This is a genomic window from Rugamonas brunnea (genome assembly GCF_014042345.1).
In the GTDB taxonomy this organism is placed as follows: Bacteria; Pseudomonadota; Gammaproteobacteria; order Burkholderiales; family Burkholderiaceae_D; genus Rugamonas; species Rugamonas brunnea.
On sequence record NZ_JACEZT010000001.1, the window covers coordinates 343,572 to 574,257 of the forward strand.

General features: G+C 66.2%; 198 protein-coding genes, 9 tRNA genes and 1 pseudogene (1 of these 208 running past the window's edge). 78 read left to right on the forward strand and 130 right to left on the reverse strand.

What is annotated here, in order from left to right; all coding sequences use genetic code 11:
* The 22 genes from ligA to aptA all read right to left on the reverse strand — a co-directional run.
* Positions 1-398: the 5' portion of a protocatechuate 4,5-dioxygenase subunit alpha gene (gene ligA, locus H3H37_RS01570; RefSeq protein WP_182159390.1), read on the reverse strand. 28 nt of this gene lie to the left of the window's left edge; the window shows 398 of its 426 coding nt (coding positions 1-398); the start codon lies at positions 396-398; the stop codon falls past the left edge of the window.
* Positions 385-1,326, reverse strand: a complete 942-nt coding sequence (locus H3H37_RS01575; RefSeq protein WP_182159393.1) for an amidohydrolase family protein — start codon at positions 1,324-1,326, stop codon at positions 385-387. The genes ligA and H3H37_RS01575 overlap by 14 nt, the downstream gene beginning before the upstream one ends.
* A complete protein-coding gene (locus tag H3H37_RS01580) occupies positions 1,323-2,276 on the reverse strand; it encodes a DUF1932 domain-containing protein (protein ID WP_182159395.1) in 954 nt (317 codons plus the stop codon). The genes H3H37_RS01575 and H3H37_RS01580 overlap by 4 nt, the downstream gene beginning before the upstream one ends.
* Before the next feature lie 3 nt (positions 2,277-2,279).
* Complete coding sequence (ligK, locus tag H3H37_RS01585; RefSeq protein ID WP_182159398.1) at positions 2,280-2,978, reverse strand: 4-carboxy-4-hydroxy-2-oxoadipate aldolase/oxaloacetate decarboxylase; 699 nt, start codon at positions 2,976-2,978, stop codon at positions 2,280-2,282.
* A 2-nt stretch (positions 2,979-2,980) separates the two neighbouring features.
* The gene (locus tag H3H37_RS01590; protein ID WP_182160279.1) at positions 2,981-4,006 is read right to left on the reverse strand and encodes an amidohydrolase family protein; all 1,026 of its coding nucleotides are present in this window, start codon (positions 4,004-4,006) and stop codon (positions 2,981-2,983) included.
* Positions 4,007-4,017: 11 nt separating this feature from the next.
* Positions 4,018-5,100, reverse strand: coding sequence for a 4-oxalomesaconate tautomerase (locus H3H37_RS01595; RefSeq protein WP_182159401.1), 1,083 nt, complete (start codon positions 5,098-5,100; stop codon positions 4,018-4,020).
* A gap of 85 nt (positions 5,101-5,185) precedes the next feature.
* Entirely contained in the window at positions 5,186-6,475 is a 1,290-nt protein-coding gene (locus H3H37_RS01600; RefSeq protein WP_182159404.1) for an NAD(P)/FAD-dependent oxidoreductase, read from the reverse strand.
* Between the two features lie 10 nt (positions 6,476-6,485).
* Positions 6,486-7,832, reverse strand: coding sequence for a glutamine synthetase family protein (locus H3H37_RS01605; protein ID WP_182159406.1), 1,347 nt, complete (start codon positions 7,830-7,832; stop codon positions 6,486-6,488).
* Positions 7,833-8,005: 173 nt separating this feature from the next.
* A complete protein-coding gene (locus H3H37_RS01610; RefSeq protein ID WP_182159409.1) occupies positions 8,006-8,743 on the reverse strand; it encodes a TetR/AcrR family transcriptional regulator in 738 nt (245 codons plus the stop codon).
* Positions 8,744-8,779: 36 nt separating this feature from the next.
* Positions 8,780-10,231, reverse strand: a complete 1,452-nt coding sequence (locus H3H37_RS01615) for an amidase (RefSeq protein ID WP_182159412.1) — start codon at positions 10,229-10,231, stop codon at positions 8,780-8,782.
* Between the two features lie 24 nt (positions 10,232-10,255).
* Positions 10,256-11,779, reverse strand: coding sequence for an aldehyde dehydrogenase family protein (locus H3H37_RS01620; protein ID WP_229218598.1), 1,524 nt, complete (start codon positions 11,777-11,779; stop codon positions 10,256-10,258).
* A gap of 9 nt (positions 11,780-11,788) precedes the next feature.
* Positions 11,789-13,369 (reverse strand): flavin monoamine oxidase family protein, encoded by a 1,581-nt coding sequence (locus H3H37_RS01625; RefSeq protein ID WP_182159417.1) that lies wholly within the window; start codon positions 13,367-13,369, stop codon positions 11,789-11,791.
* Positions 13,370-13,386: 17 nt separating this feature from the next.
* Positions 13,387-14,745: an APC family permease gene (locus H3H37_RS01630; RefSeq protein ID WP_182159420.1), complete on the reverse strand. Its 1,359-nt coding sequence runs from the start codon at positions 14,743-14,745 to the stop codon at positions 13,387-13,389.
* Position 14,746: 1 nt separating this feature from the next.
* Complete coding sequence (locus H3H37_RS01635; protein WP_182159422.1) at positions 14,747-16,186, reverse strand: amidase; 1,440 nt, start codon at positions 16,184-16,186, stop codon at positions 14,747-14,749.
* 27 nt (positions 16,187-16,213) lie between these two features.
* Positions 16,214-17,209, reverse strand: a complete 996-nt coding sequence (locus tag H3H37_RS01640) for a WD40/YVTN/BNR-like repeat-containing protein (protein ID WP_182159425.1) — start codon at positions 17,207-17,209, stop codon at positions 16,214-16,216.
* A 15-nt stretch (positions 17,210-17,224) separates the two neighbouring features.
* The gene (locus H3H37_RS01645) at positions 17,225-19,624 is read right to left on the reverse strand and encodes an efflux RND transporter permease subunit (protein ID WP_182159427.1); all 2,400 of its coding nucleotides are present in this window, start codon (positions 19,622-19,624) and stop codon (positions 17,225-17,227) included.
* 13 nt (positions 19,625-19,637) lie between these two features.
* On the reverse strand, positions 19,638-21,266 hold the full coding sequence (locus H3H37_RS01650) for a DUF1302 domain-containing protein (RefSeq protein ID WP_182159430.1): 1,629 nt from the start codon (positions 21,264-21,266) through the stop codon (positions 19,638-19,640).
* 102 nt (positions 21,267-21,368) lie between these two features.
* Entirely contained in the window at positions 21,369-22,751 is a 1,383-nt protein-coding gene (locus tag H3H37_RS01655) for a DUF1329 domain-containing protein (protein ID WP_182159433.1), read from the reverse strand.
* 163 nt (positions 22,752-22,914) lie between these two features.
* Positions 22,915-24,408 (reverse strand): aldehyde dehydrogenase family protein, encoded by a 1,494-nt coding sequence (locus H3H37_RS01660; protein WP_182159435.1) that lies wholly within the window; start codon positions 24,406-24,408, stop codon positions 22,915-22,917.
* A 17-nt stretch (positions 24,409-24,425) separates the two neighbouring features.
* Positions 24,426-25,631, reverse strand: a complete 1,206-nt coding sequence (locus H3H37_RS01665) for a saccharopine dehydrogenase family protein (protein ID WP_182159438.1) — start codon at positions 25,629-25,631, stop codon at positions 24,426-24,428.
* A gap of 228 nt (positions 25,632-25,859) precedes the next feature.
* Entirely contained in the window at positions 25,860-27,368 is a 1,509-nt protein-coding gene (locus tag H3H37_RS01670) for a CoA-acylating methylmalonate-semialdehyde dehydrogenase (protein WP_182159440.1), read from the reverse strand.
* A gap of 34 nt (positions 27,369-27,402) precedes the next feature.
* Entirely contained in the window at positions 27,403-28,734 is a 1,332-nt protein-coding gene (gene aptA, locus H3H37_RS01675) for an omega-aminotransferase AptA (protein ID WP_182159443.1), read from the reverse strand.
* A gap of 95 nt (positions 28,735-28,829) precedes the next feature.
* On the opposite strand from aptA, the gene H3H37_RS01680 reads away from it, so the two are divergent.
* Positions 28,830-29,771: a LysR family transcriptional regulator gene (locus H3H37_RS01680; RefSeq protein WP_182159446.1), complete on the forward strand. Its 942-nt coding sequence runs from the start codon at positions 28,830-28,832 to the stop codon at positions 29,769-29,771.
* A 26-nt stretch (positions 29,772-29,797) separates the two neighbouring features.
* Here the strand turns inward: H3H37_RS01680 and H3H37_RS01685 are convergent, their stop codons facing one another.
* Positions 29,798-31,057, reverse strand: a complete 1,260-nt coding sequence (locus H3H37_RS01685) for an EAL domain-containing response regulator (protein ID WP_182159448.1) — start codon at positions 31,055-31,057, stop codon at positions 29,798-29,800.
* Positions 31,058-31,094: 37 nt separating this feature from the next.
* Positions 31,095-32,786, reverse strand: coding sequence for a methyl-accepting chemotaxis protein (locus H3H37_RS01690; protein ID WP_220456301.1), 1,692 nt, complete (start codon positions 32,784-32,786; stop codon positions 31,095-31,097).
* A 217-nt stretch (positions 32,787-33,003) separates the two neighbouring features.
* Here H3H37_RS01690 and moaA point away from each other — a divergent pair, with 217 nt between their 5' ends.
* Complete coding sequence (moaA, locus tag H3H37_RS01695) at positions 33,004-34,041, forward strand: GTP 3',8-cyclase MoaA (protein WP_182159451.1); 1,038 nt, start codon at positions 33,004-33,006, stop codon at positions 34,039-34,041.
* Between the two features lie 21 nt (positions 34,042-34,062).
* Here moaA and H3H37_RS01700 read toward each other — a convergent pair whose 3' ends face one another.
* A complete protein-coding gene (locus H3H37_RS01700; RefSeq protein ID WP_182159454.1) occupies positions 34,063-35,496 on the reverse strand; it encodes an aminotransferase-like domain-containing protein in 1,434 nt (477 codons plus the stop codon).
* Between the two features lie 138 nt (positions 35,497-35,634).
* On the opposite strand from H3H37_RS01700, the gene H3H37_RS01705 reads away from it, so the two are divergent.
* From H3H37_RS01705 to H3H37_RS01720, 4 genes are read left to right on the forward strand one after another with little or no spacing between them, the layout of a single operon-like run.
* Positions 35,635-37,953 carry an FdhF/YdeP family oxidoreductase gene (locus H3H37_RS01705; RefSeq protein WP_182159457.1) on the forward strand — a complete coding sequence of 773 codons (2,319 nt, stop codon included), beginning with the start codon at positions 35,635-35,637 and terminating at the stop codon, positions 37,951-37,953.
* Positions 37,946-39,304, forward strand: a complete 1,359-nt coding sequence (locus H3H37_RS01710) for a cytochrome ubiquinol oxidase subunit I (RefSeq protein ID WP_182159459.1) — start codon at positions 37,946-37,948, stop codon at positions 39,302-39,304. The genes H3H37_RS01705 and H3H37_RS01710 overlap by 8 nt, the downstream gene beginning before the upstream one ends.
* Before the next feature lie 9 nt (positions 39,305-39,313).
* Entirely contained in the window at positions 39,314-40,279 is a 966-nt protein-coding gene (locus tag H3H37_RS01715) for a cytochrome d ubiquinol oxidase subunit II (RefSeq protein ID WP_182159462.1), read from the forward strand.
* A gap of 9 nt (positions 40,280-40,288) precedes the next feature.
* Positions 40,289-41,203 (forward strand): bestrophin family protein, encoded by a 915-nt coding sequence (locus H3H37_RS01720; protein ID WP_182159464.1) that lies wholly within the window; start codon positions 40,289-40,291, stop codon positions 41,201-41,203.
* A 59-nt stretch (positions 41,204-41,262) separates the two neighbouring features.
* Here the strand turns inward: H3H37_RS01720 and fdhD (H3H37_RS01725) are convergent, their stop codons facing one another.
* On the reverse strand, positions 41,263-42,102 hold the full coding sequence (fdhD, locus tag H3H37_RS01725) for a formate dehydrogenase accessory sulfurtransferase FdhD (RefSeq protein WP_182159467.1): 840 nt from the start codon (positions 42,100-42,102) through the stop codon (positions 41,263-41,265).
* Between the two features lie 507 nt (positions 42,103-42,609).
* On the opposite strand from fdhD (H3H37_RS01725), the gene H3H37_RS01730 reads away from it, so the two are divergent.
* The 7 genes from H3H37_RS01730 to H3H37_RS01760 all read left to right on the forward strand — a co-directional run bounded on the left by H3H37_RS01730 (position 42,610) and on the right by H3H37_RS01760 (position 55,630).
* Positions 42,610-44,079 (forward strand): OprD family outer membrane porin, encoded by a 1,470-nt coding sequence (locus H3H37_RS01730; protein ID WP_182159470.1) that lies wholly within the window; start codon positions 42,610-42,612, stop codon positions 44,077-44,079.
* A 51-nt stretch (positions 44,080-44,130) separates the two neighbouring features.
* The gene (locus H3H37_RS01735) at positions 44,131-47,982 is read left to right on the forward strand and encodes a non-ribosomal peptide synthetase (RefSeq protein WP_182159472.1); all 3,852 of its coding nucleotides are present in this window, start codon (positions 44,131-44,133) and stop codon (positions 47,980-47,982) included.
* A gap of 29 nt (positions 47,983-48,011) precedes the next feature.
* Positions 48,012-53,279 (forward strand): non-ribosomal peptide synthetase, encoded by a 5,268-nt coding sequence (locus H3H37_RS01740; RefSeq protein WP_182159475.1) that lies wholly within the window; start codon positions 48,012-48,014, stop codon positions 53,277-53,279.
* Positions 53,266-53,997, forward strand: a complete 732-nt coding sequence (locus H3H37_RS01745) for an AzlC family ABC transporter permease (protein ID WP_182159478.1) — start codon at positions 53,266-53,268, stop codon at positions 53,995-53,997. Before H3H37_RS01740 ends, H3H37_RS01745 begins: the two co-directional genes overlap by 14 nt.
* Before the next feature lie 2 nt (positions 53,998-53,999).
* Entirely contained in the window at positions 54,000-54,314 is a 315-nt protein-coding gene (locus H3H37_RS01750) for a branched-chain amino acid transport AzlD family protein (protein WP_182159480.1), read from the forward strand.
* A gap of 82 nt (positions 54,315-54,396) precedes the next feature.
* On the forward strand, positions 54,397-54,942 hold the full coding sequence (locus H3H37_RS01755; protein ID WP_182159483.1) for an RBBP9/YdeN family alpha/beta hydrolase: 546 nt from the start codon (positions 54,397-54,399) through the stop codon (positions 54,940-54,942).
* On the forward strand, positions 54,914-55,630 hold the full coding sequence (locus H3H37_RS01760) for a 4'-phosphopantetheinyl transferase family protein (RefSeq protein WP_229218599.1): 717 nt from the start codon (positions 54,914-54,916) through the stop codon (positions 55,628-55,630). The genes H3H37_RS01755 and H3H37_RS01760 overlap by 29 nt, the downstream gene beginning before the upstream one ends.
* A 36-nt stretch (positions 55,631-55,666) precedes the next feature.
* Here H3H37_RS01760 and H3H37_RS01765 read toward each other — a convergent pair whose 3' ends face one another.
* The 4 genes from H3H37_RS01765 to H3H37_RS01780 form a co-directional block, all read right to left on the reverse strand.
* Positions 55,667-56,458, reverse strand: coding sequence for a DeoR/GlpR family DNA-binding transcription regulator (locus H3H37_RS01765; protein ID WP_182159486.1), 792 nt, complete (start codon positions 56,456-56,458; stop codon positions 55,667-55,669).
* Complete coding sequence (locus H3H37_RS01770; protein WP_182159488.1) at positions 56,455-56,934, reverse strand: heme-degrading domain-containing protein; 480 nt, start codon at positions 56,932-56,934, stop codon at positions 56,455-56,457. Before H3H37_RS01770 ends, H3H37_RS01765 begins: the two co-directional genes overlap by 4 nt.
* Before the next feature lie 10 nt (positions 56,935-56,944).
* Positions 56,945-57,985: an oxidoreductase gene (locus tag H3H37_RS01775; RefSeq protein ID WP_220456302.1), complete on the reverse strand. Its 1,041-nt coding sequence runs from the start codon at positions 57,983-57,985 to the stop codon at positions 56,945-56,947.
* An 81-nt stretch (positions 57,986-58,066) separates the two neighbouring features.
* Positions 58,067-59,089, reverse strand: a complete 1,023-nt coding sequence (locus tag H3H37_RS01780; protein WP_182159491.1) for a VOC family protein — start codon at positions 59,087-59,089, stop codon at positions 58,067-58,069.
* A 231-nt stretch (positions 59,090-59,320) separates the two neighbouring features.
* Here H3H37_RS01780 and H3H37_RS01785 point away from each other — a divergent pair, with 231 nt between their 5' ends.
* Together H3H37_RS01785 and H3H37_RS01790 are read left to right on the forward strand one after the other, a co-directional pair.
* Positions 59,321-62,284, forward strand: coding sequence for a molybdopterin-dependent oxidoreductase (locus H3H37_RS01785; protein WP_182159494.1), 2,964 nt, complete (start codon positions 59,321-59,323; stop codon positions 62,282-62,284).
* A gap of 14 nt (positions 62,285-62,298) precedes the next feature.
* Complete coding sequence (locus H3H37_RS01790; protein WP_182159497.1) at positions 62,299-63,177, forward strand: 4Fe-4S dicluster domain-containing protein; 879 nt, start codon at positions 62,299-62,301, stop codon at positions 63,175-63,177.
* A gap of 214 nt (positions 63,178-63,391) precedes the next feature.
* On the opposite strand, the gene H3H37_RS01795 is transcribed toward H3H37_RS01790, so the two are convergent.
* The 6 genes from H3H37_RS01795 to cysS all read right to left on the reverse strand — a co-directional run bounded on the left by H3H37_RS01795 (position 63,392) and on the right by cysS (position 69,611).
* Positions 63,392-63,484, reverse strand: a tRNA-Ser gene (locus H3H37_RS01795).
* A 114-nt stretch (positions 63,485-63,598) separates the two neighbouring features.
* Positions 63,599-64,846, reverse strand: a complete 1,248-nt coding sequence (locus H3H37_RS01800) for an aspartate kinase (RefSeq protein ID WP_182159500.1) — start codon at positions 64,844-64,846, stop codon at positions 63,599-63,601.
* Between the two features lie 141 nt (positions 64,847-64,987).
* The gene (gene tilS / locus H3H37_RS01805) at positions 64,988-66,394 is read right to left on the reverse strand and encodes a tRNA lysidine(34) synthetase TilS (protein WP_229218600.1); all 1,407 of its coding nucleotides are present in this window, start codon (positions 66,392-66,394) and stop codon (positions 64,988-64,990) included.
* A 118-nt stretch (positions 66,395-66,512) separates the two neighbouring features.
* The gene (locus H3H37_RS01810) at positions 66,513-67,487 is read right to left on the reverse strand and encodes an acetyl-CoA carboxylase carboxyltransferase subunit alpha (protein ID WP_182159502.1); all 975 of its coding nucleotides are present in this window, start codon (positions 67,485-67,487) and stop codon (positions 66,513-66,515) included.
* Positions 67,488-67,551: 64 nt separating this feature from the next.
* Complete coding sequence (locus tag H3H37_RS01815; RefSeq protein WP_182159505.1) at positions 67,552-68,220, reverse strand: DNA-3-methyladenine glycosylase family protein; 669 nt, start codon at positions 68,218-68,220, stop codon at positions 67,552-67,554.
* Entirely contained in the window at positions 68,220-69,611 is a 1,392-nt protein-coding gene (cysS, locus tag H3H37_RS01820; RefSeq protein WP_182159508.1) for a cysteine--tRNA ligase, read from the reverse strand. Before cysS ends, H3H37_RS01815 begins: the two co-directional genes overlap by 1 nt.
* Positions 69,612-69,895: 284 nt before the next feature.
* Between cysS and H3H37_RS01825 the strand changes: the two genes are divergently transcribed.
* The 4 genes from H3H37_RS01825 (at position 69,896) to H3H37_RS01840 (ending at position 72,771) form a co-directional block, all read left to right on the forward strand.
* Positions 69,896-70,510, forward strand: coding sequence for a peptidylprolyl isomerase (locus H3H37_RS01825; RefSeq protein ID WP_182159510.1), 615 nt, complete (start codon positions 69,896-69,898; stop codon positions 70,508-70,510).
* 76 nt (positions 70,511-70,586) lie between these two features.
* The gene (locus tag H3H37_RS01830; protein ID WP_182159513.1) at positions 70,587-71,081 is read left to right on the forward strand and encodes a peptidylprolyl isomerase; all 495 of its coding nucleotides are present in this window, start codon (positions 70,587-70,589) and stop codon (positions 71,079-71,081) included.
* A gap of 57 nt (positions 71,082-71,138) precedes the next feature.
* Positions 71,139-71,897, forward strand: coding sequence for a UDP-2,3-diacylglucosamine diphosphatase (locus H3H37_RS01835; RefSeq protein ID WP_182159515.1), 759 nt, complete (start codon positions 71,139-71,141; stop codon positions 71,895-71,897).
* 70 nt (positions 71,898-71,967) lie between these two features.
* Positions 71,968-72,771 (forward strand): transporter substrate-binding domain-containing protein, encoded by an 804-nt coding sequence (locus tag H3H37_RS01840; RefSeq protein ID WP_182159518.1) that lies wholly within the window; start codon positions 71,968-71,970, stop codon positions 72,769-72,771.
* A gap of 37 nt (positions 72,772-72,808) precedes the next feature.
* Here the strand turns inward: H3H37_RS01840 and H3H37_RS01845 are convergent, their stop codons facing one another.
* A complete protein-coding gene (locus H3H37_RS01845) occupies positions 72,809-73,765 on the reverse strand; it encodes a helix-turn-helix domain-containing protein (RefSeq protein WP_182159521.1) in 957 nt (318 codons plus the stop codon).
* Positions 73,766-73,908: 143 nt separating this feature from the next.
* Between H3H37_RS01845 and H3H37_RS01850 the strand changes: the two genes are divergently transcribed.
* Positions 73,909-74,220: a cupin domain-containing protein gene (locus H3H37_RS01850; RefSeq protein ID WP_182159524.1), complete on the forward strand. Its 312-nt coding sequence runs from the start codon at positions 73,909-73,911 to the stop codon at positions 74,218-74,220.
* Positions 74,221-74,232: 12 nt separating this feature from the next.
* On the opposite strand, the gene H3H37_RS01855 is transcribed toward H3H37_RS01850, so the two are convergent.
* The 4 genes from H3H37_RS01855 to H3H37_RS01870 all read right to left on the reverse strand — a co-directional run bounded on the left by H3H37_RS01855 (position 74,233) and on the right by H3H37_RS01870 (position 77,197).
* A complete protein-coding gene (locus H3H37_RS01855) occupies positions 74,233-74,982 on the reverse strand; it encodes a hypothetical protein (protein WP_182159527.1) in 750 nt (249 codons plus the stop codon).
* 96 nt (positions 74,983-75,078) lie between these two features.
* Positions 75,079-75,588: a DUF6622 family protein gene (locus tag H3H37_RS01860; RefSeq protein WP_182159529.1), complete on the reverse strand. Its 510-nt coding sequence runs from the start codon at positions 75,586-75,588 to the stop codon at positions 75,079-75,081.
* A 143-nt stretch (positions 75,589-75,731) separates the two neighbouring features.
* The gene (locus H3H37_RS01865; protein ID WP_182159532.1) at positions 75,732-76,610 is read right to left on the reverse strand and encodes a class I SAM-dependent methyltransferase; all 879 of its coding nucleotides are present in this window, start codon (positions 76,608-76,610) and stop codon (positions 75,732-75,734) included.
* A 5-nt stretch (positions 76,611-76,615) separates the two neighbouring features.
* Positions 76,616-77,197 (reverse strand): DUF1439 domain-containing protein, encoded by a 582-nt coding sequence (locus H3H37_RS01870; protein WP_182159535.1) that lies wholly within the window; start codon positions 77,195-77,197, stop codon positions 76,616-76,618.
* Between the two features lie 164 nt (positions 77,198-77,361).
* Here H3H37_RS01870 and H3H37_RS01875 point away from each other — a divergent pair, with 164 nt between their 5' ends.
* The 3 genes from H3H37_RS01875 to H3H37_RS01885 are packed head-to-tail and all read left to right on the forward strand — an operon-like array spanning position 77,362 to position 79,516.
* Positions 77,362-77,730 carry a GntR family transcriptional regulator gene (locus H3H37_RS01875; RefSeq protein ID WP_182159537.1) on the forward strand — a complete coding sequence of 123 codons (369 nt, stop codon included), beginning with the start codon at positions 77,362-77,364 and terminating at the stop codon, positions 77,728-77,730.
* Positions 77,727-78,584: an ABC transporter ATP-binding protein gene (locus H3H37_RS01880; protein WP_182159540.1), complete on the forward strand. Its 858-nt coding sequence runs from the start codon at positions 77,727-77,729 to the stop codon at positions 78,582-78,584. Before H3H37_RS01875 ends, H3H37_RS01880 begins: the two co-directional genes overlap by 4 nt.
* Positions 78,581-79,516, forward strand: coding sequence for a hypothetical protein (locus tag H3H37_RS01885; protein WP_182159543.1), 936 nt, complete (start codon positions 78,581-78,583; stop codon positions 79,514-79,516). Before H3H37_RS01880 ends, H3H37_RS01885 begins: the two co-directional genes overlap by 4 nt.
* Before the next feature lie 34 nt (positions 79,517-79,550).
* Here H3H37_RS01885 and H3H37_RS01890 read toward each other — a convergent pair whose 3' ends face one another.
* The 4 genes from H3H37_RS01890 to rnr all read right to left on the reverse strand — a co-directional run bounded on the left by H3H37_RS01890 (position 79,551) and on the right by rnr (position 84,369).
* Complete coding sequence (locus tag H3H37_RS01890; RefSeq protein WP_182160284.1) at positions 79,551-80,228, reverse strand: YceH family protein; 678 nt, start codon at positions 80,226-80,228, stop codon at positions 79,551-79,553.
* A gap of 14 nt (positions 80,229-80,242) precedes the next feature.
* A complete protein-coding gene (gene cysE / locus H3H37_RS01895; RefSeq protein WP_182159545.1) occupies positions 80,243-80,992 on the reverse strand; it encodes a serine O-acetyltransferase in 750 nt (249 codons plus the stop codon).
* A gap of 155 nt (positions 80,993-81,147) precedes the next feature.
* The gene (rlmB, locus tag H3H37_RS01900; RefSeq protein ID WP_182159548.1) at positions 81,148-81,891 is read right to left on the reverse strand and encodes a 23S rRNA (guanosine(2251)-2'-O)-methyltransferase RlmB; all 744 of its coding nucleotides are present in this window, start codon (positions 81,889-81,891) and stop codon (positions 81,148-81,150) included.
* Positions 81,892-81,894: 3 nt separating this feature from the next.
* Entirely contained in the window at positions 81,895-84,369 is a 2,475-nt protein-coding gene (rnr, locus tag H3H37_RS01905) for a ribonuclease R (protein ID WP_182159549.1), read from the reverse strand.
* 365 nt (positions 84,370-84,734) lie between these two features.
* On the opposite strand from rnr, the gene H3H37_RS01910 reads away from it, so the two are divergent.
* The 11 genes from H3H37_RS01910 to H3H37_RS01960 all read left to right on the forward strand — a co-directional run bounded on the left by H3H37_RS01910 (position 84,735) and on the right by H3H37_RS01960 (position 95,762).
* A tRNA-Leu gene (locus H3H37_RS01910) sits at positions 84,735-84,819 on the forward strand.
* A gap of 179 nt (positions 84,820-84,998) precedes the next feature.
* Positions 84,999-85,083, forward strand: a tRNA-Leu gene (locus H3H37_RS01915).
* 125 nt (positions 85,084-85,208) lie between these two features.
* On the forward strand, positions 85,209-86,726 hold the full coding sequence (locus H3H37_RS01920; RefSeq protein WP_182159552.1) for an FAD-dependent monooxygenase: 1,518 nt from the start codon (positions 85,209-85,211) through the stop codon (positions 86,724-86,726).
* Positions 86,727-86,860: 134 nt separating this feature from the next.
* Positions 86,861-86,945, forward strand: a tRNA-Leu gene (locus H3H37_RS01925).
* A 185-nt stretch (positions 86,946-87,130) separates the two neighbouring features.
* A tRNA-Leu gene (locus H3H37_RS01930) sits at positions 87,131-87,215 on the forward strand.
* Positions 87,216-87,393: 178 nt separating this feature from the next.
* Positions 87,394-89,583 carry an ATP-binding protein gene (locus H3H37_RS01935; RefSeq protein ID WP_182159554.1) on the forward strand — a complete coding sequence of 730 codons (2,190 nt, stop codon included), beginning with the start codon at positions 87,394-87,396 and terminating at the stop codon, positions 89,581-89,583.
* Positions 89,584-89,587: 4 nt separating this feature from the next.
* Complete coding sequence (locus tag H3H37_RS01940; protein ID WP_229218601.1) at positions 89,588-90,745, forward strand: GGDEF domain-containing protein; 1,158 nt, start codon at positions 89,588-89,590, stop codon at positions 90,743-90,745.
* Complete coding sequence (locus H3H37_RS01945) at positions 90,742-90,999, forward strand: hypothetical protein (RefSeq protein WP_229218602.1); 258 nt, start codon at positions 90,742-90,744, stop codon at positions 90,997-90,999. Before H3H37_RS01940 ends, H3H37_RS01945 begins: the two co-directional genes overlap by 4 nt.
* 75 nt (positions 91,000-91,074) lie before the next feature.
* Complete coding sequence (locus H3H37_RS01950) at positions 91,075-91,629, forward strand: phasin family protein (RefSeq protein WP_182159557.1); 555 nt, start codon at positions 91,075-91,077, stop codon at positions 91,627-91,629.
* 96 nt (positions 91,630-91,725) lie between these two features.
* Entirely contained in the window at positions 91,726-93,366 is a 1,641-nt protein-coding gene (locus H3H37_RS01955) for a VRR-NUC domain-containing protein (RefSeq protein WP_182159559.1), read from the forward strand.
* Positions 93,367-93,389: 23 nt separating this feature from the next.
* Positions 93,390-95,762, forward strand: coding sequence for an ATP-dependent DNA helicase (locus H3H37_RS01960; RefSeq protein WP_182159561.1), 2,373 nt, complete (start codon positions 93,390-93,392; stop codon positions 95,760-95,762).
* Here H3H37_RS01960 and H3H37_RS01965 read toward each other — a convergent pair.
* From H3H37_RS01965 to trhA, 7 genes are all read right to left on the reverse strand, one after another.
* Positions 95,752-96,510 carry a LytR/AlgR family response regulator transcription factor gene (locus H3H37_RS01965; RefSeq protein WP_182159563.1) on the reverse strand — a complete coding sequence of 253 codons (759 nt, stop codon included), beginning with the start codon at positions 96,508-96,510 and terminating at the stop codon, positions 95,752-95,754. The genes H3H37_RS01960 and H3H37_RS01965 overlap by 11 nt on opposite strands.
* Positions 96,511-96,514: 4 nt before the next feature.
* Positions 96,515-97,579 (reverse strand): sensor histidine kinase, encoded by a 1,065-nt coding sequence (locus H3H37_RS01970; protein WP_182159566.1) that lies wholly within the window; start codon positions 97,577-97,579, stop codon positions 96,515-96,517.
* 1 nt (position 97,580) lies between these two features.
* Positions 97,581-98,294, reverse strand: a complete 714-nt coding sequence (locus H3H37_RS01975; protein ID WP_182159568.1) for a LiaI-LiaF-like domain-containing protein — start codon at positions 98,292-98,294, stop codon at positions 97,581-97,583.
* 3 nt (positions 98,295-98,297) lie between these two features.
* Positions 98,298-98,678, reverse strand: a complete 381-nt coding sequence (locus H3H37_RS01980) for a LiaF transmembrane domain-containing protein (protein WP_229218603.1) — start codon at positions 98,676-98,678, stop codon at positions 98,298-98,300.
* Positions 98,679-98,884: 206 nt separating this feature from the next.
* Positions 98,885-99,046 carry a hypothetical protein gene (locus tag H3H37_RS01985; protein WP_182159570.1) on the reverse strand — a complete coding sequence of 54 codons (162 nt, stop codon included), beginning with the start codon at positions 99,044-99,046 and terminating at the stop codon, positions 98,885-98,887.
* 180 nt (positions 99,047-99,226) lie between these two features.
* Positions 99,227-100,108: a LysR family transcriptional regulator gene (locus H3H37_RS01990; RefSeq protein WP_182159573.1), complete on the reverse strand. Its 882-nt coding sequence runs from the start codon at positions 100,106-100,108 to the stop codon at positions 99,227-99,229.
* A gap of 39 nt (positions 100,109-100,147) precedes the next feature.
* Complete coding sequence (trhA, locus tag H3H37_RS01995) at positions 100,148-100,765, reverse strand: PAQR family membrane homeostasis protein TrhA (RefSeq protein ID WP_182159575.1); 618 nt, start codon at positions 100,763-100,765, stop codon at positions 100,148-100,150.
* 326 nt (positions 100,766-101,091) lie between these two features.
* Here trhA and H3H37_RS02000 point away from each other — a divergent pair, with 326 nt between their 5' ends.
* Entirely contained in the window at positions 101,092-102,186 is a 1,095-nt protein-coding gene (locus H3H37_RS02000) for a patatin-like phospholipase family protein (protein ID WP_229218604.1), read from the forward strand.
* 123 nt (positions 102,187-102,309) lie between these two features.
* Entirely contained in the window at positions 102,310-102,897 is a 588-nt protein-coding gene (locus tag H3H37_RS02005) for a DVUA0089 family protein (RefSeq protein ID WP_182159578.1), read from the forward strand.
* A 100-nt stretch (positions 102,898-102,997) separates the two neighbouring features.
* Here H3H37_RS02005 and H3H37_RS02010 read toward each other — a convergent pair whose 3' ends face one another.
* Positions 102,998-103,339, reverse strand: a complete 342-nt coding sequence (locus H3H37_RS02010; RefSeq protein WP_182159581.1) for a hypothetical protein — start codon at positions 103,337-103,339, stop codon at positions 102,998-103,000.
* 403 nt (positions 103,340-103,742) lie between these two features.
* Here H3H37_RS02010 and H3H37_RS02015 point away from each other — a divergent pair, with 403 nt between their 5' ends.
* On the forward strand, positions 103,743-104,828 hold the full coding sequence (locus H3H37_RS02015) for a type II asparaginase (protein WP_182159583.1): 1,086 nt from the start codon (positions 103,743-103,745) through the stop codon (positions 104,826-104,828).
* Between the two features lie 78 nt (positions 104,829-104,906).
* On the opposite strand, the gene H3H37_RS02020 is transcribed toward H3H37_RS02015, so the two are convergent.
* The gene (locus H3H37_RS02020; RefSeq protein WP_182159586.1) at positions 104,907-105,539 is read right to left on the reverse strand and encodes a flavin reductase family protein; all 633 of its coding nucleotides are present in this window, start codon (positions 105,537-105,539) and stop codon (positions 104,907-104,909) included.
* Between the two features lie 226 nt (positions 105,540-105,765).
* On the opposite strand from H3H37_RS02020, the gene H3H37_RS02025 reads away from it, so the two are divergent.
* On the forward strand, positions 105,766-106,227 hold the full coding sequence (locus H3H37_RS02025; protein WP_182159589.1) for a GNAT family N-acetyltransferase: 462 nt from the start codon (positions 105,766-105,768) through the stop codon (positions 106,225-106,227).
* Positions 106,228-106,238: 11 nt separating this feature from the next.
* Here H3H37_RS02025 and H3H37_RS02030 read toward each other — a convergent pair whose 3' ends face one another.
* The 8 genes from H3H37_RS02030 to H3H37_RS02065 all read right to left on the reverse strand — a co-directional run bounded on the left by H3H37_RS02030 (position 106,239) and on the right by H3H37_RS02065 (position 114,428).
* The gene (locus H3H37_RS02030) at positions 106,239-107,348 is read right to left on the reverse strand and encodes a 6-phosphofructokinase (RefSeq protein WP_182159591.1); all 1,110 of its coding nucleotides are present in this window, start codon (positions 107,346-107,348) and stop codon (positions 106,239-106,241) included.
* A gap of 95 nt (positions 107,349-107,443) precedes the next feature.
* A complete protein-coding gene (locus tag H3H37_RS02035) occupies positions 107,444-109,870 on the reverse strand; it encodes a DNA polymerase II (RefSeq protein WP_220456303.1) in 2,427 nt (808 codons plus the stop codon).
* 39 nt (positions 109,871-109,909) lie between these two features.
* Positions 109,910-111,031 carry an HPP family protein gene (locus H3H37_RS02040; RefSeq protein ID WP_182159594.1) on the reverse strand — a complete coding sequence of 374 codons (1,122 nt, stop codon included), beginning with the start codon at positions 111,029-111,031 and terminating at the stop codon, positions 109,910-109,912.
* Between the two features lie 119 nt (positions 111,032-111,150).
* Positions 111,151-112,320, reverse strand: coding sequence for a cyclopropane fatty acyl phospholipid synthase (cfa, locus tag H3H37_RS02045; protein ID WP_182159595.1), 1,170 nt, complete (start codon positions 112,318-112,320; stop codon positions 111,151-111,153).
* A 249-nt stretch (positions 112,321-112,569) separates the two neighbouring features.
* The gene (locus tag H3H37_RS02050; RefSeq protein ID WP_182159598.1) at positions 112,570-113,484 is read right to left on the reverse strand and encodes a LysR family transcriptional regulator; all 915 of its coding nucleotides are present in this window, start codon (positions 113,482-113,484) and stop codon (positions 112,570-112,572) included.
* Positions 113,485-113,581: 97 nt separating this feature from the next.
* Positions 113,582-113,658: transfer RNA gene (locus H3H37_RS02055), tRNA-Arg, on the reverse strand.
* A gap of 77 nt (positions 113,659-113,735) precedes the next feature.
* Positions 113,736-113,812 (reverse strand) — tRNA-Pro (locus H3H37_RS02060).
* A 463-nt stretch (positions 113,813-114,275) separates the two neighbouring features.
* A complete protein-coding gene (locus H3H37_RS02065) occupies positions 114,276-114,428 on the reverse strand; it encodes a hypothetical protein (RefSeq protein ID WP_182159600.1) in 153 nt (50 codons plus the stop codon).
* A 233-nt stretch (positions 114,429-114,661) separates the two neighbouring features.
* Here H3H37_RS02065 and H3H37_RS02070 point away from each other — a divergent pair, with 233 nt between their 5' ends.
* A complete protein-coding gene (locus tag H3H37_RS02070; RefSeq protein WP_182159603.1) occupies positions 114,662-115,093 on the forward strand; it encodes a hypothetical protein in 432 nt (143 codons plus the stop codon).
* A 116-nt stretch (positions 115,094-115,209) separates the two neighbouring features.
* On the opposite strand, the gene glmM is transcribed toward H3H37_RS02070, so the two are convergent.
* From glmM to H3H37_RS02090, 4 genes are all read right to left on the reverse strand, one after another.
* Entirely contained in the window at positions 115,210-116,559 is a 1,350-nt protein-coding gene (glmM, locus tag H3H37_RS02075) for a phosphoglucosamine mutase (protein ID WP_182159606.1), read from the reverse strand.
* Between the two features lie 27 nt (positions 116,560-116,586).
* Positions 116,587-117,426, reverse strand: coding sequence for a dihydropteroate synthase (folP, locus tag H3H37_RS02080; protein WP_182159609.1), 840 nt, complete (start codon positions 117,424-117,426; stop codon positions 116,587-116,589).
* Positions 117,427-117,514: 88 nt separating this feature from the next.
* Complete coding sequence (gene ftsH, locus H3H37_RS02085) at positions 117,515-119,395, reverse strand: ATP-dependent zinc metalloprotease FtsH (RefSeq protein WP_182159612.1); 1,881 nt, start codon at positions 119,393-119,395, stop codon at positions 117,515-117,517.
* A 203-nt stretch (positions 119,396-119,598) separates the two neighbouring features.
* Positions 119,599-120,294 carry an RlmE family RNA methyltransferase gene (locus tag H3H37_RS02090; protein WP_182159615.1) on the reverse strand — a complete coding sequence of 232 codons (696 nt, stop codon included), beginning with the start codon at positions 120,292-120,294 and terminating at the stop codon, positions 119,599-119,601.
* Between the two features lie 41 nt (positions 120,295-120,335).
* Between H3H37_RS02090 and H3H37_RS02095 the strand changes: the two genes are divergently transcribed.
* Positions 120,336-120,806: a YhbY family RNA-binding protein gene (locus H3H37_RS02095; RefSeq protein ID WP_182159618.1), complete on the forward strand. Its 471-nt coding sequence runs from the start codon at positions 120,336-120,338 to the stop codon at positions 120,804-120,806.
* 58 nt (positions 120,807-120,864) lie between these two features.
* Here the strand turns inward: H3H37_RS02095 and H3H37_RS02100 are convergent, their stop codons facing one another.
* The 14 genes from H3H37_RS02100 to pstS form a co-directional block, all read right to left on the reverse strand.
* Positions 120,865-121,308, reverse strand: a complete 444-nt coding sequence (locus H3H37_RS02100) for a DUF4149 domain-containing protein (RefSeq protein WP_182160290.1) — start codon at positions 121,306-121,308, stop codon at positions 120,865-120,867.
* On the reverse strand, positions 121,305-121,781 hold the full coding sequence (gene greA, locus H3H37_RS02105; protein WP_182159621.1) for a transcription elongation factor GreA: 477 nt from the start codon (positions 121,779-121,781) through the stop codon (positions 121,305-121,307). The genes H3H37_RS02100 and greA overlap by 4 nt, the downstream gene beginning before the upstream one ends.
* A 98-nt stretch (positions 121,782-121,879) precedes the next feature.
* A complete protein-coding gene (gene carB / locus H3H37_RS02110) occupies positions 121,880-125,110 on the reverse strand; it encodes a carbamoyl-phosphate synthase large subunit (protein WP_182159624.1) in 3,231 nt (1,076 codons plus the stop codon).
* A complete protein-coding gene (gene carA, locus H3H37_RS02115; protein WP_182159628.1) occupies positions 125,111-126,274 on the reverse strand; it encodes a glutamine-hydrolyzing carbamoyl-phosphate synthase small subunit in 1,164 nt (387 codons plus the stop codon). It lies immediately after the preceding gene.
* A 318-nt stretch (positions 126,275-126,592) separates the two neighbouring features.
* Positions 126,593-126,997 (reverse strand): GlcG/HbpS family heme-binding protein, encoded by a 405-nt coding sequence (locus H3H37_RS02120; RefSeq protein WP_182159631.1) that lies wholly within the window; start codon positions 126,995-126,997, stop codon positions 126,593-126,595.
* A 37-nt stretch (positions 126,998-127,034) separates the two neighbouring features.
* Positions 127,035-127,940 carry a patatin-like phospholipase family protein gene (locus H3H37_RS02125; protein WP_182159633.1) on the reverse strand — a complete coding sequence of 302 codons (906 nt, stop codon included), beginning with the start codon at positions 127,938-127,940 and terminating at the stop codon, positions 127,035-127,037.
* A gap of 101 nt (positions 127,941-128,041) precedes the next feature.
* Positions 128,042-128,398 carry a carboxymuconolactone decarboxylase family protein gene (locus H3H37_RS02130; RefSeq protein ID WP_182159636.1) on the reverse strand — a complete coding sequence of 119 codons (357 nt, stop codon included), beginning with the start codon at positions 128,396-128,398 and terminating at the stop codon, positions 128,042-128,044.
* A 254-nt stretch (positions 128,399-128,652) separates the two neighbouring features.
* Entirely contained in the window at positions 128,653-129,966 is a 1,314-nt protein-coding gene (gene phoR, locus H3H37_RS02135; protein ID WP_182159639.1) for a phosphate regulon sensor histidine kinase PhoR, read from the reverse strand.
* A gap of 3 nt (positions 129,967-129,969) precedes the next feature.
* Positions 129,970-130,659, reverse strand: a complete 690-nt coding sequence (locus tag H3H37_RS02140) for a response regulator (protein WP_182159641.1) — start codon at positions 130,657-130,659, stop codon at positions 129,970-129,972.
* 18 nt (positions 130,660-130,677) lie between these two features.
* On the reverse strand, positions 130,678-131,382 hold the full coding sequence (gene phoU / locus H3H37_RS02145; RefSeq protein ID WP_182159644.1) for a phosphate signaling complex protein PhoU: 705 nt from the start codon (positions 131,380-131,382) through the stop codon (positions 130,678-130,680).
* Positions 131,383-131,421: 39 nt separating this feature from the next.
* On the reverse strand, positions 131,422-132,222 hold the full coding sequence (gene pstB, locus H3H37_RS02150) for a phosphate ABC transporter ATP-binding protein PstB (RefSeq protein ID WP_182159647.1): 801 nt from the start codon (positions 132,220-132,222) through the stop codon (positions 131,422-131,424).
* Positions 132,223-132,250: 28 nt separating this feature from the next.
* Entirely contained in the window at positions 132,251-133,108 is an 858-nt protein-coding gene (gene pstA, locus H3H37_RS02155; RefSeq protein WP_182159649.1) for a phosphate ABC transporter permease PstA, read from the reverse strand.
* Entirely contained in the window at positions 133,108-134,052 is a 945-nt protein-coding gene (pstC, locus tag H3H37_RS02160) for a phosphate ABC transporter permease subunit PstC (protein WP_229218632.1), read from the reverse strand. Before pstC ends, pstA begins: the two co-directional genes overlap by 1 nt.
* Before the next feature lie 282 nt (positions 134,053-134,334).
* Complete coding sequence (gene pstS, locus H3H37_RS02165; RefSeq protein ID WP_182159653.1) at positions 134,335-135,381, reverse strand: phosphate ABC transporter substrate-binding protein PstS; 1,047 nt, start codon at positions 135,379-135,381, stop codon at positions 134,335-134,337.
* A gap of 293 nt (positions 135,382-135,674) precedes the next feature.
* On the opposite strand from pstS, the gene ppk1 reads away from it, so the two are divergent.
* Both ppk1 and sixA read left to right on the forward strand, forming a co-directional pair.
* Positions 135,675-137,771: a polyphosphate kinase 1 gene (gene ppk1, locus H3H37_RS02170; protein WP_182159656.1), complete on the forward strand. Its 2,097-nt coding sequence runs from the start codon at positions 135,675-135,677 to the stop codon at positions 137,769-137,771.
* A 45-nt stretch (positions 137,772-137,816) separates the two neighbouring features.
* Positions 137,817-138,284, forward strand: coding sequence for a phosphohistidine phosphatase SixA (gene sixA / locus H3H37_RS02175; RefSeq protein WP_182159658.1), 468 nt, complete (start codon positions 137,817-137,819; stop codon positions 138,282-138,284).
* 322 nt (positions 138,285-138,606) lie between these two features.
* On the opposite strand, the gene H3H37_RS02180 is transcribed toward sixA, so the two are convergent.
* The 5 genes from H3H37_RS02180 to alr all read right to left on the reverse strand — a co-directional run bounded on the left by H3H37_RS02180 (position 138,607) and on the right by alr (position 143,702).
* Entirely contained in the window at positions 138,607-139,734 is a 1,128-nt protein-coding gene (locus H3H37_RS02180) for an extracellular solute-binding protein (protein ID WP_182159661.1), read from the reverse strand.
* 77 nt (positions 139,735-139,811) lie between these two features.
* Positions 139,812-140,600, reverse strand: coding sequence for a flagellar filament capping protein FliD (gene fliD / locus H3H37_RS02185; RefSeq protein ID WP_182159664.1), 789 nt, complete (start codon positions 140,598-140,600; stop codon positions 139,812-139,814).
* A gap of 139 nt (positions 140,601-140,739) precedes the next feature.
* On the reverse strand, positions 140,740-141,060 hold the full coding sequence (locus H3H37_RS02190) for a PilZ domain-containing protein (protein ID WP_182159667.1): 321 nt from the start codon (positions 141,058-141,060) through the stop codon (positions 140,740-140,742).
* Between the two features lie 175 nt (positions 141,061-141,235).
* The gene (radA, locus tag H3H37_RS02195; RefSeq protein WP_182159670.1) at positions 141,236-142,612 is read right to left on the reverse strand and encodes a DNA repair protein RadA; all 1,377 of its coding nucleotides are present in this window, start codon (positions 142,610-142,612) and stop codon (positions 141,236-141,238) included.
* Between the two features lies 1 nt (position 142,613).
* On the reverse strand, positions 142,614-143,702 hold the full coding sequence (gene alr, locus H3H37_RS02200; RefSeq protein ID WP_182159672.1) for an alanine racemase: 1,089 nt from the start codon (positions 143,700-143,702) through the stop codon (positions 142,614-142,616).
* Between the two features lie 199 nt (positions 143,703-143,901).
* On the opposite strand from alr, the gene lplT reads away from it, so the two are divergent.
* Complete coding sequence (gene lplT / locus H3H37_RS02205; protein WP_182159675.1) at positions 143,902-145,164, forward strand: lysophospholipid transporter LplT; 1,263 nt, start codon at positions 143,902-143,904, stop codon at positions 145,162-145,164.
* A 4-nt stretch (positions 145,165-145,168) separates the two neighbouring features.
* On the opposite strand, the gene H3H37_RS02210 is transcribed toward lplT, so the two are convergent.
* The 4 genes from H3H37_RS02210 to tsaB all read right to left on the reverse strand — a co-directional run bounded on the left by H3H37_RS02210 (position 145,169) and on the right by tsaB (position 148,491).
* Positions 145,169-146,155 carry a DUF1853 family protein gene (locus H3H37_RS02210; protein ID WP_311197380.1) on the reverse strand — a complete coding sequence of 329 codons (987 nt, stop codon included), beginning with the start codon at positions 146,153-146,155 and terminating at the stop codon, positions 145,169-145,171.
* A complete protein-coding gene (locus tag H3H37_RS25700; RefSeq protein ID WP_311197381.1) occupies positions 146,139-146,876 on the reverse strand; it encodes a uracil-DNA glycosylase in 738 nt (245 codons plus the stop codon). The genes H3H37_RS02210 and H3H37_RS25700 overlap by 17 nt, the downstream gene beginning before the upstream one ends.
* A gap of 419 nt (positions 146,877-147,295) precedes the next feature.
* On the reverse strand, positions 147,296-147,766 hold the full coding sequence (gene rimI, locus H3H37_RS02220) for a ribosomal protein S18-alanine N-acetyltransferase (RefSeq protein ID WP_182159678.1): 471 nt from the start codon (positions 147,764-147,766) through the stop codon (positions 147,296-147,298).
* On the reverse strand, positions 147,763-148,491 hold the full coding sequence (tsaB, locus tag H3H37_RS02225; protein WP_182159681.1) for a tRNA (adenosine(37)-N6)-threonylcarbamoyltransferase complex dimerization subunit type 1 TsaB: 729 nt from the start codon (positions 148,489-148,491) through the stop codon (positions 147,763-147,765). The genes rimI and tsaB overlap by 4 nt, the downstream gene beginning before the upstream one ends.
* Positions 148,492-148,638: 147 nt before the next feature.
* On the opposite strand from tsaB, the gene H3H37_RS02230 reads away from it, so the two are divergent.
* On the forward strand, positions 148,639-149,067 hold the full coding sequence (locus tag H3H37_RS02230) for a thioredoxin family protein (protein ID WP_182159685.1): 429 nt from the start codon (positions 148,639-148,641) through the stop codon (positions 149,065-149,067).
* A 16-nt stretch (positions 149,068-149,083) separates the two neighbouring features.
* On the opposite strand, the gene H3H37_RS02235 is transcribed toward H3H37_RS02230, so the two are convergent.
* The gene (locus H3H37_RS02235) at positions 149,084-152,209 is read right to left on the reverse strand and encodes an EAL domain-containing protein (protein WP_182159688.1); all 3,126 of its coding nucleotides are present in this window, start codon (positions 152,207-152,209) and stop codon (positions 149,084-149,086) included.
* Positions 152,210-152,415: 206 nt separating this feature from the next.
* Between H3H37_RS02235 and H3H37_RS02240 the strand changes: the two genes are divergently transcribed.
* The gene (locus H3H37_RS02240; RefSeq protein WP_182159691.1) at positions 152,416-152,922 is read left to right on the forward strand and encodes a DUF1993 domain-containing protein; all 507 of its coding nucleotides are present in this window, start codon (positions 152,416-152,418) and stop codon (positions 152,920-152,922) included.
* 95 nt (positions 152,923-153,017) lie between these two features.
* On the opposite strand, the gene H3H37_RS02245 is transcribed toward H3H37_RS02240, so the two are convergent.
* Complete coding sequence (locus tag H3H37_RS02245) at positions 153,018-153,209, reverse strand: DUF1289 domain-containing protein (RefSeq protein WP_182159694.1); 192 nt, start codon at positions 153,207-153,209, stop codon at positions 153,018-153,020.
* A 1-nt stretch (position 153,210) separates the two neighbouring features.
* Complete coding sequence (locus H3H37_RS02250; RefSeq protein ID WP_182159697.1) at positions 153,211-153,771, reverse strand: DUF1415 domain-containing protein; 561 nt, start codon at positions 153,769-153,771, stop codon at positions 153,211-153,213.
* A gap of 388 nt (positions 153,772-154,159) precedes the next feature.
* Between H3H37_RS02250 and H3H37_RS02255 the strand changes: the two genes are divergently transcribed.
* The 3 genes from H3H37_RS02255 to H3H37_RS02265 all read left to right on the forward strand — a co-directional run bounded on the left by H3H37_RS02255 (position 154,160) and on the right by H3H37_RS02265 (position 157,263).
* Positions 154,160-155,533: a transglycosylase SLT domain-containing protein gene (locus H3H37_RS02255; protein ID WP_182159700.1), complete on the forward strand. Its 1,374-nt coding sequence runs from the start codon at positions 154,160-154,162 to the stop codon at positions 155,531-155,533.
* 211 nt (positions 155,534-155,744) lie between these two features.
* On the forward strand, positions 155,745-156,536 hold the full coding sequence (gene fabI, locus H3H37_RS02260) for an enoyl-ACP reductase FabI (RefSeq protein WP_182159703.1): 792 nt from the start codon (positions 155,745-155,747) through the stop codon (positions 156,534-156,536).
* 70 nt (positions 156,537-156,606) lie between these two features.
* Positions 156,607-157,263: a UPF0149 family protein gene (locus H3H37_RS02265; RefSeq protein WP_182159706.1), complete on the forward strand. Its 657-nt coding sequence runs from the start codon at positions 156,607-156,609 to the stop codon at positions 157,261-157,263.
* Positions 157,264-157,308: 45 nt separating this feature from the next.
* Here H3H37_RS02265 and H3H37_RS02270 read toward each other — a convergent pair whose 3' ends face one another.
* Both H3H37_RS02270 and H3H37_RS02275 read right to left on the reverse strand, forming a co-directional pair.
* Complete coding sequence (locus H3H37_RS02270; protein ID WP_182159709.1) at positions 157,309-157,545, reverse strand: hypothetical protein; 237 nt, start codon at positions 157,543-157,545, stop codon at positions 157,309-157,311.
* Positions 157,546-157,663: 118 nt separating this feature from the next.
* On the reverse strand, positions 157,664-158,869 hold the full coding sequence (locus H3H37_RS02275) for an NHL repeat-containing protein (RefSeq protein ID WP_182159712.1): 1,206 nt from the start codon (positions 158,867-158,869) through the stop codon (positions 157,664-157,666).
* Positions 158,870-159,250: 381 nt separating this feature from the next.
* On the opposite strand from H3H37_RS02275, the gene H3H37_RS02280 reads away from it, so the two are divergent.
* On the forward strand, positions 159,251-160,669 hold the full coding sequence (locus H3H37_RS02280) for a DEAD/DEAH box helicase (RefSeq protein WP_182159714.1): 1,419 nt from the start codon (positions 159,251-159,253) through the stop codon (positions 160,667-160,669).
* 91 nt (positions 160,670-160,760) lie between these two features.
* Here H3H37_RS02280 and H3H37_RS02285 read toward each other — a convergent pair whose 3' ends face one another.
* The 3 genes from H3H37_RS02285 to H3H37_RS02295 all read right to left on the reverse strand — a co-directional run bounded on the left by H3H37_RS02285 (position 160,761) and on the right by H3H37_RS02295 (position 162,278).
* A complete protein-coding gene (locus H3H37_RS02285; protein ID WP_182160315.1) occupies positions 160,761-161,006 on the reverse strand; it encodes a hypothetical protein in 246 nt (81 codons plus the stop codon).
* The gene (locus H3H37_RS02290; RefSeq protein WP_182159717.1) at positions 161,006-161,290 is read right to left on the reverse strand and encodes a plasmid mobilization protein; all 285 of its coding nucleotides are present in this window, start codon (positions 161,288-161,290) and stop codon (positions 161,006-161,008) included. Before H3H37_RS02290 ends, H3H37_RS02285 begins: the two co-directional genes overlap by 1 nt.
* Positions 161,291-161,432: 142 nt before the next feature.
* The gene (locus H3H37_RS02295) at positions 161,433-162,278 is read right to left on the reverse strand and encodes an oxidoreductase (RefSeq protein WP_182159720.1); all 846 of its coding nucleotides are present in this window, start codon (positions 162,276-162,278) and stop codon (positions 161,433-161,435) included.
* Between the two features lie 234 nt (positions 162,279-162,512).
* Here H3H37_RS02295 and H3H37_RS02300 point away from each other — a divergent pair, with 234 nt between their 5' ends.
* The 5 genes and pseudogenes from H3H37_RS02300 to H3H37_RS02320 all read left to right on the forward strand — a co-directional run.
* Complete coding sequence (locus tag H3H37_RS02300) at positions 162,513-162,983, forward strand: MarR family winged helix-turn-helix transcriptional regulator (protein WP_182159722.1); 471 nt, start codon at positions 162,513-162,515, stop codon at positions 162,981-162,983.
* 10 nt (positions 162,984-162,993) lie between these two features.
* Positions 162,994-164,364, forward strand: coding sequence for an MFS transporter (locus H3H37_RS02305; protein WP_182159725.1), 1,371 nt, complete (start codon positions 162,994-162,996; stop codon positions 164,362-164,364).
* An 11-nt stretch (positions 164,365-164,375) separates the two neighbouring features.
* Positions 164,376-165,338, forward strand: a complete 963-nt coding sequence (locus tag H3H37_RS02310; protein ID WP_182159728.1) for a LysR substrate-binding domain-containing protein — start codon at positions 164,376-164,378, stop codon at positions 165,336-165,338.
* A gap of 300 nt (positions 165,339-165,638) precedes the next feature.
* Positions 165,639-166,925, forward strand: a complete 1,287-nt coding sequence (locus H3H37_RS02315) for a Glu/Leu/Phe/Val family dehydrogenase (protein ID WP_182159731.1) — start codon at positions 165,639-165,641, stop codon at positions 166,923-166,925.
* 82 nt (positions 166,926-167,007) lie between these two features.
* Positions 167,008-168,198, forward strand: a pseudogene (locus H3H37_RS02320) (malic enzyme-like NAD(P)-binding protein); the annotation flags it as partial.
* A gap of 58 nt (positions 168,199-168,256) precedes the next feature.
* Here the strand turns inward: H3H37_RS02320 and H3H37_RS02325 are convergent.
* The 3 genes from H3H37_RS02325 to H3H37_RS02335 form a co-directional block, all read right to left on the reverse strand.
* Positions 168,257-169,612 (reverse strand): hypothetical protein, encoded by a 1,356-nt coding sequence (locus H3H37_RS02325; protein ID WP_182159737.1) that lies wholly within the window; start codon positions 169,610-169,612, stop codon positions 168,257-168,259.
* Positions 169,613-169,728: 116 nt separating this feature from the next.
* A complete protein-coding gene (locus tag H3H37_RS02330; protein ID WP_182159740.1) occupies positions 169,729-170,631 on the reverse strand; it encodes a class I SAM-dependent methyltransferase in 903 nt (300 codons plus the stop codon).
* A 163-nt stretch (positions 170,632-170,794) separates the two neighbouring features.
* On the reverse strand, positions 170,795-172,090 hold the full coding sequence (locus tag H3H37_RS02335; RefSeq protein WP_182159743.1) for a Xaa-Pro dipeptidase: 1,296 nt from the start codon (positions 172,088-172,090) through the stop codon (positions 170,795-170,797).
* A 244-nt stretch (positions 172,091-172,334) separates the two neighbouring features.
* Between H3H37_RS02335 and torT the strand changes: the two genes are divergently transcribed.
* Positions 172,335-173,501, forward strand: a complete 1,167-nt coding sequence (gene torT, locus H3H37_RS02340; RefSeq protein WP_229218606.1) for a TMAO reductase system periplasmic protein TorT — start codon at positions 172,335-172,337, stop codon at positions 173,499-173,501.
* A gap of 4 nt (positions 173,502-173,505) precedes the next feature.
* Here the strand turns inward: torT and H3H37_RS02345 are convergent, their stop codons facing one another.
* Positions 173,506-173,703, reverse strand: coding sequence for a hypothetical protein (locus H3H37_RS02345; protein ID WP_182159746.1), 198 nt, complete (start codon positions 173,701-173,703; stop codon positions 173,506-173,508).
* A gap of 123 nt (positions 173,704-173,826) precedes the next feature.
* Entirely contained in the window at positions 173,827-175,029 is a 1,203-nt protein-coding gene (gene senA / locus H3H37_RS02350; protein ID WP_229218607.1) for a selenoneine synthase SenA, read from the reverse strand.
* 85 nt (positions 175,030-175,114) lie between these two features.
* On the opposite strand from senA, the gene senB reads away from it, so the two are divergent.
* Positions 175,115-176,155 carry a selenoneine biosynthesis selenosugar synthase SenB gene (senB, locus tag H3H37_RS02355; RefSeq protein WP_182159747.1) on the forward strand — a complete coding sequence of 347 codons (1,041 nt, stop codon included), beginning with the start codon at positions 175,115-175,117 and terminating at the stop codon, positions 176,153-176,155.
* Positions 176,156-176,165: 10 nt separating this feature from the next.
* Positions 176,166-177,215 carry a selenide, water dikinase SelD gene (gene selD, locus H3H37_RS02360; protein ID WP_182159750.1) on the forward strand — a complete coding sequence of 350 codons (1,050 nt, stop codon included), beginning with the start codon at positions 176,166-176,168 and terminating at the stop codon, positions 177,213-177,215.
* 56 nt (positions 177,216-177,271) lie between these two features.
* On the opposite strand, the gene H3H37_RS02365 is transcribed toward selD, so the two are convergent.
* Positions 177,272-179,233 (reverse strand): diguanylate cyclase domain-containing protein, encoded by a 1,962-nt coding sequence (locus H3H37_RS02365; RefSeq protein WP_182159765.1) that lies wholly within the window; start codon positions 179,231-179,233, stop codon positions 177,272-177,274.
* A gap of 597 nt (positions 179,234-179,830) precedes the next feature.
* Between H3H37_RS02365 and leuA the strand changes: the two genes are divergently transcribed.
* The 3 genes from leuA (at position 179,831) to H3H37_RS26085 (ending at position 185,404) form a co-directional block, all read left to right on the forward strand.
* The gene (gene leuA, locus H3H37_RS02370; protein ID WP_182159768.1) at positions 179,831-181,525 is read left to right on the forward strand and encodes a 2-isopropylmalate synthase; all 1,695 of its coding nucleotides are present in this window, start codon (positions 179,831-179,833) and stop codon (positions 181,523-181,525) included.
* 130 nt (positions 181,526-181,655) lie between these two features.
* Entirely contained in the window at positions 181,656-183,134 is a 1,479-nt protein-coding gene (locus tag H3H37_RS02375; protein WP_182159771.1) for a nitrilase-related carbon-nitrogen hydrolase, read from the forward strand.
* Between the two features lie 281 nt (positions 183,135-183,415).
* Positions 183,416-185,404 carry a methyl-accepting chemotaxis protein gene (locus tag H3H37_RS26085; RefSeq protein WP_311197382.1) on the forward strand — a complete coding sequence of 663 codons (1,989 nt, stop codon included), beginning with the start codon at positions 183,416-183,418 and terminating at the stop codon, positions 185,402-185,404.
* 56 nt (positions 185,405-185,460) lie between these two features.
* Here the strand turns inward: H3H37_RS26085 and egtB are convergent, their stop codons facing one another.
* Both egtB and egtD read right to left on the reverse strand, forming a co-directional pair.
* Positions 185,461-186,765 (reverse strand): ergothioneine biosynthesis protein EgtB, encoded by a 1,305-nt coding sequence (gene egtB / locus H3H37_RS02385; RefSeq protein WP_182160296.1) that lies wholly within the window; start codon positions 186,763-186,765, stop codon positions 185,461-185,463.
* A gap of 10 nt (positions 186,766-186,775) precedes the next feature.
* Positions 186,776-187,798, reverse strand: coding sequence for an L-histidine N(alpha)-methyltransferase (gene egtD, locus H3H37_RS02390; protein WP_182159774.1), 1,023 nt, complete (start codon positions 187,796-187,798; stop codon positions 186,776-186,778).
* A 176-nt stretch (positions 187,799-187,974) separates the two neighbouring features.
* Between egtD and H3H37_RS02395 the strand changes: the two genes are divergently transcribed.
* The 7 genes from H3H37_RS02395 (at position 187,975) to H3H37_RS02425 (ending at position 195,305) form a co-directional block, all read left to right on the forward strand.
* Entirely contained in the window at positions 187,975-188,856 is an 882-nt protein-coding gene (locus tag H3H37_RS02395) for a putative selenate ABC transporter substrate-binding protein (RefSeq protein ID WP_182159777.1), read from the forward strand.
* A 6-nt stretch (positions 188,857-188,862) separates the two neighbouring features.
* Positions 188,863-189,708 carry a phosphonate ABC transporter ATP-binding protein gene (locus H3H37_RS02400; protein WP_182159780.1) on the forward strand — a complete coding sequence of 282 codons (846 nt, stop codon included), beginning with the start codon at positions 188,863-188,865 and terminating at the stop codon, positions 189,706-189,708.
* 3 nt (positions 189,709-189,711) lie between these two features.
* A complete protein-coding gene (locus tag H3H37_RS02405; RefSeq protein ID WP_229218608.1) occupies positions 189,712-190,566 on the forward strand; it encodes a PhnE/PtxC family ABC transporter permease in 855 nt (284 codons plus the stop codon).
* Entirely contained in the window at positions 190,563-191,369 is an 807-nt protein-coding gene (gene phnE, locus H3H37_RS02410) for a phosphonate ABC transporter, permease protein PhnE (RefSeq protein ID WP_182159782.1), read from the forward strand. The genes H3H37_RS02405 and phnE overlap by 4 nt, the downstream gene beginning before the upstream one ends.
* Before the next feature lie 11 nt (positions 191,370-191,380).
* Positions 191,381-192,079, forward strand: a complete 699-nt coding sequence (locus H3H37_RS02415; RefSeq protein WP_182159785.1) for an ABC transporter ATP-binding protein — start codon at positions 191,381-191,383, stop codon at positions 192,077-192,079.
* Between the two features lie 170 nt (positions 192,080-192,249).
* Entirely contained in the window at positions 192,250-192,537 is a 288-nt protein-coding gene (locus tag H3H37_RS02420) for a hypothetical protein (protein ID WP_182152738.1), read from the forward strand.
* Between the two features lie 440 nt (positions 192,538-192,977).
* Positions 192,978-195,305 carry an FdhF/YdeP family oxidoreductase gene (locus tag H3H37_RS02425; RefSeq protein ID WP_182159788.1) on the forward strand — a complete coding sequence of 776 codons (2,328 nt, stop codon included), beginning with the start codon at positions 192,978-192,980 and terminating at the stop codon, positions 195,303-195,305.
* A gap of 1 nt (position 195,306) precedes the next feature.
* Here H3H37_RS02425 and fdhD (H3H37_RS02430) read toward each other — a convergent pair whose 3' ends face one another.
* The 6 genes from fdhD (H3H37_RS02430) to H3H37_RS02455 all read right to left on the reverse strand — a co-directional run bounded on the left by fdhD (H3H37_RS02430) (position 195,307) and on the right by H3H37_RS02455 (position 200,938).
* Positions 195,307-196,110, reverse strand: a complete 804-nt coding sequence (fdhD, locus tag H3H37_RS02430; RefSeq protein ID WP_182159791.1) for a formate dehydrogenase accessory sulfurtransferase FdhD — start codon at positions 196,108-196,110, stop codon at positions 195,307-195,309.
* 61 nt (positions 196,111-196,171) lie between these two features.
* Complete coding sequence (locus H3H37_RS02435; RefSeq protein ID WP_182159794.1) at positions 196,172-196,939, reverse strand: GNAT family N-acetyltransferase; 768 nt, start codon at positions 196,937-196,939, stop codon at positions 196,172-196,174.
* A gap of 106 nt (positions 196,940-197,045) precedes the next feature.
* The gene (locus H3H37_RS02440) at positions 197,046-197,810 is read right to left on the reverse strand and encodes a hypothetical protein (RefSeq protein ID WP_311197383.1); all 765 of its coding nucleotides are present in this window, start codon (positions 197,808-197,810) and stop codon (positions 197,046-197,048) included.
* A gap of 79 nt (positions 197,811-197,889) precedes the next feature.
* Positions 197,890-199,344: a Ppx/GppA phosphatase family protein gene (locus H3H37_RS02445; protein WP_182159797.1), complete on the reverse strand. Its 1,455-nt coding sequence runs from the start codon at positions 199,342-199,344 to the stop codon at positions 197,890-197,892.
* A 118-nt stretch (positions 199,345-199,462) separates the two neighbouring features.
* Positions 199,463-200,626 (reverse strand): GGDEF domain-containing protein, encoded by a 1,164-nt coding sequence (locus tag H3H37_RS02450; RefSeq protein WP_182159800.1) that lies wholly within the window; start codon positions 200,624-200,626, stop codon positions 199,463-199,465.
* Between the two features lie 36 nt (positions 200,627-200,662).
* Entirely contained in the window at positions 200,663-200,938 is a 276-nt protein-coding gene (locus H3H37_RS02455) for a hypothetical protein (protein ID WP_182159803.1), read from the reverse strand.
* A 180-nt stretch (positions 200,939-201,118) separates the two neighbouring features.
* On the opposite strand from H3H37_RS02455, the gene H3H37_RS02460 reads away from it, so the two are divergent.
* On the forward strand, positions 201,119-201,886 hold the full coding sequence (locus H3H37_RS02460; RefSeq protein WP_182159806.1) for a fused MFS/spermidine synthase: 768 nt from the start codon (positions 201,119-201,121) through the stop codon (positions 201,884-201,886).
* A 20-nt stretch (positions 201,887-201,906) separates the two neighbouring features.
* Here H3H37_RS02460 and H3H37_RS02465 read toward each other — a convergent pair whose 3' ends face one another.
* Positions 201,907-202,392, reverse strand: a complete 486-nt coding sequence (locus tag H3H37_RS02465; protein WP_229218609.1) for an acyl-CoA thioesterase — start codon at positions 202,390-202,392, stop codon at positions 201,907-201,909.
* Between the two features lie 185 nt (positions 202,393-202,577).
* Here H3H37_RS02465 and H3H37_RS02470 point away from each other — a divergent pair, with 185 nt between their 5' ends.
* The 3 genes from H3H37_RS02470 (at position 202,578) to H3H37_RS02475 (ending at position 206,816) form a co-directional block, all read left to right on the forward strand.
* On the forward strand, positions 202,578-205,847 hold the full coding sequence (locus H3H37_RS02470; protein WP_229218610.1) for a response regulator: 3,270 nt from the start codon (positions 202,578-202,580) through the stop codon (positions 205,845-205,847).
* Positions 205,789-206,124, forward strand: coding sequence for an Hpt domain-containing protein (locus H3H37_RS25715; RefSeq protein ID WP_229218611.1), 336 nt, complete (start codon positions 205,789-205,791; stop codon positions 206,122-206,124). Before H3H37_RS02470 ends, H3H37_RS25715 begins: the two co-directional genes overlap by 59 nt.
* Positions 206,125-206,318: 194 nt before the next feature.
* On the forward strand, positions 206,319-206,816 hold the full coding sequence (locus H3H37_RS02475; RefSeq protein WP_182159809.1) for a VOC family protein: 498 nt from the start codon (positions 206,319-206,321) through the stop codon (positions 206,814-206,816).
* Positions 206,817-206,835: 19 nt separating this feature from the next.
* Here H3H37_RS02475 and H3H37_RS02480 read toward each other — a convergent pair whose 3' ends face one another.
* From H3H37_RS02480 to H3H37_RS02505, 6 genes are all read right to left on the reverse strand, one after another.
* Positions 206,836-207,204, reverse strand: coding sequence for a hypothetical protein (locus tag H3H37_RS02480; RefSeq protein WP_182159811.1), 369 nt, complete (start codon positions 207,202-207,204; stop codon positions 206,836-206,838).
* A gap of 139 nt (positions 207,205-207,343) precedes the next feature.
* On the reverse strand, positions 207,344-207,487 hold the full coding sequence (locus H3H37_RS02485) for a hypothetical protein (protein ID WP_182159814.1): 144 nt from the start codon (positions 207,485-207,487) through the stop codon (positions 207,344-207,346).
* Between the two features lie 179 nt (positions 207,488-207,666).
* Entirely contained in the window at positions 207,667-207,840 is a 174-nt protein-coding gene (locus H3H37_RS02490; RefSeq protein ID WP_182160316.1) for a hypothetical protein, read from the reverse strand.
* 108 nt (positions 207,841-207,948) lie between these two features.
* A complete protein-coding gene (locus H3H37_RS02495) occupies positions 207,949-208,467 on the reverse strand; it encodes a hypothetical protein (RefSeq protein WP_182159817.1) in 519 nt (172 codons plus the stop codon).
* A gap of 110 nt (positions 208,468-208,577) precedes the next feature.
* Positions 208,578-210,188 (reverse strand): FAD-dependent oxidoreductase, encoded by a 1,611-nt coding sequence (locus tag H3H37_RS02500; protein ID WP_182159820.1) that lies wholly within the window; start codon positions 210,186-210,188, stop codon positions 208,578-208,580.
* Positions 210,185-211,840 carry an acetolactate synthase large subunit gene (locus tag H3H37_RS02505; RefSeq protein ID WP_182159822.1) on the reverse strand — a complete coding sequence of 552 codons (1,656 nt, stop codon included), beginning with the start codon at positions 211,838-211,840 and terminating at the stop codon, positions 210,185-210,187. Before H3H37_RS02505 ends, H3H37_RS02500 begins: the two co-directional genes overlap by 4 nt.
* A gap of 116 nt (positions 211,841-211,956) precedes the next feature.
* Between H3H37_RS02505 and H3H37_RS02510 the strand changes: the two genes are divergently transcribed.
* Complete coding sequence (locus H3H37_RS02510) at positions 211,957-212,973, forward strand: AraC family transcriptional regulator (protein ID WP_182159825.1); 1,017 nt, start codon at positions 211,957-211,959, stop codon at positions 212,971-212,973.
* On the opposite strand, the gene H3H37_RS02515 is transcribed toward H3H37_RS02510, so the two are convergent.
* From H3H37_RS02515 to H3H37_RS02545, 7 genes are all read right to left on the reverse strand, one after another.
* Entirely contained in the window at positions 212,970-213,410 is a 441-nt protein-coding gene (locus H3H37_RS02515; RefSeq protein WP_182159827.1) for an FKBP-type peptidyl-prolyl cis-trans isomerase, read from the reverse strand. The two genes, H3H37_RS02510 and H3H37_RS02515, sit on opposite strands and share 4 nt — an antisense overlap.
* Before the next feature lie 159 nt (positions 213,411-213,569).
* Positions 213,570-214,412 carry a substrate-binding periplasmic protein gene (locus H3H37_RS02520; protein WP_182159830.1) on the reverse strand — a complete coding sequence of 281 codons (843 nt, stop codon included), beginning with the start codon at positions 214,410-214,412 and terminating at the stop codon, positions 213,570-213,572.
* A gap of 277 nt (positions 214,413-214,689) precedes the next feature.
* A complete protein-coding gene (locus tag H3H37_RS02525) occupies positions 214,690-215,973 on the reverse strand; it encodes an acetyl-CoA C-acetyltransferase (RefSeq protein WP_182159833.1) in 1,284 nt (427 codons plus the stop codon).
* Between the two features lie 208 nt (positions 215,974-216,181).
* Positions 216,182-216,272 (reverse strand) — tRNA-Ser (locus tag H3H37_RS02530).
* A 67-nt stretch (positions 216,273-216,339) separates the two neighbouring features.
* Positions 216,340-216,430: transfer RNA gene (locus H3H37_RS02535), tRNA-Ser, on the reverse strand.
* A gap of 108 nt (positions 216,431-216,538) precedes the next feature.
* The gene (gene serS / locus H3H37_RS02540) at positions 216,539-217,831 is read right to left on the reverse strand and encodes a serine--tRNA ligase (protein ID WP_182159836.1); all 1,293 of its coding nucleotides are present in this window, start codon (positions 217,829-217,831) and stop codon (positions 216,539-216,541) included.
* Positions 217,832-217,903: 72 nt separating this feature from the next.
* Positions 217,904-218,731, reverse strand: coding sequence for an alpha/beta fold hydrolase (locus tag H3H37_RS02545; protein ID WP_182159837.1), 828 nt, complete (start codon positions 218,729-218,731; stop codon positions 217,904-217,906).
* 136 nt (positions 218,732-218,867) lie between these two features.
* Between H3H37_RS02545 and H3H37_RS02550 the strand changes: the two genes are divergently transcribed.
* Positions 218,868-219,710: a helix-turn-helix domain-containing protein gene (locus H3H37_RS02550; protein WP_182159840.1), complete on the forward strand. Its 843-nt coding sequence runs from the start codon at positions 218,868-218,870 to the stop codon at positions 219,708-219,710.
* Between the two features lie 62 nt (positions 219,711-219,772).
* Here the strand turns inward: H3H37_RS02550 and H3H37_RS02555 are convergent, their stop codons facing one another.
* Entirely contained in the window at positions 219,773-220,795 is a 1,023-nt protein-coding gene (locus H3H37_RS02555) for an AraC family transcriptional regulator (RefSeq protein WP_182159842.1), read from the reverse strand.
* A 233-nt stretch (positions 220,796-221,028) separates the two neighbouring features.
* Here H3H37_RS02555 and H3H37_RS02560 point away from each other — a divergent pair, with 233 nt between their 5' ends.
* On the forward strand, positions 221,029-221,886 hold the full coding sequence (locus tag H3H37_RS02560; protein WP_182160300.1) for a TauD/TfdA dioxygenase family protein: 858 nt from the start codon (positions 221,029-221,031) through the stop codon (positions 221,884-221,886).
* Between the two features lie 55 nt (positions 221,887-221,941).
* Entirely contained in the window at positions 221,942-223,003 is a 1,062-nt protein-coding gene (locus tag H3H37_RS02565) for a beta-keto acid cleavage family enzyme (RefSeq protein ID WP_182159845.1), read from the forward strand.
* Positions 223,004-223,093: 90 nt separating this feature from the next.
* Here the strand turns inward: H3H37_RS02565 and H3H37_RS02570 are convergent, their stop codons facing one another.
* The 3 genes from H3H37_RS02570 to H3H37_RS02580 form a co-directional block, all read right to left on the reverse strand.
* Positions 223,094-224,395: a replication-associated recombination protein A gene (locus H3H37_RS02570; protein ID WP_182159848.1), complete on the reverse strand. Its 1,302-nt coding sequence runs from the start codon at positions 224,393-224,395 to the stop codon at positions 223,094-223,096.
* Between the two features lie 72 nt (positions 224,396-224,467).
* The gene (gene lolA / locus H3H37_RS02575; RefSeq protein WP_182159851.1) at positions 224,468-225,112 is read right to left on the reverse strand and encodes an outer membrane lipoprotein chaperone LolA; all 645 of its coding nucleotides are present in this window, start codon (positions 225,110-225,112) and stop codon (positions 224,468-224,470) included.
* 23 nt (positions 225,113-225,135) lie between these two features.
* Entirely contained in the window at positions 225,136-227,490 is a 2,355-nt protein-coding gene (locus H3H37_RS02580) for a DNA translocase FtsK (protein ID WP_182159854.1), read from the reverse strand.
* Between the two features lie 271 nt (positions 227,491-227,761).
* Here H3H37_RS02580 and trxB point away from each other — a divergent pair, with 271 nt between their 5' ends.
* The 3 genes from trxB (at position 227,762) to H3H37_RS02595 (ending at position 230,108) form a co-directional block, all read left to right on the forward strand.
* Positions 227,762-228,715, forward strand: a complete 954-nt coding sequence (trxB, locus tag H3H37_RS02585; protein ID WP_182159856.1) for a thioredoxin-disulfide reductase — start codon at positions 227,762-227,764, stop codon at positions 228,713-228,715.
* 6 nt (positions 228,716-228,721) lie between these two features.
* A complete protein-coding gene (locus H3H37_RS02590; RefSeq protein WP_182159859.1) occupies positions 228,722-229,393 on the forward strand; it encodes a Smr/MutS family protein in 672 nt (223 codons plus the stop codon).
* A gap of 91 nt (positions 229,394-229,484) precedes the next feature.
* The gene (locus H3H37_RS02595) at positions 229,485-230,108 is read left to right on the forward strand and encodes a trimeric intracellular cation channel family protein (protein WP_182159862.1); all 624 of its coding nucleotides are present in this window, start codon (positions 229,485-229,487) and stop codon (positions 230,106-230,108) included.
* Between the two features lie 60 nt (positions 230,109-230,168).
* On the opposite strand, the gene H3H37_RS02600 is transcribed toward H3H37_RS02595, so the two are convergent.
* A complete protein-coding gene (locus H3H37_RS02600) occupies positions 230,169-230,507 on the reverse strand; it encodes a P-II family nitrogen regulator (RefSeq protein WP_008447011.1) in 339 nt (112 codons plus the stop codon).
* Between the last annotated feature and the right edge of the window lie 179 nt (positions 230,508-230,686).

The following is a 230,686-nucleotide window of genomic DNA, read 5'->3' on the forward strand; positions in this document are numbered from 1 at the left end:
GCCTGCGCGTCGCCGTCTTCGCCGACGTAGCGGTTGCCGTCGATGGCGCGGCCTCCATTGATCATCATGTTGCGGTACTCCTCTTCCGTCATGCCGGTCATGCTGCCGGCCATTTGCTGGAAACTCAGGCCATCCGTGGCGCCCAGCTTGGCCAGGAAATAGATATTGCCGCCGGTGCGCATGCACCAGTTCAGGTCGCGCGCCTGGACCGCCTGCTTCTGCTCCTCGCTCATCGGCCATTCGTCCAGGTAGGCTTTCTCATCGGCCTTGAAGCGGGCGCGGTTCTCCGCCTTCATCAGCGACATGCAGAATTGATTAAGCCAATAGCCTTTGCGCGACTGGTCCGCATCGAAAATGATGGTGCCTGGTACATCCAGGTAGGGTTTATCGAGCGCCATTGCTAGTCTCCTCCGGCCAGTAGAGCCGCATAGGGTTGTCTACCAGTAGTTTATGCTGAAGTTCGGCCGTTGGGGCGATATGGGGAATCAGGTCCACCAGCAGGCCGTCGTCGGGCATGTGATCCTTCAGGTTGGGGTGCGGCCAGTCGGTGCCCCACAACACGCGGTCGGGGAACGATTCCACCACGCGCCGCGCGAACGGGATCACGTCGCGGTAGGCCATGCGCTCGCCGTCCAGCGCTTTGGGGCCACTCACCGACAGCCGTTCCGGGCAGCTTACCTTGCTCCACACGTTGGGATGCTCGCGCATGAACTTCAGGAACAGGGCGAATTCCGGGCCATCGATATCCTTGCTCACGTCCGGCCGGCCCATGTGGTCCACCACCACGATGGTGGGCAGCGCGCTGAAGAAGTCCCACAGCTCCGGCAAGTCCTGCGATTCGAAATAGACCACGATGTGCCAGCCCAGCTTCGCCACGCGGCCGGCGATCTCCAGCAATTCCTCGCGCGGCGTAAAGTCGACCAGGCGCTTGACGAAATTGAAACGCACGCCGCGCACACCGGCGTCGTGCAAAGCTTGCAGTTCCTCGTCGCTGACGGTGCGGCGCACCGTGGCCACGCCGCGCGCCTTGCCGCCCGAGGACTGGCAGGCATCGACCATCGCGCGGTTATCGGCGCCGTGGCAGGTGGCCTGCACGATCACGTTGCGGCTGAAACCGAGCTGCTCGCGCAGTGCAAACAACTGGGCCTTGCTGGCGTCGCACGGGGTGTACTTGCGTTCCGCTGCGTAGGGGAATTCGGCGCCGGGGCCGAACACGTGGCAATGCGCGTCCACCGCGCCTGCTGGCAGCGTGAAGGCGGGTTTGCTGGGGCCCGTGTACCAGTCCAGCCAGCCGGGCGATTTGGTGAAAATGGATTCCTGCTTCATGTTTGTTCCTTGATGGTTGCGAGGAGTCGGTCCGCCTCGGTGCGCCAGTCGGCGCTGCGGGCAAAGCCAGGAGTGCCGCGCTGGCCGAAGGTGCCCGCGTCGGCCTGTTGCGCCACCCAGGCCTGGCGCTGCGCGATCGCCGTCGCGCCCAGCGGTTCGAGCCCCGCTTCGCGCACCGTTTGCGCCACTTCGAACACTTCCTCTGCGCGGCGGCGGCCGTGTTCGATCACGCGTTGAAAGAAATAAGCGCCCTGCTGCTCCCAGTCGATGCCGGGGAAGGTCTCGGCCAGCGACGCCAGTACCGCGTCCTCCACGCCATAGGCGCGGGCGGTGGTGAAGCTTTCGATGACCAGCGCCTCCAGGCCCTTGATCATGATGGAGCGGCACATCTTGGTGGCCGAGGCCACGCCGAGTTGTCCGGCCTGGTCAGCCTGGCCCGCTTGGTCCGCCCGCTCCGGCACTGGCCGCGCCGCAAACCCCAGGTCGCGCAGCGCCGGCGCGAGGCGCGCGGCATGCGGTCCGCCCACCAGCAGCGGCACCCGCAGACGGTATGGCGGCACCGATGTCATCACCGCCCCTTCCAGGTAGCGCGCACCGGCCGCTTCGATCGCCAGGGCAGCGCGCTGTTTGGCGCCGGGCGATGCCGAGTTCAGGTCCAGGAACACGGCGCCGGCGCCCATGCCGGGTGCGGCGGCCTGCGCCACCGCCACGGCCTGGCTGGCCGTAACAGCGGAGATCACCAGGTCGGACGCCGCGGCCAGCGCGGCATGACTGTCGGCCAGCGCCACGCCGTGCGCCTCAGCGTGGGCCCGCATGGCGCCGTCGTCTTGCTGGCGGCGGTCATGGGCGCTCACCGTCATGCCTTGCGCGCGCAGGTCTTCCACCAGGATGCGCCCCACCTCGCCGTAGCCGAGCAGGCCGACGCGCCAGGACTTCGGATCGGCATCCATGGCTCAGTCGATGTAGGTCAGGCCGGCCGCTTGCAACGGGCCACGCATGTTGTACATGTCCAGCCCCAGCACACCGGAGGCCAGCTTGGCGCGCTTCTCGCCTTCCAGCGCCTCGCGCTTTTGCGCCGCCAGCGCCACGCGGGTGGCGTCCGCCGCCGGCACCACGGCCACGCCATCGTCGTCGGCCACGATCACGTCGCCGGGGTTGACGAACGCGCCGGCGCACAGCACGGGAATGTTGACGGAACCGAGCGTGGCCTTGATGGTGCCTTTCGAGCTGATGGCCTTGCTCCACACGGGGAAGTTCATCTCGGTCAGCGTCTTGACGTCGCGCACACCGGCATCAATCACCAGGGCGCGCGCACCGCGGGCCTGGAAGCTGGTGGCCAGCAGGTCGCCGAAGTAGCCGTCCGTGCATTCGGCCGTCACCGCTGCCACCACGATGTCGCCGGGCTGGATCTGTTCGGCCGCCACGTGCATCATCCAGTTGTCGCCGGGGTGCAGCAGCACCGTGACGGCCGTACCGGCCACTTGCGCGCCGCTGTAGATGGGGCGCATATACGGTTTCATCAGGCCCATGCGGCCCATGGCTTCATGCACGGTAGCGCTGCCGAGGCGGCCCAGCAGTTCCACCGCTTCGCGCGGGGCGCGCTCGATGTTGCGCTTGACGATGCCAAGCTGGTTGTAGGCGGGAGTCGTCATGATCAGCGTCCTTTCTGTTTGAGGGCGGCATCCAGGCGCGGATACACGCGGCGGGCATTACCTTCGAAGATTTTGTAGCGGTCGTCGTCGCTCAGCGCGGCGCCTTCGATATAGCGGCGCGTGTCGTCGTAGTAGTGGCCCGTTTCAGGATCGATGCCGCGCACGGCGCCGATCATCTCGGAGGCGAACAGCACGTTGTCGACCGGGATCACCTTGGTCAGCAGGTCGATGCCGGGCTGGTGGTACACGCAGGTGTCGAAGAACACGTTGTTCAGCAGGTGGTCCTTGAGCAGCGGCTTTTTCAGCTCCTGCGCCAGGCCACGGTAACGGCCCCAGTGATACGGCGCGGCGCCGCCGCCGTGCGGGATGATGAACTTCAGCGTCGGGAAGCGGCTGAACAGGTCACCCGTCAGGCACTGCATGAAGGCCGTGGTGTCGGCGTTAATGTAGTGAGCGCCCGTGGTGTGGAAGCAGCTGTTGCAGCTGGTGCTCACGTGGATCATGGCCGGCAGGTCGTATTCCACCATCTTTTCGTAGATGGGGAACCAGTGTTCATCCGTCAGTGGCGGCGAGGTCCAGTGGCCGCCGCTGGGGTCGGGATTGAGGTTGATCGCCACGGCGCCATACTCCTTGACGCACTTTTCCAGCTCGGCCACGCAGGTGGCGGGATCCACGCCCGGCGACTGCGGCAGCATGGCGGCCGGGATGAAGTGGTCGGGGAACAGCTGGCTCACGCGGTGGCACAGTTCATTGCAGATGGCGGCCCAGGTGGACGACACCTCGAAATCGCCGATGTGGTGGGCCATAAAGCTGGCGCGCGGCGAGAAGATGGTGAGGTCGGAACCGCGCTCGCGCATCAGGCGCAGCTGGTTGGTTTCGATGGTGTCGCGCAGCTCATCGTCACTAATGCGCAGTTCCGACACCTTGGGCTTGGCCGAAGGGTCCTTGATGCCGGCGATCTGGCGGTTGCGCCATTCCTCCAGCGCCTTGGGCGCCGTCGTGTAGTGGCCGTGGATGTCGATAATCAGGGGCTTTTTCATTATTTCTCCAGGAGGGATTGCGGCACCATCACTTCGCCGCGCATGATCAGGCGCGCCGTGCGCAGCAGCGCCGCACGCACGACTTTCTGTGGATCGGCCGGGTCCAGCGCCAGGTCGACGCTGAATTCACCGGTCGGGTGTTCCACCGAGATGACCTTGGCCTCCCCTTCCGGCACGATGGCCAGGCCGTCGGCCACCGAGCCGCGCAGCACGCAGGCCGTGGCCACGGTGACGGCGGCCAGCACGCCGATGGCGTCGTGGCAGACGTGGGGGATGAAGCTGCGGGTGCTGATATTGCCGCCGTCGCGGGGCGCAGCGATCAGGGTCATCTTCGGATAATTCTTGCTGGTGACGTCGCCCAGGCCCATGGCGTGGCCACAGGCGATACGCAGGCGCTCGACGCGCTGCTTGAGTTCCGTGTCCGCATTCAGCGCTTCCACTGTCTCGTAGCCGGTGCGGCCCACGGCCTGCGCCTTGAACAGCACCAGCGGCATGCCGTTGTCGATGCAGGTCACCTCGACGCCGTCGATCACGTCGCGCACCTGGCCGGTCGGCAGCAGGCCGGCGCAGACCGAACCGGCCGTGTCGAGGAAATTGATGGTGATGGGGGCGCTGGTGCCGGGCACGCCGTCGATGCGGGCGTCGCCTTCGTAGGCCACCTGGCCACCCGGCGTTTGCACGGTGATATCGCATTGCATGTCCGTGTTCAGCGTCAGCACCCGCAGCGTGGTTTGCTCGCCCTGGGCGCTGGCCAGGCCCGTCTCCAGGGCGAACGGCACCACGGCGGCCAGCATGTTGCCGCAGTTGGGCGTGGTGTCCACGGTGTCCTTGTTCGGTTGCAGCTGCGCGAACAGGAAATCCAGGTCCACGCCCGGCACCGCGCTCTTGCGCACGATACCGACCTTGCTGGTGAGCGGGTGGCCGCCGCCCAGGCCGTCGATCTGGCGCGGGTCGGGCGAGCCCATCACGGCCAGCAGCACCTTGTCGCGCTGCGCCTGTTCGGCCGGCAGGTCGGATTCGAGGAAGAACGGCCCCCGGGAGGTGCCGCCGCGCATGAAGAGGGTTTTGATTGGGGTTTGCATGATGGAGCCATTGTGCGACGGCGGCGAACCACAACCAATGAGCATAGCAATCTAGCAGTTATCTAATTTTGCGATATCACCCCCTTCAACGCCAGCGTTCCAGCACCTGGAAGTACCACATCCCCAGCGCCAGGATCTGCCGCCCCATCCAGTCGCCCACGGGCGCGCGCACGTGGCGGAAGCCGTGGAACAGGTCGAAGCGCTCCATGGTGCCGCAGATCGCCTGCGCCATCACCTCGCCCACGATGTGCGAGGTGGCCAGACCGTGGCCCGAATATCCCTGCGCGTACCAGACGTTGGGCGCCAGCTTGCCCAGCTGCGGTATGCGGTTGAACACGATACCCATGTCGCAGCTCCACTGGAACGCGATCTCCACGCCCCGCAACTGCGGGAAGGTGCGCTCGATGCAGGGCCGCAGCTCGGCCGCGATGTCGCGCGTGGTCTTGCCCGAGTAATTGGCGCCGCCGCCAAACAGCAGCCGGCCATCGGCCGTCATCCGGTAGTAGTCAAGCACGAAGCGGCTGTCGTACACGGCCACGTCGTGCGGGTTGAGCTGGCGCGCCAGCTCGCCCAGCGGCGCGGTGGTGACGATACCGCCCGGTGCCGGGAAGATGGTGCCGCTCAGTTTGCGCCGTTCAAGCTTGTGGCTCACGTCGCCGGCCAGCAGGATCTGGTCGGCGATGACGGTGCCATGTTCCAGCCGCAGCCGGGGCGTGGCGCCGTGGACGATCTCCAGCACCGGCGACTGTTCAAAGATCCGCCCGCCCAGCCCGGCCAGTGCGCCCGCCTCGCCCAGGCACAGGTTAAGCGGGTGCAGGTGCAGGTTGTTGCGGTTGTGGATGCCGCCGTGGTACAGCGGCGTATCGAGCAGGCCGGGGATATCGTCCCGCTCCAGCCAGCGCACCTGGTCGCCCATGCCGCGCCGGACCAACTCGTCGTAGGCCGCGCGCATGGCCGGCACGTGGCTGGGCTTGTAGGCCGCGTGCAGATGGCCGGACTTGAGGTCGCAGGCGATGCCATAGCGTTCCACCCGTCGCCGGATGATGTCCTGCCCGCGCCAGCGCAGAGACCAGATGAAATCGTCGGCCGCCTGCCGGCCGATGCGCCTCACCAGCTGGCGCTCCATGGCCGCGTCGCCCGACAGGCTACCCGTCACCTGCCCGCCGTTGCGGCCGGACTGCCCCCAGCCGATGCGGTTGGCCTCCAGCAGCACCACCCGCTTGCCCTGCTCGGCCAGTTCCAGCGCGCTGGCCAGGCCCGTGAAGCCACCGCCGATCACGGCCACGTCGGCCCGCACCTCCCCTTCCAGCCGGGGATAGGTCACGGCGCTGTTGGCGGTGGCGTTGTAATAGGATGCGATACGTTCAGTACTCATGCCGCCCTCCTCACACCAGTTCCAGGTAACGCTGCAATTCCCAGTCCGTCACACACTGGTTGAATTGCGCCACTTCCCACTGGCGGGTCTGAACGAAGTGCTGCACGAATTCCTCGCCCAGCAGCTCGCGCGCCAGCGGCGAGCGCTCCATGGCAACTGTGGCGTCGGCCAGCGTGCGCGGCAGGCGCTCGACCGCCTCCGCGCCGCTGTTGGCGCCCGCCACCGGTGGCAGTTCCAGCGCCAGCCGGTGCTCGATGCCATACAGGCCGGACGCCAGCGCGGCCGCCATCGCCAGGTAGGGATTGGCATCGGCGCCGGGCGTGCGGGTCTCCAGCCGCATGCTGTTCGGGCTACCCGGGATCACGCGCAGCGCCGCGTTGCGGTTGTCCACCGCCCATGTCGGCTTGACGGGCGCCAGGTTGTGGTCCACCAGCCGCTTGTAGCTGTTGACGAACGGCGCCAGCATCGGCAGCAGATGCGGCAGACAATGCAACTGGCCGGCGATGAAGTGGCGCATGGTGTCGCTCATCTGGTGCTCGCCGCGCGCGTCGTGGAAGCAGTTGCGGCCATCGCGCCACAGGCTCTGGTGCAGGTGCTGGCCGCAACCGGCGTAGTCGGTCGAATACTTGGCCATGAAGGTGTTGAGCAAGCCATGGCGGCGGCCGATTTCGCGCACGGCCTGCTTGAACAGCACGGCGCGGTCGGCGCTGCGCAGCGCGTCGCCGTAGCGGATGGCGGCCTCGAAGTTGCCGGGGCCGGCCTCGGTGTGCAGCGCTTCCAGCGGCACGTCGATGGCGTTCAGGTTGGTGAACAGATCTTGCACGAAGGCATGCTGGGCATCGATGCGGAACGGCGAATAATTGGTCAGCCCATGGGTCGCCGTCTGCAACTGGCGATAGCCCTTGGCGCGCACCGACACTTCCGTCTCGTCCAGCACGAACCATTCGAATTCCGTGCCCACCTGGGCCGAATAGCCCATGGCATCGGCCTTGGCCAGCACGCGCTTGAGCAGCTGGCGCGGGCAGATCGGCAGCGGCGAGCCGTCGGCGCGCGTGTGCTCGCCCAGGATCAGCCAGCGGTTGCCGTCCCACGGCAGGCGGCGCGCGGTGGACGGGTCCAGCACCAGGCCCACGTCGGGAAAGCCGGTGTGGAAGCCGGTGAAGCTGACGTGCTGGTACAACTGGTCCTGGATATCCCAGCCAAAGACGGCGCTGGCGATGGTGCCGCCGCCGTCCAGCATGCCGGCGATTTTTTCGGCCGACAGGTGCTTGCCACGGGCCACGCCGTCGATATCGGTGACGAGGAAACGGGCATACGGTTCGCCAGCCAGCAGGTCTTTGTTGAATGTCGCATTCATGTTGTGTGCTCCTTGATTCCTGCAGACGCGCAGGATCGCGCTGCCAGCGAACGTGCCGGTGCGCGGGTTAATCAATACGAAAAATCGAAACGAAAAATCGAGACTGAAAATCAGGATGAAACGGGGATTGGTGGCGCAGCCGCGCGGGCCGGCCACCGGGAGCGGGAGCGCCCTTAGATGACGTCTGGCGGGGCTTCAGGACGGGGCTTCGCCCACGACGCGGGCTGGGCCTGTTCATTCAACAGCATCAGGTGGCTGGCCAGCGCGTGGCGGCAGATCCGGTGGTTGGTATCGAAGAAGGCGGAATGCGCGGCGCCGCGCATCAGCGACTCGATCAGCAGGTGGTGGTCGAGGATGGTGATGGTGCGCGCGGTGGCACTGCACTGCTCACGGCTCACGTACGGCAGCAGCGCCGACATGGCGTCGGTCAGCAGGGCGTTCACTTGCAGGTCGATCTCCTCCTCCAGGGCCGTCAAGGCCGGCACGGAGGCGAGCAGCGAGATCAGCACGCTCACGCCGGGCACCTGCTGGTACAGCGGGCGCACCGCGTCGTACACCATGTTCAGGTAGCGGATCAGGTCCACGCAGCCGGTTTTGGACGGGTGGATCGCCTCCACCGCATCCTTGACCCGCTCCAGCCACTGGCTGGCCAGCGCGTGCACGACGGACTCCTTGTTGGGGAAGTACTCGTACAAGCCGCCCACCGACAGGCCCGCCGCCTCGGCGATGCGCTTGGTGGTCAGCTTGGCCAGGCCACCGCGCGCGATTTCCTCGCCGGCGGCCTTCAGGATCACCTCTATCGTCTTGATGCCGCGCTCCTGTTGCGGAATGCGCCGCTTGCCAGCGGACTGGCGCGCGGGCCGGGCCTGCTCGGACCCGGGCGCCTGCAAGGGAGTGGTTTCTTTATGCATCGGTACAGAAACGTTATGTTGGACGGTGTCCATCGATTATGCCACAGCAGCCAGCGCTGGCTGCGACGCTGGCGGGAATTGTTCGACGAACAGCTTCGAACTGCCGGCCTTCGCGTGGCTGGCCGCCACCCGGAACACGGTTTCATCGTCGAAGGCATTGGCCACGATCTGCATCCCGGTCGGCACGCCGAGGTCGGACAGGCCGGTCGGCGCGGCCAGCACCGGATAGCGGTTGAGCAGGTTAAACGGTGGCGTCAGGCACCAGCCCAGGTAGGCGTCGTACTGGTGGCCGTGCGCTTCGATGATGGGCTCGGCCACCGGGTCCTGGTCGGCCTGCAGGGCCGTGGTCAGCATCGAGGCGCAGATGAAGGCCTGGTAGCCCTTGCCCCACACCTTGTCATGCATGTCGCGGTGCAGCTGGCGGCCCAGCACCGCGCTCGGGATGATGGACACGGCGTCGCTCTTGCCCTGCTCGCGCAACACCTCCGTGTAGCTGCACAATTTGGCCGCGTCATCCTCGCCGATATCGCCCATGAATTCATCGACGAACACGGCGCGCAGGCCGTCCAGCAGCACCTGGTTGATTTCGGCCAGATCCCAGTTCAGTTCCACCTCCTCCACGATGGCGCCCGCGCGGCGCAGGCCGTCCAGCGCGCGCAGCAGGTTGCGGTGGATGTCGTCGGCCAGCGTCGGGTTGCCGAACGCCGGGCAGTAGGCGATGCGCATGCCCTTCAGATCACCGTAGCTGGTGGGAAGCGGCGTGTAAGGCAGCGTGGTGAACGAGGACGGATGCGGGCCGGCCACCACGTTCTGCATCAGCACCAGGTCGTCGAAGGTGCGCGTCATCGGCCCTTCCACGGCCTGCACCAGGTATTCGTCGCCCGAGGCGCAGGCCAGGCGGCCGAACGGCGGCTTGTAGCCATACACGCCGCACAGCGACGACGGCAGGCGGATCGATCCGGCCATGTCGCTGCCGGTGGCCAGCGGCGCCACGCCGGCCGCCAGCGCGGCGCCCGAGCCGCCGCTGGAACCGCCGCACGAGTAATCGAGCGCCCACGGGTTGCGGGTCACGCCGTACATCTTGCTCCAGGTGTGGCCCAGCACGCAGAACTCAGGATTGGTGGCCTGGAAGTAGGGAATCGCGCCCGCCTCCAGCAGCTTGTCGACGATGGGATGGTTTTCGGTGGCGACGCGGTCCTTGAACACCAGCGAGGCCAGTGGACGCGGCCAGCCCTTGACGGCCGTCTCCTCCTTGACGATCACGGGCACGCCTTCCAGCGGGCGGGCCGTGCCTTCGGCGTAGCGCCGGCGCGACTCGCGCGCCATGGTGCGTGCCTGCTCCAGTTGCAGGCTGGCGGCGCTGTTGACGGTGGCTTGCTGGGCCTGCGCCGTTTCGATCAGGGTCTCCAGCACGGCGACCGGGTCCAGCGTGCCGGCGCGGAATTGTGCCAGCAGTTCAGTGGCGGAGGTGTAGGGAATGGAATGCATAGTGGTTCCGTTGTAATAAATGCGTTAAATAGTGGTGGCGGCCTGCGCGGGATAGAACGCCTCGTCCGGGCGCGGCAGCCACCAGTCGTGGATGCGCGGCGCGTGGTCTAGGATCACCATCTTGGTGCGGCGGAAGGCGTCCAGCCCCTGGCTGCCCAGCTCACAACCGAGGCCCGACATCTTGGCGCCGCTGAATGGCAGCGCGTCGTTGTCGATGAGCGGGTTGTTAATCCAGACCATGCCCGATTCGAGCCGGTCGGCCGCTTCCATGGCCTCGGCCAGGTTGGTGGTGAAGACGGAGGCGCCCAGGCCGAATTCGCTGTCGTTGGCCAGCCGCAGCGCCGTGTCGAAGTCCGGCACGCGGCAGATCGCCGCCACCGGGCCAAAGCACTCCTCGCGCATGATGGCCATGTCCGGCGTCACGCCCGTCAGGATGGTGGGCTCATAGAACCAGCCCGGCCCGCAGTTGTCGGGAATGCGGCCGCCGCAGACGATGGTGGCGCCCTGCTCCACCGCCTGGCCCACCAGCCGCGCCACCTTGTCGCGCGCGGCGCGGCTCACCAGCGGGCCGATTTCGGCCATGCCCATACCGTCGCCCACGCGCAGCTGGCGCGTGCGGCGCGCGAATTCGGCCACGAAGGCGTCGTGCACCGCGTCCTCGACGAAGAAGCGCTCCGACGAGGTGCACACCTGGCCGCTGAGCAGGAAGGCGGAATTGACGCAGCCGGCGGCCGCCACGTCCAGCGGCGCATGGCGTGAGATGATCATCGGATCGCTGCCGCCGGCCTCCAGCACGCAAGGCTTCATGCGCTGGGCGCAGGCCGCGCCCACGGCCTGCGCGGCCGCCACGCTGCCCGTGAACGCCACGGCGTGGGTGCCGGGCGACTGGATCAGCGCCTGCGCGGTGGCCGCGTCGCCGGGCAGGCAGGCCATCAGGCCGGCCGGCAGCGCGGCGAAGTAGTCCATGAAGCGCAACGTGCACAGCGACGTGGCCTCGGCCGGCTTGACGATGCAGGCATTACCGGCCGCCAGCGAGGCGGCCACCGTCCAGCACAACAGCAGGATCGGATAGTTGAACGGCAGGATATGCACGCTCACCCCATACGGCTCATAGCGCATGTGCTGGAACGAGCCGGCCAGGTTGGTGCCGGCCACCTTGCCGCCGTCGTTGCGCGCCATCTCCGCGTAGTAGCGGAACACCGAGGCGCAGATGGACAGCTCGCCCATCGCGTCCGGATACGGCTTGCCCATCTCGCGGCAGACCAGTTGCGCCAGCTCGCTGCGGCCGGGCGAGTTCTCCAGCCCGTCGGCGATCCGGTGCAGCAGTGCCGCGCGCGACTGGGTGTCCGTGGCGCGCCACTGGCGCTGGGCGGCGTTGGCCGCGTCCACGGCGCGCTGCACGTCGGCCTCGTCGCACACCGGGTAATGGCCCACCACGGCCAGCGTGGCGGGGTTGACCGACTCCTTGTGCCGCGCGCTGAGCGGCGCCGCATAGGCGCCCTGCAGGTACACTTGCGGGCGTTGCGGCGTGAATCCGGATGCTTGCATCACCATCGGTCAAGCCCCCTTCAACGCCAGCAGGATGGCCTTGGCGCACTTCTGGCCCGTCTCCACGGCGCCGTTCAGGAAGCCCGAGTGCTGGACCGAGGCATGTTCGCCCGCGAAGTGGCAGTTCCCCTGGCGCACGCCCGCGTAGCCGTAGTACGCCGTGTAGCTACCCACCGGGTGCGCGGTGTACGCGCCCTTGCTCCACGGGTTGCCTGGCCAGTAGTTGAGGATGGCGCGGCCGTTCCACAGCGGCTTGAGGCCGGGGAAGGTCAGGTTCAGGCCATCGAGCAGGTCGCTGGCTTTCTGGTTCAGCGGCTTGTTGTTCATCGCCACGGCCACCTGGTCGCCCGAGAAGCTGGTCAGGATGCCTTCCGTTCCCGGTTGCGCGCGCGTCACTTCCCAGCTGATCTGGTAGCCCGTGTCGCCGTCGCTCAGGCCCGTGTAGCCCTGCTCGCGCCACAGGCGGCGGCTGAACTGCATCTGGAATTTCGCGTGCATGCCCATCTTGAACTGCTGGATGGTGGTGACCTTGCGGGTGTCGAAGCCGGCCTGGCTGTAGTCGACCGAACTTTGCAGGATGGAGAACGGCAGCGCCAGCACCACGTGGTCGGCCGTCACCTGCACCACGCCCTGGCTGGTGCTGAAGGTCAGCGTGTAGGACTGGTCGCCGTTGCGCACGATGCGGGTCAGCGCGTAGCCCTTGACGATCTGGTTGCTGTCCAGCGTGGCCGCCATGCGCGTGACCAGTTGGTCGTTGCCGCCACGGATGTGGAAACGCTCGTCCGAGCCATGCTTGGCGAAGAAGCCCACCAGGTCCAGCGCGCTGGTCTGGGTGGCGGCGATGCCGGCCGAGGCATCCATCAGCAGCTTGAGCAGCTTGCCCAGGCGCGAATCGAGGCCGCCCGGCACGTATTGGGTGATGTAGTCCGTGACGGACATCTGATCGAGCTCGTAGCCGCGCTGGGTGTAATTGTCGAAGGTTTGCGGCCACGGCGCGGAACGGTTGTCGGCGTCGATCTGGTTGCTGATGGCCGAGAAGTCGGCCACCTGCTCGTCCCAGGTATAGCGGCCGCCGTCGATCCAGAACGTCAGCTCGCCGCCGGCGTCCGCATCGTAGGCCGCCAGGTCGTCCAGCGTCAGGCCCAGGTCGAAGGCCAGGCCGCGCAGTTCCAGGTGGTCGGTGTCGATCAGCTCCCCGCCGTTCTCCGACACCTGGCCGGGGAAGGTGGTGGTGTTGGACCAGCAGCGCCCCCCCAGCCGGTCCGAGGCCTCGTACACGGTGGCGTTCACGCCGGCCTGCTTGAGCTGGTAGGCGCAAGTGAGGCCGCCCAGGCCGGCGCCGACGATGGCAATGCGCGCGGTGCTGTCGAAGCGCAGCGCGCGCGCCGCCGCCATCACCGGGCTGGCGCCCAGCAGCGCGACCGAACCGGCGGCCGACATCTTGAGCAGCGTGCGGCGTTGTTGCTGCCGTTGCCGCTGCTGCTGTTGGTACAGTTCGCGCGCGGCCTCGGTCGACATGCCGTGTTCATTGCGCAGGCGTGCCACGTCCATCACGGACGCCAGGAGTCGCTTCAGGGGAGAATGTGCCATGTTGTCTCTTTCTGTTGTTATGGGTTGGTGGTGATGGCGTCGCGATTACTGCCGGACCCGCGACTGGTCCTGGTGGAAAAAACCCGGTAGGCCCGGTAGGCCAGGCCGGCCAGCAGCCAGCCGCCGCCCACGGTCAGCGCGCCGGCGCTCAGGTGGCTGAGGATGGTCAGCACGGCCGCGATGCCGCACAGCGGCACGGCCACATGCGACCACCAGCGCCGTCCCGGCTGGCGGCCGAAATGCATCAGCACCGACAGGTGCACGAACACGAAGCCCGACAGCGCGCCCACGCTAATGAAGATGGCCAGGTCGTCGATCCGGTTGCGCATCAGCAGCGCGATGGTCAGCGACACGGCCGTCGAGACGATCATGGCCACGTAGGGATTGCCGTGGCGGCGGTGGACCTTGGCCAGCACGCCCGGCAAGGTGCGGTCGCGGCCCATGGCGAACAGCACGCGCGCCACGCCGGCCTGCATCGGCAGCACGTTGGGTACGCCCACCACCAGCGTCAGGAACCAGGCCAGTGCGATGGCCGCGCCTTTGCCGGAGATGGCCTCCAGCAGCTCGTAGATCACGGTGGCCGGATCGTGGATGGCGAAGCCCGGCATCAGGTTGCCCAGCACCCAGGTGGTCAGCACGAAGATGGAGCTGGTGATGGCCAGGTTGGTCATGATGGCGCGCCCCACCACCCGCGTATCGTGGTCCCTGACTTCCTCGGCCAGCGTGGACACGGCGTCGAAGCCCAGGTAGGCCATCACGCAGATCGAGGTGGCGGCCAGCACGTGGGCGCCGTTGAATTTGCCCGGCTGGTACAGCGGCGCCAGCGTCAGGGCGCCGCTGCCGGCCCCGCCGGCCAGCGCGTAGCCGAACACGCCGACCACGGCGGCCACCACCACCAGTTGCAGCACCACCGACACCAGGCTGACCCGCGACGTGACGGCGATGCCGAACCAGTTGACGGCGAACGTGACGGCCACCGTCAGCACGATCAGGGTGGCGCGGTCGCTGTGCGGTATCAGCGTTTCGATGCCGACCGCGCACAACGCATAGGTGAACGCGGGCACCAGCAGGTAGTCGAGCAGGATCATCCAGCCGGAGATGAAGCCGGCGAACGGCCCCATGGTCCGGCTGGCGAAGCCGTACACGGAACCGGCGCTGGGGAACGCCGACGTCATCACGGCATAGCTGCTGGCGGTGAAGTAGACGCACAAGGCGCCCAGCAGGTAGGCCAGGACCGGCAGGCCGCCCGAGACGGTCCACACGAAACCGGCCATGGTCAGCGGCGCCACCGGGGCCGTGTAGGCCAGCCCGTAGAACACCAGGTCGCTGTAGCTGAGCGCGCGCTTCAGGGCGCCGCCCGTGCTGGCTGTGCTCATGTCAGTGCGCTCCCGAAGTGTGGTTGCCGTCCAGCGCGGGACGGCGGCCCTGCCACAGCGCTGCTTCCAGCGCCGCGCCGATGCGGAAGGCTGTGGGCTCGTCGTAGGGCCGGCCGACGATCTGCACGCCGGTCGGCACGCCGTTGCCGGCGATCCCGGACGGCACGTTCAGCACCGGATGGCGGCTCAGCAGGTTGAACGGATACGTCATCGCATCCTGGTGCAGCAGGGCCGTGCTGTCGGCCTGTCCCTCGGCCGAACTGCCGGTGCCGGCCATGGTCGGGCAGATCAGGGCATCGTAGCGGCCCATGATGCCGGCCATGGTGTCGTACATGCGGCCGATGGCCGTCTGCGACGCCAGGTACTGCTCGCCCGTGACCTGCAGGCCGGCGGCGGCGAAGGAACGGATGTAGTCGCTGGTTTCCTTTTCCTGGTTCAGGATGCGGGCCGCGAACTCGCGCCCCGTCTCGAAGCCCAGCCGGTGGTCCAGCGCCTCGGCCACCCATTCGCCCCAGCCCAGCGCCACCTCCTCCACCACGGCGCCCTGCCCGCGCAGGACCGCCACCACGTCGTCGAGCGCCGCGCGCACTTCGGGATGCACCTGGCAGTAGCCCAGGTCGTAGGACAAGGCGATGCGCATGCCGCGCACCGGCTCGAACGCCAGCGGCAGCTCCAGGGCGGGGCTGATGGCGGCCGGATCGGCCACGTGGGGGCCGTTGACGGCGTTGAACATCAGCGCGCAGTCGGCCACGGTGCGGGCCATGGGGCCGATATGGTTCATGGTGTTGAGCGCGTAGGCGATCGGCGTGACCGGCACCCGGCCATAGCTGGGCTTCAGGCCCACCACGCCGCAATAGCTGGCCGGGATGCGGATCGAACCGCCGATGTCGGAGCCGGAAGCCAGCGTGGTCAGGCCGGCCGCCAACGCGGCCCCGCTGCCGCCGCTGGAACCGCCCGGCGTCATGGCCGGGTTCCACGGGTTGCGCGTCACGCCGTGGCGCGCGGAGCGGGTGAAGCCGGCCATGTAGAACTCGGGAACGTTGGTCTGCGCGTGGATCACGGCGCCGGCGTCCAGCAGGCGCTGGGTGATGGGCGCGTTGACGGTGTCGGGCGCATCGCCCACCAGCCAGGAGCCCTTGGTGGTGGTCCAGCCGACCAGCGTGTGCTCGTTCTTCAGCGCGGTCGGCAAGCCTTCCAGCAGGCGCGGAGTGGCGCTGCGCTGGCCGTATACGCGCTCGGCCTCACGCGCGGCCGTCAGCGCAGCCTCGCGGCGCTGGGCGCTGAAGCAGTTCAGTTGCGGTTCCAGCCGGTCGGCGCGCGCCTGGCAGGCTTCCAGCAATTCCACCGGCGACAGGTCGCGGGCGCGGAACAGCCGCAAGGCCTCGGTGGCGGACAGGTGGCAAAGCTCATCGAGCCCGCCGGATTTGTGCTGCTTGGTCATGGTATTCCTTGATGTGATCGATACGGTTTATTGGCCTTGCGCCGGCACCGGCCCGCGCGCGGACATCAGCGGCGGCCTGGCGCCCGCGTTGGACAACACGGCGTTCAACGGCAACCGGTCCTGCCGGTAAGTGGCCTGGAAGCTGGCGCCGTCGTCCACGCTGCGCAGCAGCAGGCCATCCTGGCCCACGCCCAGCACGCCGCGCTCGCGGCCCGTGCGCGCCAGGCCTGTGATCGAGGCTGTGCTGCCGGTGTCGATGCGCGTCCAGCTCTGGCCGGCGTCGGCGCTGCGGTACAGCGCGCCGCGCAGGCCGCCCACCAGCAAGGCGCCATCCGGCATGGCGACGCCGGTCCAGAACGAGCCCGCATAGCCGGTGGACAGGTAGTGCCAGCTCGCGCCCTTGTCGGCCGAATGCAGCACATAGCCCTTCTCCGCCGCCGCGTACAGCGCGTTGCCGGGGCCGGAGAACAGCCCGAACAGGTTCAGGTCCGCGCGCTTGGCGCCGGGTGGCACCTCCAGCTGGCGCGCCGTCCAGTGCTGGCCGCCGTCGCTGGTGGTCAGCACCAGCGACCACAGGCCCACCGCCACCCCGTTGACGCGGTCGAAGAAGTGCACGGCGAACAGCGGCCGGTCCTGGTCCGGCGTGCTGCGCTGGACTTCCCATTGCTCGCCGCCGTCGCGGGTATGCAGCACCACGCCGGCCTGCCCCACCGCCCAGCCTTCCTTGTCATCGGCGAAGGAGACGCCGGTCAGCGTGGCGTCCAGCGGCACCCTGGTGGCCTGCCGCCAGCGCTTGCCCTGGTCGTCCGACAGCAGCACCACACCGTGCGCGCCCACGGCGACCATGCGCGCACCGGCCCAGGCAGTGGCCAGCATGCCGGCCTGCGTAGCGTGGGCCACGTTGGCGGCTGGCCGCAACGTCACCGGCCAGCCCTCCCCTTCCGCCGCCGAGGCATGCTGCGCGCACGCCAGCAGTGCGCCGGCGGCCAGCGACAGGGCTGCAAATTTCAGATTGTGTTTCATCGCTTCCCTCCCGGTTCAATGCTGCAGCAGGCCCGGCACGCGGGCCGGCTTCTTGCGCGGGAACAGCCGTTCCAGCCACACGGCCAGGGCCGGCAACGCCGTCATGGCCATCACCATGTTCACCATGAACATGAAGCCCAGCAGCTTGCCCATATCGGCCTGGAACTTGAGCGCCGAGAACGACCAGGTGGCCACGCCCACCGCCAGCGTGACGGCCGTGAAGATGGTGGCCGTGCCCACTTCCAGGATCGCGTGTTCCAGCGCCTTGACAATGGGCTGGCCATTGGCCAGGTGCAGTTGCAGCCGGTTGTAGATGTAGAAGCTGTAATCCACGCCGATGCCCACGGCCAGCACCATCACCGGCAGCGTGGCCACGGTCAGGCCGATGCTCAGCTCCTTCATGAACCAGTAGCCGATGAAGGTGCCCACCGTCAGCGGCAGGCAGCAGGCCAGCACGGCGCGGAAGTCGCGGTAGGTCACCAGCACCAGCAGCACGATGGCGGCATATACCCACAACATCATCGGCAGCTCGCTGCGTTCGAGCGATTCGTTCACGGCCGCCAGCACGCCGGCGTTGCCGGAAGCGAGGCGGATCGTCACGCCGGGCTCCGACTGGCTGGCCGCAAACGCCTCGACGGCGGCGATCACCCGGTTGATGGTGACCGCCTTGTGGTCGGTCAGGTACAGGTGCACGGCCGTCATGCTGCAATCCTTGCGCATGGTGCCGCGGGTGCGGGCGATCTCGGTGGCCAGCGCGGCGAAGTTGGCCGGATCGAGCGGCACCGCCTCCATCTTGGGATTGCCCTCGTTGTAGCCCCGGTTGTACTGCTTGATCTGGTCCGCGAACGAGGCGATCGACAGCACGCCCGGCACCGGCTGCATGGCCCAGGTGAAGCGATCCTGGAACAGGCCGATGTTGGCGTTGCTGCAGAAGCCCACGCCCTGCGCTGCGTCGGCGCCGCCCTGCGCGCCCCTGGCTTCGAAGATGATGGTCAGCCAGTCCAGCCCCGTGTCGTAGTTGCTGGCGATGGAGACGGCGTCGCGGTTGAAGCGCGCGTCGGGCCGCAGTTCCGGTGCACCCGGTTCCAGCGTGCCGATCACCCGCCCCTTGCTCTGCCACACGGCCAGGCCGAAGACCAGCCCCACGGCGGCCAGGCAGACGGCCGCGTTGCCGGGCCGCGCGATGCGGGCCAGCACGCGCAACCAGCCGGCGCGCTGCTCGCGCAAGTCCATGGCGCCGTCGGCGTAGGCCTTGTCGATGCGGCAGTATGAGGCGGCCACCGGCAGCATCACCAGGTTGGTGACGATCTTGAAGGCCACGCCCAGCGACGCGGCGATGGCCAGTTCGCGCACCATCGGAATCGGGATCAGCAACAGCGTCACGAACGAGACGAAGGCCGTCACCAGCGCCAGCGTGCCGGGGATCAGCAGGCCGGAGAAGCTGGCGCGGCAGGCCGCCATGCAGCTCTTGCCCAGCGAGACTTCGCGCACGATGTAGTTGATCTGCTGGACCCCGTGCGACACGCCGATCGCGAACACGAGGAACGGCACCAGCACGGCCAGCGGATCAAGCCCGAAGCCCAGCAGGTGCAGCGCGCCGAACTGCCACACCAGTGAAGTGAGCGAGCAGGCAATGGGCAGCACCGTGAACAGCACCGAGCGGCAGTACCAGTACACGGCGCCCGCCGTGAGCAGCAGCGCCAGCGCGAAGAAGCCCATCACCGACTTGGCCGAATCGGCGATCTCGCCGATCTGCTTGGCGAAGCCGATGATCTCGATGCTAAAGTCCTGGTCCTCGTAGCGCTGGCGCAGTTGTTCCAGGATGGCGTTGTAGGCCACGTAATCGAGCTTGTTGCCATCCTTGTCCGTCTCCAGCAGTTCCGCGCTGATCATGGCGCTGTCCTGCCCGCGCGACACCAGGGTGCCGACGAAGCCGCCCTGCGCGGCCGCCGCCTCGATCCGGGCGATGGTAGTGCTGTCCAGCCGGTCCGGATTGATGCTGCCATCAATCAGCGGATCGGCGCGGAAGCCCTCCTCCGTGATCTCGTTGACGAAGGTGTTGGGCGTCCACAGCGATTGCACGCCGAGCCGCTCCACATTCGGCAGGAAGGTCACGGCCTGGGTGACTTCATACAAGCGCTTCAGGCCGGCCGCGCTCCAGATCGTGCCCTTGCGCGCGCGGACCACGATGTTGAGGCGGTTGGCGCCCATCACATCGTTGCGGTAAGTGTGGAAGGTCTCGATGTACGGGTGGTTGGCCGGCATCTGCTTTTCGAAGCCGGCTTCCATCCGCAATTGCGAGCCCAGGTAGCCCATCACCAGGGTCAGGCCGAGCAGCGCCAGCATCAGCCAGTTGCGCCGCTCGAAACAGACCGATTCAAAGCGCGCCAATAAACGGGCGGGTGAACGTGTCATCTCTGCTATCCGGTCAGAAGTTGCGGGAAACGGTCAGGCCCACGAAGCTGCGGTCGCGGTACGGCTGGTCGAACACGGAATCGCCGCCCATGAAGCGCGCGTAGTTGACGGCCACCTGCCAGTTGGCCGGGTTCTGGATGAAGCCCAGCGTGAAGTTGACCGACTGCGCGCCCTTCATGAACGTGGCGGCGCTGTTGGGCGTGCGGCCGCTGAGCGCGCGGAAGTAGTACACCTCAGGCACCACCTGCCAGCCCGGGATCAGCGTGCCGTCATACACCCAGCTGAAGTCGAAGTTGATGCCCGACGAATTACGGGTGCCGACCGGGATCGGGGTGCCGGCCGGCGAATACTCCTGGCCCCAGCCCCAGCCGCCCGCCGAGACGGGCGCGCCGCCGTATTCGCGCTGCAGGTCCGGGAAGCGGATGGCCACCGCCTCTGCCAGCAGCGTGCCCGAATCGGCATGCAGCAGGCCAAGCAGGCCGGGCGCCGTGTCCGGCGTGAGGCTGAACAGGCTGGTGACGGCCGCCTGCATGCGGGTCGTATCGACCCAGCAGTTGCCGCCCTGCGCGGCGCAGCCGGTGGTGGCCGCGTTGATGGTCACCGCATCCTTCGGACGGTACGAGAATTCGCCGCCGATGGCCCAGTCGCCGACCGGGAAGTTGGCCGACACGCCATACAGCTTGCGGTCCTCGCCATACACCCAGCCCATGGCACCGTTCGGGTTATTGAAGGTGAAGGACGGCGACTTGTCGTGGTAGTTGATGGCGTAGGCGCCCAGGTTCAGTTGCGTGCCCGGCGGCTGGTAGCGCAGCGACAGGCCCCACTGGCCGCCATTGCGGGCCTTGGTCTCCTGCAGGCCATAGGCGTCGTGGCCGGCGCCCAGGCCGTTGAAGGTCGACCAGTAGCTGCCCGTGGGCGGCATGTAGTTGGCGTTCCAGCCCAGCTGCACATAAGCTTCCGCGTTGAAGCCGGCGCCCAGGCCGGCCGCCGCGCTGACGATGGGGGCCGGCAGGATGGCTTCCTTCAGCTGGGTGCCCGGCTGCGACAGGCGCATCAGGTCGACCGCGTTGGTGACGTTGATGCCGCCCGGGATGAACAGGCTTTCGCCCCAGCTGATCACCTGGTTACCGGCGCGGACGCGCAGCATGTGGCCATCCAGGTCGAACTTCTTGCTGACCCACAGGTCCAGCAGGCGGGCCTTGAAGCGCAAGTCCTTGCGCGCCTCGTCGGACAGATTGTCCGGCAGGCCGGGCGGCGTAGTGGCGCTGGTCCAGCCGGTGGTCTTGGTGGCGGCGAAGTCGCGCAGCCAGCTGACGCGGGCCATCGCCGTCACGTCCTCGGGGAACTTGAGCAGCAATTCGTGCGAGCCTTTCAGGTAACGCGTGAAGGCATCGCCGTTGCCGTAATTGAGGTCGCCCTGGTCACCCAGGCCGCTGGTGGGCGACAACTGGCCGTCCGGGCCGCCGCTGTTGCCCGCGCTGACCAGCGTGGGATTGGGGCCGCGGGTGCGGATGCCGGTGCCCACACTGATGGTGGAATCGAAGCTGCCCGAAAAATAGTCGGTGTTGAAGGTCGCGGCGCGCGCGTCCAGGCCGGCGATGGACGAGCCGATCGCGCAGGCCATGAGGAATGGCTTGTTCATGTGGTGCTCCAAATGACGGTAAGTGTTTTAGCAGCGGGTTCAACATGACCCTGGCGCGGCGAGGTGCCGCAACGACGCCACGGTCATTTTTGAAACGGACTGTTAGCGGTCGCTGATCGCGCGCAGGTTCTCGGAGGTGTAGAAGGCGGCCTTGGTGCGCTCGCCACGGCTTTCGGTCAGCCATTTCACGTCCACGCCGGCGCCCACGGTGCTGAAGTCGAACACGTAGCGGCCTTCGGGCAGGTTGTACTGGCCGAACGCCAGCACGTCGCACGTGCCCGTCTCATACACCGGCACCACATAACCTTCGCGCACCTTCCACAACGCGCCCTGCACGTCGTAGTCCTCGGCCAGCACGGCGTTCCAGCTATCCTCGTCCAGGTAGTAGGTGCGCTTGGGCGAGACGTGGCGCGCGCCCTGCTTCACCGTGCCTTCGACCACCCACACGCGGTGCAGCTCGTAGCGGCGGGTGCTGGCGGCCAGCGCGTTGCGGCCCACCACGTCGTGGATCTTGGCCTTGAAGTCGTACACGCCCAGCACGTTGTAGGGCACCAGCACTTCCTTCTTGCCGATGATCTTCCAGTCGAAGCGGTCCAGCGTGCCGGTGAACATATTGGTTTCATCGAGCAGGTACTGGTTCTCGAAACCGATCTGCGGCGCATCGTAGGCATAGGCCGGCATGCGGCGCACACGGCGCTGGCCGGGGAAGTAGTAGAACGTCTCGCTGTTCGGATTGTCGAGGAAGATATCGGCGGCCAGCGCCTGGCCCGCCAGCGCGGCTGGCGACTTGTAGGTGAAGTAGGTGTAGTACTCGACGTTGCCCGTCTCGGTCAGGTTGTTCGAGCCCTTTTTCCCTGCAGGGAAGTAGTAGTTCTGCTCGAAGCCGGCCATGATCCAGTCCTCGCTGCCACGGCGCGGCGACACCATGGTGAAGCCGTTCTGGTATTCGACGCCGACGCCGCGGTAGCGCATCTTCATGTTCATCATGGCTTGCGCGCCGTTGGACGGCATGGGGAACGGCGTGCCCGGAACCACGGCCGACTTCAGGCTCCAGCCATCGGCGCCCATCTTGGCGGTGGCGACGTTCTTCTTCGTGTTTTCGGCCACGAACTCCGGCACGCCGCAGCTGCGGCGGGTCGGGTACACCTCCATCTGGAAGCCGGGATTCTGCTTGAGCAGCGCCTGCTGGCCCGGCGTGAGCATGGCCGCGTACTGGCCCATGTTGGCCGCGTTGATGGTGTACAGCGATTTATCGTTCTTGTACTTCCAGTAGTCCTTGCGCAGCTTGCCCCAGCTCCAGCCGTCGCTCGCTTGCGCTTCCTCTTTCCAGGCCGGGATGCGGCCATCCTTGCTGCCGGCCATTTCGCCGCCCAGCGGGGTCAGGGTGGTGCCGAGCTGGCTGGCGTCCGAGGCCCGGGCCGGGCCGCCGGCCATGGCCAGGCAGGCGGCGGCAACGAGCATGAACTGGTGTTTTGCGTTCGTCATTGTCTTGGTCTCCGTCTAATTTTTATTGAGCGTTCAGTCGGTATTACTTTGTTCAATATCAAGCTGACTTGCATTTTTGACGTCCTCATCCACTATAACTGAATAAAGACTCGGTTTTATGAATGTTTTTGTGCTCCGTTGTAAAAATGAATAATTCGTCGGTTCAGGGATTGGCGGGACGCGCCGTGCGGTACCAGTTCCAGTGGCTGTCGAAGTCGAAACGGGTGATCTGCTTCACTTCCAGGTAGGCGTCGTAGCCATGGCGCCCCAGTTCGCGGCCGATGCCGGAGGCCTTGTAGCCGCCCCACGGCAGCTGGGTGAAGGTGGGTTGCGAGCAGTTGATCCACACCACCCCGGCCCGCAGCGCGCCGGCCACGCGGTCGCAGCGTTCCAGGTCGGCCGACATCACCGCACCGGCCAGTCCGAAGCGGCTGTCGTTGGCCTCGGCGATGGCCTCCTCCTCGCTGTCGAACGGGCGCACGGCCAGCACGGGGCCGAACACTTCCTCGCGCCAGATCCAGCTGTCGAGCGGCACGTCCGCGAACACGGTCGGCTGCACGAAATAGCCGCGCGTGCGGTTGGCCGGCGTGCCGCCGCCCGTCACCAGGCACGCGCCGCAAGCCTTGCCCTGCTCTATGCCCTCCATCACGCGGCGCTTCTGGGCGGCCGACACGATGGGCCCCATCTGCACCCCGTCACGTTCGCCAGGACCGATCACCAGTTGCTGCGCCGCCGTCTTCAAGCGTTCCAGCAAGGCTTCGTAGATGGGCCGCTCGACCAGCAGGCGCGAGGTGGCCGAGCAGATCTGGCCCTGGTTCCAGAACACGCCGAACTGTATCCACTCGACCGCCTTATCGAGGTCGCAGTCGGCGAACACGATGAACGGCGATTTGCCGCCCAGCTCCAGGCTGACGTTGCGGATATCGCGCGCCGCCGCCTGCATCACCAGCTTGCCGGTCGCCTCCGAGCCCGTGAAGGCCAGCTTGTCCACGCCGGGATGGGCGCTGAGCGCCACGCCGGCCGCCTGCCCCAGTCCCGTGACCAGGTTGAACACGCCGGCAGGCAGCCCGGCCTGGTGCAGGTAGCGCGCCAGTTCGCCGCACGTCAGCGGACACAGTTCCGACGGCTTGAGCACCACGCAGCAGCCGGCCGCCAGCGCCGGCGCCACCTTCCACGCCGCCATCAGCAGCGGGAAGTTCCAGGGCGTGATGGCGCCCACCACGCCCAGCGGCTCCTTGCGGATGCGGCAGTGGAAGCGGTCGTCGCCCACGTCCTGCACCGCGTCCCCTTCCGCCTCGGCCTGTTCGGCCATGTCGGCGTAATAGTCGAAGCAATAGGCGGCGTCGCTGATGTCCATGCGCGCTTCCTCCAGCGGCTTGCCGTTGTCGCGCATTTCCAGCCACGCCAGCGGTTCCAGGTCGTCCCGGATGGCGCGCGCCACCTGGCGCAGGATGGCGGCCCGGCCCGCTGCCGGCATGCGCGGCCACGGACCGTGGTCGAAGGCGCGGCGCGCGGCGGCCACCGCCGCCGCCACGTCGGCCTCGGTGCCGGCGGCGGCCTTGGCGAAGCATTCCTCGGTGGCCGGATCGATCACCGGCAGGAAGTCCCCCAGGATAGGTTCGACGAAGGCGCCGTCGATGTAGAGCAGATTGCGCATGGTTCCCCCCTGCCCGCTCAGGCGATCTGGCGCGTCATGGTGATGTCGAAATGGCGCTTCTCGGCCTCGCGGAAATAGCTGGTCGCGTTGAAGTAGGCTTCGGGCGCGTACACGCCGGGCCGGCGCGGCTCGCTCAGCATCAGCTGCACGGCGATCGAGGCGTTCATCGAGGTGGCCGCGTCCACATAGCCCGCGTACATGGCGTTGGGGCGCACGATGACCTGGCAGCGCGCCGTGGCGGGCTTGCCGCCCACCCGGCCACGGCCGATGGCGAAGTGGATCTCGTGGCTTTGCTGGCTGGGGATGCGGTCCTGGTTCTCGGCGATGTTACGCTGGATGACGGCGTTCAGCACGTCCAGCGGGCGCACGGCCACGCCGTTCACTTCCACCGTGCGGTCGTAGTCGCCGAAGCCGGCCTTGACCAGCCCCACCCACGCCTCGTGCTCGCGGTGCGGCAGGTGCAGCTTCCAGGTGAATTCCTTGATGCCCTTCTCGCGGATGCCATCGGCCAGCGGCACGGTCAGCTGCTCGGAGTGGATCGAGTACATGAATTCGCAGCGGCCCCACGGTTCCGGCAGGTCGATGGTCTCCACGCCCGTCTGCGGCGCGCATTCGACATGGCGGCCGTCGAGGAACTGCAGGCAGGGATGGGCGTATTCGGCCAGCACGGTCGACACGCTGTACGGCGGCACCAGCACCGGATTCTCCGGCCCCGTCAGCGTGGCGGCCCAGTACAGGTTGATGCTGTCCACTTCATCCAGCTCGTCGGCCACGGCGCGGCAGATCACGTTCGACATGCCGGGATCGGCGCCCACACCCAGCACCGCCACCACGCCCGCCTGGCGGAAGCGCTCCTGCCATTGCAGCTGCTTGACGGTGTAGGTGCCCAGGCCGCCCAGGTCCACGTAGTCCACGCCGGCGCCCAGCGCAGCCTCGAAGATGGCCATCTGGTGGCCGGCCAGCGTGGGCACGGAGTTGATGCAAACGTCGGATCCGGCCAGCGCGCGCGCCAGCGCCCGCGGATCGGACACGTCCAGGTCGTGCGCCGTCAAGCGCGCGTCGTCGAGTTCCGCACGCAGGGCGGCCATGCGCTTGCGGTCGCTGTCGAACATGCGCAGCTCGGCGATCTCGATGATGGTGCGATCGGATAGCAAATCGCGGATGATGCCCTGCCCCATCATGCCGGCGCCACCCAGGATGGAGATGATTACTTTCTTGGTCATGGTTGTCCCCTTGCTTTATAAACCGAACAATTCGTCGGTATTTGAAAAATAATACTCCATAATTTTCGAAAAGCCAGGAAATTTATGGGAATTGTCGAACTTTTATTCGCGTTTTAACGACAGCGCTAAATGCCCACCGTACACGCGTGCGCAGTCCTCGCCAGCGATGGCGACGACTGCGGAATGCGCGCCCCGGCGGGGAGCCGGGGCGGAACCACTGCTAGCTATTTATTGATTCGAGGGGAAGCTGAACACGGCGCCCTCGCGCACGCCGGCCGAGGGCCAGCGCTGCGTGATCGTCTTGCGGCGCGTGTAGAAGCGCACACCGTCCGGCCCGTAGGCACCCAGGTCGCCGAACAGCGAACGCTTCCAGCCGCCGAACGAGTGGTAGGCCACCGGCACCGGCAGCGGCACGTTCACGCCCACCATGCCGACCTGGATGCTGTCGGTGAAGTAGCGCGCCGCCTCGCCGTCGCGGGTGAAGATGCAGGTGCCGTTGCCGTATTCATGCGCGTCGATCAGGTCCATCGCCTCCTGCAGCGAATGGGCGCGCACCACGCCCAGCACGGGGCCGAAAATCTCCTCCTTGTAGATGCGCATGGACGGCGTGACGCGGTCGAACAGGCACGGGCCCAGGTAATAACCGTCCTCGTAGCCCTTGGGTGGCGCCACCTTACGGCCATCGACCAGCAGCGTGGCGCCTTCGGCCACGCCCTGCGCCACGTAGCCGCACACCTTGTCGTAGTGCTGGCGCGTGACCAGCGGTCCCATGTCGCTGCCCGCATCCGTGCCGGGGCCGACGCGCATCTTCGCGATCTCCATCTTCAGCCCTTCGACCAGCGCGTCGGCCGTGGCGTCGCCCACCGCCACCAGCAGCGGGATAGCCATGCAGCGCTCGCCGCAGGAACCGTAGGCCGCGCCCATCAACGCGCTCACGGCTTGCGCAATGTCGGCGTCGGGCATGACGATGGCGTGGTTCTTGGCGCCGCCCAGCGCCTGCATGCGCTTGCCCTGCGCGGTGCCGGTGGCGTAGATGTACTCGGCGATCGGAGTCGAGCCAACGAAGCTGACGGCCTGCACACGCGGGTCCACCAGCAGCGCGTCCACGGCCTCCTTGTCGCCGTTGACGACGTTAAGCACGCCGGGCGGCAGGCCCGCCTCCAGCGCCAGCTGCGCGATCAGCAGCGTGGACGAGGGATCGCGTTCGGACGGCTTGAGCACGAAGGTATTGCCGCAGGCGATGGCCAATGGCCACATCCACAGCGGCACCATGGCCGGGAAGTTGAACGGCGTGATGCCGGCCACCACGCCCAGCGGCTGCATCTCGCTCCACGAGTCGATGGACGGGCCGGCGTTCTTGCTGTGCTCCCCCTTGAGCAGTTCCGGCGCGTAGCTGGCGTACTCGATGTTCTCGATGCCGCGCTGCAGCTCGCCCATGGCGTCGCTGAGCACCTTGCCATGTTCGGCCGTGATCAATTGGCAGATCGCATCGGCGTTCTGCTCCAGCAGCTGTTTGAGCTTGCTCATCACGCGCGCGCGCTTGAGCGGTGGTGTGGCGCGCCACGCGGGGAACGCGGCCTGGGCCGAGGCGACGGCAGCGGCCACGGTGCGAAGGTCGGCCAGCAGCACGCGCTTTTCAGCGGCGCCGGTGGCGGGGTTGAAGACATCCTGGGAACGGTCGCCGGTCAGGACGGTCTGGCCGTCGATCAGGTGGCCGATGGTGTGCTTAGCTTGCATGTAAAGGATTCCTTAGTTGATGGCGGTGTCGGTGTCAGGCAGTGGCGTGAATGGCTTCACCGAGCGCGCTGACCAGGCGGTCGATCTCGGCCGGGGTCGCGATGAACGGCGGCGCCAATTGGATGGTGTCGCCGCCATAGCGCACGTAAAAGCCCTTCTTCCAGCACTGCATGGCGATCTCGTAGGGCCGGCGCGCAGGCTCGCCCGGCACGGCCGCGATGGTGAGGCCGGCGGCCAGGCCGTAGTTGCGGATGTCGGTGATGTGCTTCTCGCCGCGCAGGCCGTGCACGGCCTGCTCGAAATGGGGCGCCAGCGCGTTGACGCGGTCGACCATGTTCTCGCTCACCAGCACGTCGAGCGCGGCCAGGCCGGCGGCGCAGGCCACCGGATGGGCCGAGTAGGTGTAGCCGTGCGCGAATTCGACCATGTATTCCGGGCCACCCTGGGCCATGAAGGTGTCGTAAATTTCCTTCGAGGCCAGCACGGCGCCCAGCGGCTGGGCGCCATTGGTCACCTGCTTGGCCACGTTCATGATGTCGGGCGTGACGCCGAACGCCTGCGCAGCCGTGTAGGCGCCCACGCGGCCGAAGCCGGTGATCACCTCGTCGAAGATCAGCAGGATGTTGTGGGCCGTGCAGATCTCGCGCAGGCGCTGCAGATAGCCCTGCGGCGGGATCACCACGCCGGCCGAACCCGAGAACGGTTCCACGATGACGGCGGCGATGTTGGACGCGTCGTGCAGCGCGATCAGGTCCAGCAGTTCATCGGCCAGTTCGGCGCCCTGCTGCGGCATGCCGCGCGTGAAGGCGTTCTCCTTACGCAGCGTGTGCGACAGGTGATCGGCCTGGATGCCCTGGCCGAACAGCTTGCGGTTGCCGGAGATGCCGCCCACCGAGATGCCGCCGAAGTTGACGCCGTGGTAGCCCTTCTCGCGGCCGATCAGCAGCGTCTTGCTGGCCTGGCCCTTGGCGCGCCAGTAGGCGCGGGCCATCTTGAGCGAGGTGTCGGCCGACTCGGAACCGGAGCCGGTGAAGAACACGTAATCGAGTCCGTCCGGCGTCAGCTCCTTCAGGCGGTTGGCCAGCGCGAACGATTGCGGGTGGCCGAACTGGAACGCGGGCGCGTAGTCGAGCGTGGCCACCTGGCGGCTGACCGCCTCCGTGACCTTGGGATGGCCGTGGCCCAGGCCACTGCACCACAGGCCGGACAGGCCGTCAAACACCTGGCGGCCATCATTGTCGGTGTAATAGCAGCCCTGGGCGCCGACGATGATGCGCGGGTCGGCCTTGAAATTGCGGTTGCCGGAAAACGGCATCCAGTGCGCTTCCAGCCACGCGGTGTCGGTGCGCGATTCGCCATGTTTCATGTTCTTCTCCAGTCAGACAGATATCGGTGATGGCGATTCTAGGGTAGACTTTCACTTTCATAATTACAAACATATCAATGTTCAGTTAGCGATTTATGAAAGTAAAGACGACAGCCGTGCTGGGGCAGTTGAGCGACATGGATTTCCGCCTGCTGCAAGTGTTCAGGAGCGTGGTCGATTGCGGCGGTATGGCGGCGGCCGGGCTGGAGCTCAACATCGGCATTTCCACCGTGAGCCGCCACATCAAGGACCTGGAGCAACGCCTCAAGCTGACGCTGTGCAGCCGGGGCCGCGCCGGCTTCGCGCTCACCGCCGAGGGCGAGCGCATCTACGAGGAGACGCAGCGCCTGCTGGCCAGCGCCGACGCCTTCCGCGCCAGCGTGGACGACATCCACCGCCGCATGGGCGGCCAGTTGCACGTGGCCGTGTTCGACAAGACGGCCAGCAACCCGGCCTGCAAGATCAGCGCGGCCATCGCGCGCTTCGCGGAACAGGCGCCCGAGGTGGCGCTAAACTTCCACGTCGCCACCATCAACATGATCGAGCGCGGCGTGATCGACGGCCAGTTCCAGGTCGGGATCATCCCCGCCCACCGCAGCTCGGACAGCCTCAGTTATGACACCTTGTTCGGCGAAACCATGCAGCTGTACTGCGGCGCCGGCCACCCGCTGTTCGATGGCGACGATGCGGGGCTGGACTGGAGCAGCATCCGCGCTTATCAATTCGCCGGGCTGGGCTACCACTCACCGAACATGGAGCTCAGCCAGCAGGTGCGGCTGCCGCGCAAGGCGACCGGCTTCGACCAGGAGTCGATCGCCACCCTGATCCTGTCGGGCCGCTTCCTCGGTTTTTTGCCCGACCACTACGCGCGCGGCTTCGTGGAGGACGGCAAGATGCGCGCCGTGCGCCCCGCCCTGTTCCACTACCACTGCGATTTCGTGGCCATCCTGCGCGGCTCGCCGCTGCCCTCGCGCGTGGCGCAAGCGTTCCGGCAATGCCTGCTGGCCGCGCACGGGGTGGAGGCCGGCGCGCGCTAGGAGTGGCGCACGATGGGCGACGGGCGTCAGGCGGCGGCCTGCTGCGGCCGTCCCGGTTCGGGCAAGGCGCCGGCATCGGGACGCCACGCCGCCAGCTGCGCAAACGGCATCGGGCGCGCGATCAGATAGCCCTGCGCCTGGTCGCAGCCCAGCGCCCGCATGAAGGCCCAATCCTCCGGCGTCTCGATCCCTTCCGCCACCGACGTCATCCCCAGCAATTGCGCCGAGGCGATGGCCTGGCGCAGCAACGGCTCCAGGTGCGGCCGCTTCCACGCGTTGTGCACCAGCCGCCCATCGAGTTTCAGTTCGCTGAACGGAATGCGCGACATCTGCAGGATGGAGGCATGGCCGGCGCCGTAATCGTCGAGCGACAGCCGGTGCCCCTGCAACCGCAGCTTGAGCAGCACCCGCAGCGCCAGACTCAGGTCGGCCACTTCCGCCTGCTCCGTCACTTCGAACACGATGGCCGATGGCGGCAGGCCGGAACGGCGCACGGCGTCCGCGATCTGGTCGGCCAGGTCGGGATTGGTCAGCGAAAGCGGCGACAGGTTGACCGAAATCGGCAGCCGGTTGCCGCCGGCCCGCAGCTCCAGGCTGTGGCCCAAGGCCATGCGCAGCACCTTCATGGTCAGCAAGTCGATCAGCCCTGCCTCCTCCGCCTGCGGCAGGAAGGCAGCGGGCGTCAGCAGCCCGTGCCGCGGATGGCGCCAGCGCAGCAAGGCCTCGACGCCGCACGGGTCGCACCCGGCCAGCGTGACTTTCGGCTGGTAGTACAGCTCGAACTCTTCGCGCAGCAGGCCGGAACGGATATCGATCGCGTCCACCTCTGGCTGCGTGCGCGGCGCCGGGTTGGGCGCAGCCGCGATGCTTGCATGGGTGGCCGCGCAATCGGCCATGGCGGTGCGCAGCGCGCGCGCCGTCAGCGGGCCGGCCACCGTCGCCCCGGTCCGCATGCCCAGCGCCGACGCCAGCATCAGTGCCGTGTCCCGCACGCGCCCGCAGCCCGCGCCGCACACGATCAGGTGCAGGTCGCGCCCGGTGGCGGCCAGCGCCCGCAGCAGGTCGGCGCCGTCCATGTCCGGCAGATGCAGGTCGATAATGACCAGCACGGGCACAGCGTCCTGCGACGCGACCAATGCGAGGCCATCGCGGCCCGTGCCGCACCAGCCGTCCGGCACGCATCCAAGCTGGCGGCACGCGGCCAGCGCGCGGCCACGCTCCTTCTCGTCGCCCACGATGATGACGGTGCGCGGTAGCGCATGAGGCGAATGACATAAGGCGTTCATGATCTCGCTCCTTGGAGGCTGGGATGAGGGACGGCGGTCAGGCCGCTTCGGCCAGGGCCAGGGCCCGGGCGGGCTTGGCGGCCCGCCCCTGTCCCGCGCGCAGGCCCTGCCCTGCGCGCATACCCGGCGCTGCGGCGCGGGCCGGCGCGACCGGTGCGATCGGCTCCGGCGCCGCGCCTTCGATGCGGAAGCGGCTCACGGCCAGGGCCAGCTGGCCCGCCTGGTCCTGCATCGATTGCGCGGCCGCCGCCACCTCTTCCACCAGCGCGGCGTTCTGCTGCGTGCCCTGGTCCATCTCCACCACGGCGCGGCTGCAGGCGACGATGCCGCTGTGCTGCTCGGCGCTGGCGTGGCGGATCTCCGCCATGATGGCCTCGACCCGGCCCACGCTGGCGATGATGTCTTGCATCGCGCCGCCCGCCTGCGCCACCATCGCCGCGCCGGCATGGGCCTGGCCGGTGGCGGTGGTGATGAGCTGTCCGATCTGCTGGGCGGCCGCCGCCGAGCGCTGGGCCAGCTGGCGCACCTCCGAAGCGACAACGGCAAAGCCACGCCCCGCGTCCCCGGCGCGCGCCGCTTCCACGGCCGCGTTGAGCGACAGGATATTGGTCTGGAACGCGATGCCGTCGATCAGGCCGATGATCTCCGCCATCTGCTTGGCGGAACGGGTGATGTCGTCCATGCTGGCCGTCACGGCGGCCACCGCCTCGCCGCCCCGCCCGGCCGCCGCCGACGCCTGCTGCGCCAGGCCGTTGGCCGCTTCCGCGTTGGCGCTGTTCTGTTCCACGGTGGCGCTCAACTGCTCCATGGCAGCCGCCGTTTCCTCCAGGCTGGCGGCCTGCTGCTCGGTGCGCGCCGACAGATCCAGGTTGCCGGCCGCGATCTGGGCCGAGGCGGCGGCGATCTGGTCGGCGTCGCGCCGCACCAGGCCCACCAGGTGGCCCAGGTGGTCACGCATGTGCTCCATTTCGTACATCATGCTGCTGCGGTCGCCGGGGCGCAAATCGATGGCGCCCGTCAGATCGCCCTCCGCGATGCGGGCCGCGACGGCCGCCGCCCAACCGGGTTCGCCGCCCAGGTCGCGCCGCAGCCGGCCGATGATGAAGGCCGCCAGCGCGGCGGAACACAACAAGGCCAGCGCGCCCAGCCCCAGCATCTTCAGGCGCGTGGCAGCGTAGGCTTGCTTCGCTTCTTCGCGCGAGGCGTTCATCAACGCCACCTCGTTGCGGATCTGGGCTGCCATCGCGTCGCGGCAGGCCTGCAGCATGGGCTTGACCTGCTGGTTCAGGAAGGCGCGCGCGTCCGCGTCGCGCCCGGACTGCACCATGGCGATCAACTCCTGCTGGCCAACGGCATACGCTTGCAGGGTGCTCACCACCTGCTGCAGCGCGGCCCGGCCTCCGGGGCTGGTCACCCGCCGGTCCAGTTCCGCCGTGTTCGCGTCGATCTCGCTGCGGAAGGTCGAAATATCGTCGATCTGCCGGCGCCGCACGGCCGGATCATCGGTCAGCATCACGTTGCGCAGCGCGACGGCGATATCGGTGACGCGCAGGCGCACGTCGGTCGCCAGTTCGATGCGGGGCCAGCGGTCGCCGGCCATGCTGGCGGCGACGGCATTGAGTTTGCCTTGTTCGCTCAGGCCAAGCGCGATCACGGCGGCCAGGAAAACGCAGACGGTGCCAAAGCCTGCCATGAGCAAGGTCGCGACCTTGAAGCGGGGAGTATGCATGATGGGGTATCTCCAGAGAGGTGGGCGGCGTGAGGCGGGAAGCTGCTGTCTGCCGCAGGAACAGTATGGCCGCAGGATAAAGCGGCCGGCACCGCGCCGGAGGGTACAGCTTGGGCCTGTCGGAGGCGGTACAGCCGGAAGCGCGCCGCGCTGTGTTCCCCGCGCGGCCGGGCGACTGTGCTCCTGTGCTCCCCTTGCGCGGCGCTATGCTGGCCACATGAATACGCTACCCGACCTCCGCGATACCCGTGGCCGCCCGCTCAGGGACCTGCGCCTGTCTGTGATCGACCAGTGCAACTTCCGCTGCCCCTACTGCATGCCGAAGGAGAGCTTCGGCCCCGACTTTCCCTTCATGAGTTCCAGCGAGCGCTTGTCGTTCGACGAACTGGCGCGGCTGGCGCGCAGCTTCGTCAGTCTCGGCGTCGAGAAGATCCGCATCACGGGCGGCGAGCCCTTGCTGCGCAAGGATTTGCCGCGCCTGATAGAACACCTGGCCGCCATGCGCACGCTGGAGGGACGGCCGCTCGACATCGCCCTGACCACCAATGGTTCGCTGCTGGCGGCCAGGGCGCAGTCGTTGAAGGATGCGGGCCTGCGGCGCGTGACGGTCAGCCTCGACAGCCTGGATGAGACGCTGGGTGGGCGCATGAACGGCGTCGGCTTTCCGGTGGCGGCCATCCTGGACGGGATCGCCGCCGCCCAGCGCGTGGGACTGGCGCCGGTGAAGGTCAACACGGTGATCGAGCGCGGCGTGAACGACAGCCAGATCCTGCCGCTGGTGCGCCATTTCCGGCACAGCGGCGTACAGTTGCGCTTCATCGAATACATGGATGTGGGCGGCGCCAGCCGCTGGAACGCGGCCCAGGTGCTGGAGGCCGACGCCATGCGCGCCATCGTCGCCGCGCACTATCGGTTGGTGCAGGACGGTGCACCGCAGGGCCACGGCACGGCCGAACTGTGGCGGCACGCCGACGGCGCCGGTTCCATCGGTTTCATTTCCAGCATGTCGCACCCGTTCTGCGGCAGTTGCGTGCGGGCGCGTGTGGCGGCCGACGGCAAGCTCTATCTGTGCCTGTTCGCCCGGGACGGCGCCGACTTGCGTCCGTGGCTGGGCGCGGGCCAGGAAGCGGCGCTGGCGGACCGGATACGGGCGCTGTGGCGGGCCCGCGCCGACCGCTACTCGGAACTGCGCGGCAGCATGGCCAGCGCGCCCGTCACGCGCAAGGTCGTGCGCATGTCGCTGGTGGGCGGCTGAGCGCGGCGGGGCGATGGATGATCAACTGCCGCGCAATGACGCCAGCTGCGACACCAGGCGCCCCAGCATGCGCAGCGCTTCCTCGATCTCCTTCGACCATTCGTAGCTGTAGTTGAGCCGGATGTAGTTGGGATAGCTGCCGCGCGCCGAAAACATGTGGCCCGGCCCGACCGTGATCTTGCGCTCCAGCGCCAGCGCGTACAGCTTCATCGCATCGACACCGGCTGGCAATTCCACCCACAGCACATAGCCGCCCTGCGGCGTGCTCACGCGCGTGCCGGCTGGGAAGAAGCGCAGCACGGCGGCCGCCATCATGCGGGCGCGCTGCTCGTAACCCTTGCGCACCTTGCGCAAATGGCGGTCGTAGCCATCGTTCTGCAGGTATTCCGCGATCGCCATCTGGGGCAGCGTGGGCGTGGTCAGCGTGTTCAGGAACTTGAGCTTTTCCACCTGCGCCGTGTAGCGTCCCGGCAGCGCCCAGCCGATGCGGTAGTTCGCCGTCAGGCTCTTGGAGAAGGACGAGCAGTGCAGCACCAGGCCCTTGGTGTCGTAGGCCTTGAGCGAAGTGGGATGGCTGTCGCCGTAATACAGCTCGTGGTAGACATCGTTCTCGATGACGGGAATGTCGTGGCTGGCCAACAGCTCCACCAGCTCGCGCTTGCGCGCGTCCGGCATCAAGAAACCCATCGGATTCTGGAAGTTCGGCATCACCATGCAGGCCGCCACGCGCTGCTGCGTGAGGATGGTGCGCAGCGCCTCCACGCTGATGCCTTCGCGCGGATCGGTCGGCACTTCCAGCGCCCGCATCCCCATGCGTTCGATCGCGTGCAGCATCGCATAGAACGTCGGCGATTCGACGGCCACCGTGTCGCCCGGCCGCGCCACGGCCTGCAGGCACAGGTTGATGGCCTCGGTGGCGCCCACCGTGACGATGATCTCCGACGGATCGACGGCCAGCCCGTTCTCCATGTGGCGCCGGGCGATCTGGCGTATCAGCTCCGGATTCCCGGGCGGCAGGTCGTCCATCACGCTCCAGTGCCGGGCGCGCCGCGCCAGGGCATTCGCGTACTGGCTGATGCGGGGCCACGGGAACGGCGACGGGTCCGGGTACGGTGAACCGAGCGGCACGGCGCCCTGGGTCCGTATCGTGCGCAAGGTCGACAGCACCAGCCGGCTCACATCCACCTCGGACGACAGCACCAGCGCCGGCGCGGCCGGCGCGGCGGCCGGGCGCGGCGCATGGGCCGTCCGGGGACGCACGAAGTAGCCCGACTGCGGGCGGCTCTCGATCACACCCCGGCTCTCCAGCATGGAATAGGCGCGCAGCACGGTGCTGATGCTCAGGTTGCGGTGCTGGCTGGTCTGGCGCACGGACGGCAGCCTGTCGCCTTCCAGCAGCACGCCTCTGGCGACCTGGCTCTCGATATCGGCGGCAAGGGTCTCGTACAGGTTCATGCGAACCAGTATATCGCAGCCATCGGGCCGCCGGACCAGCCCCGGCGCTGTACTCCTCCCGTGTGTGGCGTTCTGTACGCCCTGCCTCCGGCCCATCGCGCCGACACTGGCACCACCTAGCGAAAGGAGTCTATCAACATGGGTAACAAGGACAACACGGGCCGCATCGCCCCCTACCACAACGCCGCCGGCGGCTGGGGCGCCCTCAAATATGTGGCGCTGAACCTGTATCGCGAACGGGTCAGCGCCGGCAACCTCAACACCCTGCTGTCGCAGAACCAGCCGGACGGTTTCGACTGCCCCGGCTGCGCCTGGCCGGACCGCGCGCATACGTCCACCTTCGAATTCTGCGAGAACGGCGTGAAGGCCGTGGCGGCCGAGGCCACCAGCAAGCGCGTGCGGCCCGACTTCTTCGCGCGCCACACGGTGACCGAGCTGATGGCGCAAACGGACTACGAGCTGGAACAGCATGGCCGCCTCACTGCCCCGATGGTGTACGACCACGCCAGCGACACCTACCAGCCCATCGCCTGGGACGACGCGTTCGGCCTGATCGCCAGCCACCTGCACGCGCTCGATGACCCCAACCAGGCAGCGTTCTACACCTCGGGCCGGGCCAGCAACGAAGCGGCCTTCCTGTACCAGCTGTTCGTGCGCATGTACGGCACCAACAACTTCCCGGACTGTTCCAACATGTGCCACGAGGCCACCAGCCGGGGCCTGCCGCACACGGTGGGCATCGGCAAGGGCACCGTCACGCTGGACGATTTCGAGCTGGCAGACGCGATCCTGATCTTCGGCCAGAACCCGGCCACCAACCATCCGCGCATGATGGGCGAGTTGCGCGAATGTTCGCGCCGGGGCGCGGCCATCGTCTCCATCAACCCGCTCAAGGAACGGGGACTGGAGCGCTTCCAGGACCCGCAAAGTCCGGGCGAGATGCTGCTCAACTCCGCCACCCGCATCAGCAGCATGTTCGTCCAGCCGCGCCTGGGCGGCGACTTCGCACTGATCAAGGCCGTCGCCAAGCGCGTGGTGGAGCTGGACGACGAGGCGCTGGCGGCCGGCCGCTGCCGCATCCTGGACACGGAATTCATCGCCAGCCACACGGTGGGCTTCCACGCCTTCGCCCGCGACCTGCGCAGCGAAAGCTGGCATGTGCTGCTGGAGGAATCGGGCGTGGAGCGCGACCAGATCGAGCGCCTGACGCGGGTCTACGTCAACAGCGAACGGGTGATCGCCTGCTGGGGCATGGGCCTGACCCAGCACCAGAATTCCGTGGCGACGATCCAGATGCTGTCCAACCTGATGATGATGCGCGGGAACATCGGCCGGCCCGGCGCCGGCCTGTGCCCCGTGCGCGGCCACTCCAACGTGCAGGGCGACCGCACGGTGGGCATCGACGAGCGCCCGCCGGCCCAGTTGCTGGACCGGCTGGAACAGGTGTTCGGCTTCACGCCGCCGCGCGCGCACGGCCTCGACGTGGTCGCCACCATCGAGGCCATGATCGCCGGCCGGGTCAAGGTGTTCGTGGGCCTGGGCGGCAATTTCGCCAGCGCCACGCCCGACACCCCGCTCACCTGGCAAGGCCTGCGCCAGTGCGCGCTGACCGTGCACGTGGCCACCAAGCTCAATCGCAGCCACCTGGTGCACGGCAGGGATGCGCTGATCCTGCCCACGCTGGGCCGCACCGAGGTCGACCTGCAGCAGGGCGTGGCCCAGGGCGTGACGGTGGAGGACTCGATGAGCATGGTGCACATCTCGTTCGGCATCAACCAGCCCGCCTCGCCCGCGCTGCTGTCGGAGGTGGCCATCGTGGCCCGCATGGCGCACGCCACGCTGGGCGACGGCCAAGTCGACTGGCTGGCGCGCGCCGCCAACTACGCCCTGATCCGCGACGACATCGAGCAGGTGTTCGACGACTTCCACGACTACAACGCCCGCGTCGCAAAACCGGGCGGCTTCCACCTGAAGGTCGCCTCACGCCTGCGCGAATGGGTGACGGACAGCCAGAAGGCCCAGTTCATCGTCAACGCCGTCAACCGCGACACGCCCATCCACCGCGCCCGCGCGCGCCACGGCGAGCGCCTGCTGACGATGATGACCACCCGCTCGCACGACCAGTACAACACCACCATCTACGGTCTGGACGACCGCTACCGGGGCGTGTTCGGCCTGCGCCGCGTGGTCTTCATCCACCGCGACGACCTAGGCATGCTGGGCATGCGGGCCGGTGACCGGGTCGACATCACCAGCGTCTGGGACGATGGCGTGGAGCGCCGCGCGGACGGCTTCCTGCTGGTCGAATACGACATCCCGCGTGGCTGCGTGGCGGCCTACTACCCCGAAACCAACCCGCTGGTGCCGCTGGCCAGCGTGGCCGTGGGCGCCGGCACGCCCACCTCCAAGTCGATTCCCGTTTTGCTGCATCCATCCCAAGGAGATCATCATGCATGACGCAACGCTGATGCTGTCGCGCGCGCAGTTCGCGCTGACTGCCATCTTCCACATCGTCTGGCCCATCCTCACGATCAGCCTGTCCGCCTTCATCCTGCTGCTCGAAGCGCTGTGGATACGACGCGGCGAAGTGGTCTACTACCAGCACGTGCGCTACTGGAGCAAACTGCTGGTGCTCAATTTCGCCGTCGGCGTGGTGAGCGGCATCCCGATGGAATTCCAGTTCGGCACCAACTGGGCCCAGTTCTCGCGCTTCACCGGCTCCTTCATCGGCAACATCCTCGGCTTCGAAGGCGCCATGGCCTTCATGCTGGAGGCCGGATTCATCGGCGTGATGCTGTGGGGCTGGGGCCGCGTGCCGCGCACCGTGCACCTGTTCGCGACGGCCATGGTGGCGCTGGGCTCCACCATCTCCGCGTTCTGGATCATGGTGGCCAACTCCTGGATGCAAACCCCGGCCGGCGTGGCCGTGGTGGACGGGCACGTGGTGGTGACGGACTACCTGGCCGCGATCTTCAATCCCGGCATGGCGCACGGCGTGGCCCACATGTGGCTGGCGGCCATGGAGACCGGCTTGTGCGTGGTGGCCGGCATCTCGGCCTGGCACCTGTACCGCGGTCGACAGGCGGAATTCTTCGCGCGCTCGTTCCGGCTGGCGCTGGGCGTGCTGGCCGTGGTGGCGCCGCTGCAGGTGCTGGTGGGCGACGCCAGCGGCGCGGCCCTGTTCGAGCAGCAGCCAGCCAAGGGCGCGGCCATCGAAGGCCACTGGCAGACCAACGCGGCCGGCAGCGGCGCCGCCTGGTCGCTGCTGGCGTGGCCCAACAAGGCCGAACAGCGCAACGACTGGGCCATCGAAGTGCCGAACGCGCTGAGCATGCTGGCCACCCACAGCATGGATGGCACGGTGACCGGCCTGCGCGACATCCCCGTGGCCGACCAGCCGCCCGAGCTGCCCTTGCTGTACTACGCGTTCCGCGTGATGGCGGGCATCGGCGTGCTGTTCGCCGTGCTGGCCTGCTGGACCGTGTGGGCCATGCGCCGCGCACGTGGCCAGCTCGATGCCCTGCTGGCGCGGCGCAAGCTGCTGCTGGCCTGGACCCTGTGCATCCCGCTGCCCTACGTGGCCGTGGAATGCGGCTGGATCGTGCGCGAAGTGGGACGCCAGCCGTGGTCCGTGTACGGCCTGCTGCGCACCAGCGACGCGGCGTCCTCCGTGGCGGCCGGCGCCGTGTGGTCCAGCACTGCCATGTTCATCGCCTTCTACGCGGTGCTGCTGACTGCGTTCACCATCTATTCCCGCAAGTGGCTGCGCGCCGGCCCGGACCTGGCGCAACAGCCGCCCGCCATCTAAGGAGTCATCATGCATACCATCCTCACCAATGCCTGGTTCGGCCTGATCGGCCTGATGCTGGTGTTTTACGTCATCACGGACGGCTTCGACCTCGGCGTCGGCATGCTCAGCCTTGTCACCCCGCGCGAGCAGGACCGCGACCAGATCTTCTCGTCCATCGGCCACGTCTGGGACGCCAACGAGACCTGGCTGGTGGTGCTGGGCGGCGCCCTGTTCGGCGCCTTCCCGGCCGCCTACGCCATGTTGATGGAACAGCTGTACGTGCCCGTCATGCTGCTGATCGCGTCGCTGATCGCGCGCGGCGCGGCCATCGAGTTCCGCCACGTGGCCGACCGCAAGCGCGGCTGGGACATCCTGTTCGGCCTGGGCAGCCTGGGCGCGGCCGCCTGCCAGGGCGTGGTGCTGGGCAAGGTCATCACGGGCCTGGCGCCGGGCGCGCTGGCCGGGGCATTCACCGGCCTGTGCGCGCTGGGCGTGATCGCCGGCTACAGCCTGCTGGGCGCCACCTACCTGGTCAAGAAGACCCATGGCGCGCTGGTGGAGACGGCACGCCGCCAGGCCACCGGCACGCTGATGGCGACGGTGGCGGCGGCCGTGCTACTGTCGGCCGGCACCATGGTGTTCAGCGAGATCGGCCACGACCGCTGGATGCAGCCCACCGTGCTGGCGATCCTGATGCCACTGGCGCTGGCGGCCGCCTGCGCCGGCGGCTACGTGCTGTACGCGCTGCATGTGGGCTCCAGCCACGGCCCGTTCCGGGGCGCCATCGGCCTGTTCGCCGCCTCGTTCGCGGGGCTGGCGGTGAGCCTGTTCCCCGACCTCGTGCCCGGCAAGCTGACCATCGCGGAAGCCGCCTCTGACGGCGCCACGATGGCCTTCATGTTGTGCGGCATCGCCGTGGTGTTCCCCGTCATGGTCGGCTACAACCTGTACCAGTACCACGTGTTCCGTGGCCGCGTGGTACTGGAACACTGAGGAGCTGCCTTGATCATCCGCCCTCCAAGCAACTGGTTCCGCATGCTGCTGGTGTGGAACGGCTCGGTGCTGCCGTCCATCCTGCCGCAACTGGGATTGATGCTGGCCATCAGCCTGGTGGCGCTGCTCGGCGACGGGCGCATCTTCGGCGAGCGCGTGCCGCTCGACACGGCGCCCTTCCCCCTGCTCGGCATCAGCCTCGCGATCTTTCTGGCGTTTCGCAACAACGCCAGCTACCAGCGCTACCTGGAAGCGCGCCAGCTGTGGGGCCACATCCTCGCGGCGGCGCGCACCCTCACCTCGCAGACGCTGGCCTACCTGCCGCCGGAACGTCTGGACCACGCGCAGTTCGCACGCCAACTGATCGCCTTCGTGCACCTGCTGCGGCACCAGCTGCGCGGTTCCGACGCCGGCGCCGACCTGCAGCGGCTGCTGGAACCGCAAGCCGTGGCCCAGGCAAGCGCCCGCAACTACCGCCCGATCGCGGCGCTCAACGACATGCGCCGCACGCTGGCCGGCGCGACCGCCGGCTTGCCGGGCGGCGAGCAGACCGTGTGGATGCTCGACGCGCAGATCAACAACCTGGCCGATGCCGTGGCGGGTTGCGAACGGATCGCGGGCACGCCCATCCCCTATCCCTACGGCGTGCTGCTGCACCGGACCATTTACGCCTATTGCTTCCTGCTGCCGTTCGGGCTGGTGCACGCGATCGGCGCGGCCACGCCGCTGATCGCCGTGTTCGTGGCCTACACGCTGGTCGCGCTGGAAGCCATCGCGCAGGAAATCGGCGACCCGTTCGGCGTCGCGCCCAACAGCCTGGCGCTGAACGCGATGAGCCGCACCATCGAACGGTCGGTATTGGAATTATGCGGGTTGGCGCTGCCGGCGGAGGCGCCCGTCGGCAAGGGATACCAGGTCAGCTAGAAAGGAAAGGCCCGCCCGCGCGGCCTGCGCGGGCGGGCAGTCGTCGCTTCGGCAGGGCGTCAGACTGGTTGGAGCGGGGCGTCGGCCCTCAGGCCATCGCTGTAGTCGACGAAGCCATCGGCGCGGCAGAAGCTGACCAGCTTGAGTCCCGCCTGCGCCGCGATATCGATGGCCAGGCTGGTGGGCGCAGAGATGGTGGCCAGCATGGGAATGCCGACCCGCGCCGCCTTGCGCACCAGTTCATAGCTGGCGCGGCTGGACAGGAAGGCGAAGCCGCTGCGCAAGTCCGCGCCCTGCAAGGCCAGGTGGCCCACCAGCTTGTCCAGCCCATTGTGCCGGCCCACGTCCTCGAACACCGCATGCACGGCGCCATCGAGGCCGCACCAGGCGGCAGCGTGCACGCCGCCCGTCGCCTGCATCAGGACCTGCTGCGCGGCCAGCCCGCGCGCCGCGCGCGCGAGCGCGGGCGCCAGCGGGGCCGGCAACGGCGCCGCCGGCAGCGGGGCAGGTTCCAGGTCCAGCATCGCCAGGCTTTCGATACCGCACACGCCGCAGCCGGTGCGGCCGGCCAGCGCGCGGCGCCGCTGCTTGAGCTGCATGAAGGCGCCCTGGCCGATGGTGAGCTGCACTTCGGCCGCCGCAGGCAACTGGTGCACGACCACGTCATGGATGTCGGACTGGCCCGGCACGATGCCTTCGGTCAGCGCGAAGCCCACCGCCAGCGCTTCCAGGTCGCGTGGCGTGGCCATCATCACGGCATGGGAGATGCCGTTGAAGACCAGTGCCACCGGTACTTCCTCGGCCACCTGGTCCGTCACGCGGACGGGCGCCGGGCCGCGATGGCGCATGACCATCCGTTGCTGGAAGCCGCTGGGTTGGGGGGAGAGATCGGGTCGCATACGCACCTCGGGTGATGGATTTAGTCAGCTTGCATGGTAAGCACGGCGCACGCCGCGCAGGTGCACAGTCAGGCGGCTGGCGCGGGGGCACAGACGGCGGAGCACAGCAGCATACGCAGCTTGCTATCCGCAAGTTAATATTGAAATAAAAATAATCTTGACAATTCGGATAGCAATATTTGATAATTCTTTTCGTTTTGCAGTGCACCATACCCAACCCGTATAGGCACTGGTCGCCAGGCGCAAACGCTGCGTCAGGCAACATTCGCCGCAGACGATCCCCTGTGGCCCCCTCTCTCGGCACATACGCCGATGAACGAATAAGTTCCCCGCTTTCTTTCTGCTTCCACCTGCCGCGTTCCGTTGCGACCAGGCGGTAGTTCGTAACGTTCGTACCGTTCACTTGTACCCTGGACCGCGCTTGCGCGTGGCCCGCGCACGCCTGTCGCTGTCCAGGGCGCGTGCACCGGCTGGTCGGTTCCTTCGCAAGCAACTTAGTGGCTTTTTATGCGCATCCTGAAACACGTACTGATGGCGACGTTCCCCCTGCTCGCCTGTCTGGCACCGCCGGCCTGCCCGCAGACGCCGGCGTCGCCCGAACCGCTGTCCTGCACGGCCGAACGGACCAAGGCCGCATGCCTGCTGGCGGCGGCCGGCCCGGCCCAGGCGGCCCAGGCGGCCACCCACGACGTGGGCGCCAGCGTCGGGCGACTGCAACCGGCCCCCGCCGAAACGGCCCAGCCGGCGTCCGGCGCGGCTGCGCCGCTGCTGCGCGACGGCCAATTGACGCTGTTGTTCCGCAATTTCCTCGGCACGGAGTGGATCCAGGACACGCTGGACCGGCGCGCCTGGGTCCAGACGCTGCAGGCCAATTACGTCTCCGGCTACACGGCCGGGCCGCTCGGCCTGGGCTTCAGCGTGTCGCCGTTCGTGGCGCTGCCGCTGGACCAGCGCGGCGACGCCGGCAACTTCGTTTACGGCCACCGCCTTGGCGGCGACGGCCCCACCGTGTTCCTCGGCGCCTACACGCTCAACGCGCGCGTCGGCAAGGCCGTGTTCAGATATGGACTGCAACGGCTCAGCAATCCCCTGCTGGTGAGCCGGGACATCCTCTCGCTGCCGCCCACCTTCCAGGGACTGACGGCCGCGCTGCCGCTGTCGGACCGGCTCATGCTGGCCGCCGGCCGCCTGAGCGCCGTCAAGGCGCGCGGCCACACCTCGCTGCAGGCGCTCAGCAGCGGCTATGGCGGCACCGGCATCGGCCACGTCGACTTCGCAGGCGCCGACTGGGCCTGGTCCGGCGACGGCAAGGCGTCCGTCTACCTCGACCGCGCCAGCGATGTCTGGCGCCAGCTCTACCTCGCGCTCACGCGCGGCGCCGGCGACCACAAGGTCCTGCGCGTCACCGGCAAGGCCGACCTGTACGCCACGCGCAACGATGGCAGCAGCCGCCAGGGCGACATCGGCAACCAGGCCTACAGCCTGGCCGTGACGGCTGAACGCGGCCCGCACGCCGTGACGGCCGGCTACCAGCGCATCATGGGCGACCAGTTCTTCGACTACCTGGGCGAAACGTGGGGCGACGCGCTGCTGAACGCGATGGACGTGGACTACAACGCCCCGCACGAAAAATCCGCCCAGCTGCGCTACGCGTTCGACGGCGCCAGCGCCGGCCTGCCCGGCTTCAGCATGATGCTGTGGCGCGTGCAGGGCTGGGGCGCCGACGCCCGCGCCGGCGCCGCCGCGCAAGCCAGTCCGGCCAGCCCGCTGTACGCGCTGTACTGGAAGAACGGCGAACCGGTGCATGGCAGCCACGGTGAATACGGCATCTATCCCAGCTACGTGGTCCAGAGCGGCCGCTGGAAGCACGCCAAGGTGACCTTGCTGGCCGTGCTGCACCACAGCGGCTCCCACTACGCCGACAGCAGCAACCGGGAATTCAAGCTGCGTGTCGAATTCCCCGTCAAGGTGTTTTGAGCGGCGCAGCGGCCGCGCCCCCCTCCCATTTTTCCAACGCCCAGCCCACCCATGACCTCCTCCACCTCCACTTGCCCGCACGTCGACACCGCCCTGCCCCACGACGGCTGGTTGCCGCGCGCAGCATTCCCGCCATTGGCTGCCGATGCCGCCGATGCCGCCACCGAAGCCTGGCCCCCCCTGTCCGGCGCCAGCCAGCAGCGCCTGCGCGAACTGGAAAGCCGCCACCATCTGGCTCCCGGCCACGGTCTGCTGGCGGCCTGGCTCGCGCTGCTGCACCAGCTCACCGACCAGGCGGAACTGGCCGTGTTCGAACTGCGCCCCGGCGGCTGGTCCGGCATCGCCTCGGCCGTCGAAGCATCGACCACGTACACCGGCCTGTTGCGCAGCCTGGGCAGGAAGTTGGGCACGGCCCGCCCGCAGCAGCTGGAGGCGCGCGACGATCAGGCGGGGCCGCAGTGCCGCCTGGGCTTCTGCCTGGACGACGGGACGCTGGCGCCGCCATCCGTCTGCCCGGATCAGCTGGACCTGCTGCTGATCCTGCCTGCCGGCGGCCAGGGCGCCGTGCGCTGGCGCGCGCGGCTGGCCGACGCCTGCACGCGGCGCCACCTGCAACTGCTGCTGGTCCTGCTCGACAAATTGCTGGCCCGTCCGGACGAGGTGCTCGGCCGCCTCGATCCGCTGTGTCCCGCCGAACGGGCGCGCCTGCTGCACGCGTTCCAGGACACGGCCACCGCCTACCCGCGCGACAGCACCCTGGTCGACCTGCTGCGCGACAGCGCCGCCCGCGACGCCGACCGGCTGGCCGTCACCGATGGCCGCCGCACGCTCACGCGCGGCCAGTTGCTGCAACAGGCCAGCGCGCTGGCGGCGCGGCTGCAACGGCACGGCGTCACCCCGGCCGCGCCCGTGGCGCTGCTGATGCCGCGCGATTGCGCGATGGTGGTGGCCACCGTGGCCAGCCTGGTCGCGGGCGCCTGCTACTGCCCGCTGGACCCCGACTACCCGCCCGAACGGATCGCCTACTGCCTGGCCGACAGCGGCGCGCGCTGCCTGCTGGTGTCGGATGCGGCCACGCTGGCGATGGCGCAGGCGCTGCAGGCTGCGGGCCAGTTCAGCGGCGCCGTGCTGGTGGTGGACCCGGCCGGCCAGGACGATGACGCGGACCGCGCGGTGCCCGTGGCCGCGCCCGTACGGGCCAGCGATACGGCCTACCTGATGTACACCTCGGGCACCACCGGCCAGCCCAAGGGCGTGCTGGTGAGCCATCGCGGCGTGGTGCGCCTGGTGCGCGACACCAACTACATCCGCTTCGACGAGGACAGCCGCGTGCTGCAAGCCGGCGCAATCGGCTTCGACGCCTCCACCTTCGAGCTGTGGGGCGCGCTGCTGAACGGCGGCGAGCTGCACATCGTCGGGCGCGACACCCTGCTCAGCGCGCGCCTGCTGGGCCAGTTCCTGGCCGCCAGCCGCATCAACACGGCGCTGATCACCTCCTCGCTGTTCGCCCAGCTGGCCAACGAGAACGCGGCGCTGTTCCAGCCGCTGCGTACGCTCGTCATCGGCGGCGACGTGGTGCCCGCGCGCCAGGTGCAGGCGGTGCGGCTGGCCTGTCCCGGCCTGACCGTGGTCAACGCCTACGGCCCCACGGAGAACGCCGTCATCTCCACCGCCCACGTCATCGGCGACGCGGACGGCCTCGATATCCCGATCGGCCGCCCGATCAGCAACAGCAGCGCCTACGTGCTGGGCCGCCTGGGCCAGTTGCAGCCGGTCGGCGTGCCCGGCGAGCTGTATGTGGGCGGCGACGGCATAGGCAACGGCTACCTGGAGCGCCCGGAACTGACGCAGGCGGCCTTCGTCCCCAGCCCGTTCGGGCCGGGCGCCACCCTGTACCGCACCGGCGACATGGCGCGCTGGCGCGACGACGGTACGCTCGACTTCCTGGGACGGCGCGACCAGCAGATCAAGGTGCGCGGCTTCCGCGTCGAACTGGGCGAAGTGGAAAACCAGCTGCTGGCGATCGCGGACGTGACGGCCGCCATCGTCATCGCGCGGCGCTCGGCGGCGACGGGCGAAAGCCAGCTGCACGCGTGGTTCACGGCGCGCACGCCGCTGGACCCGGCCCGCGTGCGCGCCCAACTGGCCGACGCCCTGCCGGTCCACATGGTGCCGCACCTGCTGCGCCAGCTCGACGCGCTGCCGCTGACGGCGAACGGCAAGATCGACCGCCAGGCGCTGCAAGCGGCCCAGGTGCTGCGGCCGGTGCCCGCCGCCGCGGAGACGGCGGCGCCGGCGCAGGTCACGCCGCTCGAACAGACCGTGCTGCAACTGCTCAGCGCACTGCTGGAAGGCGACGCCGTCACCCTCGACGACAACGCGCTGGCGCTCGGCGCCAGTTCGCTGACGGCCGCCATGCTGGCGGCCCGGATCGAGACCCAATTGCACAAGCCCTGCACGGCCGCGATGGTGCTGGCCAGCGCCACGCTGCGCGCGTTGTGCCACGCCCTGGTGCAGTCGCCCGATCTGGCGCCGGACGCCAGGCAAGCCATCCCCGCGCTGACGCGGCGCGCCACCTACCGCGCCGCGCCGCAGCAACAGCAGCTGTACGTGGCGTGGCTGAAAGACCCGGCCTCGCGCGCCTATCACCTGCCGATCGAGATCGCATGGGATGGCCAGGCCGACCTGGCGCGGCTGGAAGCCGCGCTCAATGAACTGGTCTGCCGGCACGACATCCTGCGCACCAGCTTCCACCATGACGGCGCCGCGTTGCAGCAGCAGGTCCAGGCCATGCTCGCGGTGCGCATCGAACAGCGCGAAGCGGGCGACGATATGGCCGCTGCCATCGACGCCTGGGCCCGTCCGTTCGACCTGGAGCAGGCGCCGGCCTGGCGCGTGGCCCTGTTCCGCAGCCGGGGCCATGGCCGTGACCAGGCCTGCCTGCTGCTCGACCTGCACCACATCCTGGCCGACGCCATCTCCATCGCCCTCCTGCTCGAACAATGGCAGGCGCTGTACCTGGGCCAGCCCGTGCCGCTGCCCAGCCACCAGTTCGGCGACTATGCCGAATGGCGCCACGCGCCGGCCACGCAGCAGTGGCACGACAACCTGGCCCCGTTCTGGCGCGCCACCATGAACGGCTGGCAGCGCGCACCGGAGCTGCCGCTGGACCGCACGCGGGCGGCGCTGCGCTCGGAGCGTGGCGCCATGCTGGCCGTCGACCTGGGCGAACAACGCTCGGCCGCGCTACGGCGCTGCGCGCAAACGCTGCGGCTCACACCCTTCCACCTGCTGCTGGCGTCGTACGCGCTGTGGCTGGCCGGCACGCTGGACCAAACTGAAGTCACCGTCGGCTCCCCGGCCGCCGGCCGCCAGGCGGCCGGCACGGAATCGCTGGTCGGCATGCTGGTCAACACGGTCTGCCTGCGCATCGATGTGGCCGGCAACGACACCGCGGCCGACTGGCTGCGGCGCACGGCCCGCCATATCGACGCCAGCTTCGAACACCAGGCCTACCCGTTCGCCAGCCTGGCCGACGCCGTCGACGCGGCGCGCGACTACCGCCGCCATCCCGTGTTCGACACCATGTTCGCGTTGCAGAACACGGCGCTGGGACGCCAGGCCTTCCTCGGCCAGCCGGTGCGCTGGGCGCCGGAGCACACGGCCAGCACGCTGTTCGACCTGAACCTGCAGCTTGACGACAGCGCGCCCGTGCTGCGCGGCCACTGGGCCTACAACCGCGACCTGTTCGACGCCGTCACCGTCCAGACCTTCCGCGACGACTGGCTGGCCATGCTCGACCGCCTGCTGGCCCAACCGGACGCGCCGCTGGCCAGCCTGCTGGCCGCGCCGGCCACGCCAGCGCCGGCGCCCGTGCTGGCCCCGATTTCTTTCACCCTGTAGTTCCCACCAACCCGACTCCTTAGGTCCCTATGCAATCCATCGAATCCCTCGGACAATTGAAAGTGCTGGCGGCGCGCCGACCGCGCGAAGCCAGTTTCTGGAAGGCGCAGATCGCCGCGCTGCCCGGCAAGAGCCGCTTCCCGGCCGACCACGGCTGCGGCGGCGCCCAACTGTCGCAGCAATACCGCGCCGCGCTGGCTGCCGCCACCGGCGCCGCGCTGGAGCGGGCCACGTCGGCCCAGCCTCTGAGTCAGCAGGTGTTGCTGAACGCCGTCGTGGCGGCGCTGCTGGAACGCTACACCGGCGTGGCCGGCGTGGCCATCGGCCAGCCGGCGCTGCGCACCGGCGCGGACCAGCCACTGCTGGCCGAGTGGCTGCCGCTGGCGCTGACCCTGGCCCCGGGCGCCAGCCTGCGCGACCTGCTGGCCGCCAGCCAGCAGCAAACCCAGGCCACGCTGGAACACCAGGACTTCCCGCTGCAACTGCTGGCCCACGGCGACGCCGACGATGCCCTCCATCCCTTCTTCGACATCGGCGTGCGCGTGCTGCATGCCGGCACGCCGGCCGGCGCCGCGCCGGACGGTGTGTCGCTGCTGGTGACGCTGCTGCGCGGCGACGACGGCTACACCTGGCAGCTCGACTACGACGGCCGTCAGTATCTGGAGGAGACCGTGGAACGCCTGGCCCGCCACCTGGGATTGCTGCTGCACGCGGCCCTGCAGGCGCCGGACGCCGCACTGGGCGCGCTGTCGCTGCTGACTGACGACGACGACCGGATCCTGGCCGAGGCCAACGCCACCGCCTTCCCCTACGAACACCAGCTGCGCCTGGACCAGGTGCTGGCGCGCCAGGTGGCGCAAACGCCGGACGCCATCGCCGTCACCTTCGGCGACCGCAGCCTGACCTACCGCGAGTTCAACGCGCGCGCCAACCAGCTGGCCCACACGCTGCGCCGCCACGGCGTGGGCCGCGACCAGATCGTGGCCGTGCTGGCCGAACGCTCGATCGAAATGCTGGTGGCCATCCACGCCGTGCTCAAGGCCGGCGCCGCCTACCTGCCGATCGACCCCAGCTATCCCCAGGCCCGCGTCGAATACGTGCTGGGCGACAGCGGCGCGCCCGTGATCCTGGCCCACACGCGGCTGGTGCCCACGCTGGCCACGCAACCGGTCATCATCGACCTCGACGACCCGGCCTCGTACGACGCCGACGACACTGCGCCGGTCCATGGCGGCAACGCGCGCGACGTGGCCTACGTGATCTATACCTCCGGCTCGACCGGCAACCCCAAGGGCGTGCTGGTGGAGCACCACTCGGCCATCAACCGCATCGCGTGGATGCAGCGCGCCTACCCGATCACCGCCGGCGACGTGATCCTGCAGAAGACGCCGATCGCGTTCGACGTCTCCGTATGGGAACTGTTCTGGTGGTCGTTCGTGGGCGCCAGCGTGTGCCTGCTGGCGCCGCGCGGCGAACGCGACCCCGACACCATCATCGACACGGTGGAGCGGCGGCGGGTCACGGTGATGCACTTCGTGCCATCGATGCTGAACGCCTTCCTCGACTACGTGGGCGCGCTCGGCTGCGGCGCGCGCCTGCGCGGGCTGCGCCTGGTGTTCGCCAGCGGTGAAGCGCTGGGCACGCACCAGGTGGAGAAATTCCACGCGGTGCTGGCCCCGGCCCAGCTGATCAACCTGTACGGCCCGACCGAGGCGACGGTCGACGTCTCGCACCACCTGTGCCGCCCCGACGCCGGCGCCACCAGCGTCCCGATCGGCAAACCGATCGACAACCTGCGCCTGTACGTGCTGGACGCGCGCATGCAGGTGCAGGCCGTGGGTGTGCCGGGCGAGCTTTGCATCGCCGGCGTCGGCCTGGCGCGCGGCTACCACCGCCGCCCCGAGCTGACGGCCGAACGTTTCGTCGAACATCCCTTCCCCGGCGAGACGCGCATCTACCGCACCGGCGACCTGGCGCGCTGGAACAGCCGCGGCGAGATCGAATACCTGGGCCGCATCGACAACCAGGTCAAGATCCGCGGCTACCGCATCGAACTGGGCGAGATCGAAGCGCGCCTGCGCGAGCATCCGGACGTAGCCGACGCCGTGGCGATGGCGCAAAAGGATGCTGACCAGGTGGCCGAATTGTGCGCCTACGTGGTCGCGCCGGCCGGCACGGACGTGGCGGCGCTCAAACGCCATCTGGCCAGCGGCATGCCCGAGTACATGGTGCCGGCCCATATCATCTGCATGGCCAGCTTCCCCCTCTCGCCCAACGGGAAGCTGGACCGCGCCGCGCTGCCCAAGCCCAGCTTGGCCGCCGGCCCGGCCGCCGACTACGTGGCGCCGCGCAACGCAACCGAACAGGCACTGGCCGAGATCTGGAGCGAAGTGCTGGCCCAGCCGCGCGTGGGCGTGCACGACAACTTCTTTGCGCTGGGCGGCAATTCCATCCACTTCGTGGCCGTGCTGGCCAAGGCCCGCCAGCGCGGCCTGCCGTTCACGTTCCAGCAATTGTTCGCCCATCCCACCATCGCCGGACTGGCCGAGGCTATCAGCACCGCGCCCGCCCCGGCGGCCGAAGTGGCAGTGGCGCCGTTCGGGCTGGTCAGCGAGGCCGACCGCGCCCGCCTGCCCGCGTCGGCGGAGGATGCCTATCCGCTGTCGCTGCTGCAGATCGGCCTGGTGTTCCAGAACGAACTGACGTTCGGCACCTCGCAGTACCACGACATCCTCAGCTACATGATCCAGAGCCGGCTGGACGTGGCCGCGTTCGAACAGGCGGCCGCCATCGTGGTGGCGCGCAACCCCATCTTCCGCACCAGCTACCACCTGAGCGGCTTCGACGACCCGCTGCAGATCGTGCACCGCGACGCCAAGGTGCCGCCGGTGATCGTCGACCTGCGCGACCTGGACGGCGAAGGCCAGGAAGCGTGGTACCAGGACTGGACCGAGACGGAGAAGCAGCGCCGCTTCGTGTGGGAGGAGCCGGGCCTGGTGCGGCTGCATGTGCACATCCTGGCCGACGACCTGTATCGCTACACGCTGATCCAGCACAATTCCGCGCTCGACGGCTGGAGCATCACGCTGGTCCACACCCAGTTGTTCGAGACGTACCATGCGATCGTGGCCGGCACCTGGCAGCAGCGCGCGCCGGTCGACAACTTCCTGCACCATTACGTGGCGCTGGAACGGCAGTCGCTGGCCACGGCCGCCGACCGCGATTTCTGGCAGGCCGAGATCACGGGCGCCACCTACACCGAACTGCCCCGTTGCGGCGCCGTGCAGACGGGCGTCGCCCACCCGACCGTGGTGTTCCACGACGTGGACATTTCGCGCCGCCTGTCCGAGCGCATCGTCGCCCTGTCGGACCGGCTCGGCGTGCCGGTCAAGACGCTGCTGATGGCGGTCCACCTGAAAGTGCTGAGCGTGTTGTGCGGCACCGAGTACGCGATGACCGGCTACGAGCAAAGCGGCCGGCCCGAGCACGAGGACGCGACCGAAGCGCTGGGTCTGTTCCTCAACACCGTGCCGTTCGGCCTGCACGTGAGCGCCGGTTCGTGGGAACAGCTGATCCGCCACGTGTTCGACGCCGAGCGCCGCCTGCTGCCGCACCGCCGCTACCCGATGGCGCAGATGATGCAGGACCTCGACATCCGCGGCATGCTGTTCGAGACGGCCTTCAACTACACCCACTTCTACCGCCTCAAGGAACTGCGCGCCCTGCCCGAGTTCTCGCTGCTTGACGTGCGCGCCAATTCCGAGACGGAGTTCGTGATCCGCGCCGAGTTCTCGCGCCACTTCTACAGCGACGAAGTGCGTCTGAGCCTGCACTACCACGACCACGTGTTCACCATCGACCAGATGGAAATGATGGGCGGCTACTACCGGCGCGCGTTCGAACTGATGACGGCCGACCCGACCCAGCCGCACGATCTGCAAAGCCTGCTGTCGCCGGCCGAGACGGCCCGCCTGGCAGAAGCGGGCCAGCGCGCGGCGCCGGCCGGCGTGGACGCCGGGGTGGCCGTGTGCGTGCTCGACGCCTCGGGCATGCCCGCCCCCACGGGCGCCTGGGGCCAGCTGCACCTGGCCGGCGCCAAACCGGTGGCGACCGGCCGCAGCGCGCGCTGGCTGCCCGACCTGCGCCTGGAATGCGCCGACGGCGCGCCGGTGCCGCGCATCTTCGGCGCCGACACGGCCAAGGCGGCGCGCGCGCCGCTGCCCGCCAGCGCCCAGCCGGCCCAGCTGACGCCATGGGAACAGCGCATCGCCACCGTCTGGGCGCAAGTGCTCCGGGTGGACGGCGCCAGCCTGCGGCCCGAGCACGATTTCTTCGCGCTGGGCGGCAATTCGCTGAGCGCGATCCGCGCCGTGTTCATGCTCGAAGGGGCGATCCGGCTGGCCGACATCATGCAGCATCCGACGCTGGCGGAACTGGCCGTGATCGCCGCCGGCGGCGCCGGCCGCGCGGCCCGCATGCTGGTCAAGCTCACCGGCGGCGCCGGCGACCGCGCCACCCTGGTCTGCCTGCCCTACGCGGGCGGCGGCAGCGCCAGCTTCCGTCCGCTGGGCATGGCCCTGCGCGAGGCCGGCTGCCCGGTCGGCGTGTATGGCGTGGAACTGCCGGGCCATGAACTGTCGTCGCAGGCCTCGGAACTGGTCGACATCCCGGCGGCGGCCCACCGCCTGCACCAGGAGATCGGCGCCACGGTCACCACCCCCGTCATCCTGTGGGGCCACTGCATCGGCGCGGCACTGGCGCTGGCGCTGGCGCAGCTGATGGAACAGGCGGGCCAGCCGCCGCTGCACGTGTTCATCGGCGGCAAACTGCTGCATCCGGCCGAACAGATGCACGCCGGGATCGCCGCCATCGCCGACATGTCCGACCGCGCCGTGGTGGACTGGATGGTGCGCGAAACGGGGCACACGGAACTGGCCGATTTCAGCAACGAGCATGCGGCGCAGCTGGTGGCGCTGTTCCGCCACGACGCAGCCGTCGCCAACCGCTACCTGGCCGAACGGGCCGACGACGACGCCGACGCGGCCGGCCAGCCCTTGCACGGCGCCTTGTCCGTGGTGGTGGCACCGGACGATCCGCTCACGCGCAATTACGCCCACAACTGGCGCAACTGGAGCGTGTTCAGTCATCAGCTCCAGCTGCATGAACTGGATGGCGGCGGCCACTACTTCTGCCGCACCCGGCCAGCCGACGTGGCCGCGCTGATCGCGGCCGTGGTGACGGGCGTCCAGCGTGGACTGCCCGCCGATTCCGAAGGAGATCTCGATGTCGCAAACTGACACCCCGCGCAGCCAGCTGGCTGCGGGCCTGCGCACCGCGCTGCCGTTCCTCGCCTCCGCGTTCCCGCTGGGCGTGATCGGCGGCATGCTGGGCATGGCGAGCGGCCTGAGCGCCGCGCACACCATGGCGCTGTCGGCCATCCTCAACTCGGGCACCGCCCAGTTCCTGGCCACCCGGCTGCTGCAGGAGCACGCCAGCATCACGGTGATCCTGCTCACGATCCTGGTGCTAAGCCTGCGCATGGTCGTCTACGGCCTGGCGCTGCGGCCACACGCACGGGGCTTCCCGGCGGGCTGGCGCCTGGTGCTGGGCTTCGGCCTGATCGACGCCGTGTTCTTCGCCGTGATCGAACGCCTCAAGCAACCGGCCAACGCCAAACACTGGCGCTGGTTCTTCGTTGGCGTGTCGGGCGCCATGTACGCCGGCTGGCTGCTGGCGACGGCGGTCGGCATCGGGCTGGGTACGGCCCTGCCCGAGACGATGCTCAAGGGCCTGGATTTCCCGCTGGTGGCCATGTTCGGCGCCATGCTGGCGTCGACCCTGGGGGACCGCAAGACCTACGCGGTGATGGCGGTGACGGCCGTGCTGGCCGTGCTCACCAACGGCATGCCCTACCACGTCGGCCTGCTGGTGGCCGCATTGGCCGGCGCCAGCTTTGGCGCCGTGTTGGACTGGCTGCAGCAAGGCCAGACTGTCGCAGCGAACGTGGAGGGTTAAGCATGGAACTGTTCTGGATCTTCGCCGTGCTCGGCCTGGGCACCTTCCTGCCGCGCTACCTGCCGCTGGCCTTGTGGGGTGAACGCGAGCTGCCCCTGGTGATCAGGAAAATACTGGTGTACGTGCCGGTCGCCATCCTGACCGCCATCTTCGTGCCCGAAGTGGTGATGCCAGAAGGCCGCTTGTTCCTCCATTGGAGCAATGCCTACCTGGTGGGCGGTCTGGCCACCATGGCGGTGATGATGCTGTCCAAGCGCTTGCTGCTTTCCAGCGCAATCGGTATCGTCGCATTTGCGCTGATGCGCCACTTCAGCTAGTCCGCCGGCGTGGCCACGGGCACCGCCCGCGGCCACGCCGCGCCAACCGGCCATAAACTACTCTGATGAGAAAGGATTACTGATGTCCACCTACACCATGCTGACCTTGCCCGGCCTGTACAACTCGGGCGACAAGCACTGGCAAACCCACTGGGAACGCGCGTTCAGCGACTTCCACCGCGTGGAGCAGCAGGACTGGGACACGCCCGTCTGCGATGACTGGGTCGAGACGCTGGAACGGGCCGTCGCCGCCGCGCCCGGCGAAGTGGTGCTGGTCGCCCACAGCCTGGCCTGCACGCTGGTCGCCAAATGGGCGGAGAAATACCCGCGCCGTATCAAGGGCGCCTTCCTGGTCGCGCCCAGCGATACGGAGGCCGACAGCTATCCGCCGGGGACCACCGGCTTCACCCCGGTGCCGCTGCTGCCGCTGCCGTTTCCCTCGCACGTGGTGGTGAGCCGGGGCGACCATTACGTGACGGTGGCGCGCGCCACCGCCTTCGCCGAGGCCTGGGGCAGCCAGTTGACGGTGCTCGACGGCCTGGGCCACATCGGCTCCGACAGCGACCTCAAAATGTGGCAACAAGGCCTGGCCCTGCTCAATGCATTCGCCGCGACCAACTACGGCTGACACGGACTGGCACGCGTCCCTGCCGGTGCCCGGTGCGCTGCCGCTGCAGCCTTTCCGGCTGGCGCCCGGCGCCGACCAGTTGCTGGTCCGCCTGCCGCCACCCGGACTGGACGCGGCGGCACACCGGCGCGGCGCGCAACGCCGGCAGGCCGAGCACCATCTGGGGCGACGTTGCGCCGCGCGGTTGCTGGTGCAATTGGGCGCCGCCGACACGACGGTCGGCATCAACGCCGACCGTTCGCCGCGCTGGCCCCGGCATGTGGTCGGCTCCATCACCCACAGCCGCACGCTGGTGGCCGTGGCGCTGGCCCGCCAGTCGCAGGTGCGGGCGATCGGCATCGATGCCGAACCGATCGTGGCCGCGGCCGACCTGGAGGCGATCGAACATCTGTGCCTGACGCCGCGGGAAAGGCAGACGCTGGAAGAACAAAGCCAACTGCCGCGCCACATGGCCGTCACCGCTATTTTCTCCGCCAAGGAGGCGCTGTACAAATGCCTGTATCCGCTGGTCCAGCGCTACTTCGATTTCCAATGTGCGCAGATCGACCTTACGGGCATGGCGGATGGCGTGATCCACGCGCGCCTGCTGCACACGCTATCGCCCGAGTTTTGCGCCGGCTACACGATCACGGGCAGCTACCTGGGCCAGCTGGACCACACTTTCACGGCGTTCTGCCTGACCTGGTAGTTGACCTCGTAGTTGACCTCGCAGTTGACCTGCTACTCATTCCCGCGCTTGCTCGTGGCCGGCGACGATGACACGCACGCCGACGGCGTCCAACGCCGCGGCGATGGCGGCCGGTGGCGGCTGGTCCGTCACCAGCACGTCAATGGCGTCGAACTGGCAAAGGCGGTGCATGAACGCCTTGCTGAACTTGGAACTGTCCGCCACCACGATCACCTGGGCGGCCTGGCCCATCATCGCCTGCTTGAGCGCCGCTTCATCGTCCGACGGACAGGTCAGCCCCAGCAAATCGATGGCGCAGGCGCCGAGGATCAGCTTATCGACCTGGAACTGCGCGACACCAAGCCGCGTTTGCGCTCCTTCCAGACTGCGCTGCCAGGCGTTGAACCGCCCGCCCAGCACGTGCAGTTCCACCCCTTCCTGCTGGCCGAATGCCTCGGCCACGTCAATTGAATTGGTCACCACGTTCAATGGCGTCGCGCTGGTGGCGCGGGCCACGGCCAGCACCGTGGTGGAGGTGTCGAACAGCACGCGGTCGCCGTCGCGCAGCAGCGCGGCCGCCGCGAGGCCTATCGCCTGCTTGGCGATGGAAGCGCCGGTGCGCTGGGTGTACTGTTCCACCTGCCGGCTTTGCGGCGGCAGCACCGCGCCGCCGCGCACGCGCAGCGCGCGCCCCGCAGCATCGAGCCGCACCACGTCGCGCCGCGCCGTGTCGCGCGTCACCCCAAACAGCTTGCAGATGTCTTCGATGCCGATGCGGTAGTGCTGGTCCAGGTAGGCGCGGATCGCGTCGAGCCGCTCGGCCTGGGGCAAGGTGCCGTGCCTGTTCATCGCTGCGCTTCCAGGTAGGCGCGCAGCACGGACGTCACCAGCGCATGGTCTTCCTGCTGCGGCAGGCCCGATACCGTCACCGTGCCGATCACGCCGGTGCCGCGCAGCGCCAAGGGAAAGGCGCCGCCATGCGCGGCGAAATCGGCGGGATTGACGCCGCTGTCGGTCTCGAAGCTCTTGCCCTTGCTGCGGTACTGCGTGCCCACGTGCCACGAGCTGCGGCCATAGCGCTGCACCACGTTGTTCTTGCGGCGCACCCAATGGCCGTTGTCCGGCGAGGTGCCGGCCATCGCGTGGTGAAACAACTGGTGGCCATTGCGGGTGATGTCGACCGTGATGGCCTTGCCCAGTGCCTGGGCGCGCTCCACCAGTTTGAGGCCCAGCGCCAACGCGTCACCGTTCGAGAAGGCGGTGAACTGCAACTCCTCTTCTTCGCGGACCAATGCCGCCAGCATGCTGCCGTAGTCTGTTTGCATGTCGCCCTCCTCAAGCGAAATCGATGGTGCGGCGTTCATGGTGGCTGCGGTAGGCGCATTCGATCACGCGCACCACGGCCACGGCATCCCCGGCCGCCACCGGCGGCGGCGCGCCTTCGGCCAGCGTCCGATGGATGCCGGCATAGTAGGTCCGGTAATCGCCGGGGATGGTAGGCAGCACGCGGCTGGTCCCATCGGCGCCGGTGATGGTGGCGTAATGGGCCGGCAGGTCGTGGCCCCAGCCCGCGTCGCCGGGACGCCCGCCGCCCTTCAGCGTGTCTTCCTGGGTGTCGACGCCGTATTTAATGAAGCTGCCCTGCGTACCGTGCACTTCATAGCGCGGACCGGGCGCGCGCACCAGCGCGCTGGCGTGCAGCACGGCCTTGCGGTCGCCGTAGTCCAGCACCAGTTCGAACGCGTCTTCCACTTGCGCGCCTTCACGCTGGATGCAAACCTGCGCCGTGACGGCGCGCGGGAGACCGAACAGTTGCAAGGCCTGGTCGATCAGGTGCGAGCCCAGATCCCACAACACGCCCGATCCCGGCTGCGCCTCGGATTTCCAACTGCGTTTCACTTGCGGCGCGTAGCGGTCGAAATGGGCGCGGTAGGTGTGGATGGGACCGAGCTCGCCCGATGCCACCACGTCGCGCAGCGTCAGGAAGTCGCCGTCCCAGCGCCGGTTTTGATAGACGCTCAGCAGCAGGCCCTTCTCGCTGGCCAGCGCCACCAAGGCATCCCCTTCGGCCGACGACAGCACGAACGGCTTGTCCACCACCACATGCTTGCCCGCCTCCAGCGCTGCCTTGGCCAGCGCGTAATGGCTGGCGTTGGGCGTGCAGACCACCACCAGGGCGATGGCCGGATCGTCCAGCATGGCTTGCGGCGTGTCGTCGCGCGTCACCCCGGGGTAAGCGTGGCGCAACGCCTCCGGATCGGCGCTGCGGCTGGCCACGCGGGCCAGCTTCAGGCCCGGTATGGCAGCAATCATCGGGGCGTGGAAGATGGCGCCGCCGACGCCATAACCGATCAGACCTACGGCATATCGCTGCATTATTCGTTCTCCATTAAGCAAATCGCTTACACATTATAAGTCATTCGCAGAATGTTGACGGCGTGACCACCCTGGCGTTTTCTAGAACCCGGCCGGCACATACTCCTTGCGCAGCAGCGATGCCACGCTGCGTCCCAACTGGCCAAGGCGGCCGCCCAGCGACTGTCCCTCGAAATGATGGCCCCAGGTGCTGATGCGGTCCCAGACGGCCGGCTGCCAGCTGGCCTCGTCCACCACCACAGGATTCCAGCCGAACTCGATCTCGAAGCCGGACGGCGTCTGGACATAGAACGAGATGGCCTTGTCGTTGGCGTGCTGGCCCACGCTCATGGCCACCGCCAGCCCCAGCTCGCGGCAACGCTCCCAGGCGGCGCTCAGGTCATCGAGCGTCGCGGCCTGCACCTCCAGATGCTGGATGCGCGTGCGGATCGGGTCCAGCCTGATCTTCGGGGTGTAGACGAAGGCGATCGAATGGTGCCGTTCGTTGAGCCGCATGAATTCGAACAGCAACGGCACCCCGCTGATCGTGTAATGCACGTCGTCGGTGTGCCGCAGGTCGAAGATCTCGCGCCAGAACTGCTTCATCTGCTCGGGCCGGCGGGTGGACATGGCCACATGGCCGAAACCCTTGTCGCCCGTGACGAAGCCGCTGGTGGCCATGCGCGGCGGGGTGTTCACCAAACTGGGCTGGTAATACAACTCGATCGCCAGGCCCTTGGGGCCGGTGAAATGCCAGTAGTGCCGCACGCCACGCTGTTGCGCTGCCGCCGCTGTGGATTCCCGCACCGCGATGCCGCGCTGGTCCAGGCGCCGCAAGACGATCGCCAGCGCGTGCTCGTCGGCTAGTTCCAGCCCCAGCGCCTGCAGGTCTTCCGAGGGGCCGGGCACCACGATCAGCCGCCGCGCATGGTCGTCCATGCGGGCCGCCACCGCCCCGTCCGGCAGCACGTCCGCCTGCATGCCAAGCGCCTTGCCCAGCAGGAGCTGCCAGGCCTTCGCCTCGCGCGATTCGATCACGGCGTACCCCATCCGCACCCGGTTGAACACGCTGTCCTGCGCTGCCACCGTCTGCCCCTGCTCCGTCCTCACGTTCTTCTTGTCCATGCCTGTCTCCTTGTCAATGGTCGTGGTTTTATCGGGCGTTGGCGGCGCGCTGTTGCTGTTTCCCGTCATGCGCCGCTTCCCAACGATTGAATGCTCTGTCATACTGACTCTGCCGTCAATATGATTAATTGATGCAAATCAACCAAGCTGGAAAGCCGCATCCGGCGCGAGCAAATGCAAGCTGCCACGTGCCGGCACACGACATCAATAACAAGCCATTTCGGAGATACGATGCAAAAGCTCACCCTGCGCACCATCCTCTATTCGCTGACGCACGTGCTGCGCCTGAGCGCGATGCGCCATGCGCCGTTGTCGGCGTTCATGCACCGCCACAATTGCGTGGCCCAGATCGGGCTGCGCGACGGCAGCGTCGTCCGCCACTACGTGTTCTCGGGTGGCCGCGTCACCGCGCGCGCCGGCCAGCACCCCAAGCCGGATGTGACGATGACGTTCCGCGACCTGCGCACCGCGCTCACGTTCATGGTGCCGCCCGTGCGCCAGGCCGATGTCGTGCACGCCGCCAAGACCTTCAAGGTGGTGGTCACGGGCCGCGATGCGCTGGTCGTGTGGTTCATGCAGATGCTCAACATGATCCAGACGGCCGGCCTGCCGTCCGGCCGCCAGATGGCCGACGGCACCACGCGCCACACCACCAACACCAACGGCGGCCCGCTGTTCGTGTACGTGAAGGATGGCCGCATCGTGCGCACCACGCCGATCGACCTGGACGCCGACGACGCGGCTAGCTGGACGATACGGGCACGCGGCCGCAGCTTCACGCCGCGCCGGCAAGCCACCGTCAGCGCCCACGCGCTGAGCCTGAAATCGCTGGTGTACTCCGAGCGGCGCCTGCTGTATCCGATGAAACGGGTCGATTTCGACGTCCACGGCGAGCGCAACATCGCCAACCGCGGCATCTCGGAATATGTCCGCATCAGCTGGGACGAGGCGCTCGACATCGTCTCGGGCGAGATCAAGCGCATGAAGCGCCAGTACGGCCCCGGCGCCATGGCCATCTACCAAAGCTCCCACCATTCGTGGGGCAACGTCGGTTATTACCTCAGCTCGTTGCCGCGGTTCGGCAATCTGATCGGTTTCACGCGCGTGCATCCCAATCCCGATTCGTGGGAGGGCTGGTACTGGGGCGCCATGCACCATTTCGGCAACAGCCTGCGGGTGGGCCTGCCCGGTCCCTACGGCATCGCGGAGGACTGCCTCCAGCACGCCGAACTGGTGGTCTACTGGTCGAGCGATCCCGAGAAGACGGCGGGCGCCTACGCCGGCTCCGAAGGGACGGAACGGCGGCTATGGAGCAAGGACCTGGGCATTCCCTCGGTGCATATCGACCCCGTATTCAATGCCACCGCCCAGCTAATGGGCGGCAAGTGGATCGCGCCCCGCCCCGCCACCGATCCCGCGCTGGCACAGGCGATCATGTATGTGTGGGTGGACGAAGGCTTGTACGACAAGGAATACGTGCGCACCCGCACCACCGGCTTCGATCAATGGCGCGACCACCTGCTGGGCAAGGACGACGGCATCCCCAAGACGCCGGAATGGCAGGAGCCGGAGACGGGCGTGCCGGCCGCCACCGTGCGCGCGCTGGCCCGTCTGTGGGCGACCCGCAAGACCCACCTGGTGCCCGGCGGCGCCGGCCTGGGCGGGGCCGGCCGCAACGCCACCGGCGCCCAGTGGGCGCGCGCCATGATCATGATGATGGCGATGCAGGGCTGGGGCAAGCCGGGCATCAACCTGGGCGCCATGCAGTTCGGCACGCCACTCGACTTTTCCTTCTACTTCCCCGGTTACGCCGACGGCGGCATTTCCGGTGAACTGAACTGGACCGCGTCGGCGCTGCACAACTACGTGCGCATGCCGCACGTGCTGACCGCCAATCCGGTCAAGCAGATGGTGCCGCGCCAGCGCTTCCCCGAGGCCATCGTCAACGGCCATTGCGAAGGCCACCTGTGGGACGGCATGACGCTCGAAGCGCAATTCGCGCCCTACACCTATCCGATGCCGGGCTATTCCAGGATACACATGCTGTACCGCTATGGCGGCTCGTCCTTCGGCACCATTGCCCGCTCGGGGCGCTTCGTCGAGGCCTACCGCCATCCGTCGCTGGAGTTCGTCGTCAACCAGTCGATCTGGTTCGAAGGCGAAGCGAAATTCGCCGACGTGATCCTGCCCGCGTGCACCCAGCTCGAACGCTGGGACATCGGCGAGTGGGCCGGCGCCGGCGGCTACGCGCACGACGCCCAGGCGCAGCTCAACCATCGGATGCTTGTGATGCAGCACAAGTGCATCGAGCCGCTGGGCGAATCGAAATCCGATTACCAGATCTTCCTTGAAATCCTCAACCGCATGGGCCTGGGCGCCGTGTTCTCGGAAGGCTGCAGCGAATTGGACTGGTGCAAACGCGTGTTCGATTCGTCCGACCTGCCCAAGCACATCTCGTGGAAGAAATTCCTGGAGAAAGGCTACTACGTGGTCCCGCCGGCGGCCTCGGAAGCGCTGCGCGAACCGCCCTACTTCCGCTGGTATGCCGAAGGGCGCAAGAAGGACGCGCCCGAACCCAGCCCCTTGCCGTCGCAGTATGCGGAGGAATTCGGCGAGGGCCTGCAAACGCCGTCCGGCAAGATCGAATTCGTGCCGACCACCTTGCAGCGCCACTGTCCCGACAGCGAGGAGCGGCCGCCGCTGAACCGCTACATCCCGTCCTGGGAAGGCTTGCAGACGAAGGAACTGGTGGCGCGTTTCCCGTTGCAGATGGTGTCGTCCCATTCGCGCTACAGCTTCCACACCCACCACGACGGCAAGGACGGTTTCCTCAACGCCCTGGCCGAGCACCGCGTGCGCGTGGATGGTTATCCCTACTGGATCATCAACCTGAATCCGGACGATGCCCGCCGGCGCGGCATCGGCCAGCACGACCTGGTACGCCTCTACAACGACCGTGGCGCCGTCCTGTGCGTGGCGGACTTGCTGCCCACGGTGCGGCCCGGTGTGATCAAGGGCTACGAATCGAGCGCCGAAGTGGACTTTATCCAGACCGCCAAAGGCATGGTGGACCGCGGCGGCTGCCTGAATCTGCTGACCTCGGACCGCCGCATGATGAAGGGCACCGAGGCCATGGCCACCTCATGCCTGGTCGAGGTGGAACGCTGGGATGTGGCGGACTTCGCCGCCGTTTGACAAGGAGAGACAACATGAAAAAATGGAATCTGATCGTCGATGTGGCCCAGTGCAACAACTGCGCCAACTGCACGCTGGCCGCGCTGGATGAGCACGTCGGCAACGATTTTCCCGGCTACGCCGGCCCGCAGGCGAAGGACGCCCAACCGCTGATCGAAATCCGCCGCCACGTGCGCGGCGCGGACGAGCACATGGACATGGCCTACATGCCGGCCATGTGCAACCATTGCGACCAGCCCCATTGCGCCGAGGGCGCCGAGGGGGCGGTGGTCAAGCGTGCCGATGGGATCGTGCTGATCGATCCGTTCAAGGCCAAGGGGCGCCGCGATCTGGTCGACAAGTGCCCGCATGGCGCGATCCAGTGGAACGAGGAACAGCAATTGCCGCAGATCTGGATCTTCGACGCACACCTGCTCGACGCGGGATGGACCGAACCGCGCTGCCAGCAGGCTTGCCCCAGCGGCGCTTATCGGGCGCTGAAGGTCAGCGACGAGGACATGCGGGCGTTGGCGCGCGACGAGGGATTGCAGGTGTCGCGGCCCGAACTCGGCGGTGCGCCCCGCGTCTACTACAAGAATCTGCACCGGATGAACCGGCGCTATGTGGCGGGCAGCGTCGTCAAACGCGAGGACGGCACGCTCGATTGCCTGCAGGGCTGCCACGTGACGCTGCTGCGCGATGGGACGCCGGTCGCGCAGGCGACGACGGATTGGTTTGGCGATTTCAAGGTCGATGCGCTGCCGGACGAGCCGCTGTCTTATACGCTGGTGTTCGAGCACCCGGGATTTGAGACGGTGCGGATGGCGGTGCGGACTGATGCGGCTGGTAACAGTGTGGAGGTTGTGACGCTGGCGGCGCGTCAGCAACAGGTGCGGGAAGCATGCGACGCTTGAGGGGAGCCGATGGCGGCTACATGCGTTCTCAAACAGAGGCGTAATGTAGATGACGCACGCGTCGCGCGCCCACGGCGCGCGGGGCTGCCGCGCAGCGGCAGCAGTTGGGCGATTCGGAGAGGGTTTGCGCGGCACGCGCAAACCCTTCGAATCTCACCGTTTCCGTCCGAACAAATAAAAAAGCCTCCCGCAGGGGAGGCTTTTCTATTTGTTCTGGCGGAGACGGTGGGATTCGAACCCACGATACAGGTTTTGCCCGTATGCTTCCTTAGCAGGGAAGTGCCTTCGGCCACTCGGCCACGTCTCCTAGTCGATTGCTCAACTATGTCTTTCTAACCAAACTGCGCTAGAGCAGACGACCGCCATAGTATAGACCGTCGTCTGTTTGGTCAAGGTTAGTGGCGATTTTTTTTCGAAATATTTACGCTTTTTCCAGCTCGAACGCTTTGTGCAGCGCGCGCACGGCCAGCTCCATGTATTTCTCGTCGATCAGCACGGAAATCTTGATCTCGGAGGTGGAGATCATCATGATGTTGATGCCCTCTTCCGACAGCGTACGGAACATCTGCGAGGCCACGCCCACGTGGCTGCGCATGCCCACGCCGACCACGGAAATCTTCGACACCTTGGCATCGCCCTGGAAGCTGGCGGCGCCCAGTTCTTCCTTGCACGCGTTCAGCACGTCCATCGCCTTGGCGTAGTCGTTGCGCGACACGGTGAACGTGAAGTCGGTCTTGCCATCGACGGACTGGTTCTGGATGATCATGTCCACTTCGATGTTGGCATCGGCCACCGGGCCCAGGATGTGGTAGGCCACGCCTGGACGGTCCGGCACGCCCAGCACGGTGATTTTGGCTTCGTCACGGTTGAATGCGATGCCGGAGATGACTGCTTGTTCCATGTGTGTATCTTCCTCAAACGAAATCAGGGTGCCCGAGTTGGCTTCTTCTTCCAGGTCTATCATTGGGTCGGTCAGCGACGACAGTACGCGCGTGGGGACGCGGTAGTTGCCGGCGAATTCCACCGAACGGGTCTGCAAGACTTTCGAGCCCAGCGATGCCAGTTCCAGCATTTCCTCGAACGTGATGGCTTTCAGGCGGCGCGCTTCGGACACCACGCGCGGGTCGGTCGTGTACACGCCGTCCACGTCCGTGAAGATCAGGCACTCGGACGCCTTCATGGCGGCGGCGATGGCCACGGCCGAGGTGTCCGAACCGCCACGGCCCAGGGTCGAGATGTTGCCATGCTCGTCCACACCCTGGAAGCCGGTGATGATGACGATCTTGCCGGCGTCGAGGTCGCGACGCACTTTTTCGTCGTCGATCGATTGAATGCGGGCTTTGGTGAAAGCGGAATCGGTTTTAATCGCCACTTGCCAGCCGGCGTAGGACACGGCTTGCTTGCCCAGCGCCAGCAGCGCCATCGACAGCAGGCCGACCGACACTTGCTCGCCCGTGGAGGCGATCATGTCCAGTTCGCGGGGATCAGGCTGGGCCTGGATTTCTTTCGCCAGCGCGATCAGACGGTTGGTTTCGCCCGACATTGCCGACGGCACCACGACGATCTGGTGTCCTGCGTCATGCCATTTTGCAACGCGACGCGCGACGTTCTTGATACGGTCCGTCGAACCCATCGACGTACCGCCGTATTTGTGCACGATTAAAGCCATAACAGTGAGTTTTCCGCTCAAATTTGAATAAATGGAGCCCTTTACTGTACATGCCGCACTGCAAAATAACAAGACAAAAACCGCATAAAATCATACTGAATCGGCATATCTACATACAAAATTGCGAGAATGCAAGCTTGTCTATACAGACTCCCAGCGCAAGGCGATGCGCTGCCCCGCGCCCTGCCCTGACCCGTCGCTCACATGACGGCAATCCATGCCCAGCCCGGCCGCGTACAGCACGTCGGCGGCCGTGCGCACCACGGGCAGGCGGCCGCGTTCCCAGGCTGGAATCCCACACTCCTGGTAGTGGTATTTCAACGGACGGGTGGACCGGTTGGGGGCCAGCTTGAGCCGTTCGCCGCCGCGCCGGAATTCGATCACCAGCGCCTGGGCGCGCAGCCAGTCGGGCGCGAAACCGCTGTCGGCCGCGTCGAAATGGAGCACGCCGCCGTAGGCCGGGAAGGCCAGCGACGTTTCGCCCTGCCACACGAAGTCCTGGCCGGGGCTTTGGTCGAACTGGTCTTCGCGCGTGCCGGGCAAGTCGGCCAGCTTGGGCGTCAGATACAAACGGTCGCGGTGGCGCCGCACGTGGCAGTCGGGATGGGTGACCAGCAGTTGCGCGTCGTAGCGCGCCTCCAGCAGTTGCGTCACCATCTCGGACAGCCAGGCCGTGCTGGGCATGCGCAGCTGGCGCGTGCCGAACCAGTGACGCAGCAGGTTGTAGCTGCGGTCCAGGCTCAGTTGGCGCAGGCGCCCGATGTCGATGCAATCGCCATCGAGGCAGGCGGCCAGGTCTTGCTGCGCGATTTCCGTCAGCAGGCGCTGGGCCGATTGCGCGTGTGCGGCGCTGCGCGCGAAGCGCTGCTGGAAACCGGGGAAGGCTTGCGCCAGCGCCGGCATCACCTGGTGGCGCAAGGCGTTGCGGGCGAAGCGGGGATCGCTGTTCGACTCATCGTTCACGTAGGCGATGCCATGCTCGGCCACGTAAGCCTCCAATTGCGGGCGCGAGGCAGACAGCAGCGGGCGCGCCATCAGCAAGGTATCGTTGTCGAGCAGGCCGGGCGCGGCGTTGGCCGCATCCATGCCGGACAGGCCGGCCGGGCCGGAGCCGCGCAGCAGTTGCAGCAGCACCGTTTCGGCCTGATCGTCGAGATGGTGGGCCGTCAGCAGCAGCGTCACGCCGTGTTCGCGGCACATGCCGCCCAGCGCGGCGTAACGGGCCTTGCGGGCTGCCGCTTCCGTGCCGGTGCCGGCGCCCGGGTCCAGCTGCACGCGGCGCGCGCCGAACGGCACGCCCAGCGCGGCGCAGGCCTGCTCGCAGTGCGCCTGCCACGCGTCGGCGTTGGGACTCAGGCCGTGGTGGACGTGGAAGGCGTGCAGCGCGGCGCCATGCGCGCACGCCCACGCATGCGCGAGGTGCAGCAGCGCGGACGAATCGAGCCCGCCGCTGAGGGCGACGGCCATGCGGGCGGTGGCGCCCTGCCCGATCGCGTCCAGCGTCTGGGCGAAGGTGGAGGCCAGCGTGGGGAGTTGTTGCTTGTTCAATCAATGCTCCAAAGAGAAAACCGGGGACGGGCCACGCGCCGGGGAATCGCTCCCCGCGCGTGGCCCGTCCCCGGTTCGTATGTCTGCCAGGGGACGGAAGGCGTTGGCCGCCCCGTGCTTATTCCTGCGGCGTGGTTTCCTTGAACTTGCCGTAGCTCATCAGCTTTTCGTGACGCGCGGCCAGCAGGTCCTTGGTCTTCATGCCGTGGAACTGGCGCAGCGAGTCGGCCAGCGCGCGCTTGAGCAGCGTGGCCATCTGCTTCGGATCGCGGTGGGCGCCGCCCAGCGGTTCGTTGACGATCTTGTCGATCAGGCCCATCGCTTTCAGGCGGTGCGCGGTCAGGCCCAGCGCTTCGGCCGCGTCGGCGGCGCGCTCGGAGGTCTTCCACAGGATGGAGGCGCAGCCTTCTGGCGAGATCACGGAATAGGTCGCGTATTGCAGCATCAGCACGGCGTCGCCCACGGCGATGGCCAGCGCGCCGCCGGAACCGCCTTCACCGATGATGGTGGCGATCAGCGGCACTTTCAGTTCCGCCATCACGTACAGGTTGTGGCCGATCGCTTCCGACTGGCCGCGCTCTTCCGCGTCGATGCCGGGGAAGGCGCCCGGGGTGTCGACGAAGGTGAAAATGGGGATGCCGAATTTTTCGGCCAGCTTCATCAGGCGCATGGCCTTGCGATAGCCTTCGGGCTTGGGCATGCCGAAGTTGCGCATCGCGCGTTCCTTGGTGTCGCGGCCCTTCTGGTGGCCGATCACCATGCAGGCCTGGCCGTTGAAGCGGGCCAGGCCGCCCACCACGGACAGGTCGTCGGCGTAGCTGCGGTCGCCGTGCAGTTCATGGAAGTCGGTGAAGATTTCGTTCACGTAGTCCATGGTGTAGGGGCGCTGCGGGTGGCGCGCGATCTGCGCGACCTGCCAGGGCGTGAGCTTGGCGTAGATGTCCTTGGTCAGCTGCTGGCTCTTCTTGGCCAGACGGTCGATCTCCTCCGAGATGTCGACGGCCGAATCGTCTTGTACGAAGCGCAGCTCTTCGATCTTGGAATCGAGTTCCGCGATCGGTTGCTCGAAGTTGAGGAAAGTCGTTTTAGTCATTGTACCTCCGTGTTTTTGCTCAGCCGGGCGAACGAAAAAAGACCGCGCCCGGCGATTAGAGTCATTATTCTACAGGAACCGGGTCCAGACTACGCCATAAGTACCAGGTGGCCACCGTGCGCCATGGCTCCCAGTTGGCCGAAACCTCGCGCGCGTCGCTGCGCGAAACGGGTTCGCCGGAAAAATAATTGACGCTGATGCCCTGGATCAGGCCGGGGTCGTCGAGCGGCAGGACGTTGGGGCGCAGCAGGTTAAAGATCAGGAACATCTCGGCCGTCCAGCGCGTGATGCCGCGGATCTGCACCAGCTCCGCGATCACGGCCTCGTCCTCCATCTGGTCCCACTGGCTGGCGTGCACGCGGCGCGCCTTGAAGTGGTCGGCCAGGTCGAGGATGTATTCGGTCTTGCGCTTGGACAGGCCGCAGCCGGCCAGTTGCTCGGCGCCGGCCTTGAGCACCTGGGCCGGCGTGCACTTGGGGCAGGCCAGCAGCAGCTTGCGCCAGGCCGCGTCGGCCGCCTTGGGGCTCACTTGCTGCCCAACGATGGAACGGGCCAGGGTGGTGAACGGGTCGTCATGGCCGACCAGGTGCAGGTCGCCAAATTGCGGGATCAGCTTCTTCATGATGCGGTCCCGCTTCATCAGCTCGATCTTGGCTTCTTCCCAGTACGGCGGCACGGCCGCCGTCGCAGCGGCGGCAGCGCCGCCCACGTTCATCTCCTTGGCGGGAACCATTATGCGCGGCGCCAGTTGGTGCTGCCGTCAGGCTTGTCTTCGAGGATCACGCCGGCCGCCAGCAGTTCGGCGCGGATGCGGTCCGACTCGGCGAAATCGCGCGCCTGCTTGGCGGCCTTGCGGCGCGCGATGGCGTCGGCGATGGCCGCTTCATCCAGGCCGGCGGCCTCGCCCACGCTGGCCTGGCGGAATTGCTGCGGCGTGCGTTCGAGCAGGCCGATCACGCCGGCCAGGCCCTTAAGCTGGCGCGCCAGCACGGGCGACTTGGTCTTGTTCAGTTCCGTGGCCAGGTCGAACAGCGCGGCCACGGCCAGCGGGGTGTTGAAGTCGTCGTCCATGGCTTCGGCAAAGCGCTTGGCGTGTTCCTCGTTCCAGTCCAGCGGCTGGCCGTCGCCGTCCACGCCGTCGAGCGCCGTGTACAGGCGCGTGAGGGCGCCGCGGGCGTCGTCCAGGTGGGCGTCCGAGTAGTTGAGCGGGCTGCGGTAGTGGGCGCGCAGGATGAAGAAGCGCACCACTTCGGCGTCGTATTTCTTGAGCACGTCGCGGATCGTGAAGAAGTTGCCCAGCGATTTGGACATCTTCTCGTTATCGACGCGCACAAAGCCGTTGTGGATCCAGTAGTTGACCATGGTGTGGCCGAACGCGCCTTCGGACTGGGCGATCTCGTTCTCATGGTGCGGGAACTGCAGGTCGGCGCCGCCGCCGTGGATGTCGAACTGTTCGCCCAGCAGCGCGCACGACATGGCCGAGCACTCGATGTGCCAGCCCGGGCGGCCCTTGCCCCACTTCGAGTCCCATTTGACTTCCTCGGGCTCCGATTCCTTGGACGACTTCCACAGCACGAAGTCGAGCGGATCGCGCTTGCCGGTGTTGACGTCCACGCGCTCGCCGGCGCGCAGATCGTCGAGCGACTTGCCCGACAGGCGGCCATATTGCGGGAAATTGCGCACGGCGTAATTGACGTCGCCATCGGCGCCCTGGTAGGCCAGGTCCTTGCTCTCCAGCTGCTCGATCAGGGCCAGCATCTGCGGCACGTACTGGGTGGCACGAGGCACCTGGGTCGGCGGCAGGATGCCCAGCGCCGTCGTGTCCTCGTCCATGTATTGGGTGAAGCGCGCGGTCAGCTGGCCGATCGATTCGCCGTTCTCCACGGCGCGCTTGATGATCTTGTCGTCGATGTCGGTGATGTTGCGCACGTAGTTGACGTCGTAGCCGCTGGCGCGCAGCCAGCGGTAGATCACGTCGAAGGCCATCATCATGCGGGCATGGCCGATGTGGCAGTAATCGTAGATGGTCATGCCGCAGACATACATGCCCACTTTGCCCGCCACCATGGGAACGAAGGTCTGCTTGTCACGCGCCAGCGTGTTGTAAATCTTTAAATTGCTCATCGCACTCTTGCTGTTATGCAGGCACCGGTCAGTCAGGCAATACGGCGCCGTGGCGCCCACACTGGAGGGTGCGGCGCCGGCACGCGGGTGATCACCATGGAAACTGACGGGGTCCTCGTTATTGTTCTTTTTTCCAACCTTGTCGGGTTAGAATGGAACGTCGTCGTCAAGTATAGCATTGATAAAATCCCGGCTGGCCCGATATACCTTAGGTTTTTTGCAGCACCCTGCGAATATTCAATTACTTTACTTTTAAGCACATCCCATCTGACCAGGAATCCAACATGCTTTCCACCCTGCAACAACGCCTGCCCATCGCCGGCAAATTCATGAGCCTGTTCGCGGGCGTGGCCCTGTCCGGCGCCGTGCTGGCAGCCGACGCCACGCCGCAAGTGTCGATGAAAACCAGCATGGGCGAAATCGTCGTCGAACTCGACCATGACAAGGCGCCCAAGACGGTGGACAATTTCCTGCAATACGTGAAGAGCGGCTACTACAAGGGCACCATCTTCCACCGCGTGATCGACGGCTTCATGATCCAGGGCGGTGGTTTCGACAAGAACCTGAAACAGAAACCGACCAAGAAACCGGTCCAGAACGAAGCCAATAACGGCCTGACCAACGCCCCCTACACTATCGCCATGGCACGCACGGCCGATCCGCACTCGGCCACCTCGCAGTTCTTCATCAACGTGGCCGACAACCAGTCGCTCAACTACCCGGGCATGGACGGCTTTGGCTACACCGTGTTCGGCAAGGTGGTGAAGGGCCAGGAAGTGGTCGACAAGATCAAGGGCGTGCTGGTGGACGACAAGGGCATGTTCCAGAATGTGCCCGTGGTGCCGGTGGAGATCACCTCGGCCACGATATTAAAGACCCCCGTGCAGCCAAAACTGTAAAATAGCGGTTTGCCCGGCCACGCGCGGCGCGCGCGCCGGGACAGAATTTGAATAACAACTCACACATGGATGCCTTATGACCACCGTTATCATCACCACCAACCTGGGCAAGATCACCGCCGAACTGGACGCTGAAAAAGCACCGAAGACGGTCGCCAACTTCCTGGCCTACATGAACGCCGGCCACTACAACAACACCATCTTCCACCGCGTGATCGATGGTTTCATGATCCAGGGCGGCGGTTTTGAGCCAGGCATGAAGCAAAAGCCAGCTGACACCACGGTGGAAAACGAAGCCAAGAACGGCCTGAAGAACGAGCCCTACACCCTGGCCATGGCCCGCACCTCGGCCCCGCACTCGGCCTCGGCCCAGTTCTTCATCAACGTGAAAAACAACAGCTTCCTGGACTACCCAGGCCAGGACGGCTGGGGCTACGCCGTGTTCGGTAAAGTGACCGACGGCACCGACGTGGTCGACGCGATCCGCAAGGTCAAGACCACCCGCAGCGGCATGTTCGCCGACGTGCCAGTGGAAGACGTGATCATCGAAAAAGTCGAAGCTGCCGCCTAATCGACGCTCCAACCAAGGCCGCCGCACCCGTGGCGGCGGCCTTTCCGGATTCCCGCAATGCCCACACCGCACCCGCTCGCGTTATTCATCTCCGACCTGCACCTGCAAGCGTCCCACCCGCACACCACCGACGCCTTCCTGGCCTTCCTGGAGCAGCATGCGCGCCACGCGCGCGAACTGTACCTGCTGGGTGACCTGTTCGAATACTGGGCCGGCGACGACGATCTCGACGATCCCTATCACCAGCGCATCGTCAAGGCGCTGCGCCGCGTGGCCGATGCCGGCGTGGCCGTGTACTGGATCGCCGGCAACCGCGACTTCCTGGTCGGCGCCGGCTTCGCGCAGGCGGCCGGCCTGACCCTGCTGCCGGAAATCCACGTGGCCACCATCGGCGGCCAGCGCGTGGCGCTGCTGCACGGCGACGCCCAGTGCACGGACGACACCAAGTACATGGAATTTCGCGCCATGGTGCGCCAGCCCCAGTGGCAGCAGCAGTTCGTGGCCATGCCGCTGGCCCAGCGCAAGGCCATCATCGCCGGCATGCGCGAGCGCAGCCGCGAGGACCAGGGCAGCAAATCGTACGAGATCATGGACGTGGCGCCGCCGGCCATCGCCGCCGTCTTCAAGGACACGGGCGCGCGCATCATGATCCACGGCCACACCCACCGCCCCGCCCTGCATACGGTGGGCGACACGCGCCGCTACGTGCTGCCGGACTGGGAGCCGGACGCCACCCCGCCGCGCGGCGGCTGGATCGCCATCGACGCGCAAGGCGCCATCACACGCCACAAATTGGACGGCACGCTGGACGCCTGAGCACGCGCCGGCATTGCAGCTTTGCTATCGGCGTGACTTTCGCCAGCGTGCTGCCTATAATCGCTTGCATATGCTGACCGTCCCGAACAACGCGCGCCCTGCCCTGCTGGCAACACTACTGCTGCTGGGGACCAGCGTCGCCGCACCGGCTTCGCCCATCATCACGGTCAGCTGGCGCGACAAACCGCCCTATCACTACCTTGAAAACGGCATGCCCCTGGGCTTCCTGCTGGAGCGCACGCAAGCCATCTTCGCCGCCGCCGGCATCGCCACCCGCCTGGCGCCAGAACCGCAGAAGCGGATCTGGGCCAATTTCAGCCACGGCGCCACCAACTACTGTTCGTTCAGCTGGTATCGCCTGCCCGAGCGCGAGGCGGTGAGCCAATACACGCTGCCCATCTCCATCGATCCGCCGCACAGCGTGCTGGTGTCGGCCGCCGCGCTCGATCGGGTAAAAAGCCACAGCACGCTGGCCACGCTGCTGGCGGACCAGCAACTGACGCTGGGCGTGGTCGATGGCGTATCCTACGGCCCGGAACTGGACGCCATGATCGCCCACAGCGCCAACCAGATCATGCGCCGCACGGTCGACACCACCTCCATGATGCGCATGCTCAGCGTGGGCCGCGCCTCGTTCATGCTGGTGGACCGCGAAGACTGGGAATACGTCCACCGCCGCGAACCAATCCTGCGTTCGACCACCCGGCTGGACTTCCCCGACATGCCGCCCGGCCTGAAACGCTACATCGTCTGCAGCCGCGACATCTCGCCCCAGGTGATGGAAAAGATCAATCAGGCCATCACGGCCACTGGCGGTGCCGTGCGCAGTTCGCATGGCGCCGAGGATGAGCGCAAGGGACATCAGCACCCCTAGTACCCGCGCGTGCCCAGGTGCTCAGGCACGCACGCGCTCACACGTTGCCGAATTCGCGCCGGTAGCGACTGGGCGTGGTGCCCAGCGCTTTGCCGAAATGCTGGCGCAACGACAGCGCCGAACCGAATCCCGCCAGCTCCGCCACCCGCTCCACCGGATGCGCGCTCGATTCCAGCAATTGCTGCGCCAGCGCCAGCCGCTGCGCCAACAACCATTGCAGCACCGTCGCTCCCGTCACCTGCCGGAAGCGGCGCGTGAAACTGCGACGGCTCATCAGCGCCCGTGCGGCCAGCGCATCCAGGTCATGCTGCTGGTGCAGATGGCGGCCCAGCCAGTCCAGCAGCGCCAGGAAGCGCTCACCGCCCACCGCATCGGCCATCGGCCGCTCCACGTACTGGGCCTGGCCACCCTGCCGGTGCGGCGGCACCACCATGCAGCGCGCCACGTGGCTGGCCACGGCGCTGCCGCACAAGGCCCGCAGCAAGTGCAGGCAGCAATCGATGCCGGCGGCCGTGCCGGCCGAGGTCAACACGTCGCCATCGTCCACGTACAACACGTCCGGCTGCACGCGCACGCGCGGGTAGCGGCGCGCCAGCGCATCCGCCCCCTGCCAGTGCGTGGTGGCGGGGCGCTCGTCCAGCAAACCGGCCGCCGCCAGCACAAACGCCCCCAGGCACAACCCCACCACGCGCGCGCCGCGCGCATGGGCCGCGCGCAAGGCCCGCAACAGCGCCGGCGGCGGCGCGTGGTCCGGGCTGGTCCAACTGGGCACGATCACCGTATCGGCCCGCGCCAGCGCAGCCAGCCCATGGCGCACCTGGATATCGAAGCCCGCGCTGGTGCGCAGCAGGCCACGCTGCTGGGCGCACACCAGCAAGGCGATGCGGCGCTGTCCGTCCTCGTTGCAGTCGGCGCCGAACACATTGCACGGCACGGACAGGTGAAAAGGACTGATGCCGTCGAACGCCAGCACGGCGATGGTATGGGTTTGCATGCCGCTCCCGGCCTGTTGATGGATTGGCCCGATTATATCGAAGATGTGTATTCGGGCCACTGGTGGCGCGAGCCGCGCGCGGCCACACTACCGCCATGGGTCGCCGCATCGGGCGCGGCCCATCCAACGCAAGGGGAAACAGCATGCAAGTGATCAGAAGCCGCGAATTCACAGCCAACCGCGCCTGGGGCGCGATCGACATCGCCACCATGAACGGTATCTCCAGCCGCCTGCACTGGACCGACCAGCCGTTTGAATGGCATGTCAACGATGGCGAGGAAGTGTTCGCCGTGCTCGATGGCACGGTCGAGATGTTCTATCGCGAAGCCGGGGAAGAAGGCAGCGCCGTGCTGCATGCCGGTGACGTGTTCTTCGCCGGCGGGGGATGCGCCCACGTGGCCCATCCGCGCGGCGAGGCGCGCGTGCTGGTCATCGAAAAGGCCGTCGAACGCTGAAGCGTGGCAAAGTTAGCGGATGCCGCTCATGGCGGAATTCAGGCGGCGGATCAGCGCCGCGTTCATGTCGCGGGTGGCGCCGTTCCAGCGCGCCATGGTGCGCTCCAGTTCAGGATAGAGCTGGCGCGCCAGCGCCGCGTCGCCCGTGGCGGCGGCCCAGATGGCGAATTCCGCGCGCGCGGCGAAGCTGCCGAAGCGCGCCAGCGCGAATTCGAACTCCGCCTTCGCCTCATCCTGCCGCCCCGCGCCGGCCAGCGCCTGCGCCAACAGCAGCGACACCTGCTCGGCGCGGAAATTGGGATCGCGCTGGCGGATCAGTTCCAGGTGGCCGACGGCGGCCTGCGCCCGCTTGCTGGCCACGTTGGCGCATGCCGCGCCGTAGCGGATCTCCAGATCGCCGGAAAACGGGCCTTGCAGGCACGCTTCGTAGCTGGCGGTGGCGCCATCGGCATCACCCGCCGCCAGCTGGGCGGCGGCCAGACGCATCTGATTCTGCGCGGTGGGCGTGTAGTCGAACGCGGCGCGCGCCTCGCGCAGCTCGCGCGTGGGGTCCAGCGTGCGGGCGGCGGCGGCCACCACCTTGCGGGCGCCGTGGTCGAGCCGCGAATTGGGCAGGTAGATCGCGATGAAATACACGATGCTGCCCAACATGGGGAACGAGAACAGGATCAGCAGCCAGTACATCTGCTGCCCGCTGCGGATCACGTGCACGGCGAAGAACAACGCCACCAGCACATGCAAACCTATACCAAAAATGGCCATGACTGCCCTATCTGAAAAAACAATGGGGCCGATTGTAGAACCTCTGCCCGGTGGCGACAACCCGCATCGCCACCAGGCCGGGAAAGCCAGTCCCGTTCAAGCCCGCACCGTGCCGATGGCGCGCTGGCAGACGGCCAGCTGGCATGCAAGGCGTCCCAGGAAGGCGCCGTTGAACATGCCGAACACGACGCACACGGCCACCACGAACAGCGCATGCTCGCGGGCTGCGGGCAGCACCGCCACCAGCACGGCGACCGCGTACTTGGTGCAGAAGATGGCCATCATCAGCGCCAGCGGCATCCAGCTGCCGCGCAGGCGGATCGCGCCACTGGCCGGATCATAGGCGATGCTGGCGTTGTCGAAGTTGCGCCATATGAGGCCGGCGCCGGTCAGCGCCCCCACCACCCAGCTTGCGCCGACTACGCCGTCGACGCCGAACTTGTTGTCGATATCGAGCCAGGACAACACCAGCATCACGGCGGGAATGATGACCAGGCTACGCATGGTCACGTCGCGGTCGGCGCTGGCGGCCACGCCGCGCGAGATCAGGAAGGCCAGGATGAACCAGACATAGATCGGGGTGTGGCTGACGATTTGCTGCAACATGGTGGACTCCGTTGGTGTGTTGAAGAAGTGGGTCCACTATGCCGGGTACGCTCGGGGCGCAGGCATCGAAGCGACAAAACGATGCTGCCATGGCGCCAACTGCATCCAGACGGCGCGAAATGCAGCGACCGGCGAGGCCGGCGCTATACCGTGGCCAGCATCAGATGCGTGGCGCCGCCAAAGCGGGTGATGTAGGGATGGCCAGCCCCGTAGCGGGCCGCCAGTTCGGCCGGGCCGACGTCGCACACGGCGCCAAAACCCAGCGCGCACAGCTCGGCGGCCAGCGCGTCGGGCGCGAAGAAGGACAGCCATGGCTCGCCCTCGGCCGCGTATTTGCGCATGAACTGGTTCACGGCCCACCGCTCCATGGGTTCCAGCAAGGACGGCGTGACGCCGTAGTCGAACACGATGGCGCTGCCGGGCGGCAGCCTGGCCACCATCGCCAGCGTATCGAAGATGGCCGCACGGGTCAGGTACAGCGTCACCCCCAGCCAGGAGAAGAATACCGGCTGGTCCAGCCGGCAGCCGGCGGCGCGCAGCGCGTCGGCCAGGCGGTCGCGCTCGAAATCGACGGGAACGAAATGGACGCTGCCCGGGGTGGCCAGCCCCGCCTGTTGCAGCAGGCCGCGCTTCCACGCCTGGGTGGCCGGATGGTCCACTTCGAACACCTGCAGGCCCGGCGGGTGTGGACGCCAGCCGTAGCTGTCCAGGCCCGCGCCCAGCAGCACGTACTGCGTCACCCCGCGCCCGACGGCCTGCGCCAGTTCATCCTCGGCCAGCCGGCTGCGCACGGCCATGGCCAGGCGCACCATGCGGCGCATGCCCGCGTCGAACTGCGCGGGATCGTCGCGCACCGTCGCGCCATTTTCAGGGCCCAGGATGGCGAGGGCCAGCGGATCGTTGAACAGCGGCGGCTGGTCCAGCAACTGGTGGGCTGCGCGCAGCATGGCCACCGTCAGCGCGCTGCGACTGGCCACGCCCTGCTGCAACAAGCCCGCGCCGGGCGCGTCCGGTGTGGACATTATGGTTACTGGGCCGGTTCCACCGTCGCCACCAGCGCGCCGGGACGGGTGCCGATGCCCGTCAGCGCGAACTGCACGCCCGCGTAGCGCAGGTCTTCGGGACGGAAGGTGTAGATCGGCATGTCGCGCACCACCTTCTCGCTCAGCAGGTTGGCGATGCTGGCCACCTGGTGCTGGCGCCCTTCATCGAGGCCATCGAACACGAAGCGGTCCACGTGCGCGTCGGCCAGATAGACGGCGTTGCGGGTCCGGTCCACCGTGAGCCGGCCCGAGATGGCCATGCTGCCGTTCCACGACTGGCGCGCCAGCAGCGGCGCCACGTTGGCGTCCAGCGACAGCGACACGCGGTCGTTCTGGTCCAGGATCGTCAATTGCGGGTGGCTTAGTTCCACGTCGAGGATGCCCAGCGCCCGCTGGTGCATGGGGAAGCGGCGATCCATGCTGTGCTGCAGCCGGTCCTGTGGCAGCTCGACCTGGCGCGGGCCGATCAGCGTGGCGCAGGCGCCCAGCAAGCCGGCCAGCAGCAGCGGCGCGCCGCGCACGGTGATCCAGCGCCGCACGGCGCCCTGTTTGGTGAGGTTGGTCATGGTGAGTGTTTTCCGATCCTGAGACTGAATATTTGAAGCCAATGAAAGTGCGCCATTATTCCACATCCGCCCGCCGGCACCCGGCACTGCTGCAATTCAAGCTTGTTTTTTTGATATTTGGTGTTATAGTTCACCATAACACCCTCACAACCATGGGAACCACCATGAACATCGGCTGGAACGAACACACGCCCATTTACCGCCAGCTCAAGGAGCGGGTGGTGGGCATGATGCTGGACGGGCTGCTCAAACCGGGCGACGCCCTGCCCTCGGTGCGCCAGGTGGCGGCCGATTATCAACTCAACCCGATCACCGTCTCGCGCGCCTACCAGGAACTGGTGGACGAAGCGCTGGTGGAAAAACGAAGAGGAGTAGGCATGTATGTGATCGACGGCGCCCGCGACAAGCTGCTGGCCACGGAACGGGAGCGCTTCCTGCGCGAGGAATGGCCAGCCATGGTGGAACGCATCCGCCGCCTGGGCCTGGACCTGGAACAGTTGCTGAAGACGGCCCAGCCGGGAGCGGCATCATGAGCGCCATCGTCACGGCCCGCCACCTCGTCAAGCGCTACGGCAAACAGACGGCGCTGGACGACGCCAGCTTCGAAATCCAGCCCGGCCGCGTGGTCGGCCTGATCGGTCCCAACGGCTCGGGCAAGACCACCACACTGAAAGCCATGCTGGGCCTGACGCCGTTCGACGGCGAACTGTCCGTGCTGGGCCTGGACCCGCGCACCCAGCGCGAGGAACTGATGAACGAAGTGTGCTTCATCGCCGACGTGGCCATCCTGCCGCGCTGGCTGCGCGTGCGCGAGGCGCTCGACTTCGTGCAGGGCGTGCATCCGCGCTTCGACCGCGCCAAGGCCGAACGCTACCTGGCCAGCACCAAGCTGACCATGGACATGAAGGTCAAGGCCATGTCCAAGGGCATGGTGGTGCAGCTGCACCTGGCGCTGGTGATGGCGATCGACGCGCGCCTGCTGGTGCTGGACGAGCCCACGCTGGGCCTGGACATCCTGTACCGCAAGCAGTTCTACCAGAATCTGCTGGAGGACTACTTCGACGAGAACAAGACCATCCTCATCACCACCCACCAGATCGAGGAAGTGGAACACATCCTGACCGACCTGATGTTCATCCGCGAGGGCAAGATCACGCTGTCGGCCTCCATGGACGAAGTGGGCGACCGCTTCACGGAAGTGATGGTGGAACCGCAGTTCGTGGCCGCCGCCAACGCGCTGCAGCCGCTGAGCCAGCGCAACGTGTTCGGCAAGGCCGTGATGCTGTTCGACGGCGTGGCCCGCACCCAGCTGGCCAATTTCGGCGAAACCCGCACACCCAGCGTGGCCGACCTGTTCGTGGCGACGATGAAGGAGACATACGCATGAATACGATGAAATGGCTGATCCGGCGCGAATTCTGGGAACACAAGGGCATGCTGCTGTGGGCGCCGCTGGCGGCCGCCGCGCTGGTCGCGCTGCTGGCCGGCACCGCCCTGCTGCTCGGGCATAACTTCACCTACGAAGTCAACGGCGTCGGCGGCCCCATCGGCGACGTTATCGTCGAAGGTCACGCGCGCACCGGCATGGCGGCCGCGATGACCCGGCACTACATGGCCGCCGCCCTGCCCCTGTTCATGATGCTGGGCGTGCTCGTGTTCTTCTACTGTCTGGGCGCGCTGCACGACGAGCGGCGCGACCGCAGCATCCTGTTCTGGAAGTCGCTGCCAATCTCGGACCGCGCCACCGTGCTGTCCAAGGTGGCGCTGGCACTGGTGGTGGCGCCGCTGATCGTGATCGCCATCGGCACGGTGGAATCGCTGCTGTTGCTGCTGGCCGCCTGCGGCATGCTGCTGCTCCACGGTTCCAATCTGTTCGGCGAAGTGCTGGCCACGCCCGACCTGTATCTGGCCCCGCTGCGCGTCCTGTCGCTGCTGCCGGTCTACATGCTGTGGGCGCTGCCCACGGTGGGCTGGCTGCTGATGGTGTCGAGCATGGCGCGCTCCAAGGTGTTCCTGTGGGCCGTGGGCGGACCGCTGCTGGCGGCCATGCTGATGGGCTGGGCCGACAAGGTGCTGCGCCTCGGTGTCGATTCCAGCTGGTTCCTGCACACCATCGTCGCCCGCATCCTGCTGGGCGTGGCGCCGGGATCGTGGGTGCTGTTCACCAACCTGGAAGATCGCCAGGCAATGCAAGGCGAAGGGCTGCTGGCCTCATCCTGGGCCACCTTGGGCCAGCCCGGCCTGTGGGTGGGCGTTGCGGCCGGCGTGGCGATGATCGCCGTGGCCATATGGATGCGGCGCCGGCGCGAGGAAGGTTAAGGGCAATGGGTACCCGCCTTCGCGGGTACGACACTTATTCGAACTGCTTGCGGAACTCCGCGAACTGCGCCGACAAATCCTCGAAATCGCGCCGCAACTGCTGCACTTCCTGCTCCAGCTGCGCCACCCGGCTGCCCTGCTGGGGCGCGCTCACGGCGCCGGCATAACCGGCCGCCGTTTCCTCGCGTGCCAGCGCATCCTCACCGCCCAGCAACTGGCCGTAGCGCGGCTCCTTGGTGCCGGGCGCCAGCGCCAGCCGCGACACCAGCGGCGGATATTTGTCGATCAGGAACTGCAGCGCATGTTCAACATCGGCCACGCTCTTGAACTCATGCAGCCGTCCCGTGCGGGTGCGGATCTCGCCGGCCGTCTGCAAGCCGCGCAGCATGAGGATGGTGAGCACGGCCAGCTTGTCCTGCTCCAGCGACCACTTGATGCGCATGCGGTGCTCGTACTTGGTCACGCGCGCGCCCGCCTGCGTGATGCCGTTGACCAGCTTGCGCTGCATCAGCCGCTGCAGCACGTCGGCCACCGTCTCTTCCGAAATCGACATCACCGGATCGCGGCTCGACAGCTGGTTGCAGCCGTTGGTGAGCGCGTTCAGCGACAGCGGATAGTTGTCCGGCGTGAGCCCTTCCTTCTCGGCCAGCACGGCCAGCACGCGGATTTCAAACGGGTCCAGTATTTCAGTGCCTTCCGGCGACGATGCCATGTTCATGTACGTCCTTAATCGACAAGCTTGTTCAGTTGGGCCGAATCGAATTTATCACACTCAGGCACGCTTGGGCAGCTCAGGCCTTCGGCCTTCATCACGGCCACGATGCGCTCGATCTGCTTCTCCTGCGTCACGGCGTGGTTGATCAGCGCGTGCAGCGCCTTGGACAGCGGATCGTCGCCATTGGCCGTCACGCCATAGGCCGTGAACAAGTTGGCTGCCGCGCTGGCGCTCGTTTGGGCCGCGTCCTTCTGCACGATGTGGGCCGGATTACCGACCGCCGTCGCACCGGGCGGCACGGGCTTGAGCAGCACGGCGTTCGAGCCCACCTTGGCGTATTCGCCCACGGTGAACGCGCCCAGCACCTTGGCGCCGGCGCCGATGATGACGCCGCGCTCCAGCGTGGGATGGCGCTTGCTGCCCGTATGCAGCGAGGTGCCGCCCAGCGTCACGCCCTGGTAGATGGTGCAATCGTCGCCCACCACGGCCGTCTCGCCGATCACCACGCCGAAGCCGTGGTCGATGAACACGCGCCGGCCGATGGTGGCGCCGGGGTGGATCTCGATGCCGGTGATGATGCGGGCCAGGTAGGAAATGAAGCGGCCGAACCACTTCAGGCTGTGCGTCCAGCACCAGTGCGCCCAGCGGTGCATCACGATGGCCTGCAGGCCCGGATAGCAGGTCAGCACCTCCCAGGCGTTGCGGGCGGCGGGGTCGCGTTCGATGATGCTGTTGATGTCTTGGCGCAGGTGACGGAACATGGTGCGGACTTTAATGACGGGGGAACAAGGTGACCGGATAGCTATGGTAGCGTATCCGGTCCGGAATTGCTGGCGGGGGACTGGCCGGAGGCGGCCGGAAGCAGTAAAAACAAGCCGGCGGCCCCGTTGCGGCGCCGCCAGTGTGGACAGGAAGATCAGCCTTCCTTGACCAGGCGCTGGCGGCGGGCCTCGTACAGACAGACGCCCGATGCCACCGACACGTTCAGGCTCTCGACGGAACCGAACATGGGGATGCTCACCAGCACGTCGCAGGTCTCGCGCGTGAGGCGGCGCATGCCCTCGCCTTCCGAGCCCATGACGAGCGCCGTCGGGCCCGTGAAGTCGGCTTCGTACAAGCCTTTCTCGCCATCGTCGGAGGTGCCGATCAGCCAGATGTCGCGGTCCTTCAGGTCGCGCAGCGTGCGCGCCAGGTTGGTCACGGTGATGTAGGGCACGGTCTCGGCCGCGCCGCTGGCCACCTTGGCGGCCGTGGCGTTCAGGCCCACGGCGCGGTCCTTGGGCACGATCACGGCATGCGCGCCGGCGCCATCGGCCACGCGCAGGCAGGCGCCCAGATTGTGGGGGTCGGTGATCCCGTCGAGCACAAGCAGCAGCGGTGGGCCGTCGATGGCGTCCAGCAGTTCATCGAGGTTGCGCGCCAGCGCCAGCTGGGAGGCGAACGCGATCACGCCCTGGTGGCGGCGGGTACCGACGATCTTGTCCAGGCGCGACGAATCGACCGGCATCACGCGTACACCGGCGGCCTTGGCAGCGGCCACCAGATCCTGCATGCGGCGGTCGGTACGTCCGGCGTCGATGAAGATTTCCTCCACGGAGCTGGCCTCGTGACGCAGGCGCGAGGTCACCGCATGGAAACCGAAAATCATTTTATTCTTCATTGTCTATCGCTTCTTCTTACTCTTTGAGGCAGCTTTGGCTGCCCGGGGTGCTACCGCGGCACCTGCCGCGGCATTGGTCTTGCGTTTCGGCTTGGCCTTGGCGGCCGCCTTGGTTTTGCCGGCCTTGGCCTTGCCGGCGCTGGCCGCTTCGAAGCGCGGCTGGCGCTCCGTGCGCGGACCCGGCTTGACGTTGGCCTTGGATGGCGCAGCCGGTGCGGCGCGGCCGCCCTTGGCGGGCGCCGCTTCGCGCTCCGGCACGCCGGCCAGGCGCAGGTCCACCTTGCGCGCTTCCAGGTCCACGCGCACCACCTGCACGGTCACGCGGTCGGTCAGCTGGTAACGCTGGCCGGTGCGCTCACCGCGCAGTTCATGGCGCGCTTCGTCGTACTGGAAGTAATCGGCGCCCAGGTCCGTCACGTGCACCAGGCCTTCGACGAACAACTGCTCGAGCTGCACGAAGATGCCGAAGGTGGTCACGCCGGTGATCAGGCCTGTGAATTCCTCGCCCAGCTTGTCCTGCATGAAGTAGCACTTGAGCCAGGCTTCCACGTCGCGCGAGGCTTCGTCGGCGCGGCGCTCGTTGGCCGAGCAGTGCACGCCCAGCGCATCCCACACGGTTAGGTCGGCCGCTTTCTTCTCGCGCCCTTCCGCCTTGTCCTTGGCCTGCTGCTTGCGGGTGGCGTTGGACACGTTGGTGTTCAACACGCTCTTTTCCGACAGCTTGGGCTCGTACTTCTTGCCCAGCAAAATAGCTTTGATGGCGCGGTGCGTCAGCAGGTCCGGGTAGCGGCGGATCGGGCTGGTGAAGTGCGCGTACGCCTCGTAAGCCAGGCCGAAGTGGCCGATGTTATCCGGGCTGTAGACGGCTTGCTGCATGGAGCGCAGCAGCATGGTCTGCAGCAGCGGCGCGTCGGGCCGCAGCTTCACTTCGCGCATCAGTTCCGCGTAGTGGGCCGCCGTCGGCTTGTCGCCGCCGTCCAGGTGCAGGCCGGCCTGCTTGAGGAAGGTGCGCACCTGCTTGAGCTTTTCGGCCGTGGGGCTGGCGTGGATGCGGTAGGTGCCGGGATGCTTGTGGCGGATCAGCAGGTCGGCCGCGCACACGTTGGCGGTCAACATGCATTCCTCGATCAGGCGGTGCGCATCGTTGCGGGTGCGCGGGATGATCTTCTCGATCTTGCCCGACGGGTTGCAGACGATGTAGGTTTCCGTGGTCTCGAAATCGATCGCGCCGCGCGCCATGCGCGCCTTGAGCAGCGCCTGGTACACGTCGTACAGGTTCAGCAGGTGCGGCACGATGCCGGGACGGCGCGCCGCCTCCGGACCCTTGGTGTTGCCGAGGATGTCGGCCACTTCCGTGTAGGTCAGGCGCGCGGCCGAGTGGATCACAGCCGGATAGAACTGGTAAGCCTTGATCTCGCCCTTGGCGGTGACGACGGCGTCGCACACCAGCGTGAGGCGGTCAACGGCCGGGTTCAGCGAGCACAGGCCGTTCGACAGCTTCTCGGGCAGCATGGGAATCACGCGGCGCGGGAAGTAGACCGAGGTGCTGCGTTCGAGCGCATCGAGGTCCAGCGCGTCGTTGGGTTTGACGTAATGGCTCACGTCGGCGATGGCCACGATCAGGCGGAAGGCCTTGCTGCGGCCGATCTTGACCGGTTCGCAGTAGACCGCATCGTCGAAGTCGCGCGCGTCCTCGCCGTCGATGGTCACCAGCGGCACGTCGCGCAGGTCGACGCGGTCGGCCAGGTCGGCCGGGCGCACCACGTCGGGCAGCTTGGCGGCCTGCTTGAGGGCGCCGTCCGAGAAGATATGGGGCACGCCGAACTTGCGCACGGCGATTTCGATTTCCATGCCGGGGTCGTCCAGTTCGCCGAGCACCTCGACGATCTTGCCCACCGGCTGCTTGAAGCGCATCGGTTGTTCCGTCAGCTCCACGCTGACCACCTGGCCGGCCTTGGCCTTGCCGATGCTGCCGGCCACCAGGATGTCCTGCGAGATGCGCTGGTCTTCCGGCGCCACGATCCAGGCGCCGTTTTCGTTATGCAGACGGCCGATGATGTGGGTGTTGGCGCGCTGCACCACTTCCACGATCGTGCCTTCCGGCCGGCCACGGCGGTCCACGCCGACCACCTTGGCCAGCACGCGGTCGCCATGCAGCACTTTCTGCATTTCCTTCTCAGGCAGGAACAGGTCGTCGCCCGGTTCGTCGGGAATGACGAAGCCGAAGCCGTCGCGGTGGCTGGAGACGCGGCCGGCGATGAAGCCGCTCTGGTCGGCCAGCACGAAGCAGCCCGTGTCGCGGTCGGCCATTAATTGGCCGTCGCGCACCATGGCGTTCAGGCGGCGGGTCAGGATCGCTTGCGCCTCCGTGCCGACTTTCAGCGATTTGGCGAGGGCGCGCAGATCGAGCGGCGCTTTGGCGCCACGGAAGATGCCGAGGATTTCCTCCCGGCTGGGGATATGGGTAGTTGGGCTCAAAAGTATTTCTATAGTTTTATTATTGACAGTGATCACTGGGGACTAGGCCCGAGGACTGCGACCGGCCACCTATATTGACACGGTGATAGCGCGTAGTGTACTTGGTATCGGCCTGCTTTACCTAACATGGGGCCGCGCGGGCGCAGATTTTTCAGGAAATATTTTGCGTCCCCACCTTTGACATCGCACAAGATTCCTCTATAATTCGGGTCTCTCGCGGCGACAACGTCTACGGACAGCGGCAAAGCGGGAAGCGCAAGACAGAGTTGATGTGCAGTATGGAACGAAAGTTCATCTGGCGCGAAACTCTCCCGCTCGCTATAATAGCAGAAGTTGTTTAGCAGCATTAAGAGAGCAGCATCAGTGCCCACGTGGCGGAATTGGTAGACGCGCATGGTTCAGGTCCATGTGCCGCAAGGTGTGGGGGTTCGAGTCCCTCCGTGGGCACCACTCTACCGGATACGCGAAAAAGCCGCAGACTTTTAGGAGTCTGCGGCTTTTTTCATTTCCGAACGCGAAACGCTGAAAATATTTCATATTAATCTTCATTTCGCCATTGACCACGACGCTTGCACTCCAGTAAGATACGCCCCGTTGCAACGTTGTAGCGAATAACTACAACCCGCAGTGCCCACGTGGCGGAATTGGTAGACGCGCATGGTTCAGGTCCATGTGCCGCAAGGTGTGGGGGTTCGAGTCCCTCCGTGGGCACCATCTACCGGATACGAGAAAAGCCGCAGACTTTCACGAGTCTGCGGCTTTCTTCATTCCCGGCCGCGCCGCGGCGTCACCCGCCCATCTGCGCGCCGTCCGCCGCGCATCCCTCCTATACTTTGACCATGCCTGCCCAAGTCCTGATCGCCGGAGCCGGCCCCACTGGTCTGATGCTCGCCCTGCGACTGGCCCGCCACGGCATCCCCTTGCGCATCATCGACAAGGCCTCCGGCCCGGGACAGGCCTCGCGCGCGATGGCGGTCCACGCCCGCACCTTGGAGTTCTACCGCCAGATGGGCCTGGCCGACGAGATCGTCGCGCACGGCGTGCGGATCGAGGCGCTGCACATGCGCGAGCGCGGCCAGGAGATTGCCCGCCTGCCGCTGAAGGACATGGGAGCCGGTCTCAGCCCTTACCCCTTCGTGCTGGCCTATCCACAGGACGACCACGAGCGCTTCCTGGTCAGCCAGCTGAAGCAGGCAGGCATCGAAGTCGAATGGAACACCGCCCTGTCCAGCTTCTCGCAGGATGAGCAAGGCATCCACGCCCTGCTGGAGCGGGACGGCGCTGAACGCTACTGCGACGCACGCTTCGTGTGCGGCTGCGACGGCGCGCACAGCCGCGTGCGCGAGGTGCTGCAACTGGATTTCCCCGGCGGCACCTACGCCCACCTGTACTACGTGGCCGACGTCAAGATCAGCGGGCCGCCCAACACCGAGCTGCAGATCCACATCGGCGAGCAAACTTTCGCGCTGATGCTGCCGGTGCGCTCCAGCGGCATGCAGCGCCTGATCGGCATCATGCCCGCCAGCGCCGACCACGCGGCGCAGCACAGCTACGCGGACGTACGTCCCATCGTCGAGCCGCTGCTGGGCATCCACGTCGAGGACGTGAACTGGTTCTCAACCTACCGCGTGCACCACCGGGTGGCGCAGCAGTTCCGCGTCGGCCACGCCTTCATCCTGGGCGACGCCGCGCATGTCCACAGTCCCGCCGGCGGCCAGGGCATGAACACCGGCCTCGGCGACGCCGTCAACCTGTCATGGAAGATCGCGCAGGTACTGCAAGGCCGCATCGCGCCCGCCGCGCTCAACAGCTACGAAGAGGAACGCATCGCCTTCGCACGCATGCTGGTCGCCACCACGGACCGCGTGTTCCAGGCCGCCGTGGCGTCAGGCGCCGCCGGCCGGCTGGTGCGGCACTGGCTGCTGCCGCATGTGCTGCCCTTCGTGACCGGCTTCGCGGCCGCGCGGCGCGCCATGTTCAAAAGCCTGTCGCAAGTGCGGCTCAACTATGAGGACAGCGTCCTGAGCTCGGGCCGCGCGGGCGATGTGCTCGGCGGCGACCGCCTGCCCTGGGTGCACGACGCCCAGTACGACAATTTCGATCCGTTGCGGTCGATGGACTGGCAGCTGCACGTGTATGGCGTGTGCAGCGCCGGGCTGGCGGCAGAGGCGCAGGCGCTGGGCCTGCCCGTGCATTGCATGCCGTGGACGGCGCAGGCCGCCGCCACCGACCTGCTGCGCGACGCCGCCTATCTGATCCGTCCCGACGGCTATGTCGCCCTGTGCCTGCCCCGGCAGGAAAGTGGCAGCCTGCCCGACTACGCCGCCCGCCACGGTCTGCGCTTCGCAGGGGCGTGATGCCCGCCCGGTATTTCAACTGATCGCAACTGACAATGCGAAAAAAATGCGCGCCACCCTTGACGGCGCGGCGCGCATGCCTCATTATGCTGCCTCTGCTGCAGAACACGCGGCAGATTAAGAGTTGAAGCAGTGCCCACGTGGCGGAATTGGTAGACGCGCATGGTTCAGGTCCATGTGCCGCAAGGTGTGGGGGTTCGAGTCCCTCCGTGGGCACCACTCTACCGGATACGCGAAAAAGCCGCGGACTTTCACGAGTCCGCGGCTTTTTTCATTGCGGCCCGCCATGCGCACCGAATTCACTGGTAAATCGCAAATCGCTATTGACGGACGCCGATGCGTCCATTAAGATGCGTGCCTCTGTTGTAGCACATGCGGCGACAAAGAGTAGCAAGAAGTACAGTGCCCACGTGGCGGAATTGGTAGACGCGCATGGTTCAGGTCCATGTGCCGCAAGGTGTGGGGGTTCGAGTCCCTCCGTGGGCACCACTCTACCGGATACGCGAAAAAGCCGCGAACTTTCACGAGTTCGCGGCTTTTTTCATTTTCGCGCCACACCGCGCGCGCCGCGTGAACCAAAATTGACGCGCCGCCCCCCGGAACCGCCCTGCCCCTCTCCATCTTGTACTACACTTGCATTACCCGAGTGCAAGGACCCGTCCCACCAATGACCCAGCTGCCCCCTTCCGGCCCGCCGCATACCGTGCTGATCGCGACCAGCTCGGCGCCGGACTTGTCCGAACTGCAGCGCCTGCTATCCCAGCACGGGTTACAGCTGCAATCGGTCAGCAAGGGCGACAGCGTACTCAACGCCGCCAGCCAGGGCGGCATCGCGCTGGTGCTGCTCGACGTGACGCTGGCCGGCAGCGCCAGTTTCGAACTGTGCCAGCGCCTCAGCCAGGGCGCGCGCATCCAGCCGCCCGTGTTCCTGCTGTCGGCCACCCCGAGCGAAGACGAGCGCGCGCGCGCCACGGCGGCCGGCGCCAGCCGCTATGTGGCGCTGCCGTTCCAGGCGGGCGCGCTGGCCGAGCAGATCGTGGCGCAACTGGGCAAGCCAGCCGCCACGCCGCCGGCGCCACGGCTGGACGACCTCGAAATCAATTACCACACGCTGCTGGCCGGCTCGCCGGACGCCGTGCTGCTGCTGGACCTGGAACAGAACCGCCTGATCAACGTCAACCGCAGCACCTGCCAGATGCTGGGCCGCACCGAAAGCGCGCTGCTGCAATCGAGCCTGCTGGCCCTGTGCCCGCCCGAACAACCCGATGGCAAGAGTTCGGCCGATTGCCTGGCCGAGCACATGGCCATGGTGGCGGCCGGCGATATCCGCGTGTTCGAAGCGCGCTTCAGCCATGGCAGCGGCCGTCCCGTCGACTGCGAACTGCGCATGGTGGCGCTGGACGTGCCGGGCCGGCGCCTGATGCATATCCGCCTGGTCGACGTCACCCTGCGCAAGCGCGCCGAGGCGCTGCGCGAAGGCCAGAACAAACTGCTGGAAATGGTGGCCGGCGGCGCGCCGCTGCAAGCGACGCTGGACCAGCTGATGCTGCTGATCGAATCGCAGGCCGACGGCGTGCTGTGCTCCGTGATGCTGCTGCAACCTGACGGCCGCAGCATGACGCCGGCCGCCGGTCCCAGCCTGCCGCCCGACTACCTGCGCAAGCTCGATGGCGTGCCCATCGGCCCTGGCGTCGGCTCCTGCGGCACGGCCATGTTCCGCAAGGAGACGGTGATCGTCTCCGACATCGAAGCCGATCCGCTGTGGGCGCCCTACAAGCACCTAGCCGCGCCGCACGGCCTGCGCGCCTGCTGGTCGATTCCCATCCTGCTCGACGGCGACAAGGTGCTGGGCTCGTTCGCCATGTATTACCGCGAAGTGCGCTCGCCGGCGGCGGCCGACCAGCGCCTGATCAGCGTGGCCACCCATCTGGCCGGCATCGCCATCGTGCGCGCCCGGCGCGAAGAGGAACTGGCGCGCCACCAGGAACGGCTGGAGGAACAGGTGACGGCCCGCACGGCCGAACTGCAGAAGGCCAAGGAACAGGCGGAAATGGCCAACGATGAACTAAGCACGGCGCTCGACAACCTGAGCATGACCCAGGACGAGCTGGTGCGGCGCGACAAGCTGGCCGCGCTGGGCACGCTGGTGGCCGGCGTGGCACACGAACTGAACACACCGATCGGCAACAGCCTGATCGTGGCCACCACCATGAGCGAGCGCCTGCGCGCGCTGCGCCAGGACGTGGAAGGCGGCTTGCGCCGTTCGACGCTGGAGGGCTTCCTGGCCCAGGCCACCGAGGCCGACGAGGTGGTGGTGCGCAACCTCACGCGCGCGGCCGGCCTGGTCGACAGCTTCAAGCGCATCGCCGTGGACGCGGCCAGTTCGCAGCGGCGCCGCTTCCTGCTCGACCGGCTGGTGACGGAACTGGTGCTGCCGCTGCAGGCCGCCGTCAAGCAATGCGACCTGACCGTGATCGAAGACATCGCCCCCAACCTGGAGCTGGACAGCTACCCCGGCCCGCTGGACCAGGCCCTGACCCACCTGTTCGACAACAGCGTGCTGCACGGCTTCGACGGCCGCACGGCCGGCACCATCACGATCCGGGCCCGCCCCACGGCAACCGGCGAAGTGGAACTGACCCTGTCCGACAACGGGGTGGGGATCGCTGCGGCCACGCTGGCACGCATCTACGACCCGTTCTACACCACGCGCCTGGGACACGGCAGCAGCGGGCTGGGCCTGTACATCACCCACAACATCATCACCGGTGTGCTGGGCGGGCGGATCGAAGTGGCCAGCACGCCAGGCCAGGGCACCTGCTTCACGCTGCTGCTGCCGGCCGTGGCGCCGCGCTGACACGATGCGGCCGCTCCCTGCCTCCCTCGCGCTGGACATGGCGCCCCTGCGCAGCGAATTCCGCAACGCCGACGCCGAACGCCGCTTCCAGCTGCATCACCTGGCCGACACCCAGGCCCAGCTGCGCATCGCGTTCCTGTTCTGCTCCGTCTTCTACCTCGGGTTCGCCGTCACCGACGTGATGTGGATGGGCTACACGGCCCACAGCGCGCTGCTGGTGGGCGCGCGGCTGCTGGTGGTGATCATCGCGCTCACCAGCCTGCTGCTGCTGCGCCGCTTTCCCCGCTCGCTGGCCATGACCCGCATCGTCGCCACCGTCACGGAGGTGGCCGCCTGCGCTGGCTTCCTGCTGATCGCGGCCTGGCGCTCATCGGAGTTTTCGCTGCACGCGATTTCGATGGCCATCCTGATCGTCGTGCTCTACATTTACATCCCGAACCGGCTGATGTATGCCCTGGCCGTGGCGGTCACGGCTACCATCGGCTTCGTGCTGCTGGCCCGGCTGCTGGGCAGCATGCGCGAAGTGGAACTGGCCACCATGGCCACCCTGCTGGTGCTGGCCAATGTGTTCGGCTACGTGGCCGCGCGCCGCTACCAGGTGCTGTGGCGCGACGAATTCCGGGCCCAGACCGTGCTCAAGAACCTGTCCGTGCGCGACCCGCTCACCGGCTGCTACAACCGCCGCCACCTGCACGAACAATTGCTGGAGACGGAATTGTCGCGCGCCCAGCGCTACAGGCTGAGCCTGACGGTCATCATGTGCGACCTCGACCATTTCAAGAATGTCAACGACAGCTTCGGCCACGACGGCGGCGACGCCGTGCTGCTGGCCTTCGCTGGCCTGATGCAGGCCATGACGCGCGACAGCATCGACAGCGTGGTGCGCTATGGCGGCGAGGAATTCCTGCTGATCCTGCCGGAGACGGATTTGCGCGGCGGCGTGCAACTGGCCGAGCGGCTGCGGCAGGCGCTGGCGTCCAATCCCGTGCCCCACGGCGAACGCATGATACGCGCCACGGCCAGCTTCGGCGTGGCCAGCATCGACTTTGCCGAACCCGAGAGCCTGACCGCCCAGCAAACCATGATCGCCACCGCCGACAAGCTGCTCTACGCGGCCAAGGAAGGCGGCCGCAACCAGGTATGCGCGCTGCAACTGCCATGACCGACCAGATGACCACCGTCCCCACCCTCGCTGCCCCCGCCGGAGCCGCGCGCCGTCCGCTGACTGCCATGCTGGCGGCCGCCCTGCTGCTGGCCAGCGCAGCGCTGGCCGCGGCGCCGGCGCCATGGTTCAAATGGCGCAGCAAGGTCGATGGCAGCACAAGTTGTTCGCAATGGCCGCTGGGGCCGGGCTGGGAGCGCGCCGGTGGCCCCTATCGCGATAGCCGTTGCGAAAAGCCCTTGCTTGCTAAATAATGGGGAGAAGCAACCATTCTGCAGGACAGGTTTCAAGCGAACGATAGCCACATCCCATCACCACGAGGAGAACCTATGTTTACGAATCCCGAGCAATTTGCCAACGCAACGAAAGCCCTGTTTGAATTTCAGCTTGAAACCTTCAACACCCTGACCAACCGCGCCGTGCAGGGTGTGGAACAAGTGGTCGCGCTCAACATGGCCACCGCCAAGTCGAACGTGGAAGACAGCCTGGCGGCCGGCAAGGCCCTGAGCCAGGCGCAGGACCCGAAGGCCGCCATGGAACTGGCCGCCTCCCACGTGCAGCCGGGCATGGCCGGCGCGGCCGCCTACAACCAGCAACTGGGCGACATCATCGGCGAGATTCGCGAGGAGTTCACGCGCGCGGCCGACGCCCACATGGCCGAAGCCAAGAGCAACCTGAGCGCGCTGATCTACGACGTGACCAAGAACGTGCGCCCCGGTTCGGAGAACGCCGTGCAGATCGTCAAGACCGCCATCGACAACGCCTTCGCTGGCTATGAGCAGGTGACCAAGGCCACCAAGGAAGCAGTGGCGGCCGTCGAAGCCCAGATCGCCAAGGCCTCGGCCATGGTGGAGCAAGGCACCGCCAAAGCCCCCAAGAAGTAAGCCTGCCCCACCCGCCCGGCACGAATGTGCTGGGCAAGCGGCGCCGGACGCGATAGACTGTACATAGATACAGTTATCCGCCGTCCGTCCGCCGCAATGATCAAAGTCCTGGAAAACCCGTTTTACTATCTGGACAACTTCCAGCTCGTCCTGAACTGGATCGGCGAACGCTACGACGACCTGCTGGCGGACGACGAGCGCGTCTTCATCCACAGCTTCCCCACCCTGCCCCAGACGGCGCGCGCCCTGTTCGTGCGCATGGTGATGCGCAAAGGCGAACTGTTCCGCGCCAGCAAGCTGTCCTACGCGGAAATCGGCAACAGCATGGCGGCCGCCGCCCCGCTTGCCGAACAGGGCTGGATCGAAACCGATCCCGTGCTCACGCTGGACCAGTTGTTCGACCTGCTGCAAAAGCCCGAAATCGGACGCCTGTTCCAGCTCTCGCCGCAGGAAAAGACGCTGCGCAAGGCCGAACAGCTGGAAGCGCTGCGCCCGCGCCATGAGGGTGCGCACCGCTTCTCGGCCTGGTATCCGGATGCCGGCGACCAGGTCTACCACATCGTCACCCAGCCCCTGTGCGACCGGCTGCGCCTGATCTTCTTCGGTAACTACCACCAGGACTGGACCGAGTTCGTGCTGTCGGACCTAGGCATCTACCAGTACGAAAAAGTGGCGTTCTCGCCGGCCGCGCGCGGTTTCCGCACCCGGCACGACATCGACAACTACCTGCAATTGCACCAGTGCCGCGAACGCTTCCAGGCCGGCGAGGCGGTGGCGGACATGCTGGCCGACCTGCCGCCCTGCCCGCCGGACAACGAATGGCTGCACAGCCGCCGCGACCGTCTGCTGTTCCAGTTCGCCCAGCAGCTCGAAAAGCAGCAGGACTGGGCCGCCGCCCACGCGCTGTACGCCGATTGTACCTACCCCGGCGCCCGCGCGCGCGCCATCCGCGTGCTGGAAAAGGATGGCCGCCACGAAGCGGCCTACGCGCTGCTGCAAACGGCATGGACGCAGCCGGAAAGCGAAGCCGAACGCCTGCAACTGCTGCGCATGGCGCCACGGCTGGCGCGCAGCCTGGGCCACGCCAAACCGGCCGCCGCCGCGCCCATCCAGCCCGAGCGTATCGATTTGAGCCTGCCGCCGCCGGATGAACCGAGCTACGTGGAGCTGGTAGTGCGCGACCATCTCACCCGCGACGATGCCCCCGTCTACTACGTGGAAAACGCACTGATCAACTCCCTGTTCGGCCTGCTGTGCTGGGACGCCGTGTTCAGCGCCATCCCCGGCGCCTTCTTCCACCCGTTCCACCGCGGCCCGGCCGACCTGCACAGCGCCGACTTCCAGCGCCGCCGCGCGCCCCAGTTCGCGGCCTGCCTGGCGCAGCTCGACGATGGCAGCTACCGCGACACCATCTCGCGCAACTTCGAGGCCAAGTACGGCATCCAGTCGCCGTTCGTGTTCTGGGAAGCGCTGGACGAACAATTGCTGGCATTGGCGCTGGACTGCATCCCGCCCCGGCACCTGCGGCACGCGTTCGAACGCATGCTGCAGGACGTCAAGGCCAACCGCAGCGGCTTCCCCGACCTGATCCAGTTCTGGCCGGCCGAGCGCCGTTACGCGATGATCGAAGTCAAAGGCCCGGGCGACCGCCTGCAGGACAGCCAGCAGCGCTGGATAGACTATTGCGCCGCGCACGACATGCCGGTGGCCGTCTGCTACCTGCAATGGGCGCAATGAGCACGATGGGCACGATGGGCACGATGAGCGCGAAGGTTGCGAAGGCTGCAAAAGTTACGAAGGTTGCGAAGAACGCGCAGGACACGCAGGCCCCGATCACTGAACAACGCTACACGGTCGCCGTGCGCGCGCTGTGCGAGTTCACGGCCAAGGTGGGCGACCTCGATCTGCGCTTCACGCCCGCACCCACGGCGCAGGAAGGCATCGCCGGCCACGCCGTGGTGGCCGCGCGCCGCGACGACGATTACGAGCGCGAACTGCCGCTGGCGGGCGACTTCGGCCCGCTGCACGTGCGTGGCCGCGCCGACGGCTACGACCCGCGCCGCCGACAGCTGGAGGAAGTGAAGACCTATCGTGGTGACCTGTCGCGCATGCCGGACAACCACCGCCAGCTGCACTGGGCGCAACTGAAAATCTACGGCCACCTGCTGTGCCGCGAACGTGGGCTGGAACAGGTGCGCCTGACGTTGGTCTATTTCGACATCGCCAGCCAGAAGGAAACCGCGCTGCACGAGGACCACACGGCCGCCGCGCTGCAAGCGTATTTCGAGCAGCAATGCGGCCGCTTCCTGCAATGGGCCGAGCGGGAACTGGCGCACCGCGCCGCGCGCGACGCGCAGCTCAAGGCCATGCCCTTCCCGCACGCCACCTTCCGCCCCGGCCAGCGCCAGTTGGCCGAAGCCATGTACAAGGCCAGCAACCGCGCCTGCTGCCTGCTGGCGCAAGCGCCCACCGGCATCGGCAAGACCGTAGGCAGCCTGTTCCCCATGCTTAAGGCCAGCGCCGAACATGGACTGGACAAGGTCTTCTTCCTGGCCGCGAAAACGCCGGGCCGCCAGATGGCGCTCGACGCGGCGGCCGTCCTGCGCCGCGCTGCGCCGCTGCTGCCGCTGCGCACTTTGGAACTGGCGGCCCGCAACACGGCCTGCGAGCACCCCGAACTGGCCTGCCATGGCGAATCGTGTCCGCTGGCGCGCGGCTTCTACGACCGCCTGCCCGCCGCCCGCGCCGCCGCGCTGCAAGTGGCCACGCTGGACCGCGCTGCGCTGCGCGAAGTGGGTCTCGCGCATCAGGTCTGCCCCTACTACCTGGGCACGGAAATGGCGCGCTGGGCCGACCTGGTGGTGGGCGACTACAACTACTACTTCGATGCCGGCGCCATGCTGCACAGCCTCACGCAAATGCACGACTGGAAGGTCAACGTGCTGGTGGACGAGGCGCACAACATGGTGTCGCGCGCCCGCGCCATGTATTCGGCCGAACTGGAACACGCTGCCCTGCGCATCCTGCGCAAATACGCACCCGAAGAACTGAAAAAGCCGCTGGACCGCGTGCACCGGCAATGGAACGCGCTGGAAAAGGAACAACAGGAAGACTACCAGGCCTACCCCGGCCTGCCGGACAAGTTCATGGCGGCCCTGCAAAGCGTGGCCAGCGCCATCACGGACTACCTGGCAGACCATCCCGGCCACGTGGACCCGGAGCTGCAGGCGTTCTATTTCGACGTGCTGCAGTTCACGCGGCTGGCCGACACCTTCGGCGAGCACTCGCTGTTCGACATCGCCCAGGGCGGGCCAGCCGGACGCAGCGCAAGCCACAGCAACTCCGTGCTCTGCATCCGCAACATCGTGCCCGCGCCCTTCCTCAAGCCGCGCTTCGAGGCAGCCCATACCGTGGCCCTGTTCTCGGCTACGCTCAGCCCCTGGAACTATTTCAGCGACACGCTGGGCATGCCCGCCACCACGGCCTGGGTGGACGTGGAATCGCCGTTCGCAGCGGAACAGTTGTCGGTCCAGGTGGCCAACCACATCTCCACCCGCTACCAGCACCGGCGCCAGTCGCTGGCCCCCATCGCGGCGTTGATGGAGGCGCAGTACCAGCGCCAGCCAGGTAACTACCTGGCCTTCTTCAGCAGCTTCGACTACATGGAGCAAGCCGCCACGCTGTTCGCCGAGCACTGCCCGGACGTGCCGCAGTGGCGCCAGGCGCGCCGCATGGACGAGGCCGAACGCGCGCAATTCCTGACCCGCTTCACCCCCGACAGCACGGGCATCGGCTTCGCCGTGCTGGGCGGCGCGTTCGGCGAAGGCGTGGACTTGCCGGGCGCGCGCCTGATCGGCGCCTTCGTCGCCACGCTCGGCCTGCCCCAGATTAACCCCGTCAACGAGCAGATACGCGCTCGCATGCAGGCCACCTTCGGCGCCGGCTACGACTACACCTATCTCTATCCCGGCATCCAGAAGGTGGTGCAGGCGGCGGGCCGCGTGATCCGCACCCAGACCGACCAGGGCACCGTGTACCTGATCGACGACCGCTTCGGCCGGCCGGAAATCCAGGCCCTGATGCCCGGCTGGTGGCACATCGAACAGGCCGCGCCGCCCGCCGTCACGTCATGATGGTCCGCAGCTTCTGGTAGCCGCTGCGGCTGACAGGAATCCGGCCGCCATCGCGCAGGATGGCCACATGGCTGCCGCGCGTGGCCTGCTCGATGCGGCTGATGCGTTCAATATTGACGATGTAGGAGCGGTGAATGCGCATGAACAGCTGCGGCGGCAAAAGCTGCTCCAGCTCCGCCAGGCGCTGGTTTTTCAGGTAGTTCCTGCCGTCGGCGCGGATCTGCACGTAATCGTCCTGCGCCTCAATGCTGTCGATATGGTCGCAGGCGATCACGTGCACCTTGGCCCCATCGCGTATCAGCACCCGCTCCAGTGGCTGCTGCCGCGCCACGGCCTCGCGCGCCATGCGGGCCACGGCCCCGCCCGCGCCCTCGCCCGCGCCCGCATCGGCGCCCACGACCACGCTGGCGCGCGCATGCGCGAGGGCCTGGTCGAAGCGCTGCTGGCTGAATGGTTTGAGCAGGTAATCGAGCGCGTGGAATTCGAACGCCCGGATCGCATACTGGTCGTAGGCGGTGGCGAAAATGAAGCGGGTCCGGCCCGCCGTCAGTTCGGCCACCTCGAAGCCGTCGAGCCGGGGCATCTGGATATCGAGGAACACCAGGTCCGGCGCCAGTTCCATGATGGCCTTGACGGCGTCGAAGCCGTTCGCGCATTCGGCCACGATTTCGACGTCCGCGTGGGCGGCCAGGTATTCGCGCACCACGCCGCGCGCCAGTGCTTCGTCGTCCACGATGATGATGCGCATGCGTTCAGTCTCCGCTCGTCTCGGCCGGCATGGACAGCTCCACGCCAAACCTGTCGTCCCGGCGCGACCAGTGGATGCTGGCCTCGTGCCCATACAAGCCCGCCAGCCGCTGTCGCACATTGGCCAGGCCGACGCCATTGCCACGCGCGGCTGGCAGGCTGGCATCGACATCATTCTCGACCCGTATCCGCAGCAGCGAGCCGGCCCGCCGTGCCGTCAGCATGATCACGCCCCCTTCGGGCAACTGGCCGATGCCGTGCTTGACGGCGTTTTCCACCAACGGCTGCACGATCATGGGCGGCACCAGGCAGCAGGCTGCATCCGGCGCAATGTCCTCGCGCACGGCCAGGCGCGCGCCGAAACGCTGGCGCTCGATCGCCAGGAAATGCCGCACCAGCGCCAGCTCCCGCTCCAGCGCCACCTTGCGCTGCGCGTCCATGCCCAGGCTGTGGCGAAAGAAGCTGGCCAGTTCCAGCGTCATGCTGCGCGCGGCCGGCGGGTCTTGCGTACTGAGGGCGCTGATGGAATTGAGGCTGTTGAACAGGAAGTGCGGATCGATCTGGGTGCGCAGCATGCGCAGCTCGGCCTCCTGCGCCGCCAGCCGCGCGGCCAGGGCGCCCTGCTCGGCCGTCTGCGCGCGCACGAATTCGATCACCAGGTAGTGGATCGCCGTCGCCAGGCCATACAGCAGCATGCCCAGCGCCGCGACCAGCGCCGCCAGTTGCGGCCCGATGACGATGCCGGCCCAGGACATGGCGGGCAGCAGGCACAAGGCGTTCCACAACTGCGCCAGCCCCAGCCACAGCAGGCCGGCCACGGCCGCCGCCACCGCCAGGACGCACAACAGCGGCAACGGCGCGCGTCCCAGCGGGTAGGCACGGCACAGGTAGTACGCGGAAAAGCCGGCCACGAAGGCATACATCAGGTTCAGCGGCACGGCGAACAGCAGCGCGTTGGGCAGCGGCGCGGCGTCCGCCAGCGCGATCACGCCGCCCAGCATCAGCCCCAGCGTCAGCCACAGGGCCAGGTAGACCAGCGCGCCGCGCCGGCTGGCGAACAGGCCCGGCATGTCAGTTGCGCACTTCCACGCCACCCATGATGGCGTAGCCCTTGACGATCAGGCGCTTGCCCGTATCCGGCGGCACCGTGGTGCGTTCCTCGAAGCCGCCCAGCACCGGCGTGCCGTACATCAGCACCGTCCAGTCGGGCGGTACCTGGATCTGGATCCCACCGAACAGCGCGAACACATTCAGCTCGGCGTCACCTTGCAGGCCGCACTGGCGCAGGTCCAGCTCGCAGCCGCCCATCACCACCGTCACTTCGCCGCCCCGGAATCCGGGACTGGCGAGGCGGCGCTTATAACCGCCCATGATGGCCGTCAGGTTGATCACGGCATCGTCGCCGGGCGTGGGCGGCAGCCCGCCATCTTCGGCCAGCATGGTGTGACGCCGTCCGCCCACCGAGCGCAACACCACACTCACGCCGGCACCGATCATCAGCACGGGCCACACCATGCGCCAGCTCAGGTCGAGCAGGCCCATGCTGCGCAAGGTCAGCAACACACCGGCCGCCACCAGGGCCCCGCCCACCACCAGCCCTTGCGTGGAGCGGCTTTGCACGATCTTCATCACGCCGAACAGCACCAGCAGCATCGGCAGCAAATGCAGGGAAAAACGGAAGTCGAACAGGCCCAGGTTATCGAGCAGGAACAGCAGCCCAAGGGCGATCACGAACAGGCCGAAGACGATCTGCGACCCCGCGTGGGGATGACGATGCGGGCGCATGGCCTACTCCCCCTGGACGAAGTAATTGGTCAAGGTCGGCTGCAGCACCATGCCCGTGCCCCAGGCCACCAGCAGGGCCGGCCAGGTCTGGCTGAAATCCAGCCCCCACACGTGCTCGTACGAGACATACCACCAGCCGGCGAAGAACACCTTCCACAAGCCATTCAAAAAGTAGCGCGGCGAGGTGGGCGGCAGCATGTTGTTGATGCCCAGGACCACCAGCAGCCACGGCCAGTAGTGCCAGATGCTCGCCAGGTCGAGGTCGAGATCGAGCAGGTTCACGCGATCCAGCAGCACCACGGTGCCGGCCACGATCAGCATGACGCCCACCAGCAGCTGCTTGCGCATGCGGCGCGCGCCGTCCTGTTCCATGAAGTGCTTCATATACGCTCCTGATGTATCAATGAGCGTAACGATACGCGCGATCGCGCCACCGCGAAACCACTATTCGGCCAATGGCCGGCAGTGGCCGGTGAATGGTGCAGGCGGCGTGGCGGAGCGGTGGGAAAGGAACGATGGCCGCGGAGTGGGCGGCGGATGCGCAGTCGGTGCGCGGTAAAAACAGGGAGCCGGTGGCGGCGGGCGCCGCGTCAGGACCGGCTGGCGCTCCCGTATGGCCAGCCGCACAGGCGCAGGCCCCAGCCAAGCTGGCGGCGGATTTCGTGCGGCGATGGCGGCGGCTTGGCGTCACGCGAACGGCGCTCAAGATAAGCGCGCACGAGGTATTTGGATGGATGATTGGATTGGGCCATGATGCCCTCGCATTGGTGGCGTTGTTGTTGGTGCCGGGGACTCGGGGCGCCCGGCCAACCCGCCGGTGGTGCTGGATCCTTGTCGGTATCGCCCCACCAGGCAATCCATCATATGCCCGCGCCGCCCGCGCACACTGTACGTTCACGCACATACCATGGTCGCGTGGCGGCACGCCGCCATCACAGCTTCTGCTGCAGGAAGTCGAGGAAGCAGCGGATGCGCTGCGACAGTTGGGTGTTGCGGTAGTAGACGGCGTGGATCTGCTGGCGGTAGCCCGTGTAGCTGCCCACCAGCACCTTGACCAGGCGGCCGGCCTCGATGTCGGCGCGGGTCATGAACTCGGCCAGGCAGGCGATGCCCTGTCCAGCCAGCGCCAGCTGGCGCAAGGTCTCGCCGCTGGTGGCCGTCAGGGTGGGCGTGATGTCCAGGCTGTTGCCGCCAGCGTGGCGCAGCGGCCAGTGGTTGCCCGCCTCGTCATGCGCGTAGCCCAGCAAGACGTGGCCGGCCAGATCCTCGGGCGAGGCGGGAATGCCGTGCGCGTTCAGGTAGGCCGGGCTGGCCAGCAGGAACAGCGGACTGGAGCCGAGCGCATGGGCATGCAGCGTCGTGTCCGTCACGGCGCCGACGCGGATGGCGATGTCGGTGCGCTGCTCGATCACGTCGTCGATCTGGTCGTTGCTGCTCAATTGCAGCCGGATCTCCGGGTACATGGCGCGAAACGCCGCCACGTGCGGCACCACGCAATGGAGCATGAACGGCGAGGCGGCGTCCACGCACAGGCGGCCGGCCGGCTTTTGCTGGCGGATGCGGATCGCTTCTTCCGCCTCCTCCATCGCGGCCAGGATGTTGCGTGCCTTGTGCAGGAACAGTTGGCCTTCCTCCGTCAGCTCCATGCGGCGCGTGGTGCGCGTGAGCAGCGAGGTGGCCAGTTTATCTTCGAGGCGCGACAGCGCGCGGCTGACGCCCGAGGTGGTCTGCCCCAGGTGGACCGAGGCGGCGCTCAGGGTGCCGCTGTCGATCACGGCGACGAAGGTTTTCAAATCGTCGGAATGGATATCCAAAATAGTCCCGCGTGGTGAGGTCATTGAAACAAACCACCGTCACGCCACATACAGCAGCACGGCGCCGAAATGACACATGCTGCCGCCAAGGACGAACAGGTGCCAGACGCCGTGCCCATGGCGCAGCTTGTGATCGGTGGCGTAAAATCCAATGCCGCCCGTGTACAGCAGGCCGCCGGCGGCCAGCCACAGGAAACCGTTCCAGCCCAGCGCCGCGATCAGCGGCCGCACGCCGACCAGGCTCAGCCAGCCCATCAACACGTAGATCAGCAGCGACAGCACGCGCGCCCCGCGCGCATACCACAGCTCCTGCACGATGCCGATCGCCGCCAGCGCCCACACCGCGCCGAACAGCCACCAGCCCCACGGTCCGCGCAAGCTCACCAGCGTGAACGGCGTGTAGCTGCCCGCGATCAGCAGGTAGATGGCGCAGTAGTCGAGCCGCCGCAGCCACTGCTTGGCCGGACCGCGCACGCTGTGGTACAAGGTCGAGGCCAGGTACAGCGTCACCAGCGAAGCCACGTAGACGCTGAAGCTGACCACCTTCCAGGGATCGCCGCTGCGCACCGCCATGGTGATCAGCAGCGCCCCGCCCACGGCGGCCAGCGCGGCCCCCACGGTATGGGTGATGCTGTTGAAGCGTTCTCCGTAGTACATGACTGGTTCCGATGCGGGCCGGGGACCGCAAAGCGTGCGGCGACATCCCGCATTCTAGCCCCCGGCCCGTCGGCCCGTCTTGACTTGGCGTAGGCTGAAGCCCGCTTTAGTAGGCCTCCACTAGCCGCCGCTGCACCAGACGAACATTGGTAAAAACGCAATGTTAGCACAGCGTATAGTTGGCGAAAAGAAATGTTACAATTTTATCGATAATGCGCAAAAATTATTGAATTTTTAACTAGTTGGGCCGCACATTGGAGCACACCCACTAGTGCCGGACGGGGCGCGCAGCCTGCGACAGGGCGGCGGTGTGGTATGGTGCCCCCATGACGCAAGCCACTCCCTATCAGCGCTGCATGGTGATGGCCGGCGGCGGTTTCCGCTTCGGCATCTACCTTGGCATGTACGCGGCCGCGCGCCAGGCCGGCTGCCCGCCCGACCTGCTGCTGGCCAGCTGCGGCGGCTCGATCGCCGCCACCATCATCCACCAGCTGCCCGACGACGCCGCGCGGCGCGCCTGGCTGACCTCGCGCGCCATGTACCGCTTCTGGTGCGAGCTCCGCTCGGCCCAGCACGCGGGCATGGTGGGTACGCTGCTGGGCGCGGCCAGGCGCAAGCTGTCGCCGGCCCGGGCGCCCGTCATTCCCGACCTGTTCCGCGACTACCTGTTCGAGATCCCGCCGGCGCTGCCGTTCCCGGCCGTCACCGGCACGCCCGAGGTGGACGTGGCCATCATCGGCGGCCGCCTGCTGTTCGGCCCCGGCGACGTGGGCCAGCCGCGCGGCCAGCGCAAGCTGTTTGCCGAGACCGTGTTCTGCGGCCCGCGCGCGGCCGCCCTGCTGGCCGGCATGGACTCGCCCCTGAGCGATCCGCGCTGGGGCGAACACGCCGTGGCCGACACGCTGCAGACCGACAGCAGCGTGCCGCTGACCGAGGCGGCCCGGCTGTCGATCGCCGACATGGTCTACTTCCGCTGCCAGCACTACGCCGGCCATGACTACATCGGCGGCGTGCTGGACCTGTTCCCGATCGAGATCGCGCGCCGCCTGGCCGGCCATGTGGCCATCGAGTACAAGGAAGCGTTCGACCAGGCTTTCGCCATTCCCGCCTGGCGCGCCGTGCTGGGACTGGACGGCAACGAACGTCTGCGCTACGCCAACAGCCATCCGGCCGACGTGCGGATCGACGCGTCGGACGTGTCGCGCGTGCTGGCGCGCCAGCAGATGCAAAAGCAGCTGGACTGGCGCCGCAACCGCATCCGGCTGGTCATGCCGCGCGATTATGCCACCTTCGTCCAGCACATGAATGACCAGTGGCAGTATGGCTACGAGCGGGCCATGGAAGCCTATCACCGGCCGCCGGGCGCCCTGCCCGCCTTCCGCCGCAGCAGCCGCCATACCGAACCGCCGCGCCGCGCCTGAGCCCATGTCCCTGTCTTGCAGGACGCAAGCAACAATAGCAAAAAGACATGACAAATCCACCATTTTCTGGAATAATTTGCTGTCTTTTTGACATTGTTTTTAATTTAATTTTAGGGATATAACATGCGCAAATTCAACCTGCTGCTGGGTAGCGCCCTGCTGGCCGCCGTCGCCGCCGCCCCCAGCCACGCCGCCGATTTCAACTTCAGCGGCACCATCCGCTATCAGAAGGACGTGATTCAGATTCCCTTCACGCTGAACCAGGATGCCACCGACGTCAAGGTCTGGACCGATTCCTACCTGAACGGCGTCAATTTCGACCCGATCACGGCGGTGTGGAAAGATGGCCTGCGCGTAGGCCAGAACGATGACGACCCCACCATCGCCCCCGGCCAGACCCGTTACGATTCCGGCCTGACCTTCCACTCGCTTACGGCCGGCAACTACCTGTTTACCATCGCCGCCTACAACAACTTCTCCAACGGCTTGCTGCTGAGCCAGGGCTTCCGCTTCGATCACGACGACGCCATTCCCCTGGCCAACTGGGACCAGCCGGCCAGCCACCGCGGCATGGGTCCGAACTGGAGCGTGCACCTGAGCGGTGTGGACGGCGCCACCCCGCCGCCCGTCCCGGAACCGGAAAGCTACGCCATGCTGGTGGCCGGCCTGGGCCTGCTGGCCGCCGTCGCCCGCCGCAAGAACAAGGCCTGATTCCCGCCCTGTTGGCACAAAAAAGACGGGGTCAGGTCATGCCATCGCGCAAGTTGCGCGATGCCATGACCTGACCCCGTCTTTGTCTTTTACTGGCCGCTTAGCGGCACAGCTGCGACCACGATGCCTCGAATTCGGCTGGCGCCACGTCCTGGGCCAGCAAGGTCAGGTCGCGGGCGACGGAAATGTAGCGCTGGAAACCGATGTAGGCGCCAAACGCATCCTTGGCGTTCACTTCCCCGCACGGCGCGCCTTTCTTGCCGATGAACTGGTTGCGGAACTGGGCCGAGGACGGCTCCAGTATCTTTTCCTTCACGTATTTTTCACCGAGACTGGTCATCGTCGCCGCCGATTCCTGCTGACGTTGCGCTTCGGACTTGCCGCAAGCGGCCAGGCTCGCGCACACGACCACGGCCAGCCACACGGCCGATAACTTTTTCATAATCTTCAATCCTGATGTGTTTCGCATAGCTTCCCGCTATTATCGGTCAAAACCGCCTCGCCTGCCTGAATTCATTATCAAAATGAAATCCCCACCACCGGCATCCAATAATTCAGAAGCGGATCTGGGGCTGCGTCCGGAAAGTTGGACAACTTCGCCGGCACCGAACGCCCGCCACGCGATAAAACCGTTTAGTTACAAGGACTTGCCATCCTGCCCATAACGGGCACGCGGTTTGCTAAGTAGACAACCGGTCCGGGGCGCCATGCCACCGGCCGCAAGCTAAAACATGGTGACGGCGGTTCCCCAACCTGTCCATAACGCGCCAGCGACGCGCGTTGTTGACACGAATGAAATCGCTTCCCACAATGTGACAGTGACCACCAACTACAACGGAGATCGAATGCTGTATCGCAAACCTGTGCCCTTCTTTACTGTCGTCTTTGCCTTTGTCGCCCTGTTGGCCGGCAATGCGCACGCCGACACCGCCGCCCCGCACCTGGCCAATGTGACCATCCTCGCCACCGGCGGCACCATCGCCGGTTCGGGCAGCACCAGCACCACCACCATCGGCTACACGGCCGCCACGGTGGGCGTCAACAGCCTGATCCAGGCAGTACCGGAACTGAACAAGGTGGCCCACGTGACGGGCGAGCAAGTGTTCCAGATCGCCAGCGAAAACATGAACAATGAGTACTGGCTCACGCTGGGCAAGCGCGTCAACGAACTGCTGGCGCGTCCGGACGTGGATGGCATCGTCATCACCCACGGCACCGACACGCTGGAAGAAACGGCTTACTTCCTCGACCTGGTGGTCAAGAGCCACAAGCCGGTGGTGCTGGTGGGCGCCATGCGCCCCAGCACGGCCCTGTCGGCCGACGGCCCCATCAACCTGTACAACGCCGTGCTGCTGGCAGCCAGCCACGAAGCCGTGGGCCAGGGCGTGCTGGTGGCCATGAATGACCAGATCCACGCCGCGCGCGACGTCAGCAAGACCAACACCTCCACGCCCGATACGTTCAAGACGACGGAACTGGGCATGCTGGGCTACATCCAGGGCAACCACCCCTACTTCTACCACCGCGCCATGCGCAAGCACACGGCCGATACGGAATTCGACATCAGCAAGCTGCAAAGCCTGCCGCAAGTGGACATCGTGTACGGCTACGCCAACATGGGTCCTGCCGCGCTGAACGCCTTCGTGGCCGGCGGCGCCAAGGGCATCATCCACGCCGGCGTGGGTGACGGCAGCCTGGCCAACAAGGTCAAGCCAGCACTGGTGGCGGCCCGCAAGCAGGGTGTGCTGATCGTGCGCGCCAGCCGCGTGGGCCAGGGCATCGTGGCCCGCAACGGCGAAGCCAACGACGATGAACTGGACTTCGTGGCCGCTGACACGCTGAACCCGCAAAAAGCGCGCATCCTGCTGATGCTGGCCCTGACCCGCACCAGCGACAGCAAGGAAATCCAGCGCATCTTCTACACCTACTGATCGCAACCGGGGCGCTGCGCCACGGCGCCCCGGCCGCATCAAGTCTTCAAGGCGTCAAGCTAGCACGGCAACCCGGCATCAAGGCCAGGCCGGACGCGTCATGCGGAACAAGGCATCGGCGCCAATTTCAAAGTAATCGGCGGGACCGCCGCCGCGCAGGATGGGCCGCGCGGCGGCGGTATCGTAGACACCGTCGACCAGCAGGTGGCGCGCGATATGCACGCCCACCACTTCCCCCAGCACCAGCCAGGTCGGCACCGCGCCGCCATCGGCCCCCTGCAACTGGATGATCTGCGTCCTGCGGCATTCGAACGCCACCGGGCTTTGCGCCACACGCGGCACTTGCACCAGCCGCGACGGGGCCGGCGTCAGGCCCGCCAGTTCGAATTCATCCACTTCCGCCGGCGCCGGCGCGCAACTGGCGTTCATGGCCTCGGCCAGCGGGCGCGTGGCCAAATTCCACACGAATTCCCCGGTCTGCTCGATATTGCGCAGCGTGTCCTTGCGGCCAATGCTGGCGAAACCAATGATGGGCGGGGTGTAATTGAAGGCGTTGAAAAAACTGTAGGGCGCCAGATTGCGCTGCCCGTCCGCGCTGCAACTGGCGATCCAGCCGATGGGCCGCGGCCCGACAATGGCGTTGAACGGGTCATGCGGCAGGCCGTGGCCGTGCGCAGGCTGGTAGAAATGCATGGGGTCCGGAGACGTCATCGGTAATCGCGTAAGCAGGCGTAGGCCCAACTGTCGTATTTTCGCACATCAGCGCGCCCCGATCCGGGCCCGACGCGGTGGCTGGCCCGGCACTGGCGCAGCAGGAAACAATTTATACAAATATGTGATTGCCAAGCAATTGTGCGCAGCCTAGGCTAAGCGAACCGAGGGCCATCCGCGCACGGTGCGCGGCGGCCCGCCTTCTCCTCGCTCAATGGCCACCTCCATGTCGCTCGCGCTGTCCTTCCGTCCCCTCGCCAAACCGCCCACCAAACTGCTGCATGCCATGCGCCGCGACGCCGGCTGGCCCGCGGCCAACCGGGCCGACCAAGCCCAGCCTCATCCCATGGGCCGGGTGCAATGGGTAAGTGTGGAGAGCGGCAAGGCAACGATCGCCATCGCCAGGCTGGAACTGGCGCCACCGGAATTCTGTTACCTGGCGGACTTGATCGTCGCCAGCAAACACCGGGGCCAGGGTGTGGGCCGCTGGTTCCTGCAGCACATCGAACAATATTGCGTCGGCCAGGGCATACGGCGCCTGCTGCTGCAAGCGGCACCCGACACCGAGCCCTTTTACACCGCCCTGCTGTTCGCGCCCGATGCGCGCGCGCCGGGCTTCCTGAAAAAAGATCTCAACCCCTTCCAGCGCAAGCTGTTCACGGCGCCCGCCGGGCACGCGCGGCCCTGAGCGCCGGGCGTTCAGTCGCCCAGGCAGATGCCCAGGTCGCGCGCGGTGCGCACCGTGTCGCCGTCGAGCGGCACGCCCTTCATGCGGCCAGCCACCTTGGCCAGCGCCACATATTCCATGTTGGGATAAGCGAGCGACACCATCACGCCGGACTGCCCCGCGTCGAGCGCGCGCACGGCGGCCGCGCCGAAACGCAGCGCCGCCAGCCGGTCGAACGCGCTGGGGCTGCCGCCACGCAGCAAATGTCCGAGCACGACGGCGCGCGCATCCTTGCCGGTGCGCGCCTGCAGTTCGCGCGCCACGTGTTCGCCCGCGCCGCCCAAACGCTCCGCGTGCCCCGCCACGGCGGGCGCCAGTACGTCCCGCGCGCCGCCGGCCGCCTGCGCGCCCTCAGCGACGACCACGATCGAATAACTGTGGCCGGCCCGTTCGCGCGCCGTGATGGCTTCGGCCACCCGCTCCAGGTCGTACGGTATCTCGGGCAGCAGGATGGCGTGGGCGCCGCCGGCGATGCCCGTATGCAGCGCGATCCAGCCCGCGTAACGCCCCATCACCTCCACCACCATTACGCGCTGGTGGCTTTCGGCCGTGCTGTGCAGCCGGTCCACGCATTCCGTGGCGAAGGCGACGGCGGTGTCGAAGCCGAACGTGGTGGTGGTCTGGTCCAGGTCATTGTCGATGGTCTTGGGCACGCCCACCACGCGCAAGCCCTTGCGCGCCAGCGCATCGGCGATGGTGAGCGAGCCGTCGCCGCCCACGGCCACCAGCGCGTCGATGCCCTCGCGCGCGAACCAGGCCAGCAGCTCGTCGCTGCGGTCCACTTCGCGCACCGAACCGTCGGGCTGCGCGGTGGGGAAACTCAAGGGATTGCCACGGTTGGTGGTGCCCAGCATGGTGCCGCCCAGGTGGGCGATGCCGCGCACATGCTCGGCCGTCAGGCGCAGCACGCCGCCGTTGGGATAGCGCTCCGGGCACAAGACGCCGTTGTAGCCATCGCGGATGCCCACGCATTCCCAGCCCCGCTCCAGCGCCGCCAGCACCGTGGCGCGGATCACGGCGTTCAGGCCGGGCGCGTCGCCGCCGCCCGTGTTGATGGCGATGCGGCGTATCGGTGATGGCATGGTGTTCTCCTGCTGGCGGTGGAAAGGCGCGCCCACGGCGGACGCGGATGTCTGGCAGTATCCGCGCCGGTCCGCGCCGCGTCAACCACGCCGCCTCAGAACAAGGTTTGCTGGCGGCTGGTCAGCGCGCTGAAGTCGTCGTCGAGGAAAGGCAGGATGGCATCGGCCACCGGTTCCAGCTGGCGCGCCAGGTAGTGCTCGTAATCGATGGCGGCGCGCCGCGCTTCCAGCGGTTCGGGCCCGGCCACCGTCATCACGTAACGGATCCAGCCGCCGCGCTGGTATTGCAGCGGGCGGCCGTGCTGGCGGTTGTAGTCGTCGGCGCTGCGGGCGGCCCGCACATGGGGCGGCACGTTGCGCTCGTAGTCCTCCAGCGGGCGGCGCAAGCGCTTGCGGTACACCAGCAGGTGGTCATACTCGCCGCTGACGGTGCGGCGCGCATAGTCGCGCACGTAGTCGCGGTAGGGCTGGCCCTTGAAGATACGCTCGTACAGGCCCTGCTGGAATTGCTGCGCCAGCGGCGTCCAGTCCGTGCGCACCGTCTCCAGGCCCTTGTAGATCATACGGTCTTCGCCGCCGGCGCCCGTCACCAGGCCCGCATAGCGCTTCTTGCTGCCCAGGTCGGAACCACGGATGGTGGGCATGAGGAAGCGCCGGTAATGGGTTTCGTACTGCAGCTCCAGCGCGCTGGTCAGGCCGAATGCTTCGCGCAAGTGCGCGGCCCACCACTGGTTGACGTGGCCAACGAGGGCGCGCCCGATCTCGCCCGCGCGCGCGTCGTCGTGCGCCCTGCCCAGCCAGACGAAGGTGGAATCCGTGTCGCCGTAGATGACCTGGTAGCCCTGCGCCTCGATCAGTTCGCGCGTGCGGTGCATGATCTCCTGGCCGCGCAAGGTGATCGACGAGGCCAGGCGCGGATCGAAAAAGCGGCAGCCGCTGGAACCGAGCACGCCGTAGAAGGCGTTCATGATGATCTTGAGCGCCTGCGACAAGGGCTTGTTGTGCTCGCGCTTGGCCGCCTCCCTGCCCTGCCAGATCTGGCTGACGATGGCGGGCAGGCAGTGGCGCTCGCGCGAGAAACGGGCGCCGCGGAATCCGGGCACGGTGTCGGCCTCCCGCGTCGCGCGCAAGCCCTCCACCAGACCCACCGGATCAATCAGGAAGGTGCGGATGATGGACGGGTACAGGCTTTTGTAGTCGAGCACCAGCACGGAATCGTACAAGCCGGAGCGCGAATCCATGACGTAGCCACCGGGGCTGTTCTCGCCCACCACGTCGCCCAGGTTGGGCGCCACATAGCCCTGGCGGTGCATCATGGGCAGGTACAGGTGCTCGAAGGCGGCCACGGAGCCGCCGCTGCGGTCGGCCGCCAGCCCCGTCACGCTGGCCCGCTCCAGCAGGAAGGTGAGCAGCTCGGTGTGGGCGAAGATGCGCGTGACCAGTTCGCAGTCATGCAGGTTGTAGCGGGCCAGCGCCGGCTTGTCCTCGGCGAAGCGGCGCTCGATCTCCGCCATGCGCTGGTAGGGACTGTCGATATCCTTGCCCTCGCCGAGCAGCGTCTGCGCCACGTATTCGAGGCTGAAGGACGGGAAACTCCAGGTGGCCGACTTGAGCGCTTCGATGCCGTCGATGATGAGGCGCCCGGCCGCCGCCGCGAAATAATGCTGCTGCCCGCCGCCATGCTCGCGCCACTCCATGGCGCTGCCGTCGCGTCCCAGCAGCAACGGCACTTGCAGGCGCTCGGCGTGCTCGCGCAGCACGCGCAAGTCGAACTGCACCAGGTTCCAGCCGATGATGGCATCCGGATCATGCGTGGCCACCCAGTGGTTCAGGCGTTCCAGCATCTGGGCGCGGCTGTCGCAGTAGTCGAGCGCGAACGCAGGCAAATGCGCAGGCACCGTATTGTCGCCATTCGGTGGTCCCAGCATGTAGACCTGGCGCTGGCCGCAGCCTTCCAGCGCGATCGAATACAGGTCGCCGCGCGAGGTCGTTTCGATGTCGAGCGACACCATGCGCAGCGCGGGACGGTAGCCGGGCGCCGGCTTCAATACGCAGTCCAGCAGCGGGCCGGTGGCGTCGGGCCCCGGCTGGCCGCTGAACGCCACCGGCGCCGTGATGAAGCGCTCCATCAGATAGCGCTCCGGCGGGCGGATATCGGCCTCATACACGTCCACGCCGTGCGCGCGCAGCCGCTTTTCCACCTTGAGCAACTGGCGATACTGGCGGCAGTAAAGGCCCAGCACGGGACGGCTGTGGAAATCGGTCAGCGACAGTTCGCGCAGTTCGCAACCGCGTTCGGCCTGCAGCAGCAGTTCGGCCTGGGCACGCTGTTCGGCCGGCACGAACGCCACCGCACGCTGCACGGGCAGGCGCAACCGGCGCGGGCCACCGTCGGTCGCCAGCCAGAATTCGACCTCGGTCCCGGCCGCCGTATCGCGCCAGTGCCGGGTCAACACAAACCCCTGCTCTTCTTGCACCACCTGCCTACCCTTTTCCAGACTCAGAACACCGCCGCGCGGCATCCTACACTGTACCAGCCCGGCGGCAAAGGATTCTTCCCGCTAGGCGGCGCGGGCGATCATCTGGTCCAGCGATTTCTGGTACAGGCCGGCCACCAGGTTGGCCTGGGTGACCATGCCGCGCAGCCGGTTGGCCGTATCGACCACGGGCAGGTGGTGGTGGCCGTAACTGGCGAACATGGGCACCAGTTCAGAAATCGGCTGCAGCAGGTGGGCCGTCTTGACTTCGCCGCTCATGATGTCGCGCACCAGCACGCGCGGTCGCAGGCGCACCGTGCCCGGCAGCCCGGCGCTGACCTGGGCATGGGCATGGGCATGCGCATGGACCACGAAATCCGTCTGGGTGACGATGCCGATCACGCGCTGCTCGTCGTCGATGACAGGCAGCGCCTTGATCTGGTGTTCGCGCAGCAGGTTCCAGGCCGCGTCGGCCGTCGTCTCCGGACGCACCGTGCGCGCCGCGGTCGTCATCACGTCGGCACAGAACAGGTTCTCCATGTGGCGGCGGTAGGCGCGGATCTCCACTTCGTTGAACAGCGTCTGCAAGTCCTCGGCTTCCACATCGAGCATTTCGCCATGCTGGGCCAGGGCTTCCTCCAGGTCGGCCCGGGTGAAGCCGGTGCGGCGTTCCGTCACCTGCGCCGCACCACTGGCGGCGCGGTGCGGATAGCGGTGGCCCGTCAGGCGGTGATACACGAGGGCGCTGGCCAGCAGGGCCACAGAATTGAGGCCGACCGGCGCCAGCACGAAGCCGTACCCCAGGCCGTGGACGGTGGTGCCGCCCAGCACGGCCGTGAGCGCGACGGCGCCCGATGGCGGATGCACGCAGCGCAGGTAGAACATGGCGGCGATGGCCAGCGGCACGGCCATCGTGGCCGCCACCATGGAATCGCCGACCGCGCGCACGCAGGCCACGCCCACCAGGGCCGAGACCAGGTTGCCGCCGATGATGGACCAGGGCTGGGACAGCGGGCTGGCCGGCACCGCGAACAGCAGCACGGCCGACGCGCCCATGGGCGCCAGCAGCAAGGGCAGGCTGCTGTTGGCGCCCACGGCCAGCCGGGTCAGGCCAGCCGTCAGGGCGATGCCGATCAGCGCGCCGAGGCAGCTGCGCAGCCTTTCCTTGTTGTTGAGGTGGATGGCGGCGGGGGTGAGACTGAACAACCAATTTCGAACCGGAGACACGGCAAAACCTTTATGCGAACGGACTATCAACAGCGATGGCGGGCAGGCGCCATCGCGCGAACGGAGGGGGAAACTTGCGCGGCGGAGCTAGCCGGCGTTCAGGCAAGGCGGCGGTATCCGCCCGTGACGCCTTCACGCGAAAACACCCATTGCCACAACTGGATGTCGCGCGCCCGGAACGCGCCGGCGCACGACAGCAGGTAGTAACGCCACATGCGATAGAAGCGCTCGCCCAGCTGGGCCGAGAAGCGCGGCCAGGCCGCCTCGAAATTGCGGCACCAGGCCATCAGCGTCTTGTCGTAATCGGCGCCGAAGTTATGCAAGTCCTCGGCCACGAACAGGCCGTCCACGGCGTCGCCGATCTGCCCGATGGAGGGCAAGGCGCCGTTGGGGAAGATGTATTTGTCGATCCACGGATCGGGCACCGACGCGCGCACGTTCTTGCCGATGGTGTGGAGCAGGAACAGGCCATCGGCCTTGAGGCAGCGGTGGGCCACTTCCATGTAGGTGCGGTGGTTCTTGTGGCCGACGTGCTCGAACATGCCGACGCTGACGATGCGGTCGAAACGCTCATCGACCTCGCGGTAATCCTGCAGCCGGTATTCGATGGGCAAGCCCTGGCTGTGCTCCCTGCCCCACTGGGCCTGTTCGCGCGAGATGGTCACGCCCACGCAGCTGACCTGGTAATACTCGGCCGCGAAGCGCATGAAGCTGCCCCAGCCGCAGCCGATGTCGAGCACCCGCATGCCGGGCCGCAGGTCGAGCTTGCGGCAGATGAGGTCGAGCTTGTCCTCCTGCGCCGCCGTCAGGGTCTTGGCGCCTTTCCAGTAGCCGCAGGTATAGGTCATGCGCGGATCGAGCATGGCCGCGTAGAACTCGTTGCCGAGGTCGTAGTGGACCTTGCCGACTTGCCAGGCGCGCCGCCGCGTCTGCAGATTGAGCCATTTCGCGCTCAGGGCGTGCGCCAGCAGGCGCACCGGTTTGACCTGCTGGTCCAGCCGCGCGCGCAGCAGGCGGCAAAAAAATTCGTCCAGCCGCTCCGCCTCCCACGCGCCATCCATGTAGGCTTCCCCCAACCCGACGTTGCCCTGGTCGAATACGCGCTCCAGCACGCCATTCTGGCGCAGCTGGATATCCCACGGGGCATTGCCATTGATCGCGATACCGGCCGTGGCCAGCAGGCTGGCGGCGGTGTCATACAAGCGGGAGTTGGAGAAGACGGAAGCGGGACTGGATGAACGGAGTGCGGAGGACGAAATCTGATTCATAAGCCTGGTATGTGGACGGGCACGGCCCCGTGCTGGCGGCCGGCCCTGCGGTACATCGACGAGCGGGCAAATGGGGGCCCGTCCGGCAATGTTCGGTTACGTCCTGATACGGTGAAGCCGGTCAGAACAGGAGCAAACAGTGTCGCACCTGACCGGTTTCTTGACTAATGAAAAATTCTGGCATTTCGTATCAAAAAAATGTGTTTGAAATTGCCGGGGGTGCGCCCGCCTTGCGCGGGCGATGTGGGATCAGGCGTCGTCCAGCGTGTCGCCGGACGGCATGGCCGGGCGCGGACCGACCGTAGGGTGCAGGCTGGAGCGGTCGGTGCAGGCCACCACGGCCCGCATGGCATCGCGCACCCGGTCCAGGGTGGCGCTGTCGCGCTGGCTCGCGTACACCACGTAGGCCGAGTGGGAAAACTCGGGCGTGTCCTTGACGCGGCGCAAACGGCCATCCGCGATGAACTGCTGCGCCATGCTGGCCCGGAAATAGCCGGCGCCACCAACGCTGAGCAGATAGGTCATGGCCAAGGGGCCCAGCGAGATCGACATGGGCGGCATGCCCAGCTCCGGGTGGGCAGCCTCGTGGTTGATGGAAAACTGCGGCCCCCAGTCCACGTAGATGTAGCGTTCGGGATCGACCTTGCCATCCGGTTCCGTGGTGACCATGATCAGCTTTTCTTCGAGCAGCAGTTCCGACACCAGGCCGGCGCGGGGACGCGGGTTGTACAGCACGGCGATGTCGAGCGAGCCATCCTGGACCCGGTCCAGCAGGCGGCCGGCCATGGCCACCTCGGAACGGATCGACACCTCGGGATGGCTGCGGTTCATCCACACCAGCCAGTCGGCCAGGAAGGGATGCCACAAGCTCAGTTCCGTGCCCACGCTCACGCCCACTTCCCTGCCGGCCGGCAAGGCGATCTGGCGCCGGGCCCGTTCCCACACCTGCACCAGCGCATGGGCATGGCTCATGAATTGCTCGCCGGCCGCCGTCAACCTGGCGCCGGCCTTGTTGCGCACGAACAGGCGCTGCCCCAGATGCTCTTCGAGTGTGCGGATGCGGGCGCTGACGGCCGTTTGGGTGAGATGCATGCGCTGCGCCGTCAGGATGAAACTGCCGTTGGCGGCCACTTGCAGGAAGGTTCGTGCCAGGTTGATGTCCATGGGCACTATAGTAATACAAGAAATACTTGTTTGTCCCGGGTAACGACGAGCGGGTGCGGACCGATGGGGCTGCCAGTGGCTGCGCTGCGGGTGGGGATGGCCTGCCCAGCAGGAATCGAACCTGCGACCCTCAGCTTAGAAGGCTGATGCTCTATCCAACTGAGCTATGGGCAGCGCGATGCGGGGTGCGCATGCGACGGCATGCGGAAATGAAAAACGGGCTGTCATTGACAACCCGTCTTATACGTTCTTGGTCGGAGTACAAGGATTCGAACCTTGGACCCCCTGGTCCCAAACCAGGTGCGCTACCGGGCTGCGCCACACTCCGATGACGACATCATAACCGCCACCGCCTTTTTCGTCAATGTGTACGCCGATTTGTCCCGATGCTGGCGCCAGCGGGGAAAAAACTTGTTGATTCGTCAGCACCGGAGCGGCGGCCGCTCCCGCTTCTCATATCGGGCACGGCCAACGGTGGCCGCGCATATTCTGTTCAATAAATTGGCGGCGCTGTGCCCGCTATCCCATTTATTTTATTCAGTGCCTTATTCCTGGCGATAGAAATATATTTAGTTACATTTTTTCCGTTTAATAGCAGAATAACTAGCAATAAGAAATTCTTGCGCTGCCAGCCCGTCCACGAGACGGTACGAATCTATATCTCCGGGCACCCACCGGAGTCGCAGCAGGGGACGAATGGGCACTACTGCCAGAGAACAGCCGTATCGCTTCTCTCAGTAATATCCAATGACCGCCCGTCGTCAACCAGGCGCACGCCATGCGCGCCTTGTTCAGCCGGCCATTCTCATGGCGCCGGCAGGGATCTCCTCCATCTCGGATGGTTTAAGCGACATCGTTGCTTTTGCTTCAGCAGTTACGCTGCGCTGGTTCGCCCCTGCCTTGGGGAAGCGGACGGAGCTGGCGGGAATGCGGTTGGCCGTCATATTCCCACCAGGTCGGCGCACCGGCTAATTTATATTCACGTCGAATCAACGAATATAAATAATCGGCATGATCAGGATATTAATCCGCAGGCATAAAAATGATACGGCCATGGCATTCGTCACGCAAAATCTGCATGATGAAGTTTATATCACAAAGCAAGACCAAGCATATTATCGGGTTGAATCACCGGAAGGACAGCGATGCTGTTTAATAAGAAAGGATGGTGAAAATCATGAACAAGCTCATACTCGCCTCACTACTGAGTGTGGCATCCCTGGCCGCCTACAGCCAGACCGCCAACCCGGGCGAAACCGTCACCGTGCCCGGCCACGCACTGCGCATCGACGCCCCCACCCATGTGCGCTATATGAACCAGGATGAATTCTATCCGTACAAAGCCACCTACACGCTCGCCAACGGCCAGGAACTGACCCTGACCGCCCGGGGCAGCAAGATGTTTGCCGAGGTGGATGAACTGGGCAAGCACCAGATCGTGGCCACCGGCGCCCATTCCTTCACGGCGCTGGACCAGCAGTTGCAGATGACGATCAACCTGGAACCCAACGATAATGTCACGGGCGAGCTGTTGATGGTGGTGCCGGAAAGCAGCATCTCCGATGGCACGGTGATCCCGGCCCGGACCGTGTCACTGGCCGTGCGCTGATCACGCAGGACCAGGCGGGTTGACCGGTGCCGGCCAGCCCGCGTCGCCCGCGCACCTGCTCCCCTCCAGGCGCGTCGGGCAGGCCCGGCCTGCCGGCCGGGCCGCCCTCACCTTGCTCAAGCGGCCAGCTGGCTGTCGACCTTGTCGGCGATGCGCTGCGCCATGGCGGCCGCATCGGCCGCGTTGCGCGCTTCCACCATCACGCGGATCAGCGGCTCCGTGCCCGAGGCGCGGATCAGCACGCGCCCGCTGTCACCCAGCTCGCGCTCGACCAGCTCCTTCTCGTGCACCATGGCCGCGTTGCGGGTCCAGTCGAAGCCGGGCGCCACGCGCACGTTGACCAGCGTCTGCGGGAACAGCACCAGTTCCTGCGCGCACTGCTCCAGCGACTTGCCGCTGCGCACCAGCGCCGACAGCACTTGCAGCGACGAAATGATGCCGTCGCCGGTCGTATGCTTGTCCAGGCACAGCAGGTGGCCCGAGCCTTCGCCGCCCAGGATCCAGCCCTTCTCCTGCATCACTTCCAGCACGTAGCGGTCGCCCACCTTGGCGCGCGCGAAGCCGATGTTCTTTTCCTTGAACGCCACTTCCAGCGCCATGTTCGTCATCAGCGTACCCACGGCGCCCGGCACGGGGCCGGTGGCCAGGCGGTCCATCACCATCACGTACAGCAGCTCGTCGCCGTTGTACAGGCGGCCCGTGGCGTTGCACATGATGAGGCGGTCGGCGTCGCCGTCGAGCGCGATGCCGAGGTCGGCGCCGTGGGCGCGCACGGCGGCCGACATGGCGTCCGGCGCCGTGGCGCCGTGGCCGGCGTTGATGTTGAAGCCGTCCGGCTTGTTGCCGATGGCGATCACTTCGGCGCCCAGTTCATGGAACACGTGGGGCGCGATGTTGTAGGCGGCGCCGTGCGCGCAATCGACCACGATCTTCAGGCCGCGCAGATCCAGCTCGTTGGGGAAGGTGCTCTTGCAGAACTCGATGTAGCGGCCCTGGGCGTCGTCCAGGCGCTTGGCGCGGCCCAGCTTTTCCGACGGCACACAATCCATCGGCAAGTCCAGCGCCGCTTCGATGTCGAGCTCCACCGCGTCGGGCAGCTTGGTGCCCTGGTCGGAGAAGAACTTGATGCCGTTGTCCTGGAACGGGTTGTGCGAGGCGGAGATGACGACGCCGGCCTGCAGGCGCAGCGCGCGCGTCAGGTAGGCGATGGCGGGCGTGGGCATGGGGCCGGCCAGCATCACGTCCACGCCGGCGGCCGAGAAGCCGGCCTCCAGCGCCGCTTCCAGCATGTAGCCGGAGATGCGCGTGTCCTTGCCGATCAGCACGGTCGGCTTGCTGCCGCCCGCGCGGGCCTTGGCCAGCACCTTGCCGGCTGCATAGCCGAGCCGCATGACGAAGTCGGGCGTGATGGGCGCCTCGCCGACGAGGCCCCGTACACCATCCGTACCAAAATATTTGCGTGCCATAGTGATTTTCTTTCCAATAGAGTTCGTTTATTGTGCCGCCTGCCACACCTTGAGGGCATCGACGGTCTCAGCCACATCATGCACGCGCACGATCAGCGCACCCTGCGCTACCGCAGCGAGCGCGCCCGCCAAGCTGCCGGCCAGGCGCTGCTCGACCGGCTTGCCCGTCACGGCGCCTATCATGGACTTGCGCGACAGGCCGGCCAGCAAGGGCAAGCCGAGCTCTGCGATCAACTGGCCAGTGGCCTTGAGCAAGGCGTAATTATGCGCGACCGTCTTGCCAAAACCAAAACCCGGATCGATGCACAGCCGGCGCGGGTCGATGCCGGCCGCCGTCAGCGCGGCCACCCGCTCGCGCAGGAAGGCCGTCACCTCGGCCACCACGTCGCCGTAGGCCGGTTGCTGCTGCATGGTGTCGGGTGTGCTCTGCATGTGCATGATACACAGCGCACAGTCACTGTCGCGCACGGCTTCGATGGCGCCCGGCGCACGGAAGCCGTTGATGTCGTTGATCATGTCCACGCCGGCGATGATGGCTTCGCGCATCACTTGCGGCTTGTAGGTGTCGACCGAGATGGCCTTGCCGCAATCGCGCAGCGCATACAGCACCGGCATCACGCGCTGCAATTCCCGCTCCAGCGGCAGCGCCGGCGCGCCGGGACGGCTCGATTCGCCGCCCACGTCGATAATGTCCACGCCCTGCCCTATCATCTGCTCGGCGTGCGAGACAGCGAATTCGAGCGACTGGTAGTGGCCGCCATCGGAGAAGGAATCGGGGGTGACGTTGAGGATGCCCATCACGCGCGGGCGGTAGCCCTCGCCCGCGAGGGGGAAATTGTAACGGCCGAACTGAAGTTGTTGTCGCATTGAAACTGTTGTTGGTGAGCGCCGCAGCGCATAACGAAAAAGGGCGAGGATCGCTCCTCACCCTTTGCTGATGATCGGACTGAACGGATCAGGCCGGCGCGGTCACGCTGGGCGTCACGCCGGGGCCGCCATCGCTGGGATGCTTGCGGATCGTCACGCCGGCCTTCGGCGGACGCGGCTCCTGGCCGGCCATGATGTCGTTGATCTGGTCGGCGTCGATGGTTTCCCATTCCATCAGGGCCTTGGTCATCATCTCCACCTGCTCGCGGTGTTCCTCCAGCAGCTTGCGGGCCAGCGAATACTGGGTGTCGAGGATGCTGCGGATTTCCGCGTCCACCTTCTGCTGGGTGGCCTCGGAAATGGTCTTGGAGGCGCCGCCGAAAAAGCCATCGTTCTGGCTGTCCTCGTACACCATCACGCCCATGCTGTCGGACATGCCGAAGCGGGTGACCATGGAACGGGCCAGCTTGGTGGCGCGCGCGAAGTCGTTCGAGGCGCCGGTCGACATCTGGCCGACGAAGATTTCCTCGGCAATGCGGCCGCCGAACAGGATGGAGATTTCCTCCAGCATCTTGTCCTTGTAGCCGGACAGGTTGTCATGTTCAGGCAACTGCCAGGTCAGGCCCAGGGCCCAGCCGCGCGGCATGATGGTGACCTTGTGCACGGGATCGGCCTTGGGCAGCAGCTTGGCCACGACGGCGTGGCCGGACTCGTGGTAGGCCGTGTTGCGGCGTTCTTCCTCGCGGATGATCATGGACTTGCGTTCCGGGCCCATGAAGATCTTGTCCTTGGCGTCCTCGAAGTCGATCATGTCGACCAGGCGCTTGCTGCGGCGCGCGGCGAACAGGGCCGCCTCGTTGACCAGGTTGGCCAGGTCGGCGCCCGAGAAGCCGGGCGTGCCGCGGGCCAGGATGTCGGCCTTGACGTCGGTGCCGATCGGCACTTTGCGCATGTGCACGTTGAGGATCTGCTCGCGGCCGCGGATGTCGGGCAAGCCCACGGACACCTGGCGGTCGAAACGGCCCGGACGCAGCAGCGCCTTGTCGAGCACGTCGGCGCGGTTGGTGGCGGCCACCACGATCACGCCGGAGCTCGCTTCAAAGCCGTCCATTTCCACCAGCAGCTGGTTCAGCGTCTGCTCACGCTCGTCGTTGCCGCCGCCCATGCCGGCGCCACGGTGGCGGCCGACGGCGTCGATCTCGTCGATGAAGATGATGCACGGCGAATGCTTCTTGGCGTTCTCGAACATGTCGCGCACGCGCGACGCGCCCACGCCGACGAACATTTCCACGAAGTCGGAACCGGAGATCGAGAAGAACGGCACCTTGGCTTCGCCGGCGATGGCGCGCGCCAGCAGCGTCTTACCGGTGCCCGGCGGGCCCACCATCAGCACGCCACGGGGGATGCGGCCGCCCAGTTTCTGGAACTTGGTGGGGTCTTTCAGGAAGTCGACGATCTCGTTGACTTCCTCCTTGGCCTCGTCGCAGCCGGCCACGTCGGCGAAGGTGACGGTATTGTTGGTCTCATCCATCATGCGCGCTTTGGACTTGCCGAAGGAGAACGCCCCGCCCTTGCCTCCGCCCTGCATCTGCCGCATGAAGAAAATCCACACCCCGATCAGCAGGACCATGGGGAACCAGGACACGAACATCTGTTGCAGGAAACCAGGCTCCTCGGGCGGCTTCACGTCGAAGCGCACGCCGTTGTCGCGCAGGTCGCCGATCAGGCCCCGGTCCAGGAAGGTGGCGCTGGTGCGCACCTTGCTGTCGTCCACGCGGGTGGCGGTGATGGTGCCGCCCTCGATCAGCACTTCCTTGATGCGTTTCGCTTTCACTTCATCCAACAAGTCGGAATACGCGATGGCCTTGGCGCCGCCGGTCATGCCATGGTTGTCGAATTGCTTAAACAGCATGAATAAGAGCAGCGCAACGACTACCCAAATGGCCGATTTGGAAAACATGTTATTCACGAAAACTCCTTGGATGCGGGGCGCATCTTTTACCAATAGCAGAAACCCGATTTTACTCGCAATAAGCAGGCGGTGCCAGAAACCGTCCGGTGCGCGCGGCCTATAACACACCGCCGGCACAGGAAAGTTCCGGATTTTGACGATTTCCCACCCCGGCTGCGGGCAAAAACCGTTTCTATCGACGGTTAAGTGCGGCCCTGCCCTTAAATATCAAGGGGAAAATCATCCATTTCATCATCGATGGCCATACTGCCCGAGGCCGGGTTTTTCAAACCCTTGCCCAGTAGAAATATTTCCGATGATTTGTCGCGGCTGGCCTTGGGTTTTTTCTGGATCACGACCTTGAATTCAGCCCGGAATTTCTCCACGATCTGGCTGAAACCCATGTCCTTGAAACATTTCACCAGCAGGGCACCAGTCGGTTTCAGGTGCAATTGCGAGAATTCGATGGCCAGGTCGATCAGGTGTTCCATGCGGGCTGCGTCGGCCGTGGCGATGCCCGACAAGTTAGGCGCCATGTCCGACAGCACCAGGTCGGCCTTGCGGCCGGCCAGCACACCCTCCAGCGCGCGCAGCACGGGCCCGGTGCGGAAGTCGCCCTGGATGAAGTGGAAATCGGCGATCGGCTCCATGGGCAGCATGTCGAGCCCGATCAGGGTGCCGTTCACGCCGCCGCCCTCCTTGCCGGCCAGCTTGCGCCGCGTGTACTGGGCCCAGCTGCCGGGGGTGCAGCCGAGGTCGACGATGACCTGGCCCGGCTTGATCAGTTTTTCGTCTTCATCGATCTCCTTGAGCTTGAACGCCGCGCGGGCCCGATAGCCCTCCTTCTGCGCCAATTTCACGTAGGGATCGTTAATGTGGTCGTGCAACCAGTTCTTGTTTAATTTTTTCTTTGCCATTCGCGTAGAATACTGCTTTTGAGGAACCACTAAAAATTATTATGATTAAACTTACACCCGTTGAGCGCAGCGCCCTGCGCGCCGAAGCCCATGGCTTGAAGCCTGTCGTCATGATCGGCGAGGCGGGATTGACCCCGGCCGTCATGAAGGAAATCGAGCTGGGACTCGACTCCCACGGCCTGATCAAGGTCCGCGTGTTCGGTGACGACCGCGAAGCGCGCGTCGCCATGTACGACACGATCTGCGAACAACTGGGCGCCGCCCCCGTGCAACACATCGGCAAGCTGCTGGTGCTGTACCGCCCGAAAAAAGAGGTGGCAAAGGAACGCAGCAGCAAGGCCGGCAAGGGCTTGCGCGAAGTGACCATCGTCAAACCCAGCCCCAGCGGCACCAAGCGGCCGTCCGTGACCAAGGTCATGATCAAAGGGAATGAACGCGTGACCGAAGGCGGCTCCATCAAGCGCGCCAAACCGCGCCAGGCCTCGGCTAAGAAGAGCGCGCTGGGCAAATAAACCCGCGCCGCGCACCAGGGGGGGACGTGACACATTAGTCGTGTGTCGCGTCCCTTTTTTATTGTTTGACGACCAGCCAGGCCGCCAGCAGGCTCTGGAACAGATAGATGCTGCTCGATATGCCGTGCAGCATGCCGAAGCGGCCCTTGGCGGCCGATTCCATCACCCCGCCCGGCCCCGCCGCCGCCCGCAAGGCCGCCATTTCCGGCTGCAGGCCGAAGTGCGACACCAGCGTACACGCCAGCATCACCAGCGCCAGCACCACCGTCGTGCGGCGCGCGCCGGGCACGCCCGTCTTATCGAGCCACAACAGCAGCAACAGCAGCAGCGCACACGCGATCGACACCAGCGCCTGCACATGGAACAGGCTGGCCGCGATGGTGCCGGCCAGCACCCGGTCGCTCAGCGTGCCGAATAAAGTGGGCGCGGCCAGATAACCGACCGTCCACAGGCTGCCCGCCCAGGCGGTGGCCACCAGCAGGCGCGCGCGGGCCAGCATCAGACGTAGCGCACTTCCAGGATTTCGTATTCGCGCGGGCCGGACGGCGCCTGCACTTCCACCACGTCGCCGGCCGACTTGCCGATCAGCGCGCGGGCGATGGGCGAGGTGACGGACACCTTGCTCAGCTTCAGGTCCGCTTCATCGATGCCCACGATCTGGTAGGTCACCTTGGCGCCCGATTCCAGGTCTTCCAGGTCCACGGTCGAGGCGAACACGACGCGGCCTTCGGCGTCGAGCTGGGTCGGATCGATGATCTGGGCGGAGCTCAGCTTGCCTTCCAGTTCCGCGATGCGGCCTTCCACGAACGCCTGGCGCTCCTTGGCGGCATCGTATTCAGCGTTTTCCGACAGGTCGCCATGCGAACGTGCTTCGGCGATGGCGTCGATCACGATGCGGCGCTCCTTGGTCTTCAACTGGTGCAGCTCGTCTTTCAAAAGTTGCGCGCCGAACTTGGTGAGTGGGACTGAAGTCATGTTTTATCTGCTATTTACGTGTTATTACAACGGAAAACCACAGAGGCCGCGCCTTCCTGCGACGCGGGCTCTGTGGTTCAAGGGTGATGCAAAGAAGCTTAGTGTAAGGTTTTATGCAGACCTTGTAAATCGTACACGCGCAACTCATCCAGGTGACGGATGCCCTCGACGGCCGCTTCCGCGCCGGCGATGGTGGTGTAGGTCGTCACGCGCGAGGCCAGCGACGAGGTGCGGATGGCACGCGAGTCGGCGATGGCGGTACGCTTCTCCTCCACCGTGTTGATGACCAACACGATCTCGTGGTTCTTGATCATGTCGACCACGTGCGGACGGCCTTCCGTCTTCTTGTTGACCGGGGTGACCGGGATGCCGGCAGCCGCGATCACGGCGGCCGTGCCCTTGGTGGCCACCAGCGTGAAGCCCATCTCGACCAGGTCGCGTGCCACTTTCACGGCGCGCGGCTTGTCCGACGCCTTCACGCTCAGGAACACGCGGCCCGACTTGGGCAGCTTGACGCCCGCGCCGAGCTGCGACTTCACGAACGCTTCGCCGAAGGTCATGCCCACGCCCATCACTTCGCCGGTCGATTTCATCTCTGGGCCCAGGATGGTGTCCACGCCCGGGAACTTCACGAACGGGAACACGGCTTCCTTGACGCTGAAGTAAGGCGGCACCACTTCCTTGGTGATGCCCTGCGAGGCCAGCGACTGGCCCACCATGCAGCGCGCCGCGATCTTGGCCAGTTGCAGGCCGGTGGCCTTGGACACGTAAGGCACGGTGCGCGAGGCGCGCGGGTTCACTTCCAGCACGTAGACCACGTCCTGCAGCTGGCCGTCGATCTCCTGCTTCTGGATCGCGAACTGCACGTTCATCAGGCCGACCACGTTCAGGCCCTTGGCCATCAGCGAGGTCTGGCGCTTCAGTTCATCGATGGTTTCCTGCGCCAGCGAGTATGGTGGCAGCGAGCAGGCCGAGTCGCCCGAGTGCACGCCAGCCTGTTCGATGTGCTCCATCACGCCGCCGATGAAGGTGGTTTCACCGTCGGAGATGCAGTCCACGTCGCACTCGATGGCGTCGTTCAGGAAGCGGTCCAGCAGCACCGGCGAATCGTGCGAGACCTTGACGGCTTCGCGCATGTAGCGTTCCAGGTCGCGCTGCTCGTGCACGATTTCCATCGCGCGGCCGCCCAGCACGTACGAAGGACGCACCACCAGCGGGTAGCCGATTTCCTGCGCCAGGCGCAGTGCGTCTTCCTCGGTGCGCGCGGTGCGGTTAGGCGGCTGGCGCAGTTCCAGCTTGTGCAGCAGCTGCTGGAAGCGCTCGCGGTCTTCGGCCGCGTCGATCATGTCGGGCGAGGTGCCGATGATGGGCACGCCGTTCGCTTCCAGGTCCAGCGCCAGTTTCAGCGGGGTCTGGCCGCCGTACTGGACGATCACGCCCACCGGCTTTTCCAGTTCCACGATTTCCAGCACGTCTTCCAGCGTCAGCGATTCGAAGTACAGGCGGTCGGAGGTGTCGTAGTCGGTCGACACGGTCTCCGGGTTGCAGTTGACCATGATGGTCTCGTAGCCGTCTTCGCGCATGGCCAGCGCGGCGTGCACACAGCAGTAGTCGAATTCGATACCCTGGCCGATACGGTTAGGGCCACCGCCCAGCACCATGATCTTCTTCTTGTCGGTCGGGTTGGACTCGCATTCCTCGTCGTAGGTCGAGTACATGTAGGCCGTGTTGGTGGCGAATTCGGCGGCGCAGGTGTCGACCCGCTTGTAGACCGGACGGATGGCCAGTTCGTGGCGCTTGGCGCGCACGGCGGCCGGGGTGGTCTGCAGCAGGAAGGCCAGGCGGCGGTCCGAGAAGCCCTTCTGTTTCAGCTTGTACAGCGTGGGCTTGTCCAGCGCTTCCAGCTTCTGGGTGTCGAGCCACAGTTCCAGGTCCACGATTTCCTTGATCTGCACCAGGAACCACGGATCGATGCGGGTCAGCGTGTGCACTTCTTCCAGCGTGAAGCCCTGGGCGAAGGCGTCGCCCACGTACCAGATGCGCTCCGGACCTGGCTCGCCCAGTTCCTCTTCGATCTTCTCGCGGTCCTTGGTCTTCTCGTTCAGGCCATCGACGCCCACTTCCAGGCCGCGCAGGGCTTTCTGGAACGATTCCTGGAAGGTGCGGCCGATCGCCATCACTTCACCGACGGACTTCATCTGGGTGGTCAGGTGGTGGTCGGCGGTCGGGAACTTCTCGAACGTGAAGCGCGGGATCTTGGTGACGACGTAATCGATCGACGGTTCGAACGAGGCCGGGGTCGCGCCGCCGGTGATCTCGTTGCGCAGCTCGTCGAGCGTGAAGCCGACGGCCAGCTTGGCCGCCACTTTGGCGATCGGGAAGCCGGTGGCCTTGGAGGCCAGCGCCGACGAACGCGACACGCGCGGGTTCATCTCGATCACGATCATGCGGCCGTCGGCCGGGTTGATCGAGAACTGCACGTTGGAGCCGCCCGTGTCCACGCCGATCTCGCGCAGCACGGCCAGCGAGGCGTTGCGCATGATCTGGTATTCCTTGTCGGTCAGCGTCTGCGCCGGCGCCACGGTGATCGAGTCGCCGGTGTGCACGCCCATCGGGTCCAGGTTTTCGATCGAGCAGATGATGATGCAGTTGTCCGCCTTGTCGCGCACCACTTCCATCTCGTACTCTTTCCAGCCGATCAGCGATTCCTCGATCAGCAGTTCCGAGGTCGGCGACGCTTCCAGGCCGCGCTTGCAGATGGTCTCGAATTCTTCCTCGTTGTAGGCGATGCCGCCGCCGGTGCCGCCCATGGTGAACGACGGACGGATGATGACCGGGAAGCCCAGCTCGCGCTGCACGGCCCACGACTCTTCCATCGTGTGCGACACGCCCGACTTGGCCGAACCGAGGCCGATCTTGGTCATCGCTTCCTTGAACTTGGAACGGTCCTCGGCCTTGTCGATGGCTTCCGGCGTGGCGCCGATCAGCTCAACCTTGTATTTTTCCAGCACACCATTGCGGTGCAGGTCCAGCGCGCAGTTCAGCGCGGTCTGGCCGCCCATGGTCGGCAGGATCGCGTCCGGACGCTCCTTGGCGATGATGCGCTCGACCACCTGCCACGTGATCGGCTCGACGTAGGTCACGTCGGCCATCTCGGGGTCGGTCATGATGGTGGCCGGGTTGCTGTTGACCAGAATGACTTTGTAGCCTTCCTCGCGCAGGGCCTTGCAGGCCTGGGCGCCGGAATAATCGAACTCGCAGGCCTGGCCGATGATGATGGGGCCAGCGCCGATAATCAGAATACTTTTAATGTCAGAACGTTTAGGCATTTATTTTTTCTCCGTAGCTTCCATCATGCCGATGAAGCGGTCAAACAGGTAAGCGACGTCAGTCGGGCCGGGCGATGCTTCAGGGTGGCCCTGGAAGCAGAAAGCCGGCTTGTCGGTGCGGGCGAAGCCCTGCAGCGAGCCATCGAACAGCGAGCGGTGGGTCACGCGGCAGTTGGCCGGCAGCGTGTCGGCGTCGACCGCGAAGCCGTGGTTCTGCGAGGTGATCAGCACTTGCTTGGTGTCGAGGTCCTGCACCGGGTGGTTGGCGCCGTGGTGGCCGAACTTCATCTTCAGCGTCTTGGCGCCGGAGGCCAGGGCCATGATCTGGTGGCCGAGGCAGATGCCGAACACGGGGATGCCTTTTTCGATCAGTTCACGGGTGGCGGCGATCGCGTAGTCGCATGGCTCCGGGTCGCCGGGGCCGTTGGACAGGAACACGCCGTCCGGGTTCAGGGCCAGCGCGTCGGCGGCCGAGGACTGGGCCGGCAGCACCGTCACCTTGCAGCCGCGCGCGGCCAGCATGCGCAGGATGTTGCGCTTGACGCCGAAGTCGAACGCCACCACGTGGTATTTCGGGGCGGTCTGCTGGCCGTAGCCTGCGCCCAGCGCCCATTCCGTTTCGGTGAACTCGTAGGCGGCCGTGGTCGAGACCACCTTGGCCAGGTCCATGCCGGCCAGGCCGGGGAAGGAACGGGCCAGTTCCAGCGCCTGCGCCACGGATGGCTCGTTGCCTTGCGTGCCGACCAGGATGGCGCCGGCCTGGGCGCCCTTCTCGCGCAGGATGCGGGTCAGCTTGCGGGTGTCGATACCGGCGATGGCCACCACGTTCTCGGCCTTCAGGTAGTCCGACAGCGACTGGGTGGAACGGAAATTCGATGCCATCAGCGGCAGGTCGCGGATGATCAGGCCTGCGGCGTGGACTTTGGTCGACTCGACGTCTTCAGGATTGACGCCGGTGTTGCCGATGTGCGGATACGTCAGGGTGACGATCTGGCGGCAGTAGCTGGGATCGGTCAGGATTTCCTGATAACCGGTCATGGACGTATTGAATACCACCTCGCCGGTCGTGTGACCGGCGGCGCCGATGGAAAAACCTTTGAAGATGGTTCCGTCAGCGAGGGCGAGGATGGCTGGAACAGCGGGGCCAGAAAAAAATGGCGGCAAGGGCAACTCCTGATAAAGTTACCGTAGCTGCGCCACGTCAGACGACCGTCGAGTATCCCCGGCCGAGGCCCGGGTCGAGGTCAGATCGAAGATGGATGGGTGGTAGTCGCTACGGTAGATGTGAGATTGGCTAAACCTTTGAATTATAACCAAAAGCCTGCCGTTTGACAAGATGCTGGCCACAACGGCCGCCGCCCCGGCACGCTGGCCCGCGCCGCATTATCAACCCGGCAACTCCAATGAAAATCGGGACGGGACGCCATCAAAATGGCGCTCCGTCCCGATGCAGCAGGCCGCCACCGCGGCCTGGCAGGCAGCTTAGTTCAGCGCGGCGATGCCAGCCTTGGCGATCTGCGCGTCTTCCGCCGATTTGACACCCGACACGCCCACGGCGCCCACATAATGGCCATCGACGACGATGGGCACGCCGCCTTCGAGCAAGCCTTCCACTTCGGGCGCGCTCAGGAACGAGACGCGGCCGTTGTTGATCATTTCTTCATAAATCCGCGATTCGCGGCGGCCCAGCGCGGCCGTCTTGGCCTTGGCCGGGGCGATGTGGGCCGACAATGGCGCGGCGCCGTCCATGCGCTGCAGCCACAGCGGGTGGCCGCCATCGTCCACGATGGAGATCACGACGGCCCACTTGTTGGCCACGGCTTCCGCTTCGGCGGCGGCGGCGATTTTCTTGACGTCTGCGAGGGTCAGGAATGGTTTGGTTTGCATGTTGCTTTCCTAAAAAATGAACGGCGGTTGTACGCTGTTATAACCGGCGCTTGGCTTCAAGTTTTTGCTTGATTTGCGGCATCAACGCCGCCGCTGCCTGCTCTCCGGCGAGAATCGCCTGGTTACGGCTGTTGAAATCACTGCTGCCCATCTTGCCCAGCGCGGGCTGGATCACGATGTCGGCATCCTTCAGTTCGAACTGGTTGATGCGCTGGCCCATGATGCTGAAGGTCTGCATGATCACTTCGAGCGAGCTGACGGTGGCTTGCGCGTCAGCCTGGGTGGAAATATTGACGGCGATGACGAAATCGGCCCCCATCTCGCGCGCGAACCGCACGGGCACGGGCGCCACCAGGCCGCCGTCGACATAGGTGTGGCCGTTGATGGCGACCGGCTGGAACACGCCCGGCACGGATGACGAGGCGCGCACGGCCATGCCGGTATTACCACGCTGGAACAGGATGGGCTGGCCCGTCTTCAGGTCGGAGGCCACGGCGCCGAACGGAATCTTGAGTTTTTCCATCGGCTGGTTGTTGACCGCCTTGTTGACGTAGGCTTGCAGGGCTTCGCCCTTGAGCACGCCTGAACTCTTGCCGAACAGCGGCAAGGCCCAGTCGGAAATGGCGGCTTCGTCCATGTCGAAGGCCATCTTCTGCAACTGGAAGCCCGAGTTGCCGGCCGCGTACATGGCGCCGACCACGCTGCCGGCGCTGGTGCCGACCACGATGTCCGGATAAATGCCCTGCGCTTCGAGCGCCTTGATGACGCCGATGTGGGCGAAGCCGCGCGCCGCGCCGCCGCCCAGCGCCAGACCGATCTTGATCTTGCGCGGCGGCTGCGCGGCCTGGGGCGTGGCCGGCGCGGTGTCAACGTGGGGCGTGGTGCCGCAGCCGGCTAAGGCGAACGCGGCGAGCGCGAAAGTAAAAAGGCGTCTAGGGTGCATGGGGTGGTGGTCAGGGAAAAGTCGGCGCCGCAGATTGTATACTAAATGCCGGCCTTGCCCCTGAGAACAACCTTAAACCACCCTCCCCGTCCGGCGGCTCCTTACTGGGCCTCGGAGAACTCCGCGAACGCGGCCATCGCATTGGCCGAATACATCAGCGACGGGCCGCCGCCCATGTAGACGGCCATGGCCAGGGTTTCCTCCAGCTCGGCCTTGGTCACGCCCAGCTTGACCAGCGCCTGCACGTGGAAGCCGATGCAGGCGTCGCAGCGCACGGCCACGCCCAGCGCCAGCGCGATCAGTTCCTTGGCCTTCTTGTCCAGCGCGCCATCCTTGGTGGCGGCGCGGGCCATGTCGTTAAAGCCCTTCATCACCTCCGGCATGTCCGCGCGCAGCGTGGCCAGCTGGGTGGAAACGGCCTGGGTCAGTTCACGGAAACCAGTCAATGGGGTGCTCATAGCAATTCCTTTGCAGTTAAGAGACAAATCTAGTCGTTGAATCAATCTACGATTACACAATATATTATTTTATATAGTGTTGTCAACAGTTACGCACTTTGACAGCGCGACGGACTCAGTCTACGGGGGCGGAGGCCGGCCGCACCACGATCTGGATCAAGAAATGCAAAAACCGGGGTCAGGTCATACCATTAGGCAAGATGCATGCATCTTGCCTAATGGTATGACCTGACCCCGGTTTGCCGGAGGCGGACTTAGCCCAGCTGGAGTTCCGGTTGCTTGGGCACGATGGCCGTCTTGGGCAGGCAGACGATGAAGCTGCTGCCCTTGCCCGCTTCGGACTTGATCTGCAGCGTGCCGCCGTGGCGCAGCAGCACGTGCTTGACGATGGCCAGGCCCAGGCCCGTGCCCTGGGTCTCGCGCGAGCGGCTCTTGTCGACCCGGTAGAAACGCTCGGTCAGCCGCGAAATGTGCTCGGGGCTGATGCCGATGCCCGTGTCCTCGACCTTGAACTTGATGCCCGACGGCCCTTCCGCCCACGACAAATGGATCTTGCCGCCGGCCGGCGTGTAGCGCACGGCGTTCGAGGCCAGGTTGCCGAAGGCCGAGTGCAGCTCCTCCGTGCTGCCCATCACGTCCGGGCCCGAGACGTCCATCGTGATCTCGTGCTTGCCGGCCGACAGCGCGCGCGCGTCGCGCTGCACCTGCCCCATCAGCTTGACGATGTCGACCCGCTCGGGCCGCATCGGGTAGTCGACCGATTCCAGCCGCGACAAGGTCAGCATGTCCTCGATCAGATGCTGCATGCGGTGGCCCTGCTCCGTCATCAGCTTCAGGTGGGCGGCGCGGGTGGCGGGGTCCAGCCCTTCCGAGGCGGCGATTTCCAGGAAGCCCACGATCACCGTCAGCGGCGTGCGCAGTTCATGCGAGGCGTTGGCGATGAAGTCGCGCCGCATCTCCTCGATGCGCTCGGTTTCCGTGGCATCGTGGGTGACGAGGATCTGGCGCCGGTTCTCGAACGGGATGATGTGGACGATCAGCTTGCGCTCGCGGAAGCTCAGCGTCAGCGGCTGGTCGTAGCGGCCCAGGATGATGTAGTCCATGAAGTCGGGGCTGCGCACCAGGTTGGTCACGCGCATGCCCTTGTCGCGCTCGTGGGTCAGGCCCAGGTGCTGCTCGGCGGCCGGGTTGCACCATTCGAGGAACAGCACGTCGTCCATGATCACCACGCCGTCGGGCAGCAAGTGCATGGCCTGGCGGAAGCGGGCCAGCCATTCGGTCAGCTCGGCCTGGTTCTTCTCGTCGTCGCGGCGCAGCTTGTACAGGCGGGAAAAGATGTTGGTCCAGGCGCCCCAGCCATCGGGCAGCTTGGCGCTTTGCGGGTCGTCCAGCCAGTCGCTCAGCTGGTACAGATAACCGAGCTGGACGAATACGAGCACGGCCATGGCCAGCGTGGCCACGACCAGGGCCGAGGTGGCGCCAAACATGAACCACAACACGCCCACGCCCGCCAGGATCAGGCCCATGCGCAGCGCGGCGGGCACCCAGAACAGCAGTTTTGGATTCATGATTTATTTTTCGGACAGCATGTAGCCGACGCTGCGCACCGTGCGGATCAGGTGTTCGGCTTCCTTCAGCGCCTTGCGCAGGCGCAGCACGTGCACGTCCACCGTGCGCTCCTCGATCACCACGTGGTCGCCCCACACCTTGTCGAGCAGCTGGCTGCGCGAGAACACGCGCTCGGGGTGGGCCAGCAGGAACTTGAGCAGCTTGTATTCGGCGTGGCCGATGTCGATCTTCTGCTGGTCCAGCATCACGGTGCAGCTGACCGGGTCCAGCATCACGTTGCCGGCTCGCATGGTGGCCTGGGCGTGCTCGGGGCTCTTGCGCCGCAGCAGGGCCTTGGCGCGCGCCAGCAGTTCGCGCGGCGAGAACGGCTTGGTGATGTAGTCGTCGGCGCCGCTGTTGAGGCCGGCCAGCTTGTCCTCTTCCATGCTCTTGGCCGTCAGCATGATGACGGGGATTTCATTGAACTGGCGGTCGGCGCGGATGCGCGCCAGCAGCCGCAGGCCGGTCTGGTCGGGCAGCATCCAGTCCAGCAGGATCAGCTGCGGCGTGCGGTGCTGGATGAAGTCCCACGCTTCGCCCACGGTGGGCACGGCGCAGCAGTTCCAGCCCGCCTCGCGCAGCGAGAACGTCACCAGCTCGACGATGGCCGGCTCATCTTCAACAATCAATATCGTGGTTTTATCGGTTGCCATGGTGGGTCGTGCGAACGGTTACTCGGCGCTGTCGTCGGCCAGCGGCGCGGTCTTGGTGTGGCGGATGTCGCGCCCTTCGACCACGTAGATCACGTATTCGGCGATGTTCTTGGCGTGGTCGCCGATGCGCTCGATGGCCTTGGCCACCCACAGCGTGTCGAGCGCGGCCGAGATGGTGCGCGGGTCTTCCATCATGAAGGTGATCAGGTTGCGCATGATGGAGCGGAATTCGTGGTCGATCACGGCGTCCTGGGCGATCAGCTGCAGCGCTTGCTTGCCATCGTTGCGGGCGAAGGCGTCGAGCGCGTCGTGCAGCATGTCGCTGGTGTTGTTGGCGATGCCGCGCACCATCTCGTAATGGTTGACGGTGACGGCGCCGCGCGCGTGCAGCGCCTTGGCCGTGCGCGCGATCTTGGTGGCCTCGTCGCCGATGCGCTCGAGGTCGGTGATCACCTTGATGGTGGCCATGATGGTGCGCAGGTCGTTGGCGGCCGGCTGGCGGCGCACGATCAGGTGGCTGCAGGCGTCGTCCAGCGACACTTCGAGCTGGTTGACGGTGTCGTCCTCGCGGATCACGCGGTCGGCGCGCTCGGGGTTGCCGATGCGGAAGCAGGTCATGGCGTCGAGGAACTGGGTCTCGACGATGCCGCCCATCAGCAACACCTTGGAGCGGATCGCTTCGAGTTCTTGGTCGTACTGCTTGGATGAATGCTCGCCTAACATGCTGGTCTCTCTTCGTAACGTGTTGTTGATATTGTAGGGTTAGCCGAAGCGGCCGGTGATGTAATCCTGGGTTTCCTTGCGGGCCGGGTTCATGAAGATCTGGTCCGTCTCGCCGAATTCGACCAATTCGCCCAGGTACATATAGGCCGTGTAGTCGGAGCAGCGCGCCGCCTGCTGCATGTTGTGGGTGACGATGGCGATGGTGTAATCCTGCTTGAGCTCCGAGATCAGCTCCTCCACCTTGGAGGTCGAGATCGGGTCCAGCGCGGAGGTCGGCTCGTCGAGCAACAGCACGTCCGGACGCACGGCCACGCCGCGCGCGATGCACAGGCGCTGCTGCTGGCCGCCCGACAGCGACAGGCCGCTCTTGTTCAGCTTGTCCTTCACCTCGGTCCACAGGGCCGCCTTCTTCAGCGCCCACTCCACGCGCTCGTCCATCTCGCCCTTGGACAAGTCCTCGTACAGGCGCACGCCGAAGGCGATGTTATCGTACACCGACATCGGGAACGGGGTCGGCTTCTGGAACACCATGCCCACCTTGGCGCGCAGCATGTTGACGTCCTGGCCAGGTTCCAGGATGTTCTTGCCGCGGTACATGATGGAACCCTCGGCGCGCTGGCCGGGGTACAGGTCGTACATGCGGTTGAGCGTGCGCAGCAGGGTCGACTTGCCGCAGCCGGATGGGCCGATGAAGGCCGTCACCTGCTTCTCGTGGATGTCGAGGTTGACGTTGGTCAGGCTCTGCGTCTTGCCGTAGAAGAAATTGAGGCCGGAAATCTCGATGGTCTTGCGCTTGGGCGTCATGGCGGCAGCGGCTTCCTGGGTCAGTTGCGTATTCATGGGTATTCTCGTCGATTCTGTGCGTCGTTCAATTCGGAGTGCGCTGGTGGAACACCGTGCGCGACAGGATATTCAGTGCCAGCACGCTGAAGGTCACCAGCAGCGCGCCGCCCCAGGCCAGGCTGCGCCAGTTGTCGTACGGGCTCATGGCGAACTGGTAGATCACCACCGGCAGGTTGGCCAGCGGCCGGTTCATGTCGGCGCTGAAGAACTGGTTGTTCAGGGCCGTGAACAGCAGCGGCGCCGTTTCGCCCGAGATGCGGGCCAGCGCCAGCAGCACGCCCGTCACCACGCCGGCCTTGACGGCGCGCAGGCGCACCAGCAGCGCCACCTTCCAGCGCGGCGCGCCGAGCGCGAAGGCCGCTTCGAGCAGGCTGTTGGGCACCAGGCGCAGCATATTGTCGGTGGTGCGCACCACCACCGGCACGGCGATCAGGGCCAGCGCGATGGTGCCGGCGTAACCGGAGAAGTGCTTCACGTTGGCCACGTACATGGCATACACGAACAGGCCGATCACGATGGACGGGGCCGACAGCATGATATCGGTCACGAAGCGGGTCAGGTGCGCCACCTTGTTCTCGTCGCCGTACTCGGCCAGGTAGATGCCGGCCAGGATGCCGATCGGGGTGCTGATCAGGGTGGACAGGCCCACCAGCATCAGGCTGCCGACGATGGCGTTGAGCAGGCCGCCCCCTTCGCTGCCGGGCGCCGGCGTGGTCTGCGTGAACATGGCCATGCTCAGCGCGCCGAAGCCCTTGAACAGCAGCGTGGCCAGGATCCACACCAGGAACGCCAGGCCCAGCGACATGGCGGCCACCGACAGCGCGATGCCGACCCGGTGCACGAACAGGCGCTTGCGGTAGACGGGATTGATTACTTGATTCATTATTTCACGCCTTCCTTGCGAGACATTCCGGCCAGCATGAGCTTGGCGGCCGACAGGACGATAAAGGTGATGGCAAACAGGATCAGGGCCAGCGCGTACAGCGACGACACATGCAGCGTCGATTCCGCTTCCGCGAATTCGTTGGCCAGCGTGGAGGCGATGCTGTTACCGGCCGAGAACAACGACAGCGACAATTCGTTGGCGTTGCCGATCACGAAGGTGACAGCCATGGTCTCGCCCAGCGCGCGGCCCAGGCCCAGCATGACGCCGCCCACCACGCCGGTCTTGGTGTAAGGCAGCACGATCTTGCGCACCACTTCCCACTTGGTGCAGCCGAGGCCATAGGCCGATTCCTTGAGCACGGCCGGCACGATCTCGAACACATCGCGCATCACGGACGAGATGAAGGGAATGATCATCACGGCCAGGATCAGGCCGGCCGTCAGGATGCCGATGCCCATGGTCGGGCCGCTGAAGAACTGCCCGATCAGCGGCAGGTGGCCGATGGTGTTTTTCAGCAGCGGCTGCACGGTGTCGGCGAACAGCGGCGCGAACACGAACAGGCCCCACATGCCGTAGATGATGGAGGGCACGCCGGCCAGCAGCTCCACGGCCGTGCCCAGCGGGCGGCGCAGCCAGACCGGGCAGATCTCGGTCAGGAACAGCGCGATGCCGAAGCTGACCGGGAACGCGATCAGCAGCGCGATGCCGGAGGTGGCCAGGGTGCCGACGATGGCGATCAGGGCGCCGAACTTGTCGTTGACGGGGTCCCACTCGACGGTGGTGATGAAGCCGGGGCCGAATTCCTTGAGCGCGGGCCAGGCGCCGATGATCAGCGAGATGATGATGCCGACCAGCACCGCCAGCACGGACAGCGCGAACGTCATCGTTATCTTATGGAAAATGAAATCCTGGATGCGCTGCTTGCGCATGGTCGCGTGCATGGCGGCCAGGCTGGCGGCCTGCTCCGCCTCGGCGGCGGCCTGCGCGCGCGCCGTGCCTGCGGCCGCTTGGGCGGGCGTGGCGGGCGGATTGGCCGGGGCGGAATGGTCGGTGACGCTCATGGGGGGCTCCGGCTGGATGACGGGCGGGGAAGTAAGTTCAGCGCTCATATGGGTTTTTTTATCTCTGGGATGACAGCTAGCCTGCGCCGCCCGGAGCGAGCGATGCAGGCTAACCCCCTGGGCCGCCGCCGTTGCCGGCGCGGCGTCCCAGGGGCGATCCGCTTAGTAGATGGCCTTGCCCGAAGCGTCCTTCAGGTTGGCTTTCCAGGCATCCTGCACCAGCTTGACGACGGAGGCCGGCAGCGGCACGTAGTCCAGCTCGGTGGCGGCGGCGCCGCCGTTCTTGAAGGCCCAGTCGAAGAACTTGACCACTTCCTTGCCCTTGGCGGCGTCAGCCTGGTGCTTGTGCATCAGGACGAAGGTCACGCCCGTGATCGGCCACGAGTTCTTGCCGGCCTGGTCGGTCAGCACCACGCCGAAGCCGGGGGTCTTGGCCCACTCGGCCGAGGCGGCAGCGGCCTTGAAGAAATCGTCGTCCGGCTGCAGGAAGTTGCCGTCCTTGTTCTTCAGCTGGGTGTGCGCCATCTTGTTCTTCTTGGCGTAAGCCCACTCCACGTAGCCGATCGAACCCTTGATGCGCTGCACGTTGGCGGCCACGCCTTCATTGCCCTTGCCGCCCACGCCCACCACCCACTTGACGGCGGTGCCGGAACCAATCTTGGTCTTGAATTCGGCGCTGGTCTTGGACAGGAAGTCGGTGAACAGGAAGGAGGTGCCGGAGCCGTCGGCGCGGTGCACCACGGTGATTTCGCTGGCCGGCAGCTTGACGCCCGGATTGATGGCCGCGATTTCCGCGTCATTCCATTGCTTGACCTTACCCAGGTAGATGTCGGCCACGACGGGGCCGGTCAGCTTGAGCTGGCCCGGGGCGATGCCGTCGAGGTTCACCACCGTCACCACGCCGCCCATGATGGCGGGGAATTGCATCAGGCCTTCGGCGTCCAGCTCCTCGGCCTTGAGCGGCATGTCGGAAGCGCCGAAATCGACGGTCTTGGCCTTGATCTGCTTGATGCCGGCGCCCGAGCCGACCGACTGGTAGTTCAGGCCATTGCCGGTGGCGGCCTTGTACGACTCGGCCCACTTGGCCGCGATCGGGTAGATGAAGGTCGAGCCGGCGCCGGTCATGTCGGCGGCCGAAGCGGCGGACGAGAACGCCATCACGGCGGCGGCGCCCACAACCATGGAGGTAAACAACTGTTTCATTCGCATAACAAGTCCTTCAAGAAGATGACAGGGGTTGGAATGCTGCGCAGTCTACCGGCCAAATATGACAGGTTTATGACATCGGTGTAATTCAGTCAAAACAGCGCGGTTACAGTGTAAACAGGGGTGAGTCGCCCAGCATCTTACCCCCTTCTTGTCATAATTGGACGGTTCGGGCGGGCAATTATGACAGCCGATGTCATGGAGTTGTCATATTTGATATTTACACTGGCGCGCTGTGACACAAATGAAGTGATGACAGGCTAGAATCTCTTATCTGCAAAGTGAGCAAGAAAACCATGAAGCCTGATTTGCGCGCGGAAGCTGGCACGTCCAGCATTTTTCTTGATCGGGAACTGTCCCAGCTCGCCTTCAACCGGCGCGTGCTGGCACAGGCCGAAGACCGCAGCATCCCCCTGCTCGAACGGCTGCGCTACCTGTGCATCGCCAGCAGCAACCTGGACGAGTTCTTTGAAGTGCGGGTGGCAAGCCTGCTGGCGGCCGCCAGCGTGGACGGCCCGCTGTCCGAACACCCGGCCCTGGCGGCCACGCTGGGCCGCATCAGCCAGGAATGCCATGCGCTGGTGGAACACCAGTATGAAATCCTGAACCAGGAAGTGTTGCCCCAGTTGCAGGCCAAGGGCGTGCACCTGGTGCGCCACAACGAGCGCAACGAAGCCCAGCGCGCGTGGGTGAAGGAATATTTCGAGCGCGAAGTGCGCCCGCTGCTGACCCCGATCGGCCTGGACCCGGCCCACCCCTTCCCCCAGGTGGTCAACAAGAGCCTCAATTTCATCGTCTCGCTGTCGGGCAAGGATGCGTTCGGGCGCGGCACCGGCATCGCCATCGTCAAGGCGCCGCGCGTGCTGCCGCGCGTGATCCGGCTGCCCGACCATCTGTCCAAAAGCGGCGGCGTGTCGTTCTGCCTGCTCTCATCCATCATCCACGCCCACATCTCCGACCTGTTCGCCGGGCGCGAAGTGATCGCCTATTCCCAGTTCCGCGTCACCCGCGACAGCGACCTGTGGGTGGACGAGGATGAAGTGAAGAACCTGCGCCAGGCCCTCAAGGGCGAACTGCAGGGACGCCAGTTCGGCACCTCGGTGCGGCTGGAAGTGGCGATGAACTGCCCGCCCGAGCTGTCGCAATTCCTGCTCGACCAGTTCGGCCTGCACCAGAGCCGGCTGTACGCCGTCAACGGCCCCGTCAACCTGGTGCGGCTGACGGAGATGATCGACCACGTCAACCATGCCAACCTGCGCTTCCCGCCGTTCTACCCGGGCGTGGGCCGCAAGGCGCCCGGCACCGACATCTTCAGCGAACTGCGCCAGCACGACATCCTGCTGCACCACCCGTTCCAGACCTTCCAGACCGTCATCGACTTCATCCGCAGCGCCGCCCACGACCCGGCCGTGGTGGCCATCAAGCAGACCATCTACCGCACCGGCATGAACTCGGACCTGATGGAATCGCTACTGACGGCCGCCCGCGAAGGCAAGGAAGTGACGGTGATCGTGGAACTGAAGGCGCGCTTCGACGAGGAAGCCAACATCAACTGGGCCGACAAGCTGGAACAGGCCGGCGCCCAGGTGGTGTACGGCGTGGTGGGCCTGAAGACGCACGCCAAGGTGGCGCTGGTGATCCGGCGCGAGGAAGGCGAGCTGCGCTACTACGCCCACCTGGGCACAGGCAACTACCACCCCACCACCACCAAGCTGTACACGGACTTTGGCCTGCTCACCTGCCATCCGCAGATGAGCCAGGAGGTCAACGAGATCTTCATCCACCTGACCAGCCTGACCAAGCCGCACAAGCTGACCCATTTGTGGCTGGCCCCGTTCGCGCTGCAGAACGAGATCATCAAGGCCATCCGCAACGAGGCACGCATCGCGCGCGCGGGACGTCCGGGCCGGATTATTGTTAAAATCAATGCATTGGTAGACGAATCGGTGATACGGGCCCTGTACGCCGCGTCCCGGGATGGCGTCAAGATCGACCTGATCGTGCGCGGCGCCTGCACCCTGAAGCCGGGCGTGCCCGGCCTGTCGGAGAACATCAAGGTACGCTCCATCATCGGCCGCTTCCTCGAACACAGCAGGATCTATTACTTCCGCAACGACCTGGCGCACGACGTGCTGCTGGCCAGCGCGGACTGGATGAGCCGCAACCTGTTCCGCCGCATCGAAGTGGCCTTCCCCGTACTGGACCGGGCCCTCAAGCGGCGCGTGATTGCGGAAGGCTTGAACCCCTATTTGAAGGACAACACCAACGCCTGGGACCTGGAACCGGATGGCCAATACCAGCGCCGCAAGCCACGCGGCAAGCAGGCGCCGTTCGGGGCCCAGCAATTCCTGATGCAGTCGCTGGGCACACCGGCCAGCGAAGCGGGTGATTGAGCGCCGGGGCGGCCCGGCGCCGGTTTCGTTCGAAGGGAGCACAGCATGGACCTGATATTGTGGCGTCACGCCGAGGCCGAGGAAGCCGGCCCCGGACTGTCCGACCTGGAACGGGCCCTGACGGCCAAAGGCCAGAAGCAGGCCCGCCGCATGGGCCAGTGGCTGGACTCCCAGCTGCCCGACAGCTGCCGCGTGCTGGTCAGCCCGGCCGTGCGCGCGCTGCAGACGGCCGAAGCGCTGGGGCGCAAGTACAAGATCCACGCCGACCTGGCGCCGGGCGCCGATCCGGAAGACATCCTCAAGGCGGCCAACTGGCCGGCCGGCCGCGAAGCCGTGCTGATCGTCGGCCACCAGCCCACGCTGGGCCAGACGGCGTCGCTGCTGATGACGGGCGACGAGCAGGAATGGGACATCCGCAAGGCCGGCGCATGGTGGCTGTCGCAGCGCGACCCGGGCGAAGCGCTCAGCGTTTACCTGAAAGCCGTGATGGCCTCAGACCTGGTTGTGAAATGAAAGCGAACGGCTGGGATGGGCTTGCAAAGCGGTAACGATATGCTACAGTGAAAGTGTACCAACTCTAGGGAGCAGCCGTCGTAAGTCGACTGAATGACTATGATCACCTGGTTCACCATGGGCATCTTTGGTGGCATGATCGCCCTGGTTATTTACGAACTCGTGGCAGAAATGCGGGGGAGTAAGCACAAACTGATCGACCGCTATCACGAATAGCATCCAGCTTCATCGAAGCCGTGGCGCCAGCGGCAAGATCCTCGTGGATTTTGCCTCTCGCGCCATTCTCGTTTACACGCTCCCCCGGTTGTCAGCCAGCCCGCGTTTACATCCCCGACTTGAACTTGGTGAACACGCGCGTGACGTGGCGGCGGATGTCGGCCGGCACGGCCTCGGGCGCGGCCATGCGCTGCTTGTCGGCATCGGACAGGAACACGTTCTTGTTGCTGGCGATATCCTTGCGCACGTACTTCATGCTGGCCGTGTTCGGATTGGCGTAGAACACCTTGTTGGTCAGGCTGGCGTGCACCTGGGGCCGCAGAATGTAGTTAATCCACAGCATGGCGTTGTTCGGATGGGGCGCGTCGGCCGGGATGGCCATGGTATCGAACACCAGCGCGGCCGAGGTCTTGGGCACCAGCACTTCGATCACGTTGCCGTTCTTGGCGTCGATGGCGCGCTGGCGCGCGATGTTGATGTCGCCCGACCAGCCCAGCGCCACGCAGACGGCGCCGTTGGCCATGTCATTGATGTAGCCCGAGGAGCTGAACAGGGTCACATAGGGACGGATAGCCTGCAGCATCTTGCCGGCCGCGTCATAATCGGCCGCGTTGGTCGAATAGGCCGGCTTGCCCAGGTAGATCAGCGCGGCCGGCAGCACTTCCGACGGCGAATCGAGGAAGGACACGCCACAGGACTTGAGCTTGGACGCGTACTTGGGGTTGAAGATCAGTTCCCACGCATTGTCGGGCATAGGCATGCCACCCAGCGCCGCCTTGACCTTGTTGACGTTGATGCCGACCGTCGTGTAACCCCACAGCCAGTCGACCAGGTAGTCGTTGTTGGGGTCGATCTTGGACAGCTTGGCCTGGATGGCCGGGTCCAGGTTGCCCAGGTTGCTCAGCTTGGATTTGTCGAGCTTGCGCAGCAGGTGGGCGTCGATCTGCAGCTTGGCCCACTGGGCCGTGGGCACCACGATGTCGTAGCCCGAGTGGCCCGCCACCAGCTTGGAGTTGAGGATCTCGTTGTTGTCGAACAGGTCATAACGGACCTTGATGCCGGTCTCTTTCTCGAAATTTTTGACCGTGTCGTCAGCGATGTAGTCCGACCAGTTGTAGATGTTGAGGACTTTTTCTTCCTGCTGCGCGCGCGCCGCCGGTGCGGCCAGCGCCGCCATCACGGCCGCCGCGGCCAGTCCCAAACCAAACAGCTTGCCCAACCCTTTGCCTGCCATGCCCGCCTCCTGAAGATGGAAATCCTTGTGAAGCCGAAATGATCGGGCATAGTGGTCACGATTGCAAGCGTTGTCCTTCAAGCCAGGAAGTCGAACGCAGTGCCGGTGGCGCCGCCCGTCCCGCCCAGCAATCCGCCGCCGCCCGTCTGGGCCTGCTGGGTGTACAGCGCGGCCAGCGCGTTGGCCTGGGTCGTCAGCGCCTTGGACAGCACGCTGCGCTTGCCGTTGATGGCGGTGATTTCCTTGTTCAGCGTGCTGGCCTCGCGCCGGATCACGCTGTTGTCGGCCGTGAAGGCACCAGCCTTGGCCGCCAGCTGGTCGGCCATGCCCTTGCCGCCGTTGCTCAGCAGTTTGGCCACCCCGCCGGCATCGGCCGCCAGCGCGGCGGCCAGCTTCTTGTCGTCCACTTGCAGGTTGCCGCTGGCGTCCAGCGTCACGCCAGCCTTGGCCAGCGCACCGGCGGCCACGCCATCGCCGCCCGTCTTGAGCAGTTGCGCCATCTGGCGGCTGACTTGGCCCAGCGCCACGTCGCCTTTCAGGTCGCCGCCCTGCAGGGCCAGCATCTTCTGATTCAGTTGGTTGAAGGCCGCCACGAAGGCGCGCACGTTCTTGCCGGTCTGGGTGGCGTCGGGCGTGGTGGTGGCAGCCTTGCCGCCGGCCAGGCTGGCCGCCTGGGCCTGGAACGTGGACAGCGCGCTCTGCAACTGGCCCAGCCCGGACAGGCGGGTCTGGTCGCGGGCCAGCGTGGCGTTGAGCTTGGCCACGCCCGTGTTCTGCGAGCTCAGCGTCTGCTGCACGCGGTTGTAGACGTCGGTCGACGGCGCCGTGCCGGCGGCGTTGTTGGCATTGATGGAGGAAGTGGCCATGGCGGTCCCCAAGGTTGGTGGCCGCCCCGGAAATGACGCCGGCCCTGTCTTGGTTGATTATCCACTATTGCCGAATAATTAAAACAAGGAACAGGGCCGGTTTTCCCCGCCACCAGCGTGCTTGAGGCTGGGCTTGGGGCTAGCGCAGGAACTTGGTGATGGCGTTCAATGCGGCCGGATCGAGGTTGACGAACTGGTAACCGATCTTGAAATGGTCGCCGCTGAAGATGCAATAGCTGACCTTGGAGCGGCAGGTGATGATTTGCGCCTTGCCATCCAAAAACATTTCAAACGACACACTGCCCAGGTGGCCCACCGCCAGCTTGTGCTCGAAGGTGAGCGACATGCCACTGGCGCCAATGTCCAGCGTGCGCGCCGGTTGTGGCGGCATGCCATCCATCACCACCACCGCTTTGGCGCGCATGATCTTGCGCGCCGATGATCTTTGTTCTACTGACACTTCACGTTCCGTTAAATAATAAGAGCGTTCACAAAGTAAAACGGCGCCGCGCGCCGCTTGCCTGCATGGCCAGCCGTGTCATTGCACCGCCGGCACTGACCGCCATTTTACAGGCCAAACGGCATTGGTGTGCCCCGCCACGCCAAGGCGACGCGAATTTTTCGGCGGGACGGGGTCACTGGTGCTCGCGCATGCGGGCGAACGCGTCGTCGATGCGCTCGACGGCGATGATGGTCATGCCTTCGATGGCTTGCTTGGGCGCGTTCGCCTTGGGGATCATGGCCAGCGAGAAGCCCAGCTTGGCCGCCTCGCGCAGGCGTTCCTGGCCGCGCGGCGCGGGCCGGATCTCGCCGGCCAGCCCCACCTCGCCGAACACGACGAAGCCGCGCGGCAGCGCCTTGTTGCGCATCGAGGAATTAATCGCCAGCAGCACGGCCAGGTCGGCCGCCGGTTCCGTGATCTTGACGCCGCCCACGGCGTTGATGAACACGTCCTGGTCGAACGCGGCGATGCCGGCATGGCGGTGCAGCACGGCCAACAGCATGGCCAGCCGGTTCTGCTCCAGGCCGACGGACAGGCGGCGCGCGTTGGGCAAGTGGCTGGCGTCCACCAGCGCCTGGATTTCCACCAGCAGCGGCCGGGTGCCCTCCTGGGTCACCATCACGCAGGAGCCGGGCACCTGGTTGTCGTGCTGGGACAGGAACAGGGCCGACGGGTTGGACACGCCCTTCAAACCCTTCTCCGTCATGGCGAACACGCCCAGTTCATTGACGGCGCCGAAGCGGTTCTTGATGGCGCGCACCAGCCGGAAGCTGGAATGGCTGTCGCCCTCGAAGTACAGCACCGTGTCGACGATGTGTTCGAGCACGCGGGGGCCGGCCAGGGCGCCCTCCTTCGTCACGTGGCCCACCAGGATGATGGTGGTGCCCGTCGTCTTGGCCACGCGCGTGAGCTGGGCCGCGCATTCGCGCACCTGGGCCACGGAACCGGGCGCGGAACTGAGCGCGTCCGAATACATGGTCTGGATCGAATCGATCACGGCCACCTCGGGGCGCAGGTCGGCCAGCGTGCCGAGGATTTTCTCCAGTTGGATTTCAGCCTGCAGCTTCAGTTCCTTGGCATCGATAGCAAGGCGCTTGGCGCGCAGCGCGATCTGGGCGCCCGACTCCTCGCCCGACACATACAGCACGCTTTTCAGGTGCGACAAATTGGCCAGCGCCTGCAGCAGCAGCGTCGATTTGCCGATACCGGGGTCGCCGCCGATCAGCACCACGCCGCCGGCCACCAGGCCGCCACCGAGCACACGGTCGAATTCCTCGATGCCAGTGCCGAAGCGGGGCACGTCGATGGCATCGATGTCGGCCAGCGACAGCACGGGCGCCGTCTGCGCCAGCGCCTGGTGCTGGATGTTCGAATAACGGTTGGCACCGGGGCTGTCGGGCACCGTCTCCACCATGGTGTTCCACTGCTGGCACGCGCTGCACTGGCCGGTCCACTTGCTGCTTATGGCGCCGCAGTCGCTGCAGGTGTAATTGGTCTTGACCTTGGCCATATCAGCCTTCGATCACGCGTACGCGCGGCGCCAGCGCGCACATGAGTTCATAGCCGATGGTGCCGGCCGCCTCGGCCACCTCGTCGATCGGCATGCCCTTGCCCCACAGGGTCACGGCGCTGCCCACGCGGGCCTGGGGAACCGGGGTCAGGTCCACGGTCAGCATGTCCATCGAGACGCGGCCCACGAGGCGGGTGCGCACGCCGTCCACCAGCACCGGGGTGCCCAGCGGCGCGTGGCGCGGATAGCCGTCCGCGTAGCCGCAGGCCACCACGCCCACGCGCATCGGACCGTCGGCCCGGAAGCGGCTGCCGTAACCCACCATGTCCCCGGCCTGGATATCCTGGATGCCGATGATTTCACTGGACAGCGTCATGGTCGGTTGCAGGCCGAATTCGGCCGCGCTCTTGCCGCCCGGCGTGCCGCCGTACAACATGATGCCGGGCCGCACCCAGTCGTTGGCCAGGACGTCGGCCAGCTCGCCAGCCTGCAGCACGCCGGCCGAGTTGGACAGGCTGCGCGCGCCCGGCAAACCGGCCGTGCCCAGCTGGAAGCGGCGGATCTGCTCGCGGATCGGCAGTCCGGGGTGGGCCAGTTCGTCGGCATTGGCGAAGTGGGTCATCATGGTGATCTCGCCCACGCAATCGAGGGCGCGCAGGCGCGCGTGGGCGGCTGCGAACGCTTCGGGCTTAAAACCGAGGCGGTTCATGCCGGTGTTCATCTTCAGGTGCAGGTTCAGCTTGCGCGGCAGCCTGGCCGCTTCCAGCCAGGCGATCTGCTCGTCGCAGTGGACGGCGCCATTGAGGTCGTACTGCGCCATCGTCTGCAGGTCGGACGCGTCGAAAAAGCCCTCCAGCAGCATGATCGGCTTGGTCCACCCCAGTTCGCGCAGGCGCACGGCGTTGTCGAATTCGATCAGGGCCAGGCCGTCGGCCGCCGCGAAACCGCGCATGGCCCGCTCCAGCCCGTGGCCATAGCCGTTGGCCTTGACCACGCCCCAGGCCTTGGCGTGCGGCGTGCATTGCCGGGCGCGGGCCAGGTTGTGCTGCATGGATTCGAGGTGGATGGTTGCAACTATCGGCCGTGGCATAGGAGAAATCGGGGCGGGATGAAGGAAGCCGTATTTTACCGGAGCCCGTCCATTCTGCGCGGGTCCACTTCGCGCGCCACGCTGGGACCACCGCGCGCCCGGCGGCGCCATCGCTGATGTCAGGGCGGCCGCCGGTTTGCTTCGGATCGCTGGGCATTTATGGTATAAAGCATGCCAGATAAGCTTTCAGGTCTCCCGTATGAATCGTGGTTTTTATACCATCATGGCAGCGCAGTTCTTTTCGTCCCTGGCGGACAATGCGCTGCTGTTTGTTGCGATCGACCTGTTGATCAGCATGAAGTCGCCCGGCTGGATCACGCCGCTGCTGAAATTGTCATTCGTGCTGTTTTATGTGCTGCTGGCCGCCTTCGTGGGCGCGTTCGCCGATTCGCTGCCCAAGGGCCGGGTCATGTTCATCGCCAACCTGATCAAGATTTCCGGTTGCCTGCTGATCTTCTTCGACGTGCATCCGCTGCTGGCCTACGCCGTGGTGGGCTTTGGCGCGGCCGTCTACTCGCCGGCCAAATACGGCATCCTGACCGAGCTGCTGCCGCCGGAAAAACTGGTGGCGGCCAATGGCTGGATCGAAGGCTTGACCGTGGCCTCCATCATCTTCGGCACTGTGATGGGCGGCGCGCTGGTGAGCGGGCGCACCTCGGCCTTCCTGCTCAGTTTCGACATGCCGTTCTTCGACACCGGCGTCGACACGCCGACGGAAGCGGCGCTGTGCGTGGTGGTGGGCATCTACGTGCTGGCCACCCTGTTCAACCTGAAAATCCCGGACACGGGCTGCAAATACCCGCACCAGGAACACAATCCGATCAAGCTGGTGACCGACTTCGCCAATTGCTACGGCCTGCTGTGGAAGGACAAGCTGGGCCAGATCTCGCTGGCCGTGACCACCCTGTTCTGGGGCGCGGCGGCCACCTTGCAGTTCATCGTGCTGGAATGGGCCAAGAAATCGCTGCACCTGCCGTATGACAAAGCCACCAGCCTGGTGGGCGTGGTGGCCATTGGCGTGGCCGCCGGCGCCGTGCTGTCGGCCTGCTTCATTTCACTGCGCAAGTCGTTGAGCGTGATCCCGCTCGGCATCGCCATGGGCGGCATCGTGATGGGCATGACGCTGGTCCATTCCGTGTGGCTGGCCTACCCGCTGCTGATCTTCGTCGGCGTGCTGTCGGGCTTCTTCCTGGTGCCGATGAACGCGCTGCTGCAGCACCGGGGCCACGTCCTGATGAGCGCCGGCCATTCGATCGCGGTGCAGAACTTCAACGAGAACCTGTCGATCCTGACCATGCTGGCCATCTACTCGCTGATGCTGCGCCTGCACCTGGAGCTGGACGCCATCATCATCCTGTTCGGCCTGTTCGTGGCCGGCATCATGCTGTTCATCATGCGCAAGCATGCGGCCAACCAGCGCGAGCATGATTCGCTGTCGCTGATCGGCGAAATGAAACACTAAGGCTTCACGACGGCAGCGTGCCGGCCAGCCGGCGCGCCGCCGCCTGCGCGCGCCAGTCATCGGGCACCACGAAGCCGCGCGCGCACTCCACCCACCAGTCGCCCTGCGGCGCCACCACCGCCACCATCTGCGGCGCGGCCACCGTCGCCATGTGGCGTTCCAGCGTCTCGCGCAACTCGGCCCCGTCCAGCACCGGCGCGGTGGCCAGTGGCGCCTTCATGGGCGCCAGCCACTCCAGGCGCGGCATCAGCATGAAGCGCTCCCCTTCCAGCCCCGCCAGCTCGCTCAAGGTGAACCAGAAGCCATGGCAATGCGGTTGCGAGATGCCGTCCAGTGCGCGCCACACCCCGCCCGGATAGAACAGCCAGCCCTTGACCAGCGCCTGCGCGCAATCGACCGGCTGCGGCAGCAGCGCTTGCGCGGCCGGATGGCTGGCCAGCGCCAGCTGCTTGTCGAGGATCTTGCGCATCTTGGCGCCCAGCGTATCCGCGAGATTGGGGCCGATCAGGCAATTGAAGCTGCCATCGTCCACCGCCAGCGGCGGCGCACTATCGAGCAGATAGAATTTTGTCGCCAGTTCCCAGTGCAGCAAGCGCTGGCCGTCGCGCAGCAGGAAGTCGAACTCACCCACCGTGTCGTTGCGGTTGGCGCGCACCTGCAGGCCGTGCGCGACCAGCAGGCCGTGCTGCTGGAAGTAGAAGGCCATCAGCTTTTCGGCGTACAAACCGAGGCGGGAATAGGAACGCTGGCCCAGCGCGGCGTCCAGCGGGGCCGGATCGGCTTCCAGTGCGGCCAGCCAGTCGGCCACGGCCGGTGCCACCGCGCCGAGCGTGGCGATGCGGCCGCGCCAGTGCGGCGAGGCCGGGTCCAGCAGGTCCGGCGCGTCCAGCAGCCAGGCCAGCGCCCGCACGTGGGAACGGGTCAAATGGCCCCAGCGGCGCTCATAACGCGCCTGGCAAGTATCGGCGCTGGCGTCAGGCGGCGTGGTCACGCGTGGCCCTGGCCAGGCACAGGTCGGCCCATGCCTTGGCCTTGTCTTCCGGCCGGCGCAGCAGGTCGGCCGGATGGTAGGTGGCGACGACGGGCAGCTCACCGTAGCGGTGCACCTTGCCGCGTGAGGCCACGCCCAACAGGCCCTTGGCGGCAGCCCCGCCGAAGGTGAGCACCATGCCGGCGCCGGTCAGCGCCAGCTCCCGTTCCAGGAACGGGCGGCAGGCGGCCACTTCGTCCGGCGTGGGCGCGCGGTCGGCGCCGTCGTCGCCAGCCGGACGGCATTTGACGAGGCCAGTCAGGTAGACGTCCGATTCCGTCGTCAGGCCGATCGCCTTCAGCATATTGTCGAGCAATTGGCCCGCTTCGCCGGCCACGGCGCGCCCTTCCTTTTCGTCGAGCCGTGTTGGCGCGGCGGTGATCGCCATCCATTGCGCGCCCGTGTGGCCACGGCCCTGCACGGTGGCCCGGCGCGTGGCGCACAGGTCGCAGCGGGTGCAACTGGCGATGGCTGCCTTCAACGCCGGCCAGTCCATGGCGGCGATGGCCTGCTCGCTGACCGGCGCCGGACGGGCCGGAGCGGGAGCATCGTCGAACCAGGCCGTGGATTCATCCATGCCGATGTCGGCGGCCGATGCGTTGGCGAGATCGAGTGCGGCGGCATCGTCGGCGGCGCCGGGGATGGCGGCAGAGGCGGCGGCTACAGGCGCTTCAACCGGCACGGCAGCCGGAACAATGGGCGGAACAGATACCGGCGCCGTTTCTACGGCAGCGGCATCGACCTCGCGCGCGGGCATGAGTGCAGGCGCGGACGCGGACGCGGACGCGGCTACGGCTGCTAGTGCTGGTGCTGGCGCTGCTGCGGATGCGGATGCGGATGCGGATTCTGGCGCGGGCGCGGCTGCGGGTGCGGTCGCCTCCACCTGCGCGGTTGCCGGCTGCGGCGCAACCATAGGACCGGGCGTATCGGCGGCCACCGGAGCATGCACCTGCGGCGCGGGCGCGACCGCCTGCGCTGGCACTGGTGCTTCCGTCAATTCATTTGGCACCTCGGGCGACTCTGGCGCCGGATGGCGCAACCGCCACTGGGGCCCGACGCCCATCTCATCGAGAAAAACGGCACTGCGCGCAGACAGCTGACTCATATACCGAACCGCATCACGATCGCGTCCTCGCGTTGTTGATTGGCAGCCGGGTAGTAGGCCTTGCGCCGACCGATCTGCTGGAAACCATAGCGCTGGTAGATTTCCAGCGCCCGCGTGTTCGATGGCCGCACTTCCAGCAGCACCGATTCCATGCCCAGCCCGCGCGCGCACGCGACGGCCTGATTCAGCAGGAAGCGCCCCAGCCCCTGGCCCTGGCGCTCGGCCGACACGGCCACGTTCAGCAGGTGGGCCTCATCGACGATCGCCATCAGCAGGAAGTAACCCAGCAACTCACCGGCCGCGTCGCGCAGCACCCAGGCCTGGTAGCCGCTGGCCAGCGAATCGTCGAAATTGGCGCGGCTCCACGGATGCGGATAGACGGTCTGCTCCAGCGCCACCACATCATCCAGATCGGATGCCTGCATCGGTTCATACTGAAGCCGGGCCAGATCCCACACAGGCTTCATGCGCCTGCTCCATTCGCCTGAGCCGCCTTGGCCGCGTTCATGTCACGGCGTTCGGCGCTGGTGTAGGCGATCTTGTTGCGCAGGTAGAGCGGCTGCGCCTCTTCGGCCGACACGGTGCGGCCAGCGGCGAAGGCCACGGCGGCCAGTTGCGCGATCTGCGCCGCGTGCGGCATCACCTCGCCGTGGGCCGACGGCGCACAGGCCAGGCCGGACAAGGCCTCGGCATAGGCCGTAAAGCCATTGCCGCAAGCGGCAGGCAGTCCTTGCGGCTGCACCGCCTCCGGCGCCGCCAGCGCGGGCGCCAGCACCACCGATGGCGCCACCGCGCCCGATTCAAAGCGATACTGCGCCCAATAGACTTCACCCATGCGCGCATCGAGCACGGTCAACACCTCGTCCGCACCGAATTGCTGGTGGCAAGCCAACGCCATCGCGTCCAGCGTCACCACCGGCACCACGGGCAGGCCGGCGCCGAACGCCAGGCCTTGCGCCACGCCGCATGCGGTGCGCACGCCGGTGAACGAGCCGGGGCCGGAGCCATAGGCGATGGCGTCGCACTGCTTGAGCGCGATGCCGGCTTCGGCCAGCAGCTCCTGCACCATCGGCAAAATGGACTGGGAATGGGTACGCACGCCGGAGGACGCGCGGGCAATCACGGCCCCATCGCGCAGCAGCGCGCAGGAAGCCAGTTCGGAGGAAGTTTCAATGGCGAGTATCGTAGGCATCCCGTATTTTAACCTGCACTCCCCCGATTCGGGCCAGAAACGGCCCTTTTGGGCACCCTGGCCAAGCCCCTTCCACTGCGCCCCAGGCCACGGCCATGTAGAATACGCAGGTTTGGCGCTGCGGGCGCCTCCGATAGCCGATTGACCATGCACAGCCTGACCCTCAGCACCGATAACCACCGCGACATCGCCGCCGCCCTAGCGGGCGAGCGCTGGATCGTGGCCTGCCTTTGCGCCGCCTGGTGCGGCACCTGCTCCTCGTATCGCGCCACGTTTGAGGAACTGGCGGCGCGCCATCCGGACAAGTGTTTCGTGTGGGTGGACATCGAGGACAATGCGGACGTGGTCGGTGAACTGGACGTGGAAAACTTCCCTACCCTGTTGATCCAGCATGGCGAGCAGGTGGCCTTCTTCGGCACCATGCTGCCCGACGCGAACCTGGCACACCGCCTGGTGCAGGCCCAGTCGGCCCAGAGCGACGAAGAACTGGCTGCGCTGACGGCCGCCAGCGAGGAACGCCGCCAATGGCAGCGCGACTGCAACCTGCGCACGCTGCTGCGCGCCGCGCGCGGCTGATTATTTCAACTGAAGATTACGCTGGCACCTGCCAGCGCAACAGCATATCCTCGGCCAGCAAGGGCTTGCTGTATAAATAACCCTGCGCCAGACGGCAGCCCTGGCGCAACAGGAAGGCGGCCTGCTCCTCCGTCTCCACCCCTTCCGCGATCACGGAAAGATTCATGCTCTTGCCGAGCTGGATGATGGCGATCGCGATCGCCTCATCGTTCACGTCCGTTGAAATATCCTGGATGAAGGAACGGTCGATCTTCAGCGTCTGCACCGGCAGCTGCTTGAGGTAGGCCAGCGACGAATAGCCGGTACCGAAATCGTCGATCGCCAGTCCCACGCCGATCGAGTGCAGGTCGTTGATGAAGTTGAGCGCGTCGCCCGTGTTCATGATGACGGACTCCGTCACTTCCAGTTGCAGCCGCTCCGGCTCCAGCCCCGTCTCGCGCAGGATCTCAGCCACCATGTTGACGATACTACCGCGCTCGAACTGCTTGACCGACAGGTTGACGGCGATCTTGGGCACGTGCAGCCCCGCCTCCTGCCAGCGCACCATCTGGCGGCAGGCCTCGTACAGCACCCACTTGCCCAGCTGGTTGATGAAGCCCGTGTCCTCGGCCAGCGGAATGAAACGCACCGGCGGCACCAGGCCCAGTTCCGGATGGTTCCAGCGCACCAGCGCCTCCACACCCACCAGCCGTCCCGTGTCGATCTCCACCTGCGGCTGGTAGTTGAGGAAGATCTCCTCCTTCTCGATCGAGCGGCGCAGGAAAGTCTCCAGCCGCAAGCGCTCGACGCCCTCGCCCGTCATGGACGGCGCATAGAAGCTGTAGCCATTGCGTCCACGCGCCTTGGCCTGGTACATGGCCACGTCGGCATTACGGATCAGCATATTGAGGTCGGTGGCATCAGTCGGGAACAGGCTGATGCCCACGCTGCAGGTGACGAACAGTTCGTGACCTGCGACCATAAACGGCTGTTCGAACATGGCCACCAGTTTTTCCGCCACCAGGCTGGCGCTGTACTGGCCGTCCACATCCTCCAGCAGCACGATGAATTCATCGCCGCCCAGGCGGGCCAGCGTGTCGCCCTCGCGCAGCTTTTCCTGCAGCGCCTTGGCCACCTGCTTGAGCAGCTCGTCGCCGATGTGGTGGCCCAGCGTGTCGTTGACGTTCTTGAAGCGGTCCAGGTCGATGAACAGCAGCGCCAGTTGTTCGTTGTCGCGCGTGGCCCGCTGCAACGCGTGCTGCAGCCGGTCATTGAACAGCAAGCGGTTCGGCAAGGCAGTGAGCGGATCGTGGTGCGCCAGGTGGTCGAGTTTTTCCTGCGATTCCTTGACCTGCGTGATGTCGCTGAACACACCCACGTAGTGCGTGGTCTGGCCCCGGTTGTCGCGCACCGCGCTCACCGTCAGCCATTCCAGATACAGTTCGCCGCTCTTGCGCAGGTTCCAGATCTCGCCGCGCCAGAAGCCGGTGGTCACCAGTTCCGTCCACAGGTTCTGGTAAAACGCCTCGTCGTGGCGTCCCGAGCGCGTGAGCGTGCGGTCCTTGCCCAGCGCTTCCTGCTCGCTGTAGCCGGTGATCTGGGTGAAGGCCGGATTGACGGCGACGATCTTGCCGTCCGCGTCCACCACCATCACGCCGTCGGCGATATGCTCCAGCACCGTGGCCGACAGCCGCAGCTTCTCTTCGGCCTCCTTGCGGGCCGAGATATCGGCGTAGACCCAGATGCTGCCCTCGTTGGGGCGGTTCTGGTCGATCGCGCAGCCGCTCACCATGCACCAGAACAGGCTGCCGTCCTTGCGCCGGTAGTGGCGCTCCTCGCTGAAATAGTCGCCCGAGGCCAGCGACGAATACTGGCGCGCGCCGGCCGCCTCGAAATCGAAGGCGTTGGGGAACACCATGGCGGTGGAATTGCCGGTCATGGCGCCCGGCTCGTAGCCGAACAATTCTTCGCAGCGGCGGTTGACGGACACGATCACGCGGTTACGCACGAACATCACGCCGAACATCACGTTATCGAGAATGGCGCTCTGCTCGGCCAGCAGGGCTTCGATGCGCATCTCGTTGTGCTTGCGCTGGCTGATGTCGGAGATGATGCCGTCCACCCAGGGCGCGCCGCCCTCGCCGTCGGCCACCTGCGGCTGGCCATTCTCGGCCACCCAGCGCTCGGTACCGGTGGCGTCGATGATGCGATATTCGATCTCGTACGGCTGGCCGTCGCGCACGGCCTGGGTCACGCAGCGGCGCTGCGCCTTGCGGTCTTCCGGGCAGATCAGGTTGGCCCAGGCGTGGGTGGTGCTGCGCATGAACTGGGCCGCCGAATAGCCGGAGATGTCCTCGATGGCGTCGGACACGAAGTCGATCGGGCCGTCCGGGCGGAAGCGGAACACGGCGCCCGGCACCTGGGTAACGATGGTGCGGAAGCGCTCCTCGCGCTGGCCGATGTCCTCGAACAGGTGCTTGATGGCCACCCGCATCTGCTCCAGCTGGCCTGCCAGCCGCCCCAGCTCGTCGCTGCCGGTCAGGTCGAGCCGGGTTTCGAAGTCGCCATGGGACAGGCGGTCGGAGAAGCGCATCAGCTTGCGCAGGGGCTTGAGCAGGCGCTTGTTCAGGAACAGCACGATCAGCAGCAGCGACACGGTGAGCTGGGCCGCCAGCACGAACACATAGGACAGCTGCTTCTCGCGCAAGTCCTGCTGGCTGCGCGCGTCGTCCATCTCGACCATGATGCGGCCGATATGCTCGCCGCGCACGAGGATTTCGCGCTCGGCACGGAACACCTGGCCGGTGGCGCGGCGCGGCGATTGCACGCTGATGAACTGGGTGTCGGCCTGGCCCGTCACCTCCACCTGCAGCACGGAGCGGTCGCGCATGACGGATTCGACCAGCGAATGGGCCGATTCCGCGTTCATGTTCCACAGCGATTCCTGCATGCCCAGCGCCAGGATGTCGGCGTTGCGCTGCAGCGCCTCGTTCAGCGCGACCTTGGCCGACTGCTGCTCGTGCACGCCGATCAGCAGATAGCTGCCTATCATGGCCGGAATCACCAGGCCGCCGAACACCACCAGCAGCAGTGCGCCATAGATGGACAGGCCGTACAGCGCGGTCAGCCGCTTGCGCACCTGCTGGTAGAGGGCACTGGTCATGCATGCGCCGCGTCGCCGCGGCCTGTTTGATCGGTTTGCATCGTCACGCTGAGTAGGTTGGATTTTTGTGTTTGTCCTGCACGGAATTATGCACGGAAAGACACGAGAAAGTCATCTAGATACACGCGCAATGTAACAGTCGTGGCGCCGCCAGCAGAAAAATCGCGGCCGGGCTATGATCTGCGCTCCCAACCTGAGGAAATGCCATGACCCTATCCATGTACTCCGCATCCGTGCCCGTGTTCAAACAAATCCTGAACAGCTTGCTGGCCATCCTCGACAAGGCCGACGCCCACGTCACCGAGAAGAAGATCGACCCGCAAGCGCTGCTGCAGTTCCGCCTGTATCCGGACATGCTGCCGTTCACGCGCCAGATCCAGATCGCCTGCGACTTCGCCAAGGGCTGCAGCGCCCGCCTGGGCGGCGTGGACGTGCCCGCGTTCGAGGACAACGAGCGCAGCTTCGCCGAACTGAAAGCGCGCATCACCAAGACGCTGGCGTTCATCGACACTGTGCCACAAGACCAGATCGCCGGCAGCGAGCAACGCGCCATCACCACCGGCAGCGGCGAGAAGACCAAGCACTTCACGGGCCAGACTTATTTGCTGCACTACGCGCTGCCCCATTTCTTCTTCCACGCCACCACGGCGTACGACATCCTGCGCCATAACGGGCTGGAGATCGGGAAGAAGGATTTTATCGGCAGCTATTGATACGGCTGAAACCGGGGGGGCTTTGCCCTGGCCCCTGCTTTCTGAAAACCGGGGTCAGACCCCTTAACCCCGGGGTCAGCCCCCAAAAACCAGGGTCAGGTGTTGCGGCGCGGGTAGCCCTGCGCCAGGATGCGCTGCCACACCACTTCCTTTTGCTCGGCCGTCATGGCCACCCAATGCGCGACCTCCACCACGCTGCGCCCGCAGCCACGGCAAATTTCGTCGAAAGTGGTGGAGCAGACGGCCACACAGGGCGTGTCGGGCCGCACCGGCAAATCGTTCGTCATCTTATTTTACCTTCAGGCCCAGCTTGTCCCAGCCCTCGCGCCCCAGGGCTTCCAGGGTCGCGATGTTCTTCTCGAAAATGTCGCTCGCCTCGGGGAAAGCGTCCACGGCCCGTTCCACGCTGGCCTCGCGCAGCAGGTGCAGGGTCGGGTACGGCGCGCGATTGGTGTAGTTGCTGATGTCGTCGGGCGCCGTGTCGGCGAACTGGTATTGCGGGTGGAAGCTGGCCACTTGCAGCTCACCCACCAGATCCATGTCTTCCAGCGCGGCGTCGGCCACGTCCAGGAATTCGTTGTAGTCGTGGAAATCGGTCAGCACATTGGGGTGGATCAACAGGGTGGTGTCGACGGTTTCCGGGTCCGTGTCCGACAAATATTGCAATTCATCCATCAACATCGACAGCAAGGCTTCCGGCGTGTCGGCGTCGCACACCACGTAGCGCACCTGCTTCTTGACGTGCACCGACTTCGCGAACGGGCACAGGTTCAGGCCGATGACGGCCTTTTCCAGCCATTCTTCAGTGGCGGCAATGATGGCGGCGTGGTCGTCGGCGGTGGTGCTCATATATCTCATTCCCAAATTCAAAACCCGAATTGTACGCACTCTTTGCGCCATCTCATATAAGTAGTGCGCCCCGCTTGCGCCGGCTCCCGGCGCGGCCCATCCTGACCTTGTAGCGCCGGCGGCGGCATGCCCGTTCCACCTTGCCTGACCATCCACCGACCATTCACTGACCATTCACTGACCATTCACTGACCATTCATATACTTGCTGAATTGCCCTGAATTCCACGACAACTGTATTGTACTCACCGGCAATTATTGCCAAAAAGCATTAACCGACCAGGTCGTCACGCGGCTGACATATTTCTTGACTCAGCTAGTCGACCTTCGTACACTCCACGTTTATTCATGTCCGTCCGGTGTTTCTCTGCCGACAACAATGGAATACTATGCAAGCACGCAATAACACTTCCGCTGCACTGGCGGCGCTGGCCCTGATGCTGGCACCGGCGCTGAGCCAGGCCGCCGACGCGGGCCTGCCGGCCATCGCGGCCTTCCAGCAGGCCCCGGCCAAAGCCCCCGACACCACCGTCGCCACCAAGGCCGACACCAAAGCAGCCCGCCCCGCCAGCGAAGACGCGCTGCGCGAGACCGACGTCTGGGGCCGCATCCGCTCCGGCTACGCCATCCCCGACCTCGACAACCCGCTGGTGGCCAAGCACATCACCTGGTACAGCAGCCGCCCCGACTACATGGCCCGCACCACGGCGCGCGCCTCGCGCTACCTGTTCCACGTCGTCACGGAACTGGAAAAGCGCGGCATGCCGACCGAGCTGGCGCTCCTGCCGTTCATCGAATCGGCCTTCAACCCGCAAGCCCTGTCGAGCGCCAACGCGGCCGGCATGTGGCAGTTCGTGCCCGGCACGGGACGCGACTTCAACCTGAAACAGAACGTGTTCAAGGATGAGCGGCGCGGCATCGTGGCCTCGACTGACGCCGCCCTCACCTATCTGCAGCGCCTGTATGACATGTTCGGCGACTGGCAACTGGCGCTGGCCGCCTACAACTGGGGCGAAGGCTCGGTGCAGAAAGCCATCCAGCGCAACCGCGCGCTGGGCAAGCCGACCGATTTCGAGAGCCTGTCCGAGCTGATGCCGGCCGAAACGCGCAACTACGTGCCCAAGCTGCAGGCGGTCAAGAACATCATCGCCAATCCCGGCCAGTACGGCCTGACCCTGCCCTTGATCGACAACCAGCCCTACTTCACGGCCGTCGACAAGACCAGCGACATCGACCTGACCATCGCCGCCCACCTGGCCGAATTGTCGGTCGATGAGTTCAAGGCGCTCAACCCGCAGTTCAACCGCCCCGTCATTACGGGCGGCGAACACACCAAGATCCTACTGCCCCAGGAAAACGCGGAAAAATTCCACCTGAACCTGGCCCAGTGGGGCCGCGCCCTGTCGACCTGGACCACGCACAAGATCACCAGCGCACGTGAACGGATCGAAACCCTGGCCTCCAAGTTCCACACCACGCCGGAAGTGATCCGCCAGGCCAACAACATCCCGCAAAAGACCGTGCTCAAGGCCGGCTCCACCATCCTCGTGCCCAAGCTGGCCACCTCGGCCAACGTGGACATCGCGCCCGAAGTGGCCGACAACGCCATCGTCGCACTGGAAGCCGACCGTGGCGTCAAACGCGGCCGTGGCTACAAGGCGGCGCGCCGCCACAGCGACGACGATGATGACGCACCGGTCAAGCTGGTCAAGGCCCACGTCTCGCGCTACCAGCACAAATCGCGTCACCGCAACGAAGACTGATGCCCGTGTTGGCGACGATGAAAAGTTGCCAGCGCGGCGCACACGCCCTACAATCTCGGTCTTGCGGCAGCCAGACCTTGAGCGCGCAAAGTTGCGTTCCAGGACGGCGCGAATCGCCGCGCCAGCCTGGCCCACTACCAAACAACCCATACTGTCGCCGTCGCCGCCTACCGGGCGGCGCTGCGGCGCAGCAGTAGCAATCGGAGTCTATATGGCGTTCTTGCAAGGCAAAAAAATCCTCATCACCGGTTTGCTGTCGAACCGTTCCATCGCTTACGGCATTGCCAAGGCTTGCCACCGCGAAGGCGCCGAGCTGGCCTTCACCTACGTCGGTGAGCGCTTCAAGGACCGGATCACGGAGTTCGCCGCCGAATTCGGCAGCTCGCTGGTGTTCGATTGCGACGTTTCCAGCGACGAGCAGATCGCCGCCCTGTTCACCGACCTGGCGAAAAGCTGGTCGCAGCTGGATGGCTTGGTGCACGCGATCGGTTTCGCGCCGCGCGAAGCGATCGCCGGCGAATTCCTGGATGGCCTGACCCGCGAGAACTTCCGCATCGCCCACGACATTTCCGCCTACAGCTTCCCGGCCATGGCCAAGGCCGCGCTGCCGCTGCTCAAGGAAGGCTCGTCGCTGCTGACGCTGTCGTACCTGGGCGCCATCCGCGCCATCCCGTACTACAACACCATGGGCCTGGCCAAGGCCTCGCTGGAAGCGTCGGTGCGCTACCTGGCCGAAAACCTGGGCAAGATGGGCATCCGCGCCAACGGCATTTCGGCCGGCCCCATCAAGACGCTGGCCGCGTCCGGCATCAAGGACTTCGGCAAGCTGCTGGGCTTCGCCTCGTCGCACGCGCCGCTGCGCCGCAACGTCACCATCGAGGAAGTGGGCAACACGGCCGCCTTCATGCTGTCGGACCTAGCGTCCGGCATCACCGGTGAAATCACCTACGTGGACGGCGGCTTCTCCCACGTGATGGGCCTGAACGCCGAAGACTACACCTGATCGCCATCGCGGCGCATCCCATGAGCCGCCCCGCCGGGCGGCTTTTTTTTCACCCGACCTCCCTACCGCCATGACCGCCCCGCAAGCCGCCACGCCCCTGACCGATGATGAATACGACGCGCTCGGCGCGCTGCTGGCCGCGCCCGGCGCGCGCCTGCACGACGTCTCCACGCTGGAAGGCTACCTGACCGCCATCGCAACAGCGGCCACGCCGCCGGCCGAAGCGCAATGGCTGGCCCAGGTATGGCCGGCGGCGCCAGCCGGCGCGGACACCGGCGACGACGCGCGCGAACGCGCCCTCGGCCTGGCGCTGCGCCACTTCCACTACCTGTGCGAATGGCTGGCCAAGGACGCGGCCAGCTTCGAGCCCATCTTCCACTGCGGGCCGGACTGGGGCATCGCGGCCTGGTGCCAGGGCTTCCTGCTGGGCATGGAAATGGACCCGGCCGGCTGGGCGCCGCTGCAGGCGACGCAGCCGGACTGGTTCGCCCCCATGCACGCACTGGCCGCCTCGGACGGCCGCGAACCGCCCATGCCGGACGAGGAAACGGAAAAATGGATGGATGCCGTGGCGCCGGCCGTGATCGCCATTCACGCCGCGCGGCCACGCCGGCAAGGCGCGGGCCGCCCGGCCCAGCGTGCCACGCCCAAGGTGGGGCGCAACGACCCCTGCCCTTGCGGCAGCGGGAAAAAATACAAGAAGTGCTGCGGCGCGGCCGACGCCTGAGGCCGCAGGCGTCACAACGACGCCATGGGCTTGTTGAAACGACTTCTAGTCCGAGCCGCCCAGCGCGCGGGTGATCTTGTCCGTCTGCGAGGCCTGCGCGATCACTTGCCGCACCTTGTTATGCTTGCGGGCCGCCACCTTGGGCGCCGCCGGCGCCGCGCTCACCTGCTCCAGCGCCGGCTTGGGCGCCGCCATGTCGCGCATGACCTGCATCGCGCCCAGCGCCGCCCCCAGGGCCACGCCGCCGACGATCATCCAATGGGGAACACTCCTGCCGCGCATGATGCACCTCTCGCGCCAGCCCGTGGCTAGCATTTAGAAAGTTGCCAACGTTATGTTTTTTATAAAGTATAGCGTTCCCTGCGCGTTTGTTTCTCTCCAATCTACACGCCAGCCCCGGTCACAGGGTGATCTTCCACACCTGGACCGGCGATGCCCAGCCCGTGCCGGCGTACAACGTGCCGTGGCCATCGGCTACCAGCGTCATGATGTAGGGCATGGAGCCGTTGGCGAAGTGCATGGCGTCCACCGTGCCGTCCGGCGCCACGCGCATGATGGCGCTGTCCGTCGCCGCATAGATATAGCCGTGGTCAACCGCGATCGAACCATCGACCGGGATGATGCGCTTGGGGATCTTGGCCACGGTCGTCACCGTGCCGTTGGGCTGGATCTTGCGGATGGCATCGCTGTCATTGACCAGCAGCGCCCCGCTGGCGTCGAGCACCACGGCGGACGGTCCATGGAACGCCGCATTGACGCCGACGCCGTCGTTGCCATCGCCCGAGCCGCCGCCGGCCAGCACGCTGACCACGCCGGCCGCGGTGATCTTCAGGATGCGCCGGTTCTCGAAATCGGCGCGGTACACGGTGCCGGCGCCATCCACCGCCAGTTGGCCACCCTTGTTCACCATCACCTTGTTCCAGTCCGGCCCCCACGACTGCTCGGCGCCATCCGGGGTGCGCCGGTACAGCACGGGGCTGGCGCTATCAGTACCGTAGATATTGCCCGCGCCATCGACGGCCACGCCTTCGAACGTGAGCGTCACGGCAGCGGCCAGCGTGGTGACCACGCCGTCCGGCGTGATGCGGCGCAGGCGGCCGCGGTCGGAGCCGATCAGGTTGCCGGCGCCATCGAGTGTGAGCTGGTACAGGCCGGCGAAGCGGGCCTGGTCGCCGGAGCCGTCGATCGGATCGTAGGAGCCCATCACGGACGGCCCGGCCAGCACCTGGGCATTGACCGTCACGCCGGCCGCCGCCGCGCTGGCCACCACGGTGTTGTCGGCCGTGCCGGTGGCCGAGGATGGCACCTGCACCACTGCGCCTGCCGTCACGTTGACCGTATTGTTTGATCCGCTGAGATTGATGGTGCTGCCATTGGAGGTGATGATAGTGCCGGCCGGCACCATCACCTTCTCGCCGGCGACCATCGTGTGGCTGCCGCCGGCCGGTATGATCTGCACCCCGTTCGCGCTGGTGGCCGGCGTATTGATGGCCGGCGCGACGACGATGGGGCCACTGGGAACGCCCGCGCCGCCGCCGCACGCGGCCAACGCCAGCGCCACCACGGCGCCCAGGGCATTGCGGGAAATTGCGCGAACAGTTGCCATGATGAATATGCAAAAAAATTAAGTAAAGAACATCTTACTATGAAACGCCAAGCTTATCTTTTTGAAAATTAGAACCGCACATCCATAAGCGCATGCATATTAAAGCGTGCAATCGCAGTCGAAATCGGGTATAGTCCTGCCTCTGCGCTGCATTACAGCAGTCGTCCGAAAAATAACTAGCAGCTTCGCAAGCCTTAGCGCATCGCACTGATGTCGCTTATAAAGCCCTCCCGCCTTGTGTGTCGCACCTGACACCGTCCCGGCGCAAAGCTTTTGTGCCGAAATTTCTATCGATTTAGATTGAGTCATTTCGTTTTGGTTGGCGTTGCTATTTCGCGTTCTGCTCGTTTGCACGAACGCTGATTTTTACGAAAGAAAAGAATGACATTTGAAGCACTTGGTCTCAACACGTCCATCATCAAAGCCCTGACCGACGCCGGCTACACCAAGCCGACCCCGGTGCAGGAGCAGGCGGTGCCCGCCGCGATCGCGGGCCAGGACTTGTTGGTATCCTCGCAAACCGGTTCCGGCAAGACGGCTGCCTTCATGCTGCCCTCGCTGCACCGTTTGTCGGCGCTCGAACCCAGCGCCGCCGGCAAGACGCACAACCAGGAAATGCAAGCGGCCCGCGCACGCGGCGAGCGCCCCCGTTTCAAGCCCGCCCAGCCCAAGATGCTGGTGCTGACCCCGACCCGCGAACTGGCTCTGCAGGTGACCACCAACACCGACAAGTACAGCGTCAACCTGCGCCGCCTGAAGGCAGTCTCCATCCTGGGCGGCATGCCCTACCCCAAGCAGATGCAACTGCTGGCCAAGAATCCTGAAATCCTGGTGGCCACGCCGGGCCGCCTGATCGACCACATGGAGTCGGGCAAGATCGACTTCTCGCAACTGGAAATCCTGGTGCTGGACGAAGCGGACCGCATGCTGGACATGGGCTTCATCGACGACATCGAAAAGATCGTCGAAGCGACGCCTGAAACGCGCCAGACTATGCTGTTCTCGGCCACGCTGGACGGCGTGGTGGGCAACATGGCGCGCCGCATCACCAAGAATCCGCAAATCATCCAGATCATGAGCGCGGCCAACAAGCACGAGAACATCACCCAGCGCGTGCACTTCGTGGACGACCTGTCGCACAAGAACCGCCTGCTGGACCACCTGCTGCGCGACGACTCGCTGGACCAGGCCGTGGTGTTCACCGCCACCAAGCGCGACGCCGACACCATCGCCGACCGCCTGAACATCGCCGGCTTCTCGGCTGCAGCGCTGCACGGCGACATGCACCAGGGCGCGCGCAACCGCACCCTGGACAGCCTGCGCCGCGGCCAGGTCAAAGTGCTGGTGGCGACCGACGTGGCCGCGCGCGGCATCGACGTGCCGACCATCACCCACGTGTTCAACTACGACCTGCCCAAGTTCCCCGAGGACTACGTGCACCGCATCGGCCGCACCGGCCGCGCCGGCCGCAACGGCCTGGCCATCTCGCTGGTGAACCACGCCGAAGGCATGAACGTGAAGCGCATCGAGCGCTTCACCAAGCAGCTGATCCCAGTCAACGTGATCGAAGGCTACGAGCCGAAGAAATCGGCCCCGCCGCGTTCGACCTCGCGTCCGGGCGGCTGGAAGCCGGGCGACAACCGTGGTGGCGCCAAGCCGGGCCAGCGCACCTTCAGCAAGCCCAACGCACCGCGCCGTGACGGCGCAGGCGGCGGCTACCGCGACGGCGCCGGCGGCGGCTACAAAGGCAGCAACCCGCGCGGCAACGACGGCGCCCGTCGCAGCTACGGCGACCGTTAATCGCCCGGGTCACCCTCACCGCCCGGCCTGACAGCCGCGCACAACCACCCCTCCTCGCGGACGGGTGGTTTTTTTTACGCCAGGGAACAGGTCAGCGCTGCGCGCCGTCGGGCGGCGCGGCCGGCGCCACGCCTGCATCAGCGGCGATCACGCGCACGTCCGGCAGACGCCCCCGCCCCATCCCGAACTGCACCGCCATCTCCAGGCGCAACAAGCGTTCGTTCAACTGTTCGATCTTCTGCTGTTGCGATTTCATCGTCTCGGCCATGCGCTCCACCTTGTCGTTCATGCGGATGACGGTGGTGATCGCATCCCACATCCTGTCGGCGACACCCATTACGCCTCCCGCGCCAGCCGACCTTCAAGCGCCGCCATGCGCTGGTTCGACGCCTCGACAAACTCCAGGGCCTGATCCACGGCGGCGCTGGCCCGCGCAGTGGTTTTGACGACCTGATCTATCATCCCCAGCAGCACCTGCTCATCCTCCTCGGGCCGGAAGGCGGCTGCCGCGCGGCGCAGATACTCGCCGACGGACAGGCCGGCGTCGCGGGCCATGCGTGTGATGGATTCTTTCTCCTGCCTCGTCACAAGGACGGGAATGCGCTCGGTCGCTGCTGTCATCTCCCACCTCCAGGCCAATATGCACATGTGCTGCACATGCTCAGTCTAGCCTGCCCCCGGCCAGATGCAAGGCAAGGCGGGCGCCGGCATGCCCCCACCGGCGCGCGCGGACAACGCTAGCGCTTGCACGCTACCGCGGCAATCAGCCGCGCGCTTCGAACGCGGTGGCGCGCGCCACCGCCTCCCACTGCGCCAGGTCGGCCAGCAATGCCTGCGCGTGGCTGCGCACGGCATCGACCGCGTCGGCGCCAAGTTGCAGCCGCAACGGCGTGACGTCGGCCAGCAGTGCCTGCTCAATGGCGGCGGCGGCCTTGCGCGGGTCGCCCTGCTGGGTATTGTGCATCTCGCTGGTGAAGGTGCGGATCGGCCCCACCACGTCCCGGTAGGCGTCCAGTTGCGGCATGTGGCGCAAGGCGCCGGCGGCGAAATCGGTGCGGAACGCGCCCGGTTCGACGATCATCACCTTGACCCCGAATGGCGCCAGCTCCTGCGCCAGCGCCTCGCTGGCGCCCTCCAGCGCGAACTTGGAGGCGGAATAGGCGCTGTAACCGGCGAACGACATCTGCCCACCCATGCTCGACACGTTGACGATGGCGCCGCTGCGCTGCGCGCGCAAGGTGGGCAGCGCGGCGCGGGTGACGGCCATCGCGCCGAAGAAATTGGTCTCCATCTGCGCGCGCAACTCCGCCTCCGGCGTCTCCTCCACGGCGCCGACGATGCCATAGCCGGCGTTATTGATCAGCACGTCGATGCGCCCAAAACGGGCCACGGCCGCGTCGATAGCCGCCTGCGCGTCGCCGCCCTGGTCGACGTCGAGCCGCAGCGCCAGCACCCGCTCGGGCGCCTGCGCGACCAGGTCATCCAGCTTCGCGACATGGCGCGCGGTGGCGACCACATTGTGGCCGCGCGTCAGCGCGTGCGCGGCAAATGCCCGGCCAAAGCCGGAGGATGCTCCCGTGATGAACCAGGTGTGTCGGGACTGGGACATGATCGTGTTTCCCTTCAAAGTGGCAGTGGCGCCGGCCGGGATTGGACGGCATGCACATGATGGCATGAAATGGTTTTTTATCAAGATGATTCGTTTTGCAATCACATGAAAATACTGCTTGCAAATCTGAGCAATATGCATATACTTGCGCACTCAAGCATTAATCAACAATTGATCAAGCACTGCGCAAGCAATGTACAAGCAATACGCAAGCATTTACCGGCGAGGCCCACCATGAGCGAACACATCAACGACACCACCGACACCATCAGCCCGCAGCTCGACGTCGCCCTGCGCCTGGCGCGCGCGCAAGCGATGCTGGTGCGCCGGCTCGACACCACGCTGGGCGGCCACCACGGCATCAGCTTCAGCGACTTCATGCTGCTGTTCTACCTGCACCGCGCGCCGGGCGGCCGGCTGCGCCGGGTCGATCTGGCCGAGCGCCAGGGTTTGACGGCCTCCGGCGTCACCCGCACCCTGCTGCCGCTGGAGAAGATCGGCCTGATCGAACGCCAGCAAGACCCGCGCGACGCGCGCGTTGGTTACGCGGCCATCACGGCCACGGGTCGCGAACTGCTGGCCAACGCCACCGTCATCGCCCAGCAGACCAGCGCCGAACTGCTGCGCAGCTGCCCGGCCGACCAACTGGCCGCACTGTCGTCCGTGCTGGGCCAGATCGCCGGCATGGGCCCATCCAATTCCTGAGGAGCACACCATGGCCGCGTCCGAGCCACCACGCGCCAAGCTGCTGCGCGATCCCAACTTCCGCTGGCTGCTGCGCGGCGGCGCCATCTCCATGCTGGGCGACCAGTTGACCATGATCGCCCTGCCCTGGCTGGTACTCAAGCTGACCGGCGACACGCTGGCCCTGGGCCTGGTGATCGCCCTCATGAGCGCGCCGCGCGCGCTGCTCATCCTGATCGGCGGCGCGCTGGTGGACCGCCACTCGCCCAAACGTGTGCTCATGCTCAGCAAGTACGCCAACGCCGTGCTGCTGGCCATGCTCACGCTACTGGTGCTGAACAACGCGCCCACGCTCACGCTGGCGATCACGTCCTCGCTGTCGGTCACGCTGGCCCTGAACGCGCAAGTGACGCTGTGGCTGGTGTACGCGCTGGCGTTTGGACTGGGGCTGGCGCAGGCGTTCGGCATCCCGTCCGGCACCTCCATCCTGCCGCGTGTGCTCGCGCCCCAGCAACTGGAACAGGCCAACGGCATGCTGATGGGGATGCGCCAACTGACCACGCTGGCCGGCCCGCTGCTGGCGGCCCTGCTGATCGCGCTGGCCGGCGACAGCGGCGGCGCCGTGCGCGACGCGCGCGGCCTGGCGCTGGCGTTCGGCCTCGATTGCGCCAGCTTCCTGATATCGGCCTGGACCTTGGCCAAGGTGCGCGAACTGCCCGGTGCCGCCGGCACGGCGCCCGCCAACAACGCTCATCCGCCTTCCGTCTGGCGCGCCGTGGGCGCGGGCCTGGCGATGGTGTGGCGCGACACGGCGCTGCGCCTGTGCTTCAGCTACTGGGGCATCGTGGCCCTGTTCATCGGCGGCGCCATGCAGGTGGCACTGCCGGCGCTGGGCAACGAACGGCTGCACGGCGCGACCGCGTTCGGCCTGCTGATGGCGGCCAACGGCGCCGGCAGCCTGGCCGGCATGGCCGCCGCCGCCATCGCCGGTGCGCGCCTGCGCATGGCCAGCTTCGGCGGCATGGTGCTGCTGGCCGACATGATCGTCGGCGCGCTCGTCATGCCGCTGGGCCGCATCAACAGCACCTGGCAAGGGGCCTTGCTGTTGCTGGCCGTGGGCGCCGTGTCGGGCTACATGCAGGTGGCCGTCTTCACCTGGATACAGCGCCGCGTACCGCCCCACATGATGGGCCGCACCATGAGCATCTTCATGTTCATCTTCATGGGACTGGCGCCGTTGTCAGCGTCCGTCACCGGCTGGCTGCTGCAATCGATCACACTGGCGCAGTTGTTCGCCGGCGGCGGCGCCACGCTGATCGCGCTGGCCGCGCTGGCCTGGCTGTTCACGCCCATGCGCGCGATCCGCACCGCCAGCGCCACCAACACCGCCCGCCAACACTAAGGAGCACCACGATGGAAACCAAATGGCTGGAAGACTTTATCTCGCTGGTCGAAACCAATAACTTCAGCCGCTCGGCGGCGCTGCGGCACGTGACGCAGCCGGCCTTTTCGCGCCGCATCCAGTCGCTGGAAAACTGGCTGGGCACGGACCTGATCGACCGCACCTCCTACCCGACCCGCCTGACCTCGGCCGGCATCGTGTTCTACGAGCAGGCGCTGGAAATGCTGGCCCAGATCAACGGCGCGCGCGACATGATGCGCAACAAGCGCGCCGCCGCCCTGACCAGCATCGACCTGGCCGTGCCGCACACGCTGTCGCTGACCTTCGTGCCCAAATGGCTGTCGGCGCTGGAGCACGATTTCGCGCCCATCAAGAGCCGCCTGATGGCGCTCAACGTGCACGACGCCGTGCTGCAACTGGTGGAGGGCGGCTGCGACCTGCTGCTGTGCTACCACCATCCACGCCAGCCGGTGCAGCTCGACCCGGGCCGCTACGACATGCTGGTGATGGGCCGCGAGGCGCTGCGCCCCTACGCGCGCTGCGACAAGACGCGCGCCCCGGCCTACGCCCTGCCCGGCGCACCGGACGCGCCGCTGCCCTTCCTGTCCTACACCAACAATGCCTATCTGGGCCGCATGGTGGACCTGATCCTGGGCGACGCCAAACAGCATCCCTACCTCGATCCGCGCTACGAAACGGACATGGCCGAGGGCTTGAAGATGATGGTGCTCGAAGGGCGCGGCATGGCCTTCCTGCCCGAATCGGCCGTCACGCGCGAGCTCAAACAGAAGCAGCTGGCGTGCGCCGACGGCGGCAGCGGCGGCTGGGAAATCGAGATGGAAATCCGCTTGTACCGCGAGCGCCCATCGCCGCAGCGGCGCGGCAAACCGATCGTCGAACGGCTGTGGGAGTTCCTGGAAATGCAGCAGAAAAAGGCCAATCGCAAGCGCCGCGCGCCCGTCTCGGAGCGCTGAGCGGCGGCCCGGCCGCGCTGCCGGCGCGGCGTCGGTCGTGCGTTGATCGTGCGCTGGTAGTGCTTTGATTTTGCGTGGATTTTGCTTCGGTTCCGCATCGATTTCCCGGCATTTTCAACGCCAGTTGCGCCCCTGAAAAGCACGTTCGTTCATGCACCGTTACAGTGCATAACTATGCATTTTTTGCATAATAGGATGCGCATACAGCATTGGCCGGGCTAACTCATCCGGGCCTATGATTCGTCCCACTGAACGCAGCCAAGAGCCGCTTCACTTCCCGAATCCATAGGAGTAATGAGCATGACCACCCAACACGCACTGCCTTCCTACCTCAATCCCGACGACCTCGGCCCTTGGGGCGTCTACCTGCAGCAGATCGACCGCGTCACCCCGCACCTGGGTCACCTGTCGCGCTGGGTCGAAACCCTGAAGCGTCCCAAGCGCATCCTGACCGTGGACGTGCCGATCGAACGCGATGACGGTTCGATCGCGCACTACGAAGGCTACCGCGTGCAGCACAACATGTCGCGCGGTCCCGGCAAGGGCGGCGTGCGCTTCCACCAGGACGTGACCCTGTCCGAAGTGATGGCCCTGTCGGCCTGGATGACGGTCAAGAACGCGGCGGTCAATGTGCCGTACGGCGGCGCCAAGGGCGGCATCCGCGTCGATCCGAAAACGCTGTCGAAGGGCGAACTGCAGCGCCTGACCCGCCGCTACACGAGCGAGATCAGCCTGATCATCGGCCCCACCAAGGACATTCCGGCACCGGACGTGAACACCAACGAACAGGTGATGGCCTGGATGATGGACTCCTACGCCATGATCGAAGGTAACCTGTCGACCGGCGTGGTGACCGGCAAACCAATCTCGCTGGGTGGCTCGCTGGGCCGCCGTGAAGCGACCGGCCGCGGCGTGTTCGTCGTGGGCCGTGAAGCAGCCGCCAAGCGCGGCGTAAAAATCGAGGGGGCGCGTGTCGCCGTCCAGGGTTTCGGCAACGTAGGCGGCGTCGCAGCAACGATGTTCGCAGAAGCCGGTTCCAAAGTGATCGCGGTGCAGGACCATACCGGCACCGTGGTCCATCAAGGCGGGCTGGATGTCGCCCGTCTGCACCAGCACGTGGCCGAATGCGGCAGCGTCACCGGCTTTGCCGGCGCTGAAGCCTTCCTGGACCGCGATGCGTTCTGGGATGTCGAGTCCGACATCCTGATCCCGGCCGCGCTGGAACAGCAGATCACGGCCAAGAACGCGCCGCGCATCCGCACCAAGATCATCCTGGAAGGCGCCAACGGCCCCACCACGCCGGAAGCGGACGACATCCTGAACGACAAGGATGTGCTGATCGTGCCGGACGTGCTGGCCAACGCCGGCGGCGTGACCGTGTCCTACTTCGAGTGGGTGCAGGACTTCTCCAGCTTCTTCTGGACCGAGGACGAGATCAACGCCCGCCTGACCCGCATCATGCAGGACGCGTTCAACGCCGTGTGGACCGTGGCGCAGGAGAAGAAGGTCACGCTGCGCACCGCCACCTTCATCCTGGCCTGCACCCGCGTGCTGCAGGCGCGCGAAGTACGCGGCCTGTACCCATAAGCCCTCGCCCGGCTATTTCATTTCGCGCCTGCACGAGCGACGCTTGTGCAGGCGTTTTTTCCATTCACGGAGACAGACAGCAATGAGCACCATGGAACAAAAGGCGCTGGCCTATCACAAGGCTGGCGGCGCCGGCAAGATCGCCATCGAAGTGACCAAGAGCGTCAGCACCCAGGACGACCTGGCGCTGGCCTATTCGCCCGGCGTGGCCGCGCCCTGCGTGGAGATCGAACGCGATCCGGCCAAGGCTTACGACTACACGGCCAAGGGCAACCTGGTGGGCGTGATCACCAACGGCAGCGCCGTGCTTGGCCTGGGCAACATCGGCCCGCTGGCCGGCAAGCCCGTCATGGAGGGCAAGGTGGTGCTGTTCAAGAAGTTCGCCGGCATCGACGCCTTCGACATCGAGATCGACGAACGCGATCCGGACAAGCTGGTCGACATCATCGCCGCGCTCCACCCCACCTTCGGCGGCATCAACCTGGAAGACATCAAGGCGCCCGAGTGCTTTTATATCGAACGCAAGCTGCGCGAGCGGCTGGCCATCCCGGTGTTCCACGACGACCAGCACGGCACGGCCATCGTGGTCGCCTCCGGCATGCTCAACGCGCTGGCCCTGACCGGGCGCGACATCGCCAGCGCCAAGGTGGTGTGCTCGGGCGCCGGCGCGGCCGCCATCGCCTGCCTGGAGCTGCTGGTGGACCTGGGCGCCAAGCGCGAGAACATCTTTGTCTGCGACAGCAAGGGCGTGCTGACCACGACCCGTGAACTGGACGGCGAAAAAGCCGCCTGGGCGCAGCAGACCACGGCCCGCACGCTGTCGGACGTGATCGCCGGCGCCGACGTGTTCCTCGGCGTATCCGGCCCCGGCGTGCTGTCGCCGCTGGACGTGGAAAAAATGGGCAAATCGCCGATCGTGTTCACGCTGGCCAATCCGGAACCGGAACTGCGGCCCGAACTGGTGCGCGAAGTGGCGCCGGACGCCATCATCGCCACCGGCCGCTCGGACTATCCGAACCAGATCAACAACGCGCTGTGCTTCCCCTACCTGTTCCGCGCGGCGCTCGACTGCGGCGCCTCCACCATCAACCAGGATATGAAACGGGCCTGCGTGATGGCGCTGGCCGAGATGGCCCGCGGCGACGCCCGCTTCGGCAAGGATTACGTGGTGCCTGGCTTGCTGGACCCGCGCCTGCTGAGCGGCGTAACGCCGAAGATCGCGGCCGCCGCCATGCGCAGCGGCGTGGCCCGCAAGCCGCTCGATGAGGCGGAGTACGCGGCCGACCTGGCCGACCTGGCCGCCTCGCTGCTGTAATCGGGGCGCCGCCCGCTCAATGGCGGGTCACGGTCGCCGTTTCCAGGTGCGTCTCGTCGCCGATCAGCAGCACGGCGTGGTCGGCGAACAGCATCTGGCGCAGGATGGGCGCCTGTCCCAGCGGCGCGGCGGCCGGATCGCGCCGCACCCATTCCACGTTCATGGTGGCCGACGACAGGGGCGCCGCGCCATAGCTGTAATCGGCCAGCAGCAGCAAATCGCCCAGCGGATCGCCGGGGTTGAGCCGCCCCGTGACCACGTCGGCGATCAGCAGCGAACCGTTGGACGCCGTGCGCGCATCGAAGGTGACGCGGTCGCGACGCGTGTAGTTCCATTTGGCCGACAGCGATTCCTGCGTCAGGTCGACGCGCCCGCTGTCGATGATGGGATTGCCATTCTCATTCAACGCCACGCCCAGCAGGTTGCTGGTCATGCCCACCTTGTAATTCCACAGCATCCCCACCTTGCCGGTGCTGGCCATGGCCACCGGCAGCAGGTCCGGCGCGCCGCCACCGGTGCCCGTCACCGAGTGCACCACGGGCCGCGGGCCGCCGTAAGGCCAGTAGGCCTGCATCGGCGTGCCGCTGTCGAGCCACGACACCAGCACGGCGCCGCCGGACACCACCATGCGCGGCTGCATGAACTTGGTCGACATGGTCAGCTTGAACGGCGGCGTCATCTCCTTGCCGTTGGCGTCGAGCTTGACCAGCATCATGCTGTAGATGGCGTTCTTCTCGCTGTTGGGGATGGGCCGCTCCACCAGCGTGGTGGCGTACCAGAAGCCATCGCCATCCACGGCGGCGGCGCTGGCCACCACCGTCGGCAGCGGCGAATCGACCGGCTGCACCGCGTACAGGTCGATGCCGGCCGCCGCTCCCACCATGGCGCCCTGCGCGTCGAGCCGGAACAGCCTGGAGCCGGCGCCCGTCTGCACCATCACCACCCCGCCGGCCATGGGCAGCATGGCCCATTCGCCCAGGTAGTTGTTGGCCAGCGTATTGCCGTAATCATGGGTGGCCACGAACTTGCCCTGCGCGTCGAGCATGCTGACGCGGGTGCCGGGATGGATCAGGTCGCGGTCGACCTGGATGGTGGCGGCCGAATCGGAACGCAGCAGGATATGGTCGCCCACCACCACCGCTTCGCGCATGCGGCTCAGCGGCACGCCGGCCGGCTGGCCCGGATCGGACGAGGCGGCGCGCACTTCCTGCTGGGCGCTGACCGTGATGGCGACGGTGGCCTTGTCACCGCCCGTGTCGACCACGGTGCCGGCAGCCACGCTGGTGCCCGTGCCGCCGCCGCCCCCGCCGCAGCCGGTCAGCATCAACGTGGCCAGCAAGGCGGCGAAGGTGAACTTGGAACGGTGGCGCATACGAATTCCCGGCATGATCTGATGAAGGAATGAGTATAGGGGATGACAACGTGCGCCAACGGCCAGCGACATGGCCTGGCGAGCCATCGCCGTGGCCGCGCGGCCAAAAAACCACCTTACAGCGGGGGCGCGCCCGTGCGCGCCACCACCAGCCGCATGGCGCCGCCCAGGTGCCAGCCGTCACCGCGCCCGCCCAGATAGTGGGTGCGCAGGGCGTCGGCCGCGTAGTCGGACACCCCGCCAAAGCCCAGCGCCCGCAGTTCGCTTTGCAGCACGGCCGGCGCGAACCGCGACTTCCACGGCTCGCCGGCCGCCTCGAACCGGGCGGCGAAATAGGCCATGCCCATGCGGTCGAACAGGTCCAGCAGCTCCGGCACCACGCCGTAATCGAACACGATGGCGCTGCCGGCCGGCAGCCCCGCCACCACGCGCAGGGTCTCGAACACGGCGTCGTCGCTCAGGTACAGGGTCACGCCCAGCCAGGACAGGAACACGGGCAGGTCGAGCCGGCAGCCGGCGGCCGCCAGCGCCGCGTCCAGCGTATCGCGCTCGAAGTCGAGCGGCACGAAAGTCAGCGATGGCGGCGCGGCGATGCCCGCGTGGCGCAACTGGTCGCGCTTCCAGCGCTGGGTGGCCGGATGGTCCACTTCGAACACCCGCAGCGGCATGCCGTGGCAACGGTAGGCGTAGGTGTCCAGGCCCGCCCCCAGCACCACGTATTGCCGGACACCGCAGGCGACGGCGGCGGCCAGCTCCTCCTCGGCCAGGCGGCTGCGCACGGCGGTGGCGCCGCGCAACTGGCGCGCCGGCCCGTGGGCATAGCGGGGCAACTGGGCGCGCAACTGCGCTTCCAGCTCGGGCCCCAGGATGGGCAAGGCCAGCGGATCGGCGAACAAGGGGGGATGGTCAAGCAACTGGTGGGCAGCGCGCAGCGTGGCCACCAGCAAGGCCGAGCGGCTGGGCAAACCCAGCCGCAGGATGCTTTCCGTATGCGCCAGCGATGAAAGGATGCGCTCCATGCCGCCCCGCTTCTCCTGCCACGACGTGAACAATGCGTGTGACCCATGCGCGTGGCCAGTGCGCCTGGCTGATGCGCGTGGCCTGTGCGAGCCGCCATTTTAGCGCGGACGGACGTCGGCGGGGTTGATCGCGCGCGGCGCCGACGCGCGCGGGTCTCGCACCTTAGCGGCGGATAACGGCGCCGCCCTTCATCACGAACGACACGTGGGTCAGCTCAGCCACATTGGCCAGCGGATCGCCCTGGACGGCGATGATGTCGGCGAACTTGCCGGCCGCGATGGCGCCCACCCGGTCCTTCCAGCCCAGCAGGTCGGCCGCCTGCACCGTGGCCGACTGGATCGCCTGCATCGGCGTCATTCCGTACTGCACCATGTAGGCGAACTGGCGCGCGTTGTCGCCATGCGGGTAGACGCCGGCGTCCGTGCCGAAGGCCATCTTGTCGCCGGCCTTGAAAGCCTTGCGGAAGTTATCGCGCTGCAACTGGCCCAGCGCGCGCTCCTTGTCGATCGACTCGGGCAGCATGCCGGCCTTGGCGCCTTCCTGCAGGATGAAATCGTCATCGTAGATGTCCATCACCAGGTAGGTGCCCTTCTCGCGCGCCAGGCGGATGCCCTGCTCGTCGATCAGGCTCGCATGTTCGACCGAATCGACGCCGGCCGTGATGGCGGCGCGGATGCTGCTGGCGCCGTGCGCGTGGGCGGCCACCTTGCGGCCCAGCTTATGGGCTTCGTCGACGATGGCTTGCATCTCCTCCAGCGTGTATTGCTGGGCGCCCGGCTCGTCGCCCTTGGACAGCACGCCGCCCGAGGCGCAGATCTTGATCACGTCGGCGCCGTACTTGGCCATCTCGCGCACCTTGGCGCGCGCCGCCCACGGGCCGTCGGCCACGCCGCGCTCGGTCACGTTCATGTCGGCCGGCAACAAGTTGTTGTCGCAGTGGCCGCCCTTGATGCCCAGCGCGTAGCCAGCCGTGCGCATGCGCGGGCCGGGCACGTCGCCGTCGTTGATGGCGTCGCGCAGCGCCACGTCGCCAAAGCCGCCGGCGCCCACGTTGCGCACGGTGGTGAAGCCGGCCTCCAGCGTGACACGGGCCGCGCGCACGCCGTACAGCGCGGCGCGGATGTCGGACACACCCAGCGCCGCGTACCCGCTTTGCATGGGATCGGCCGTCAAATGGGTATGCATGTCGATCAGGCCCGGCAACACCGTCTTGCCCGACAGGTCGATCCGCTCGGCCCCGGCCGGCACGGTGGTGCTGGCCGTGGGGCCGACAGCCGTGATGCGCTCGCCCGTGACGATGATGGTCTGGTCGGCCAGCACGGTGCCGGCCACCACGTCCACCAGTTTGCCGGCCCGGATCGCCAGCACCCTGGCCGGCGCGGCCTCGGCAAACGATGGCGCGGCCGCGCAGAGGGCGCCCAGGGCGGTGGCGGTGACGACGAGATGCTTGTAATTCATGGAGTGCGCTCTTTCTTGGTAAAAGGCCGGGGGATGCCTGTTTTTGATCGAAAAACTTCCCCGGCGGCAAGGATAGCAGAAACGTCCTGGACGCATGGCCCCTATTCTGGCGGCGCGGCGGGCCCGGGGCGGTTGTATCCTCGCCACAACAACACGCGCCGCAAACGCTGCGGTCATCCGTGCCAGCAACGGGTAGAATTGCAGTAAGGAACTTAACCGGCCGATACGGAAGAACACATTCAGGATGCCCAAACAACGCATACGAAACTGGACCGTGCTGGGCGCGCTGGCGCTGGGCATGGCCACCGCCGGCGCGCAGCAACCCGCGCCCACGGCGCCGGCCCTGGCCACGGCCAGGTTCGCGCCGATACCGGTGATGTCGATATTCCGCCCCTTGCAGGCCAACGGCACGGCCGATGACGCCATCGCCAGCGGGCGCGTGGTGGACGGCCACTACCCCATGACGGCGCGCGCCAGCAAGCACTGGCGCATCGCCTTCCTGTTCCCGCACCTGAAAGACCCGTACTGGGTCGGCTGCAGCTATGGCGTGATCAGCGAGGCGCACCGGCTGGGCGTGGCGGTCGACATCCTGGCCGCCGACGGCTACGACGATCTGGCGGGCCAGTTGCGCCAGATGGACCAGGCCATCGCCGCCAAGTACGACGCCATCGTGCTGTCGCCGATCGGCATGACGGCCAACAACGCCTCGATCGCCAAGGCGCGCGCGGCCGGCATTCCCGTGTTTGAACTGGCCAACGATAGCCGCAGCGACGACCTGACCATCAAGGTCACCACCTCGCTGCGGGCCATGGGCCTGGAAGCGGTGGGCTGGGTGGTGCGCGATGCCCAGCAGCGCGGCATGAAATCGGTCAACGTCGGCCTGCTGCCCGGCCCCATCGGCGCGGGCTGGGTCAAGGGCGAGGTCGACGGCAGCCGCATCGGCGCGCAACAGGCGCCGATCCAGGTCAACATCATCGACATCCGCTACGGCGACAGCGACTTCAAGGGCCAGACCAGGCTGGCCACCCAGATGCTGGCCAAATATGGCAACAAGCTCGATTACCTGATCGGCTGCACCGGCTGCGCGCCGGCCGCCGTGCAACCGGTCAAGGATGCGGGGCTGGGCGACAAGATCCGCATCGTGGCCTACGACCTGACGGACGATATCGCGCGCCTGATCCACAACAAGGAGATCTACGCGGCGGCCGACACCAAGGGCGTGAGCCAGGCGCGGGTAGCCATCAATGCGGCCGTCAACACGCTCGAAGGCCGCAACAAAGAAATGCCGCACACGATACTGGTCAAGCTGGGGCTGGTGGACCAGCTCAACTTCGCCACCTACCCGTTCGACACCTCGATCGCGCCGGACGGCTACAAGGCGACGCTATCCTACGACCCGGCGAAAAACTGAGGGTTCAGGACTTCTTGCCAACGATCTCGCTCAGCAGTTCGGGTGGGATGGCCTGGCCGCTCGCACTCAGGCTGCGCACGGTTTCGTGCAGCAAATGCAGTCGCGTCACTTTCAGCACCGTGCTGGCGATGATGCCGACGATGGGAATCAACAGGGCGACCAGGGGGATCAGGATGGGCGACAGGTCGGTCAGTGTGCTCATGTTTTCTTTCACAGGTCAGGACGCGCGCCACACCAGCGCAACGATGCCAATTCAATGTTAATTAGATAATATTAACACAATATTCTTTCCAGCAAACATTTTTACGCAGGGCGCTGCCCACCCTCAGTCGGGCCAGGCGCAGGTGCGCAGGCCGGCGAAGATGTCGTCCCGTTCGGGCCGGTAGAAATTGCGGAACTTGGCCGATCCCAGCCGCTCCGGCGTGGCGAACGAGGCGCCGCGCAGCGTCTGGTGGGTGCCGAACCACGGCGCCGAATATTCGCGGTAGCGGTCGGCCTGGAAGCCCGGATACGGTTCGAACGGCGAGGCCGTCCACTCCCACAACTGGCCCCAGCGGAACGCCGGATGGCCGGACAGCGCCGCGTATTCCCACTCCGCTTCCGTGGGCAGGCGGCGCCCGGCCCAGGCGCAATACGCCTGCGCCTCATACAGATTGATGTGGCGCACCGGCTCGGCGCCGGCCAGCGTGTGCAGCTGGCCGAAACGCATGGTGCGCCACTGGGCGCCGTCGCGCTGCCAGTAACGGGGCGCGCAGCGCTCCTGGCGCATCAGCCAGGCGCTGCCGGCCGCGCTCCAGTACTGGCGGTTGTCGTAGCCGCCATCGGCCACGAAGTCCGCATACTGGGCGTTGCTGACCAGCGTGCTGTCGATGGTGAACGGCGCCACGTGGACCGGGTGCGCCTCGCGCTCGTTGTCGAACACGAAGCCGCCATCCTGCGCGCTGCCCAGTTGCAGGGTGCCGCCGGGGAAGCGGATTTCGGAGGGCGCGAACAGGGTCGGCTCGTCGTGCGTGAGCTGGGCCGGCGCGGCCAGCCCCAGGGTCTGCAGCGTGTACAGGAAAGCTTCGCCGTGCATGTCCTCGTGGGCCAGCGCCAGCCGGTACGGATACAGGGCCGCATCCGTGTTCGGTTCACGCGAGAGCTTGTCGAGCACGCGGTCCAGCACTTCATGGCAGTAGGTTTTCAGCGCGCCCGTGCTGGGCAGGTCCAGGTTCCAGCGGCTACGGTGCGGCACGGTGTTCGAATCGAACCAGTCGTCGCCGCGCGTGAGCAAGGAGTTGTACAAGGCGTCGGCCGGATGGCTGGACGCCGCCTCGCGCAGGATGAACCATTCGGCGAACCAGGCCGTGTGGCCCAGCTCCCACAACGGCGGATTGACCGTGACCAGCTGGGGCACGCGCGACGGCGCATCGAGCCCGGCAGCGACGAAACAGTCGAACAGGCGCAGCGTATAATCACGCGCTGAATGGAGCGCCTCGGCCAGTTGCATCGGGCGGGCGTGGCGGAACGAAGCATGGATAGCACTCATCGTTTGATTGTAGCGGCTTTTGCGACGAAATACAGGTGCGCGATCAAACGGGGCGAGCGGCATCCACACATCACGACAGGCGGCAGTGAAGCGACCCCACATCTGGATCATCAGCCCGGCCTCGGCCAAGGCCAACAACGGCAACTGGCAAAGCGCCCGGCGCTGGGCGCGCTTCCTGCGCACGCGCTACCGCGTGACGATCGCGCAACAATGGCCCGATCCGGACGCTGCCTCCGCTCACGCTCACGCTCCCGCTAACCTGCCCGACCTGCCCGACCTGCTGATTGCGCTGCATGCGCGCCGCTCGGCCGCCTCGCTCGACGCTTACGTGCACGCCTGCCCCGAGCGCCCCACCATCCTGCTGCTGACGGGCACCGACCTGTATCGCGACATCGCGTCCGACGCCAGCGCCCAGGCCTCGCTGCGCCACGCCCGCGCGCTGGTGGTGCTGCAGCCGGCCGGCCTGGCCGAGCTGCCGGCGCCGCTGCGCGCCAAGGCCAGCGTGATCTACCAGTCGGCCGACACGCTGCGCCCCGCCACAGGGCCGCGCCGCCACCTGGACGTCTGCATGGTGGGCCACCTGCGCGACGAGAAGGACCCGGCCACCTTCATGCGCGCGGCCGCGCACGTGCGCGACGCGCGGGTGCGGCTGCTGCACATCGGCGGCGCGCTCGATCCGGCGCTGGGCCAGCTGGCCGAGGCGACGGCGCGCGACCACCCGCGCTACCGCTGGCTGGGCGCCCTGCCCCATGCCGCCACGCGCCAGCGCCTCAAGCGCAGCTTCCTGATGGCCATCACCTCGCGCATGGAGGGCGGCGCCAACGTCATCATCGAAGCTGTCACCAGCGGCGTGCCGGTGCTGGCCAGCGACATCAGCGGCAACCGCGGCATGCTGGGCGACGACTACGCCGGCTACTTCGCGCCCGGCGACGACAACGCGCTGGCGGCCCTGATCGGGCGCTGCGCCGCCGATCCGGCCTTCTACGCCCACCTGCAAGCGCAATGCGCGGCGCGCGCGGCCTTGTTCGCGCCGGCGTCCGAGCAGGCGGCCTTGCTCGACTTAGTGGATAATCTGCTACAGACAAATACAACCACGGCCGCGCCAACGGCGGCCGCACCACACTGAGGAAAACACCATGAGCGACGCTCCCATCAAACTCACCTCCTTTTCCCATGGCGGCGGCTGCGGCTGCAAGATCGCGCCCGGCGTGCTGTCGGAAATCCTGAAAAATTCGTCCGGCTTCCCCGTGCCCAAGGAACTGATGGTGGGCATCGAGACGGCCGACGACGCGGCCGTCTACAAGCTCAATGACGAGCAGGCGCTGATCGCCACCACCGACTTCTTCATGCCCATCGTCGACGATCCGTTCGACTTCGGCCGCATCGCCGCCACCAACGCCATCTCCGACGTGTACGCGATGGGCGGCACGCCCATCATGGCCCTGGCGCTGGTGGGCATGCCGGTCAACAAGCTGCCGCTGGAAACCATCGGCCAGATCATCAAGGGCGGCGAAGCCATTTGCGCCGAAGCCGGCATTCCCATCGCGGGCGGCCACACGATCGACTCGGTGGAACCGATCTACGGCCTGGTGGTGATGGGCCTGGTGCACCCATCCAAGGTCAAGCGCAACGCCGACGCGCGCGCCGGCGACGTGCTGGTGCTGGGCAAACCGCTGGGCGTTGGCGTGCTGTCGGCCGCGCTGAAAAAGGACAAGCTGGATGCGGCCGGCTACGCGGCCATGATCGCCAACACCACCAAGCTCAATAAGCCGGGCAAGGCGCTGTCGGAACTGGCCGGCGTGCACGCGCTGACCGACGTCACCGGCTTCGGCCTGCTGGGCCACCTGCTGGAAATCTGCCGTGGCGCGGGGCTGACGGCGCAGCTGAACATGGCGCAGGTGCCGCTGCTGCCGGGCGTGGAGCAACTGGCGCACGACGGCTACTTCACGGGCGCCTCGGGCCGCAACTGGGATGCCTATGGCAAGGATGTGCAACTGTCGCCGTCCATCACCCAGGCCCAGCACATGCTGCTGACGGACCCGCAAACGTCGGGCGGCCTGCTGGTGTCGTGCGATCCGTCCAGCGTGGACGAGGTGCTGGCCCTGTTCCGCCGCGAAGGCTTCGGCGAGGCGGCGGTAATCGGCGAGATGGTGGAGGGCGCACCGCGGGTGCAAGTGGCGGCGTAAGATCGTCCTGCTTTGAAACCAGGGTCTGCCCCCAAGGGGACAGACCCTTATGCGGGCTAGGCCGCGTTGCGCTTGGCCAGGTACATGGCCGAATCGGCGTGCTTGAGGATTTCGTCCGGGTCGCTCTGGTCGCCGCAGAACAGCCGCCAGCCGATGCTGATGGTGCAGCTGTAACGCAGCTCGCCCAGCTGGTATTCCTGGTTCAGGATGCGGCTGATCTTATCGGCCAGCGCCTCCACATGGTGGTGCGCGGCCACCGCGTCGCCACCCAGTTCCTCGATCAGCACCACGAATTCGTCGCCGCCCAGGCGCGCCACCGTGTCGGCCTGGCGCACCAGCGCGCGCAGGCGCCGCGCCACCTTCACCAGCAACTGGTCGCCCGCGTCGTGGCCGTGGGTGTCGTTGAGCAGCTTGAATTTGTTCAGGTCCATGAACAGGATGGCCGCGTAGCTGGTGTGGCGCTGGCTCACCAGGATGGCCTGCTTGAGCCGGTCCAGCAGCAGGCGCCGGTTGGGCAACTGGGTCAGCGCGTCGTAGAACGCCATCATGCGCAGCTCCTGCTCCAGCCGCTTGCGCTCGGTCATGTCCACGAACTGGGCCAGCAAATGACTGCCCCCTTCCGCCTCCACCGGCACGATGCGCGATTCGAGCCAGATGTCGCGCCCCTGGCTGGTGCCCACCTGTACTTCGCGCCGCTGCACGCTGTTGGTGGCCAGCGCCTGGCGGCAATCGTCCACCAGCGCGGCCACGTGCCAGCGGCTGACCTCATACGCGTCCTGCGCCAGCAACTGCTCGCGCGTGACGCCGATCAGGCGGGCGAAGGCGTCATTGGCCTCGATGCAGCGGCCATCGGCCGCGAACACCCGCATCGGCAGCGGGGAATTGAGCAGGATGGAGGCATTGAACTTGAGGACCGAGCGCAGCTCGCGATTGACCGATTCGGCCGCACTGCGCGCATCGCGCAATTCCTGCTGCACGCGCTGGCTCGCTTCGAGCGCGTCGCGCAAGCGCTCTTCCATCTCGTGGCGCTCGGTCAGGTCGAGGAACTGCACCAGCAGGTGGCGCTCGCCATTGAGTTCGGTGACCATGATGTGGCACTCGCCGCTGATGGCGCGGCCAAACGCCGTCAACACGGCGCCTTCGAGCCGGCGCGGCTGGCCATCCTCCAGCGACGCCAGGGCCTGGTCCAGCAGGCCCGAATCGCGCCACTTGTCGATCTGGTGGAAGTTGTACGACATCAGGTTGATGCGCGTGGTGCCCACCATGCTGGCGTAGGCCTCGTTGGCCTCCACGCAGCGGCCGTCGGCCGCGTACACGCCGATCGGCACCGGCGAACACTGTACGATGGTCTCGTTAAACCGCAGCACGGCGGCCAGTTCCTGGTTGGCCTTTTCGGCACGGCCCAAGGCGGCCGCCAGGCGGTTCTGCAAATCCATCTCGATGCCGTAGTTGGCCTCATGGCTGGCGACGAAGAACCACACCATGAAACCGGTGAAGCCGATCACGAGCACGTGCACCACGGCCCAGACGCCAGCCGGACGCAATGGCACCGGCAGCACCAGCGCGCCGCGCGCTTCGGCCAACCAGTACAACACCACGCCGCACATGAACAACAGCGTCAGCGCCACCAGCACGCGCCGTCCCAGCAACCAGCCCGTCATCATCAGCAACGGGGCCACGCACAGCAAGATCGGCGTGCGCACCCCGTTCAGCAACATCGGCACGAACAGCACGAACAAGCCCCACAGGCTCACGATCAGGTAACGCGCCAGGGCCGTATGCCCCAGCATCACCGTCGCCTTGGCCAGCACACCGGCCGCCACCATCAGCATGCCCGGATACTGGATGGCCGGTGCCGTCACGTACAGGCCAAACCACAAGGCCGCGCCAAACAGGATCCACGCATCGACGAAACGGCGCACGAAACGGTCGCTGGTATCGGCCACGCGCCGTCTTGCGGCGGCTCCCTCCTGCGTCAGGACAGCGGCCGAGCGCGGCGACGGGCGGGGCAAACCCATGGTCATGTGCGGGGAACTCCGGTTGGATCAGGAAGAATTGTCTACAACACATTGTACATGGCGCCACCGGCCCGGTGGCGCGGCGGCGGGCCGCGCCGTGTTGGCGGCACCACAGGCGCGGGCCAGCCGGGACGGCCCGCACCAGCACTGCCACGGCCCGCATCTTTTTGCTTGACAAGGGCGCGCGCCAGCCCTTACATTGGATGCATGACCGCGCATCTGCACCTATCCTCTTTCCTGCCGGCCGCCCTATCCCTAGCGGCGCACCTATCCGCACGCGCTTAATCCGCACGTCGCACCCCGCGTTTCGCAGCACCCAAACGCACACTATCAAGTAGTCGTAACACGCCGCCCGGCCACGAGCCGCACGGATCTTCGAACCCAGGAAAGCTTGCACCGATGTCCACCATGGCCCACCGCGTATCCGTCCGCACCAGCGCCTTTGTCGCGCTGCCGCTGGGCGTGCGCGCGCAAACGCGCCTGCTGCTATTGCTACCGATCGGTTGCCAGGCCAAGTGACCCGTGGCCGCCTGCCAGCCCATCGCCACCCGCGCCGACCGTAACGGCTTTCCCCATTCAAGATTCCAGGAGTACCACATGATGCTGCAGAACCCAGCCGCGAAATACCGCGCCTTCCCGCCCGTCCAATTGTCCGACCGCCAGTGGCCGAACAACGTCATCACCAAGCCGCCGATCTGGATGAGCACCGACCTGCGCGACGGTAACCAGGCCCTGATCGAACCCATGAGCGCCGAGAAGAAACTGCGCTTCTTTGAACTGCTGTGCAAGATCGGCCTCAAGGAAATCGAAGTGGGCTTCCCGTCCGCCTCGCAGACCGACTTCGACTTCGTGCGCAAGCTGGTCGACGAGAACCGCATTCCGGAAGACGTGACCATCATCGTGCTGACCCAGTCGCGCGATGAACTGATCCGCCGCACGGTGGAGTCGGTGGCCGGCGCGCGCCGTGCCGTGGTCCACCTGTACAACTCGGTGGCGCCCGTGTTCCGCAAAGTGGTGTTCGGCATGTCGCGCGAGCAGATCACCAACATCGCCACCACCGGCACCCGCCTGGTGAAGGAACTGGTGGCCCAGCATCCGCAGACGGAATGGGTGTTCGAATACACGCCCGAATCGTTCTCCACCACGGAGCTCGATTTTTCCAAGCACATCGTGGACGCCGTCAGCGCCATCTGGGAACCGACCCCGCAAAACAAGATGATCGTCAACCTGCCCTCGACGGTCGAATGCAGCACCCCCAATGTGTACGCGGACCAGATCGAATGGATGTCGCGCAAGCTGGCGCGCCGCGATTCCCTGATCATCAGCGTCCACCCGCACAACGACCGCGGCACGGCCGTGGCCTCGGCCGAACTGGCCGTGATGGCCGGCGCCGACCGCGTCGAGGGCTGTTTGTTCGGCAACGGCGAGCGCACCGGCAACGTGGACCTGGTGACGCTGGCGCTCAACCTGTACACCCAGGGCGTACATCCGGGCCTGGACTTCTCCGACATCGACGAAGTGCGCAAGTGCGTGGAGGAGTGCAACCAGCTGCCCGTGCATCCGCGCCACCCCTACGTGGGCGACCTGGTGTTCACGGCCTTCTCCGGCTCGCACCAGGACGCGATCAAGAAGGGCTTCGCCCAGCAGCAGCCGGGCGCGCTGTGGGAAATCCCCTACCTGCCGATCGACCCGGCCGACCTGGGCCGCAGCTACGACGCCGTGATCCGCGTCAACAGCCAGTCCGGCAAAGGCGGCATGGCCTATCTGCTGGAGCAGGACTACGGCCTGGTGCTGCCGCGCCGCCTGCAGATCGAGTTCTCGCGCGCGGTGCAGGCCGTGGCCGACGCCACCGGCCTGGAGATCACGGCCGACGGCATCCATGAGATCTTCAGCCGCGAATACCTGGAGCAGAACGCGCCCTACGCCTACAGCGCGCACCGCATGGTGGAGGACACCAGCAGCGACGAGCCGGTGCAGATCGACATCGCCGTGCTCCACAACCAGGCGCCGCTGGCCCTGCAAGGCGGCGGCAACGGCCCGATCGACGCCTTCGTCGACGCGCTGGGCCTGGACATCAAGCTGATGGACTACCACGAGCACGCGATCGGCTCGGGCGCCAACGCCAGGGCCGCCTGCTACGTGGAACTGCGGCTCGATAACGGCCCCACCCTGTTCGGCGCTGGCATCGACAGCAACATCGTCACGGCCTCGTTCAAGGCCGTGCTGAGCGCCGTCAACCGCCAGCTCAAGCAGGCCAAGGCCGGCGCCGCGCCGGCCACCGTGGCGGCCTGACACCGGCAACACCGCGTTGCGCGCAACCGCCAGTCGTTTGCGCGCAACGTTTTCCGCTCACAAAAGTGGAAAATATGATAACGAAATGACGGATTGCACTACACTGCACTTTTAGCAAGGAGTGCGATCCGTGAAACCGACCGAATTCTCCGCTATTCCCTTCCTTGAACTGTCGCGCTGGCAACGGCTGGCACTGGCCGTGGCCTTGGGCGCGCTGTTGCACTTCGCCCTGCGGCTGGAACCCGTGTGGTGGATGGCCTGGCTGGCCCCCGCACCGCTGCTGGCCGTGGCGCTGCGCTCGCGCGCGGGCGAGGCGCGCTGGACCATGCTGGTGGCCGCGCTGACCGGCTTCGCCCCCAACCTGCCCTATCTGTATTCCGTGGTCGGCATCGCCGGCGCGCCGCTGATCGTGCTGCTGCTGTCGCTGCTGTGGATGGCCATCGTCATGGCCACGCGCCGCATCGTGCTGCGCTATCCGCGCTGGTGGACCGTGTTCGCCTACCCGCTGCTGTGGGCCGGCGCCGACACGCTGATGGCCAACCTGCTGCCGGACGGGAACTGGAACAGCCTGGCCTACACCCAGGCCGGCTTCCTGCCCGCCCTGCAAGCGAGCGCGCTGGCCGGCGCCGCCGGCGTGGTGTTCGTGCTGTCGCTGCCGGCGTCCGCACTGGCGCTGCTGGTCGCGCGCGGCAGCGCGTTGCGCCACGCGTGGCGCGCCGCCGCTGCCGCCGCGCTGCCGGTCGCCGCCGTGCTGGCCTACGGCGCGCTGCGGTTGCAGGCGCCGCTCGAAGGCCAGCAGGCCGCCTTCGGCCTGGCCGCCATCGACGATGCCATCGGCCCGCAAACCAGCGCCGCGACGGCGGCAGCGATCTGGCAGCGCTACGAACAGCAGGCCGAAACGCTGGCCCGGCAAGGCGCGCGCATCATCGTGCTGCCGGAGAAAATCGCCATACTGTCGCCCGAGCAGGCGGCACAACAACGCCAGCGGCTGGCCGCGCTGGCCGCGCGGCTGGGCGTCTGGATCGAGGCCGGCGTGGGCACCGACGATGGCCAGCACCGCCAGAACCTGGCCTGGCTGCTGGCGCCCCAGGGAGAATCGCCGCCCACCTACCAGAAACACTACCTGGCGCCGCCGGAACGGGAGTTCCAGCCCGGCAGCGACTACACACTGCAAAACGTGGGCGAACTGCGCTACGGCGTGGCCATCTGCAAGGACATGCACTTCGGCGTGTTCGGCCGCGCCTACGGGGTGCGCGGGGCGGACGTGATGCTGGTGCCAGCCTGGGATTTCGGCGCCGACCGCCACCTGACCGCCGCCATGACGGCCATGCGCGGCGTGGAGAATGGCTACACGGTGGTGCGCGCCGCGCGCGACGGCCTGCTCAGCGTGCACGATCCGTATGGCCGTGTGCTGGCGATGCGCGACAGCGCCCCCATGCCCGGCGCCACGCTGCTGGCCACGGTGCAGGCTGGCCCGCAACTGGCCACGCTTTACACGCGCACCGGCGACGCGTTCGGCTGGCTGTGCACGGCCATCGCGGCCGTACTCGTCGTACTGAGCCGGCGCAGGCCGTCGCTGACGGCCACGCGGGCGGCCGTCGCGGCCTGAACCTCCGTCTCGTTGCGACAACCACGTGTGCAATATGGACATTTGCACCACAATCGTGCCTGCGCGTGCGCGACTACCACAGCCAGGATCGCGTACATAGGGGATAGCTGGCCCAATTCGTGCATAAATTGTTCTAGATCATGCAGAATTTTGCTGCAGTGCACTATAGTGTGGCGCTGGATTGCACCAATCCGGTCATTTCGCGGCGCACTGCACCAAATTGACGCAACGATCCGACTTCACCGCATCTCCTAGCTCATCGAACAAGAAACGAGTCCATCATGAACCTGATCCTGCGACGCCTGCTGCTCTGGCAAAAATTCCTGGTCCTGTCACTGCTGTGCGCAGTGCTGGTGGCCATTCCCCTGCTGCTCTACATCGTCCAATCGGGGCAGGAAGTGAGCGTGGCGCGCCAGGAAGCGCAAGGCATCGCTCCGATCCGCGCCACCATGACCGTCATCAAACTGGCGCAACAGCATCGCGGCCTGTCGGCCATCGTACTCGGTGGCGACACCAGCGCCGCCGACCGCCGCCGCGCCAAGCAGCAGGAACTGGCCCAGGCGCTGACCACGGCCGATGGCTTGCTCAAGGAGGGCGACCCGGCCCTGTTCGAGCGCTACACCAAGGTGCGCGACGAACTCAGCGCGCTGACGACCCGCGTGGAACAAGGCGCGCTGAGTGGCAAGGAAAGCTTCGCCAGCCACAGCGCCCTGATCGGCCGCCTGATGCGCTTTAACGAAGCGCTGGTGGACTACTACAAACTGAGCATGGACCCGCAGTTCGAAACCTTCTACCTGATCGACTCGGCCCTGGTCAAGTCGCCCACGCTGACGGAAGCGCTGGGCCGCCTGCGCGCCAAAGGGTCTGCCGTGCTGGCCGCCAAGACCGCCACGCCGGAAGACCGCGTGACCATCGCCGCCATGGCCGCCGGCATCGGCGAGCTGTATGACAGCGCCGCCAATTCGCTGCGCAAGTCCAGCGAAGGCGACGCCGCCATCAAGTCCCAGCTGGACGCGCTGGAGCAGACCAGCCAGGGCGCCGGCCGCGCCGTGCTGCAACTGGTGGACCAGCAACTGGTGCAGCCGGAGGCGCTGACGCTGGCCCCGGCCGACTACTTCAGCCAGCTCACCAACGCCATCGACAGCCAGCTCAAACTGAACGACGCCGCGCTCGACCTGGTGCGCAGCCGCGTCGACGCCCGCCTGGCGCACCTGACCGCCGTGCGCTATGAAGCGCTGGCCGGCATGCTGGTGCTGGCCGTACTGGCGACGTTCACCTGCGTGGCCATCGTCAAGTCCGTCACCGTGCCGCTGGCCGAAGCCGTGGAAGCGGCGCACCGTCTGGCGCAGGGCGACCTGACCGTGGACTTCGACGCCCACTCGGAAGACGAAGCGGGCCAACTGATGCGCGCGCTGCACGCGATGGTGGCCAGCCTCACGTCCATCGTCGGCACCGTGCGCGCCGGCAGCGACGCCATCGTCAGCGCCTCGACCCAGATGGCGACCGACAATGCCGACCTGTCGAGCCGCACGGAATCGGAAGCCAGCGCGCTGGAACAGACCGCGTCCGCACTGGAACAACTGGCATCGACCGTGCACCAGAACGCCGAGAGCGCGCGCCAGGCCAACTCGCTGGCCGCATCCGCCTCGGACGTGGCCGTGCGCGGCGGCACCGTGGTGGCGCAAGTGGTGGAAACCATGGAATCGATCAACGCCTCGGGCCGCGAGATCACCAACATCATCGGCATCATCGACGGCATCGCCTTCCAGACCAACATCCTGGCGCTGAACGCGGCGGTGGAAGCGGCGCGCGCCGGCGAGCAGGGTCGCGGCTTCGCCGTGGTGGCGACGGAAGTGCGCAACCTGGCGCACCGCTCGGCCGCTGCGGCCAAGGAGATCAAGACCCTGATCGACGCCTCGTCCGAACAGTCCAGCGCCGGCGCCAAGCTGGTGCAGCAGGCGGGCGCCACGATGGACGAGATCATCGGCAGCATCTCGCGCGTGAACCACATCGTGGGCGAGATCAGCACGGCCAGCAGCGAACAGGCGATCGGCATCGAGCAGATCACCGAAGCGGTCACCCATCTCGACACCGTGACCCAGCAGAACGCCACCATGGTGGAGGAGGAAGCGGCGGTCGCCAAGTCCCTGAACCAGCAGGCGCGCGAGCTGCAATCGGCCGTCAGCGTGTTCAAGCTGGGCTACACGGACGGCCCCAAGGCCGCGCGCGAAAAACAGCAGCAACAACAGCGCCTGAAGCTGGCCGCCTGAAGCTCGCAGCTTTAGCCTGACGGCCTTAGGCTGGCTGCCTGACCTTGGCCGCCAGCTTACGGCAGGCGCGCCAGGCGGATGCCAGTGAACTGCCAGCGCGCGCTGGCCGGGAAGAAGTTCCGGTAGCTGGCGCGCGCATGGCCGGCCGGCGTGGCGCACGATGAACCGCGCAACACGTACTGGTTGACCATGAATTTGCCGTTGTATTCGCCCAGCGCGCCCGGCGCGGCGCGGTAGCCGGGATAAGCCGCATAGCTGCTGCTGGTCCATTGCCAGCAGTGGCCAAACAGCTGGCTAAGCGCTTGCCCGTCGTGGCCATCACCATCGCCCGCCTCCGCGCCGGCCGGATGCAGCCAACCCGTTTCCACGTCGGCCGCGCGGGCGGCCAGTTCCCACTCTGCTTCCGTCGGCAAGCGCGCGCCAGCCCAATGGGCATAGGCGTCCGCCTCGAACAACGACACGTGCGTCACGGGCCGCGCCAGATCCAGCGGCTGCGCACCGCGCAGCGTGAATTCACGCCAGTCGCCGGTACCGTCTCCATGACCGTCACCATCGCCACGTCGCCAATACAAGGGATGGCGCAAGCCATTGCTGCGCACCCAGTCCCAGCCCTCGGCCAGCCACAAAGCGGGATCGTCGTAACCGCCCGCCTCGATGAAGGCAAGGTATTCGCCATTGGTCACCAGCCGCGAGGCCAGCGCGAACGGCGCCACGTATTGCGGATGGCGCGGCAATTCGTTGTCGAAACTGAAGCCGTCGCCATCGTGGCCGATTTCCACCATGCCGCCATCGCACGCCTGCCATGCCAGCGGCGCGGCCGGTGCGGCGGCCGCCAAGGCGCCCTCCTGGTAGGCCGGCAGCAGCAGGTTTTGCGCCAGCAGATGCTTCACGTCCGTCAGCATCAGTTCCTGGTGCTGCTGCTCGTGCTGCATACCGAGCGTGAGCAGCGCGCCCAGTTCCTGCGCCTGCGCCGCATCGCGCACGCTGTCCGCCAGCCGCGCGATGCGGTGGTCCACGTCGGCCCGATAGGCGCGCACCTGCGCCATCGAAGGCCGCGTGAGCAGCCCGCGCTGCGGCCGGGGATGCTTTTCGCCCACCCCGTTGTAGTAGGAATTGAACAGCACCCGGAACGCCGGATGGAACGGCGTGTAGCCCTCCTCCATGCGTTCGAGGATGAAGGTTTCGAAGAACCAGGTGGTGTGCGCCAGATGCCATTTGATGGGACTGGCGTCGGGCATAGACTGCGCGCCGCAATCCTCGTCCGATAGCGGCTCGGCCAGCGCCAGCGTGCGGCGCCGCACGGTTTCGTAACGGGCACGCCACAAGGACGGGACGCCTGCCAGTTGCGGCGGTAGATGCATGCTCATGGGCTCAGGCGCCGTCGCGGGCGCGTGCGTGGATCACGGCGAACCAGCCAGCGGGGTCGGTCCAGATGCGGGCCGTCTCGAAGCCGGCCCGTTCCAGCAACGCCACGAAACCGGCGCGCGTGTACTTGTAGCTGTATTCCGTGTGGATGCGTTCGCCCGCGCCGAAGTGGCGCTCGCCGCCCTGCCAGCGCACCGTCAGCGCGTGGCGCGCCTCCAGGTGCATTTCGATGCGGCTGGCCTGCTCGTTGAAGAAGGCGCGGTGCAGCCAGTGGCGCACGTCGAAGTCCGCGCCCACCAGGTGATTCAGGTGGTGCAGCAGGTTCAGGTTGAAGGCGGCCGTGACGCCCAGCGCGTCGTCGTAGGCAGCGTCCAGCACGGCCGTGTCCTTGGCCAGGTCCACGCCGATCAGCAGGCCGCCGTCCTCGCCCGCGCTGTCGCGCAGTCCGCGCAGGAAGCGCTGCGCCTGCTCCGGCCCGAAATTGCCGATCGACGAGCCGGGATAGAAGAACAGCCGCTGCGCGTGGCGCACGCTGTCGGGCAGCGCGCAGCCTTGTGAGAAGTCCAGGCCCAGCGCCAGCATGCCGATTTCCGCGAAGCGCTGCTGGAGGCCGCGCACGGCGTCGGCCAGGAAGTCGCGCGAGATATCGACCGGTACGTACTGCTGCGGCTGCAGCAGCGGGAACAGCGCGGCCGCCTTGGCGCAATTGCCGGCGCCCAGGTCGATCAGCGTGCAGCCGGTGCCCACGGCGTTCGCGATATCGCTGCCGTAACGGGCGAAGATGGCGGCCTCGGTGCGGGTCGGATAGTACTCGGGCAATTCGCAAATGGCCTCGAACAGGCGCGAGCCCAGGCTGTCGTAGAAGAACTTGGGCGACACGGCGGCCGACGGCGCCAGCAAGCCGGCCGTGATCTCGGCCTGCACGGCGGGCGCGCCATGGGCCGGGCGCATGATGGCGAGGGCATCGGCGTCGGCGTTGCGGCCGGGAGGCGAAACAATGCGCATCGCCGGGGTACGGGGCATCAGCATAGTGGACTCGTTCGTTGGGTGGAGGACGGTCTTGCCTGCCGGCGCTGTCGCTGCAACTGGCCACGCCGGCCACTGCTTCGGGTAACAGTTTGATATCATAGCCGAATATCCAATACGCGGCGCCACGCTGCGATAGCAATCGGATAACTTACCCAAACCAGAAAGGCACGCCCACCATGACCCATTCCGTCCTGCACACCTTCAAATCCGCGCTGACCGCCGCCATGAGCGCCGCCCTGCTGCTGGCCGCCCCGCTGAGCCAGGCGCAGAACCAGGTGTTCCGCGTCTCCGCCATCCCGGACGAGGCGCCGACGGAATTGCAGCGCAAGTTCAAGCCGCTGGGCGAATACCTGGAGAAGAAGATCGGCATGAAGGTCGAGTTCACGCCGGTGACGGACTACGCCGCCTCGGTCGAAGGCCTGATCAACAAGAAGATCGACATGGTATGGTTCGGCGGCTTCACCTTCGTGCAGGCCAAGGAGCGCAGCAAGAACCAGGTCACGCCGCTGGTGCAGCGCGCCGAGGATGAGAAATTCCACTCGGTGTTCATCACCACCAAGAACGACATCCACAAGCTCGAAGACCTGAAAGGCCACACGCTGAGCTTCGGTTCGGAATCGTCCACCTCGGGCCACCTGATGCCCCGTTCCTACCTGCTGGCCGCCAAGATCAATCCGGACACCGACCTGAAGCGCATCGCCTTCTCGGGCGCCCATGACGCCACCGTGGCGGCCGTGGCCGGCGGCAAGGTGGACGCGGGCGCGCTCAACATCTCGGTGTGGGAAAAGCTGGTGGCCGAGCACAAGGTCGATCCTGCCGTGGTGCGCGTGTTCTACACCACGCCCGGCTACTACGACTACAACTGGAGCGTGCGCACCGACATGGACCCGGCCCTGAAGAAAAAGCTGACCGACGCCTTCCTGGCGCTGGACCCGAAGAACCCGCAGGACAAGGCCATCCTGGACCTGCAGCGCGCTTCCAAGTTCATCCCCACCAAGGCTGAGAACTACACCGCCATCGAAGCGGCCGCCGTCAATGCGGGCCTGTTGAAGAAGTAAGCGACGATGCAAGACAGCAGTCACACCGGCGGCGCCGGCCCCACCTACCGCCTCGATCGCTTGACGGTGCGCCACCTGGCCGCCGCCCAAGCCCCTGCCCTGCGCGAGATTTCGCTGACGGTGGCGCAAGGCGAGCAGGTGGCCGTGATCGGCCCGTCCGGCGCCGGCAAGACCACGTTGCTGGCGGTGCTGGCCTGCGCCCACCGTCCTGCCGACGGCGTGTTCCAGGCTTTCGGCCAGGACCCGTGGGCGCTGCCCGAAGCGCAGCGCCACCGCCTGCGGGCGCGCCTGTTCCTGGCGCCGCAAACGCCGCCGCTGCCGCCGCGCCAGCGCGTGGTGACGGCCGTGCTGGCGGCGCGCCTGCCGCAGTGGAGCTTGTGGCGCGCGCTGGTCTCGCTGGTCAAGCCGGCCGATCCCGAGGCGGCCTACCAGGCGCTGGCCCGCTTCAACCTGGGCGACAAACTGTACGCGCGCGTCGACCGGCTGTCCGGCGGCGAACGCCAGCGCTGCGGGCTGGCGCGCCTGCTGCTGTCGTCGGCGCAGGCGCTGCTGGTGGACGAACCGCTGTCGGCGCTGGACCCGGCGCTGTCCGAACTGACGCTGGCCACGCTGCGCCAGGAAGCGGCCCAGCGCAACGCCACCCTGATCTGCAGCCTGCACCAGGTCGACCTGGCGCTGGCCCACTTCCCCCGCATCGTCGCGCTGCGCGACGGCCGCATCGTCTTCGACCTGCCACGCGAGCAGGTGACGGCGGAAATGGTGACGGCGTTGTACCAGGGCGAACTGCCCGCCGCCAGCGCGCCGCCAACGTCCGCGCCCACTTCGCGCGTGGCCGTCGGCGCCTGCTTCTGAGCCATGCAAGCGACGCTCGATATGGCCAATAACAACGGCGCCACGCGCCACCCCGATCCCGCCTGGCGCGGCCGCGTGATCATGGCCGTGCTGGGCCTGGCCCTGCTGTGGCCCATGGTGGTGACCAGCGAGTTCAAGCCGTCCGTGCTGCTCGACTGGCAAAGCCTGGAGGCGACGGGCCGCTTCCTGGCCGGCTTCCTGCCGCCCGCGCACAGCCCCGAATTCCTCGCCATGCTGGCGCACGAAACATGGCAGACGGTGGCCATCGCCACCTCGGGCCTCACGCTGGCCCTGCTGGGCGCCATTCCCGGCGCGCTGCTGGTGTCGGACAAGCTCTCGATTTCGCGCCTGGGCACGGGCCGCATGCGCCTGCCGTCGGCCATGCTGCGCCAGGTGGCGCGCTGGCTGCTGGTGCTGCTGCGCAGCGTGCCGGAACTGGTGTGGGCGCTGCTGTTCGTGCGCATCATCGGCCTGGGGCCGACAGCCGGCGTGCTGGCCATCGCCCTCACCTACTGCGGCATGCTGGGCAAGGTGTACGCCGAGATCCTGGAATCGGCCGACGGCGACGCCAGCGCCGTGCTGCTGGCCAATGGCAGCGGGCGGCTGGCTGCGTTCCTGTACGGCACGCTGCCGGAGGCGGCTTCGGAGCTGGTGTCCTACACCCTCTACCGCTGGGAATGCGCGATCCGCGGCTCGGTCGTGATGGGCTTCGTGGGCGCCGGTGGCCTCGGCCAGCGCATGGATGAATCGATGAAGATGCTGTCGGGCGGCGAAGTGTCGTCCATGCTGATCATCTTTGTGCTGCTGGTGGCCGGCGCCGACGCCGTATCGAAAATGCTGAGGGGGCGGCTCGCATGACCACACCGCGCCCCCCTGCCGGCACGCCGCCGGCGCCGCCGCCTGCCTGGCCCGTGATCATCCTGGCCGCGCTGCTGGCCGCGCTGGTGGTGGCCAGCTTCGCCTCGCTGCCGCTGCAATGGCGCGCCTTCTTCACGCTGGACGCCATCGCCAGCATGGGCGAGTTCCTGGCCGGTTTCGCGCCGCCGGAACTGGGCCTGCCCTTCCTGTCCAAGACCGCCGGCGCGGCCGCCGAAACGCTGGCCATGTCGGCGCTCGGCACGCTGCTGGCGGCGGCGGCCGGGCTGGCGCTGGCCTTGCCCGCCGCCGGCCGCTTCGGCCGCGTGCTGCGCGCCCCCGTGCGCGCGCTGCTCAACGTGCTGCGCTCGATTCCTGAACTGGTGTGGGCTTCCATCCTGCTGATCGCCGCCGGCCTGGGGCCGTTCGGCGGCACGCTGGCGCTGGCCGCGCACACCTCGGGCGTGCTGGGCCGCCTGTTCGCCGACGCGCTGGAGAACGCCGCGCCCCATCCGGAAGCGAGCCTGCGCACCAACGGCGCCGCGCCCATGGCCGCCTTCCTGTACGCCACCTTGCCGCAGGCGCTGCCGCAGATGCTGTCCTACACGCTGTACCGCTGGGAGAACAACATCCGCGCGGCCGCCATCCTGGGCGTGGTGGGTGCGGGCGGACTGGGCCAGATGCTCAAATATCACCTGTCGCTGTTCCAGATGCAGCCGGCGGCCACCGTGATCGCCGCCATGCTGCTGCTGGTGGGGCTGGTGGACGCCGTCAGCTTCGGACTGCGGCGCGTGCTGACCCGCTGAAAGACACCGCCATGCTCGAACTGCGCCAGCTCACCAAATCCTACGCCAGCGGCCATCCTGTGCTGGACAAACTCAGCTGGCAATTTCGCGCCGGCGAGTTCGTCGCCATCATGGGCGACTCCGGGGTCGGCAAATCCACGCTGCTGAACCTGATCGCCGGCCTGGACCAGCCCGACGCCGGCCCAGGCCAGGAAGCGTCGCCCATCCTGGTGGACGGCGTGGCCATGTCCGGCTTGGACGACGACGCGGCCACCCGGCTGCGGCGCGCCCGCATGGGCTTCATCTTCCAGGCCTTCCACGTGCTGCCCCACCTCACACTGCTGCAGAACGTGGCCCTGCCCCTGCTGCTGAACGGCCTGCCGCGCGGGCGCGCCGGCCAGATGCTGGAAGCGGTGGGCCTGGGCGGGCGCGGCGCCGACTTCCCGCACCAGTTGTCCGGCGGCGAGCTGCAACGGGTCGCCATCGCCCGCGCGCTGGTGCACCGGCCGGCGCTGGTGCTGGCCGACGAACCGACCGGCAACCTCGACCCCGACACGGCCGACACCATCCTCACCCTGCTCCGCCAGGAAATCAAAGCGACCGGCGCCTGCGCCATCATGGTCACCCACTCCCACGCCGCGGCCGCCATGGCCGATAAAACGTTGCAGTTAACGAAACTCGGCATACAAGAAACAACAATCGTCAATCCGTTTGAGCAAAAAACAAGATAATTTTTTTATCAAATCATCCTATCCAATTCTCTCCGTAGTATTATTGAAAGTAACTTGCTTGGTTATCAAGAATGTTGAGCCGCATTCCACATTCGGGAACCGAAATGTGGGATGGCTCGCCAGCGAGGACACGCCAACCCAACCACGTTTTTGAGCAAAGGAGGAGCAAAATGAACGTACGGCAAAAAAAGTTGGAGTTGATCGAGGCCATGAACCGGGCTCGCGCGCTCGAACCGTCCAGCTTTGTCCCGAACAAGCTGCTGGACACGTTGATCGAGAAGATGAACCTGAAGAACGATGCGGAGCTGTGCCGCGTACTTGAAGTGCAGCCGCCCATCATCAGCAAGATCCGGCATCGCAAGCTGGCCGTCGGGGCCACCATCTTATTGCGTATGCACGAGAAATCGGACATCAGTATCCGAGAATTGAAGGAATTGTCGACCGCTTCCATGCACTGAGCAGCCCCGCTGACCTTGCGATGCCAGGCGCCGGCATGCGGTTTCCGGCGCCCCACCTGCGCCACAGAGAAAACTAGCAGCGAGCCTGCCGTTTATCCGCACCACTCTTTCAACGTCCAGCCCAAACCCCGCTGAACGACGTTTCAAAGTAATCAATAGTCATCCTTCTTCTGTAACTTCATCACAGTTCAACTGCACCGCTTTTGTAACTAACGGTTATCCAGCCGCGATACTGTAGCAATTGCCATCCCCATCCTTCCGTGATAAGCGCAGCGCTTGTCTACGCCCTCCGGCAAGACCACCGTCCTTGTTGCGGAAAAATACACGAAATAGCGCTGTTTCCAAAAAATCAATGAGGCACTATACTGCCCACTTCCCGGCGGCCGGCTGCGCGCCGCGACGGGGTAGTCATTTCTGCAAACATCCACGGAGCACGCCGCATGAACGACATCAAGCCTGGCCGCATCGAACCCTACGCGCACGCCGCCGCAGGCTGGGGGGCGTTGAAGCAGGTGGCGATCAACCTGGTGCGCGAGAAAGTCAGCGGCGGCAACTACCGCAGCCTGCTGGCGCAGAACCAGCCCGACGGCTTCGACTGTCCCGGCTGCGCCTGGCCCGACCGCGTGCACACGTCCACCTTCGAATTCTGCGAAAACGGCGTCAAGGCCGTGGCGGCCGAAGCGACCAGCAAGCGCGTGCCGCCCGAATTCTTCGCACGCCACCCCGTGGGCGCGCTGCTGCAGCAGTCCGACTATGAACTGGAGCAGCACGGCCGCCTCACCGATCCGCTGGTGTACGACCCGGCCAGCGACAAATACCTGCCCATTTCCTGGGATGGCGCGTTCGACCTGATCGCGCGCCACCTGAAGGCGCTGCCCGATCCGAACCAGGCCGCGTTCTACACCTCGGGCCGCACCGGCAACGAGGCCGCGTTCCTGTTCCAGCTATTCGTGCGCATGTACGGCACCAACAACTTCCCCGACTGCTCCAACATGTGCCACGAACCCACCAGCCGCGGCCTGCCCGGCACCGTGGGCACCGGCAAGGGCACCGTCACGCTGGACGATTTCGAGCATGCGGATACGCTGCTGATCTTCGGCCAGAACCCGGCCACCAACCACCCGCGCATGCTGGGCGAACTGCGCGACTGCGCCAAACGGGGCGCCACCATCGTCTCCATCAATCCGCTGCGCGAGCGGGGGCTGGAGCGCTTCACCTCGCCGTCGCACCCGATCGAGATGCTGACCAATTCCAGCACCGCGATCGGCTCGCTGTTCATCCAGCCGCGCCTGGGCGGCGACTTCGCGCTGATCAAGGCTGTGGCCAAGGGCTTGCTGGAACTGGACGACGCGGCCCGCGCGGCCGGCCAGCAGCGCCTGCTGGACGTGGACTTCATCGCCGAACACACCAGCGGCTTCGAAGCCTTCGCCGACGATTTGCGCCAGCAGGACTGGCAGCAGCTGATCGACGAATCGGGCGTGCCGCGCGAGCAGATCGACCGCCTGACGCACATCTATGCCCACGGCCAGCGCGTGATCGCCACCTGGGGCATGGGCCTGACCCAGCACAAAGGCGCCGTGGCCACGATCCAGATGCTGTCCAACCTGATGATGATGCGCGGGAATATCGGCCGCCAGGGCGCGGGCCTGTGCCCCGTGCGCGGCCACTCCAACGTGCAGGGCGACCGCACCATGGGCATCGAGGAAAAGCCCACCGCCGCCTTCCTCGACCGCCTGGGCCAGGTGTTCGGCTTCACGCCGCCGCGCGCACACGGCTACGACGTGGTGGCCACCATCCAGGCCATGTTGGACGGCAAAGTGAAAGTGTTCTTCGGCATGGGCGGCAACTTCGCCATGGCCACGCCCGACACGCCGCTGACCTTCGCCGCCCTGCGCGCCTGCGAGCTGACCGTACACGTGGCCACCAAGCTCAATCGCAGCCATCTGGTGCACGGCAAGGCCGCGCTGCTGCTGCCCACGCTGGGCCGCACCGAGATCGACCTGCAGCACGGCGTGGCGCAAGGCGTGACGGTGGAGGATTCGATGAGCATGGTGCACCTGTCCTACGGCGGCAACCCGCCCGCCTCGCCCAACCTGCTGTCGGAGACGGCCATCGTGGCGCGCATGGCCCACGCCACGCTGGGCAGCGCGCAGGTCGACTGGAACTGGTACGCGGCCGATTACGCCCGCATCCGCGACGCCGTAGCAAAGGTGTTCGATGACTTCTTCGACTTCAACGCGCGCGTGGCCAAGCCGGGCGGCTTCCACCTGAAAGTGGCGTCCCGCGCGCGCGAGTGGCGCACGCCCAGCGGCCGGGCCCAGTTCCTGGTGCGCGCCGTGGACACGGACACCCCGATCCACCGCGCCCGCGCCATCCACGGCGAGCGCCTGATGACGCTGATGACGGCGCGCTCGCACGACCAGTACAACACCACCATCTACGGCATGGACGACCGCTACCGCGGCGTGTACGGCATGCGCCGCGTGGTCTTCATCAACCGCGCCGACATGGAGATGCTGGGATTGCAGACAGGCGGCTGGGTGGACATGGTGAGCGTGTGGGACGATGGCGTGGAGCGCCGCGCGGACGGCTTCCTGCTGGTGGAATACGACATCCCGCGCGGCTGCCTGGGCGCCTACTTCCCCGAGACGAACGCGCTGGTGCCGCTGCACAGCACCGCCGACGGCGCCGGCACGCCGACGTCCAAATCGATTCCGGTGCTGCTGTATCCCGTCAACGCGCCTGTCAGCGCGCCAGCCGGCGCCTGAATCAGGCGTACTGCACGCAGCCGTCCTCGCGGCAGAAGCTCACCAGCACGAGGCCGGCCCGTTCGGCGATATCGATCGCCAGCGTGCTGGGCGCGGAGATGGTGGCCAGCATGGGGATGTGCATGCGCGCGGCCTTGCGCACCAGCTCGTAGCTGGCGCGGCTGGAGAGGAACACGAAGCCACGCCCCATGTCCTCGCCCTGCCGTGCCAGGTGGCCGATCAGTTTGTCGAGCGCGTTGTGGCGTCCCACGTCTTCGAATACGTGGACGATGGCGCCGTCCGGGCGGCACCAGGCGGCCGCATGGACGCCGCCCGTGGCGTGCATCAATGACTGGTGTTGCGTCAGTTCGCTGGCGGCGCGCGCCACGGCCGGCGCGGGCGCGTGTTCCAGCGCTGGCGCGGCGATGCGCGGCGGACGCAAATCCAGCTGCGCCAGGCTCTCCACGCCGCACACACCGCAGCCGCTGCGGCCGGCCAGCGTGCGGCGCCGCTCCTTCAGGCGCATGAAGGCTTGCTGGCTGATGGTCAGTTCCACTTCGGCGCCGTCGCAGTTCTCGCGCAGCACCAGGTCGTAAATGTCGTCGCGATGATCGACCACGCCTTCGGACAAGGCGAAACCAAGCGCAAACGCTTCCAGGTCGCGCGGGGTGGCCATCATCACGGCTTGCGACACGCCGTTGAACACCAGCGCCACCGGCATTTCCTCGACCACGCGGTCGATGGTGCGCGATTGGGCCTGGCCCTGATGGCGCACCACGGTCCGCTGCTGGAAGCCGTCCCGTTCCAGCTCTGTGTCAAATAGCATGCCGCCTCCGCGCTCGTATCATGTTGCCATGATACATGCGCCGCGGCGGCAGCGCAGCTCCTCAGGCGCCTTCGCCGGCCACGCCGTAATGACGGGCGTAGCGGTTATCGAGGTTCCCCAGCGGCAGCAGCAGGAACAGGTCGGCGCTTTCGAAATCAGGATCCCAGGCCGGTTCGCCGCAGATCCACGCGCCCGAGCGCATATAGCCTTTCAGCAGCGGCGGCACTTGCGCCTTGGCGGCCGCTTCCAGTTTGCTGATCGGGAATGGCAGGTGGGGCGTGACGCGGTACTCGGGCGGGGCGATGTGCTGGGTAGCCAGCGCCTGGTAGACGGCGACGGCGTTATGGCCGCCATCGGCCAGGCTGATGCTGGCGCAGCCGATCAGGTAATCGCACTGTTCGCGGCGCATGTATTCGGCCAGGCCCGACCACAGCAGCATGATGACGCTGCCGCCACGGTAATCGGGATGAATGCAGGCGCGCCCCGCTTCCACCATGCGGCCACGCAGGTTGTTCAGGCGGCCCAGGTCGAATTCGTTCTCGGAGTACAGCCGGCCCAGCTTGCGCGCGCGCGTGGGGCTCAACAGGCGGTAGGTGCCCACCACTTTCAGCGTATTGGTGTCGCGCACGATCAGGTGATCGCAGTGCTCGTCGAATTCATCGCTGTCGAGACCATCCTCGCGTGCCAGCGAGCTCAGTCCCATCGTTTCGATGAACACTTTATAGCGCAAGCGCTGCACTTCGCGCAGCTCTTCCGGTGTGCTTGCCATGCTGAGGACCAGCTTGGCCGACGCTGCCCTGACGTCTGCTTGTACGATCGAATGTTGCATGCTTCATCCTTTCAGTGGGTGACGAAGCAAGCGTAACGGTCTAATACTTCAGGAAAATGACAGCAAGGTGTCGGTTCCGTGACATCAGGGCAGTGTTGTTTTTTTGTTAGTCTTTCTTAGGACGGCCCGTCTTCAGTTGCGGCAGCGCGGACAGCACGTTCTGCAGCGTGGCCAGGTCGATCTGGCTGATCAGGGCCACGCCAATGCGCAGCAACTCGCTCTTTTTGATCTCGAAGCCGGCCTTCAGGCAGGCTTTCTTCACCTGGCCCAGCACTGCGTATTCCTGCTCCGGCATGGTGAAGCTGTCGCGCACCAGCTTGTCCTTGCGCTGCTTGTCCTTGGCCGGCTCCACCGGACGGGCGGCGGGCGCCTTGGCGTCGCTCTTGGCTGCGGCCTTCGGGGCGCCCTTCACGGCAGCCTTGGCGGCCGGCTTGGCGGCTGGCTTGGACGCCGGCTTCGATGCCGGCTTGGCGGCCGCTTTCGGCGCCGCCTTGACAGCCGTCTTGGCGACTGGCTTGGCTGCAACCTTGGATGCAACGGCCTTCGCTGCCGCTTTCGGCGCCGGTTTTGCGGCCGGTTTTGCTGCCGGTTTTGCGGCCGCATTTGCAGCAGGCTTGGCGGCTGGCTTAGCGGCTGGTTTAGCGGCCGGCTTCACTGCCGCTTTCGCCGTAGCCTTGGCCACTGGCTTGGCCGCCGCTTTCGCAGCAGGCTTGGCGGCTGGGGTAGCAGCGCCCGCGCGCGCGGCCGGCTTGGCCTTGGCGGCTGGCGCTTTGACCTCTGGCGCCTTGACCATTTTTGGCAGCGGCGCCGCCTTGCCGTTGGCGACCGGGCCGCCGGCCGTGGATTTCATGGCGATTGCTTTGCTCATCATCACTCCTCGTTAACAATATAAACAATATATACTATTTTCGAAGGTTTTGTTTGAGCAATATCACATCAGGCCACCCATTTCAGCCGTTGGCACGGATGCTGAAGTCCACCCCCACCTCGTCCCACAGCTCCTGCTCCTTCTCCATCCAGTACGACACGGTGGGATGGTCGGCCACCCAGTCGCGCCGGATTTCCAGCTCGATGCGGTTCTTCATGCGCAGCTTGAGCTGGCGGAAATCGACGTCGATCCGCGCATGCATGAACAGGATGGCCAGCCGCAGCGCCACCACCGCCTTGGCGAAATCGGGTTCGGCCAGCGCCTCGCCCACCTTGCGCAGGTTGCCCTTCTGGGCCACGATCAAGCGGCTCATGGTCTTCTGCTCGCGCGTGGTGAAGCCCGGCAGGTCGGCATTCTCGATCATGTAGGCTGCATGCTTGTGGTAGCCCGTTTGCGACACCACCATGCCCACTTCGTGCAGCAGCGCGCTCCAGAACAGCGGCCGCGTGTAGCTGTCGGAGGCCGGCTTCATTTGCGCGTACAAGGCCAGCGCGTCGTTCGCCACCCGTTCGGCGCGGCCCTCGTCGACATGGAATTTCTGCTGGAACGCGCGCACCGACTGCTCGCGCCGGTCACGCTTGGTCGAACGCAGGTACAAGTCCCACATCACGCCCATGCGCAAGCCCGCCTCGATCGGCTGCACCACGGGGATATCCAGTTCGTGCACCAGCGCGATCATGATGGCCAGGCCGCCGATGATGGTGCCGGCCCGCTCCGGCCGCAACCCGGTCAGCTCGATCTTGCTCACATGGCCGATCTGGATGAAGCGCTGCTTGAGCGCTTCCAGCGTGGCGGCGTTCATCTCGCGCCCGATGCCGTTCTTGACGATGATTTCGGCCAGCGTGCGCGCCGTGCCCGAGGAACCATAGCACTGGCGCCAGTATTGGGGATGGTAAGGCGGCGCCGCGTCCTCCAGATGGCTGCGGGCCGACAGGATGGCCGCCTCGAACGACGGCGCGTCGATGCGCCCGCCGACGAAGAACGACAGGCTTTGCTTGACCGTGCCCAGGCTGAACGACTCGACCCGCTCGATTTCCTGGCCGCGCCCCAGTATCAACTCGGTGGAGCCGCCGCCGATGTCGATCACCAGCCGCCGCTCGCCCGGCAGCGCCAGTGCGTTGGACACGCCCATGTAGATCAGACGCCCCTCCTCCTCACCGGAGATCACTTCGATGGGGTAACCGATGGCCTGTTCGGCCAACGGCAGGAAGGCGGCCACGTTGCGCGCGACCCGCATGGCGGAAGTGGCGACCACGCGCACGGCTTCGAGCTGGTAGGCGGCCAGCGTGACACGGAAACTCTTGAGGCAGTTCAGGGCCGCTTGCATGGCCGCCTCGGTCAGGTTGCCGTTGGCATCCAGGCCGGCGGCCAGCCGGATCGGCTCGCGCACGCTCTTGAGCACGCGGATCGCTTCGCCGTCGTGTTTGCCGATGTGCAGGCGGAAGCTGTTGGAACCTAAATCTACTGCTGCATACATAGGAGAAGCCTCTTTTCTGATGAACACCGCGAAGGCTTTCAGAATATCAGGTGAAAAATCCTCACACAGTAAGCGTCTTTTGTGACGGGCCGATGACAGCGGCACCGGTGCGCACGGCTCAGGCCTCCAGCGGACTTTCCGCGCTCGCCTCCACCACCCGGTTGCGGCCGGCCAGCTTGGCTTGCTGCAAGGCTTCGTCGGCCCGCTTGAACAGGCTCACCGTGCTGTCCTCGGCACGGATGGTGGTCACGCCCAGGCTGGCCGTGAGGTTGATGACGGCCCGCTCCGTCTTGACCGGGTGGCTGGCCACAGCATTGCGGATACGCTCGGCCACCATCAGCGCGTCCTGCAGCGATGTGCGCGGCAGTTGGATGGCGAATTCGGCACCGCCCAGGCGGCCCATCAGGTCGCTGTCGCGCAACTGCTTCTTGCACACATCGACCATGGTCTTGAGCACGGTATCACCCACCGGGTGGCCGTAGCTGTCATTGACGCGCTTGAAATGGTCGAGGTTGAGCACGATCAGCGCGGTCGGCATGCCGGGCCGGCGCGCCAGCGCCATCCACGGCGTGAGCGCCTGGTAGAAGCCGCGCCGGTTGGGCACGTCCGTCACCGTGTCCACCGTCTCCAGCCGCGCCAGTTCGCCCTGCAGCGATTCGCGCGTGAGCAGCAGGTAGCCGAAGGCGTTGGTGAGCATCATCAGGTACAGCACGGCCAGGCCCAGCCACTGGATCATACCGCCACTGACCCAGCCCCAGCCGTCCGGTTGCAGTACCGACAGCATGCCGCGCGCGGCCACGGCCAGCGACAGCAGCAGCATGGTCACCACCAGGAAGCGGCGCAGCATGGTGCCGTCGCGCCAGCGCAGGGCCAGCGCCAGCACGCCGGCCAGGAAGAAACCAGCCACGATCAGCGAGCCGGCCGCCGCGCGGAAGCTTTTATCGAGTTCAGCGAGATAGGCGCCGAGGAAGACGGCCACGGCCACCGCCAGCGCTGGCGCCAGGTAGCGCCGCCAGATCGGGCGGCCGGCCAGTTCCCACAGCGCCGCCGCGTCCAGCGCCAGGCCGGCGAACAGCAAGGCGTTGCCCGCGCCGATGCTGAGCAGGTCGGGCAAGGTGCCGCGCAGGTACAGCAGCAGCCAGGCGCCGGCCTGGCACTGCTTGGCCACGGCCCAGGTCGACAGGCTGAGCGTCTGCTTGCGCTCGTATTCAAAAAAGAACAGCGCCGCGCACAGGCTCAGATTGCCCAGCGCCAGCGCCAGCAACAGTGTTTTGATATCCATGGATGAAACGATGCACAGCGCGCCGGGGCGCGCCGCTTACACCTCGTGTTCGACGTTGGTGCTGCCGTCACCGATCTTGCTGCTCCAGGCCTTGACGAAGTATTCCTTCTCTTCGTCCGATGGCGCCTCGTGCCAGAAAACGATCAGCGTGCCCTTGTGGTCATGAATCTGGGAAAACTTTTCGATGAAACCCGTATTGCCAGCCACGTCGGCCAGCGCCACCACGTAGCCGTACACGCGGGTCAGGCGCTCGATGCGATCCGGCTCGGTGAAACTGTTGGTTGCGGTGATGGTTGGGTGGTCTAGAAACATCTTTCTCTCCAATGTGGCCGACAGGCTGCCAGCGGGGCTGGCACTGGCTTTCGCCAATGTACCTACAAATTGCCCATCTGTAAATGCGGATGACCGGCCCGGGGGCCGCATGCTACTATAAAAACACGCCCGGCGTCCGTCAACTGGCGGCACGATGGCCACCTTCCACCTGCTACGCCGATGCCACCACCAACCGACCCGCAGCCGTCCCAGCCCTCGCGCCCCAACGCCCCGCGCGTGCGCACGCGCGGCGACTGGCGCTCGCTGGAATTCCTGCCGGGCATGGTGCAAAGCGAGATGCGGCTGTCGCGGCCCGACGACCTGGTGCTCAGCTACGCGCGCGCCATGATGTGCTTCGTGCTGTTCCAGCCACAGCCGGAACACATCCTGATGGTGGGCCTGGGCGGCGGTTCGCTGGTCAAGTTCTGCCACCGCTACCTGCCGCGCACCCGCATCACGGTGCTGGAACTGCGGGCCGACGTGATCGCGCTGCGCGACCAGTTCGCCATTCCGCCCGACGACGCCCGCCTGCGCGTGATCCACACGGACGCCGTGCACTACATGGCCAGCCAGAGCGCCTGCGCCGACGTGCTGCTGGTCGACGGCTTCGATGAAGCGGGCTTGCCGCCGGCGCTGGGCAGCGCCAGTTTCTACGCCGACTGCCGGCGCGCGTTGCGTCCCGGCGGCGTGCTGGCGGCCAATATCTTCAGCTACGATCCGCACTACCCGGCCATGCTGCGCCGGCTGCGCCAGACCTTCCAGAACCAGTTGTGCTGGTTCCAGGGCATGGCCGGCAACAACCGCATCTTGTTCGCCGTCAAGGGCGGCGGCCGCTCGCCGGCACTGGCCATGCAGCGCCGCGTGGCGCGCCGCCAGGGGCTGGGGCTGGCCGTGCTGAACCGGCTGCTGGCGCACTGGGTGGTGCTGCGCCTGCGCTGGGGGCGCTGAGACGGCCGGCGCTCGGTCGTTCAGGTGCCCTGCTTCTTAGCACCGTGCACCATCTGGCGCGCCTGCTTGCGCAACTGGGCCTGGGCGTGGCGCGAGATCTGCTCGGGCGTGACGGGCACCAGCGGCGGCACGGCCACCGGCTTGCGGTTCTCGTCCACGGCCACCATGGTGAAGTAGCAGCTGTTGGCATGGCGCACCATGCGCTGCTGGATGTTCTCTGTCACCACCCGTATCCCCACTTCCATCGAGGTGCGGCCCGTGTAGTTAATCGAGGCCAGGAACGTGACCAGCTCGCCCACGTGGATCGGTTGTAGGAACATCACCTGGTCCACCGACAGCGTGACCACATAACTGCCCGAATAGCGGCTGGCGCAGGCGTAGGCGACGCTGTCGAGATATTTGAGGATGGTGCCGCCGTGCACGTTGCCGGAGAAATTGGCCATGTCCGGCGTCATCAAGACTGTCATGGTCAGTTCGTGGGCGGACCAGGTCATCGGTTTTTCCATCTGTATTCCTGTATGAAAGCGTGGGGGATGCCATCATCCTATCCGCTCAGGCCGTCACTAGCAAATAGCACGGCAACAACATGATTGCGCGGATGCAAGTGACAGGTTACAAAGCCGTGTCCAGATGGTAAGGTACGCTATCTGCCCAGCCAACCGCGCCCTGGTCCGCAACAACGAGCCTGTCCATGCCCCACCGTTCCCCGCCCGCCCCCAACCTAGAGACCGTGCTCAAACTGCGCAAACTGTTTGCCCGGCTGGTGGCGGCGGTGGCCACCGTCCTGCTGATCCTGTCCATTTTCGTGGTCCACGCGCTCAACCAGAGCCGGCTGCGCTACTACGCGGCGGCCGAGGAAACGTCGCGCAACCTGTCGGTGGCGCTGGAGAACTTCCTGCTGTCCCACTTCCAGGAGGTGGATTTGTCGATGCGGCGCGCGGCCCAGGAATTCCGCACCATGCAGGCCAGCGGCCATTTCGATGACGCCGCCTTCAGCGCCTACCTGCGCACGCTCAAGGAACGCACGCCGCACGCCAACTCGGTGCGCGGCTCGAACGCGGACGGCATGGTGATCTATGGCGACGAGGTCGACCCGGCCCATCCGCAGGACTTGAACATCCGCGAATTCTTCCAGCGCGCCCGCGCCGAGCGCGAGCTGGTGTTCGGCGTGCCGGTCAAATCGCGCATCACGGGCGAATGGGTGCTGCCGCTGATGTACGCGCTCACCAAGCCCGACGGCAGCTTTGGCGGCACGGCCTACGTCAACATGAACACCTCGCGCATCACCGAGCTGTTCGCCTCGCTCAACACGGGGCCGCACGGGGTGATCTCGCTGCTCGACAGCCAGCGCCGCATCCTGCACCGCTACCCGGAGGCGCCCGGTGTCGTCATCGGCAGCCCGGCCAGGCTGTCGGCGGCCACGGAAGCGGTGCTGGCGGCCGGCAAGGCGCACGCCACCTACCGCGCCGAAAGCCGGCTCGACGGCCAATGGCGCGTGTTCAACGTCGAACGCATCGGCAATTACCCGGTCTACGTGCTGGTTGGCCTGTCGAGCGACGATTTCCTGATCCCGTGGCACCGGGAAATCCGCAACGCCACCATCTTCCTGACCGTGATGTACTTGCTGGCGGGCGCCTTCCTGGGCAGCGTTCGGGTAGCCATGCGCAAGCAATACCAGTCGCTCACGCAGCTGGTGGAAAAGGACGCGGCGCTGCAAAGCTCGCTGGCCCGGCTGACGGCATCCGAATCGCGCTGGCGCTCGCTGACCGAAGGCTTGCCGCAAATGGTGTGGACCACCACGCCCGCCTTGAAGCTGGACTTTTTGAGCCACCACTGGCACGAGTACACGGGCATGCCGACGGCGCAGTTGCTGGCGCGCGAGCACTGGTCGGCCATCGTCCATCCCGACGATGCCGCGGCGCTGGAAACTGCCTGGCGGCAAGCCCAGGCCAACGGCCGCGAATACCGCTGCGACTGCCGCCTGCTGCGCCACGACGGCGAATGGCGCCTGTTCGACAACCACGCGCTGGCCCAGCGGGACGCCGACGGCACGGTGCTGAGCTGGGTCGGCAGCAGCACCGACATCACCGAAGCGCGCGCCGCCCACGACGCGCTGCTGCTGGCCAAGGAACAAGCGTTGCAGGCAGGCCGCGCCAAGTCGGAATTCCTGGCCAACATGAGCCACGAGATCCGCTCGCCCATGAACGCCGTGCTGGGCATGCTGCAACTGCTGCAGCAGACGGCGCTCGATGGCCGCCAGCACGATTACACCAGCAAGGCCGAGACGGCGGCCCGCGCGCTGCTGGGCCTGCTCAACGACATCCTCGACTTCTCCAAGGTGGAAGCGGGCAAGCTGGCGCTCGACCCCCACCCGTTCAGCCTGGACAAGCTGTGGCGCGACCTGGGCGTGATCCTGTCGGCCAATGTGGGCGACAAGAACGTGGAGGTGCTGTTCAGCATCGACCCGGCGCTGCCGTCCTGGGTGGTGGGCGACGCGCTGCGGCTGCAACAGATCCTGCTCAACCTGGCGGGCAACGCCATCAAGTTCACGGAGGCGGGCGAAGTGGTGCTGTCGGCCAAACTGGCCGGGCACAGCGAACGGGGCCTGGCCATCGCGTTTGCCGTCAGCGACACGGGCATTGGCATCTCGGCCGAGCATTGCCGCCATATTTTCGACGGCTTCTCGCAGGCCGAGGCGTCGACGGCGCGCCGCTACGGCGGCACCGGCCTGGGCCTGGCCATCAGCCAGCGCCTGACGCGCATGATGGGCGGCACACTGCAGGTGGACAGCACTCTGGGCCAGGGCAGCGTGTTCAGCTTCGTGATCGAACTGCAACCGGCGGCCGAACCGGCCGAAGTGGCCGAATTGGCCGGTTCGGCGATCGCAACCCCGCTGGCGGCCATCCGGCAACTGCACGACCTGGACTGCCTGGTGGTCGATGACAATGCCAGCGCACGCCAGATCCTGAGCGAGATCGCGCACTCGTTCGGCTGGCGCGTGGATGTGGTGGACAACGGTTACGACGCGCTGGCCGCCGTGGCCCGGCGCGATCCCGAACAGCCGTATGACGTGGTGTTCATCGACTGGCGCATGCCGGCCCTGGATGGCTGGGAGACCAGCTGGCAAATCCGCCGCCTGCTGCCGGAAGGGAAAACGCCGCTGATCGTGATGGTGACCGCCTACGACCGCGAACTGCTGGCCCAGCGCCAGGCCGATCTGGAACCGGTACTGGACGGGGTGCTGGTCAAGCCCGTCACGGCCTCCATGATGTTCAACGTGGTGGCCGAAGCGCGCCTGAGCCAGCATGGCCAGGCGGCGGCCGTGGCGCCACTGGCCCAGCGCCGCCTGGCCGGCCTGCGCCTGCTGCTGGTGGAGGACAATCCCACCAACCAGCAAGTGGCCAGCGAATTGCTGGGCAACGACGGTGCCGACGTGGAGGTGGCCGGCTGCGGCCAGGCCGCCATCGACACGCTGCTGCGCTCGGGCCAGCGGCCCGACCTGATTCTGATGGATATCCAGATGCCGGACATGGACGGCTACGAGGCCACGCGCCAGATCCGCACCCGGCTGGGTGAACTGGCCCCGCCCATCGTGGCCATGACGGCCAACGCCATGCCGGCCGACCGCGCGGCAGCGCTTGATGCCGGTATGGTGGACCACATCGGTAAGCCGTTCGATCTGGCCCAGCTGATCGCCGTGATCCTGCGCCATGCGCGCCCGGAGGCGGCTGCCGCCGTGCCAGCCGCTGCCGATGGCGCCCCGGCCAACGCCGGCGGGGACGCTGCTTCCGCCACTGGGGATACTGCTTCCGCCGCCAGGGAAGCCGCCGCGTCCGCCCCCCCAGCAGGCCAGCGCCGCCGCGCCGCCCGTCCACTTGAACAGCGCAGCCGCACTGGCCCGCATGGGTGGCCTGGCGCCGGTCTACCTGATGGCGCTGCGCAGCTTCGCGGCCGAAGTTGAACGCAGCAGCGCGGCCCTGCACGAGGCCGTGGACGAACGCCGGCTCGACACGGCGACGACCGTGCTGCACACACTCAAGGGCGTTTCTGGCACGGTGGGCGCCGAGGCGCTGGCCGCACTGGCGGCCCAGGCCGAGGCGACACTGCGCGGCACGGCGGACATGGCCCTCTGCACGGCCCAGATCGAAGCCGTGCTGGCGGCGCTGCCGTCTACCGCTGAGGCCGTGGAGCAACTAGCCCAGCGCATGGCGGCGCAAGCGGAAGGCCGCACCGCCTGAGCGTGCCAAGTGGGCGGCCACGCCTCCTGCGCGGGGCAAGCGAACCGGCGCGCCGCCCGGCCTGCGGGCCCGAGCGCGATCACCTGCACGGCCGCAGGCGCGCGCCTCGCGCGGCGCTATCCTGTTAGTCTGGCCGCAGCGTCCGCATCCTGTGCCGGACGCGCACAACCTTCCCTCAACGACGGGAGTAACCCATGGCTAGCATACACAGGATCACGCCCTGCCTATGGTTCGACAACCAGGCGGAAGATGCGGTTCAGTTCTACACGAGCATATTCAACAACGCCAAGATCACCAGCGTGTCGCGCTACGGCGAAGCGGGCCAGGAAGTGCATGGCAAACCGCCCGGCTCGGTGATGACGGTCGCCTTCGAACTCGACGGTGTGACATTTACGGCCCTCAACGGCGGCCCGCAATTTCACTTCAATGAAGCGTTGTCGCTGCAAGTCAACTGCGACAACCAGCAGGAAGTGGATTATTACTGGGGCCGGCTGACGGAAGGCGGCGATCCGGCGGCGCAGATCTGCGGCTGGCTCAAGGACAAGTTCGGCCTGTCGTGGCAAATCGTGCCCACCCTCTTGCCCGCCCTGCTGATGGACGCCGACGCGGCCAAGGCGGGACGGGTGATGCAGGCCATGATGAAGATGAAGAAACTCGACATCGCGCAGTTGCGCCAGGCCAGCGCAGGCTAGGCGCCCGGCGCGCTGCCGCTTACAAGCCCTGGCTGTCGATATCGGCCAGCGATTCGCGGCCCTTGTCCGTCAAGGTGAAGCCGGCGCCATCGGCGCTGGCGGTGATGTGGGCTTTCTTGCCCAGGAAGGCGGCCACGTCCGCGTCGAGCTGCACGCTCGGATCGGCGGACAATGCCCGCATGCTGACGATGCAGCGGCGCAGGAACAGCGCCTGCTGGCCCTTGTCGGTCAGCGACAGGCGGCCGTTCTTGGCCACGCTGAACAGTTTGAGGCCGGCCAGCCGCTTGGTGTTGCGGCCCACGCAAGCGCTGACACGCTCGCCCTTGATGCCGCGCGCAACCTCGGCCAGTGCGTCGTATTCGTCTTGCGTCAATTTCTCGTTTTTCATTACCAATTTTTCCATAAGAGACAACAGCGGCCCTCATGGTACGCGCCCGGTCGCGCCTCGGCAAGGCAAGCCGGTCCCTACGCCCCTCCCTGACGGGTGGACGCGGGGCACCGCGCTTGGGCGATGGCAGTCAACGGAATTACTTGAACGCTCGGATCGCCAGCCACACCAGCCCGATGCTGGCAAAGGCGCCGACACAGATCATCGCTTGCACACGCTTGTTGTTCAGCACTGCTACGCTGCGGCGGCCGAGGTAGATTTTATTGTGTAAGGAATTGCCCATGATGGCCTCCGTGAACGGGAAAACGATGTCGTGAATAAATTATATAAACGCTTCCATGACGGCTGTGTGACGGCGGACACAAAGCTGCAAATTTGTAGCCGACGAGCAACAAAAATGAAACAAGTATATCAATCCATCGGCGCCGGTCGGACCGGCACCGTGGCCCCTGCGCGCCGCGTTCACGTCTGGATCGGCGCGCGCGGCGGGGTGGGTTCCTCGATGGGCGCGTGGTCGGGCGATGGCATCTCGTCCGGCGGCGGTTCCTTCTCGGGTTTCGGTGGGGGCATGTCCGGTTCCGGCGTGGTGTGGGCACGTCGCGCGGGCACGGTGGGTTGCGTGACAGGGATCATCATGTCGTCCTCCTGAACGGCCAGGCAAAACATCACCTTTCAATGCAGATCAGGGAGGGTGGGCTGTTTTTCAAGGGTGCCGTGTCCGGCACCCTTGCTGCGCTGTGGCAATCAGCGGCTGATCGCCGTCAGCAGCACGAAAGTTTCGTGACGAATCGCAGGCTCCGCCTCCTTGAACGCCTTGTCTGCTTTGACGAAGGCGGGCCGCTTCAGTTCCACCTTTTCCTTCGCGGTGGGCACGGGCGCCGTGTCGTACAGCGAAGGACCGCTGTTGTAGGTCTGCTTGAGCACGCGCTGGCCATAGCTGGACTGGTAATAGCGCGTCATTTCCGTGGCCGTCTCGGTCGAGACCAGGCGCGCCACGGGGATGGACAGGCGCTGGTAGATCTGCTCGGCCGGCACCTTGTCGAGCTTGTCGAACACGGCCTGGCGTTGTTGCGGGGTGGGATAACGGCTCATGCCGGCCGTGGCCCGCATCATCTTCTCAGCCTGCATGGCGGCCAGCAGATCGTGCGCGGCCTGCACTTGCTGCGCGTCTGGCATGGGCGGGGCCGCCGGCCCAGAGGCGGCCGGGGCCAGGTTGGCTGCCAGCATCAAGCCGGCCAAGGCCAGCGTCTTCGTCAATTTCATCTTTGCTCCGTGAGTTGCGCACCAGGATACGCGAAGGAGCATGATATTATCAATTGATTAAATGTGCCAAATTTTCAGCAGGCCACGCTGGAACGCGCACCAGTACGTGCTTATACCGTCTGGTTGATGTCCCGCGCGGCCGCCTTGGCGGTCAGGATGCAGCCCGGCAAAAAGGTCCCCTCCAGCGACCGCTTGCCGCACGCGCCGCCGCCGCCGAAGCCCGCCGCCTCCCCCACCGAGTACAGCCCCGGCAGCGCCTGCCCATTCGCGTCCAGCACACGACTGCGCAGGTCCGTGACCAGGCCGCCCAAACTCTTGCGCGTAATCAGTTGCATGCGCATCGCGATGTAGGGACCGGCGCCCCGCCGCTGTAACGGCGCGGGCTTGCACGTGCGCAGCCGATCCGGGCCCCACTGGCGCGCGTGCAGGATGCGGCGCAGCTGCGCGTCGTTGTGCAGCTTGTCGCCGTTGGCGAAATTGGCGTCGAAGGCGTCGGCGGTCGCTTGCAGGACTTCCGGCTTCACATGGCCGCCGCCGGTCAACGCGTTCATCTTGGCAGCCAGGCCGGCCAGCGTGTCGTCCACCAGCACGTCCGGGCTTTCGTGGGCCAGCTGGCGCACCAGGCGATGATTGCCGAGCAGCGTCTCTTTCAGGAAAGCGAACAACTGGCGGTCGCGGATGCGCTGGTTGTGCTCGGCGCCGGAGATGGCCAGTTCCTTGGCCGCGATACGCCAGTTGAGCAGGTGCCAGGTCCACGGCTGTTCCTGGCTCGCCACGCGCTGGCACAGGTAGTGGGTATCAAAACCCGTGACCAGCGGGTCGGGCCCGATGCGCCGGCCCCGGTGGTCGAGCCACAACGCCGACTTGCACGGGATGGCGGACAAGCCGTGCCCCTCGAAATGGGGCTGCGGATGGGGAAAGCCAGCCGCGTAGTTCCACATCTCCCCCGCCGCCGCGATGCGTCCACCCATGCCCGCCACCAGATGGTGCAGCTTGCCGTCCGAATACGGATGGGCGCCGTTCAGCATGCTGGCGGGCTGCGGCCGGTCGGCCGGCCAGTTGGCCCGCGTCTCCGCGTGGCCGCCATTGATACCGCCCATGGCCAGCACGACGACGGACGTGGCGAAACGCAAGGCCTCGCCCGTGTCCTCATTCACCCCGTGGGCGCCGCACAGCGCACCGTTCGCATGATCCAGTCCATCGATGCGCGTGCGGCTCAGCAGCTGCAACTTGCCATGGGCCCCGGCCTGCTCCATCGCCGCGATCATCGTCAGCGTCATCAAGCGGGAAGTACCCCATAACAAGTGGTAGCGCGGCAGCGTATTGCCGTCGCCAAAGCGGCCCCGTTCGACCCAATTCACGGCCGGCAGGAACTTGAGGCCATGCCCGAGCAGCCAGTCGTACACGTCGCTGCGCACATGCTCGACGTAATAGCGCGCCCAGGCCAGCGGCAGCGTGTCGGTCTCGCGCAGTTCGCCAAAGCGTATCCAGTCGGCCAGCGCGCGTTCGGGCGTATCGGGAATTTTCATGCGCGCTTGCAACGGCGTGCCCACCAGCGCCATGCCGCCGAAGGCCCAGCGCGCCAGGCCACCTAGCCGTTCGCGACTGTCGCGGTCGACCACGGTGACGCTCTTGCCCGCCCGCAGGCATTCGAGCGCCGTGACGATACCGGCCAGTCCGCCGCCGACCACCAGCACATCGGACTGTATGGTCTGGCTCATGGCGCCACCTTGCGCTTGATGGCGTGCGCCACCGGCTGCGGCAGGCTTTCCAGCGAACGCAGCACATAAGGCAGCACGCGCAGTTTGAGACCGGAGAACACGCTGGGCACCACCGCTTCGATCAGGTGCGGGCCGGGCGTGGCCAGCGCACGTTCCAGTGCCGTGTTGAACTGCTCGGCCGTGGTGGCGCGCACGGCGGGCACGCCCATACCTTGCGCCAGATGCACGAAGTCGAGTCCGGGGTTCTTCAAGTCCAGCTGCGACTTGGCCTTGGGGCCGGCTTTTTCCGCGCCCACCCGCTCCAGCTCGACATTGAGGATGCCGTAGGAGCCGTTGTTGAAGATGACCGACACCACGTTCAGTTTTTCGCGCGCCATGGTCCACAGCGCTTGCAGCGTGTACATTGACGAGCCGTCGCCCACCAGCGCCAGCACCGGACGCTCCGGACAAGCCACGGCCGCGCCGACGGCGGCCGGCAAGCCATAACCGATGGCGCCGCCCGTCAAGGCCAGCACATCGTGGCGCGGCGCGCCGGCCGTGAACATCGGCAGCATGGTGCCAGAGGTTTGCGCCTCGTCGACAATAATCGCGTTCTCGGGCAGCAAGTGGCCGATGGCCTTGCACACCTTGGGCGCAGTCAGCTTGCCGCGCGGACGACCGGGACGCTGCGCCGCTTGCAGCGTGGGCGTGGCTTGCCCGGCGCCCACGCGCTGGCACAGGCTGTTCAGGCTGCCAACGGCGTCCTGCGTCGGCAAGACCAGCTGATGCACCTTGCAGCCCTCCGGCACCAGGTCGCTTTTCTTGCCCGGATAGGCGAAGAAGGACACCGGCGAGCGGGCATCCACCAGGATCAGGTTCTCGATGCCGGCCAACTGCACGGAAGCCATCTCGGCCAGATAGGCGATGCGCTCGACGTGCGGCAGGCCGGCGCCTCGCTCCATGCGGGTCGGGAACACTTCCGCGTACAGCTTGGCGCCCGATTGGGCGGCGATGCGGGCGGCATCCAGCAAGGCTGGCTCGCGCAGCGCGCGTCCACCGAGCAGCAGCGCGTTCTTGCCGCCGGCCTTGAGGACGGTGGCGATCTGGTCGATCACCGCATCCTCCGCGCGCGGCGGCTGCGCGGCCGGCGGTGCAGGCAGCGCCTCCGCGCCATCGCTCCAGGATACGTCGGCCGGCAAGATCAGCGTGGCCACCTGCCCTTGCGGCCCTTTGGCTGCGGTGACGGCTTCGACCACGTCCTGGCACAGTGCCTGCGTGCTGTGCGAGGTGCGTACCCAGCTCGACACGTTGCGCGCCGCCGTTTCTATATCCGACTGCAACTGCGCGTCGTATTTGGTGTGGTAGGTAGCGTGGTCGCCCACGATGTTCACGATGGGCACCCTGCCCTTGCGCGCGTTGTGCAGGTTGGCGAGGCCGTTGCCCAAGCCGCAGCCCAGGTGCAGCAAGGTGGAGGCCGGCTTGTCGGCCATGCGCGCATAGCCGTCGGCGGCGCCGGTGGCCACGCCCTCGAACAGCGTCAACACGGCGCGCATTTCCGGCGCGCCGTCGAGCGCGGCGACGAAATGCATTTCCGACGTGCCGGGATTGGTGAAGCAGACGTTGACGCCTGCGTTGATCAGGGTGCGCAGCATTGCTTGAGCGCCGTTGGCCATAACCGTCTCCTTGATTGATTTTTCCACATGATGCTGGAAACGGATGGGCCAGTATTGACATTTGGCGACGATAAGTTAACACTTGAAGACACCCTCCACCCAAGATCGGCGTCCTCATGACGGTACTGGTCCGCTCGGCGACCTTATCCACGTTCGACATCCTCGCCAAAGGCCTGCGGCTGGACGTGCCCAGCCTGCTGGCGCGGTTCGGCATCCCATTGCAAGCCCTGCACGATCCGGACATGCTGGTGTCCTACCAGGGCTTCATCAATCTGCTGGAATATTCAGCCTCGCTCGGACGCTGCCCGGATCTGGGCTTGCGGCTGGCGCAGGCGCGCGGGATCAGCATCCTCGGCCCGATCGCCGTGCTGCTACGCCATGCGGGCACAGTGGGTGAGGCATTGGCGCTGGCCTCGCGCTATCTGTTCGTCCACAGTCCGGCATTGAAACTGCAAACGCAGATCGTGCCCGGTCATCCCGACCTGGTCGACGTGGTGTTCGACCTCAGCCATGCGAAGCTGACCGCCCGCCCGCAGGTGATCAGCCTGGCGCTGGGCATCCTCTGCCAAGGCTTGAGCGTGATGACGGCGGCGCGCATTGCGCCGCAACTGGTGATGCTGCCGCACCCGCCCGTCGCGGACGAGGACGCGTATCGGCAAGCCTACAACTGCCCGGTGCAATTCCGGGCGCCGGTGGCGGCCGTGCGGCTGCGGGTGAGCGACTTGAAAGTGGAAGTGTCGGGCAACGACCCGCACATGAAGGAGTTGGCGCTGGACTATCTGGAGCAACAAGGCGGCAAGCCGCACAGCTTGTTTTCCGACCGCGTGCGCCGGCTGGTGCGGCATTTTCTCAGCGCGGGACACGCGCGGCATACCGATATCGCCAGCGCGCTGTCGCTGCATCCACGCACCCTGCAACGGCGGCTGGCGGCGGAAGGCGCCACCTTCGAACAGTTGGTGGACGATGTGCGCAAGGAGCAATTCCTGGAACTGATCGGCCTGCCCACAGGCCCGGCGATGACGCAGATCGCCCACATTTTGGGCTACGCGGAGGTGTCGGTCCTCACGCGCAGCTGCAAGCGCTGGTTCGGCGCCACGCCGCGCGCCATGCGGCAGCGGGCGCAAAAGCCTTAGCGTACTTCCAGCAACTCGACGTCGAAGATCAAGGTCGCGTTCGGCGGAATCGGGCCGGCGCCGCCGGCGCCGTAACCCATGCCGGGCGGCACGATCAGCGTGCGCTTGCCACCCACCTTCATGCCCTGCACGCCCTCGTCCCAGCCCTGGATGACCTGACCGGCGCCAAGCTGGAAGCTGAACGGCGCGCGGCCAATCGAGGAATCGAACTGCGCACCGTGCTTCTGCGGCGCGTTGGGCTCATACAGCCAGCCCGTGTAGTTGACCACCGCCATTGTGCCGGCGACCGCTTCCTTGCCGGTGCCGACCACGGTATCGATCTTTTGCAGTGGCACGGCGGCGGTGTCGGCCGAAGCCGGCGGGGTGGCGCGGTTGCAGGCGGCCAGGGTGAGGGTGAGGGTCAAGCCGAGGATGCTGGAGGTGAGCAGTCGTTTCATGGTGTTGTTGACGCGCGGACGCGAGTGTCGGTGTACATGGATGAAGCAAGGCATTGTACTCGACCAACGGCCCGGACCGCAGCTCAGGCAATGCAGTCGCGGATTCCCGTGACGGGAACCTGGCGGAGATTTCCGGCCCGCGCGCTGCTGATTTTTGATTTACTCAGACCGAAGCTGATAGCGTTGCTGGATCGCCTGCAATTTTTTCTTGTGCGCTGCGCGCGCCGCGGCATCGCGCAGGCGTCCAGCCAACGCGGGATCGAAGGCCGGTGAAGCGGCGAGGTAGATCGAACCAGTTGCACCAACCGTACCACCGACCAGGAACTTGCCGGGATCAAGCTTGGCATGGCGCAAGCTCGGCAGCGCGACCACATCCGGAACCATCCATACATCGATACGGCCTGCGGCGAGCTTGAGGGCGTTCATCGTTTCAGTCTCCCCTGCTTGGTAGTGAACGCCCAATTTCTCGAGCAGGTCTACGCCAGCCGAGCTACGAAGCACGCCGATACGTTGATTTGCGGCCTCAGCAATGGTCGCCGGCGGCCTGTTGGGCGCCATGGTCAGAAGTACTTGGTGATAGTCGTAGAGGTGCGTAATCCACAGGTAATGGGATTCCCGCTCTGATGTACGGGTGAGCGGCGCAATCAATGTCCCGGGACGGTACTGCACCATCTTTTGCGCCCTCAGCCAGGGTAAAAAGTGGTACGAAACAGACAGCCCCGCCTCGTCCCCAATCGCGTCCAACATGTCGAGCGCAATACCGTGCGGGCTGCCTGGCGTCGCGCTTTTCTCCGCCATCCCCGCGATTTCCGATGTGAGTATCTCCAGGTCCGCCCCCGCGTAGGCCACCTTTGCAATCAACAACGATGCGACGCAGAACATGAGCTGCACTGCGGTTTGTAACGGTGACCAACGCCGGATACCACCCGACGTCGAAAGCGACATGGCCGCTACTCGATCGCGGCCATCAGATCCGACATGGCTTTCCTGGTCAATGACCATGACAAACTCCTGATTTCCGCAAGCCCTCGCAATACAAGACTCCGATGTTGCGACGTCCGGATTAGCCAACCAACATCAGCGCGGACAGATGTGATGTCGGCCGAGCCACTTCCGCATGCGGTTCAGAAGGCTGGTCAATTAGTCTGCCAATGAGAGTCGGTTCAGCAGGACCGCAGCGTCTTGGCCCTATCCTGCCTAACGTAATTGTAGGGCCGTTGCCGGCGTCTGGCAAAGCCCTGGATCTCATCGAATATTTTGCTCAGGTGAACCAGGGCAGCTATTTTTCCATGATAGCAGTCACCGCCTGGCCTCCCGCAGCACAAATTGAAATCAGGCCGCGCCCGCCCCCCGCCTCGTTCAGGATTTTTGCCAGGGTGGCGACGATGCGACAGCCCGTGGCCGCGAAAGGATGACCAGTCGCAATTGAACCACCCTTTACATTCAGTTTGGTGCGGTCAATGCTACCGAGTGGGTTTGCCAGGCCGAGCTTTGTACGGCAAAAATCGGCTGACTCCCAGGCCGCCAGTGTGCACAGTACAACCGCTGAAAACGCCTCGTGGATTTCGTAAAAATCGAAGTCCTGCAGCGCGATGCCGCGCTTATGCAGCAGACGAGGAATGGCGTACGCGCCGCCCATGAGCAATCCCTCCCGCTCGTCGATGAAATCAACCGCCGCCACTTCGCCGGCGGTCAAATAGGCAAGGACTGGCAGCCCCTTCTTCTGCGCCCATTCTTCCGACGCCAGCAAGACGGCCGAAGCGCCATCTGTCAACGGTGAGGCGTTTGCCGCTGTAATGGTTCCCTCTTTGCGGTCAAACGCGGGGCTCAACTTGCTCAATTTTTCGATCGTGGAATCTGGACGAAGATTGTTGTCACGGTGAACGCCGTGGTAGGGCATGAGCAGATCATCAAAGAAGCCTTCGTCATACGCCTTGGCGAGATTCAAGTGACTGTGCAGGGCCAGTTTGTCCTGCTCTTCGCGTGTGATTCCGTACCGGTGCGCGGTAAGCTGCGCATGCTGCCCCATCGATTTTCCGGTTCTGGGTTCCGTGTTGACAGGAAGTTCCGGAATCAGGTGCGCGGGCTTGACGAGGCCCAGGGACGCCTTGAACTTGCCCCCACGCGTGCGTGCAGCGTTCATCGCCATTAAGGCACGCTGCATCCCGCGGCTCACTGCGATCGGGGCATCTGAGGTGGTGTCGGTTCCACAAGCGATCCCGGCATCGATCTGCCCGAGCGCAATCTTGTTCGCGACCAGAATCGCCGCCTCCAAGCCAGTGCCGCAAGCTTGCTGAACATCGTATGCCGGCGTATTGGGGTGCAAGCCGCATCCCAACACCGACTCGCGCACAAGATTCCAGTCGCGCGCGTGCTTCATTACCGCGCCGCCCACCACCTCACCGAGCAATTCGCCCTGCAAGTTGCATTTCTGCACCAAGCCGCTCAGCGTGTCGGTAAGCATGGTCTGGTTGCTCAGCTCAAAATAGGCGGTGTTCGAGCGCACGAATGGAATGCGATTTGCAGCGACAACGGCAACCCGCCGTGGTGTACCGTAATTCATAGTAGCTTTGCCTCTCAATGATGATGATTTTTCTGGATTTCACCGAATAAACTGACAGTATAGTCATGATGATAAACATGTCAATTAACGCCTTGCATGGCGCTGGGAAAAACAGACGGGATCATGTAGGTGGGCGAGGAACGCGACGGTCTTTATCGGAGCACGATAAAAAAAAACAGCCCCATCGCTGGGGCTGTTTTCCTACTACTGGCGGAGAGGGTGGGATTCGAACCCACGGTAGGGGGAAACCCTACGCCTGATTTCGAGTCAGGTACATTCGACCACTCTGCCACCTCTCCGGTGTTCTTTTCGAGCGCTCGGCCAACGTATTGGCACAAGGGTGGTCTTAACAAACGACGACCTATTTGGCGGAAAGGGTGGGATTCGAACCCACGGTAGGGGGACACCCTACGCCTGATTTCGAGTCAGGTACATTCGACCACTCTGCCACCTTTCCGGGTCTGACTACTGTCGCTTGCTGCTGCGAAGGCAAAATTATAGCAGAGCAAATCTGAATTGGAAGGGCAAACACAAAAAATATGTTCACCCTGCCCAACAACAGCGCTTAGTCCGCCTTCAGATGCGTCAGGCCACCCATGTAAGGGCGCAGCACGGCCGGGATCTCAACGCTGCCGTCGGCTTGCTGGTAGTTCTCCAGCACGGCCACCAGCGTGCGGCCCACGGCCAGGCCGGAACCGTTCAGCGTGTGCAGCAGCTCAGGCTTGCCCTGCGCGTTGCGGAAGCGCGCCTGCATGCGGCGCGCCTGGAATGCTTCGCAGTTCGACAACGACGAAATCTCGCGGTAGGTGTTCTGCGCCGGCAGCCACACTTCCAGGTCGAAGGTCTTGGTGGCGCCAAAGCCCATGTCGCCCGTGCACAGCGCCATCACGCGGTACGGCAGGCCCAGGCGTTGCAGGATGGTTTCCGCATGGCCCACCATCTCGTCCAGCACCTGGTACGAAGTGTCGGGATGCACGACCTGCACCATTTCCACCTTGTCGAACTGGTGCTGGCGGATCATGCCGCGCGTATCGCGGCCATAGCTGCCCGCTTCCGAGCGGAAGCATGGCGTGTGGGCCGTCATCTTCAGCGGCAGCGCGTCGGCGGCCAGGATCTCGTCGCGCACGATGTTGGTCAGCGACACTTCCGAGGTCGGGATCAGGTAGAAGTTCTCGCCCTCGCCTTCCGCGCCGCCTTTCTTCACGGAGAACAGGTCGGCTTCAAACTTGGGCAGCTGACCCGTGCCACGCAGCGAATCGGCGTTGACCATGTACGGCGTGTAGCACTCGGTGTAGCCGTGCTCGTCGGTGTGGGTGTTCAGCATGAACTGGGCCAGCGCGCGGTGCAGGCGGGCGATGCCGCCCTTCATCACCGAGAAACGCGAGCCGGTCAGCTTGGTGGCCACGTCGAAGTCCAGGCCCAGCGATGCGCCCACGTCCACGTGGTCTTTCACTTCGAAATCGAAGCTGCGCGGCGTACCGACGCGGCGCACTTCCACGTTGGCCGTCTCGTCGGTGCCCACCGGCACGGATTCGTGCGGCAGGTTGGGGATCGCTTGCATGAAGTCGCTGAGCTTGGCCTGCAGGGCCGACAGCGCCGTTTCATTGGCCTTGAGCTCGTCGCCCAGGCCGCCCACTTCGGCCATCACGGCCGACGTATCTTCCCCTTTGCCCTTCATCATGCCGATCTGTTTGGACAGCGAATTGCGCTTGCCTTGCAGTTCTTCGGTACGGGTCTGGATCGCCTTGCGCTCCGCTTCGAGCGCGTTGAAACCAGCCACGTCGAGCTGGAATTTACGAGTCGCCAGGCGCTCGGCGACGGTGGCGATGTCTTTACGAAGGAGTTGGATATCTATCATGGGGGAAAACGTGCCGTTATATCGAAAACGCAATTGTACCAAGAGGACGACGTTTATCCGCCAGTTTTACGCTCAACGCACCTGCGCGGCGGGCGCCGCCACGCTGGCCGTGTCATCCAGCCAGGTGGCGACGGCGGCGTTGAACGCCTCCGGTTCGCGCGCCATGGGCCAGTGGTCGGCCTTGAAGCCCAGCACCCGGCACCCTGGCTGGGTGGCCAGCGCCTCCGCCCATGGCCGCGAATGGAACATGAACGGCTTCCTGCTGCCGTAGATGAACAGCATCGGGCAGGCCGGCACAAAGCGCTGGCGGTCGCGGTAGGAACCGTGCGCGCCGGTCCAGGTGATGTAGTACGGGAAGTTCATGGCCGATGTGATGTAGCGCGGATCGGCCGGCACCTTCATCAGCCGCACCATGAAGTGCGTCATCCAGTCGCCCAGGCCGCCGCCCACCTTCCACGCCACGGCCAGCCACAACTGATACCACAGCACCATCAGCTTGGCGCCCAGCGACAGCGATTTCACGTAGGCCTTCGATTCCACGTCACCAATATCGACGCCCACGATGCGCGATACCAGCTCCGGGTGGCGCATGTAAAACTGGTAGCCGAACACGCAACCCCAGTCATGCAGCATCAGTGTCACTTTGCGGCCGGGGCTGACCTGGGTGACGATGCGCTCAAAGATGGCCAGCATCTCGTTGAGGCCATAGGCGCGGCGCGGCTTGGCGCAGTCAAAGCCGGGCAAGGTGAAGCGCACGCAGCGGTAACGTGGCGCCAGCGCGGCCACCTGCGCATCCCACAGCCGGTACGTGTCGGGCCAGCCGTGAAGCATGACGATCGTCTCGTCGCCCTCCCCCTCGATGAAGACGTCGATGCCATCTACTTGTATTTGTTGCCGCATGCCTGCTCCCTGGTTGAATACTGTACGAATGACAATACTGAACCAAGCCGCGCACAGGATCAATGACCTCATAGATCATCATTGCATGACCTGGCAGGTCATGGCTGCCACGCTGCGTGCGCGTTAGAATGGGCCGATGGACACCCTCACGCCGCCATCCACCCCGCCCGCCCACGCCGGCATCCTGCTGCGCGAATGGCGCGCCGCGCGCCGCCTGAGCCAGCTCGACCTGGCGCTGGACGCCGGCCTGTCCACCCGCCACCTGAGCTGCGTGGAGACGGGCAAGGCCCAGCCCAGCCGCGAAGTGCTGACCCGGCTGGCCGACACGCTACAGATGCCGCTGCGCGCCCGCAACGCGCTGCTGGTGGCCGCCGGCTTTGCGCCGCGCTACCCGGAAACGGCGCTGGTGAAGCCGGAACTGGCGCAGATGCGGCGCGCGATCGAATTCATCCTGGGCCAGCAGGAGCCCTATCCGGCCATACTGCTCAACCGCCACTGGGACGTGCTGATGGCCAACCGCGCCTCAGCCCGCGTCAACCGCCACGTGATGGGCGACCGGCGGCCGGCCCACCGCAATCTGCTGCGCCAGATCTTCGACCCGGCCGACCTGCGCAGCGCTATCGTCAACTGGGAGGAAGTGGCGGGCAATCTGATCCACCACCTGCACAGCGTGGTGGCCGGCGCGCCCACGGACCACGTGGCGCGCGGCCTGCTCGACGAAGTACTGGCCTACCCCGATGTGCCCACGCGCTGGCGCGTGCGCGAGCTGGACGCTGCCGCCGTGCCGCTGCAAAACACCATCCTGCGCCACGACGGCGGCGAGCTGCGCTTCTTCTCGACCATCACCACCTTTGGCACGCCGCGCGACGTCACGCTGGACGAGGTGCACATCGAATGCTGCTTCCCCGTCGATGAAGCAACGGCTGAGCTGTGCCGCGAACTGGCGCGGCGCGATCAGTCCAGCCCTGCCAGCAAATGATGTCAACCAGACCGTGACCGCCGCCCGCGTGCACGGGCCGACGCCTGTGCCAACCAGGCCAGCTAAGCGAAGGGCGGCGCGTTCGGATGGAAGCGCTCCGCACGCCACGCGCTCGGCGGCTTGCCGAACCGCGAAATGAACCAGCGCGTGAACGACGCCTGCCGCGTATAGCCAAGCAGTGCGGCGATGCGCCCGATCGGAAAGCGCGGATTCCCCAGGTAACGCACGGCCAGCTCATGCCGCACATCCGACAGCAGGTCGATGAATTCGGTACCATGTTCGCGCAGATGGCGCTGCAAACTGCGCCCGCTCAGCCGCAGCTTGACGGCCACGCCATCCACTGTCGCCTCGTTCAACGGCAGCAGCAGGTAGATGGCGCGCCGCACCTCGAACACGATCGATTCATGGTCGGCCGCGTTGAGCGGCGCGGCCAGGCTTTCGGCATAACGGACCAGAGCTTGATCGGCTGCCGGATTGGGCGCATCCAGGTCCGCCGCCACGCAAACGATGCCGTTGAACTCCCGCCCGAAATGGACGCCGCAGCCGAAATAGCGCCGGTGGAAGCTGGCGTCGGCCGGCCCCGCGTGCGTGAAGTTGACGCTCTTGGGCCGCCAGCCCTCCCCCAGCAGCACGCGGCATATCCGCGACAGCACGCCCACGGCCAGCTCCGTTGCCTGCCGCGTCTGCACGCCGGCGCCGGCGATGATTTCCTCGCGGATCAGCACCGTATCGTCCACGGTTTCGATGTGGATGGCCAGCGCATCGTTGAGCAGGTGGTGGTAGCGCTCGGCCGTCAGCAGCGATTCGCGCAAGGTGCGCGCGTGCGACATCAGCAGGCCGATCGGACCCACGTCGCGCCGCTGGCGCAGCGCCGCCATCTCCAGTCCGAACGTGGCGCAGCCTGAACGCTCAGCAGACAGTTCCAGCAAGCGGCACACGGCCGCCAACGGCACGCGCTGCTCCTGGTCGCCCACCTGCGCCGCCGTGATGCCCACCTCAGCCAGCAACGCCAGCGCGTTGAGCTTGTGGCGGCTGGCCACTTCCAGGTAGCCAGTCAGCGTGCTGGCCCGAATCAAAGTTTCCATTGGATCCCCTTTTAAACCAGGGTCCGCCCCCGATGGGATCAGACCCTGACGTCGCTGCGCTCCCCCGAATGTATGCGCGAAATCAATTGCGGATTTCAGTATAGCGGCGTTGGCGCAAAATGAGAAAACATTGGCGCACAAAGAGAAACTTTTACCGACCGTCTCCCTATACTTTCTCTCAACCGCAGCACTTCAAGCGGCGATCACTAAGACGACTACACGACGGAGACATGATGAAGATCGAACAACTGACCTGCGCCATCGGCGCCGAGTTGCTGGACGTGAATCTGGGCGACGCGGTCCGCGACGACGGCCTGTTCAACGCCATTTACGACGCCCTGCTCAAGCACAAGGTGCTGTTCCTGCGCGACCAGACACTGGACAAGCTGTCGCGCCAGGACCACATGGCGTTCGCCCAGCGCCTGGGCCAGCTGGAAACCCACCCAATGGCGCCCAGCCATCCGGAAGCGCCCGGCCTGGTGCAGATCTACAAGAACCCGGACAGCCCCATGGACCGCTACGAAAACAGCTGGCACTGCGACGGCACCTGGCGCGAGACGCCGGCGCTGGGCTGCGTACTGCGCTGCATCGAGTCGCCCGCCGTCGGCGGCGACACCATGTGGGCCAACATGGTGCTGGCCTACGACAAGCTGCCGCACCACGTCAAACAGGAAATCGAAGGACTGATCGCCAACCACAGCTTCAACGGCTCGTTCGCCGCCGCCATGCCGATCGAACAGCGCCTGAAGATGAAGGCCCAGTATCCGGACGCCGAACACCCGGTGGTGCGCACGCATCCCGAAACGGGCGAGAAGATTTTGTTCGTGAACGCCTTCGCCACCCACTTCGTGAACTACCACAACAAGCAGCACGTGCGTTACGGCCAGGACTACAACAAGGGCGGCAGCGACCTGCTGCAATACCTGATCAGCCAGGCCTACGTGCCCGAGTACCAGGTGCGCTGGCGCTGGAAGCCCTACAGCATGGCCATCTGGGACAACCGCAGCACCCAGCACTACGCCGTCATGGATTACCCGCCCTGCCATCGCAAGATGGAGCGCGCCGCCATCATTGGCGACAAACCTTTCTAAGCCTGGGCCATCCCAGAAAAAACGCAAACCCTGATCTCACACCAAGGAGCAAAAAATGAATTTCCTCGATGGCTCGCTGTTCCCGGAAAACCAGCAAAAACTCGTCATCACCGCCGCCCCGTTCGGCCCCGAATGGCAACCGTCCGACTTCCCTGAAGACATTCCCGTCACGCTCGAACAGCAGATCCAGAAAGCCGTGGACTGCTACAACGCCGGCGCCACCGTGCTGCACGTGCATGGCCGCGAAGACGACGGCACCGGCTCCAAGCGCCTGGAGCGCACCAACGAACTGGTGGCCGGCATCCGCGCCCGCTGCCCGGACATGATCCTGCAAGTGGGCGGTTCGATCTCGTTCGCCCCCACCAAGGAAGGCGACACGGCCAAGTGGCTGTCGGACGACACCCGCCACGGCCTGGCCATGATCGAGCCGACGCCGGACCAGGTGACGATCGCCATCAACAGCAACCAGATGAACGTGGTCGAGCAGATGTGCGCGGCCGACGTGCAAGGCACCTCGCTGGCCGTGGGCACGCCCGGCTACTTCGCCTACCGCGAGATGACGATTCCGGCCGGCCCGGAATGGGTGGAGGAACATATCCGCCGCCTGTCGGCGCGCGGCATTCAGACCCACTTCCAGCTGGCCAACATCGCCCAACTGGAAACGGTGGAGCGCATGATGCGGCGCGGCGTGTGCAACGTGCCGCTGATCCTGACCTGGGTGGCGATTGGTGGCGGCTTCGAAGCGCCCAACATCTACAACCTGGCCAACTTCGTGCGCGCCTGCCCGGACGGCTCCGTGCTGACGCTGGAAAGCTCCATGCTCAACACCCTGCCGCTCAACATGATGGCCATCGCCATGGGTTTGCACGTGCGTTGCGGTATCGAGGACAACCTGTGGACCCAGGACCGTTCGCGCAAGATGTCGACCGTGGAGCAGATCGAACAGCTGGTGCGCATCTCGCGCGAGTTCGGCCGCGATGTGGCCAACGGCAAGGAAGCGCGCGAGATCTACAAGATCGGCACCTTCTATGAGACGGCCGACGAAACGCTGGCCAAGAACGGCTTCGCACCGAACCGCAAGCCGGGCCAGAAAGGCTTCACGCAGTTCGGCCGCTGATCCAGTCTATTGCCCGGCGGGCCTGCCCGCCGGGACACGTCTTCCGCCCCGGCGTATCTCCGCGCCGGGGCGGAGTTCGTTTCTGCCTCACTACTTGCCGGCATCCTCATCGAGCTTGCGCAGGAACGCCATCTTGTCGGCAATCTTGCTTTCCAGCCCGCGCGGCACGGGCTGATACCAGCCCGGTTCACCTATCCCATCCGGCAAATACGTCTCGCCGGCAGCATACGCGTGCGGCTCGTCGTGGGCATAGCGGTACTCGTGACCGTAACCGAGTTCCTTCATCAGCTTGGTCGGCGCGTTGCGCAGGTGCACGGGCACTTCGCGCGACTTGTCCTTCTTCACGAACGCCATGGCCTGGTTGAACGCCATGTAGCCGGCGTTGCTCTTGGCCGCGATGGCCAGGTAGATCACAGCCTGTCCCAACGCCAGTTCCCCTTCCGGCGAGCCGAGCCGCTCGAAGGTGGCGGCCGCGTCATTGGCCAACTGAATGGCGCGCGGATCGGCCAGGCCGATGTCTTCCCACGCCATGCGCACGATGCGACGCGACAGGTATTTGGCATCCGCGCCGCCGTCGAGCATGCGGCACAACCAGTACAGGGCCGCGTCCGGATTGGAGCCGCGCACGGATTTGTGCAGGGCCGAAATCTGGTCATAGAAATTGTCGCCGCCCTTGTCGAAACGGCGCGCGTTCAAGGTCAGCGCGTTCTGGATGAACTCGGGCGTGACAATGTTGGTGCGGGCCGCGTTGGCGGCCGTGCTGGTTTGTTCCAGCAGGTTGAGCAGGCGGCGCGCGTCGCCGTCCGCGTAACCGACGAGGGTGTCGATGGCCGCGTCGTCGATCTGCAGGTGGGACAGCACTTTCTCGCGCGCCTTGGCCACCAGTTGTTTGAGTTCGTCCTCGTTGAGCGATTGCAGCACATACACTTGCGAGCGCGACAGCAGTGCCGAGTTGACTTCGAACGAAGGGTTTTCCGTGGTCGCGCCGATCAGCGTGACGAGGCCCGATTCCGCATACGGCAGCAGCGCATCCTGCTGCGACTTGTTGAAGCGGTGAATCTCGTCAACGAAAAGGATGGTGTGCTTGCCCATGGCCAAGTGCTGCTCGGCCTGCTCCATGGCGGCGCGGATATCCTTCACACCCGAGAACACGGCGGACAGCGCGATGAACTGGCAATCGAAGGCGTTGGCCGTCAGCCGCGCCAGCGTGGTCTTGCCCACGCCGGGCGGCCCCCACAGGATCATCGAATGGGGCTGGCCCGATTCGAACGCGAGACGCAGCGGCTTGCCCGGCCCCAGCAAATGGCTTTGGCCGATCACTTCGTCCAGGGTCTTGGGCCGCAGCGCTTCCGCCAGCGGCTGGCGCGGTTCGTTGGAGAAAAGGTCTGCCATACTCGTTTGCCGTATCAAAGGAAAAAGCGCCGCTGGCATTCGCCGCGGCGCATGTCGTCACGTCATCCAGCCTTAATTATTGAAGACGTCCGCGCCCTTGGGCATGACGAACTTAAAGCTCGTCGCATTTAAAGCGGGATTACGCTCGATCTTCTTGAACGCCAGCACGGAAGTCTGGCCGAACGTGTCCTTCAGCTCCATCGCTTCGGGCAAGCCGTTGCGCAGGCCGATGGTGATTTCCTCGAAACTCGTATCCTTGGCCTTCGGCACTGCCTTCAGCCATTCCACGCCATCCTTGCTGCCCGCTTCCGACAGGTTGAAATTCTTTTCCAGGTCGTTGCTGCCGAACAGGATGGCCGCCGGCGAGGAACCGAGCGCGTTGCCCAGCTTCTTGACAGTGACCTGGTTCAGGTCCTTGTCGAAAATGTAGAGCTGCTCGCCATCAGCCTGCAGCACCTGCTCGTACGGTTTCACGTACGTCCAGATGAACTTGCCAGGACGGGCGAACACGAAGGTGCCGGTGGACGAGGTGGACGTCTTGGTGCCGCCGCTCTCCAGTTTCTTGACCTGGTGCTGGGTGAATTCGCCCTTGGCCGACTTGGTCGTGGCCACGAAGCTCTTGAACTGTTCCAGCGCGCTGGCATGGGCCGTGCCCGCCAGCAGCAGGCCACAGGCCAGTGCGGCCACCGTCCTGGCCAAGGTGTTGCTTTGTTTCATATCGTTTATCCCGATTATCCTGTTCATTCCGCGCTGGCGGTCGGCGCCAGAATGTCGCGGTTGCCGTTCGACTGCATCGGCGACACCACGCCGCTCTGCTCCATCTGCTCCAGCAAGCGCGCCGCGCGATTGTAGCCGATGCGCAAGTGACGCTGCACCAGCGAAATGGACGCGCGGCGGTTCTTGAGCACCACCTGCACGGCCTGGTCGTACATCGGATCGGCCTCGCCGCCGCCCTCGCCGGCCGCAGCACCGTCCGCACCGCCCTCGCCTTCCAGCGTGCCGCCTTCCAGGATGCCGTCGATGTAATCGGGTTCGCCGGTCGCCTTCAGGTGCTTGACGACGCGGTGCACCTCGTCATCGGACACGAAGGCGCCGTGCACCCGCACGGGCAAGCCGGTACCGGGCGGCATGTACAGCATGTCGCCCATACCCAGCAGGGTTTCCGCACCCATCTGGTCGAGAATGGTGCGCGAGTCGATCTTGGACGACACCTGGAACGCGATCCGGGTCGGAATGTTGGCCTTGATCAGACCCGTGATCACATCCACAGATGGACGCTGCGTCGCCAGAATCAAGTGCAGGCCGGCCGCGCGCGCCTTCTGCGCGATACGGGCGATCAGTTCCTCCACCTTCTTGCCGACCACCATCATCAGGTCGGCCAGCTCGTCGATAATGATGACGATGGTGGGCAGTTTTTCCAGCGGTTCCGGCGAATCCGGCGTCAGGCTGAACGGATTCGGGATGTGTTCCTCGCGCTTGCTCGCCTCCTCGATCTTGGCGTTGTAGCCGGCCAGGTTACGCACGCCCAGCTTGGACATCAGCTTGTAGCGGCGCTCCATCTCGTTCACGGCCCAGTTCAGCGCGTGGCCGGCCTGGCGCATGTCCGTCACCACGGGTGCCAGCAGGTGCGGGATGCCTTCGTAGACCGACATTTCCAGCATCTTCGGATCGATCAGGATCATGCGCACGTCAAGCGGATCGGACTTGTACAGCAGCGACAAAATGGTGGCGTTGATGCCGACCGACTTACCGGAACCGGTGGTACCTGCCACCAGCAAGTGCGGCATCTTGGCCAGGTCAGCCACCACGGCCTTGCCGGCGATGTCCTTGCCCAGCGCCACGGTCAGGCTGGACGGGTTGTCGTTGTAGACCTTGGAGCCGACGATCTCGCTCAGGCGCACGATCTGGCGCTTGGGATTGGGCAACTCCAGCGCCATGTAGTTCTTGCCGGGGATGGTTTCCACCACGCGGATTGAGGTCAGCGACAGCGAACGGGCCAGGTCGCGCGCCAGGCCGACGATCTGGCTGCCCTTGACGCCGGTGGCCGGTTCGATCTCGTAGCGCGTGACGACGGGGCCGGGATAGGCCGCCACCACCTTGGCTTCCACGCCGAAGTCCGAGAGCTTCTTCTCGATCAGGCGGCTGGTGAATTCCAGCGTTTCCACGGCCACGGTTTCCTGCACCGGCGGCGGTTCGTCCAGCAGCGACAGCGGCGGCAGGTGGCTGCCATCGGCCAGATCCTGGAACAGGCTGGCCTGCTTTTCCTTCTCCACGCGCTCGGACTTGACCACCGTGACCACCTGCGGCTCGATCTTGACGGGCGGCGCGGCCACGTGTTTCTCCACGTGCTTGGCGCGCTCGCTGACCACCACCTCATCGCGCTTGACGGCCGCCACTTCGCCCTGGCGCCTATCCTCGCGGTACTGGTAGCGCTGGATGAACCAGTCGATGCCGGTCTCGATGCCGCCCCCGATGCGCTCGGCCACGGCCAGCCACGAGACCTGGAAGAACAGGCTGAAGCCCAGCCCGAACAACAGCAACAGCAGCAAGGTGGCGCCCGTGAACCCCAGCGCCACGTGGGCCGAGTGGCCGATCAGTTGTCCCAGCACGCCACCGGGCGCGCGCGGCAATTCCACCTTGAGCGACCACATGCGCAGATATTCGAGCCCCACGCTGCCCAAGAACAGCAGCACGAAGCCGACGATGCGGATGATGTACTCGTGCTGGTGCTCCGGTTCCGGCTCCTTTGACAGCACAAACTGCTGGGTCAGCCCGGTATAACCCTTCCACACGAGACGAAGAAGGCACAGGCACAGCCACCACGCGGAAAAACCGAAGATAAACAACAACAAATCAGCCAGCCAGGCGCCGGCCCGGCCACCCAGATTGTGTACCCGTGGCACCACACTGGCGTGCGACCAGCCCGGATCGCCCTTGGAATAACTGATCAGGATGAGCACGAAATACACGGCCAGCGCCGCCAGCGCGAGCCAGCGCGCCTCCGACAACAGGCGCACCAGCCGGTTGGGCAAAGGCTGACGTTCAGTCACATTGCGGGTGTAGCTGGATGGAGTCGAGGAGCTGGATTTCGTCATACGTTCGGGGACAAGTACTACCGCCGGCGCTGGCACCGGCTAAAAAATATTGCAATATTATCGACCAAGAAACAGTCATCCCATCTATTCTAAGGCATACGGCCCCTGCCCGGCCCCCCTGATTCGTGCCGAATCGCCGCTTGGACTATAATCCTGCATTGCTTAACCGTGTGCAATAGCTGGCGCCCCTTCGCCGCCCTTGCTGTAGCGGAATTAGCCCCCAATTCGGATACGTTATCCATCGTCCAACCTCTGAATAAGAAGCCATCCCATGACCACTCCAAAACATGCCCGCGTCTTGATCCTCGGTTCCGGCCCCGCCGGTTACAGCGCCGCCATCTACGCCGCGCGCGCCAACCTGAATCCGATGCTGGTGACGGGCGTCGAACAGGGCGGCCAGCTGATGACCACCACCGACGTGGAAAACTGGCCGGCGGACCCCATGGGTGTGCAAGGCCCGGACCTGATGCAGCGCTTCCTGCAGCACGCCGAGCGCTTCAACACGGAGATGGTGTTCGACCATATCCACACCGTCAAGCTGAACGAAAAGCCGCTGCGCCTGATCGGCGACAGCCATGAGTACACCTGCGACGCCCTGATCATCGCCACCGGCGCCTCGGCCCAGTACCTGGGCCTGCCGTCCGAGCAGGCATTCATGGGCAAGGGCGTGTCGGCCTGCGCCACCTGCGACGGTTTCTTCTACCGCAACCAGGAAGTGGCCGTGGTCGGCGGCGGCAACACGGCCGTCGAGGAAGCGCTGTACCTGTCCAACATCGCCAACAAGGTCACCTTGATCCACCGTCGCGACAAGTTCCGCGCCGAGCCTATCCTGGTCGACCGCCTGAACGCCAAGGTCGCCGAAGGCAAGATCGAGATCAAGTACAACCACACCCTGCATGAAGTGGTGGGCAACGACAGCGGCGTGACCGGCGTGAAGATCGCCTCCACCGCCGACGGCGCCATCACCGACATCGCCGTGCACGGCCTGTTCGTGGCCATCGGCCACAAGCCCAATACGGACATCTTCGAAGGCCAGCTGGAAATGCACAACGGCTACATCAAGACCCGCACCGGCACCGAGGGCATGGCCACGGCCACCAACATCCCGGGCGTGTTCGCGGCCGGCGACGTGCAGGATCACATCTACCGCCAGGCCATCACCAGCGCCGGCACCGGCTGCATGGCCGCGCTGGACGCCCAGCGCTACCTGGAAAGCCAGGAATAAGCGGCCATGGCGCTGAAGGACTTCGCCGACCTCAAATCCCTGAGCAAGCAGCTCAAGGAGCAGGCCGAGGCGCGCGCCGTGGCCCAGGCCGAAGCGGCCAAGCAGGCCAAGGTGCAGGCGGTGGAAGCGAACCTGTTCCACGCCAGCGTCGGCGGCGTCAAGCGCCTGCCGGAGCAGAACCGGCTGGCGCCGGGCGCCCCCAAGGCGTCGGCCTTCACGCCGGCCGCCCCCGCCCGTCCCCGCACCCAGGCCGAGGACGATGCGGCCGTGCTGCGCGAAATGATGTCGGACCAGTTCGACGTCGAGCACTTGCTGGAGACGGAACCGACTGTCAGCTTCCTGCGCAACGGCGTGGGCCAGGACGTGATGCGCAAGCTGCGCAAGGGCCACTGGCCGGTGCAGGATGAGCTGGACCTGCACGGCATGCGGCGCGACGCCGCGCGCGACGCGATCGGCGCCTTCCTGGCGCAAGCCAAGCGGCGCAATGCGCGCTGCGTGGCCGTCATCTACGGCAAGGGCTACGGCTCCGTCAACGGCGAACCCGTGCTGCGCTCCATGGTGCACAGCTGGCTGGAACAGAAAGAGGAAGTGATCGCCTTCTGCGCCGCCCGTCCGCTGGACGGCGGTGAAGGCGCGCTGATGGTGCTGCTGCGCGCCGCGCTGCAAACGCCGCGCTGACCACCCGCCAACCACCGCAAATCCTGCCCCACGACTGGCTGGCGCGTGTTAACCTACGCGCACCGGCCACTCCGTCTATTCTTTCGCCAGCATGAAGCATATCCCGCACGTATCCCTCATCACCGTCATCGAAATCGTGGCGATCCTGGTGGGAGCGATGTCGGGCTTCGTGGAGGCGCGCCGCAAGCGCATGGACCTGGTGGGCGTGTTCACGGTGGCCTTCATCACGGCCTTCGGCGGCGGCACGCTGCGCGACATCCTGCTCGACGTCCGTCCGCTGTTCTGGGTCGCCCACCAGGGTTACGCCATCCTGATCTTCGTGCTGGCCCTGGTGGCCACGCCGCTGGTGCGCACCATCCGCCAGATCGTTTCGGAACGCATCATCGTGGTGGCCGACGCCATCGGCCTGGGGCTGTTCGCCGTGGCCGGCGTGTCGCAGGCGCAGGCGGCTGACATGCCCGTGTTCATCGCGGCCATGATGGGGGTGATTACGGGGATATTCGGCGGGGTGCTGCGCGACATCGTCTGCAACGAGGTGCCGATGGTGTTCCGCGACGGGAAACCGTACGCGATCTGCGCCTTCTTCGGCGCCTGGCTCTACATCGGGCTGCAGCACACGCAGGTGTCGAACGACTTCGCGCTGTGGTTCAGCGCCACCTTCATCACGCTATTGCGGCTGCTGACGTGGAAGTTCGACATGCGGATCAACAGGTAGCACCGCGCTGACGCGGATGCGCATCCCCGCGCGCGGGGATGCCAGCGCATGTGGCAGAACTTAAACGGCGTCGGCGCCCGTTTCGCCCGTACGGATACGGATCACCTGCTCCACGTTCTGCACGAAGATCTTGCCGTCGCCGATCTTGCCGGTGCGGGCGGCCTTGATGATGGCGTCCACCACCTGCTCGGCCACGCCGTCGTCCACCACCACTTCCACCTTCACCTTGGGCAGGAAATCGACCACGTATTCCGCGCCGCGGTACAGTTCCGTGTGGCCCTTCTGACGGCCGAAGCCCTTCACTTCCGTCACGGTCAGGCCGGTGACGTTGACTTCAGCCAGCGCCTCGCGCACTTCATCCAGCTTGAACGGTTTGATCACTGCGGTAATCTGTTTCATGACATCTCCTCGAATGTAAATCGTATTGCGTAAAACCGGTGCGTCAATGGGAAGCGCCCGCCGGTGGCGGCGCGGTCCCGGATCTTGAGCAGGCTGGTAACCCATGCCGTGCCGCGCAGCGGGTAGCCGGCGGCCATGACGGCGGCGATCGGACGATGTAATGCACGGTATCCAGACCG

Bases quoted from the DNA above. Each gene is read 5' to 3' on its own strand.
- H3H37_RS01575 (WP_182159393.1), bottom strand. From the start codon at position 1,326: ATGAAGCAGGAATCCATTTTCACCAAATCGCCCGGCTGGCTGGACTGG.
- H3H37_RS01580 (WP_182159395.1), bottom strand. From the start codon at position 2,276: ATGGATGCCGATCCGAAGTCCTGGCGCGTCGGCCTGCTCGGCTACGGC.
- ligK (WP_182159398.1), bottom strand. From the start codon at position 2,978: ATGACGACTCCCGCCTACAACCAGCTTGGCATCGTCAAGCGCAACATC.
- H3H37_RS01595 (WP_182159401.1), bottom strand. From the start codon at position 5,100: ATGCAAACCCCAATCAAAACCCTCTTCATGCGCGGCGGCACCTCCCGG.
- H3H37_RS01600 (WP_182159404.1), bottom strand. From the start codon at position 6,475: ATGAGTACTGAACGTATCGCATCCTATTACAACGCCACCGCCAACAGC.
- H3H37_RS01605 (WP_182159406.1), bottom strand. From the start codon at position 7,832: ATGAATGCGACATTCAACAAAGACCTGCTGGCTGGCGAACCGTATGCC.
- H3H37_RS01610 (WP_182159409.1), bottom strand. From the start codon at position 8,743: ATGCATAAAGAAACCACTCCCTTGCAGGCGCCCGGGTCCGAGCAGGCC.
- H3H37_RS01615 (WP_182159412.1), bottom strand. From the start codon at position 10,231: ATGCATTCCATTCCCTACACCTCCGCCACTGAACTGCTGGCACAATTC.
- H3H37_RS01620 (WP_229218598.1), bottom strand. From the start codon at position 11,779: ATGCAAGCATCCGGATTCACGCCGCAACGCCCGCAAGTGTACCTGCAG.
- H3H37_RS01625 (WP_182159417.1), bottom strand. From the start codon at position 13,369: ATGGCACATTCTCCCCTGAAGCGACTCCTGGCGTCCGTGATGGACGTG.
- H3H37_RS01630 (WP_182159420.1), bottom strand. From the start codon at position 14,745: ATGAGCACAGCCAGCACGGGCGGCGCCCTGAAGCGCGCGCTCAGCTAC.
- H3H37_RS01635 (WP_182159422.1), bottom strand. From the start codon at position 16,186: ATGACCAAGCAGCACAAATCCGGCGGGCTCGATGAGCTTTGCCACCTG.
- H3H37_RS01640 (WP_182159425.1), bottom strand. From the start codon at position 17,209: ATGAAACACAATCTGAAATTTGCAGCCCTGTCGCTGGCCGCCGGCGCA.
- H3H37_RS01645 (WP_182159427.1), bottom strand. From the start codon at position 19,624: ATGACACGTTCACCCGCCCGTTTATTGGCGCGCTTTGAATCGGTCTGT.
- H3H37_RS01650 (WP_182159430.1), bottom strand. From the start codon at position 21,266: ATGAACAAGCCATTCCTCATGGCCTGCGCGATCGGCTCGTCCATCGCC.
- H3H37_RS01655 (WP_182159433.1), bottom strand. From the start codon at position 22,751: ATGACGAACGCAAAACACCAGTTCATGCTCGTTGCCGCCGCCTGCCTG.
- H3H37_RS01660 (WP_182159435.1), bottom strand. From the start codon at position 24,408: ATGCGCAATCTGCTCTACATCGACGGCGCCTTCGTCGAACCTATCCTG.
- H3H37_RS01665 (WP_182159438.1), bottom strand. From the start codon at position 25,631: ATGACCAAGAAAGTAATCATCTCCATCCTGGGTGGCGCCGGCATGATG.
- H3H37_RS01670 (WP_182159440.1), bottom strand. From the start codon at position 27,368: ATGCAAGCTAAGCACACCATCGGCCACCTGATCGACGGCCAGACCGTC.
- aptA (WP_182159443.1), bottom strand. From the start codon at position 28,734: ATGAAACATGGCGAATCGCGCACCGACACCGCGTGGCTGGAAGCGCAC.
- H3H37_RS01680 (WP_182159446.1), top strand. From the start codon at position 28,830: ATGAAAGTAAAGACGACAGCCGTGCTGGGGCAGTTGAGCGACATGGAT.
- H3H37_RS01685 (WP_182159448.1), bottom strand. From the start codon at position 31,057: ATGAACGCCTTATGTCATTCGCCTCATGCGCTACCGCGCACCGTCATC.
- H3H37_RS01690 (WP_220456301.1), bottom strand. From the start codon at position 32,786: ATGCATACTCCCCGCTTCAAGGTCGCGACCTTGCTCATGGCAGGCTTT.
- moaA (WP_182159451.1), top strand. From the start codon at position 33,004: ATGAATACGCTACCCGACCTCCGCGATACCCGTGGCCGCCCGCTCAGG.
- H3H37_RS01700 (WP_182159454.1), bottom strand. From the start codon at position 35,496: ATGAACCTGTACGAGACCCTTGCCGCCGATATCGAGAGCCAGGTCGCC.
- H3H37_RS01705 (WP_182159457.1), top strand. From the start codon at position 35,635: ATGGGTAACAAGGACAACACGGGCCGCATCGCCCCCTACCACAACGCC.
- H3H37_RS01710 (WP_182159459.1), top strand. From the start codon at position 37,946: ATGCATGACGCAACGCTGATGCTGTCGCGCGCGCAGTTCGCGCTGACT.
- H3H37_RS01715 (WP_182159462.1), top strand. From the start codon at position 39,314: ATGCATACCATCCTCACCAATGCCTGGTTCGGCCTGATCGGCCTGATG.
- fdhD (WP_182159467.1), bottom strand. From the start codon at position 42,102: ATGCGACCCGATCTCTCCCCCCAACCCAGCGGCTTCCAGCAACGGATG.
- H3H37_RS01730 (WP_182159470.1), top strand. From the start codon at position 42,610: ATGCGCATCCTGAAACACGTACTGATGGCGACGTTCCCCCTGCTCGCC.
- H3H37_RS01735 (WP_182159472.1), top strand. From the start codon at position 44,131: ATGACCTCCTCCACCTCCACTTGCCCGCACGTCGACACCGCCCTGCCC.
- H3H37_RS01740 (WP_182159475.1), top strand. From the start codon at position 48,012: ATGCAATCCATCGAATCCCTCGGACAATTGAAAGTGCTGGCGGCGCGC.
- H3H37_RS01745 (WP_182159478.1), top strand. From the start codon at position 53,266: ATGTCGCAAACTGACACCCCGCGCAGCCAGCTGGCTGCGGGCCTGCGC.
- H3H37_RS01750 (WP_182159480.1), top strand. From the start codon at position 54,000: ATGGAACTGTTCTGGATCTTCGCCGTGCTCGGCCTGGGCACCTTCCTG.
- H3H37_RS01755 (WP_182159483.1), top strand. From the start codon at position 54,397: ATGTCCACCTACACCATGCTGACCTTGCCCGGCCTGTACAACTCGGGC.
- H3H37_RS01760 (WP_229218599.1), top strand. From the start codon at position 54,914: ATGCATTCGCCGCGACCAACTACGGCTGACACGGACTGGCACGCGTCC.
- H3H37_RS01765 (WP_182159486.1), bottom strand. From the start codon at position 56,458: ATGAACAGGCACGGCACCTTGCCCCAGGCCGAGCGGCTCGACGCGATC.
- H3H37_RS01770 (WP_182159488.1), bottom strand. From the start codon at position 56,934: ATGCAAACAGACTACGGCAGCATGCTGGCGGCATTGGTCCGCGAAGAA.
- H3H37_RS01775 (WP_220456302.1), bottom strand. From the start codon at position 57,985: ATGCAGCGATATGCCGTAGGTCTGATCGGTTATGGCGTCGGCGGCGCC.
- H3H37_RS01780 (WP_182159491.1), bottom strand. From the start codon at position 59,089: ATGGACAAGAAGAACGTGAGGACGGAGCAGGGGCAGACGGTGGCAGCG.
- H3H37_RS01785 (WP_182159494.1), top strand. From the start codon at position 59,321: ATGCAAAAGCTCACCCTGCGCACCATCCTCTATTCGCTGACGCACGTG.
- H3H37_RS01790 (WP_182159497.1), top strand. From the start codon at position 62,299: ATGAAAAAATGGAATCTGATCGTCGATGTGGCCCAGTGCAACAACTGC.
- H3H37_RS01800 (WP_182159500.1), bottom strand. From the start codon at position 64,846: ATGGCTTTAATCGTGCACAAATACGGCGGTACGTCGATGGGTTCGACG.
- H3H37_RS01810 (WP_182159502.1), bottom strand. From the start codon at position 67,487: ATGACTAAAACGACTTTCCTCAACTTCGAGCAACCGATCGCGGAACTC.
- H3H37_RS01815 (WP_182159505.1), bottom strand. From the start codon at position 68,220: ATGGTTCCCGCCAAGGAGATGAACGTGGGCGGCGCTGCCGCCGCTGCG.
- cysS (WP_182159508.1), bottom strand. From the start codon at position 69,611: ATGAGCAATTTAAAGATTTACAACACGCTGGCGCGTGACAAGCAGACC.
- H3H37_RS01825 (WP_182159510.1), top strand. From the start codon at position 69,896: ATGCTTTCCACCCTGCAACAACGCCTGCCCATCGCCGGCAAATTCATG.
- H3H37_RS01830 (WP_182159513.1), top strand. From the start codon at position 70,587: ATGACCACCGTTATCATCACCACCAACCTGGGCAAGATCACCGCCGAA.
- H3H37_RS01835 (WP_182159515.1), top strand. From the start codon at position 71,139: ATGCCCACACCGCACCCGCTCGCGTTATTCATCTCCGACCTGCACCTG.
- H3H37_RS01840 (WP_182159518.1), top strand. From the start codon at position 71,968: ATGCTGACCGTCCCGAACAACGCGCGCCCTGCCCTGCTGGCAACACTA.
- H3H37_RS01845 (WP_182159521.1), bottom strand. From the start codon at position 73,765: ATGCAAACCCATACCATCGCCGTGCTGGCGTTCGACGGCATCAGTCCT.
- H3H37_RS01850 (WP_182159524.1), top strand. From the start codon at position 73,909: ATGCAAGTGATCAGAAGCCGCGAATTCACAGCCAACCGCGCCTGGGGC.
- H3H37_RS01855 (WP_182159527.1), bottom strand. From the start codon at position 74,982: ATGGCCATTTTTGGTATAGGTTTGCATGTGCTGGTGGCGTTGTTCTTC.
- H3H37_RS01860 (WP_182159529.1), bottom strand. From the start codon at position 75,588: ATGTTGCAGCAAATCGTCAGCCACACCCCGATCTATGTCTGGTTCATC.
- H3H37_RS01865 (WP_182159532.1), bottom strand. From the start codon at position 76,610: ATGTCCACACCGGACGCGCCCGGCGCGGGCTTGTTGCAGCAGGGCGTG.
- H3H37_RS01870 (WP_182159535.1), bottom strand. From the start codon at position 77,197: ATGACCAACCTCACCAAACAGGGCGCCGTGCGGCGCTGGATCACCGTG.
- H3H37_RS01875 (WP_182159537.1), top strand. From the start codon at position 77,362: ATGAACATCGGCTGGAACGAACACACGCCCATTTACCGCCAGCTCAAG.
- H3H37_RS01880 (WP_182159540.1), top strand. From the start codon at position 77,727: ATGAGCGCCATCGTCACGGCCCGCCACCTCGTCAAGCGCTACGGCAAA.
- H3H37_RS01885 (WP_182159543.1), top strand. From the start codon at position 78,581: ATGAATACGATGAAATGGCTGATCCGGCGCGAATTCTGGGAACACAAG.
- H3H37_RS01890 (WP_182160284.1), bottom strand. From the start codon at position 80,228: ATGGCATCGTCGCCGGAAGGCACTGAAATACTGGACCCGTTTGAAATC.
- cysE (WP_182159545.1), bottom strand. From the start codon at position 80,992: ATGTTCCGTCACCTGCGCCAAGACATCAACAGCATCATCGAACGCGAC.
- rlmB (WP_182159548.1), bottom strand. From the start codon at position 81,891: ATGAAGAATAAAATGATTTTCGGTTTCCATGCGGTGACCTCGCGCCTG.
- H3H37_RS01920 (WP_182159552.1), top strand. From the start codon at position 85,209: ATGCCTGCCCAAGTCCTGATCGCCGGAGCCGGCCCCACTGGTCTGATG.
- H3H37_RS01935 (WP_182159554.1), top strand. From the start codon at position 87,394: ATGACCCAGCTGCCCCCTTCCGGCCCGCCGCATACCGTGCTGATCGCG.
- H3H37_RS01940 (WP_229218601.1), top strand. From the start codon at position 89,588: ATGCGGCCGCTCCCTGCCTCCCTCGCGCTGGACATGGCGCCCCTGCGC.
- H3H37_RS01945 (WP_229218602.1), top strand. From the start codon at position 90,742: ATGACCGACCAGATGACCACCGTCCCCACCCTCGCTGCCCCCGCCGGA.
- H3H37_RS01950 (WP_182159557.1), top strand. From the start codon at position 91,075: ATGTTTACGAATCCCGAGCAATTTGCCAACGCAACGAAAGCCCTGTTT.
- H3H37_RS01955 (WP_182159559.1), top strand. From the start codon at position 91,726: ATGATCAAAGTCCTGGAAAACCCGTTTTACTATCTGGACAACTTCCAG.
- H3H37_RS01960 (WP_182159561.1), top strand. From the start codon at position 93,390: ATGAGCGCGAAGGTTGCGAAGGCTGCAAAAGTTACGAAGGTTGCGAAG.
- H3H37_RS01965 (WP_182159563.1), bottom strand. From the start codon at position 96,510: ATGCGCATCATCATCGTGGACGACGAAGCACTGGCGCGCGGCGTGGTG.
- H3H37_RS01970 (WP_182159566.1), bottom strand. From the start codon at position 97,579: ATGCCGGGCCTGTTCGCCAGCCGGCGCGGCGCGCTGGTCTACCTGGCC.
- H3H37_RS01975 (WP_182159568.1), bottom strand. From the start codon at position 98,294: ATGCGCCCGCATCGTCATCCCCACGCGGGGTCGCAGATCGTCTTCGGC.
- H3H37_RS01980 (WP_229218603.1), bottom strand. From the start codon at position 98,678: ATGAAGCACTTCATGGAACAGGACGGCGCGCGCCGCATGCGCAAGCAG.
- H3H37_RS01985 (WP_182159570.1), bottom strand. From the start codon at position 99,046: ATGGCCCAATCCAATCATCCATCCAAATACCTCGTGCGCGCTTATCTT.
- trhA (WP_182159575.1), bottom strand. From the start codon at position 100,765: ATGTACTACGGAGAACGCTTCAACAGCATCACCCATACCGTGGGGGCC.
- H3H37_RS02000 (WP_229218604.1), top strand. From the start codon at position 101,092: ATGACGCAAGCCACTCCCTATCAGCGCTGCATGGTGATGGCCGGCGGC.
- H3H37_RS02005 (WP_182159578.1), top strand. From the start codon at position 102,310: ATGCGCAAATTCAACCTGCTGCTGGGTAGCGCCCTGCTGGCCGCCGTC.
- H3H37_RS02010 (WP_182159581.1), bottom strand. From the start codon at position 103,339: ATGAAAAAGTTATCGGCCGTGTGGCTGGCCGTGGTCGTGTGCGCGAGC.
- H3H37_RS02015 (WP_182159583.1), top strand. From the start codon at position 103,743: ATGCTGTATCGCAAACCTGTGCCCTTCTTTACTGTCGTCTTTGCCTTT.
- H3H37_RS02020 (WP_182159586.1), bottom strand. From the start codon at position 105,539: ATGACGTCTCCGGACCCCATGCATTTCTACCAGCCTGCGCACGGCCAC.
- H3H37_RS02025 (WP_182159589.1), top strand. From the start codon at position 105,766: ATGTCGCTCGCGCTGTCCTTCCGTCCCCTCGCCAAACCGCCCACCAAA.
- H3H37_RS02030 (WP_182159591.1), bottom strand. From the start codon at position 107,348: ATGCCATCACCGATACGCCGCATCGCCATCAACACGGGCGGCGGCGAC.
- H3H37_RS02035 (WP_220456303.1), bottom strand. From the start codon at position 109,870: ATGCCGCGCGGCGGTGTTCTGAGTCTGGAAAAGGGTAGGCAGGTGGTG.
- cfa (WP_182159595.1), bottom strand. From the start codon at position 112,320: ATGAATCAGATTTCGTCCTCCGCACTCCGTTCATCCAGTCCCGCTTCC.
- H3H37_RS02050 (WP_182159598.1), bottom strand. From the start codon at position 113,484: ATGGACATCAACCTGGCACGAACCTTCCTGCAAGTGGCCGCCAACGGC.
- H3H37_RS02065 (WP_182159600.1), bottom strand. From the start codon at position 114,428: ATGACGGCCAACCGCATTCCCGCCAGCTCCGTCCGCTTCCCCAAGGCA.
- H3H37_RS02070 (WP_182159603.1), top strand. From the start codon at position 114,662: ATGAACAAGCTCATACTCGCCTCACTACTGAGTGTGGCATCCCTGGCC.
- glmM (WP_182159606.1), bottom strand. From the start codon at position 116,559: ATGGCACGCAAATATTTTGGTACGGATGGTGTACGGGGCCTCGTCGGC.
- folP (WP_182159609.1), bottom strand. From the start codon at position 117,426: ATGCGACAACAACTTCAGTTCGGCCGTTACAATTTCCCCCTCGCGGGC.
- H3H37_RS02090 (WP_182159615.1), bottom strand. From the start codon at position 120,294: ATGGCAAAGAAAAAATTAAACAAGAACTGGTTGCACGACCACATTAAC.
- H3H37_RS02095 (WP_182159618.1), top strand. From the start codon at position 120,336: ATGATTAAACTTACACCCGTTGAGCGCAGCGCCCTGCGCGCCGAAGCC.
- greA (WP_182159621.1), bottom strand. From the start codon at position 121,781: ATGACTTCAGTCCCACTCACCAAGTTCGGCGCGCAACTTTTGAAAGAC.
- carB (WP_182159624.1), bottom strand. From the start codon at position 125,110: ATGCCTAAACGTTCTGACATTAAAAGTATTCTGATTATCGGCGCTGGC.
- H3H37_RS02120 (WP_182159631.1), bottom strand. From the start codon at position 126,997: ATGCAAACCAAACCATTCCTGACCCTCGCAGACGTCAAGAAAATCGCC.
- H3H37_RS02125 (WP_182159633.1), bottom strand. From the start codon at position 127,940: ATGCACCCTAGACGCCTTTTTACTTTCGCGCTCGCCGCGTTCGCCTTA.
- H3H37_RS02130 (WP_182159636.1), bottom strand. From the start codon at position 128,398: ATGAGCACCCCATTGACTGGTTTCCGTGAACTGACCCAGGCCGTTTCC.
- phoR (WP_182159639.1), bottom strand. From the start codon at position 129,966: ATGAATCCAAAACTGCTGTTCTGGGTGCCCGCCGCGCTGCGCATGGGC.
- H3H37_RS02140 (WP_182159641.1), bottom strand. From the start codon at position 130,659: ATGGCAACCGATAAAACCACGATATTGATTGTTGAAGATGAGCCGGCC.
- phoU (WP_182159644.1), bottom strand. From the start codon at position 131,382: ATGTTAGGCGAGCATTCATCCAAGCAGTACGACCAAGAACTCGAAGCG.
- pstB (WP_182159647.1), bottom strand. From the start codon at position 132,222: ATGAATACGCAACTGACCCAGGAAGCCGCTGCCGCCATGACGCCCAAG.
- pstA (WP_182159649.1), bottom strand. From the start codon at position 133,108: ATGAATCAAGTAATCAATCCCGTCTACCGCAAGCGCCTGTTCGTGCAC.
- pstC (WP_229218632.1), bottom strand. From the start codon at position 134,052: ATGCACGCGACCATGCGCAAGCAGCGCATCCAGGATTTCATTTTCCAT.
- pstS (WP_182159653.1), bottom strand. From the start codon at position 135,381: ATGCGAATGAAACAGTTGTTTACCTCCATGGTTGTGGGCGCCGCCGCC.
- ppk1 (WP_182159656.1), top strand. From the start codon at position 135,675: ATGAAGCCTGATTTGCGCGCGGAAGCTGGCACGTCCAGCATTTTTCTT.
- sixA (WP_182159658.1), top strand. From the start codon at position 137,817: ATGGACCTGATATTGTGGCGTCACGCCGAGGCCGAGGAAGCCGGCCCC.
- H3H37_RS02180 (WP_182159661.1), bottom strand. From the start codon at position 139,734: ATGGCAGGCAAAGGGTTGGGCAAGCTGTTTGGTTTGGGACTGGCCGCG.
- fliD (WP_182159664.1), bottom strand. From the start codon at position 140,600: ATGGCCACTTCCTCCATCAATGCCAACAACGCCGCCGGCACGGCGCCG.
- radA (WP_182159670.1), bottom strand. From the start codon at position 142,612: ATGGCCAAGGTCAAGACCAATTACACCTGCAGCGACTGCGGCGCCATA.
- alr (WP_182159672.1), bottom strand. From the start codon at position 143,702: ATGCCACGGCCGATAGTTGCAACCATCCACCTCGAATCCATGCAGCAC.
- lplT (WP_182159675.1), top strand. From the start codon at position 143,902: ATGAATCGTGGTTTTTATACCATCATGGCAGCGCAGTTCTTTTCGTCC.
- rimI (WP_182159678.1), bottom strand. From the start codon at position 147,766: ATGAAGCCTGTGTGGGATCTGGCCCGGCTTCAGTATGAACCGATGCAG.
- tsaB (WP_182159681.1), bottom strand. From the start codon at position 148,491: ATGCCTACGATACTCGCCATTGAAACTTCCTCCGAACTGGCTTCCTGC.
- H3H37_RS02230 (WP_182159685.1), top strand. From the start codon at position 148,639: ATGCACAGCCTGACCCTCAGCACCGATAACCACCGCGACATCGCCGCC.
- H3H37_RS02235 (WP_182159688.1), bottom strand. From the start codon at position 152,209: ATGACCAGTGCCCTCTACCAGCAGGTGCGCAAGCGGCTGACCGCGCTG.
- H3H37_RS02240 (WP_182159691.1), top strand. From the start codon at position 152,416: ATGACCCTATCCATGTACTCCGCATCCGTGCCCGTGTTCAAACAAATC.
- H3H37_RS02245 (WP_182159694.1), bottom strand. From the start codon at position 153,209: ATGACGAACGATTTGCCGGTGCGGCCCGACACGCCCTGTGTGGCCGTC.
- H3H37_RS02250 (WP_182159697.1), bottom strand. From the start codon at position 153,771: ATGAGCACCACCGCCGACGACCACGCCGCCATCATTGCCGCCACTGAA.
- H3H37_RS02255 (WP_182159700.1), top strand. From the start codon at position 154,160: ATGCAAGCACGCAATAACACTTCCGCTGCACTGGCGGCGCTGGCCCTG.
- fabI (WP_182159703.1), top strand. From the start codon at position 155,745: ATGGCGTTCTTGCAAGGCAAAAAAATCCTCATCACCGGTTTGCTGTCG.
- H3H37_RS02265 (WP_182159706.1), top strand. From the start codon at position 156,607: ATGACCGCCCCGCAAGCCGCCACGCCCCTGACCGATGATGAATACGAC.
- H3H37_RS02270 (WP_182159709.1), bottom strand. From the start codon at position 157,545: ATGCGCGGCAGGAGTGTTCCCCATTGGATGATCGTCGGCGGCGTGGCC.
- H3H37_RS02275 (WP_182159712.1), bottom strand. From the start codon at position 158,869: ATGGCAACTGTTCGCGCAATTTCCCGCAATGCCCTGGGCGCCGTGGTG.
- H3H37_RS02280 (WP_182159714.1), top strand. From the start codon at position 159,251: ATGACATTTGAAGCACTTGGTCTCAACACGTCCATCATCAAAGCCCTG.
- H3H37_RS02285 (WP_182160315.1), bottom strand. From the start codon at position 161,006: ATGGGTGTCGCCGACAGGATGTGGGATGCGATCACCACCGTCATCCGC.
- H3H37_RS02290 (WP_182159717.1), bottom strand. From the start codon at position 161,290: ATGACAGCAGCGACCGAGCGCATTCCCGTCCTTGTGACGAGGCAGGAG.
- H3H37_RS02295 (WP_182159720.1), bottom strand. From the start codon at position 162,278: ATGTCCCAGTCCCGACACACCTGGTTCATCACGGGAGCATCCTCCGGC.
- H3H37_RS02300 (WP_182159722.1), top strand. From the start codon at position 162,513: ATGAGCGAACACATCAACGACACCACCGACACCATCAGCCCGCAGCTC.
- H3H37_RS02305 (WP_182159725.1), top strand. From the start codon at position 162,994: ATGGCCGCGTCCGAGCCACCACGCGCCAAGCTGCTGCGCGATCCCAAC.
- H3H37_RS02310 (WP_182159728.1), top strand. From the start codon at position 164,376: ATGGAAACCAAATGGCTGGAAGACTTTATCTCGCTGGTCGAAACCAAT.
- H3H37_RS02315 (WP_182159731.1), top strand. From the start codon at position 165,639: ATGACCACCCAACACGCACTGCCTTCCTACCTCAATCCCGACGACCTC.
- H3H37_RS02325 (WP_182159737.1), bottom strand. From the start codon at position 169,612: ATGCGCCACCGTTCCAAGTTCACCTTCGCCGCCTTGCTGGCCACGTTG.
- H3H37_RS02330 (WP_182159740.1), bottom strand. From the start codon at position 170,631: ATGGAGCGCATCCTTTCATCGCTGGCGCATACGGAAAGCATCCTGCGG.
- H3H37_RS02335 (WP_182159743.1), bottom strand. From the start codon at position 172,090: ATGAATTACAAGCATCTCGTCGTCACCGCCACCGCCCTGGGCGCCCTC.
- torT (WP_229218606.1), top strand. From the start codon at position 172,335: ATGCCCAAACAACGCATACGAAACTGGACCGTGCTGGGCGCGCTGGCG.
- H3H37_RS02345 (WP_182159746.1), bottom strand. From the start codon at position 173,703: ATGAGCACACTGACCGACCTGTCGCCCATCCTGATCCCCCTGGTCGCC.
- senA (WP_229218607.1), bottom strand. From the start codon at position 175,029: ATGAGTGCTATCCATGCTTCGTTCCGCCACGCCCGCCCGATGCAACTG.
- selD (WP_182159750.1), top strand. From the start codon at position 176,166: ATGAGCGACGCTCCCATCAAACTCACCTCCTTTTCCCATGGCGGCGGC.
- H3H37_RS02365 (WP_182159765.1), bottom strand. From the start codon at position 179,233: ATGGGTTTGCCCCGCCCGTCGCCGCGCTCGGCCGCTGTCCTGACGCAG.
- leuA (WP_182159768.1), top strand. From the start codon at position 179,831: ATGATGCTGCAGAACCCAGCCGCGAAATACCGCGCCTTCCCGCCCGTC.
- H3H37_RS26085 (WP_311197382.1), top strand. From the start codon at position 183,416: ATGAACCTGATCCTGCGACGCCTGCTGCTCTGGCAAAAATTCCTGGTC.
- egtB (WP_182160296.1), bottom strand. From the start codon at position 186,765: ATGCATCTACCGCCGCAACTGGCAGGCGTCCCGTCCTTGTGGCGTGCC.
- egtD (WP_182159774.1), bottom strand. From the start codon at position 187,798: ATGCTGATGCCCCGTACCCCGGCGATGCGCATTGTTTCGCCTCCCGGC.
- H3H37_RS02395 (WP_182159777.1), top strand. From the start codon at position 187,975: ATGACCCATTCCGTCCTGCACACCTTCAAATCCGCGCTGACCGCCGCC.
- H3H37_RS02400 (WP_182159780.1), top strand. From the start codon at position 188,863: ATGCAAGACAGCAGTCACACCGGCGGCGCCGGCCCCACCTACCGCCTC.
- H3H37_RS02405 (WP_229218608.1), top strand. From the start codon at position 189,712: ATGCAAGCGACGCTCGATATGGCCAATAACAACGGCGCCACGCGCCAC.
- phnE (WP_182159782.1), top strand. From the start codon at position 190,563: ATGACCACACCGCGCCCCCCTGCCGGCACGCCGCCGGCGCCGCCGCCT.
- H3H37_RS02415 (WP_182159785.1), top strand. From the start codon at position 191,381: ATGCTCGAACTGCGCCAGCTCACCAAATCCTACGCCAGCGGCCATCCT.
- H3H37_RS02420 (WP_182152738.1), top strand. From the start codon at position 192,250: ATGAACGTACGGCAAAAAAAGTTGGAGTTGATCGAGGCCATGAACCGG.
- H3H37_RS02425 (WP_182159788.1), top strand. From the start codon at position 192,978: ATGAACGACATCAAGCCTGGCCGCATCGAACCCTACGCGCACGCCGCC.
- fdhD (WP_182159791.1), bottom strand. From the start codon at position 196,110: ATGCTATTTGACACAGAGCTGGAACGGGACGGCTTCCAGCAGCGGACC.
- H3H37_RS02435 (WP_182159794.1), bottom strand. From the start codon at position 196,939: ATGCAACATTCGATCGTACAAGCAGACGTCAGGGCAGCGTCGGCCAAG.
- H3H37_RS02440 (WP_311197383.1), bottom strand. From the start codon at position 197,810: ATGATGAGCAAAGCAATCGCCATGAAATCCACGGCCGGCGGCCCGGTC.
- H3H37_RS02445 (WP_182159797.1), bottom strand. From the start codon at position 199,344: ATGTATGCAGCAGTAGATTTAGGTTCCAACAGCTTCCGCCTGCACATC.
- H3H37_RS02450 (WP_182159800.1), bottom strand. From the start codon at position 200,626: ATGGATATCAAAACACTGTTGCTGGCGCTGGCGCTGGGCAATCTGAGC.
- H3H37_RS02455 (WP_182159803.1), bottom strand. From the start codon at position 200,938: ATGTTTCTAGACCACCCAACCATCACCGCAACCAACAGTTTCACCGAG.
- H3H37_RS02460 (WP_182159806.1), top strand. From the start codon at position 201,119: ATGCCACCACCAACCGACCCGCAGCCGTCCCAGCCCTCGCGCCCCAAC.
- H3H37_RS02465 (WP_229218609.1), bottom strand. From the start codon at position 202,392: ATGGAAAAACCGATGACCTGGTCCGCCCACGAACTGACCATGACAGTC.
- H3H37_RS02470 (WP_229218610.1), top strand. From the start codon at position 202,578: ATGCCCCACCGTTCCCCGCCCGCCCCCAACCTAGAGACCGTGCTCAAA.
- H3H37_RS25715 (WP_229218611.1), top strand. From the start codon at position 205,789: ATGGGTGGCCTGGCGCCGGTCTACCTGATGGCGCTGCGCAGCTTCGCG.
- H3H37_RS02475 (WP_182159809.1), top strand. From the start codon at position 206,319: ATGGCTAGCATACACAGGATCACGCCCTGCCTATGGTTCGACAACCAG.
- H3H37_RS02480 (WP_182159811.1), bottom strand. From the start codon at position 207,204: ATGAAAAACGAGAAATTGACGCAAGACGAATACGACGCACTGGCCGAG.
- H3H37_RS02485 (WP_182159814.1), bottom strand. From the start codon at position 207,487: ATGGGCAATTCCTTACACAATAAAATCTACCTCGGCCGCCGCAGCGTA.
- H3H37_RS02490 (WP_182160316.1), bottom strand. From the start codon at position 207,840: ATGATGATCCCTGTCACGCAACCCACCGTGCCCGCGCGACGTGCCCAC.
- H3H37_RS02495 (WP_182159817.1), bottom strand. From the start codon at position 208,467: ATGAAATTGACGAAGACGCTGGCCTTGGCCGGCTTGATGCTGGCAGCC.
- H3H37_RS02500 (WP_182159820.1), bottom strand. From the start codon at position 210,188: ATGAGCCAGACCATACAGTCCGATGTGCTGGTGGTCGGCGGCGGACTG.
- H3H37_RS02505 (WP_182159822.1), bottom strand. From the start codon at position 211,840: ATGGCCAACGGCGCTCAAGCAATGCTGCGCACCCTGATCAACGCAGGC.
- H3H37_RS02510 (WP_182159825.1), top strand. From the start codon at position 211,957: ATGACGGTACTGGTCCGCTCGGCGACCTTATCCACGTTCGACATCCTC.
- H3H37_RS02515 (WP_182159827.1), bottom strand. From the start codon at position 213,410: ATGAAACGACTGCTCACCTCCAGCATCCTCGGCTTGACCCTCACCCTC.
- H3H37_RS02520 (WP_182159830.1), bottom strand. From the start codon at position 214,412: ATGGTCATTGACCAGGAAAGCCATGTCGGATCTGATGGCCGCGATCGA.
- H3H37_RS02525 (WP_182159833.1), bottom strand. From the start codon at position 215,973: ATGAATTACGGTACACCACGGCGGGTTGCCGTTGTCGCTGCAAATCGC.
- serS (WP_182159836.1), bottom strand. From the start codon at position 217,831: ATGATAGATATCCAACTCCTTCGTAAAGACATCGCCACCGTCGCCGAG.
- H3H37_RS02545 (WP_182159837.1), bottom strand. From the start codon at position 218,731: ATGCGGCAACAAATACAAGTAGATGGCATCGACGTCTTCATCGAGGGG.
- H3H37_RS02550 (WP_182159840.1), top strand. From the start codon at position 218,868: ATGGACACCCTCACGCCGCCATCCACCCCGCCCGCCCACGCCGGCATC.
- H3H37_RS02555 (WP_182159842.1), bottom strand. From the start codon at position 220,795: ATGGAAACTTTGATTCGGGCCAGCACGCTGACTGGCTACCTGGAAGTG.
- H3H37_RS02560 (WP_182160300.1), top strand. From the start codon at position 221,029: ATGAAGATCGAACAACTGACCTGCGCCATCGGCGCCGAGTTGCTGGAC.
- H3H37_RS02565 (WP_182159845.1), top strand. From the start codon at position 221,942: ATGAATTTCCTCGATGGCTCGCTGTTCCCGGAAAACCAGCAAAAACTC.
- H3H37_RS02570 (WP_182159848.1), bottom strand. From the start codon at position 224,395: ATGGCAGACCTTTTCTCCAACGAACCGCGCCAGCCGCTGGCGGAAGCG.
- lolA (WP_182159851.1), bottom strand. From the start codon at position 225,112: ATGAAACAAAGCAACACCTTGGCCAGGACGGTGGCCGCACTGGCCTGT.
- H3H37_RS02580 (WP_182159854.1), bottom strand. From the start codon at position 227,490: ATGACGAAATCCAGCTCCTCGACTCCATCCAGCTACACCCGCAATGTG.
- trxB (WP_182159856.1), top strand. From the start codon at position 227,762: ATGACCACTCCAAAACATGCCCGCGTCTTGATCCTCGGTTCCGGCCCC.
- H3H37_RS02590 (WP_182159859.1), top strand. From the start codon at position 228,722: ATGGCGCTGAAGGACTTCGCCGACCTCAAATCCCTGAGCAAGCAGCTC.
- H3H37_RS02595 (WP_182159862.1), top strand. From the start codon at position 229,485: ATGAAGCATATCCCGCACGTATCCCTCATCACCGTCATCGAAATCGTG.
- H3H37_RS02600 (WP_008447011.1), bottom strand. From the start codon at position 230,507: ATGAAACAGATTACCGCAGTGATCAAACCGTTCAAGCTGGATGAAGTG.